This window comes from Pontibacter populi (assembly GCF_040278685.1).
Taxonomy (GTDB): domain Bacteria; phylum Bacteroidota; class Bacteroidia; order Cytophagales; family Hymenobacteraceae; genus Pontibacter; species Pontibacter populi.
This window is the reverse complement of the sequence record NZ_JBEOKT010000001.1, coordinates 230,687-421,424: the sequence shown is the minus strand read 5'-3', so window position 1 is coordinate 421,424 and position 190,738 is coordinate 230,687. Positions and strand designations below refer to the sequence as shown.

167 protein-coding genes, 1 tRNA gene and 1 riboswitch (1 of these 169 only partly in view) are annotated in these 190,738 nt (G+C 45.3%); of the genes, 79 read left to right on the top strand and 89 right to left on the bottom strand.

All coding sequences use genetic code 11. The annotated features are described in order from the left end of the window. Positions 1 to 308: 308 nt before the first annotated feature. The 6 genes from ABS362_RS01730 to ABS362_RS01705 all read right to left on the bottom strand — a co-directional run bounded on the left by ABS362_RS01730 (position 309) and on the right by ABS362_RS01705 (position 7,947). Positions 309 to 2,621, bottom strand: a complete 2,313-nt coding sequence (locus tag ABS362_RS01730) for a peptidylprolyl isomerase (protein WP_350410436.1) — start codon at positions 2,619 to 2,621, stop codon at positions 309 to 311. Positions 2,622 to 2,779: 158 nt separating this feature from the next. Then, positions 2,780 to 3,190: an ATP-binding protein gene (locus tag ABS362_RS01725; protein ID WP_350410434.1), complete on the bottom strand. Its 411-nt coding sequence runs from the start codon at positions 3,188 to 3,190 to the stop codon at positions 2,780 to 2,782. Next, positions 3,183 to 3,521, bottom strand: a complete 339-nt coding sequence (locus ABS362_RS01720) for an STAS domain-containing protein (protein WP_350410432.1) — start codon at positions 3,519 to 3,521, stop codon at positions 3,183 to 3,185. The genes ABS362_RS01725 and ABS362_RS01720 overlap by 8 nt, the downstream gene beginning before the upstream one ends. Positions 3,522 to 3,540: 19 nt before the next feature. After that, the gene (locus tag ABS362_RS01715; protein ID WP_350410430.1) at positions 3,541 to 5,604 is read right to left on the bottom strand and encodes a GAF domain-containing SpoIIE family protein phosphatase; all 2,064 of its coding nucleotides are present in this window, start codon (positions 5,602 to 5,604) and stop codon (positions 3,541 to 3,543) included. Between the two features lie 212 nt (positions 5,605 to 5,816). Beyond that, positions 5,817 to 7,286, bottom strand: coding sequence for an IMP dehydrogenase (gene guaB / locus ABS362_RS01710; protein WP_350410428.1), 1,470 nt, complete (start codon positions 7,284 to 7,286; stop codon positions 5,817 to 5,819). A gap of 343 nt (positions 7,287 to 7,629) precedes the next feature. Continuing rightward, entirely contained in the window at positions 7,630 to 7,947 is a 318-nt protein-coding gene (locus ABS362_RS01705; RefSeq protein WP_350410426.1) for a rhodanese-like domain-containing protein, read from the bottom strand. Positions 7,948 to 8,054: 107 nt separating this feature from the next. Here ABS362_RS01705 and pnuC point away from each other — a divergent pair, with 107 nt between their 5' ends. The 8 genes from pnuC (at position 8,055) to ABS362_RS01665 (ending at position 25,495) form a co-directional block, all read left to right on the top strand. Beyond that, positions 8,055 to 8,759 carry a nicotinamide riboside transporter PnuC gene (gene pnuC, locus ABS362_RS01700; RefSeq protein WP_350410425.1) on the top strand — a complete coding sequence of 235 codons (705 nt, stop codon included), beginning with the start codon at positions 8,055 to 8,057 and terminating at the stop codon, positions 8,757 to 8,759. A 150-nt stretch (positions 8,760 to 8,909) separates the two neighbouring features. After that, positions 8,910 to 9,086: a hypothetical protein gene (locus ABS362_RS01695; RefSeq protein WP_350410424.1), complete on the top strand. Its 177-nt coding sequence runs from the start codon at positions 8,910 to 8,912 to the stop codon at positions 9,084 to 9,086. 567 nt (positions 9,087 to 9,653) lie between these two features. Further along, positions 9,654 to 12,389 (top strand): T9SS type A sorting domain-containing protein, encoded by a 2,736-nt coding sequence (locus tag ABS362_RS01690; protein ID WP_350410422.1) that lies wholly within the window; start codon positions 9,654 to 9,656, stop codon positions 12,387 to 12,389. A 766-nt stretch (positions 12,390 to 13,155) separates the two neighbouring features. Continuing rightward, complete coding sequence (locus ABS362_RS01685) at positions 13,156 to 14,979, top strand: T9SS type A sorting domain-containing protein (protein ID WP_350410421.1); 1,824 nt, start codon at positions 13,156 to 13,158, stop codon at positions 14,977 to 14,979. Between the two features lie 1,344 nt (positions 14,980 to 16,323). Next, positions 16,324 to 19,206, top strand: a complete 2,883-nt coding sequence (locus ABS362_RS01680; RefSeq protein WP_350410419.1) for an Ig-like domain-containing protein — start codon at positions 16,324 to 16,326, stop codon at positions 19,204 to 19,206. Positions 19,207 to 19,954: 748 nt separating this feature from the next. After that, positions 19,955 to 23,968 (top strand): T9SS type A sorting domain-containing protein, encoded by a 4,014-nt coding sequence (locus tag ABS362_RS01675; RefSeq protein WP_350410417.1) that lies wholly within the window; start codon positions 19,955 to 19,957, stop codon positions 23,966 to 23,968. Positions 23,969 to 24,084: 116 nt separating this feature from the next. Continuing rightward, positions 24,085 to 24,609: an AAA family ATPase gene (locus ABS362_RS01670; protein WP_350410415.1), complete on the top strand. Its 525-nt coding sequence runs from the start codon at positions 24,085 to 24,087 to the stop codon at positions 24,607 to 24,609. Between the two features lie 10 nt (positions 24,610 to 24,619). Continuing rightward, positions 24,620 to 25,495, top strand: a complete 876-nt coding sequence (locus tag ABS362_RS01665; protein WP_350410413.1) for an aldose 1-epimerase family protein — start codon at positions 24,620 to 24,622, stop codon at positions 25,493 to 25,495. A 61-nt stretch (positions 25,496 to 25,556) separates the two neighbouring features. Here the strand turns inward: ABS362_RS01665 and ABS362_RS01660 are convergent, their stop codons facing one another. Continuing rightward, positions 25,557 to 25,805, bottom strand: a complete 249-nt coding sequence (locus tag ABS362_RS01660) for a hypothetical protein (RefSeq protein WP_350410411.1) — start codon at positions 25,803 to 25,805, stop codon at positions 25,557 to 25,559. A gap of 226 nt (positions 25,806 to 26,031) precedes the next feature. Further along, a riboswitch (TPP riboswitch) is annotated at positions 26,032 to 26,128 on the top strand. Between the two features lie 59 nt (positions 26,129 to 26,187). Here ABS362_RS01660 and ABS362_RS01655 point away from each other — a divergent pair. Then, positions 26,188 to 28,656, top strand: coding sequence for a TonB-dependent receptor (locus tag ABS362_RS01655; RefSeq protein ID WP_350410409.1), 2,469 nt, complete (start codon positions 26,188 to 26,190; stop codon positions 28,654 to 28,656). A gap of 396 nt (positions 28,657 to 29,052) precedes the next feature. Next, complete coding sequence (locus ABS362_RS01650; protein WP_350410408.1) at positions 29,053 to 30,231, top strand: acyl-CoA dehydrogenase family protein; 1,179 nt, start codon at positions 29,053 to 29,055, stop codon at positions 30,229 to 30,231. Between the two features lie 205 nt (positions 30,232 to 30,436). Here the strand turns inward: ABS362_RS01650 and ABS362_RS01645 are convergent, their stop codons facing one another. Further along, positions 30,437 to 30,946 carry a phospholipase D-like domain-containing protein gene (locus tag ABS362_RS01645; protein ID WP_350410406.1) on the bottom strand — a complete coding sequence of 170 codons (510 nt, stop codon included), beginning with the start codon at positions 30,944 to 30,946 and terminating at the stop codon, positions 30,437 to 30,439. Positions 30,947 to 31,157: 211 nt separating this feature from the next. Here ABS362_RS01645 and ruvB point away from each other — a divergent pair, with 211 nt between their 5' ends. Together ruvB and queG are read left to right on the top strand one after the other, a co-directional pair. Further along, positions 31,158 to 32,204 (top strand): Holliday junction branch migration DNA helicase RuvB, encoded by a 1,047-nt coding sequence (gene ruvB, locus ABS362_RS01640; RefSeq protein ID WP_350410405.1) that lies wholly within the window; start codon positions 31,158 to 31,160, stop codon positions 32,202 to 32,204. A gap of 406 nt (positions 32,205 to 32,610) precedes the next feature. Next, complete coding sequence (gene queG / locus ABS362_RS01635; protein WP_350410403.1) at positions 32,611 to 33,576, top strand: tRNA epoxyqueuosine(34) reductase QueG; 966 nt, start codon at positions 32,611 to 32,613, stop codon at positions 33,574 to 33,576. Here the strand turns inward: queG and ABS362_RS01630 are convergent. After that, a complete protein-coding gene (locus ABS362_RS01630) occupies positions 33,560 to 33,751 on the bottom strand; it encodes a hypothetical protein (RefSeq protein ID WP_350410401.1) in 192 nt (63 codons plus the stop codon). The genes queG and ABS362_RS01630 overlap by 17 nt on opposite strands. A gap of 101 nt (positions 33,752 to 33,852) precedes the next feature. Between ABS362_RS01630 and ABS362_RS01625 the strand changes: the two genes are divergently transcribed. Both ABS362_RS01625 and aroC read left to right on the top strand, forming a co-directional pair. Continuing rightward, complete coding sequence (locus ABS362_RS01625; RefSeq protein ID WP_350410400.1) at positions 33,853 to 35,367, top strand: BatD family protein; 1,515 nt, start codon at positions 33,853 to 33,855, stop codon at positions 35,365 to 35,367. Then, on the top strand, positions 35,364 to 36,443 hold the full coding sequence (aroC, locus tag ABS362_RS01620; protein WP_350410399.1) for a chorismate synthase: 1,080 nt from the start codon (positions 35,364 to 35,366) through the stop codon (positions 36,441 to 36,443). The genes ABS362_RS01625 and aroC overlap by 4 nt, the downstream gene beginning before the upstream one ends. A gap of 11 nt (positions 36,444 to 36,454) precedes the next feature. Here aroC and ABS362_RS01615 read toward each other — a convergent pair whose 3' ends face one another. The 3 genes from ABS362_RS01615 to ABS362_RS01605 form a co-directional block, all read right to left on the bottom strand. After that, complete coding sequence (locus ABS362_RS01615; RefSeq protein ID WP_350410398.1) at positions 36,455 to 37,132, bottom strand: ATP-binding cassette domain-containing protein; 678 nt, start codon at positions 37,130 to 37,132, stop codon at positions 36,455 to 36,457. Continuing rightward, complete coding sequence (locus ABS362_RS01610; RefSeq protein WP_350410396.1) at positions 37,125 to 37,400, bottom strand: hypothetical protein; 276 nt, start codon at positions 37,398 to 37,400, stop codon at positions 37,125 to 37,127. The genes ABS362_RS01615 and ABS362_RS01610 overlap by 8 nt, the downstream gene beginning before the upstream one ends. A gap of 143 nt (positions 37,401 to 37,543) precedes the next feature. Further along, complete coding sequence (locus ABS362_RS01605; RefSeq protein ID WP_350410394.1) at positions 37,544 to 38,932, bottom strand: sodium:proton antiporter; 1,389 nt, start codon at positions 38,930 to 38,932, stop codon at positions 37,544 to 37,546. Positions 38,933 to 39,149: 217 nt separating this feature from the next. Between ABS362_RS01605 and ABS362_RS01600 the strand changes: the two genes are divergently transcribed. Beyond that, positions 39,150 to 39,758, top strand: a complete 609-nt coding sequence (locus ABS362_RS01600) for a NifU family protein (protein ID WP_350410392.1) — start codon at positions 39,150 to 39,152, stop codon at positions 39,756 to 39,758. A 604-nt stretch (positions 39,759 to 40,362) separates the two neighbouring features. Here ABS362_RS01600 and secDF read toward each other — a convergent pair. The 8 genes from secDF to ABS362_RS01560 all read right to left on the bottom strand — a co-directional run bounded on the left by secDF (position 40,363) and on the right by ABS362_RS01560 (position 47,320). Continuing rightward, on the bottom strand, positions 40,363 to 43,341 hold the full coding sequence (gene secDF / locus ABS362_RS01595) for a protein translocase subunit SecDF (protein WP_350410390.1): 2,979 nt from the start codon (positions 43,339 to 43,341) through the stop codon (positions 40,363 to 40,365). A 162-nt stretch (positions 43,342 to 43,503) separates the two neighbouring features. Continuing rightward, positions 43,504 to 43,878 (bottom strand): RNA methyltransferase, encoded by a 375-nt coding sequence (locus tag ABS362_RS01590; protein ID WP_350410389.1) that lies wholly within the window; start codon positions 43,876 to 43,878, stop codon positions 43,504 to 43,506. Between the two features lie 43 nt (positions 43,879 to 43,921). Next, positions 43,922 to 44,614, bottom strand: coding sequence for a potassium channel family protein (locus ABS362_RS01585; protein ID WP_350410387.1), 693 nt, complete (start codon positions 44,612 to 44,614; stop codon positions 43,922 to 43,924). Positions 44,615 to 44,618: 4 nt separating this feature from the next. After that, the gene (locus ABS362_RS01580) at positions 44,619 to 45,236 is read right to left on the bottom strand and encodes a uridine kinase family protein (RefSeq protein WP_350410386.1); all 618 of its coding nucleotides are present in this window, start codon (positions 45,234 to 45,236) and stop codon (positions 44,619 to 44,621) included. Between the two features lie 79 nt (positions 45,237 to 45,315). Beyond that, a complete protein-coding gene (locus ABS362_RS01575) occupies positions 45,316 to 45,894 on the bottom strand; it encodes a non-canonical purine NTP diphosphatase (RefSeq protein WP_350410384.1) in 579 nt (192 codons plus the stop codon). Positions 45,895 to 45,947: 53 nt separating this feature from the next. Further along, complete coding sequence (locus ABS362_RS01570; protein ID WP_350410382.1) at positions 45,948 to 46,247, bottom strand: hypothetical protein; 300 nt, start codon at positions 46,245 to 46,247, stop codon at positions 45,948 to 45,950. A gap of 41 nt (positions 46,248 to 46,288) precedes the next feature. Further along, positions 46,289 to 46,792 carry a hypothetical protein gene (locus tag ABS362_RS01565; RefSeq protein ID WP_350410381.1) on the bottom strand — a complete coding sequence of 168 codons (504 nt, stop codon included), beginning with the start codon at positions 46,790 to 46,792 and terminating at the stop codon, positions 46,289 to 46,291. An 18-nt stretch (positions 46,793 to 46,810) separates the two neighbouring features. Further along, positions 46,811 to 47,320, bottom strand: coding sequence for a phosphoribosyltransferase family protein (locus ABS362_RS01560; RefSeq protein WP_350410379.1), 510 nt, complete (start codon positions 47,318 to 47,320; stop codon positions 46,811 to 46,813). Between the two features lie 174 nt (positions 47,321 to 47,494). On the opposite strand from ABS362_RS01560, the gene ABS362_RS01555 reads away from it, so the two are divergent. The 9 genes from ABS362_RS01555 to ABS362_RS01515 all read left to right on the top strand — a co-directional run bounded on the left by ABS362_RS01555 (position 47,495) and on the right by ABS362_RS01515 (position 56,269). Further along, the gene (locus ABS362_RS01555; protein ID WP_350410377.1) at positions 47,495 to 47,740 is read left to right on the top strand and encodes a type B 50S ribosomal protein L31; all 246 of its coding nucleotides are present in this window, start codon (positions 47,495 to 47,497) and stop codon (positions 47,738 to 47,740) included. A 75-nt stretch (positions 47,741 to 47,815) separates the two neighbouring features. Continuing rightward, complete coding sequence (locus tag ABS362_RS01550) at positions 47,816 to 49,024, top strand: GlmU family protein (RefSeq protein ID WP_350410376.1); 1,209 nt, start codon at positions 47,816 to 47,818, stop codon at positions 49,022 to 49,024. Positions 49,025 to 49,152: 128 nt separating this feature from the next. Further along, positions 49,153 to 50,283 carry a DNA polymerase III subunit gene (locus ABS362_RS01545; RefSeq protein ID WP_350410374.1) on the top strand — a complete coding sequence of 377 codons (1,131 nt, stop codon included), beginning with the start codon at positions 49,153 to 49,155 and terminating at the stop codon, positions 50,281 to 50,283. 9 nt (positions 50,284 to 50,292) lie between these two features. Further along, entirely contained in the window at positions 50,293 to 51,246 is a 954-nt protein-coding gene (gene hemC, locus ABS362_RS01540) for a hydroxymethylbilane synthase (protein ID WP_350410372.1), read from the top strand. A 538-nt stretch (positions 51,247 to 51,784) separates the two neighbouring features. Continuing rightward, positions 51,785 to 52,426, top strand: coding sequence for a peptidylprolyl isomerase (locus ABS362_RS01535; RefSeq protein WP_350410370.1), 642 nt, complete (start codon positions 51,785 to 51,787; stop codon positions 52,424 to 52,426). Positions 52,427 to 52,434: 8 nt separating this feature from the next. Beyond that, positions 52,435 to 53,340: an SDR family oxidoreductase gene (locus tag ABS362_RS01530; RefSeq protein ID WP_350410368.1), complete on the top strand. Its 906-nt coding sequence runs from the start codon at positions 52,435 to 52,437 to the stop codon at positions 53,338 to 53,340. A 163-nt stretch (positions 53,341 to 53,503) separates the two neighbouring features. Further along, positions 53,504 to 55,156: a sodium-dependent transporter gene (locus ABS362_RS01525; protein ID WP_350410366.1), complete on the top strand. Its 1,653-nt coding sequence runs from the start codon at positions 53,504 to 53,506 to the stop codon at positions 55,154 to 55,156. Between the two features lie 6 nt (positions 55,157 to 55,162). Continuing rightward, a complete protein-coding gene (locus tag ABS362_RS01520; RefSeq protein WP_350410365.1) occupies positions 55,163 to 55,321 on the top strand; it encodes a hypothetical protein in 159 nt (52 codons plus the stop codon). 3 nt (positions 55,322 to 55,324) lie between these two features. Next, complete coding sequence (locus ABS362_RS01515) at positions 55,325 to 56,269, top strand: ComEA family DNA-binding protein (protein WP_350410364.1); 945 nt, start codon at positions 55,325 to 55,327, stop codon at positions 56,267 to 56,269. A 120-nt stretch (positions 56,270 to 56,389) separates the two neighbouring features. Here the strand turns inward: ABS362_RS01515 and ABS362_RS01510 are convergent, their stop codons facing one another. The 10 genes from ABS362_RS01510 to ABS362_RS01465 form a co-directional block, all read right to left on the bottom strand. Continuing rightward, entirely contained in the window at positions 56,390 to 56,581 is a 192-nt protein-coding gene (locus tag ABS362_RS01510; RefSeq protein WP_350410363.1) for a hypothetical protein, read from the bottom strand. Positions 56,582 to 56,626: 45 nt separating this feature from the next. Continuing rightward, complete coding sequence (locus ABS362_RS01505; protein ID WP_350410362.1) at positions 56,627 to 56,920, bottom strand: Bor family protein; 294 nt, start codon at positions 56,918 to 56,920, stop codon at positions 56,627 to 56,629. A 107-nt stretch (positions 56,921 to 57,027) separates the two neighbouring features. Further along, positions 57,028 to 57,867: a class I SAM-dependent methyltransferase gene (locus ABS362_RS01500; protein WP_350410361.1), complete on the bottom strand. Its 840-nt coding sequence runs from the start codon at positions 57,865 to 57,867 to the stop codon at positions 57,028 to 57,030. An 845-nt stretch (positions 57,868 to 58,712) separates the two neighbouring features. Beyond that, a complete protein-coding gene (locus ABS362_RS01495; protein WP_350410360.1) occupies positions 58,713 to 60,032 on the bottom strand; it encodes a sensor histidine kinase in 1,320 nt (439 codons plus the stop codon). A gap of 1 nt (position 60,033) precedes the next feature. Beyond that, positions 60,034 to 60,708 (bottom strand): response regulator transcription factor, encoded by a 675-nt coding sequence (locus tag ABS362_RS01490; RefSeq protein WP_162347648.1) that lies wholly within the window; start codon positions 60,706 to 60,708, stop codon positions 60,034 to 60,036. A gap of 16 nt (positions 60,709 to 60,724) precedes the next feature. Beyond that, complete coding sequence (locus ABS362_RS01485) at positions 60,725 to 61,582, bottom strand: TorF family putative porin (RefSeq protein ID WP_350410358.1); 858 nt, start codon at positions 61,580 to 61,582, stop codon at positions 60,725 to 60,727. Between the two features lie 64 nt (positions 61,583 to 61,646). Next, positions 61,647 to 62,579: a hypothetical protein gene (locus tag ABS362_RS01480; protein ID WP_350410357.1), complete on the bottom strand. Its 933-nt coding sequence runs from the start codon at positions 62,577 to 62,579 to the stop codon at positions 61,647 to 61,649. A 252-nt stretch (positions 62,580 to 62,831) separates the two neighbouring features. Then, the gene (locus ABS362_RS01475; RefSeq protein WP_350410356.1) at positions 62,832 to 63,383 is read right to left on the bottom strand and encodes a hypothetical protein; all 552 of its coding nucleotides are present in this window, start codon (positions 63,381 to 63,383) and stop codon (positions 62,832 to 62,834) included. Between the two features lie 362 nt (positions 63,384 to 63,745). Beyond that, positions 63,746 to 64,222, bottom strand: a complete 477-nt coding sequence (locus ABS362_RS01470) for an NUDIX hydrolase (protein ID WP_350410354.1) — start codon at positions 64,220 to 64,222, stop codon at positions 63,746 to 63,748. 2 nt (positions 64,223 to 64,224) lie between these two features. After that, positions 64,225 to 65,331 carry an alpha/beta hydrolase family protein gene (locus ABS362_RS01465; protein ID WP_350410352.1) on the bottom strand — a complete coding sequence of 369 codons (1,107 nt, stop codon included), beginning with the start codon at positions 65,329 to 65,331 and terminating at the stop codon, positions 64,225 to 64,227. 201 nt (positions 65,332 to 65,532) lie between these two features. Here ABS362_RS01465 and ABS362_RS01460 point away from each other — a divergent pair, with 201 nt between their 5' ends. Continuing rightward, positions 65,533 to 69,474, top strand: coding sequence for an AAA domain-containing protein (locus ABS362_RS01460; RefSeq protein ID WP_350410350.1), 3,942 nt, complete (start codon positions 65,533 to 65,535; stop codon positions 69,472 to 69,474). Here the strand turns inward: ABS362_RS01460 and ABS362_RS01455 are convergent. Further along, positions 69,471 to 70,589: a toxin-antitoxin system YwqK family antitoxin gene (locus ABS362_RS01455; RefSeq protein ID WP_350410348.1), complete on the bottom strand. Its 1,119-nt coding sequence runs from the start codon at positions 70,587 to 70,589 to the stop codon at positions 69,471 to 69,473. The genes ABS362_RS01460 and ABS362_RS01455 overlap by 4 nt on opposite strands. Before the next feature lie 114 nt (positions 70,590 to 70,703). Here ABS362_RS01455 and ABS362_RS01450 point away from each other — a divergent pair, with 114 nt between their 5' ends. Beyond that, positions 70,704 to 71,573: an SdiA-regulated/phytase-like domain-containing protein gene (locus tag ABS362_RS01450; protein WP_350410346.1), complete on the top strand. Its 870-nt coding sequence runs from the start codon at positions 70,704 to 70,706 to the stop codon at positions 71,571 to 71,573. A gap of 73 nt (positions 71,574 to 71,646) precedes the next feature. After that, the gene (locus tag ABS362_RS01445) at positions 71,647 to 72,519 is read left to right on the top strand and encodes an SDR family oxidoreductase (RefSeq protein WP_350410344.1); all 873 of its coding nucleotides are present in this window, start codon (positions 71,647 to 71,649) and stop codon (positions 72,517 to 72,519) included. An 86-nt stretch (positions 72,520 to 72,605) separates the two neighbouring features. Here ABS362_RS01445 and ABS362_RS01440 read toward each other — a convergent pair whose 3' ends face one another. Next, complete coding sequence (locus tag ABS362_RS01440) at positions 72,606 to 74,615, bottom strand: hypothetical protein (protein WP_350410342.1); 2,010 nt, start codon at positions 74,613 to 74,615, stop codon at positions 72,606 to 72,608. Positions 74,616 to 74,981: 366 nt separating this feature from the next. On the opposite strand from ABS362_RS01440, the gene ABS362_RS01435 reads away from it, so the two are divergent. Next, positions 74,982 to 75,173 (top strand): cold-shock protein, encoded by a 192-nt coding sequence (locus tag ABS362_RS01435; RefSeq protein ID WP_162347658.1) that lies wholly within the window; start codon positions 74,982 to 74,984, stop codon positions 75,171 to 75,173. 69 nt (positions 75,174 to 75,242) lie between these two features. On the opposite strand, the gene ABS362_RS01430 is transcribed toward ABS362_RS01435, so the two are convergent. The 3 genes from ABS362_RS01430 to ABS362_RS01420 all read right to left on the bottom strand — a co-directional run bounded on the left by ABS362_RS01430 (position 75,243) and on the right by ABS362_RS01420 (position 78,577). After that, positions 75,243 to 76,331 (bottom strand): endonuclease/exonuclease/phosphatase family protein, encoded by a 1,089-nt coding sequence (locus ABS362_RS01430; protein WP_350410340.1) that lies wholly within the window; start codon positions 76,329 to 76,331, stop codon positions 75,243 to 75,245. A gap of 151 nt (positions 76,332 to 76,482) precedes the next feature. After that, complete coding sequence (locus tag ABS362_RS01425) at positions 76,483 to 76,953, bottom strand: gliding motility lipoprotein GldH (RefSeq protein ID WP_350410338.1); 471 nt, start codon at positions 76,951 to 76,953, stop codon at positions 76,483 to 76,485. Beyond that, a complete protein-coding gene (locus ABS362_RS01420; RefSeq protein WP_350410335.1) occupies positions 76,946 to 78,577 on the bottom strand; it encodes a PSP1 domain-containing protein in 1,632 nt (543 codons plus the stop codon). The genes ABS362_RS01425 and ABS362_RS01420 overlap by 8 nt, the downstream gene beginning before the upstream one ends. A 192-nt stretch (positions 78,578 to 78,769) precedes the next feature. Here ABS362_RS01420 and ABS362_RS01415 point away from each other — a divergent pair, with 192 nt between their 5' ends. The 3 genes from ABS362_RS01415 (at position 78,770) to ABS362_RS01405 (ending at position 82,228) form a co-directional block, all read left to right on the top strand. Next, on the top strand, positions 78,770 to 80,194 hold the full coding sequence (locus tag ABS362_RS01415; RefSeq protein WP_350410334.1) for a lipopolysaccharide biosynthesis protein: 1,425 nt from the start codon (positions 78,770 to 78,772) through the stop codon (positions 80,192 to 80,194). A 43-nt stretch (positions 80,195 to 80,237) separates the two neighbouring features. Beyond that, complete coding sequence (locus tag ABS362_RS01410) at positions 80,238 to 81,110, top strand: GNAT family N-acetyltransferase (RefSeq protein ID WP_350410332.1); 873 nt, start codon at positions 80,238 to 80,240, stop codon at positions 81,108 to 81,110. Between the two features lie 791 nt (positions 81,111 to 81,901). Then, complete coding sequence (locus tag ABS362_RS01405; protein ID WP_350410331.1) at positions 81,902 to 82,228, top strand: DMT family transporter; 327 nt, start codon at positions 81,902 to 81,904, stop codon at positions 82,226 to 82,228. 1 nt (position 82,229) lies between these two features. Here the strand turns inward: ABS362_RS01405 and ABS362_RS01400 are convergent, their stop codons facing one another. From ABS362_RS01400 to rsfS, 5 genes are all read right to left on the bottom strand, one after another. Beyond that, on the bottom strand, positions 82,230 to 83,045 hold the full coding sequence (locus ABS362_RS01400; protein ID WP_350410329.1) for a hypothetical protein: 816 nt from the start codon (positions 83,043 to 83,045) through the stop codon (positions 82,230 to 82,232). Further along, complete coding sequence (locus ABS362_RS01395) at positions 83,035 to 83,805, bottom strand: UDP-2,3-diacylglucosamine diphosphatase (protein ID WP_350410328.1); 771 nt, start codon at positions 83,803 to 83,805, stop codon at positions 83,035 to 83,037. Before ABS362_RS01395 ends, ABS362_RS01400 begins: the two co-directional genes overlap by 11 nt. Beyond that, complete coding sequence (locus ABS362_RS01390; RefSeq protein ID WP_350410326.1) at positions 83,789 to 84,439, bottom strand: LutC/YkgG family protein; 651 nt, start codon at positions 84,437 to 84,439, stop codon at positions 83,789 to 83,791. The genes ABS362_RS01395 and ABS362_RS01390 overlap by 17 nt, the downstream gene beginning before the upstream one ends. 11 nt (positions 84,440 to 84,450) lie before the next feature. Continuing rightward, the gene (ftsH, locus tag ABS362_RS01385) at positions 84,451 to 86,586 is read right to left on the bottom strand and encodes an ATP-dependent zinc metalloprotease FtsH (RefSeq protein ID WP_350410325.1); all 2,136 of its coding nucleotides are present in this window, start codon (positions 86,584 to 86,586) and stop codon (positions 84,451 to 84,453) included. A gap of 65 nt (positions 86,587 to 86,651) precedes the next feature. Next, positions 86,652 to 87,026: a ribosome silencing factor gene (gene rsfS, locus ABS362_RS01380; protein ID WP_350410323.1), complete on the bottom strand. Its 375-nt coding sequence runs from the start codon at positions 87,024 to 87,026 to the stop codon at positions 86,652 to 86,654. A 49-nt stretch (positions 87,027 to 87,075) separates the two neighbouring features. Here rsfS and ABS362_RS01375 point away from each other — a divergent pair, with 49 nt between their 5' ends. After that, positions 87,076 to 87,825, top strand: coding sequence for a biotin--[acetyl-CoA-carboxylase] ligase (locus ABS362_RS01375; protein WP_350410321.1), 750 nt, complete (start codon positions 87,076 to 87,078; stop codon positions 87,823 to 87,825). 83 nt (positions 87,826 to 87,908) lie between these two features. On the opposite strand, the gene ABS362_RS01370 is transcribed toward ABS362_RS01375, so the two are convergent. Beyond that, positions 87,909 to 89,405 (bottom strand): T9SS type A sorting domain-containing protein, encoded by a 1,497-nt coding sequence (locus ABS362_RS01370; protein WP_350410319.1) that lies wholly within the window; start codon positions 89,403 to 89,405, stop codon positions 87,909 to 87,911. Positions 89,406 to 89,901: 496 nt separating this feature from the next. Between ABS362_RS01370 and ABS362_RS01365 the strand changes: the two genes are divergently transcribed. From ABS362_RS01365 to rlmB, 4 genes are all read left to right on the top strand, one after another. Continuing rightward, positions 89,902 to 90,510: a T9SS type A sorting domain-containing protein gene (locus tag ABS362_RS01365; protein WP_350410318.1), complete on the top strand. Its 609-nt coding sequence runs from the start codon at positions 89,902 to 89,904 to the stop codon at positions 90,508 to 90,510. 251 nt (positions 90,511 to 90,761) lie between these two features. Next, positions 90,762 to 93,734 carry a DUF2723 domain-containing protein gene (locus tag ABS362_RS01360; RefSeq protein ID WP_350410316.1) on the top strand — a complete coding sequence of 991 codons (2,973 nt, stop codon included), beginning with the start codon at positions 90,762 to 90,764 and terminating at the stop codon, positions 93,732 to 93,734. A gap of 87 nt (positions 93,735 to 93,821) precedes the next feature. After that, positions 93,822 to 95,063: a GWxTD domain-containing protein gene (locus ABS362_RS01355; RefSeq protein WP_350410314.1), complete on the top strand. Its 1,242-nt coding sequence runs from the start codon at positions 93,822 to 93,824 to the stop codon at positions 95,061 to 95,063. After that, positions 95,036 to 95,881 carry a 23S rRNA (guanosine(2251)-2'-O)-methyltransferase RlmB gene (rlmB, locus tag ABS362_RS01350; protein WP_350410312.1) on the top strand — a complete coding sequence of 282 codons (846 nt, stop codon included), beginning with the start codon at positions 95,036 to 95,038 and terminating at the stop codon, positions 95,879 to 95,881. Before ABS362_RS01355 ends, rlmB begins: the two co-directional genes overlap by 28 nt. A 768-nt stretch (positions 95,882 to 96,649) precedes the next feature. Here rlmB and ABS362_RS01345 read toward each other — a convergent pair. Beyond that, positions 96,650 to 97,726, bottom strand: a complete 1,077-nt coding sequence (locus ABS362_RS01345) for a mannose-1-phosphate guanylyltransferase (protein ID WP_350410310.1) — start codon at positions 97,724 to 97,726, stop codon at positions 96,650 to 96,652. Between the two features lie 9 nt (positions 97,727 to 97,735). Then, positions 97,736 to 98,707, bottom strand: coding sequence for a KpsF/GutQ family sugar-phosphate isomerase (locus tag ABS362_RS01340; RefSeq protein WP_350410308.1), 972 nt, complete (start codon positions 98,705 to 98,707; stop codon positions 97,736 to 97,738). Positions 98,708 to 98,775: 68 nt separating this feature from the next. Between ABS362_RS01340 and recQ the strand changes: the two genes are divergently transcribed. After that, on the top strand, positions 98,776 to 100,953 hold the full coding sequence (gene recQ, locus ABS362_RS01335) for a DNA helicase RecQ (protein WP_350410306.1): 2,178 nt from the start codon (positions 98,776 to 98,778) through the stop codon (positions 100,951 to 100,953). Positions 100,954 to 101,154: 201 nt separating this feature from the next. After that, complete coding sequence (gene purD / locus ABS362_RS01330; RefSeq protein ID WP_350410305.1) at positions 101,155 to 102,444, top strand: phosphoribosylamine--glycine ligase; 1,290 nt, start codon at positions 101,155 to 101,157, stop codon at positions 102,442 to 102,444. 80 nt (positions 102,445 to 102,524) lie between these two features. Here the strand turns inward: purD and ABS362_RS01325 are convergent, their stop codons facing one another. After that, positions 102,525 to 102,941: a BrxA/BrxB family bacilliredoxin gene (locus ABS362_RS01325; protein ID WP_350410450.1), complete on the bottom strand. Its 417-nt coding sequence runs from the start codon at positions 102,939 to 102,941 to the stop codon at positions 102,525 to 102,527. Between the two features lie 308 nt (positions 102,942 to 103,249). On the opposite strand from ABS362_RS01325, the gene ABS362_RS01320 reads away from it, so the two are divergent. The 4 genes from ABS362_RS01320 (at position 103,250) to ABS362_RS01305 (ending at position 106,581) form a co-directional block, all read left to right on the top strand. Then, positions 103,250 to 103,588 carry a hypothetical protein gene (locus ABS362_RS01320; RefSeq protein ID WP_350410304.1) on the top strand — a complete coding sequence of 113 codons (339 nt, stop codon included), beginning with the start codon at positions 103,250 to 103,252 and terminating at the stop codon, positions 103,586 to 103,588. Positions 103,589 to 103,710: 122 nt separating this feature from the next. Beyond that, positions 103,711 to 104,118 carry a hypothetical protein gene (locus ABS362_RS01315; protein ID WP_350410302.1) on the top strand — a complete coding sequence of 136 codons (408 nt, stop codon included), beginning with the start codon at positions 103,711 to 103,713 and terminating at the stop codon, positions 104,116 to 104,118. 741 nt (positions 104,119 to 104,859) lie between these two features. Further along, positions 104,860 to 105,315, top strand: a complete 456-nt coding sequence (locus tag ABS362_RS01310) for a LexA family protein (RefSeq protein WP_350410301.1) — start codon at positions 104,860 to 104,862, stop codon at positions 105,313 to 105,315. Positions 105,316 to 105,318: 3 nt separating this feature from the next. Beyond that, positions 105,319 to 106,581 (top strand): Y-family DNA polymerase, encoded by a 1,263-nt coding sequence (locus ABS362_RS01305; RefSeq protein WP_350410300.1) that lies wholly within the window; start codon positions 105,319 to 105,321, stop codon positions 106,579 to 106,581. 224 nt (positions 106,582 to 106,805) lie between these two features. Here the strand turns inward: ABS362_RS01305 and ABS362_RS01300 are convergent, their stop codons facing one another. After that, positions 106,806 to 107,351, bottom strand: coding sequence for a DUF922 domain-containing protein (locus ABS362_RS01300; RefSeq protein ID WP_350410298.1), 546 nt, complete (start codon positions 107,349 to 107,351; stop codon positions 106,806 to 106,808). A 367-nt stretch (positions 107,352 to 107,718) separates the two neighbouring features. On the opposite strand from ABS362_RS01300, the gene ABS362_RS01295 reads away from it, so the two are divergent. The 9 genes from ABS362_RS01295 (at position 107,719) to ABS362_RS01255 (ending at position 115,053) form a co-directional block, all read left to right on the top strand. Beyond that, positions 107,719 to 108,993 carry a site-specific integrase gene (locus ABS362_RS01295; RefSeq protein WP_350410296.1) on the top strand — a complete coding sequence of 425 codons (1,275 nt, stop codon included), beginning with the start codon at positions 107,719 to 107,721 and terminating at the stop codon, positions 108,991 to 108,993. A 198-nt stretch (positions 108,994 to 109,191) separates the two neighbouring features. Then, positions 109,192 to 109,482, top strand: a complete 291-nt coding sequence (locus ABS362_RS01290; RefSeq protein ID WP_350410295.1) for a helix-turn-helix domain-containing protein — start codon at positions 109,192 to 109,194, stop codon at positions 109,480 to 109,482. A gap of 2 nt (positions 109,483 to 109,484) precedes the next feature. Beyond that, the gene (locus ABS362_RS01285) at positions 109,485 to 110,303 is read left to right on the top strand and encodes a KilA-N domain-containing protein (RefSeq protein WP_350410293.1); all 819 of its coding nucleotides are present in this window, start codon (positions 109,485 to 109,487) and stop codon (positions 110,301 to 110,303) included. Positions 110,304 to 110,530: 227 nt separating this feature from the next. Then, complete coding sequence (locus tag ABS362_RS01280; protein WP_350410291.1) at positions 110,531 to 111,826, top strand: hypothetical protein; 1,296 nt, start codon at positions 110,531 to 110,533, stop codon at positions 111,824 to 111,826. A 200-nt stretch (positions 111,827 to 112,026) separates the two neighbouring features. Beyond that, entirely contained in the window at positions 112,027 to 112,335 is a 309-nt protein-coding gene (locus tag ABS362_RS01275) for a helix-turn-helix domain-containing protein (RefSeq protein WP_350410289.1), read from the top strand. 637 nt (positions 112,336 to 112,972) lie between these two features. Next, the gene (locus ABS362_RS01270; protein ID WP_350410288.1) at positions 112,973 to 113,371 is read left to right on the top strand and encodes a hypothetical protein; all 399 of its coding nucleotides are present in this window, start codon (positions 112,973 to 112,975) and stop codon (positions 113,369 to 113,371) included. Positions 113,372 to 113,618: 247 nt separating this feature from the next. Next, complete coding sequence (locus ABS362_RS01265) at positions 113,619 to 114,290, top strand: hypothetical protein (RefSeq protein WP_350410287.1); 672 nt, start codon at positions 113,619 to 113,621, stop codon at positions 114,288 to 114,290. A 237-nt stretch (positions 114,291 to 114,527) separates the two neighbouring features. Further along, positions 114,528 to 114,794 (top strand): hypothetical protein, encoded by a 267-nt coding sequence (locus ABS362_RS01260; protein WP_350410286.1) that lies wholly within the window; start codon positions 114,528 to 114,530, stop codon positions 114,792 to 114,794. Position 114,795: 1 nt separating this feature from the next. Then, positions 114,796 to 115,053, top strand: coding sequence for a hypothetical protein (locus ABS362_RS01255; protein ID WP_350410284.1), 258 nt, complete (start codon positions 114,796 to 114,798; stop codon positions 115,051 to 115,053). 104 nt (positions 115,054 to 115,157) lie between these two features. On the opposite strand, the gene ABS362_RS01250 is transcribed toward ABS362_RS01255, so the two are convergent. Then, positions 115,158 to 115,757: a hypothetical protein gene (locus tag ABS362_RS01250; RefSeq protein WP_350410282.1), complete on the bottom strand. Its 600-nt coding sequence runs from the start codon at positions 115,755 to 115,757 to the stop codon at positions 115,158 to 115,160. Between the two features lie 373 nt (positions 115,758 to 116,130). Between ABS362_RS01250 and ABS362_RS01245 the strand changes: the two genes are divergently transcribed. The 3 genes from ABS362_RS01245 to ABS362_RS01235 all read left to right on the top strand — a co-directional run bounded on the left by ABS362_RS01245 (position 116,131) and on the right by ABS362_RS01235 (position 118,039). Continuing rightward, positions 116,131 to 116,508, top strand: a complete 378-nt coding sequence (locus ABS362_RS01245) for a hypothetical protein (RefSeq protein WP_350410281.1) — start codon at positions 116,131 to 116,133, stop codon at positions 116,506 to 116,508. 37 nt (positions 116,509 to 116,545) lie between these two features. Beyond that, on the top strand, positions 116,546 to 116,944 hold the full coding sequence (locus ABS362_RS01240; RefSeq protein ID WP_350410279.1) for a hypothetical protein: 399 nt from the start codon (positions 116,546 to 116,548) through the stop codon (positions 116,942 to 116,944). Positions 116,945 to 117,061: 117 nt separating this feature from the next. Beyond that, positions 117,062 to 118,039, top strand: coding sequence for a DUF6414 family protein (locus ABS362_RS01235; RefSeq protein ID WP_350410278.1), 978 nt, complete (start codon positions 117,062 to 117,064; stop codon positions 118,037 to 118,039). A gap of 81 nt (positions 118,040 to 118,120) precedes the next feature. Here ABS362_RS01235 and ABS362_RS01230 read toward each other — a convergent pair whose 3' ends face one another. The 4 genes from ABS362_RS01230 to ABS362_RS01215 all read right to left on the bottom strand — a co-directional run bounded on the left by ABS362_RS01230 (position 118,121) and on the right by ABS362_RS01215 (position 120,180). Then, the gene (locus ABS362_RS01230) at positions 118,121 to 118,504 is read right to left on the bottom strand and encodes a hypothetical protein (RefSeq protein ID WP_350410276.1); all 384 of its coding nucleotides are present in this window, start codon (positions 118,502 to 118,504) and stop codon (positions 118,121 to 118,123) included. After that, a complete protein-coding gene (locus tag ABS362_RS01225; RefSeq protein WP_350410275.1) occupies positions 118,504 to 119,031 on the bottom strand; it encodes a hypothetical protein in 528 nt (175 codons plus the stop codon). Before ABS362_RS01225 ends, ABS362_RS01230 begins: the two co-directional genes overlap by 1 nt. A gap of 283 nt (positions 119,032 to 119,314) precedes the next feature. Beyond that, positions 119,315 to 119,391: transfer RNA gene (locus ABS362_RS01220), tRNA-Arg, on the bottom strand. A gap of 69 nt (positions 119,392 to 119,460) precedes the next feature. Then, complete coding sequence (locus ABS362_RS01215; RefSeq protein ID WP_350410273.1) at positions 119,461 to 120,180, bottom strand: TVP38/TMEM64 family protein; 720 nt, start codon at positions 120,178 to 120,180, stop codon at positions 119,461 to 119,463. Positions 120,181 to 120,351: 171 nt separating this feature from the next. Here ABS362_RS01215 and ABS362_RS01210 point away from each other — a divergent pair, with 171 nt between their 5' ends. Together ABS362_RS01210 and ABS362_RS01205 are read left to right on the top strand one after the other, a co-directional pair. Beyond that, complete coding sequence (locus ABS362_RS01210) at positions 120,352 to 121,491, top strand: cystathionine gamma-synthase (RefSeq protein WP_350410271.1); 1,140 nt, start codon at positions 120,352 to 120,354, stop codon at positions 121,489 to 121,491. Between the two features lie 190 nt (positions 121,492 to 121,681). Next, a complete protein-coding gene (locus ABS362_RS01205; RefSeq protein WP_350410270.1) occupies positions 121,682 to 122,185 on the top strand; it encodes a DUF6141 family protein in 504 nt (167 codons plus the stop codon). Between the two features lie 223 nt (positions 122,186 to 122,408). Here the strand turns inward: ABS362_RS01205 and ABS362_RS01200 are convergent, their stop codons facing one another. Continuing rightward, a complete protein-coding gene (locus ABS362_RS01200; protein ID WP_350410268.1) occupies positions 122,409 to 123,125 on the bottom strand; it encodes an OmpA/MotB family protein in 717 nt (238 codons plus the stop codon). A 321-nt stretch (positions 123,126 to 123,446) separates the two neighbouring features. On the opposite strand from ABS362_RS01200, the gene ABS362_RS01195 reads away from it, so the two are divergent. Further along, positions 123,447 to 124,487 (top strand): isoaspartyl peptidase/L-asparaginase family protein, encoded by a 1,041-nt coding sequence (locus ABS362_RS01195; protein WP_434086511.1) that lies wholly within the window; start codon positions 123,447 to 123,449, stop codon positions 124,485 to 124,487. Between the two features lie 85 nt (positions 124,488 to 124,572). Here the strand turns inward: ABS362_RS01195 and ABS362_RS01190 are convergent, their stop codons facing one another. Then, complete coding sequence (locus ABS362_RS01190; protein ID WP_350410266.1) at positions 124,573 to 124,941, bottom strand: SpoIIAA family protein; 369 nt, start codon at positions 124,939 to 124,941, stop codon at positions 124,573 to 124,575. Positions 124,942 to 125,034: 93 nt separating this feature from the next. Next, the gene (locus ABS362_RS01185) at positions 125,035 to 125,436 is read right to left on the bottom strand and encodes a DUF5329 family protein (RefSeq protein WP_350410265.1); all 402 of its coding nucleotides are present in this window, start codon (positions 125,434 to 125,436) and stop codon (positions 125,035 to 125,037) included. 165 nt (positions 125,437 to 125,601) lie between these two features. Between ABS362_RS01185 and ABS362_RS01180 the strand changes: the two genes are divergently transcribed. Further along, positions 125,602 to 127,527, top strand: a complete 1,926-nt coding sequence (locus ABS362_RS01180) for a hypothetical protein (protein ID WP_350410263.1) — start codon at positions 125,602 to 125,604, stop codon at positions 127,525 to 127,527. Positions 127,528 to 127,562: 35 nt separating this feature from the next. Next, on the top strand, positions 127,563 to 128,063 hold the full coding sequence (locus tag ABS362_RS01175; RefSeq protein WP_350410261.1) for a DUF421 domain-containing protein: 501 nt from the start codon (positions 127,563 to 127,565) through the stop codon (positions 128,061 to 128,063). Between the two features lie 60 nt (positions 128,064 to 128,123). Here ABS362_RS01175 and trxA read toward each other — a convergent pair whose 3' ends face one another. Further along, entirely contained in the window at positions 128,124 to 128,486 is a 363-nt protein-coding gene (gene trxA / locus ABS362_RS01170) for a thioredoxin (RefSeq protein WP_350410446.1), read from the bottom strand. 467 nt (positions 128,487 to 128,953) lie between these two features. Here trxA and ABS362_RS01165 point away from each other — a divergent pair, with 467 nt between their 5' ends. Further along, positions 128,954 to 130,522, top strand: a complete 1,569-nt coding sequence (locus ABS362_RS01165) for a S41 family peptidase (RefSeq protein WP_350410259.1) — start codon at positions 128,954 to 128,956, stop codon at positions 130,520 to 130,522. Between the two features lie 8 nt (positions 130,523 to 130,530). Here ABS362_RS01165 and ABS362_RS01160 read toward each other — a convergent pair whose 3' ends face one another. From ABS362_RS01160 to ABS362_RS01150, 3 genes are all read right to left on the bottom strand, one after another. Continuing rightward, the gene (locus ABS362_RS01160) at positions 130,531 to 131,076 is read right to left on the bottom strand and encodes an REP-associated tyrosine transposase (RefSeq protein ID WP_350410257.1); all 546 of its coding nucleotides are present in this window, start codon (positions 131,074 to 131,076) and stop codon (positions 130,531 to 130,533) included. A gap of 251 nt (positions 131,077 to 131,327) precedes the next feature. Then, a complete protein-coding gene (gene dnaE / locus ABS362_RS01155; protein WP_350410255.1) occupies positions 131,328 to 134,951 on the bottom strand; it encodes a DNA polymerase III subunit alpha in 3,624 nt (1,207 codons plus the stop codon). A 212-nt stretch (positions 134,952 to 135,163) separates the two neighbouring features. Beyond that, complete coding sequence (locus ABS362_RS01150) at positions 135,164 to 136,249, bottom strand: mechanosensitive ion channel family protein (RefSeq protein ID WP_350410253.1); 1,086 nt, start codon at positions 136,247 to 136,249, stop codon at positions 135,164 to 135,166. Between the two features lie 213 nt (positions 136,250 to 136,462). Between ABS362_RS01150 and ABS362_RS01145 the strand changes: the two genes are divergently transcribed. Beyond that, on the top strand, positions 136,463 to 137,791 hold the full coding sequence (locus ABS362_RS01145) for an MFS transporter (protein WP_350410252.1): 1,329 nt from the start codon (positions 136,463 to 136,465) through the stop codon (positions 137,789 to 137,791). A 376-nt stretch (positions 137,792 to 138,167) separates the two neighbouring features. Here the strand turns inward: ABS362_RS01145 and ABS362_RS01140 are convergent, their stop codons facing one another. The 4 genes from ABS362_RS01140 to ABS362_RS01125 all read right to left on the bottom strand — a co-directional run bounded on the left by ABS362_RS01140 (position 138,168) and on the right by ABS362_RS01125 (position 144,396). Beyond that, entirely contained in the window at positions 138,168 to 140,591 is a 2,424-nt protein-coding gene (locus ABS362_RS01140) for a LysM peptidoglycan-binding domain-containing protein (protein ID WP_350410250.1), read from the bottom strand. A gap of 285 nt (positions 140,592 to 140,876) precedes the next feature. Next, on the bottom strand, positions 140,877 to 141,521 hold the full coding sequence (locus tag ABS362_RS01135; RefSeq protein WP_350410249.1) for an O-methyltransferase: 645 nt from the start codon (positions 141,519 to 141,521) through the stop codon (positions 140,877 to 140,879). A 68-nt stretch (positions 141,522 to 141,589) separates the two neighbouring features. After that, on the bottom strand, positions 141,590 to 142,822 hold the full coding sequence (locus ABS362_RS01130; protein ID WP_350410248.1) for a M16 family metallopeptidase: 1,233 nt from the start codon (positions 142,820 to 142,822) through the stop codon (positions 141,590 to 141,592). Between the two features lie 824 nt (positions 142,823 to 143,646). Continuing rightward, positions 143,647 to 144,396 carry a hypothetical protein gene (locus ABS362_RS01125; protein ID WP_350410247.1) on the bottom strand — a complete coding sequence of 250 codons (750 nt, stop codon included), beginning with the start codon at positions 144,394 to 144,396 and terminating at the stop codon, positions 143,647 to 143,649. 240 nt (positions 144,397 to 144,636) lie between these two features. Between ABS362_RS01125 and ABS362_RS01120 the strand changes: the two genes are divergently transcribed. The 3 genes from ABS362_RS01120 to ABS362_RS01110 all read left to right on the top strand — a co-directional run bounded on the left by ABS362_RS01120 (position 144,637) and on the right by ABS362_RS01110 (position 149,012). Beyond that, positions 144,637 to 145,662 carry a glycosyltransferase family 9 protein gene (locus ABS362_RS01120; RefSeq protein ID WP_350410245.1) on the top strand — a complete coding sequence of 342 codons (1,026 nt, stop codon included), beginning with the start codon at positions 144,637 to 144,639 and terminating at the stop codon, positions 145,660 to 145,662. 225 nt (positions 145,663 to 145,887) lie between these two features. Next, positions 145,888 to 147,177, top strand: a complete 1,290-nt coding sequence (locus ABS362_RS01115) for an aminopeptidase P family protein (protein ID WP_350410244.1) — start codon at positions 145,888 to 145,890, stop codon at positions 147,175 to 147,177. Positions 147,178 to 147,551: 374 nt separating this feature from the next. Beyond that, positions 147,552 to 149,012, top strand: a complete 1,461-nt coding sequence (locus tag ABS362_RS01110) for an OmpA family protein (RefSeq protein WP_350410243.1) — start codon at positions 147,552 to 147,554, stop codon at positions 149,010 to 149,012. Positions 149,013 to 149,117: 105 nt separating this feature from the next. Here ABS362_RS01110 and ABS362_RS01105 read toward each other — a convergent pair whose 3' ends face one another. The 8 genes from ABS362_RS01105 to ABS362_RS01070 form a co-directional block, all read right to left on the bottom strand. After that, positions 149,118 to 149,654, bottom strand: a complete 537-nt coding sequence (locus tag ABS362_RS01105) for an RBBP9/YdeN family alpha/beta hydrolase (protein WP_350410242.1) — start codon at positions 149,652 to 149,654, stop codon at positions 149,118 to 149,120. Between the two features lie 762 nt (positions 149,655 to 150,416). Continuing rightward, on the bottom strand, positions 150,417 to 151,343 hold the full coding sequence (locus ABS362_RS01100) for an aspartate carbamoyltransferase catalytic subunit (protein WP_350410240.1): 927 nt from the start codon (positions 151,341 to 151,343) through the stop codon (positions 150,417 to 150,419). Between the two features lie 9 nt (positions 151,344 to 151,352). Next, on the bottom strand, positions 151,353 to 151,901 hold the full coding sequence (gene pyrR, locus ABS362_RS01095) for a bifunctional pyr operon transcriptional regulator/uracil phosphoribosyltransferase PyrR (protein ID WP_350410239.1): 549 nt from the start codon (positions 151,899 to 151,901) through the stop codon (positions 151,353 to 151,355). Positions 151,902 to 152,117: 216 nt separating this feature from the next. Next, positions 152,118 to 153,599, bottom strand: a complete 1,482-nt coding sequence (locus tag ABS362_RS01090) for a hypothetical protein (RefSeq protein ID WP_350410237.1) — start codon at positions 153,597 to 153,599, stop codon at positions 152,118 to 152,120. A 122-nt stretch (positions 153,600 to 153,721) separates the two neighbouring features. After that, entirely contained in the window at positions 153,722 to 154,126 is a 405-nt protein-coding gene (locus ABS362_RS01085) for an EVE domain-containing protein (protein ID WP_350410235.1), read from the bottom strand. Positions 154,127 to 154,168: 42 nt separating this feature from the next. Next, positions 154,169 to 154,363: a hypothetical protein gene (locus ABS362_RS01080; RefSeq protein WP_350410233.1), complete on the bottom strand. Its 195-nt coding sequence runs from the start codon at positions 154,361 to 154,363 to the stop codon at positions 154,169 to 154,171. A 92-nt stretch (positions 154,364 to 154,455) separates the two neighbouring features. Beyond that, entirely contained in the window at positions 154,456 to 154,650 is a 195-nt protein-coding gene (locus ABS362_RS01075) for a hypothetical protein (RefSeq protein ID WP_350410232.1), read from the bottom strand. A 1-nt stretch (position 154,651) separates the two neighbouring features. Beyond that, entirely contained in the window at positions 154,652 to 155,065 is a 414-nt protein-coding gene (locus ABS362_RS01070; RefSeq protein WP_350410231.1) for a hypothetical protein, read from the bottom strand. 141 nt (positions 155,066 to 155,206) lie between these two features. Here ABS362_RS01070 and polX point away from each other — a divergent pair, with 141 nt between their 5' ends. The 3 genes from polX to ABS362_RS01055 all read left to right on the top strand — a co-directional run bounded on the left by polX (position 155,207) and on the right by ABS362_RS01055 (position 158,435). Next, positions 155,207 to 156,907 (top strand): DNA polymerase/3'-5' exonuclease PolX, encoded by a 1,701-nt coding sequence (gene polX / locus ABS362_RS01065; RefSeq protein WP_350410229.1) that lies wholly within the window; start codon positions 155,207 to 155,209, stop codon positions 156,905 to 156,907. A 132-nt stretch (positions 156,908 to 157,039) separates the two neighbouring features. Next, positions 157,040 to 158,026, top strand: coding sequence for a glycosyltransferase family 9 protein (locus ABS362_RS01060; RefSeq protein WP_350410228.1), 987 nt, complete (start codon positions 157,040 to 157,042; stop codon positions 158,024 to 158,026). Positions 158,027 to 158,030: 4 nt separating this feature from the next. After that, positions 158,031 to 158,435, top strand: coding sequence for a hypothetical protein (locus ABS362_RS01055; RefSeq protein WP_350410226.1), 405 nt, complete (start codon positions 158,031 to 158,033; stop codon positions 158,433 to 158,435). A gap of 98 nt (positions 158,436 to 158,533) precedes the next feature. Here ABS362_RS01055 and serS read toward each other — a convergent pair whose 3' ends face one another. Further along, positions 158,534 to 159,808 carry a serine--tRNA ligase gene (gene serS / locus ABS362_RS01050; RefSeq protein WP_350410224.1) on the bottom strand — a complete coding sequence of 425 codons (1,275 nt, stop codon included), beginning with the start codon at positions 159,806 to 159,808 and terminating at the stop codon, positions 158,534 to 158,536. 284 nt (positions 159,809 to 160,092) lie between these two features. Here serS and rho point away from each other — a divergent pair, with 284 nt between their 5' ends. After that, positions 160,093 to 161,898 (top strand): transcription termination factor Rho, encoded by a 1,806-nt coding sequence (rho, locus tag ABS362_RS01045; RefSeq protein ID WP_350410222.1) that lies wholly within the window; start codon positions 160,093 to 160,095, stop codon positions 161,896 to 161,898. Between the two features lie 214 nt (positions 161,899 to 162,112). Here rho and ABS362_RS01040 read toward each other — a convergent pair whose 3' ends face one another. The 4 genes from ABS362_RS01040 to ABS362_RS01025 form a co-directional block, all read right to left on the bottom strand. Continuing rightward, on the bottom strand, positions 162,113 to 162,586 hold the full coding sequence (locus ABS362_RS01040) for a hypothetical protein (RefSeq protein WP_350410220.1): 474 nt from the start codon (positions 162,584 to 162,586) through the stop codon (positions 162,113 to 162,115). A 64-nt stretch (positions 162,587 to 162,650) separates the two neighbouring features. Continuing rightward, positions 162,651 to 163,526 (bottom strand): UbiA family prenyltransferase, encoded by an 876-nt coding sequence (locus tag ABS362_RS01035; protein ID WP_350410218.1) that lies wholly within the window; start codon positions 163,524 to 163,526, stop codon positions 162,651 to 162,653. Between the two features lie 65 nt (positions 163,527 to 163,591). Further along, the gene (locus tag ABS362_RS01030; protein ID WP_350410216.1) at positions 163,592 to 164,374 is read right to left on the bottom strand and encodes a class I SAM-dependent methyltransferase; all 783 of its coding nucleotides are present in this window, start codon (positions 164,372 to 164,374) and stop codon (positions 163,592 to 163,594) included. Between the two features lie 177 nt (positions 164,375 to 164,551). Next, the gene (locus ABS362_RS01025) at positions 164,552 to 165,049 is read right to left on the bottom strand and encodes a hypothetical protein (protein WP_350410215.1); all 498 of its coding nucleotides are present in this window, start codon (positions 165,047 to 165,049) and stop codon (positions 164,552 to 164,554) included. A 191-nt stretch (positions 165,050 to 165,240) separates the two neighbouring features. On the opposite strand from ABS362_RS01025, the gene ABS362_RS01020 reads away from it, so the two are divergent. Continuing rightward, positions 165,241 to 167,601, top strand: coding sequence for a penicillin-binding protein 1A (locus ABS362_RS01020; protein WP_350410213.1), 2,361 nt, complete (start codon positions 165,241 to 165,243; stop codon positions 167,599 to 167,601). A 70-nt stretch (positions 167,602 to 167,671) separates the two neighbouring features. On the opposite strand, the gene ABS362_RS01015 is transcribed toward ABS362_RS01020, so the two are convergent. The 3 genes from ABS362_RS01015 to ABS362_RS01005 form a co-directional block, all read right to left on the bottom strand. Next, positions 167,672 to 168,589 (bottom strand): TIGR01777 family oxidoreductase, encoded by a 918-nt coding sequence (locus tag ABS362_RS01015; protein ID WP_350410211.1) that lies wholly within the window; start codon positions 168,587 to 168,589, stop codon positions 167,672 to 167,674. A gap of 110 nt (positions 168,590 to 168,699) precedes the next feature. Then, positions 168,700 to 169,395: a GTP cyclohydrolase I FolE gene (gene folE / locus ABS362_RS01010; RefSeq protein WP_434086510.1), complete on the bottom strand. Its 696-nt coding sequence runs from the start codon at positions 169,393 to 169,395 to the stop codon at positions 168,700 to 168,702. After that, positions 169,358 to 169,765 carry a 6-pyruvoyl trahydropterin synthase family protein gene (locus tag ABS362_RS01005; RefSeq protein WP_350410209.1) on the bottom strand — a complete coding sequence of 136 codons (408 nt, stop codon included), beginning with the start codon at positions 169,763 to 169,765 and terminating at the stop codon, positions 169,358 to 169,360. The genes folE and ABS362_RS01005 overlap by 38 nt, the downstream gene beginning before the upstream one ends. Positions 169,766 to 169,983: 218 nt before the next feature. Here ABS362_RS01005 and ABS362_RS01000 point away from each other — a divergent pair, with 218 nt between their 5' ends. After that, positions 169,984 to 170,694, top strand: coding sequence for a DNA repair ATPase (locus tag ABS362_RS01000; RefSeq protein ID WP_350410207.1), 711 nt, complete (start codon positions 169,984 to 169,986; stop codon positions 170,692 to 170,694). 760 nt (positions 170,695 to 171,454) lie between these two features. On the opposite strand, the gene ABS362_RS00995 is transcribed toward ABS362_RS01000, so the two are convergent. From ABS362_RS00995 to ABS362_RS00955, 9 genes are all read right to left on the bottom strand, one after another. After that, entirely contained in the window at positions 171,455 to 172,042 is a 588-nt protein-coding gene (locus tag ABS362_RS00995; RefSeq protein WP_350410205.1) for an inorganic diphosphatase, read from the bottom strand. Between the two features lie 141 nt (positions 172,043 to 172,183). Further along, a complete protein-coding gene (gene rplS / locus ABS362_RS00990; RefSeq protein ID WP_350410204.1) occupies positions 172,184 to 172,537 on the bottom strand; it encodes a 50S ribosomal protein L19 in 354 nt (117 codons plus the stop codon). Positions 172,538 to 172,687: 150 nt separating this feature from the next. Beyond that, positions 172,688 to 173,365, bottom strand: a complete 678-nt coding sequence (gene trmD, locus ABS362_RS00985) for a tRNA (guanosine(37)-N1)-methyltransferase TrmD (RefSeq protein ID WP_350410202.1) — start codon at positions 173,363 to 173,365, stop codon at positions 172,688 to 172,690. Further along, complete coding sequence (rimM, locus tag ABS362_RS00980) at positions 173,365 to 173,946, bottom strand: ribosome maturation factor RimM (protein WP_350410201.1); 582 nt, start codon at positions 173,944 to 173,946, stop codon at positions 173,365 to 173,367. The genes trmD and rimM overlap by 1 nt, the downstream gene beginning before the upstream one ends. 11 nt (positions 173,947 to 173,957) lie before the next feature. After that, complete coding sequence (locus tag ABS362_RS00975) at positions 173,958 to 174,512, bottom strand: 30S ribosomal protein S16 (RefSeq protein WP_350410199.1); 555 nt, start codon at positions 174,510 to 174,512, stop codon at positions 173,958 to 173,960. A gap of 962 nt (positions 174,513 to 175,474) precedes the next feature. Further along, complete coding sequence (locus ABS362_RS00970; RefSeq protein WP_350410198.1) at positions 175,475 to 176,221, bottom strand: acyl-CoA desaturase; 747 nt, start codon at positions 176,219 to 176,221, stop codon at positions 175,475 to 175,477. Between the two features lie 252 nt (positions 176,222 to 176,473). After that, a complete protein-coding gene (locus ABS362_RS00965) occupies positions 176,474 to 177,154 on the bottom strand; it encodes an RluA family pseudouridine synthase (protein WP_350410197.1) in 681 nt (226 codons plus the stop codon). A gap of 19 nt (positions 177,155 to 177,173) precedes the next feature. Beyond that, the gene (gene panB, locus ABS362_RS00960) at positions 177,174 to 177,995 is read right to left on the bottom strand and encodes a 3-methyl-2-oxobutanoate hydroxymethyltransferase (RefSeq protein ID WP_350410195.1); all 822 of its coding nucleotides are present in this window, start codon (positions 177,993 to 177,995) and stop codon (positions 177,174 to 177,176) included. Positions 177,996 to 178,069: 74 nt separating this feature from the next. Continuing rightward, positions 178,070 to 180,748 (bottom strand): putative LPS assembly protein LptD, encoded by a 2,679-nt coding sequence (locus ABS362_RS00955; protein ID WP_350410193.1) that lies wholly within the window; start codon positions 180,746 to 180,748, stop codon positions 178,070 to 178,072. A 72-nt stretch (positions 180,749 to 180,820) separates the two neighbouring features. Between ABS362_RS00955 and ABS362_RS00950 the strand changes: the two genes are divergently transcribed. The 6 genes from ABS362_RS00950 (at position 180,821) to ABS362_RS00925 (ending at position 186,061) form a co-directional block, all read left to right on the top strand. Then, positions 180,821 to 181,603, top strand: a complete 783-nt coding sequence (locus ABS362_RS00950; protein WP_350410192.1) for an N-acetylmuramoyl-L-alanine amidase family protein — start codon at positions 180,821 to 180,823, stop codon at positions 181,601 to 181,603. Between the two features lie 21 nt (positions 181,604 to 181,624). Further along, on the top strand, positions 181,625 to 182,683 hold the full coding sequence (locus tag ABS362_RS00945; protein ID WP_350410190.1) for an MlaD family protein: 1,059 nt from the start codon (positions 181,625 to 181,627) through the stop codon (positions 182,681 to 182,683). 86 nt (positions 182,684 to 182,769) lie between these two features. After that, on the top strand, positions 182,770 to 184,398 hold the full coding sequence (locus ABS362_RS00940; RefSeq protein ID WP_350410189.1) for an acyl-CoA carboxylase subunit beta: 1,629 nt from the start codon (positions 182,770 to 182,772) through the stop codon (positions 184,396 to 184,398). A gap of 116 nt (positions 184,399 to 184,514) precedes the next feature. Continuing rightward, positions 184,515 to 185,372: a transglutaminase-like domain-containing protein gene (locus tag ABS362_RS00935; RefSeq protein ID WP_350410188.1), complete on the top strand. Its 858-nt coding sequence runs from the start codon at positions 184,515 to 184,517 to the stop codon at positions 185,370 to 185,372. A gap of 14 nt (positions 185,373 to 185,386) precedes the next feature. Further along, positions 185,387 to 185,581 (top strand): hypothetical protein, encoded by a 195-nt coding sequence (locus ABS362_RS00930; protein ID WP_350410186.1) that lies wholly within the window; start codon positions 185,387 to 185,389, stop codon positions 185,579 to 185,581. Between the two features lie 57 nt (positions 185,582 to 185,638). After that, positions 185,639 to 186,061, top strand: coding sequence for an energy transducer TonB (locus ABS362_RS00925; protein WP_350410185.1), 423 nt, complete (start codon positions 185,639 to 185,641; stop codon positions 186,059 to 186,061). A 62-nt stretch (positions 186,062 to 186,123) separates the two neighbouring features. On the opposite strand, the gene ABS362_RS00920 is transcribed toward ABS362_RS00925, so the two are convergent. Both ABS362_RS00920 and ABS362_RS00915 read right to left on the bottom strand, forming a co-directional pair. Continuing rightward, positions 186,124 to 186,714, bottom strand: coding sequence for a thioredoxin family protein (locus tag ABS362_RS00920; protein ID WP_350410184.1), 591 nt, complete (start codon positions 186,712 to 186,714; stop codon positions 186,124 to 186,126). A gap of 1 nt (position 186,715) precedes the next feature. Further along, positions 186,716 to 187,366, bottom strand: a complete 651-nt coding sequence (locus tag ABS362_RS00915; RefSeq protein ID WP_350410183.1) for a 4'-phosphopantetheinyl transferase superfamily protein — start codon at positions 187,364 to 187,366, stop codon at positions 186,716 to 186,718. Positions 187,367 to 187,450: 84 nt separating this feature from the next. Here ABS362_RS00915 and ABS362_RS00910 point away from each other — a divergent pair, with 84 nt between their 5' ends. From ABS362_RS00910 to folB, 3 genes are read left to right on the top strand one after another with little or no spacing between them, the layout of a single operon-like run. Then, entirely contained in the window at positions 187,451 to 188,380 is a 930-nt protein-coding gene (locus ABS362_RS00910; RefSeq protein WP_350410182.1) for a WD40 repeat domain-containing protein, read from the top strand. Next, positions 188,377 to 189,354, top strand: a complete 978-nt coding sequence (locus tag ABS362_RS00905) for a DivIVA domain-containing protein (RefSeq protein WP_350410180.1) — start codon at positions 188,377 to 188,379, stop codon at positions 189,352 to 189,354. Before ABS362_RS00910 ends, ABS362_RS00905 begins: the two co-directional genes overlap by 4 nt. A 6-nt stretch (positions 189,355 to 189,360) precedes the next feature. Then, positions 189,361 to 189,717 (top strand): dihydroneopterin aldolase, encoded by a 357-nt coding sequence (gene folB / locus ABS362_RS00900; RefSeq protein WP_350410178.1) that lies wholly within the window; start codon positions 189,361 to 189,363, stop codon positions 189,715 to 189,717. Positions 189,718 to 189,892: 175 nt separating this feature from the next. Here folB and meaB read toward each other — a convergent pair whose 3' ends face one another. Continuing rightward, positions 189,893 to 190,738, bottom strand: the 3' portion of a protein-coding gene (gene meaB / locus ABS362_RS00895) for a methylmalonyl Co-A mutase-associated GTPase MeaB (protein WP_350410177.1). It continues 135 nt past the right edge of the window; only the last 846 of its 981 coding nucleotides appear in the window; its start codon lies beyond the right edge, outside the window — the gene reads right to left on this strand; the stop codon is at positions 189,893 to 189,895.

Below are 190,738 nucleotides of genomic sequence, written 5' to 3'. Positions count from 1 at the left end.
GATACCATCTACCTGGCGTTGCACAGGAGCCTGCGCCGTAGCCTGGAAAGCTGACATTATACTCACGATAATGGCTGCTACCACACAAAATACTCGGGGTGTTGTTATAGGTTGGTTATGCATAATGATGTTTTGCGCACTTGTTGCTGCGGCGCTATACTTGCTTTATTTGTGACCGGGGCACATAAGCCCGGGATGATCTTATTCTGCGGAAACCTTTAGCCAGGTTTTGCAACCTGCAATCTCTAAAGATTTTTTTAGCAAAAAAAGCTCCACTATAAAAGTGCAGCTTTTTTTGCAGATGCTTTTTACTTTATCAGCTTTTCCAGTTCCGATTTGTTAACATTAACCGGGTACTTTTCGCGGAGCTGTTTTACCCATTGCTCTTCCAGGTAATTCTGGTAATCAGAGATGGCTGCTCCACGTACTTCGTTCAGTTGTTTGTAACCTGGCTGCAATACTTTGTTTATGATCACCAGGTATTCACGACCGTTAAGTTGGGTGTTGTACGTTCCCGGTTCCCACTTCACAGCATCCACCGCCTTGTTCTCACCTTTCTGGAATTTCTTTTCGGATATCTGTACAGCTAGCGGGTTTCCTGCATTCAGGTTATCAGCAAGCGCACCAAGGTCAGATGAATATAAAGTGAACGATACCCTGCGGTTGCGGCGGCGACCAGTTTCAGTTTTATCGGGGCCGGCCTGTTTGGTTTTGCCCAGGCTGTTTATAGTTAGCTGTGCGGTTGGTACGCCTTCCTGCTGCAGGTATTCTGCAACTGCCTGCGCACGTTTCTGGGCCAGGTCTTTTGCAGCTGCTTCTTCACGGGAGTCTGTGTGGCCGTTTATATCCAGGCTAGTGTTCGGCATTTCAGTAAGCAGTTCTGCCACTTCGTTCAGTTGGGCTATGCCTTCTTTGGTAAGTGTAGCCTTGCCATTATCGAACAGTATATCCGGAATTTTAGCGGTTTTAACTGCGTAACGACGTTTATCCAATTGGCTTTGCGCAGCTTTAAGCAGGTCTTTGTTGGCAGCGCTAATAACTATAGCATCTACACGTTCGCCCCACTTATAGTTCTCTTTATTTGCTTCAAAATAAGCCTTCAGTCCAACAGAATCCTCTACTGCTTTCGACCAAACCTTTTCATCCATCATCTGGAACAACAGAATGCCGTCGTGATACTCGCGAACCAGCATACGGTAATCGGTGTGCTTGTTCTCCAGGTTGGCTCGCTCATAGTCCAGCAGGCTTTTGTTCACGAAGTTGTCGTAAAGCAGCGTCATGGCGTATTCAGGTGTTCCATTGGTACGCGGGCGCTGGTTCTCTTCTACGTAACTATAAAAGTCAGCTACAGTGTAAGGCTTGCCCTGAATGGTAAACAAGGTTGCTTTCTGCGTTTTGTCTTTCTCATTCTGTTCGAAATTCCAGGTTCCTTTCAGCAGTGCATCGTTTGCTTTGCTGAAAGCAGCTGTTTTGGCTTCAGCAACTTCAGTAAAATTATTTTCCTGGCGTATGCGCTTCAGGAATACAGCTTTGTTCAGTTCTGAGCGAGAGTCTTTTGCTACCTTATTACGCAGGTTTTGCTCCATATCTTCGTAAGGAGGCAAGCCGCGCTTCTCGATCAGTTTTATAATGTGCCAGCCATAGGGTGTTAGGGTAGGCTTTGCAATTTCGCCTTCTTTTTGTAATGCAAAAGCCGCTTCTTCAAACGCCGGGATCATACGGCCTGTACCAAACCATGGCAGTTCACCACCATTATCTGCAGTATTGTCGTCTTCCGAAAATTCTGAAGTCAGTTTGTCCCAGTTCTCGTTTCGCTGCACACGTTTGTAGATAGCATCTATGCGTTGCTTGGCTGCCAGCGAGTCGGCTTTAGGCATGCCCGGTGTAGCACGCACCATAATGTGCGCTACTTTTACTTCGCCGCGGGCAGCGCGCTTGTTGTGCACTTTTATAAGGTGGTAGCCAAAGCGGGTGCGCACCGGCATCGATAGCTGACCCGCTTCTGTGTTATAAGCAGCATTCTCAAACGGGTACACCATCTGCATGGCAGTAAAATAACCTAAGTTACCACCGTTCTCAGCTGCCGACGGGTCCTGCGAATTCTCTTTTGCCAGTTTTGCAAAGTCTTCGCCGGCCTGTGCACGCTTGCGCAACGCCATCACTTTGTTGTATGCGGCCAGCGTATCCTGCGGAGCAGCATCCGGGTCTAAGGTTATGAGTATGTGCGATGCGTTAATTTCCTGCTTCGAGCGCTCGTAAGCTTCGCGTACCAGTTTGTCGGTCACGCTGTTCTCGGTAAGGTAAGGCAGAGCCAGTTGTTCTTTGTAACCTTCCAGCTCACGGTTAAAGGCAGTGGTGGTATCCAGTCCGCGGCTCTCTGCTTCCAGTACCTTTAGTTTAAAGTTGGTGTATAGTTCGAGGTAGTCTTCGACGCTCTTTTCTGAGTAAGCGTCTTCGTTGCCCCCGTTGTTTTTCTCATACACGTATTTAAACTCGGAAGTGGAAAGTGGCTGAGAGCCAAGCGTAGCGATAGCCGGCTCTTTGCTGTTGTTCTTGTTGGATGCGGTACATCCGGCCAGAGCTAAAGCGGCTACCGCAACAAGTAGGTGATTGCTGCGCATAAGTTGTTTAAACAAAACTTGTTTCGCTGATTGATATCAGATATGCAATTTTAATTATTTTTTCTGACAGATAAGCCAAAAAACATAACTATAATCCTATTGCATGGGTTTTCGTTCCGGATAACGGACAAAGACTGTTAAAAGTGTGTGTTACAGTCTTATTTTATCTTTTTATACAGGAGGCAGGCGTTGGCGTCGCCTTTGGTCGTAAACTCAACTTTATCCATTATGCGCCGCACAAGCGCAATGCCTACGCCCCCTTTCTTACCTATCCGGACGTGCTCCAGAATATCAGGCTCTTTGTAATCATTACTTTTAAAAGCAACGCCGTTATCCGTTATCTCAAACTGAACGGCATCTTTAGGCTCCGTAATGGTAAGGTAAATGTATTTTGATGGATCTTCGTTATTGGCGTGGATGATGAGGTTGGCGCATATCTCATCCACGGCCAATACGATCTGGTTCGTCAGTACATCTGAGAGCGCGAGGCCCTGCAGATATTCCGTAACGAAATCCCGTATCAGCTTAAGGTTCTTTTTTGTACAGCTTACCCGGATGGAGTTATTCATCAGCTATGGTAATGGCTTCCTCGTAGTTAGTTACGATGGTCATGAGGAGGTCAAGGCCAAGTATCTCGAATACGTTACGCACCTTATCCTGCATGTTAAAGAAAATGAGCTTTATCTGCGCATCCTCAAAGCGCTGCAGATGCGAAATAAATACCCCCAGACCAGCAGAAGAAATATAGTTAAGATTTCTGCAGTCTACAAGTATTTTGCTGTACTTCATTATTTCCGGATCCGACAATTCCTCATCCAGTATCACGGAAGAGCTTGCGTCGAGTTCGCCATCAAGGGTCATGATGACGGTAGAGTCTTTAATATCTTGTGTTATTTTCATCGGCTACTTTACGTTATTATTATGCCTTAGGTTGAACAGGTTTAAACTTAATCACCAGCAACGTTTGATCGTCATATAGGTTGTCCGGACCGGTAAAATCTTCCAGGTCGTTGATGATGGCGCACTTAATATCTTCGGCTTCCAGGTGGTAGGTCTGCGTGAGCATATACTTCAGCCTGTCTTCTCCATATTCATCATTTGCCGCATTACGGGCCTCCACTATACCGTCGGTATAAATTACCATTACATCACCGGGGTTATAGTCGTAATACATTTCCCGCACGTGGTTGTTGTAACTTTTGTCGCGAACTATACCCAGGCCCAGACCATCTGTCTGGAAATAGAACACATCTTCCATCATGGCATTATAGTATAGCGTGTGGCAATGGCCGGCACGTGCAAACATAAAGCCCTGCATGCGGTAATCTATGATGTATAGCGAAGATGTAATAAAAGAAGTTTTCTCGAGGCAGCGGCTCAGGGCACTATTGGCCTGTTTCATGAACTCGCTTGGCGGCATATCCTGCTGCATCAGCCCATGAAAAATACCTTTCATCTGGGCCATATGAAACGCTGCCGAAATACCTTTACCTGACACGTCGCCAATAATAATAGCGATCCGGGATTCGCTTAGCTGCAGGAAATCGTAAAAGTCGCCACCTACTTCTTTGGCTGCCACGGCATGCGTCGCGATCTCGAACCAGCTGTCGGTAGGGAAGGTCTTTGGTATTAAACTTTCCTGTACCTGCGTAGCAATCTTAAGCTCTTCCTTGTAACGCTCGTTCTGTAACGATTCGGCCACCAAACGCAGGTTTTCTATAGTTAGTATAGTCTGGCTGGTAAAAGTACGGAGCACATTTACCGTCTCGCGGTCGAAGCCCTGTTCTATATCGCGGAGTAAGTACAAGGTGCCAAATACATGCTTTTTAGATTTGATCGGCAGAATGATAAGCGATTTCCAGGGTAAGGAAAGGTCACGGAAGCCGGTATTGCGATCAAGGTTATTGTTAATGTAATCGATGTTCTGGATGTTGTAGGCCATCAGCAAATGGCGGATCCGCTCGATCTGGTCGTTGTTGATATTAAGTAAATGCGATACGTGCGTGTTGTTGCCGCGTACCATTTCGAACCAAGCTGCTGTAGCATCAGACGCTTTTATGGTACTCTCGAAAAGGGTATTGTACACCTGCGACTCGTTCTGGCCCTGCTGTATAGACTGGCTTAAACGCTGGAAATTTAACAGGTCTTCGCTTTTCTGCTCAAACACACTGGATGTAGGCAAACTAAACAACGAAACCAGGAAGGCAGCCAACGTATAGGTGCCAACAAACAGCATTGCCAGCGCCAGGAAACCGACATCAGAATAATCTATAACCAGTTGCTCTGAATCAGCAAACTCCTGGAAGAACTTCGTGAAAATGTAACAGCTGACCAGTATGGCACCTAGCAGCACCAGCGACCTGCTCTTTTTGTTGAACGAGAGATATGCTACCCACTTCAGGTTAGTGCACAGAAACAAAATATAGCACCCGAACAACCCGAAAAGCGGCAGGAAAATGTAGTTGGTATAGTTGAAATTAAGCAGCGTAAGAATGAGCGTACTGAAGAGCAACAGCTCGAACCACTCCCAGGCAACCTGCAGGAATTTATTTTTATGATACAGCAGCAGCTGGCGCCATATATAAAAAGCCTTGGCAAGGAAGTAAACAAGCAACCCGAAGTTTACCTGGTACACAATGTGCAGCAGCAACGGCGATTGCAGCCGCGCATACCCTGTAGATAGTTTATAGGCAAAGTATAAGGCAATGCTGAGGTAGGCGGCAATGGCTGCTTTAGAGAACAGGTTCCAGAGATAACTGCTGAAATCGATGCCCTTTAAGTTGTTGGCGCTAAACCGCTGGAAAAAGAAAACAGAAAGGATAAAGACAATGATAAGCAGGTTGTTAATGTAGGGGAGGGCCAGTTTTATAGCACCCGGCTGACGCGCACTTTCTGCCATCAGCAGTACATTACCTAACAGCAGTACCCAGCTAACTATAGCAGCAGTAACCAACAAAGATTTTACGTTAGTCTTGTATAGCATAAAACGGAAAACCGTGCTAAGTTTTGGCAGCAACTGTTTTTGGCTGTTTGTCGTGTTTTGTTTAATGAAAGGTAAGAAAAATTTTCGCTCGTTAAACAAGGTGTTTTATCGCGTTTAGAAAAACATCCTGCATAACGTATAAAATATATAGTTGGTTGGCTTTATTTTGATACTGCTAAAGCCAACCAACTATAAAAGTAAGCATTTAAATTTTAACGGCTATAGTTTGGGGCCTCGCTTGTGATCTGCACATCATGCGGATGACTCTCGCGTAAGCCGGCTCCGGTTATTTTAACCATACGCGCTTTCTGCAGATCAGATATAGTTGGTGTACCGCAATACCCCATACCTGCCCTGATGCCGCCCACCAGCTGGTAAATAACTTCGCTCACCAAGCCTTTATAAGCTACCCGGCCAACTATACCTTCCGGTACCAGTTTGCGCGAATCTTTTTCGTTGCCCTGGAAATAACGGTCTTTCGAGCCTTCTTCCATAGCCTCTACAGAACCCATTCCGCGGTATGTCTTATACTTACGTCCTTCGTAAATAACCATCTCGCCCGGAGCCTCATCGGTACCAGCCAGCAACGATCCGATCATAACAGTGCTAGCACCGCCGCCTAAAGCTTTCACAATATCACCAGAGAATTTGATACCACCATCTGCCACAACCGGCACGCCTGTGCCTTCCAGGCCCCTGGCAGCTTCCATAACAGCTGTTAACTGTGGCACACCTATACCAGCAATCACACGCGTAGTACAGATACTGCCTGGGCCAACACCCACTTTTACAGCATCGGCACCGGCATCTGCTAAGGCCCTGGCGCCTTCAGCTGTAGCGATGTTTCCTGCTATAAGGTCTACGTTCGGGAAAAGGTCTTTTATTCTTCTGACAGCGTCCAGTACACCTTTCGAGTGGCCATGGGCGGTGTCAACACTTATCACATCCACACCGGCTTCGACCAGCGCCTGTACGCGGTCAATTACATCGGGCGTAACACCTACGGCAGCACCAACACGCAAACGACCAAATTCATCCTTGCAGGCGAAGGGTCTGTCCTTCTTCTTCAGAATATCTTTGTAAGTGATCAGGCCAACCAGTTTGCCTTCTTCATCTACTACGGGCAGTTTTTCGATCTTGTATTGCTGCAGAATGTCTTCCGCTTTTGCCAGGTCTGTACCGCGCTCCGCCGTGATCAGGTTTTTGCTGGTCATGATGGAGATAACCGGTTGGGTAAGGTCTTTCTCGAAACGCAGGTCACGGTTGGTTATAATGCCGGTCAGCTTTCCTTGGGAGTTAATGATAGGGATACCGCCTATTTTATGATCTGTCATGATCTGTACGGCATCGCCCAGGGTAGCAGTTTCTTCGAGTGTGATCGGGTCCAGGATCATGCCGCTTTCAGAACGCTTTACTTTACGCACCTGCGCCGCCTGCTTTTTGATGGACATGTTTTTGTGGATGATGCCGATGCCGCCTTCCTGTGCCATAGCAATAGCCAGGTCAGCTTCGGTAACGGTATCCATGGCAGCTGAAATAAGCGGCACGTTTATCCGGATGTTCCGTGTAAGCCAGGAAGATGTGTCAGTGTTATTTGGTAGCACCTCGGAGTAGGCCGGGAGCAGAAGCACGTCGTCGTAGGTTAGCGCTTCGAAGGCAATTTTGTTCTGATCAGAGAGCATGGCAAATAATTTAGGGGTCCTTATTTGCCGCGTAAAATTACAAAAAAAATCCCGGATTAATTTGCAACTATAGTTTAAATTATTTGAACATTGATTTTTGTGAAGGGTAACGGTTGGCGATAAGCGATTTAAGTATGGACTAAAACTATACGATACATGATGCCCGTTTGAGCGCAGCGGTGACAGGTGGTAAGACATGGCTGCTAGTCTGTAACTGGCGTTTTGCCCGAACTATAGCAAGTAGGAGTTTCAGGAGTGGCTATAGTTTGGTTGCAACTATAGTTAGGTTATCCGTTTTTAAGCGGGTCATAGCTTCAACTATAATTTATAGTTTGTCCAGTAATCAATAAACCGCCATTTCAGGGTCTACCTGTGTAGCCCAGGCATGGATGCCGCCTTTCAGGTTAAGCAGGTTCTCGAAACCAAAGCGCTGACTCAGGAAGTTTATGGCCTGTGCGCTCCGGAAGCCGTGGTGACAGATAACAACTACAGGTATATCCCTGCGGATGCGGTCGGTTTGTTTTGGCAGTTCGCCCAGTGGTATAAGGTCGCCACCCAGGTTACATATCTCAAACTCAGAAGGCTCTCTTACATCCAGTAATTGCAGTTTGTGCCCATGGGCCAGGCGCTGTTTCAGTTCCGGTGCCGTGATCTCATCCATTGTAAAGTAAATTTATAGTTGTAGCGCTTTGTTGGCTATTAAGTTTCGATTTGCAAACTTAGCAACCAATTGTAACTATAACCCTGTTGCGCCTTTAAATTCTGTACATGATTTCTCTAAATGATATTCTTTCTACACCTGCCATACCATCTGTGATCGCTATAGTTGACCTTACCCAGATCTGGGAGCAGTTTGTGAGTGGTATGATCCAGACATCGTTGTTAGAGTATGTAGCTGTAATAGCAGGTATAGTTAGTGTTTGGTACTCGCGCAAAGAAGATATCCTGGTTTACCCGATCGGCCTTATCAGTACCACTATTTATGTATACCTTAGCTTTAAATACCACCTGATAGGGGAGGCCAGCGTGAACATATACTATAGCGTGCTGAGTTTGTATGGCTGGTACCTTTGGGCAAGGCGCAATAAGCAGCACGAACATGTACTGCATATCACTTTCTCAACTCCTAAAATGTGGGCGTGGCAGCTTGCCTTCTTCGCGGTGCTGTATGTGGTAATTTACTTTAGCCTGGTTTACCTGAAAGAGGCTTTTTACCCGGGCGTGATACCATGGGGCGATGCCTTTGCCAGTGCTACCGCTTACACAGGTATGTGGCTGATGGCACGTAAAAAAGTGGAAAGCTGGTATTGGTGGATCGGTACTAACGTTGCCTCTATACCTTTGTATTTTGCAAAAGGCCTGGTATTTACCTCCGTGTTTTACTTTATACTTTTGCTGATGGCCTTCTGGGGGCTGGTAGAATGGCAACGCAGAGCCAGGCTGGCCAGGGAGCAAACTATAGTTGCCGCATAACCCATCTAGTATTTTAGTTATTTCTGTTATTTTTTATACTGTTTTATTACTATCCGAGGTGCTTTGGGTTACGTACACGAAGGTAACTGGCTGTTTTGTAAATGTAAGCCCGGTTTGTAAGTAATGTTTAACCACTTAGAGTGCCTTAACATGAAACAACGTAAACTAGAATTACCGGAAGAACTAAAGTATGAAAACAGGCTGAAATGGGGATACGAGTCTCCGGATGAGAGCCCTAAGCAGCTTTATTACAGGCAATACGGCGATAAGAAACCCAAGCAAGTGGAAGTCTATAATTTCTATGGTTATAGCTTTTCAGAATGCTAATATTTAGTGTTATAACATTTTAATATATACTTGCCCTATATAAAGGTGTTTTCCCTATCTTATTTCATCTATTTACTTTAATTATTTATTGGCTTAATACAAATTTGAGTAGTTGCCGTTAGAGTTATGGTAGCTACTCAATTTTTTATGTGGTTATAGCAAGATGAGTGTGCTCTCCTCTACAGCACACTGGTATTTAGTATAGCGTTAAGCTATTGTACAAAAGCAGCTTTCCTCCTCTACCTGCTTTAGTGATTCATTACTTTATTCACTTAAAACCTAAAATCTATAGGATACAGCATTACTGTACATAACTCACTTTGTAGCAAAACTATCTAAAATAGGACTCTCTAATGAATTTAATTAGCCTCTATAAGGGTAACAGGTATCCTTTTGCCCAAATTTTCAAGAAACCACCATGACTTCTCTCTAAACTGTGTCTGATGCAGTTAAGATTATCCTATGCCTATAATGGCAAATCTCCGCAATAACAATCCTTCGCTCTAGTATGCCAGGGAGCAATTCTGTAAATCATTTAATACACAACAATATGAAAGTTATTTACTTATGAGAAATTTTAACGATTACACGAGTAGGATAGCATATGTTCTCTCGAAGCAGCTACAGTTATCATGGCGGTTGGCTATGATGATAAGTGCATTCATTTTACTTTTTAGTACAAATGCTGACGCACAAAAGACCAAAGAAACTTTTGGAGTATCCTTTTCACAATATGCTAATGAGCCGACTAAAGAGCAATGGATTAATGGTGCTTTAATTCCGAATAACTCTCAATACTATGAAGGTACAAGTACTTTACAGCGTATAGTGCTTGTGAATATTAAAGCTACACCTGGTAATACGCATGAATTATTGTTTAAAGTACTGTCTACTAAAGGAGGTATAAACGCATATGATTTTGTAACAGGTTTTGACCAGGCTCTGAAAGACTACATGAACATTACAGGTTCTGAGATTACTAACAGTACTTTTGATATGTATAATGATGCTGAGCGACTCAGATTAGTTGCAGGTGCAAGTATTCCAAACCCTGCTACAGCTGCAATGATTACGAGTTTGTTCAGAGATGGTACCTCAGCCGTAGCTGCTGTGCCTGCGGCGAGTACATATTTAACAAAGCAATCTATTCTCGAAGGCTATGATAATGATAACTATCCTGCATTTAATGGAAAAGATAAAGATACTAAGAGAGGAGTGCAACTATATGGTGTGTCTGGAAATCCAATTACAGGAGCAGTATTAGAATTCATAGGATATTCAGCACCCGATCTTTTTGGTGACTCTTATGGTGAATATAGGCTTACGTGGGTATCTGCTTCACCAAATATACTAATACTTATGGGAGGGCATTTGTCTACCAGCGATAACTCTTCTCCTTACCCTGCATTATGGCATGGACCAAGTAAAGGCGCTGCATTCATTAGTGGTGGGCCTTACCATTTTAAACTGGAAACTTTAAATGGTATAAGCCTGGGTAATCAGGATAACCAGATACAATCTGGTGCCATTGAAGTTTTTCCTGCTGGTTGTATTTTACCTGCAGCTGGTCCATTCTGTGCAGGCACTACAAACTCACATACAGCATCTTCTGAAGGTGTGCCAGACGCAACATATGATTGGAAGCTGGACCCGGCTAACGGGGCAACATTTGTAGGTGGTGGAACAACTAAACAGACGGTTGCTACAGGAGGCGCAACATCATCATCAGTTAGTGTTATAGCTGGCACTGGTACTTATACACTAACTGTTACTGTTAGTAAAACAGGCTATATTTCAAAAACATGTAGTACACAAGTTGCTGTTAATGGTAATCCAACTATAACAGGACCTGCTATTGGGGCAGTATGTCAGGGAGCCACAACGGCATCATTCAGTTATACTGGGGTTACCAATGGAGCCAATCAATACAAAATTGTATGGGATGCGGCAGCAGTGACAGCTGGTTTAACAAGTATGTCTGATTTTGCAGCTTTACCATCTAGTCCATTTAACTTAACTATACCAGGCACATTAGCTGCTACTACCTACAATGGTACCATCTACGTCCGAAATAGCACAACTACTTGCGAAAGTGCCGGTACTGCCATTTCTTTAACAGTAAATGAAAATCCTGCTATAAATACACCGGCTATTGGAGCAATATGTGCTGGTACTACCAGTGCCTCCCTAACTTATGCAAGTGTAACAGGCGGTGCCAATCAGTATCGTATTGACTGGAATGCTGATGCCAACACTGCCGGACTAGTTGATGTTGCTTATACATCTTTACCAGCCAGCCCAATTACTATAAGCGGTACCGGGTCTTTATCTGCTGGCACATATAGTGGAACAATTTACGTGAAAAATACTAATACTACTTGCGAAAGCGCAGGAGCAGCTATCTCTTTAGTAGTAAATGGAAACCCAACGGCTTTAGCTGGAGGTGATCAGGAACTCTGCCAGGCATCATCTGGAACTACAAGGTTCACTGTAAAAGGCACTTACACTAACGGTACACCACAATGGAGCGAAACTAGTGCTAATGCAACTATAGTTAGCCAAGCCGCTGGCACTGGTGATGATGCAGGAAAATGGGTTGCAATTGTGGATATAGTTGGTTCAAATAGCGTAGTTATGACACTTACAACTACCAGTAATGCTACTCCAAGTTGCGTTTCAGCTACAGATGACTTAACCCTGACTGTAAATGCTAACCCTAATGCACCTGCAGCAGAATATTTACCGCCAGCATGCGATGAAACAGAATTTAAAGTAAAAGTAAATAGCCCGAGCGGTAATGAAGTTATTGCGGGTGCTACTTATACTTTAATGACAGGAGATAGAACAGTTGTTACTACCTTTACACCTGCCTCCTCAGCTGCCTTTACGTTTACCAGTTCAATAGCAGCAGGTGCCGGGTTTATAGTTTCTGTTGAAACCGTAGAAAGTTGTCGTTCAGGAGAATATGCTTGTCCTGCGCCTGCTGCGACTCTAAATACTAGCTCAACTAAAACTTTACAGACCTCAGACAAAATCCAGAAAGACGATGAAGTAACTGCTTACCCTGTACCTTTCTATGATAGAACAACTATAGAGTTTAAATCGGAAAGAAATGGTAAGTATGTGATCAATCTGTATGATATGAAAGGCAAGCTGGTTCGTGAATTGAAGTCTGGTACAGTAAAAGCTGGTGAAACAAAAAGTATAGAAGTGGATGGTAGAGACCTGGCTGAAGGAATGTACCTGGCTCGTATAGTTAGCGATGCCGGCTCCAAAACTGTTAAACTTTTAAAAAGAAAGTAAATATCAAAAGTAAATGCTAGTCAGGCCTGCAACAAATATATTTTGTCGCAGGCCTGATTTTTTATAATAGATATCAAGATAAGGTTTGCCTATTGATAAAAAGCAAAATGGATAAAGTAGGGTATAAGATAATTGGTATAAAAAACTGAGGAAAAGTATAGCAATCTGGGTTTGATTAACTAGCCCTTAGCTACTTTTCCCCATGGTTTTTAATAACCTCACTAGGTATTGTTTGAAACTAAAGTTCAAATTAATCAAGGATACGTACTTTAAATTAGTCAAGTAAATAGTTTATAACGCTTGCTTCTAAAGCTACAAATATCTTTTAGATAAGGCTTTAAAATTATTCGTGCTTTCTCACCATCGATAGGCCTTGAACAGGTCGGGTTATCACGCAGCTTTCTCCCTCTCTAAGCTGTTCTGTTTTAGAATAAATAATCACTTAAATCAGGATATAAGCTATAATAGAAGTGTACATCTTTTAACGTCGTGCTATTCTTCATTGTGCACTTATCCCAGCGCAGCAACAAACTATAACAAATCATACTACTTATGAAACAAAACTGCTTACTCCAAATAGGCAACAGCTATTCTTTTGCCCAAAATTTTCCACATCCACCGTAATCTTCCAGCGAGTTTTTAAAGTTACGTCCGGCTAAATTAATACTGTTGAAATAAAGCCACTATCAACCAGCTATAGCTTTACCAAACCAGAGAATCTTGAAAATCAAATTTTATTATATACAACACTATGATAGTTTTTACCATGTATAAGAAATACAATAGTTTATTTACATACTGCACGCAGTTGCAAAAAGTATGGCTCCTTATCCTAATGTTTGTTTTGCCATTAACATTGATGGCAAATAGCATTAATATCGCTAAGGCAAAAGAAAATAAGTCAGTCTTTAAAAATACCAGTAGTGATATACTCTGGGAAGCAATGGGATTATCTAAAAGCAAATTAGCTGATAAAACAATTGTTGTAGGAGGAGACTTTAGTATAGATTTTGTTGCCGCCGCACCATATACTTATGATCATAGCACTGGCGGTGGAGCCTTTGATGACCGTACAATTGGCAAAGAAAATGATGTTGTTGAATCATTGGAGGGTGGTGATTTTACTTGTGGAGACCAGGTAACTTACCTGACAGAAATTGTAGTTGCAGACGATGCTATTGGTAGCCAGACAATTGAGCTGGATTACTCATTTCTAGCCGATGCAACTGGACAGACAGGTGTTGCACTTGGGGATATTACTTATGTAGGTGTAAATTACGGGGTAATAGATGATGGTGCTGGTGATGGTCCTGGTGGAACAGATTCAGGTATAGATGATGATTACGATCCTAATTTGGGTGCACCTGGCAATGGAAATGGGAGCATAGCAACTTTATCTAATGAGCATATTACTGGTAGTGGAGAGTTATTTGATGATAACGAACTTGTAGGTACTGTTACTATTACAGATCTAGAAGCTGGGGAAACAGTAATTATTCGTATTGATGTGGAGATTTACTGTTTAATACCTAGCAGCCCTACTGGTAACTTACAAGGTGCTATAACTGCAGGTAGAGTTCCGACATTTTCAGGAAGAAATGGTGTCATTTCAATTGGTAATCAAACTGTGCCGTTCAAAAACGTTAACCTTATTGGCCAGGGAGCTTGTACCTTAAATGATTATGCAGCTGTTTGCGAAGGCGATATACAGAACTATACTGCAACATCAAGTGCTACAACAACATCTGTTTTTGCGTGGACTCTGACTGGTGATGCCGTATTTGTTGATGCGAACGGTGCTACAATTTCTAACCCTGGCAACTCTGCAACTGCACGTGTAAAAGCTACAGCTCCTACCGGAGGCGCGGCCACAGGCTGCTATAAAGTTGTTGTATCTGTAACTGCGGACCAGCACACAGCTGTAGAATGTTGCGATCTGGTTACAGTTAATGCAATACCTCCAGCGCCAACTGTATCCATTACTGAACCATCAATTTGTGGTACAACACCATACGGTAGTGTTACTGTAACATGTCCTCTCAATCCATCAACTGGTGATCCTATCTATGAATACCAGAACGGCAGCACTGGCGCATGGCAAACAAGCCCTATTTTTGGTAGTATTGCTGCTGGTGCACAATTCAGTATAAGAGTGAGAAGAATCGGTACAAGCTGTACTTCAGCAGCAACTGATTGTACTAACTATACTACAAGAACTTGTACAACTCCTTCACTAGGCTCTTGCGGATTGACAGCTTGCCCAACAAGCGGTACAACTTCACTACAATCTGAGTCTTCAAGCTCTTTAAAAGGTATTACTGGAGAGAAAGAGAGAGACATTACAGCCTACCCGGTTCCTTTCCGAGACAGAGCCAATATAGAATTCAAATCAGAGCGAAGTGGTAATTATGCTATCAACCTGTATGATAGTAAAGGCAAGCTGATCAAAGAATTAAAAGCTGGTAAAGCAAAAGCTGGTCAATTGCAAAGTATAGAAGTGGATGGCAGAAACCTGCCTGAAGGTATGTACTTTATACGCGTAGTAGATGGTATGGGCTCACGTACTGTAAAACTGTTGAAAAAAGAATAGAATTTTTAAACCATAAAGTAAAGAAGAGCCGGGAGTTCATAACTTCCGGCTCTTCTTTTTTGGGTTTAAGCGAAGGCCTCTACAAGGCCCGCATGATCAGCGACTTTGGAACAGATCAATGAAACTGTTGCTAAAACCCGTGAGTAAGAAACAGTAAGGAAATCATTAATAAAAATATAAGATGTTAATATTGTACTTTGTCAATTGCGTTTGCCCCTGCTATAGGTCTGTTCCCCAAGCTATAGTTTAGCTATACTATAAACTATAATTCATATAGTACAAAAATATCTTTTAACCGTTAAAATATGTGTGAGTTATGTAACTGTATTTAGTTCACTCCGATCAAAGGTGCTACCTCTACCTGGCACGACTCCTACTACTGTCTTTGGATAAACTTCCAGGCAGGGTTGAATATAATAGCTGGTTATTTTCTTGATCAGCTTTTTATGATGGTGGTGTGTATCAGTGCAAAATTTAACCTGATGTATTTTTAAAGATCTGGTATAGTTCTTTCTGCTCTTGTATCAACTAAACGGAGCACTAACATCTTATTTATAGTTTCAATTATGAAAATACTTTGCCTCTACAAAAAAGGCAATAGCTACCCTATTGTCTTAATTTTTAAGAAACCTCCCTGATATACAAGATAAGCTATTTCTTGTAAAGCTGACTGTATAAACCTTTTAACTTCCTTTTACACAAGAATAAGAACCTCAAACTATAGCTCTGGAATATAGAGAGCATTACTGCCTGAATATTTATAACAAATACTATGAAAACTTTTTACTTATGAAAAACAATTTTAATTACACGAGCAGAGCAGGTAACGTTCTGTCGGAGCAGCTGCAGTTATTATGGCGTTTTGCTATGGTAGTGGTAGCTATTTTTGCTTTTTCAGCTAATGCCAATGCGCAAACACCCAATCTTCCAGATCCAGATGACTGTAACTCAAATGATCTTAGAGTACTCAGTGCTTCATTAAGCGGTACAGGTTGTATAACTTGTACACCTGGAGAGCCTCTAACGTCAAATTTGACATTTAGAATTGAAAATACGACCGAATCTGATAGGACAGCATATGCCTATTGGGGTACTCTGGTAATTAAGGATGCAAATGGGAATGTTATAAGCAGCACTCAAATAAGTGACTGTAATGATGATGGTTTTCCTGGTGGTACAATTCAAACCCTTATAAGTATTCCAATTACCTATAATTGTGGCAACCAAGTAGAAATCCAAAACTTTTATGGAGCCTGGACCCCTGCATCTGATATTGCAGCCAATCAATGTCCCGCAATAACCGAAAATCCTGATAAGATTGCTCCAAAATGCGATGCTATACCTGTGCTGCCAATTAGAACACCAGTTGTAGCAGCAGCCGGCCCTGACTTTTCTATAACCTGTATAGATAATCCAAACGGTAAACAAATAGGCGAGGCACCTCAAACAGGATTTACGTATTCATGGACTCCTACTACTGGTTTAAGCGCTGCAAACGTTAGTAATCCAACTGCTAATCCAAGCACAACAACAACTTATACTGTTACTAAGACAAGAACAGCAGATAACTGCTCTGATACCGACCAGGTAACAGTAACTGTTAATAACGCAGCTGTTACAGCTTATGCCGGAGAAGATTTTACAAAAACCTGTACAACTAACGCTTCTGGTAAGCAGATAGGAGAAGCCTCGGATGCAGCGTTTACTTATTCATGGGTACCAGCTGCGGGCTTAAGCGCTACTAATATCAGTAACCCAATAGCTAATCCAACAGAACCCACAACTTATACAGTTACCAAAACAAATCTTTCATCAGGGTGCTCTGATACTGATCAAATAGTTGTAGATGTGGATATAACTCCATCAGGCATCCCTGGTGGTGTTGACGTTGACAGATGCGGCCCTGGTAGTGTTACCCTTGCAGTAGAAAGTCCACTAAATGGTGTAACCTATAAATGGTATGACGTTGCCTCAGGCGGCACCGCACTTACTCCTGAAGGGCCAACTTATAATACTGGGAATTTAACTGCAACTAAATCATTCTGGGTAAGCGCTACTTCGGCAAACGGTTGCGAAAGCTCCCGCACTGAAATTGTAGCTATCATTAGAACTCCTGCCACAGCAGATGCCGGAGGTGACCTTACTGCTTGTCAGTCAGCTACACCATCAGCTATAACTTTATCCGGAGCCGATGTTGGCGGCGGGGCTACAACCGGTGCATGGTCTATTATTTCAGGTGGCGGTACGTTGAGCAGCACTGCCCAAACTGCTAATCCAGAAACTGTAACTTATACACCAGCAGCTAACTATAGTGGTCCAGTTGTTTTAAGGCTTACTACCAACAATCCTGATGGCGCATGTCCGGCTGTTTATGATGAGAGAACTATTAACATTGGAACAGCGGCAACAGCTGAGGCTGGGGCACAGCTTTATGCATGTCAGTCTGGCAGTCCATCAGCTATTACTCTTGCCGGAGCCAGTGTAGGCGGCGGTGCTACAACCGGAGCTTGGTCTATTATTTCAGGTGGCGGTACACTAAGCAGCACTGCCCAAACTGCTAGCCCGGCTACTGTAACTTATACTCCGGCAGCTAACTTCTACGGTACAGTTACTTTACGACTAACAACCAATGACCCTGCAGGTGATTGTATTGCTGCTACTGATGACAGAATCATTACCATTAACCAGGCAGTTATAGCAGAGGCGGGAGGTAACATAACTCGTTGTCAATCTACATCTGAGCAAATAATAGCACTTACCGGTGCAAGTGTTACAGGTGGCGCTACAACCGGAACCTGGTCAATTACTTCTGCTACACCAGCTGCTGGGGTTACCTTAACCAATAATACAGTAGCAAGCGGAAGTTTAACCATTGCAGCAAACTATACTGGTGTCATAAACCTGACACTGACAAGTGCCGATCCGGATGGTGCAGGACCTTGCGTAGCCGATACAGATACCAGAACTGTGACAATAGGACCAGCTGCTGTCGTAGATGCAGGTAACCCTATTACCAGATGTCAATCTGCAACTTCACAGGCAATTGCTTTAACCGGAGCTAGTATAACCGGTGGCGCTTCAACTGGTACCTGGACAATCTTGTCTTCTGTTCCGGCCAATGCAGGAAATGTGCTGAGTAACAATACTTATGCAAGTGGCAGCCTGACAGTGGCAGCTAACTACTACGGAGTTATTACTTTACAACTTACCAGTGCTGATCCTGATGGTGCCGGTCCTTGCCAAGCAGCAGTTGATACCAGAACTGTAACTATCTACCAGAATCCTACAGTTATGGTTTCTGCTGGTACATCAACTTGTATCAATAATGTGCCTACTGTAACTATAACTGCAACCCCTAGCGGTGGCTCTGGAACTGGTTACATGTATGACTGGACCGTACCTATGGGTGCTGTAGATCCTGGAAACGTTGCCAGCTTTAACGCTACTGTGGCAGGTACCTATAGTGTAATTGTTACAGATAGCAGAACTTGTAGTGGAAGTGGCTCTGTGGTACCGTTATTTGTGCCTTGCGAAATGCTTGAAGGATGTACTCCTGGTTACTGGAAACAGTCTCAACACTTTGGAAACTGGGGTTGCAACTATGTGCCTACAGGAACTAATGCTACGCTGTTCTCGACTGCTCTTGGTTTAACTTCTGCTCAGATGACGCTCAGAGGCCTGCCTACTAACTTAACATTACTTCAGGCACTTAACCTGAATGGTGGTAAATTCTATGCTTTGGCCCGTCATGCAGCAGCAGCTATTCTGAACTCTTGCGCTGATGTAAACTATAAGTATACCGCAGCTCAAATCAGAACGATGGTTAAGACAGCATTTACTTCTGGTAACTGGTCGACAGCTCATAACAACCTGTCAGCAGCCAACGAAATGGGTTGTCCGTTGGGAAGAGCACCTTTGGCCACTACATCTAAAACAAATGGTCTGAAAGGTATCGAGACCACTACTGATCAAATCACTGCTTACCCAACACCGTTCTCAGACAGAGCGATCGTTGAGTTCAGAATGGCAGCGGATGAGGATTACGTGGTGAACCTGTATGACATGAAAGGATCGCTTGTGAAACAACTGAAAGCAGGTTCAGCGAAAGCCGGAGAGCTGCAGCAGGTTGAAGTAAACGGTAAAGGTTTAGGCGAAGGTCTTTACATTGCCCGTATGATCAGCGACTCCGGAGCCAGATCAGTGAAACTGTTGCTTAAACGTGAATAACAAACAGTAAGGAGCTGTTTATAAAAACAAGGCAGGGTGCCTGGAATCTTTCCAGGCACCCTGCCTTGTTTTTATAGTAGCTATTTATAACTGGTGATTACCATCAACTATAGTTCTCTACTCATGCAAAAGCACATAGCCATCACCCAGTGTCTTCTCACTAAGTTTTTAAGTCGTTTAACTGACTATATATATACCTATACTATATAATGCTATCTATTTGTTTATTTTAGTGCAAAAAAATAAAGATATAGCACCATTATTTACGTACTCTACTTTATAGTCCGGCTTTAGCATTAAGGCTGTACTATATATAGCTGTTCCTCTACACACTATACCTATACCCTGATAGGCCCCACAGCTGTTTTGCTGCGGGTAATTACTCATTTGTTAACTATAACAGCATGGTAAAAATCTATTCATGGGTTGATCTCCTCAGCTTGCATCTTTCTTTTATTCTGTTCCGGCATCAGGTCATGTTGCCACAAGCTCTCCTGTGTGCTTACTGAAGCTGATCAATAGGCTGAATCGCAACCAAAACAATTAACTATGACAAACCTCTACATCTGTCAGAAGGAGATGCACTCCTTTGTCAAACAGGCACATCGGCCCCCATAGGGAACACTTATTCTAAACTATACAACACAGCAGGTAACTACAGGCGCTTATGCCTGGCTGCAGCACCCTGCTCCTGACTGAGGAGTGATAAATGAATAACTGTTTTAAAAACTATGATAAACAATTACCGATGAAGAAATTCGACAATCAATCGTGTCCGAAGGGACATACATTAAAAGAACATCTGCAAAAGGTCTGGCTCATACTCTGTATACTGGCTGTGCCTTTTACCCTGCAGGCTGAGGCTGGCAAAAACATAAAAGCCGAACCTACCGGTAACGTATCCAAAAATTACCAGCACTGGGCCGATGTAGATGCAGAATGGAACGGCGATATACTAAGTGCGCAGAAGTCAGACTATTTTGAAGGAGAAGTAATACCGCATGTTTATGTAGTAGAAGCTTCACAATCTACGCCACTGGTTAATGGCCAGACCTATACCATGGACGTGAACATGAATTACTTCCAGAGTAATACCAACTCCGGAGGTTTTGCACACATGACCACGTACAACATCAGCCGGTCTCCGGGCCTATTGCCTAATGCCTCGGGGCTTACTCCAACCGCAGATGCTACTTTTACAGGTGCGGGTATGGAGGGCGTTTTCTATACTGTTGATGCAGATATCGTTTCAGTATCACGCTCAATACCTGCTGGCAGCAGTACAAAAGACCAGACCGTTACCATCACCTGGATCTACACAGGTACCACTACCACTACAGGTATAGCTGAGATCTACTTTGGGCTTTACATTGCGGAGCCGGGACAGGTGCCGGACCAGGGAATGGGCGAAACGGATGGTGCATCTGCCTGGACAGGCGGCTCGTTGCAGACAACCGTTAATGATGCTGTTTTCGGAGGTGGTGCTTTATCTATACAGTTAGCGCCGTCTGCCATAATACGAGGAACTATAAGCGGTTTAAAATACAGCGACCTGAACAATAACGGCAACCAGGATGCCGGCGAACCTACCTTAGCAGGCTGGAAGATTTACCTTGACCTGAATAACAACGGAACCTGGGAAGAAGGTGAGCCATGGGAGCTTACCGCTGCCGATGGAACTTATAGTTTCTCAGTAATTCCGGATGCCGACAGAAGTGATATTGATAACGACCCGTACATTGTGCGCGAGGTGCAACAAGCAACTTATACGCAAACAGAGCCGGTTAACCCAAACTATTATTCTATAGTTGTTACTGCGGCTGCACCGGTACACACAGGTAAAGACTTCGGTAACTTCGTTTGTATCAACCCGGAAATAAATACACCGGCCATTGGTGCAGTTTGCCAGGGAGCTACTTCTGCTTCTGTAAGCTATGCCAGTGTTTCAGGGACACCAGACCAATACAGCATCGACTGGAATGCAGCGGCTAACATGGCCGGATTGGTAGATGTTGCCTACACAGCTTTACCTGCAAGTCCGTTTACAATTGCTATACCAGGCAACTTAGCTGGAACTACTTATACAGGTACCATTTATGTGCGTAACAGCGGAACCAACTGTGTAAGCAGCGGCACCCAGATCACGTTAACTATAAACCCTACGCCAGCAGTGTTCGGGTTATCGGCAACAGGTTATTGCGCCGGATCAGCTGCGCTGGGCACTATCACGCTGGCAGATTCTGAATCAGGAGTGAACTACCAGCTTTACACATCTGCTGGTGTAGCCGTACAGACAGCAAAGTCAGGGACTACTGAAGCTTTGGTTTGGACAGGCGTAACAGTCGGCACCGGTTACTATATAGTAGCAACGGGTACAGGTAACTGCACCAGCACTACCGGAACTATAAATATTACTGCTAACCCACTTCCTAATGTAAATGCTGGAGCCGATAAGCAACTTACCTGCACAACCAAATCTGTAATACTTGACGGTTCTTCTACTACAGCAGGGGTGACTTACTCATGGACGGGACCGGGAGATTTTATGTCTGCAGAGGCTACTCCAACGGTAAGTAACGCTGGTATCTATACGCTTACTGTAACTAACACAGCAACTGGTTGTACCGCGACTGATGAGGTGGAGGTAACAGTTAATGATGATCTGCCGGAAGTATCGATTGGTACTAACGGTCAGACGACGACCCTCCTCACCTGTAATGTTCCGACTATTACCTTAACTGCCGCTGCAAGAGTGAATGGTGAGTTAAATCCGGCTTATGTTACATTGAGTTGGACAGGCCCGAATGGGTTTACATCATCTGCACAGCGTATAGAAGTATCAGTAGCAGGAACTTATGTTCTGACGGCGACCAATACCCAGAATGGCTGTTCGGCAACTGCTTCCATAGTAGTGTATGCCCCTGTTTATCCGAATGCAAGTGCAGGACCAGATAAGGTGTTAACTTGTACTCAATCAACTGTCATGTTAGAAGGCTCATCAACGCATTTCGAGGGATGGGCAAGCTATACCTGGGTTGCAAGTAATGGCGGTAACATCGTTTCAGGTGGTCATACCTTAACTCCTATAGTTGACAAGGCTGGTACTTACACATTAACTGTAAGAGACAGCAGAGGTGGTTGTGAAACTTCAGACGAAGTAGTAGTAACTGAGGATAAAGAGATACCTCATATAAGTGTTACTACAGATGAAAAACCAATACTCACCTGTACCAATTCTGACATAAGTTTTAGGAGTTATTCATCGACGGAAGGTGCAACTTTTTTATGGACAGGTCCAAATGAGTTTACCACTACTGAACAAAGCTTTACAGCTACGGTGGCTGGGGATTACACTTTAACCGTAACAAACCCGCGAAATGGATGCACGACATCGGCAACAATCACAATTACTGATGGGGATAATTTGCCAGTCGTAAATGCAGGTCCAGATAAAGTATTAACCTGTACAACGACTTCAGTAACACTTGAAGGTTCAACCGACTCCAGTCCTGCAGGTTATTTGTGGAGTAGTGCTGATGGGACTACTATTTCCGTGGGGAGAACTGCAATAGTTGATAAGCCTGGTGTGTATACACTAAGAGTGACTAATATTTACACTGGTTGTGTTAGTACTGACGAAGTTGTAGTAACCGAGGACAAAGCCTTACCAAACATCAGTGCGCAAGGCGGTACGCTTAGCTGCGAAACTGGTACATTACAACTGATGGGTGCATCTACTACAGCGGGCGCTACCTATACTTGGACTGGTCCGGAAGGCTATAGTTCTACTGCACAGAATCCTACAGTAAATATGGCCGGCGAGTATACCTTAACGGTTATGAACCCTGAAAATGGTTGTAGGGCCAGTGCCACGGTAACTGTACATCCGCAGCCAGTGGTGCCGCAGCCGGAGGTTGTATGCTACACAATGAACTTCGAGGAGAACGAGACAGGGTTTATTTCTTCTGCAAGCACAGGAGCTGGCGTTGTGAACATTTTCAACTATAAACGCAACGTGGATGGCACTTATGCCCAGGAGAACCATGCTTCCATATTCGATACCGGAAATCCGACCGGAGATGACCTTGATCTTTGGACGCCGGATTGGGGCCATGTGCTGATCATTAACCAGGATATGAACCCTGAGCCGAACGACAACGCTTGGGGCGGTGAAATGACACTGGATTTCTCTGAGATCGGTCCGGTAACTATGACATCCCTGAAAGCGCTCGACTTTGATCTGTATGAGAACAACTCATGGATTTACCTGTACGATGGCAAAGGCAACGAGCTGTATAAAGTGCAGATACAGAGCCTGGGCAACATGAGCCAGCAGGTAGTGGATCTGGGCAACACGAAAGGTGTAATGTACATGCGCGTGATACTGGATGGCTTTAACGAGCACCATATGCTGGCCGGTTCAGGTGCTATAGACGACATCAAGTTCTGTGTTGAAACTGAAGCTGAAGCACCTTGTGAAACTGTTGAGCCAACCAACGAAATCCAGGCCTCAGCCTTCCCAATGCCGTTCTCTGATCGTACTACCATTGAGTTTACAGCAACCGAGTCTCAGGACTATATTATTCAGCTGTTCGACGCAAAAGGCAGAATGATACGTGAACTTACATCCGGTAAAGCCAGAGCAGGAGAGCGGGTTACTGTTGAAGTTGATGCAAGCGACCTGCCAAACGGTATGTATATTGCCAACATCATAGGCAAAACCGGAATTAAAAAGTCGGTTAAACTAATCAACAAAAAGTAGTTTAGCTAAACTATAGAACACCTTAAACTGCCCTGTAGCTTCTGGCTGCAGGGCAGTTTTTTTATAGTTGGGTCAGTAACTATAAGCGGCTGCATTTTTTTAGCGTACTTTGCTTTATGCTGAAGATCGCAATTACAGGACCGGAGTCTACGGGCAAATCTACTTTATCAGAGCAGCTGGCTGGCCATTACCAAACGGTTTGGGTACCTGAATATGCTCGCACATATATTGGTAACCTTGGTCGGGAGTATACTATAGATGATATTGAAGCGATAGCCCGCGGGCAACTGCAGTTAGAAGAGCAAATGCAAACTATAGCCGCAACTATACTTATATCCGATACCGACCTGCTGGTGCTGAAGATCTGGAGCGAACATGCCTTTGGCCGGTGCCCCGATTTTATAGTTGATAAATTACAGCATCAGGACTACAACCTTTACCTGCTGATGGGCGTTGATTTGCCGTGGGAGCCTGATCCGCAGCGCGAGCATCCGCACCTCCGGCAATACTTTTACGACTGGTATAAACGTGAACTGGAAGCCTTGCAGGTGCCATTTGCCGAGGTCGGCGGGCAGCAGCAGGAGCGTTTCCGGAATGCAACCCAACACATAGATGCGCTTTTGAAGCAGCACAAACTATAAAAAGACATACATGCTATATTTCTTACAGAACGAAAACTATAAAGTGGGTGTAGAGAGCCTTGGCGCCGAACTGCAGCACTTTATAAAATTAGATGAGCAACTCGAGTTTATCTGGCAGGCCGACCCGAATGTGTGGGCAAGCCATGCCCCGAACCTGTTTCCTATAGTTGGCGAATTGCCGGATGCCATGTATAAGTACCAGGGCAAAACCTACCCGATGTTACGCCACGGCTTTGCGCGCCACAAAGAGTTTAAACTGGTAGATGAACATCACGATAAACTGGTATTTGAACTTACCCACGACGATGAAACGCTGGCGCAATACCCGTTCAAGTTTACGCTGCTGGTTGCCTATATACTGGAGTGGAACAAATTATCGGTAACGTACCTGGTGCGCTGCGACGATGTGCATACCATGTACTTTTCAGTTGGTGGTCACCCGGGCTTTAATGTGCCTTTTTACCCGAACGAGAACTATACCGATTATTACCTGGAGTTTGAGCAGGAAGAAACCCTGAGCCGTCACTTATTAAACGCGAAGGGCCTGCAGAACGGCGATACCGAACGTGTATTGCAGCAGGAGCGCGTACTTCATCTTAACCATGACTACTTTGAGAAAGATGCCCTGGTCTTTAAAAACCTGAATTCTGAAAAAGTAACTCTCTCGAGCATTACCAACCCACGATCAATAGAAATAGAGTTTCAGGGATTTCCTTATCTGGGTGTGTGGGCGAAGCCGGGGCCATCGCAGTTTGTGTGCATAGAGCCCTGGTGTGGCATTGCAGGCCGGGTAGGAGAGAGCGGGGAGTTGGAGGAAAAAGAAGGCATACAGGAATTAAGGCCTAAACAAGCGTTCGAGCGCACCTTCACCATTACTATTCTATAGACTGAACTATAAACAAAAAGCCCTGCCAACTATACATTGGCAGGGCTTTTTGTTTTACATCTTAATGTAAAGACGGTTCCGGAAGCTTCGGTAATGTTATGGTTCTGAAGTCATATCTTGGTTCAAAATCATTTACCGGCAGCGATATTCCAGGCGGAAGATCCAGATCTGGCAGGCCGTCGCCTAATGGTTCTCCTCCGTCGTCATCGCTGTCTGATGATGGCGGGTGATTGAACTTTGTACGTGGCGAAAAGGCGTAGTAAGCCAGTATAGTAAGCAAAGCTAAAGTATACAGTAAGCTGATCATCATCACGTTTTCGACTTAAATTATTTTCTGTTCAGCTGGCATATCTTCTTGATTTGGCTGTAGTTAAGGTCAGATGCAGGAAAATGTGCCTGTTTCTTTTAAAACGTACTTTAGGTGTTAGGGTTTGTCTATTGGCTAAAAAAATTCCTATTTATCTGAATTTTATTATATAATTATATTTCTATAAAGTAGAACGCGTTTTTTTTAATCCAAAATAAAGCGATACTTTTGCTGGCAGTAGGGGTGCCTTATAATAACGGGCTGAGATCATACCCATTGAACCTGTACGGGTAATGCCGTCGTAGGGAAACAAAAGGGAAACACAAAAAGCAGCATGCTAACCCCTGGCATAACTGTATGTGTCATTTATCTTTTTTACTAACTAATGAAAAATTTCTTGTTTGCACTGGCTGTGTGTTTATTGCCACTGCAATTGCTTGCGCAGTTTAACCTGAGCGGGCGCGTAACTGATGTTGCCACCGGCAATGCCCTGCCGGGTGCCAGCGTGGTACTCGAAAATACCAGCACAGGCACAACCACAGGCCCTGACGGTGCTTTCACTTTCAACAACCTGCCTGCCGGCAACTATAGTTTAAAAGTAACTTTCCTGGGGTTTGATCAGAAAAAAGCAACTATAAACCTGCAGCAGAATGAGTTTGTAACACTGGCTATGCAGGTAAAGTCGTTCCAGGCTGGTGAGGTTATAGTTCAGGCTACCCGTGCCGACGAAAAGACTGGTACCACCTACACTAACGTTTCCCGCGAGGCTATAGAAGAACGCAATTTCGGGCAGGATATGCCTTACCTGCTGGAGCAAACCCCGGCCGTGGTGGTAAATTCTGATGCAGGCGCCGGCGTGGGTTATACTGGTATTCGCATTCGTGGGTCTGATATTACGCGCATAAACGTTACCGTAAACGGCATCCCGATCAACGATTCTGAAAGCCACGGTACCTTCTTTGTGAACATGCCGGATTTTGCCTCGTCGGTAGAAGATATTCAGGTGCAGCGCGGTGTGGGAACCTCTACAAACGGAGCCGGTGCTTTTGGTGCCAGCATAAACATACAAACCCAGCAAACACAGCCAGAACCCTACGCCGAAACCAGCCATAGTTATGGTTCTTTCGATACCTGGAAAAACAACCTCCGCTTCGGCACAGGTTTGATAAACGGTAAGTTTGCGTTTGATGGCCGCTTGTCACGCATTAAATCGGATGGCTATATTGATCGTGCTTTCTCGGATCTGAAGTCGTTCTACTTTTCGGGTGGATACTACGGCGATAAAAGCATGCTGAAGTTTGTGACTTTTTCGGGTAAAGAGAAAACCTACCAGGCCTGGGATGGTGTGCCCGAAGACAAACTGGAAACAGACCGCACGTACAACGGCATTGGCCGCTACACCGACGAAAATGGCAACGAGCGCTTTTACGAAAACGAAACCGATAACTACCAGCAGGACCACTACCAGCTACATTTCGCGCAGGACCTGATGCCACAGCTAACTCTTAGCGGAGCGCTGCATTTAACCCGTGGCCTTGGCTATTACGAGCAGTACAAAGAAAACCGTAAGCTGGCAAACTATAACCTGAGCCCGGTAACTATAGGTGATGAAACGATAACCCGCACAGACCTGATCCAACAGAAGTGGCTTGACAACTATTTTTATGGCGCCACTTATGCCCTGAACTATAGCACCGAAGACAGTAAACTGAATGCCACGCTTGGCGGCGCCTGGAACAAATACGACGGCGACCATTACGGCGAAGTTATCTGGGCAAGATACGCCTCTAACAGCGAGATCCGGCACCGGTATTACTTCAACAACGCCATCAAAACCGACTTCAATATGTTTGCAAAAGTTACTTACCAGCTAACTGAAAAGCTCGGCTTGTTCGGCGATCTTCAGTCCAGGACTATAAACTATAAAATAGATGGCGTGGATGATGATAACCGCAATGTAACGCAGCAGGCTGATTTCAACTTCCTGAATCCGAAGGCGGGTGTTACCTATGCAATCACAGATAACCAGAGTGTTTATGCATCTTACGCCGTGGGCAACCGCGAACCGGCCCGTACCGATTTTACAGATACTCCTATAAATCCATTAGCAGATATTGCCGGTCCAGCACACGAAACACTGTATAACCTGGAAGCTGGCTACAAACTGCGTGGCAACACAGCCGGATTATTTGGATCTGATGATGCAAACTATAGTTTCGAGGCCAGCTATTATTACATGGACTATGACAACCAACTGGTGCCAACCGGGCAGTTGAATGATGTAGGATCACCGCTCAGAACGAACATTAAGGATAGCTACCGAACTGGTGTGGAACTGGCCGGTGTGCTAAACCTGAATGCTATAGTTGAAGTAAGCAGCACCCTGGCCCTAAGCCAGAACAAGATCCGCAACTTTAAAGAGTATCTCTACACTTTTGACCCTGATTATAATGTGGAAGCTATTACCGTAATCGATCATAAGTCAACGGACATCGCTTTTTCGCCGGCTATAGTTTCGGCGCATAAACTGGAAGTGCAGCCTGTAAAAGGATTTAAAGCCGCGCTGCTTTACAAAACAGTTGGCAAACAATACCTGGATAACACCAGCAGCGACGACCGTAAACTGGATGCCTACCAGGTAACCGACCTTCGCCTGCGCTATACTATAAAACCAGGTTTTATGAAGGAACTGGAATTTGCTTTGCTGGTAAATAACCTCCTTAACAAAAAGTACGAAGCCAATGGCTACACCTGGACCGAACTATACACCGGCGACCAGAACCGTTACGACTATAACTACTATTACCCGCAGGCAACCCGCAACTTCCTGTTCTCTGTTGGGATGAAGTTTTAAACTATAGTTTTATCATTTACAAGGAGAGCCCTGCCCGTAATGGTGGGGCTTTTTTGTTTGTCAGAATCAGGATTTACAGGATTATAAAGGATGGATAGGATTTTTGTCTGAAATTAAACTATGGCGCGAGCGTCCTGGCTCGTGTCGAATTATAGTTGGGTCTCAGACCCAGTGAGTCTGGAGGCTCGCACCATCAAAATAGAAATGCCCCTTTGTATAGGAGTGGAAAGAAGAAGTGCCTGAGTATAAAACTGTAGTCAAACATCCGGCTTTGAAATACTTTACTTAATTACATCAGAATCCTGAAAATCTTAAAATCCTGTAAATCCTGATTCAGATTATAGTTAAAATTTTAACTTTGCGTATTACCCTTCTCAAAACCTTTAAAACAAAACTATGGCTTACGAACCAGCAGGTGCCCCTGACTACTTTAACATAGACGATCTTCTTACCGAAGAGCATATTCTTATCCGTCAGACCATGCGCGACTTTGTGAAGCGCGAGATCTCTCCGAAGATTGAGCAATGGGCACAGGATGCTCATTTCCCGTCTGAGATCGTGAAAAAGTTTGGTGATGTAGGCGCTTTCGGGCCAACTATACCAACCGAATACGGCGGTGGCGGCCTCGATTATATCAGCTATGGTATCATTATGCAGGAGATTGAGCGTGGCGATTCAGGTATGCGTTCTACGGCTTCGGTGCAAGGCTCTTTGGTGATGTACCCGATCTATAAATATGGCTCTGAGGAACAGCGTAAAAAATATTTGCCTAAGCTGGCAAGCGGCGAGTGGCTGGGCTGTTTTGGTTTAACAGAGCCTGATTTCGGTTCTAACCCGGGCGGCATGATGACCAACATCAAAGACATGGGCGACCATTATTTGCTCAACGGTTCTAAGATGTGGATATCGAACTCTCCGGAGTGCCAGGTAGCTGTGGTTTGGGCCAAGAATGAAGAAGGCCGCATTAAAGGGCTTATAGTGGAGCGCGGCATGGAAGGCTTTACTACTCCTGAAATTCATAACAAATGGAGCTTACGCGCCAGCTGCACCGGCGAACTGGTGTTTGATAACGTGAAGATTCCGAAAGAAAATATACTGCCAAATGTTGATGGTCTGCGTGGCCCGCTAGGCTGCCTTGACTCTGCCCGTTACGGTATTTCGTGGGGTGCTATTGGTGCTGCTATCGACTGCTACGAGTCTGCTTTAAAGTATAGCAAAGAGCGTATCCAGTTCGACAAGCCAATCGGCGGTTTCCAGCTGACACAAAAGAAACTGGCCGAGATGCTAACTGAAATTACGAAAGCACAGCTAATGGTTTGGCGCTTAGGAACCCTGATGAACGAAGGCAAAGCCACAACGCAGCAAATATCGATGGCTAAGCGAAACAGCGTAGATATGGCCCTGCATATTGCCCGCGAAGCACGACAGATTCACGGTGGTATGGGCATAACAGGTGAATACCCGATCATGCGCCACATGATGAACCTGGAATCAGTGATCACTTACGAAGGAACACACGACATACACTTGCTGATTACGGGTGCTGATATTACCGGCATCCAGGCGTTTAAATAGGTGCGTTATTCTTTGCCTGTTAATCGGGTGGCGATTTGAACTATAGTTAAGGCAGTTGCGCGAGTAGCTGCCTTTTTTATTCCCCTCCTCGGAGGGGAATTGTTCCTTGTTGCAACTTGCGGCAGTGAAAAATATCTTAATATAAAATTAAGTTTTTTCGGCTCAGCCTAATCCTGCAATCTACCTAATCTAAAAAATCTTAGTTCTAGTATTCCTCATCTTCCTTAAACTCCTCCCGGCTTCTGCTGCCGGGGTTGTACTTCATCATACTTTCCCAGAGCCTGTCGAACTCATGGCTATAGTCCTGCACAATGCTGAGGTTGTCGGTTACAAGTATGTTCTCGTGATTATGCATGGCGGCGCTACGGGTCCAGTTGTAGCTGCCGGTTAGCACCCGGGTTTCATCAAAGATGGCAAATTTATGGTGCATGTGGCTGCGTGTTTTGTCTATGCGCACATTCAGGCCTTTTGCTGCCAGCTCTCTTATATCTGAGCCGGCATCATGCAGTTTGTTATTGTCTGTGATGATCCTGATATGTACGCCCCGATGATGTGCTCTGAGGATAGCTTCTGAAATACGATCATCGCTTATCGTGAACACGCATATTTTCATGGTCTTTTTCACCTCTTCTATCGCTGTGATAATGGCTTCCAGGCAATCTTCGCCGGGGCTGAAAAAGGCATGACTCGTAATTTTTTGCTGTTTTTGCTGCATGTACTATAAATTAGGCAGCTATAAGGTACGCTTATGGCTTCAGTTTCGGTAAGAATACGCGTAAATGCTAATGATATTAGATTTATGGTGAAATATTATAAAATAATTAGCAAAATTACGTAAATTCGTAGCTATAAATGGAGCGAAAGCAGTGCCTGAACTGTTATCTTCAGGTATAGCAAAAGCTGATTTTTAAGTAGAGAATAGAAGAATGAGAGAAGATTATCTCACCGGCGAAAAAGAGCACATGACGCCAGCCGAACGCGACATAGATAAAGCACTCCGACCGCTTAGTTTTGCCGATTTTACCGGGCAGGCAAAGGTGGTAGAGAACCTGAAAATATTTGTGCAGGCAGCTCGTCGACGTGGCGAAGCCCTGGACCACGTGCTGCTGCACGGACCTCCAGGACTTGGTAAAACGACATTATCTCATATTATAGCGTCAGAACTGGATTCTGGTATAAAAATGACTTCCGGTCCGGTACTGGATAAGCCAAGCGACTTAGCTGGTTTGCTTACCAACCTAGACCCGAACGATGTGCTTTTTATTGATGAGATCCACCGTCTGAACCCGATCGTGGAAGAATATCTGTATTCGGCCATGGAAGACTATAAGATCGACATCATGCTCGATTCCGGTCCGAATGCCCGTTCTGTACAGATCAGCCTTAACCCCTTCACGCTGATTGGTGCTACCACGCGTTCCGGCTTGCTGACAGCCCCTTTACGTGCCCGTTTCAGTATCAACAGCCGATTGGAGTACTACGATGCCGAATTACTGACTTCTATAGTTAAGCGTTCGTCGGCGTTGCTGGGTGCGCCGATACACGAGGATGCTGCTTTTGAAATTGCCCGCCGTAGCCGTGGTACACCACGTATTGCCAATAACCTGCTGCGTCGTACCCGCGACTTTGCCCAGGTAAAAAGCAACGGTACTATAGATGTGGAGATCGCAAAGTTTGCCCTTAATGCGCTGGATGTTGACCACAACGGTCTGGATGATATGGATAAACGCATCCTTTCCTGCATTATCGACAAGTACAAAGGAGGGCCGGTTGGTATCTCTACTATAGCCACAGCCTGTGGCGAAGAAGCCGAAACCATTGAAGAAGTGTACGAGCCGTTCCTGATTCAGGAAGGTTATATTAAGCGTACCGCCCGTGGCCGCGAAGCTACCGAAGCTGCTTACAGGCACTTAGGTAAAATTCCGCCGCAACATGCTCAGGCATCAGGTGGTTTGTTTGACCAGGCAGAATAACGAACTATAGTTTATAGAATAAAAAAGGAGCAGGCTTAATCGGTCTGCTTTTTTTGTCTGAACTAGGATTAAAAGGAGTTCGGGGATTATGCTTTGTAAGAATGGTGCGAGCGTCGTTGTTAGTGTTTTATGCTGTTTTAAACATCCTTGTCCGAAACGAGGGCTGCTGCGGACTTCTTAGTTCGCGTTATTTGCAAAACGGGGATTAGGAAATCCCCGGCAGCTTTACTTCAGGACTAAGAAGTCCTGAAGAGCGATAGAGAGTGCTTTCACTTGAATCCCGCGCGTCTACAGATGCTTCGGTTTCTGGCCACAGCTACTCCAAAAAGCAGCACATGGATTTTTTTTGCCTTACTTTTGTTGTACCAACTATAGCAGCCAAACTATAAGCCGGCTAAACTATAATTTGAACAAAGCACAACACACATATCTTATAAAACAGAAGGCGCAGGAACTGGGCTTTATGTATTGTGGTATCTCTAAAGCTGATTTCCTGGAAGAGGAAGCACCGCGGCTGGAGAACTGGCTGAAGCAGAATATGCACGGCCAGATGCATTACATGGAAAACCACTTCGATAAGCGCCTGGACCCGCGCCTGTTGGTGGATGGAGCTAAGTCTGTGGTGTCGTTGCTGCTTAATTATTATCCGGCCAAAGAAACCCAGCAACCCGACGAAGACACGCTTAAAATATCAAAATACGCGTACGGCACCGATTATCATTTCGTGATAAAGGACAAACTGAAAACGCTGCTGGACTATATAAATGAAACTATAGGCGAAGTTGGTGGCCGTTGCTTCGTAGATTCTGCACCGGTACTGGACAAAGCCTGGGCCTCGAAAAGCGGACTGGGTTGGGTAGGTAAGCACACACTGCTAATAACTCCTCAGGCTGGCAGTTTTCATTTTGTAGCAGAACTTATCATTGACTTGGAACTGGAATATGACGGCCCGATAAAGGACTATTGCGGAAGTTGTACCAAGTGCCTGGATGCCTGTCCTACCGATGCTATAGTTGCGCCTTACGTGGTGGATGGCAGCAAATGCATTTCGTACTATACGATAGAATTAAGAGACCAGCTGCCGCAGGAAATGAACGGGAAGTTTGGCAATTGGGTATTTGGCTGTGATATATGCCAGGATGTGTGCCCGTGGAACCGTTTCAGTAAGCCGCACAACGAACCTGCTTTTGCCCCGCACCCCGACCTGCAAAACCTGAAGACCAATGACTGGCAGGAACTAACGCATGAGGTCTTCTCTCAATTATTCAAGAAATCGGCGGTAAAGCGCACCGGCTACAATGGCCTGATGCGCAACATTACGTTTGTGCAGGAAAGTAAAGAGATCTGGTCAGATCCTATGGCTGAAGTTTAGCAAATACGCGGTTTATAATAAACAGGTATTTACTCGAAAACTGGTCGTAACACCATTGTTTTAATTGCAACAGCTCATCTGCTACCAGAAATTTAAAGGCTTTTCTGAGTTCCTTCTCAAACAACATTTTGTCGAAGCTAACCTTCAGCAAAATGGTTTTAACATATTCCAACATGTCAGTAAAGTAATAGAATCAAGTTCTTTTCTCAGTTACGCATTCCTGTTGTAAAAGTGCTGCCAAAAGCAGGAATAAATAGGTAAAATGACAGCTTTTAAATGGGAACAGCTAATTTGGCGCTTTGTTACAGAATACTGCGTGCAGAAATTGCTAAATTTGTTCCGATGCGCTTTATTTACCTAACCTTATTGTTCCTGCTTTTATTGCCCGGCACCCTGCTGGCGCAGCAGATCAGTATTGTGTTGGGTAAAAGCCCGCTGCCCATAAACCAGTACTATACTATAGGCATTCAGCTCCACGATCAGGCCCTGAAAGAATACAGCCCGTTCCCGGATATCGAAGGATTTAAAAAGAGCACCAAGTATTCATCCACCGAAACTATAATTACGGGTGGAGCTACTTCTAAAATACTGACCGTTTACCAGAACTATGCGCCTCTTGCCGAAGGCGAGTTTGTGCTGAAGCCTTTCAGTATGAAAGTGAACGGGCAGACCGTGCAGTCGCAGGGAACAACTATAGTTGTAAAGTCTATGACTGCAACAACGCCGGGCATTAACACCCCGGACCTTATCTCTCCCGGTGATGAGCCTGAAACCACGATAGATGCGCAACCCGAATACATTGAAAAAGACGATAACGCCTTCCTGACACTTTACACAAATAAAGATGAAGTATATGTAGGCGAAGGATTTACAGTAGCGCTATATTTTTACCTGGCAGCTGAAGACCAACAATTGCTGGATTTTCATGATTTCACAAACCAGATAAGCGCGATACTAAAACAGCTGCAACAGCCCAACGTGTGGGAAGAGTCATTTGAGTTTACGGAGATAACACCGGAAAACGTGATAGTGGAAGGAAAGCCTTATCTGCGTTTTAAACTATATGAATCGGTGCTTTACCCGATAAACCTGCAGCCTATCCGGTTTCCGCAGTTGTCGCTGGTAATGCTGAAATATAAAGTGGCAAAGGAGCCGAGCCTGCTAAATAACCAACGCCAGGAAGGGTTTAAGACCTACTTTGCCCGTCCACGCGAAATAAAAGTGAAACAGCTGCCACCTCATCCGTTGCGCGATGCCGTACCGGTAGGCAACTATAGATTAACCGAAAAGCTGTCCCGTAAAAATGCGCAGGTAAATAAAAGCCTTTCGTATTTGTTTCGGGTAGAAGGGGAGGGCAACCTGGCAGCCATTATGCCACCTGTGCCCGAAACGCAGGCCGGCCTGGATATTTATCCACCCGACGTGCGCCAGGATGTAACGCGTCGTGCAGGGCGTGTAATCGGCTCTAAAAGTTTTACCTATACGGTACTGCCTCGTGAGCCTGGTAACTATAACTTGGGCGAATTAATGCACTGGATCTATTTTGACCCAACTACAGCCCGCTATGACACCCTGAGACCAACCTTAACGATAGCTGTAACCGGCAACCGCGACACCGATGCTTTAGTATTGTCTCGCGACCTGGGTCCTTTTTACAGGATCATCGAGAATGAAGACAACACGTTGGTAAGTTTACACCAGTTCGATGAGATCAGGCGCTATACAAACATTATTCTGGTGGTGTTGTTGGCAGTATCGGGCTTCATCTTTATAAAACGCAGAAAACTATGAGCAATACATATGGCACACTTTTCAGGATAACAACCTTTGGCGAGTCGCATGGGCCGGCAGTTGGCGTTGTGATAGATGGTTGCCCGGCAGGCCTGGAAATAAGTGCAGAGGAGATACAGGTAGCCTTAGACCGCCGTCGCCCAGGTCAGTCAGATATAACCACACCGCGCAAAGAAGAAGATAAGGTAACGATACTTTCGGGGTTATTTGAAGGCAAGACCACCGGTACGCCAATTGCCTTGGTAGTAAACAACAAAGACCAGCATAGCCACGATTACAGCCACATAGAACACGCTTTCCGACCCTCGCACGCCGATTATACTTACACAGCCAAATACGGCACCCGCGATTACCGTGGCGGTGGCCGCAGCTCTGCTCGCGAAACCGTGGCACGTGTGGCAGCCGGCGCTGTGGCAGCCAAATTACTGAAGCAACATGGCATAACTATAAACGGCTATGTGTCGCAGGTAGGCAGTGTAAAGTTGCGTAAACATTATTCTAAGCTCGATTTTAGTAAGACAGATTCTAATAAAGTGCGTTGCCCGGATGGTGCTATAGCTGCCCGCATGATCGGAGTAATAGAAGAAGCCCGCAACAGTTTGGATACCATTGGCGGTGTAGTTAGCTGCGTTATACAAGGGGTGCCTGCCGGTTTAGGAGAGCCTGTTTTTGATAAGCTTCACGCTGAGTTGGGCAAGGCCATGCTGAGTATTAATGCTGTAAAAGGCTTTGAGTATGGCAGCGGTTTTGAGGGCGTAAAGCTTCACGGCTCCGAACACAACGACCAATTTTATACCGATGAGCAAGGCAATGTAAAGACCAGGACAAACCACTCGGGTGGTATACAGGGCGGTATCAGCAACGGGCAGGATATTTACTTTAATGTAGCGTTTAAGCCGGTAGCAACTATATTGCAGCCCCAGCAAACTATAAACGATGCCGGCCAGGAGGTAACCCTGCAGGGCAAAGGCCGCCACGACCCATGCGTACTGCCACGCGCTGTACCTATAGTTGACGCCATGGCCGCGCTGGTGCTTGCTGATTTTATGCTTCGCAGCCGGATGAGTAAACTATAAGTTCTAACGATCTAATTCAGCGCATTTGCCGGGATATACCCCCACTGATATAGTTCTTCCATGTAATTTATAGGCCTGCAATATCCATCAGCAAGAAGTATGACACGATTGCTAACACGCAAAACTGATTGGTAATCGTGATCTGTGATGATAAAGCCTTTTGTGCTGAGGTGTGTCTTAAGTAGTTCTTCTATAAACTCCACATGTAGCGGTGAGATTCCGGAGAATGGTTCATCTAACAGCACGAACTTTACATCTTTCTGTAACAGCAGCATTAACTCAAAATAGCGCAGTTCACCTTTCGATAGTTCACCGGGATATTTTGTTAAGTGTTTCTGTATTCGCTTGTCCTGCTTTATAGTTTCTTTTTTCTCCGGTTCTATATGGTAAAGGTCTATAATGTTATGGAGCTTTAAATTTGCAGGCAGAAAGTCGTGTTGTGGGAGGTAAGCAAGTAAGTTATCGCTTTTGTAAGGCTCAGTATAAACTTTGCCAGTAATGCGAATGTGTTTATTAGGAGTAGGCAGCGTACCGAAAATGATTTTGAGCAATGTTGTTTTGCCGCATCCATTTCTGCCCAGTAAGCCTACAATTTCGCCGGTATCACAGCTTAGGAAAATATCAGTAAGAAGTTGCCTGTGGCCATAGTTGTAAAGAATGCTGTCAACCTCCAGTTTGTTTTCAGGCATACATATATAGTTTCAGGATGAACAGCAAAACGGCAATTGCCACATTAAATAGGTAAGAGCCAACTATGAGCCCTGCTTTGCTTATGCCCAGATTGTGGTAAAAGTAATATTGGTTCTGATAGCGTTGCTCGTAAAAGAACAGAGCCAGAAAAAAGCCTCCGGTCAGTATACTCAAACTGAAGGAATTGATGAACCCGATAAGTTTATTATCACTGAATCCCAGACTAACTATACCTGCCAGCAACGAAAACGGCAGACTAAAGCTCATCAGTGTTCTATAGTATAAAAGATAAGGTTTGTAGCGATGCACCTGTTAACTGGTTGTGTCCTTGAATATAGTCAGATTTGATTATAAACAAAAACGCCGTCCTTGTAAAACAGGGACGGCGTTTTTTATAGTTAACCTATAATTTAAAATAATTTCAAATGCACTACCAGGTACCAGATGATAACCAGGATAGGCAGCAGGAATGGGATAGAGTAACGGATAATGTAACCGAAGAAAGATGGCATTTTAATACCGGCACTTTCAGCGATCGCTTTAACCATAAAGTTAGGGCCGTTACCAATGTAGGTAAATGCACCAAACAAAACCGATGACAGCGAAATAGCTTCCAGTAAGGTTAATGTAATAGGGTCTGTTCCGGTGCCGGTCGCAAACTGGCGCACTTCAACTACACTGCTTTGTGCCATATCGTACTTAGCCATTGCCAGCGACAGGAAGTTGGCATAGGTAGGTGCATTATCCAGGAAACCTGAAAGCGAACCTGTGGCCCAGTACAGGAAGTTAGGTGTAATGTATTGCGCATACTGCGGCGAAGAAGCTATCTCAGCAGAAAGCTGTAAGGCCGGCATCATGGTAAAGAAGATACCAAAGAAAAGGAACACTACTTCCAGGATAGGGTGGAACGAGAACTGGTTACCTGCCAGTGCTGTTTTGCTGGAATTACGGTAGCAAAAGAAAGCAGCTGTTAACTGGATGATCTCACGCAGGAAAGAGAATTTGTTGCCATCATAATAGATATGAGGTAAGCCTTCTACTACGTTAGGGTCCAGGAAGATAGCACCAATGATAATAGCCAGCCAGAACAGGTTACGCTTGCCCTTTACATAAAACTCAGTTTTCTCTTCGTTCTTAGCTACCACTTCCGGGCGTGGCGTGTAGTCAGTTACTTTATTTCTTCTGTCTACGAGGTAGAACGCAAGGCAAAGCAGCACAATAGCTACTATCCATGGTATAAACAGGTGCTGCAAGGTCCAGAAGAATGGAACACCCTTCAGGAAGCCGATAAACAACGGTGGGTCACCAAGTGGCGTAAGCAAGCCGCCAGCGTTACTAACTATAAAAATAAAGAATACGATCTGGTAAGGTTTAATGCGGTGCACATTCAGGCGAATGAACGGACGGATTAACAGGAGCGATGCACCCGTAGTACCCACCAGGTTTGCCAACACAGCCCCTATGGCTACCAACGCTACGTTCATGGCTGGGGTGGCATTGGCATTTATGTTAATGTAGATACCGCCCGCAGATATATAAAGTGCACTTAGCAATATGGCAAACGAAGCATACTCAAAAAACGTGTGTATAGGCATGTGCACATCCTGCAGTACAAAAAGATAGAAACCCAGCACTGTAAGGCCAAGCACTACAGCCACTTTTTTATAGTTGTGTTCCCAGAAATGACCAAAGAAAATTGGCCCGGCCGCAATCATGCCGATGAGTACAAGAAATGGAATAATCAGGAAGGCAGGCGGAGAAATAAGATTCTGAGCCAGTAGAATAAAATTAGTTAGCATAAGTGTTTGTGAATTATCAGCGTTGCTGATCTAATTGGTTGCAGGGCAAAGATAAAGTATCTGGGCTTATATGCTATTTTGAGGTAAAAATTTGTTGTTTTTTATTGGTATAATCTTATTCAAGACAATGTGTGTATTTCTTTACTTCTTAGAAATAATGCCTAATTTTGGAAACTTTAAGACGTGGTCAAAAGTTTTACTTAAAACGTAGATTCCCATGATAGATAATAAAGAGAAAATGGTGTCGGTATATGCTGAGGCTAACCCGAACCCAGAATCAATGAAGTTAGTAATGAACGTGCAGTTACTGCCTGATGGCCAGAGCGTGGATTACCCGGATCTGGAGAGTGCAGTAGAGTCGCCGCTGGCACAGGAGCTTTTCAACTTTGATTATGTTTCGCGTGTGTTCATTGCCAGTAATTTTGTAACTATAACCAAGAACTCACCTATAGAATGGGTTAAGCTTATACCTGAGCTGCGCACTTTCCTGAAGTCTTATGTAGAGGCTGGCGGGCCGATCTTTAACGAAGGCTTCTCGGCTGCTGCCAAAACTGAGGTTACTACCGGCGAAACATCTGAAGGCGATGCAGCTATAGTTAAGAAAGTGATCGACCTGTTAGAGAACTATGTACGCCCGGCAGTTGAGCAGGATGGTGGTAACATTTCTTTCAAATCGTATAACGATGGCGTTGTTACAGTACACCTGCAGGGGTCTTGCAGCGGCTGTCCGTCTGCAACGGTAACATTAAAAGCCGGTATCGAGAACCTGCTGAAGCGTATGGTACCAGAAGTAAAAGAAGTAGTTGCCGATGGTGTTACCATCTAATTAAAAGTAACTATAAGCTATAAGAACAGCCGGCTCTATAACAGGGACCGGCTGTTTTTTTTTGAAGCTGTTATTGAATTCCTATTTGAGGTAAGGCTGCTTTATTTTCCTTTTTTGTCATCCTGAAAGGATCTTGGTGGCTTTTAGAATTGGCTTAAACTCCGGGGCAGGTTGGGTAGTTCCATTCTGTTAAATAATGCCCTCGCTCGCGTCCCGCGAGTGTGAGCTACTTAGTGGCGTCCCGCCACTTGTGCCTCAGGCACTGTTTAAAGCGGCCAGAGTCCGCAGGTAACTCACACTCGCGGGACGCGAGCGAGAGCAAATGATAAAATAAGCCCACCCAGCCTTTTTGAGGAGAGTAGGGAAATGTTTTATAGCTGATGTAATCAAACCACCGCTACCTCTTCTTAACCAACGGTTTTTTCTACAACTATAGTTTACTCTAAGCAAGTCTGGAGACTCGTGCGCACTGTGCGGTACCAGTTGGATACCGGCGCCAGTTGGCGGCAGTTAGTTATCGGCGGCAGGACATTTAAACTATAGTTTTATATAAACAAAAAAGCCCGGAGCAATTGCCCCGGGCTTTCCGTTTATATGCCAAATGTTAGCGTACTTTCTGTGCTGCAGGAGCCGGTGCAGGCTTTTTATCCTCTTTCGTAGTATCAACTACTATAGGAGCTGCAATAAACAGAGATGAGTACACACCGAACGCCACACCGATTATCATAGCAAGAGAGAAGCCACGAAGCACCTCACCACCGAAGATGAACAGGATAACCACAACCAGGAACAATGTCAGGGAAGTAATGATGGTACGGCTGAACGTGCTGATCAGGGCCGGGTTGATCACTTCTTTTACAGAGTTGCGAGGATTATCGCGCAGGTACTCACGTACACGGTCAAAAATTACCACGGTATCGTTAATAGAGAAACCGATGATAGTTAGTATCGCTGCAATAAAAATCTGGTCCATTTCATAAGAAACACCGAATAGGTCCAGTATCGCAAAGATAGCAATAACGATCAGGGCATCGTGAAGCAAGGCTACCACACCACCCAGCGAGAACTGCCACTTACCAAAGCGGATTACCACATAGATAAAGATACCGATCAGGGCCAGCACCATTGCAACAATCGCTGTCTTCTGGATATCATCAGCCATAGTTGCACCAACTTTAGCAGAGCTTAGTACTTCAGGGTTTAGTTCGCTGTATTCTGCAAGACCTGCATCCAGTGCCGCTTTCACCTGCTCATCAGCCTGCAGGCTTTCATCATCCGCCATCCAGCTGGTAATTACCTTAAGTCGGTTAGAAGCACCAAAAGTTTTAACTTCAGTACCAGCTTCCTGGAAATCATCCGTTAACGCAGCGCGTACATCAGATGCCGGAACTGCCTGGTCGAACTCCACTACATAAGAACGGCCACCTTTAAAGTCTACGCCCAGGTTTGGTCCGTTAATAGCCATAGCTACAAAACCAAATACGATGATGGTAGTCGAGAAAATATAAGCCGGTGTTCTCCACTTCATTACATCAAATGTGATGTTACGGAACATGTTATCTGCTAACACAGAAGAGAAAGACAGTTTACCTGATCTCCTGAAGATAGCTTCGATGAACAGTCTTGAAATGTAGATAGACGTGAAGAATGATGTTGCGATACCGATCATCATGGTAATAGCAAAGCCTTTTACCGGACCAGAACCAAAGAAGTAAAGGATAAAACCAACCAGGAATGTAGTTACGTTAGCATCCAAAATGGTCATGAACGAATGCTCGTATCCTTTATTTATAACTTCGCGCATGCTCAGGCCTTTGCGGGCTTCTTCACGCATACGCTCAAATATCAGTACGTTCGCATCTACGGCCATACCTAGTGTAAGTACGATACCGGCAATACCAGGCAATGTAAGCGCAGCGTTGAACTGGGCAAGTATACCCAATATAAAGAACACGTTGAATACAAGTGCTAAGTCGGCTATAAAACCACCACGGCTATAGTATGCGATCATGAACACAACCACAATGATAAGACCTGCCAAAGTAGATAACAGACCCTGGTTGATCGCTTCCTGACCAAGTGACGGACCAACTACAGCTTCTTCCACGATACGGGTTGGAGCTGGCATTTTACCTGCCTTCAGGATGTTTGCTAAGTCTTGTGCTTCTTCGATAGTGAAGTTACCAGAGATAGAAGAGTTACCACCTGTGATCTCGCCCTGAACTACCGGTGCAGAATATACATAGTTATCAAGAACGATAGCTACCTGGCGGCCAATGTTGTTACCTGTAAGGCGAGCCCACTTTTTAGCGCCGGTTGGCGTCATGGTCATGTTAATTTCCGGCTGACCTTGCTGGTCGAAGTCCTGGCGTGCATCGTTGATTGCGTCGCCACCAAGTGGAGCTTTGCCATCACGACCTTTTTTAATAGCATAAAGCTCAACAAATTCCTGGCGGTTATCACCTGCAATAGGCTTCACATCCCACAAGAATCTCATGTTAGGAGGGAAGATCGCGCGCACATCCGGTCTTGCAAAAATGTCGTTGATCTTGGCAGTATCGCGTACGTTGGCACCAATACCGTTTGGTAACTGCGTGAACAGGCGGGCAAGCGGGCCAGCCTGGTTTGTAAGTGAATCAGCAGCAGCTAAAGCAGCGGCAGCAGAATCTTTGGCAGTTGTATCAGCAGCAGCTACGGCGTTAGAATCAGAGGCAGCAGCCTGGGCCAGTACATCGCCTTCGGCAGCAGCAGCTTTCAGTGGGTCTTCAGTAGTTTCTGTCTCGTTCAGGTTTAGTTTACCTGCTTTTTCCTGTTGTGTCAGGTGTTCGTTCAGCTGCATAAAATACGGGCTAAACTCTTGTGGAGACCATACTTCCCAGAACTCCAGGTTAGCCATACCAGATAACAGTTTACGAACACGCTCAGGGTTATCGATACCTGGTAATTCGATCTGGATACGGCCACTGCCTTTCAGGCGCTGAATGTTTGGCTGGTTTACACCAAATTTGTCGATACGGGTACGCAGGATGTTAAAAGAACGATCGATCGCATCTTCTACTTCCTGGTCAATAACGTCAATTACTTCTTCATTAGAAGATTCGTAGCTGATCTTGCCACGGTTGGCAGTGTTAGAGAAGATACGGCTTAACTTGCCATTTGGCTCTATTTCGCGGTAGGCCTGAGCAAACAGGTTTGTAAAACGCTCCTGGCTGTTTTTCTGTAGTTCCTGTGCACGTGCAAGCGCCTTCAGGAAGTTAGGATCTTTGCTGTTGCCAGCCATAGACTTGATGATCTCTACAGGCGATACTTCCAGTACCACGTGCATACCACCTTTAAGGTCAAGACCAAGGCCAAGCTCGTTCTCTTTAATTTCCTGGTAGGTATAGCCTAAAAATACAGGCTCTTTCCAGATCGAATCAAGATACGTCTGCTTTTTAGCCAGATCTACGTTGCCCTGTGCGTCGGTAGCAAATTCTTCTGCATCCTTCTGCACATTATTGGCAACAAACGAAAACGACAGGAAGTAAAGGCACAAGGCCGAAACTATAACTGTCAGCGTGATTATTAACGATTTGTTACGCATTGGTTAAATAAAAATTATGGAATAGATTGTTAGGTTACTGATGTATGTGACTGCATGTCAGTGTTTTGTGTGAAACAGCTGAATGCCTGTACGCCATGTTCCGGCTAAAGCAGATCGCTTGCAGGGAACAAGGTGTTTGTAATAGCGAAGGGTGATGACAGCCTAAGGAGCGTTGGGCTGTATAGTTGTAGGGAAAAGCTGCGCCACAAAGCCATTGCCTGAAGGTAAGGCCGTATGGGCTGGCAAAACTTCGTCGGTTGGTGTTGCAAAAGCAGGAAACGGAGCCGGCAAAGTAGCCTGCTGCAGGTTTAAGGTTACAAAAGAGGTGGTAGCCTCCAACGATACCTTTTGCTTTACAACTGTTTTGGTTTCCGGAGCAGGTGCGTCTGTTACACGCGGCGTTTCCTGCCTGGTTGTATTATCTGCCGGTAACACATAAGCACGAACCTCCTGGCCATTGAGCATAAGCGCCCAAAGCAGGGTTACCGACATCAAAAGATATCTGAAGTGTTGTGCTATAGTTGTGGTTTTCGGCATGTGTAGTTACAAATGTAACTTCTTTCCTGTAAAAATAAAATCGTTAGCGGTTTACTTCTATAAAACGCTTTACGTCGTGCTTTTTCCCGATCAGGATCAGGATATCAGAAGGATAGATAATGGTATCGGCTTTTGGTACACCAATAATGTGTTCTACCTGGGTTGGCTTACCATCCTGTATTTCCTCAAAAAAGCGCTTTATAGTTATCATGTTGAGGTTATACTTCTCGCGGAGCGATATTTTAGCAAGGCTTTTGTTGGCAATACCACGCGGTGTATTAATCTCCACGATCTCATAGTTGTCAGGCAGGGGCAGGAACGTGCGGATACTTGGCTGTAACAATCTTTCAGCTACAGTTTTACCAACTTCCCCTTCCGGCGACAGGATCTCCTGCACACCCATTTTTTCGAGGATGCGGCGCTGCTGTTTGTTGGAGGCACGGGTAATTACGCGCTTTACATTCAGTTCCTGCAGGTTAGCCGTTGTTATCAGTAAGGCTTCAAAGTCTTCGCCAATGGCTACAATTACAGCTTCCATGTCCTGGATGTTCTGCGCTTCCAGGGCACGGATATCGGTTGCGTCGAGGGCAACAGCGTAGGCAACATCATCTTTAATGTCTTCTACATATTCTTCCTCGCTATCAATGGCAAGTACTTCGGCGCCGCGCTCGGCAAGCGTGCGGGCAATAGAGTTGCCAAATATACCCAGACCTATAACTGCGAACTTGTGCCTCATGGTTTTACTTTATTTTTGAGTTAAGGAAAGTGGTCAGTACCTCCAGCCCTTTTTCAAAGTTATTATTATTCGGGATAATAATATCAGCGTCGTTTTTGTAAGGCTTAATATATTTTTCGTAGGTAGGCGCTACATGGTGTGTGTAGCGGTACAATACGTCGTCGAGGTCGTAGCCGCGCTCTACTTTATCGCGAACTATACGGCGCTGCAGTTTTATGTATTCTTTGGCGTCGATGTATACTTTCAGGTCCAGCAGTTTGGCTATCTCCTCAAAGTAAAACACGAAAATACCTTCTACCACAACTATAGGCGCCGGTTTAAACTCCAGTTGCTTTGGCACTACGTTCGGGTTGTTAAAGGTATACTCGGTGCGGTAAACGGTTTCGCCCTGGCTCACTTTTAACACATCATGTGCGTAGGCTTCGTCGTCGATGCAGGAAGGAAGGTCGAAGTTGGTGACACCATTCGGGTCAGCGATCTGGTGTTCGCGCGATTTGTAATAATTGTCCTGAGAGATCAGGCAGACATTTTCTGGTGAGAATGATGTCAGTAGCTTGTTCAAAAAAGTTGTTTTTCCTGAAGCACTACCTCCTGTAATCCCGACGATGTATGGCTTTTGCATTGGAAGCTATGGTTTCAGATCACAAAATTAAGACTTTAAAACGCACAAGACCATAACTCCGGCAATAAATTTATAGTTTCTATTGCTCCTGCAGAAAACTGATGAGCTTTTGCATGGCCCTGCCACGGTGGCTGATCGCGTTTTTCTCTTCCGGGCTCATCTCGGCAAATGTCTTTTCGTGGCCTTCGGGAATAAATATCGGGTCGTAGCCAAAACCTTTGTTGCCTTTGTATTCAGTAGCTATAGTTCCGTTCACGATGCCTTCAAACTGGTATTCCTGGTTATCTAAGTACAGTGTTATGGATGTGCGGAAACGGGCTCTGCGGTTTTCCTGGCCTTCCAGCACATGAAGCAGCTTGTTTATATTGTCGGTGTCGGATCGCTGGGGGCCGGCAAAGCGGGCTGAGTAAACACCGGGCTCGCCGCAAATGGCGTCTACTTCCAAGCCGGTATCGTCGGCGAAGCAGTTTACGTTATAGTTGGCCCACACATAGTTTGCTTTCTGACGCGAGTTTCCTTCCAGCGTGTCTTGATCTTCGGCCAGTTCTTCGTTGCAACCAATATCTTCCAGGCTCAGAAGCTTGTATTTGCCTTCCAGCATCTGGCTCACTTCTGCAATTTTATTCCGGTTGTTGGTGGCAAAGCAAAGCTCTCTCATAGTTTATAGTTTGTCGGTTTTTATAGTTGGGGAGATTTACCGGATTTTATAGTTTATAGTTGTGAATTGGGCTGTTCATCGCGCTGACGCTTCAGTGCTTCGTACTTTTTGTTGTTGGCGTTCCATTTATAGTGGGCTATTACCAGGCCTATAGTTGCAAAAATTGCCAGCTTTACCAGAAACTCTGTAGATACAATCACATCCATCACTGGGCCATTATCTAACCTGAACAGTAACGAAACCACACCAACTATAGCACTATAGAGCAACACGTAGCTCGTTACATACATCGGCTTTCCTTTAGCCTGTTGCTTTGGCCATGTTTCTAACAGGTATTCTTCTTTTGATGTCATGGATTAAGGTGTTTTGGGTTTAATGGATGATGGGGTAAGGGTCAATTTTTATTAAACTCCGATATGAGAAGCGTATTAAATAAACCATTACTTGAGTGCTCATTTAAGAAGAGGCAGTATAGTGTGGCTGTTGCTCCTTTTTTTACTTCCTTTTTAAGAGGTTTCTCAAGCTGTTTTTGTATTGGTGCCCAAAACGTCAATTCCCCTACCTGAAATAAATACTCATTCTCAACCATACTATTGAGTTGAGATGCGTCTCCACCAAATAATTTAAAGACATTTCCCATCGATTTCATGACTTTGGAATCAATAGTTCTCTTCTCTCCTAAGTATGTAGCTGAAAAACTATACTTATCAAATCGGGTATAGTATTCCCTTTTGCCTTTAGTTGCATCGATACTATCAGCATAATGTTGTTCCCAGTTAAGTACTTTGAGAATGTCTACTTTCGGATAGTTTTTGTTCCATTCGGCAAAATCACTCTGAGCTTTTACATCAGCGATAAAAGAAAAAGCAACGAACAATGTTAGTAGGATATACTTCATGTGTATAGATTTTGAATCTTAATGCAGATACGCGGCAACTTCCTGCTCCTGTAACACAACTTCCACGTGCTCGCGTAAGGTGGTAGCCAACGAATAACCAGTATAAGTTGCTGCGACAGGGTATAAGGTGTGGTGACGATTTACCAGCGTGGCGATCTCTACTTTTTTCGGGTTCTGGGGCAGGAACGAGTTTAAGGTATAAGCCAGTGTTTTGCCGGTGTTCAGCACATCATCTACTATAATTACTACCTTGCCGGCTATAGTTATAGTTTCAGGCTCAAGCTGCACAGGCACTTCCAGCGGACTCACTTTGCTTAGTTTTATAGTTAGCAGCTGCACGTTTATCGGCGATATGCTGCGTAGTTGGGTGGCCAGCATCTCGGCAAGCACAGAACCGTTCTGGTGTATGCCGGCCAGCACCAGCTCCTGCTCCTCAAAGTTATGCTCATAAATCTCGTAGGCCATGCGCTTTACTTTCTGCTCTATCTGCGTCTGGTCCAGTATCAGGTGTTGGTGCGGGTGTGTCATAGTTTATAGTTGGTTACTTGCCCGGCGGCTAAAGCAAAGTTAGAAGATAATTTACAGTAGCAGAATATTTTAGGGTAAGGTTAAAATAATTTGGTGAGTAGCGTTTTAAATTTAGAAATTGTTGTTAAATTTGCAGTCCGATTTAGAAATTAAGGTTATTTAACGTTTATAATAATGAAAAAAGGCATTCACCCAGAATACAGAGAGGTTGTTTTCCATGATATGACAAGTGACTTCAAATTCATCACGCGTTCTACAATGAACTCTGATGAGTCAGTTACTATGGAAGACGGTAAAACATATCCGGTAGTTAAAGTGGAAGTTTCTTCTGCATCACACCCTTTCTACACTGGTAAAAACATTTTCGTGGATACTGCTGGTCGTGTGGAGAAATTCAACACGCGTTACAAGAAAAAGTAAGCGGTTTCACCCGGTTAAAACGTTTCTTAAAGAGTCTTTCCGTATTTTTCGGGAAGACTTTTTTATTTTTGCTCTATGAACATCATTCTCTTCGACGATCCGGTTATCCGGCAGAACCTGTTACCGCTCACGTTTACGCGCCCGGTGGCAGATATCCGCACAGGTATTTTAACTATAGCTGAAAAATGGCAGGAGCTTACTAGGCAGGTGGTTTCTTCGCTTACCCAGGATTACCTGAAGCAGAAATTTGTGCCTTACTACGATACCGAGAACTGCTACATAAACGGAGCCATTATACCTACTGCAACTATGATAGAGCAGATGAAGGGGCTGGCTTTTGGAAGCTCATACTGGCAAGGCGATACGCTGTTGGCTTATGCCGGCGACGGACTGAAGATAGACAGCGTGGATGAGCTGATGGAGAAAGCCCGCCAGAGTCAGCGCATCGAATTTGAAGGCAATGTGCTAATTCTACGCGAAGTGTGGGAGATATTTGTGCACAACGGCCGCGAGATACGCAGCGATTTTAAACTGCTGACCAAAGACCGCAAAAGCCAGCCCGTGAACGATAAGTTTACAGCCGTTTACAACGAGGAGAACATATTTATTGAAGAAGGCGCCAAAATTCGTGCAGCTGTGCTGAATGCGGAAGATGGCCCGATCTATATTGGTAAGAATGCACAGGTGCAGGAAGGCGCTTTAATAAAAGGCCCGTTTGCTTTGTGCGAAGGCAGCCACGTGAACATGGGCGCCAAAATGCGCGGCGATGTAACGGTTGGCCCTCAGTCTAAGGTTGGCGGTGAGATTAGTGCGTCGGTTATCCTGGGTTATTCCAACAAAGGCCATGACGGGTTTTTAGGCAACTCTGTCATAGGCGAGTGGTGCAACCTGGGTGCAGACTCCAACACATCGAACCTGAAGAACAACTATGCGCAGGTTAAACTATGGAACTATACGCGTGGCGGCTTCAAGAACACCGGCGAGCAGTTTTGCGGTTTAATTATGGGCGACCATAGCAAGTGCGGTATCAACACCATGTTTAATACCGGCACGGTAGTAGGCGTTAGCGCCAATATTTTCGGAACTGGTTTCCCGCGTAACTTTGTGCCTTCGTTTAGCTGGGGCGGTGCTTCGGGCTTCGAAACATACCAGTTACGCAAAGTATTTGAGGTAGCCGAAAAAGTAATGGAACGCCGCCAAAAAGCTTTAGACGAAACCGAAAAAGCGATCCTGACCGAAGTCTTCAACCAAACCCAGCAGTACAGGGTGTGGGACAAGGTTTAATTGCTAAATTGTCTGAATCAGGATTTACAGGATTAATGGATGAACAGGATTTTCAACTCCTAAACTCTATATATCCTAAACTGATTTAACTTTATAACTTCCAAACTTTCTAAACTTCTAACTATAAAGTGCAGTTCTCTCAGATACTCGGACACCAGGAAACGAAGCAGATGCTTGTAAACTCAGTGCGGCAGAACCATGTGGCGCATGCGCAGCTGTTTCTGGGCAAAGAGGGAAGTGCGAACCTGGCATTAGCACTGGCTTATGCTACTTACATCAACTGCGAAAACAAGCAGCCCGACGATTCATGTGGAACATGCAGCAGCTGCACTAAAATAAACAAGCTGGTACACCCGGACTTCAACTTTGTGATGCCGGTTACTGCTACTAAAAATGTAGCTGCTAAAGATGCTCTAAGCCAGAAATTCCTGACGCAGTGGCGCGAGTTTGTACTTGCCAGCCCGTACCAGGGCCTGAACGAGTGGATGCAGCACATCGGCGCTGAGAACAAGCAAGGCAATATCTCGAAAGAAGAAAGCCGCCAACTGGTAAAACTGGTTTCTTTAAAAGCATTTGAAGGCGACTACAAGATTGTGCTGATCTGGTTGCCGGAACTGATGCACCCGTTTGCCGCCAATGCCCTGCTGAAATTACTGGAAGAGCCGCCGGCAAAAACGGTGTTCCTGCTGGTGTCGCAGTCTGCGGAGAAGCTGCTGGCAACTATAACATCGCGTACGCAGATAGTGCAGGTGCGTAATTTTACCGAAGAAGAAGTAATAACCTGGCTGCAGCAAAACTATAGCACCGACCAGACCACTGCGTACCAGGTAGCACAGCTGGCCGAAGGCAACCTGAATGCCGCCGCTAACCTACTCTCCGAAGTAAGCTCCGATTATTTCACGTTTTTCAGGGAGTGGCTGCGTAGCTGTTACGGTTACAAGTTTGGCGAACTGATAGATATGAGTGAAGATTTCCAGAAACTGGGTCGTGAGAACCAGAAGAACTTTTTGCTGTATGCGCTTAACCTGTTCCGGAAAGTGATGTTGTATGGCGTTGATGCCAGCCTGATAAAATACCTGCCAGCTGATGAAATGGACTTCGTGCAGAAATTCTCGAAACTGTTTAACCAGCAGAACGGCGCTTTAATGGCCGAAGAACTGAACCAGGCACATTACCACATCGAGCGGAACGCCAACCCTAAAATTGTTTTCGTAGACAGCTCTATACAGATCGCGCATTATTTGCGTGGCAACTATTAAAGATCAATCATGCAGACAGCAACAGAAATAAAAACGATAAACATTGGTACGCGCGGCAGCAAACTGGCGCTTTGGCAGGCAAACACCGTAGCCGACAGGTTACAGGCTGCCGGCTTTGCTACTGAGATCGTCATCATCAGCACTAAAGGTGACCAAGTTCTTGATAAGTCTTTAGATAAAATTGGCTCAAAAGGCGTTTTTACCGAAGAACTGGAAGACCAGCTGCGCGATGGTAGCGTTGATATTGCTGTACACAGCGCCAAAGATGTGCAGTCCACGATACCAGCCGACCTGGAACTGATCGCTTTTATGGAGCGCGAGGTAGTGAACGACGTTATTTTGAGCTTTAACCCTGATTTTAAACTGGAGCGCGATAGCAACGCAACTATAGGTACATCCTCAACACGCCGCCGCGCTCTGCTTAAAAAATACTACCCAAACGTAAAAACCGCCGAATCTCGTGGTAACCTGCAAACCCGCCTGAAGAAGCTGGAAGACGGGCAGTTTGATGCTCTGATGCTGGCTTATGCCGGTGTTTACCGCATGGGCTATGATAACCTGATCGTGCATACGTTTCCGGAAAATGAGTTTGTGCCAGCTGCAGGGCAGGGGAGTGTGGCCGTAGAGTGTGCCCGCAACATGGCTGCCGATCTGAAGGCAGGTATTAAAGCCGCACTGAACCACGAAGAGACCCACCATTGCCTGCTGGCCGAGCGTGCTTTCCTGAGAACAATGGAAGGTGGTTGCAGCATACCATCATTTGCATTGGCCACACTGAAAGATGAAAACACCTTAAGCATACAGGGCGGGTTGGTTAGCTTAGATGGGCAAAAGCACTTATATGAAATTTTCGAAGCCCCGATAACAGAAGCCGAAACTATAGGCGTAAAGCTTGCTGAAACTATACTTGGTCAGGGTGGCGTAGAGATTTTGAAAGAGATCAGAGCTGAAAGAGGCGAGTAACAAGGACTAAGATTTTTAAGATTCAGGGATTTCAGGATTAAGCTGGCCCGGGATTAAAGCAAATTTAGAAGGTTACTTAAGATTTGAAGAGACGCAATATATTGCGTCTCTTTTTTTTGACCAGTAATTAAGGGGATAAATGATGATGTAGTATGATTTTATTTCTCTTTATGCCGCAAGTTTAGCGGCAGCGTAACTTGTGGCTGTGTATGGTAGCAAGTTTTTAACTTGCGTTGCTTTGAAAAAGCAAAACCAACTATAGCTGCAACTATAGAACTATAAATTATAGATTATCTGAACTATAGAGTAGAGTTAACATTTTTCTGATGGCGCAGAAAGCCAGTTACAAGCTGGCGTCATAATAAACCACAAGTTACGCTGCCGCTAAACTTACGGCATGTCTGATGAATCTATTTAATCCCAATTAAACTGCGGCTCAAACATAATCTTACAATCCATTTAATTCTGTAAATCTCAGTTCTGTTTGGATTACAGCGAAAAAATGGGAAACTTCAAGCTTCGGAAAACTATATTAACTATGAGACTACATAAAATACTTTGCGCTATAGTAGCGCTGCTGTTTTTAGTACCCGTAACTGTATCTGCCCAAAAACTAAAAGGTAAAGACCAACTGGTAACTATCAGTACACCTCAGGGCGATATTAAACTGGTGCTTTTTGATGATACTCCGAAGCATAAAGAGAATTTTCTGAAGCTAGCAAAGGAGGGTTTTTACGATGGCACAACCTTCCATAGAGTGATAGACGGCTTTATGATACAGGGCGGCGACCCGAACAGCAAAGACGATAACCCGAACAATGATGGTGCTGGTGGTCCTGGTTACACCGTTCCTGCCGAGATAACTCCAAACCATAAACATGTGCGTGGCGCGGTAGCTGCTGCCAGAATGGGCGACCAGGTAAACCCAATGAAAGAATCGAGCGGATCGCAGTTTTACATAGTTGAGAACCATGACGGCACTCCAATGCTGGACGAAGCCTATACTGTTTTCGGGCAGGTAGTGGATGGACTGGATGTGATAGACAAGATAGCAGAGCAGCCAAAGAACCAGCGCGACCGTCCGCTTACAGATGTTAAAATGAAGGTAACTGTAGAAAGCGTGAAGAAAAAGAAGATCGCCAAAAAGTATAAGTACAACTATAACCAGCCTGCTGCCTAACTATAACTATGAAGCGAATACTGATCACGGGGTCGAACGGACTTTTAGGGCAGAAACTGGCGGAGCTTTTACTTAACCAGCCCGACGTTGAAATACTGGCTACCAGCCGCGGCGAAAATAAACTGGCAACTATACTGCCGCAGGTGCCTTTTGCCTCGCTGGACGTAACTGACAAAGCGCAGGTAGAAACTATAGTTGCAGACTTCAGGCCGACCCACATTATACACACGGCTGCCATGACCAACGTGGACCAGTGCGAAACCGACCGCGAGGGCGCTCTGCTGCTTAACCGTGATGCCGTGCAATTCCTGGTTGATGCCTGCGAGAAATATAATGTGCACCTGATCCATGTGTCTACGGACTTTATATTTGACGGCGAAGACGGACCTTATAGCGAAGATGCAGAAGCTAACCCGGTAAATTTTTATGGCGAAACCAAACGCCTGGCCGAAGAGATAGTAAGGAAAGCCAAATGCAAATGGGCCATACTACGCACTGTACTGGTTTATGGTGTAGCCCACGACTATGGCCGCACCAACATTGTGCTGTGGGTGCGCGATAGTTTGCAGGCCGGTAAAGTTATTAAAGTCGTAGATGATCAGTTCCGGACGCCAACCCTGGCCGAGGATCTGGCGATGGGTTGCTGGCTGGCTGCTAAGCACGATGCCGAAGGTATTTACCACATCTCCGGCTCCGAAATGCTGACCCCTTACGACATGGCCCTGCAGGTAGCCGATTACTTTAACCTCGACAAATCGCTGATTGATAAGGCAGATGGCAATACCTTCACGCAACCGGCAAAGCGCCCGCCTAAAACCGGGTTCATCATCACAAAAGCTAAAAAAGACTTAGGCTATCGTCCGCACTCTTTCGCCGAAGGCATCCGGGTTGTGGCCGAGCAGGCTGCGCAATAGTTGTTTTCAGGTTCGTCCCGGGATAATCGTGTTTGGTCGGTAAAATATTAAAAATATAGAATTTAATATGGCACTCTCGCATGCAATCCCTAAATTGTAAGCTTAAAGTCAGAATACTATACACTTAACAACCTAACTAAACTAATCAACTTCTACCTTTTTTATGAGTGCTAACAAAGAATCCTGGGGCTCACGAGTGGGTCTCATTCTGGCCATGGCCGGTAATGCTGTTGGTCTCGGTAACTTCCTGAGGTTTCCGGTTCAGGCCGTGCAGAATGGCGGTGGCGCATTTATTATTCCTTACCTGGTTTGTTTCCTGGTAATGGGTATTCCGCTTTTATGGATCGAGTGGTCGATTGGTCGCTTCGGTGGCAAATTCGGTCACCATTCTACTCCGTTCATACTTGATACCATGCACCGTCATCGCCTTTGGAAGTACATTGGCGTATTCGGTATCTGGACCAATATTGCAGTAGCGGCTTACTACTGTTACCTGGAGTCGTGGACACTATCGTACATGTTCCACTCGCTTGCCGGTACTTTCAGTGGCATGGACCAGAACGCTGTTTCTGCTTTCTTTAACGAGTACGTTAACCTGGGTGAATCTACATTCGGTATCCCTTATGAACCGATCGTTTTCTTTGTAATTTGCTTGTTGCTTAACACCTGGATATTATCTCAGGGCTTAGCAAAAGGGGTGGAGCGTGTTGCTAAAGTTGGTATGCCGTTGCTGATCTTATTCGGTGCTTTCCTGGCTTATAAAGGCTTTACTATTGTAGCCGGCGAGAACGGTGCGATTAACGATAGCGCAGTAGGCCTAAACTTCCTGTGGACACCAAACTACGAGCAGCTTTGGTCGCCAAGTGTTTGGTTAGCAGCTGCCGGTCAGATCTTCTTTACCCTGTCAGTAGGTATGGGTACGGTGCATTGCTACGCTTCTTATGTTCGCTCTAAAGACGATATTGCCCTTAATGCGATGTCGGCAGGTTGGATGAACGAGTTTGTGGAAGTTGTACTGGGTGGTGCTATCCTAATCCCGATCTCTATCGGTTACCTGGGCATCGACCGTGTAACAGAACTGGTGCAGAGTGGTGGCCTTGGACTTGGTTTCCGTACGTTACCTTACCTGTTTTACCAGTGGGGTGATGTGCTTGGTGCTGTTGCCGGCTTTATGTGGTTTGGTTTGCTGTTCTTTGCCGGTATCACTTCGTCGCTGGCGATGGGTACACCCTGGATCGGCTTCCTGCAGGATGAGTTTAACTGGCGCCGTAAATCAGCAGCCTGGTCATTCGGCCTGATCGTACTGGTGTTGGGTATGCCAACTGTGTTGTTCTTTAACTATGGCGTATTTGATGAATATGACTACTGGGCAGGTACAGTTTCTCTGGTAGTGTTTGCCTTACTCGAGACTATACTGTTTGCCTGGGTATTCGGTATGGATAAAGGCTGGAGAGAGATCAATTCAGGTTCTGACATTAAAGTACCGGGTATTTATCGCTTCATCATCAAATTTGTGACACCACTGTTGTTGCTTTGGGTATTTGTTGGCTCGCTTATCACACCAAAAGGTGGCGACTGGGGAGCTGCTTTAAGTGGCGAATGGATACTGGACGATAGTTCGATCATTAAGAAGCTGATGAACAGTGGCCTGAAACAACAATTGGCTGCCGCTACAGATCCTGCGCAAATTGCCCACCTGGAAGATACGTTGTTCTTTGTGAATGCATCGCGTATACTGTTGGTAACTGTATTCCTGAGCCTTGCGCTGTTGGTATACATTGCGTATAAAAAAAGAGTTAGAGAAGGTAGAATCTAAGAAACCATGAATACATCTGCATTGATCATCATGCTCACAACCTTGCTCCTGGTAACAGGGTTGATGATATATTTTTTCGCGTTGGTGCTTAGAACACCACCGAAACCGGAGCCAGACTCGTATCTGGAGAACGACGATGACCCGGGGCGTCAGCCGATGCTGTAATATATGAGAAAACTAAAGCACTGGATACGTAACTACTTTGGCTTTTCGCAGAGCGAGGTAAACGGTTTCTTGTTGCTGATAACCATAATGGTGCTGCTTACGGCAGCACCATTTCTTTTTTCAAAACTTTATAGTTCGGGCCAAACTATAAGCACCAGCACATCAGATAAAAAGCTGTTGGATAGCCTGGTCGCACAACTGGAAACGGTTCCGGACAACTATAGACGAGGACCAAACGCAGTGCCTGCTGTGCCCCTTCGTGCTTTTAACCCAAACGCATTAACCCTGGATCAATGGCAGGCGTTTGGGGTGCCGAAATACCTGAGCCAGCGTATTTTAAACTATAGGGCTAAGGTTGGAGATCTTACTTATAAAGCAGAACTGGGAAGAATTTATGGCATGCCTGATTCTGTTTTTAAGCGGCTTTACCCATTTATAGATCTTCCAGAAACCAGGCCCGACAACTATAGCCGCAACAGAAGCATCGGTAGCAGCCGGCCACGGCCTACACCTAATTGGGATGCAAAACCCCGCGAAAAGTTTATACTTGCCCCTTTTAACATAAATACTGCCGATACTGCCCAACTAAAGCAGATACGGGGTATTGGTAGTAAATTATCGGCGCGCATAGTGAAGTACCGCGACAGGCTGGGTGGCTTTTATAGTTTGCAGCAGTTAGCTGAAGTGTATGGGCTACAACCTGAAATAATAGACAGCCTCAACAAGTACACCTTTGTAGCCAAAGCGCATGCGCCAAAACCTGTAAACCTGAATACCGCAACGATAGAAGAACTGCGCACCCACCCGTATATGACATCGAACCTGGCCCGCGCTATAGTTGCTTACCGCGAGCAGCACGGGCGGTTTGAGAGCGTGGAAGAGTTGAAAAAGATTAAAATAGTAAAGCCCGAACAGTACGAAAAACTGAAGCCTTACCTGGGAGTGTAAAAGAATACACTCGTGGTGTTGTAACTTGAAGGAATGAGTAAAAGCTTGTCAGGTCACATCTTTTATGAAGATAAAGGAACTGCCTATAACCTGAAACTTAAGCTGTAAAGGAAACTATAGTTAAGCTGATATCTTCTTGAAAATGCTGCGGCCGGTAAAGAACAGACCTGCTAAACTCAGCAGCATCAGCATAGCTTTGCCAGTAAAGTAACCCCAGCCGAATTCGTTTAGCCTGTAGATATCGATAGAGAAAACGATGCTGCCGGTAACTATAAGCAACAGTACAAATACACAAAGTAAAACAAAACGCATAGGTAGAGAAATAGGTCAGGGGAAGCAGAACTTCCCCTGAATTAATTATTTGGTTACAGTTGTAGTTGTTGGCGTGTAGATACCGAACGTTAAACCTGCAATCAGACCATCCAGAAATGAGTGCTCTGTCTTAACAGTGTAATCTGTAGCGCCACCAGCCATTTCAGCAGGGTTAGAAACACCAACCGGAGCAAGACCATAGATCACGTAGTGGTTCATTTTTCTTACTTGCGTGTTGCCCTGTGCACCGTTACCAACTACAGTAGTGTAAGTGTAGCAAGATGTCATCATAGTAGACATCAGCAGGCCAGCAGCCAGCATTTTAAAAGTTCTTTTCATTTGGCTAAAAATTAATAAGGTTTAGACTTCAAATATAGCGAAATAACTATTATTAATAAAAGCCTATAAGGTTGTATTAAACTATTTTCAAAGCTGATGATGTAACCCTATGAAGTAAAAGCTTTGGCCTGTATAAAAGTGTAAAAGAACACAGCATTTGGGTTTTTAGCAACTACCTGCATTTCCTTTTTCACGTTATCAGCCAGTTCTTCATCTGCGTAACCAGCTTCCAGCAATTGGGGCAATCCGCTTAGCAATAGTTCTGTCCAGTAAGCGATCATTTCGGCGCGTTTGGCCGGGTTGCGGCTGTCTAAATGGAAGGTTTTAGGTTCGGTGGTGATGCGCTGGTACCCAACCGACTGCAGCAGGTTGCCCAGCTTGGCTCCTACAAACGGGTCTCCGCTCATGTCGTATTGCAGGTCGTTAAAGCGCATCCAGTATTGTAGCACGCTCGGCGAGTAAGGCTCTACAAAAAAGCTGGAGTTCAGTACTTCGGTAATAACTATAGGACTGCCTGGTTTCAGTACGCGGCGCACTTCCGATAACACTCTTGCCGGGTCCGGTATGTGTTCCAGCACCCAGCACAAAAAAGCACCATCAAACTCAGCCTGCGACGTAAAGCTCATGTCCATAGCGTTTTCCTGCATCAGTTTAAAGCGGTCTTTGGCGTAAGGCACCGTTTCCAGAAATTTCTGCGCCTGTTCTATCTGTTTATCAGAGTAATCGATGCCAGTTAAGAAAAGGTGCGGGAAACGACGAAGCAATATCTCAGATTGAGCACCCACACCACAGCCTACTTCCAAAAGGTTAGTTACCGTAGAGAAGTCAATATCAGAATAGATCTTATTCTCCATGAAGCGGGCCTGTTTGTAAAGGCGTTGCTGCTCTTCTGTGGAGTAGCCATGCAGGTATTTTTCTTCGGATGGGTCTTGCTGTTTGTCTGCCATAGTTTTATATGCTGATAAAATGTAGCTGCTAATTTATACTTAAAAGTATACTTTAGTACAAAACTATAGTTGCCAGACCTTGCAGCGTCCCCGAAAGCTTTCGGAGCAATCCTCCGCTCCTACAAGCGTCTGGGCTAAAGTTTTCACTGTCATTTCGAACGAAGTGATAAATCTATCTCTACTTATAGTTAATGCTTTCTACAGCTGAAACCAGGCCTTTCCTTTCATAGTTGATACCAATCCTGGGAGCTTTACTTACCTATCGTTTCAATCCAGCTTTGGTGCCCTCACGGCCGGGAGGCCCCGTCTTCGGGCATCGCGCTGCTGATTTGAAGCTACCCTCGTGCCTCGGGTTGGCTGCGCCACCGCAACAAATCAAAGGCGCTCAACCCAAAGACTGAGAAGTTTCGCATAGTAACCGCTGAACTATAGTTTAAACCGGTAAGCTCCGACTTTATCGTAGTTGTATTTCTGTAGGGACAGGTCGCGACCTGTCCGCTCTATACCTGCAGCAATAGAACTATAAAGCAATCTATAGTAGTGGCAGAAAGTCCCCCTTTGAAGGGGGCGAAGGGGGATGTTTAACCGTACTAGATCTCTCACGCTGTTCGAGATGACAAAGTAGAAGGCCAAAAGCTCCCCGCCTTAGACTACCGAGAAGTAAGTTCGAAGGTAGCGAGCGTAGCTCTGAGGGGTTAGGGGTTGTTGGACCACGCCAACTATAAAACTATAACCAGCGCCTTTGCCATTTCTGTCCCTATCGGGCCAGTTGAGTCAGGAGACTCAACATTATCAAAAGTCACGAGTCTGGAGACTCGCGCCAGTAATCGAAGAACGTGCAGGTACTAACTATTACCGCTAAACCTGAAACAGAAAGTAGTGCCCACATCTATAGTTGAATCTACAGTGAGCTTGATCTTATGGAAGCGGGCTACAGTTTGCACGATCGGTAAACCCAGGCCGTAGCTTTCGTTATCGGGACCGTGCAGGCGCTTGAAGCGGTTAAAGATGTTAGGCAGATGATCCTGGGCTATTCCAACGCCTGTGTCAGTAACGCATAGTTCGTAGCCTTTACCTTTTGGTGCACCGCTTATCGTTATACTGCCGTTGGGTTTGTTATATTTTATGGCATTGCTTACCACGTTAAACAGCATCGTGAATAGCAGCGAATAGTTGGCTTGTGGCAATGTCCAGTCGTCTTCAAGGTTAAGGTGCAGTTTTATTTCCTTGGCTTCGGCACGATCCGCAATTTCTTCGGCTACTTCGTTGGCCAGCACGGTTAAGTTTACTTCCTCGTTCTTCAGGTATTGCTCGTTCTCGATGCGGGATATCAGTAAAAGCGCCTGTATGATATTTTTTAACCGGTGAAGTGTTTTTTGATTGTCGACTAGCTTTACCAATAGGTGTTCGGGCATTTCGGGGTCGGTGAGCAGGTTCTCCATACGCGTTTGCAGAATAGAGATAGGCGTTAGCAACTCATGTGACACGTTTCCGATAAACTCTTTTTCTTTCTGAAAAGCATCCTGTATCTGGCCCATCATGTCGTTAATGGCGTTGTTCAGGTACAGGAAATCGGAGGTGGTGGTATTTATAGTTTTGGGCGTGAATGTACTTGGGTGTCCGATCTTCTTCAGGCGCCGGACTATAACTATAAGTGGCTGCAGCAGAATCTTGTTAAAAGCCAGGTCGATGAAAACGGTGATCAGGATAACGGCTGCCAGAAAGTACAGCGCATACTGCTGCATGGTGTTTATGCTTTCCTGTATAGTGTCTATACTCCGGCCAATTTCGAGCAGGTAATAGTTGCCGTCTACCTCAAATGTAAGGCTGAGTACGCGGTACTCTACAATCTCGTTCTCAACTTTGCGCAGCGAGTTCTCCACCGTATCCACAACTATAGGCTCGGGTATCTGCTCTATCGAAATAAACTCTTCCTTCAGCAGGTTATAGCTACCGTAAGCGCCTTCGCTGCCTTCGGCTACAAAGTTACCGATGCCCTGGTTGCTGATGATCTCCAGTACGCTGTCCTTTTTCTCGTTCAGGCGCTTATCGGTGTTAACTATTGCCACACGGTGTATAAGCGGCGGAAGTAGAGCTATTAATAGCAATACCACCACGATCTTGGAAATAGCACTGAAAAGGGTGAGTTTGGATTGGAGCCGCATACTATAACGTTAGCCTGTACCCAACACCACGAACCGTTTCGATCCAGTCGGTAGGGGCGTGGGCGGAGAGCTTTTTGCGCAGGTTTTTAATGTGTACGTCTATGTAATTGGAGTCGTAATCGTCTTCCAGTATGTTGCCCCAGATGTGCTCGGTTAGCTGCAGGCGCGTCATGATGCGGTTTTTGTGCAGCAGCATGTAGTGCAGCAGATCAAACTCCTTTTTAGTTAGCGAAATGTTCTGACCATTATAACTCACGGTGCGGGCCGTACTATCAAGCTCAAACCCATGGAATTCATGCACCGATGATTTTACATTAAATTTACGGCGCGATACGGCCTGCATGCGCGCCTGTAGTTCCAGCAACGAGAATGGTTTTGCCAGGTAATCATCAGCTCCTAACCCAAGTCCTTTTACACGGTCTTCCAGTTCGCCGCGGGCAGTAAGTATAATTACAGCTGGCTCATAGTCGGTTTCGCGGGCTTCCTGCAGCAGGTCCAGTCCATCATAATCAGGCAGGCCAAGGTCCAGCAAAATAAAATCGTAACGGTTTACGGCAATACGCTCCGAAGCATCTTCGCCGTTGCAGGCCCAGTCGCATTTATAGTGTTCCTGCTTCAGGAAGTGCATTAACTCGGCAGCCAGGCCGGCTTCATCTTCTACAACCAGTACGTGCATAGTTTATAGGTATAGTTTAGAACGTAAAGCTTGCTTTTAAAGAATAAAAAGATTGTGCCTTCGATTCGTCGCCTTCCAGTTTGTTAACTGGGATAGAATAACGGTAAGTCGGCTCCAGCTCAAAGTTACCTAACATTACCACCAACGGCACATACAGGTCGTAGCTCAGCACCTGGAATTTATGCTTGGTTGTTGTTGTAGTCGTCGTTTTAGGTTCGTTACCCTTGCCCGGCGTAAGCACATCTTCAAACCAGTCGCCGAGTTCTTTTTTGCGCTCTACGGTATAGGTCTCCGAAAACTCCTGCGTACCGCCGGTGATACCAATTTTCGGGTCAAGGCCAACCGGGTTACGACCTTTCCAGATCGGGTTCAGGCCAATGTAGCGCGAGTTCTCGAACTGCACGATCAGGTCATTGCTCTCCCCGAAAAAGTAGCTGGTGGTGAGTGAACTATACAGGTATTTCCAGTCTAAAGTAGTGTTAAGGGAAGCAGCGTTTTCGGTTACAGATTTTACCATCGGGGCATTCTCGCTGAAGAAAAAACGCGAGTAGCTCAGGTTACCGTTCATACGCTTGCTTATCGGGAAACTATAACCTACCGAAACGTCCGTCTCGTCTATGTAATCTTTGGTATCGAAAAGCTGGTAGCTTGTAGCCGATGCCCAGAAACCCGATGCGTGTGCATAGGTTAAGGTAGCAGCAGCATAAGGATATTTGGTGACCGTGTTACGGCCGTAAAAAGATGAGTTGTTGGCAGCTTCTACAGCCACGTTCCAGGATGCTTTGCGGGTAACAGAGTCTTCTGTTGTTTGGGCATGAGCAGAACCAACAAGCGCCCACGCCAGCATAATCCACAAAATGAGTTGGTTTTTCATGATCGTCAACTATAAAAACAGGACTCCCGGCATAACCGGAAGCCCTGCTTTGATTACTGATTTCTTAGTTTTTACCTACTTTAATACCTGCGCCTACTTTAGCACCGGTGTTTACTTTTACAGGGGCAGCAACGCCACCTTTTTTAAGCACTTTTACCGGGCGGCCAGCGCTTGCCGGTCGGCCAGCAGTTACACGTGCAGCACTTTTTACTTTAGCACCGGCTTCTACTTTTGTTGGCTTATCCTGGCGCTTGGCAGTTGCTACTTCTTTTACAGCCTCGCCTGTAGTAGTTACAGTCGCATCTACACCTTTAGCTGTTTCAGAAACAGTTTTGCCGTGTGTGTCCTTCTGCGTTTTTACTTCTTTAGCAGCTTTCTCTTTTTTCTGCTTTGCTTTTTTGTCGCCTTGCTCGGTTTGCGCATCTATAGTTGTAGCAGCATTCGTTTCGGTTTCAACGGCAGCGTCTACAGATGTTTCGGTGGTTGCTTTTGCGTTTGATGCAGCTACTTCGCTGATGGCTTCGCCTTTTGCTTTGCCACCAACAGCTATAGTTTGTGCAAACTGAGATACTTCCTGGCCGTGGTTCTCTGCTTTTGTTTTTGCTTCAGCGCCAGTCTCTACAGTAGTTTCTATAGTTGACTCACCTTCAGCTTTAACTTTATCCTTTTTCTCTTTTGTCTCTGATTTTTTCTCCTTCAGTTCTTTCTGAGCTTTCTTCTCAGCTTTTTCCTGCTGCTTTTTTGCTTTGGCTTGTGCCTTTGCTTCGGCCTTGGCAGTTGCATCTGCTTTTGTTGCTACTTCGCTTACCAGCGCACCTTTTGTAGTTGACTCAGTAGTGGTAGCAGAAGTTGCGGTTCCGCTTACGGTAGCACCATGTGTATCGGCTTTTACTTTACCGTTTCCTTTTGTAGTTGATTTAACATCAGTTGAAGAAGTTTGGGCAAATGTAGTTGCTGCACTTAGAACAGCTATGGCTACTAGAGTTAATTTTTTCATTTTCGTTTTGTCGTTTTAATAAGATTATGTGTCAAAACTATAATGTCAAGATGAAGACAAAATGAAGAAATGCTTTTTTTGAAAATTTTTTAAAATATCTTTTTCGGAAAGACTCAATGCCTAACAAAATTCAGAGATAAACATTCCTTTTAATAGCTGTAGAGGCCATTTCTATTGTTGATCGAACATCAGAGAATAAAAAAAGGCATCTGAAATTATTTAAAAAAAATTTCTCGGAAGCTGTAGCTATAGTTAGTTAAGCGGTTTGGTAAGGTCGAAATCTGCCTGGTAACGCATTTTACCATCACGCTTTAAAATGTAGCTGAATATTTTTCCGTCAGGGCTAATGGCCATGGTCCATTCGTTGGTAGCGGCGGCAGGTATTAATTCCGCCGTGTAAGTGTCAGCAGGAAAACGTTGTTGCAATGCATCAGGCGCCTGGGTAGATATACCGCCATACATCGTGATCTCATCCGGGGTGCCGTCTTCGTGGCGATGATCGTGTTTCAGTTGAAGGCCTTCGGGCAAGCGGGTAAGTACCCAGGTGCGCGAGCGGTCTTCGCCCACAGAGAACGGAATACGGGTTTCTGTATCTGAGCAGGTTTGCACGTGCATTACAAGCGCTTTGCCAGCAAAAGGATCGGTGCCATCAGAAGGAAATATAGTTGTACCCGCATAAGATTTGACGCAGTGTGCAGCCAGTAAACCCTGAAAAGTTTCAGCTGAAGATGAAGCAGGAGTTTTAGAAGTTCCGCAACCGGCAAGCAGGGCTATTGATAACAGGAGTATGATGAATCGGCTCATAAGTAGGTTATAAAGCACAGATGAATTGAAGGCAAATTAGTTAATTGTTTTGGATCGGGAAAAGCCTTTTGTGGAATGTAGTTTTTAAAACTACAGTAAGATAGCAGTGCAAGGTTAGAGTTGCTGACTTTAAGAAAGGGCCATTGTTGGTGTTTTCATAATAGCCGTCAAGCTAAAAGGAATAAAATGCTGTTTCGGACATCTGTGTCCGGAACTGTAACTGCTGCGGACATCCTTGTCCGCATAAATGGAAGGATGATCTACGGGGACTTGGAAGTCCCCGGCAGAGTGCTTTCGGACTCGGAAGTCCGAAAGAGCATTAAAATGTAGTTTTGATCTATAGTTGGGGCAGATAAAGGAAACTATAGTTGCGCGATCTTTTCGGCAGCTTTGGCTACTACCAGTTTTTCAGATCTGAAAGCAAGTAGTTGTTGGGCCTGGTTAATCTCTACCCAGCGGGCTTCGTTCACTTCCCAGTCGTGGTCTTGTATGTTGCCGGAACTATAGCGGAGCAGGAAGAAGTAAACGAACTTATGAAAGCGCACGCGCTGGCTGCCTTTGTTACCGACATACCAGTATTCAATCTTGTCGAGCTGCTCCAGTAATTCAGTGGTAAGCCCGGCTTCTTCCTGCACTTCGCGCAGGGCGGTTACTTCGGGTGTTTCGCCGGGGTCTACAATGCCTTTCGGTAATTGCCAGCGGTTATCTTTGCCCACTGCAATCAGAGCCACATCTATAGTTGTCCCCGTTTTGCGGTAAGCAACACCACCCGCCGAAACCTGGTCTACAACAGGTAGTTTGGGTTTGCCATCGGTTGGGGCCGCTGCTTTTTCTGTCACAATTATAAACCGGCGTTACTGCTATCAGGAAGTTGCTTCTTTTGTTCGCTAAGCCACTGCAGGCTTGGGTTATAGGCCATATCGTGCACACCATAATACAACACCAGGTCCACTACACCAGACTTTTTAGTGTACATTACCTTTGGGTCTTTCGGGCCGAAATATTTACTGGGGCCATCGCTCACCATTTCTTTCGGCACTTCCTTGTTTATCACCAGCGAATCCATTTGCCACTGCGGTATCTGGTCTGCCGAATCGACAAGCATGTTAAAAGCACGCACCGAATGATCTGGCGGTACGAGTACATCTATAGTTCCGTGGGCTAAAAATACGGGCACACCTTTGGCATTTTGCAGGTAAGAGCTCGGGCTGCGTTCCAGGCATTCTGCAGCTGCATCGGTGCCGGGTATTGGTTCGCCGCCGCAGGCTGTAACTATATGGCGGTTATAGTCGCGGTGCGGGTAGTTCTGGCTGAATTTATACCAATCAACCAAATTAAAAACAGGTACCCAGGCCACTACGCCAGCCCAGATATTCGGGTGCTTACCGGCTGCCACCAACGCCGTCATAGCTCCACCCGACGAACCCACAATATAGATTCTGGATGGGTCGATGTTGGCGCTGCCTTTTGCGAAATTCACGGCATCTACAATATCCTGAATGGCCACATCGGATGCCATGGCATCGGGGTGTTTAAAGGCGCCGCGGTAATTTGGTTGTATAAAAACCCAGTCGTTTAGTTTGGCCCAGATGGCATACGGTATGCTTACCACCTGCAAATACTCACTGCTCCAACTGTGCAGCACTACCAGTAAGGGTTTCTTTTCTGATGATCCTGAATCGTAAAATAAGGCAGGTTGTTTTTTAGCGTCGACGGTTGAGGTGATGGAGATTTTTTCTATCTCCGGGATCTTTTTCTTCCAATCGGCCAGGCTTTCGTCGGCTACTTTACCGGGGTATTGTTTGGTGGTGGTGTATTGGGTAAGGCGGTCGCCTTTGTGGTATATTTTTTTGTTTTTGTTCTTGTTGCAGGCAGTAGCAAATACCAGTAGCAAAATAACAAACAGGCAATGTATAATTTTAGACTTGTGCCAGGTCAGGGTGTGCATGTAGCAGGCTGTAACTTTAAAAGGAGATTAGTTAAAACTGATTTTAGAACGATTTGTTGCGTAATTGCAGGCAGGTACTTTAAAAATATCTGCAAAGCTATACTTCTTTTTAAAATTACAGCACGCTGAACGATAAACCTGCGTTACCAACTATAGCCAAAAGCTGCTAACTTGCCTGTTACCTTACTGTATTTATAGTTGATGAAAAACATCCTGAAGAACTACCGACGCAGGCTCCTGAACCTGAGCTCCGGCAACAAAGCCTTGCTGTTGCTGCGCCTGCAAAAGGAGCTGCACTTGGATGTGGAGTCGCTGGATTTTATAGTTGGGTCACCGGCTTTTTCTATAGTTGAGAAACTGGTATCAGGAGCTAAGAAAATAATTTTAAGCCCCGTTGCCGACAGCCGCTACGAGCCTGTTGCTGCCGTTAGCAAACGCCTGCGCTACATAAAACGCCGTTCCGACATGATTCTGGAAGAGCGCGGCAGCGAAGAACTATACATTGGCTGGCCATTTGTGCATGGCATGTTTGCTGATGGCACCGTGGTGCGTTGTCCGCTTTTTTTATTCCCGGTAGCGTTGCAGGTAAATGCTGCCCAGGAGTGGGAAGTAGTACAAAGCACCACCCAGCCACCGCGTTTTAACCAGAGCTTTTTACTAGCCTACGCACACTATAACAACACACTTTTAGCAGAGAATTTACTGGAACTGGATGTCAGCACGTTGCCCACGCATCCGCTTGAATTCCGGACGCAGGTTTACGAACTATTGAAGACAGAGCAACTGGCCATACACGCCAGTCGGGAATTTTTTGCGGATAAACTGAAGCCTTTCCGGGATTATAAAAAAGCAGAATACGAAGCCGATCTGAAACCTGGGCAATTATTCCTGGAGCCGGAAGCTGTGCTGGGAATTTACCCGCAGGCCGCGTCGTATTTGTTAGCCGATTACGATGCCTTGCTGGAGCGCGACGACCTGCAGACGATGGAGGACCTGTTTGTATCTCCTGAAACTCCGACGCAGGCCACGCAGGCGCAGCATACGTTTACGGTTTTTAAAATGGATGCCTCGCAGGAAGCCGCCTTGCAGCAGGTAAAACAAGGAAGATCTGTAGTGGTGCAGGGACCGCCGGGTACCGGTAAATCGCAACTCATTTGTAACCTGGTTTCGGATTTTACAGCGCGTGGCAAAAAGGTATTGGTGGTAAGCCAGAAACGCGCCGCGCTGGATGTGGTACACAAACGTTTGTCCGGGGAAGGGCTGGGTGTATTTGCTGCGCTGGTGCACGATATCAACGCCGACCGCAAAAGCATTTTCCAGCAACTGCAACTACAGATAGACCAACTGCCGGAATATAAAAAGCAAAACCTGGCACTCAATAGCATCTACACCGATCGTACTTTCCTGGAAGTGAGCCGTGGCATAAACCGTTGCATCGAAAAACTAGAGCAATTTAAAGCTGCGCTTTTTAGTATAGGTCTTTGTGGCTGGTCTGCTAAGGAACTATACCTGCGCAGCAATTTACAGCACCCGCATATTTCACTGTCAGCAAACTATAAATTCTTTACCGCAACTATAGTAGCCGAGTTTTTGCCGCGCCTGCGCCAGTTTCTGCACCAGGCTATCGTTTATGATCATCAGGATTTCACATGGAAAAACAGGCATAGCTTTAAAAACTATGGTTGGCCGCAACGCCAGGAACTGGAACAAACTATAAACCAACTGCCGGAGCAACATGCGGCTTTACAGCAAAAAGTAAGTGTACTAAGCGGCTTTAGTTTTGGGCTGGACGATCTGGAAAAGTATAAACTGGCGCTCCCCACTATAACCGAAATTCAAGGGCTTTTGGACCAGGAGAATGTACCAGAAACGTTGCAAAATCTTCTGAAAAGCAACTCCAAAGAAATAACCCAACAAGTACAGCAACTAAAAGAACTATACCTGGTTTGCCCTGCCCCGGATGCTGCTTTACCTGCCGCGGATCTGCCAACTATAAAACAGGCTATAGTTACGTTTGAGCAACAGCAGGACAACTTTTTTAAAACGATAAGCTGGGCTTTTTCATCAGATAAAAAAGTACTGAAAAAGGCACTTGCAAACTATAAGCTGGAGCTGAACGAAGCCGGAGTAGGGGAGCTGCAACGCAGAATAGCATTACGCGAGCAAGCTGAAAACCTGATGCAATCCATCAACCAAACTATAGTTACTAATTTTAAAATCGAAGCTTATCCGAACCGGGTTATAGAGCAAGTAGCAACTATAGAAAAAGCCCTGCAGGCACAGAAACTACTCAAAAAACTGCACCGCGAAAAAGTACTGCACGAGAAGCTGCTGCTTACTATAGACCTGCCACAACACCTGCAAACGGTAACGCAAACTATAGCCGAACTGCAGGCAAACTATAGTCACTGGCTGAAATGGCTGACCGGATTACAGGTAAAGCAGTTGCTTGCTGATTGTAACTATAAAACCGCCTTACTGAAAGACCTTTTGGAGCATTTTGAGCAGCTGGTAGCGCACGATGCGCTGGTAGCAGACTTTACAGATGCTGAACGTGAAGTAGCTTACCAATTACTATCCCAAACTATAGTTTCGGCTACCCAAGGCGAGCAACTTTTTCTGAACAGCTTGTACCTGGACTGGCTCCATGAGATAGAAAACCAGCACCCGGAACTACGCATGGCATCGAGCGGCGAACTGGAAAACCTGGAACTGGAACTGCAGCACTTACTGAACGAAAAACAGCGCCTGAGCCAGGAAATTGTGCTGTCGAAGTTGCGGGAACAGACCTATGCCGATATGGAATTTAACCGGTTGGGTAATGCGGTAACCTACCGCAGGTTGCAGGCGCAGGTTAGTAAAAAACGCAGCCTTTACCCGATCCGGAAGTTATTTTCGCTGTTCCAGGATGAGATACTGAGCCTGGTGCCGTGCTGGCTGGCTTCCCCGGAAACAGTGTCGGCAGTGCTGCCGCTGGAGCGCTGTTTTGATGTGGTGATCTTTGATGAGGCATCGCAATGTTTTGCAGAAACAGGTATACCCGCTATGCTGCGCGGCGCACAGGTAGTAGTAGCCGGCGATGAGCAGCAGCTCAAACCGTCAGACCTGTACCGTGCCCGCTGGAGCGATGCCACCGATGAAGAAGCGGAAGAACTGTCTGCCGAATCGTTGTTGCAGTTGTGTAGTTTGTATTTGCCGCAAACCATGCTTACGCAGCATTACCGCAGTCATTTTCCGGAACTGATCGAGTTTTCGAACCAGCATTTCTACCGCAGCAAACTTGAGCTGATACCTGACCTGAAGGAAATAAACACAGCTAAACCTGCCATAGAATACCTGAAAATTAACGGCCTGTGGGAGCAAAACAGCAACCTGCCGGAAGCTGAAAAAGTAGTGGAATTGATATTGGATCTGCTACAAAAAGGGCAGCAGGATGTTGGCGTGATCACGTTTAACTATAACCAGCAAATGCTGGTGCAAGACCTGCTGGAAGAGCGCGCGCAACAACAGACTATAATGCTTCCGCCAACTGTGCTGGTAAAAAATATCGAGAACATGCAGGGCGATGAAAAGGATGTGATCATACTTTCGGTGGGATATGCGCCGGATGAAAAAGGTAGATTTGCCATGCAGTTTGGTAGCCTGAACCAGGCCGGCGGCGAGAACAGGTTGAACGTTGCGGTTACGCGGGCCAAGCGCAAAATTATAGTTGTAGCCAGTATAATCCCGGAGCAACTGCACGTAGAGTATACCCAGCACCATGGCCCGAAACTACTGAAACAATACCTGCACTATGCGCGGCAAGTGAGCCAGGGCAACTTCAGCTATCAGCCAAAACTACAGCCTATGCCAACCCAGGTTCCGTTGCTGAAAGAACAACTGGTACAGGCAATTCCGGCTCTGCAGCCACGGGTGCCATTCGCGGACCTAACCTTAACCAACAACCACAACTATACAGCAGCTATTCTTACTGACGATGACCTGTACTATAGTCATGTGTCGGTCAGGCATTCGCATGCCGATGTGCCGCAGCTATTGCAGCAACGCCATTGGCCTTATCAAAAAGTGTATAGTCGCCAGTTCTGGGAAAATCAATCCAACGTATTTATCCGGATGCAGCAGCTCGGCTTAAGCTTATCTTAAATGCTTTGCAGGTCAACAGGAAGGAAGCGATAGTTAAATGTGTAGCCCTGCGGATTGATCTTAAAATTGATCTCGAATTTCTGCCTGATTGGCTTACCATCTAACGTAGCTGGCTCCAGCAGCGGCAGATTCTTTAATTCGCGGGCCATAGCAGCTACAACACGTTCATTAAAAGCATTTTTATAACTCAGGTTGCTGATGCGGCCGTTCTCATTTACCTCACCTTCAAAGGTTACCTCGCTGTTATACAGTTTCAGGTTTACACCACTCAACGACTTCGAGATTCTACGGCCTATTTCTTTACTGAAGGCATCCAGGCCATTTCGGTAGTGTGCACCTATTACTAAACCATGCTTTAAAGTTGAGCCGCAGGGTTCAGAGGATATGAAAAACTGCTCGATGTTCAGGAATGGAAACGCCTTGTTATCGAACCACACAATTCTCGATTCATCAGTATAGGCTCCGGTTACGCCATTTCCTTTCTTAAACTGGCCGTCTTTAAACTTCTCGCTCAGGTAAACAACTTTCGTTCTGTCGAGCGGGTTAACGGAGCGCCACGTTCCCTCTGGTTTTCCGTTTAGTAGCTCGCCGCTCCAGGTTAGTATGCTTGCCGTAACTTCGTATTTGCCATTGCCATTTGTTACTGTTTGTTTCCCGGTTTCATCCCAGGCCTCTTGTATCAGCAGCTCGCCATCTTTTACAGTGAATTTTAGCTTCGGATCTCCGCTCTCGTAAAACACCCTCCAGTCTCCGGTAAATTTGTTGTCCGTAAAACTACCTGCAGCGCGTAACTTTCCGTTAGGATAGTAGAACTCGAAGGGTCCGGTTTTTAAACCAGCTGTTGTATAAGCACCGCGCCCAAGCACCTGCTCCGGGTTGGTGGGGCTAACATCGGTAAAGTTGCCGTAAAAAATTTTCTGCTGATAGTTGTAGCGCGATTGGCGTGTTATCTCAGCACAGTTGCTTTCGGTGATCAGGTAGTTGCTGTTCATCGGGATGTGCACGCTGTCGCGGTCGATGTGTTTTATCTGGATATTACGCGGCACACGTTGCTGTGCCTGAACCCCGAAATGAACGATAACAAATAAAAAGGGTGTAAGTAAAGCTGTTTTCAAAAGGATATAGTTTATAGTTTTGGATAAACAAATAAAGTAAATATACAGCTAATGTTATATTTATTTGACCTGATTTATTCAACTTAGCTGTCACTTTACTTGCCATTACTCTCCATGCTCATAAAACTTTTTACGCTTTATGTTTACCTGCAATCTGCGCTTTGTGGCTGCGGACCCGACAGGCGTAACAGCGATTTCGAACGGCTCCGGAAAGAGTATAAAGTAACTATAGATAAGATTGGGCAACTGGATATCCGGATAAAAGAAAGCTCCGGGCTTGCCCGCGCCACCGACTCTATTTTTATAACGCACCCCGATGGCGGTTCGGCACCCGAACTATACCTGGCTAACCTGAAAGGCGAGTTGCTGCAAACGATATCACTACCTATAGCTAATAAAGATTGGGAAGACCTGGCCCAGGATGAAAATGGCAATTTGTACATCGGGGATTTCGGGAATAACGCCAACCAGCGTCGTGACCTGAAGATCTATAGTTTAGATGGAGCTAGCAAAAAGGTAACTGATACGATCGCCTTCAGTTTTGCAGACCAGGCTGAGTTTCCGCCGCCACGCCACCGTCAGCACTACGACCTCGAAGCCTTTTTTTACAGTAACGATTCACTCTACTTATTTACCAAAAGCAGGGCTTCCAAAAGTATCACGCAACTATACAAACTGCCTGTTTCAGGTGCTGAACAAACTATAGTTCCTTCCGGAAAAATAAGGGTAAAGTCTCCGGTCACAGCGGCTGATATTGCGGCTGAATCTAACCTGTTTGCATTGCTGGGCTATGGTCGTTTGTACTTGTTTAAACCCGACGGAGAAACTATAAGCTTTAATGGGAAACGCTATTGCTTACCGGTTGGCAGAACCGGGCAGGCCGAAGCAGTACTTTTTATCTCACAGGAACAACTGTTGATCACCAACGAAAAAGGCAAACTATATTTAATAACGATCCGACCTAAAAAAACTGCAACCGATTAACTATAGCTAACAGTTCTTCATCCTGAAAAGCAACTGTACCGTACCTATAGCTAAAGAACAAAATCAGATACTTATGCAGCAGACGATATTAGTTACCGGAGCTACAGGCACGGTGGGCAGAGAGGTGGTAAAGCAACTTTCGATGCTCGACGGGATACGGGTTAGGGCAGGAGTGCATTCCGTGATAAAAGGTGAAAACCTGCGCCGGCTACCCGATGTGGAAGTAGTGGAAATGGAATTTACAGATCCCGATTCGCTACACGCCGCCTTTACACATGCCGATAAAGTTTTCCTGGTTACGCCCTTTTCTGAGGGCCAGGTGGAGATGGCTAAAAAGCTGATTGACGAAGCAAAGAAACGAGGCGTAAAGCACATTGTGAAATTGTCGGCGATAGGAGCCGGAGACGAAAATGCGATTCAACTCTGCCGCTGGCACCGCGACATAGAACAATACATAGAGCAAAGTGGGATACCCTATACCTTTCTGCGGGCCGCCTCTTTTATGCAGAATTTCGAGAACTATAGTTCGCCAACTATAAAATCGGAAGGAAAGATCTACATGCCGACCGGCGACGGAAAAGTAGCCTACATAGATGCCCGCGACATAGCCGCCGTAGCTATAGCTGTGCTAACAAACGATGGCCACGAGAACAAGATCTACGACCTTACCGGTCCGGAAGCGATATCGGTGAGCGAAGTTGCGGATACGATAAGTCTGGTAACAGGCAGGCAGGTAGATTTTGTGGATGTGCCCGAGGAGGATGCGCGTAAAAGTATGCAGCAACAACAAACTCCCGACTGGATGATAAACTCGCTGCTGGAACTATACGGGCAGCATCGTGCCGGCAAATCAGCAGAGGTAAACAGCAGTGTAGAAGAACTTACAGGCCACAAGCCACACACATTCCGGCAGTTTGTAAAAGAGTATAAAGAGTGTTTTGTGTAAGTGCTACCATCAGAAAAGAACACACATAAAAAAGCCACTCCCTAGTTCAGGAGTGGCTTTTTCTATCGTTTAAAAATCAGTACTGATTAATAGTCAGTTTCCGGATTACGGTAACGGTCGCTGCGGCGTGTCTCAAAACGATCGCTGTCGTGACTCTGGCTGCGGCCTTGCTGTCCGCTGCTGCCATAACCACTAATGTTATCGCGTGAGCCGGAGCCACGGTTATCACTGTAGTAAGAGGTGTTGCTATCCATAGAACCATAACGGCTCTGGTCGCCGCTACGGCCACCTTGCTCATAGCCACCTTCTCTGTAACCGCCCTGGCTGCTTCTGCCCTGCGATGAGCCATAGCCACCGTGGCTTGAGCTGCCTGAACCGTAACCACCGCTCATGCCGCGGCTATAGTTGCTGTCGCCGTAGCCTCCCTGGCTGCCATAGCTACCCTGCGAGCTTCCGCGCGAAGAGCCATAACCACCTTGCCCGTAATCGCTCTGAGAGCCACTACGACCTGAAGATGAACCATAACCACCCTGGCCATAGTTGCCACCCTGTGAGCCTTGGCGTGAAGAACGGTACTCATCGTTATAAGAACCGCCTCTTGAGCCATAACCACCTTGTGAGCCATAGCCGCCCTGCATAGAGCTCTGAGAATCCCAGCCTCTCTGCGAGCCACGGTCATCTCTGTCGTACTCGCTCATGCCTCTTGATGAACCATAGCCCATAGAGCCATAGCGATCTGAATCGCGATCGTGTGAGCCATAACCACCCTGCATACCAGATCTGGAAGAACCTGAACCTGTCATGCTGGAACCATAGCCACTCTGTCCGCTGCCATAGCCACCCTGCGATGAACCATAACGGCCGCTCTGCGAGCCATAGTCGCCTTGTGAGCTACCACGACCTGATGATGAGCCATAGTTGCCTTGCGAAGATGAACGATAGTCTGAATCACGGTCGGAACTATAAGTGCCTTGTGATGAGCCGTAACCGCCCTGGCCGCTTCTTTGTCCCTGAGATGAGCCATAACCACCCTGGTTGCCCATTCCGGAAGAACTCTGTCCGCCGAAGCTGCTCTGGCCACCGTATCCGCCCTGCGATGATGAACCATAGTTAGAACGGCTTTCGCCTCTTGTAGCATTGTAGCTGCCCATGCCGCCCTGGTCGTTCATTACACCATAGCCGCCCTGCTCGTCGCCTTCTCTGTCGGAGTAGCCGCCTTGTGCGCCGCTATAGCTGCCATAAGAACCCTGCGAATATGTATCCTGACTTCTTACACGGTTACCTTCCATGCCGCCCTGGTTGCCATAGTTGTAGCCACCCTGGCTGCCCCAGTTCTCAGAACCTGAGCCACGCTGCGAACCATAGTTGCCCTGAGAAGATGAACCATAACCACCATGGCTACCATAGCCGCCCTGCTGCGAGCTTCCGCCACGCTGCTGCGAACCATAATCGCCCTGGTAACCATAGCCGCCCTGGCCGCCATAGTTGCCGTGCTGCGAACCGTAGCCATAACCACCCTGCGAACCATAACCGCTTTGCTGGCCACTCTGCGAACCATAGTTACCCTGGTTGCCATAGTTGCCCTGCGATGATGATCCGAAGTCGCCTTCGTAACCATAGTTGCTATTGCCACCCTGCTGCTGCGAGCTGCCGGTGCTCATAGAACCATAGCCGCCCATACCAGATTCGCCTGATTGGCTTGAGCCAGATGTAGATGGACCTGAAGTGGAGCTTTTACCTGATTTTGAAGAAGTAGACTTGGCTTTGGTGCCTGTAGTTGATTTAGCTTTAGCAGATGTAGAACCGGAACCGGTTGAAGTTGATTTGCTGCTTTTGCCTGAAGAGGTTGATTGTGATGGAAGATTGGAGCCTGATAAGCTTGAACCGGAAGAGCCTGAGCCTGACTTAGCACTTGATCCTGAACCCGATCTGGAACTTGATCCTGATGATCCCATTCCTGATCCTGAACTTAATCCTGAGTTACCTGAGCTGCTGCCCATTCCTGTATTGTTACCCATCGATGATGAGTCTGAAGATCCTGATGTGCTACCCGACGACATGTTGCCGGATGATTGATTTTTCTCGTTGTCTTTCATAGTTAAAATCTCCTGGATTTATATAGTTAAAAAAATAGGAACGTTTTAAGCAGATGCTGGAGCAGTGTTACTTTTCCGGCATCGGCTTTGGTGTTTGTTAAACCTTATAAGTAAGTAATGTTAACTACTCATTTTAGTGTAACAGAACGTTTTAGCTATACGAGCTTGGTGTAACATGGTTATTGCTATATGGCAATAGAAGCAACCGAAATAGGCTTTTAAACAGAAATAGGCTAGGGTTAAGAGCAACTATAGGAGAGAAGGCGCAACTGCTTTTTTGAAAATATTTTAAAAATAAATTAACTGAATATCGCAGGTATTTGCCAGTGTTTGTTACCTTTACGCCAATTAATTAAATTCATTATCATGCAAACAGGTAAAGTAAAATTCTTTAACGTATCAAAAGGTTTCGGATTCATCATCGCTGACGATACAAATCAGGAAATCTTCGTTCATCAGACAGGCTTAACTCACGAGATCCGTGAGAACGACCGTGTGTCTTATGAAGTTAAAGACGGAAAAAAAGGATTGAATGCTATTAACGTAGAGAGAATCTAAGTTAGAAAATATATAAGCCTTCGGGCTCATTCATCTATTTTAGCCCGCTCAGGAAACTGAGCGGGTTTTTTATTGGACATTCTTTTTTTCGCGGTTGTTTTCTTCGCCTTTTTCCAGCCCTTCCTGAATCAGCTCGTTTGCTTCCTCGTGGTCTTCGGGTTCAGCTACCGGCACATCCTGTTCTTCTTCGCGCTCCGGTTCATAGTTAAGCGTTATAATTATCGGGAAGTGGTCAGAGCCAAATTTTTCGAGACGGCGAAGGCCCAGTAGCCTGAAAGCAGGATCGTAAAATACGTGATCCAAGGGATATCGGAACAGCGGAATGTATGCGTTGTAAGTGTTGAAAAATCCACGGCCAACACGTGGGTCCAGCAGGCCGCTTATCTGCTTAAACAGTTTTGTGGTCCTGGACCAGGCCACGTCGTTCAGGTCGCCGGCTACTACCGATGGTACCTTGGTTTTCTTCACCATTTTAGCTACCAGCAACAGTTCTGCTTCACGGGTCTCGGTATCTTTCATCAGGCGCGGCGGCTGTGGGTGCACGGTATACAAGTCAAACTTATCACCGCTCTCTAATTCTACTACGGTGTAAAAAGAGGGGATGCCATCTTCCACCAAAAAGCGCACTTCACTGTTCGAGAGTTTCAGTTTGCTGAACAGCATCATGCCGTATGTATTGTCCAGCAGTTTCTTTATACTATACGGGTAGCGCTCATCAAACTCTTTTCTAACGCTCTCGTGCCAGGCTTCATCGGGTTCGTTCATCACCAGAATATCCGGATGCTCTTTTAGTGCCAGTTTCAGAAACTCCTGATGCTTTTTATTTACCATGCGCACATTCGCGATCATCATAGTAAAGGCATTGGCAGGTTTTTTCTTTTCAGAGCGGAGAGCTTCAACGCGGGCAAGCGGCGTAAAAAAATAGATGTACCTTACCTCGTTCAGGATGGCGATAACCCACAAAGCGATCATTGCGATCTCGGAGGTGGTCCAGGTGGCGTATTGTAAACTATAGGCTGCAACTATAACCGTTAATATCACGGCTATATGCAACCTCGGGAAGTCCATTACTCTAACCCACCACCACGGAACTTTCAGGAAGGGCAGAAAAGAAAATAAAGTGAACGTGAATCCAAGTATTATAAGGGTAAGCTCCATTGCTGCGTAGGTTTTTCGTGCTTTTTATAGATAAACTATAGTATTGTGAGGTATACTACGCAGCAAGTGCAATTTTGATTAAATCATAAAAACAAAGTCCCCGGTACAGGCCAATGCTGCACCGGGGACTTTCTGAAACTATAAACTAATTTTACTTGGTAGCTACTCTTATACCTACGGCCTGTATGTGTGGCAGCGGGTCGCGGCGCATGTACTGCGTTACTTTAAGTTTGTAAGTACCAGCCTTCGGAAAGGTGATATCACTCAGTATAACCTGCTGCAGATCAAACGTGTCCGATGATCCTTTGCCAAGCGGCTTGCCTGTTTTAGCATCCATCAGCAGTATTTCGTGTAGCTTTTTGGATAACTGTTTTCCATCTGGCCCGATGAGCTCGTGCTGCAGGTACAGGTTATAAAAATCGTACTCCAGGTTATAGCGCAGGTTCACGAAAACGTTATGCTTCTGTGTCGTGTCTTTTACCTCAAACTCAAATACAGGCGCGTTATCTATAGCCCAGTTATTTTCCGGCAGATCGATGTTTTGCTCATAAACACGCCCCGGGTCGCAGGAGGAGAGCAGCAATAAAAAAGCTGCTGCCCAGCATACAAGGGTTTTATACATTGGCGTCTGGTTTATTCTGATCCGGTCTTTTACCCCGGAACGGCTTTCTGGAACGATGCTTTTTAGGATGCTGGCCTTCCTGCCCCGGTTGCTGTGCCTGCGCCTGTGGCGGTCTTTCACCGCCTTCGCGTGGTGCTCTTGGCTCACGGTTTGGTTTTGGCCGGTTATCACGTTCGCCACGAATACCTTCCCGCTCTTTGCGCTCGCCACGTTCACGCTCGCCACGTTCACGGTTGCCACGTTCGCGGTTTGCCTGTTCAGGGCGGTTGCCTTCGCGTGGTGCTCTTGGCTCACGGTTATCGCGTTCAGCGCGCGGCTCCCGGTTTTCAGGGGCACCTTCGCGGGTACGGTTTCGGTTATCCGGGCGTGGGCTGCGGTTGCGGCGTTGTTCGCCTTCGCGTGGCTCCATTTCCGATCTCGGCTTTCTTTCGGGGCCCTGCATCGGAGCAGCTTCTGCTACTGCAGTTTCGCCAAATGCGCCTTTCTTTTTCTTCTTCTTTTTCTTTTTGGCCTTATACTTATCGTCGAGTCGTTCCAGGTTACCTTCTACCTGCGCTACAAACTCGTTCTGTTTCGGCTCTTCTACTACTTCTTTCGTGAGCGAGTCTACGGCTATACCTTTGGCATTCAGGTCCAGTATTTCCTGCACACGTGCTACCGGCACCGGGTACCAGTTATTGTCCCCTTTAAACCCAAACCACATCATCTTTTTAAAGATATCAGTCTTCTGCAGAAAGGCTTCTCCGTTTTGTGTCTGCAAGGAGCGGTTTACAGTCGGGATATCCTTCAGCGCTTCCATGTAGGTTTCCAGCTCATAGTTCAGGCAGCACTTCAGGCGGCCACACTGCCCCGAAAGTTTACTTGGGTTAAGCGAAAGGTTCTGGTAACGCGCTGCTGTAGTTGATACGCTTTTAAAATCGGTAAGCCAGGTAGAGCAGCATAGTTCGCGGCCACACGAGCCAATGCCACCTAAGCGGCCAGCCTCGTGGCGGAGGCTTATCTGGCGCATCTCGATACGCACTTTAAACTCTTCAGCCAGCTTTTTGATCAGATCCCTGAAGTCAACGCGGTCGTCGGCAGAGTAGTAGAAAGTCGCCTTGCTTCGGTCAGCCTGGTACTCCACATCCGATAGTTTCATGCGCAGATGCAGCTGCTGAATTATCTCGCGCGAGCGGTACATGGCACCACCTTCCAGGTCACGGACTTCGTTGAATTTCTCCATGTCCTGCTCGGTGGCAATGCGGTAAATGCTGCGGATCTCTTCGTTGTTGTCAACTTTCTTCTTCAGCATCTGCAGGCGTACGAGCTCACCTTTAAGCGACACAAACCCAATGTGATGACCGTTTGGTACATCTACTACCACGGCATCGCCAGTAGTTAAATCTAATCTGTTGGTATTACGATAGAAGTCCTTGCGGCCTCCCTTAAATCTTATCTCTACGATGTCAAACTCCTCAAACGAAACGGGAATTTCCATATCGCTGAGCCAGTCGAACACGTTCAAACGGTTACAGCCTCCTGTGCTGCAGCCGCCGTTGCTTTTGCAGCCACCAACAACCTCTGTGCCGTCAGCACTGGTTTTTTTGGTACCGCATCCGCCACTGGAACATGAATTACAACCCACTTTTAATCTCCTTATATAGCTATGTTAATCCTTGTTTTCTATTCTGGTAATTAACAAATATACTAATTTTTTGTGCTAATGCTGTAGCGGTCCATGAAATGTGCCTGCTGCTGCCCTGCAACAAACCTGATACGCATTACAAAAATGCTGGCTACATGCTTATTGCTGAAATTTAAACTATAATTTTAAGCAATGCTTCGGAAACTACTGTCACATGCGGTAATTTATGGTTTGGCGGCCCAGGCTCCACGGTTGGCTGGCGTACTGGCACTCCCGATCATTACCCGCTACCTTACGCCCGCCGATTATGGCGTGGCCGGTATCGTTACAGCATACGTCTCGATTTTTACTATGCTGCTTACGTTGGGCCTGTCGGTGGTAATGATGAACAGTTTTGCCCGGCAGCCGCAGCGCTACCCCTGGGTTTGGCGCCAATTGAATGGGTTTGTAACGTTATGGTCGCTGGTTTATGGCTCGCTGGTTATAGTTGCGCTGTATTTTCTGGTTCCGGAGGAGGGCGCTGCGCATCGGCTGGAAATTGCGTTGCTTGCCGGGTTGCCGATCATGCTGTTTACCATGACGGAATTGCAGAGTAACATCTACTTCCAGTTATCGCAGAAGCCTTTGCCGCTTGCCTTTCGCTCGTTTATAGTTGGTACTATCGGCGTTGCCTTGAATATCTATACCATCGCTTACCTTGGGCTTGGGTTCAGGGGGTGGTTCTATGCCGGTTTTATATCAGTAGGCATCGGGTTTCTGCTGAATAGTTATCATGTGTATGTGCAGCTGAAGCTCTGGCCGATCTTTAATTTTAAGTGGAGCCGGATAAAACAATCGTTGCGGATATCGTTGCCGGTAATACCGCACAACCTTGCCAATTTTATGCTGGATACTTCGGATAGGCTGGTGCTGGATATATTGCGTGTGCCGGTACAGCGTATCGGTTTATACAATGTTGCGTCGAGTTTCGGGACGTATTTTTTGCTGGCATCCATGGCCATTACGCAGGCTGCATCTCCTTTTTACCTTACCTACCTTGCCCAGCAAAAAGATAAAACAGCAGCGTTGCAGGTCCGGCATCTGACATTTGCGCTACTGGCCTTGTTTTTATTCGCTACTACCTTGGGCAGCCTCTGGATGCGGGAGATATTTATAGTTCTGATAAAAAACGAAGCACTGCAGCAGGCGTACCCGTTGGCGATCATTATCCTGATGGGGTATAACTATAGACCGATGTACCTGGCCGTGATGAATACACTTACTTACCGCGAGCATACCAACAAACTATGGCGGCTCTCGGTGGTGGCCGGCGTGGGAAACGTGTTACTTAATTTTATACTTGTTCCGATATTTGGCTACCAGGCGGCGGCCTACACTACTTTTGCAGCGCTTATGTACATGGGCTATTCCGGATTTTACATGAAAGCTTACAAAGATTCGTCGCTGGTGCCGTATTACCCTATGGTGTGGCTGGCGCTAACGGTTTTGCTGTTATTTATAGTTTACAAACTGGCTACAGTGGCCATAATGGTTAAAGTTATAGTTACAGCAGTTTTAGGAGCAGGAGCTATAGTTGCAGCTGTTATTTACCGCCGGAATCTGAAATTACAACTATAAGTTTTTCACGCACCGCCAACTCTACCTTACCAACTATAGAACTATGGAATCTACCTATACTTTCTCTTACCTTACGGCACAGGAGATGCCGGAACTACACCAGGTTTTTCTGAAAGCGTTTGCAGATTATTATGTGCCGATACAGCTTACCGAAGAGCAGTTTAAAACAAAACTGAAACGCGAAAGTATAGATCCGGCTTTTTGTGTGGCAGCTTTTGAGGCGACTAAAATGGTAGGATTTATACTTACCGGCCTCGGCGAATTTAATGGCAAACCAACTGCTTACAACGCAGGTACAGGCGTGCTGCCGGAGCATAGAGGTCATCAGTTAACCCGAAAAATGTATGCGTACCTTTTACCAAAACTGCGGCAAAGTGGAGTGGAGCAATGCCTGCTGGAAGTGATACAGGAAAACGAACCGGCCATCAAATCCTATAAAGCTATAGGACTGACCTTTACCCGGGCGCTCGACTGTTTCAGGGCTACAAAAGATGAACTGTTGCTGCACGGCGATGAACCGGACGATATTGCCATTTTACCGGTAAGCAAACCTGACTGGAATACTTACCAGCATTTCTGGGATGTACAACCAACCTGGCAAAACACTCCTGCTGCCATCAAAAATACACCCGACGAAAAAGTTATTCTGGAAGCGAGAGATACAAGCCATGAACTGGTAGGGTATGTTGTGTTTCTGCCTAAGAATGGCGCCGTTCTTCAGCTTGCCGTAATGCCTGATAGGCGTGGAAGAGGAATAGGCAAAGCGCTTCTGAAAGAAGTAATGCAGCAAACTATAGCTCCGGCACTCATGTTCATTAATATCGATACGGCAGCTGTTGATTTTAAAGCTTTCCTGAAGCGGCGACATTTTAACAGGTTCCTGGGGCAGTACGAAATGCTGATGCCGTTGGTGTGAAAAGATTGGCAGGAGTGTTATCGTTGCTAAAGTACAAGCACCCCCAACTTCTCATATCTACGCTTGCTACTTTCGAACTCTCTTCTCGGTAGTCTAAGGCGGGGAGCTTTTCTGCTCTTCATTTTGTCATCTCGAACAATCTGAGAGATCTGGGACGGTTTAACATCCCCCTTCGCCCCCTTCAAAGGGGGACTTTCTGCCGTCGCTATAGTTGGAGTTATAGTTCTATAGTTGCAGCCTGTCGAGTGGACAGGTCGTGACCTGTCCCTACGGAACTACAACCACGATAAAAGTCGAAGCTTGCCTGTCATACTATAGATAGGTGGTTGCTATGCGAAAGATATCAGTCTTTGGGTTGAGCGCCTTGTGAATATCTGGTGCCGTTAGGCATTGCGAGGCACGAGCAAAAGAGATTCGCACAGCGCGATGCCCAAAGACGGGGCCTCCCGGCCGTGAGGGCACCAAAGCTAAAGATGAAACTATGGGTTTGTTGAGCTCCCAGGATTGGAGGTAGTTTGAAAGGATAGCTTGGTTCAGGTTGGAAAGGAATCAAACTATAGAACTCAGAATTCTCACTGCGTCGAAATGACAAATAACGAACTATAAGACAATTAAGACCCCTCGACTAACGCTCGGGATGACAAGAAAAGCTATAGGATAAATAAGATTTCTCGGCTTGGCGGGCTGTCTTCGACTCTCGGCTTCGCTCAGGATCATACAATCAACAATGAGCAACCCAATTGGCCTGCAGAATGAAAATGCTACCTTTGTACAAACTATAAAAACGAACTATGGCGTGGGTTTACCTTATTTTGGCTGGTATTTGTGAGATTGGTTGGGCGTACGGGCTGAAATACAGCGAAGGTTTTACAAAGCCTGTTGTAAGCATAATTACAGTGGCCGGAATGATCTTGAGCTTTGTGCTGCTCTCGCAGGCGATGAAGACTTTACCCTTGGGAACTGCTTATGGTATCTGGACAGGAATTGGTGCTGCAGGCTCAGCTATTTTAGGTATTGTGTTCTTAAACGAGCCCCGCGACCTGGTGCGTATTCTTTGTATTCTGATGATAGTAGCCGGCGTAGTAGGGCTGAAGGTGTTCTCAGGAGAAGTAAAATAATTTACCAACTATAAACGTCCGCAGCTTTACCAGAGAATAAGTATAAACGGTTTTTGGTAGCAAGTGCAGTTGTATAGTTCTTGTCTTTCGGGAAGGCTATAGTTTGTTCCTGGTGCTTGTACAGATCATAAAGGTGTAGGCTGCCTTCCTTCACATAATAGAGCTCGTTGTTCAAAAACCCGATATGTGATACGCCTGTTATCGGTAGCTTCTGCTTATAGTTACCCAGGTTATCAAACACATAAATCCCGCTGTTATAGTCCAGCAGATACACTTGGTTCTGGTATTCGCGCAGCATCCGTATATCAAACTTGTTGCGGTCTAATACTAAGTTCAGGGGAGTTTCTATAGTTACCTTTCGCAGGCGTAAATCCAGTTTGCTAAGTTTGAAATCAGTTTCGTCAAAAAGCCAGAACCCGTCATCAGAAGAGAGCGCGGCAGCTTTTACCGTGTTGTTTATTTCAAAATCAGCTAAGGCTACACTTGTGATCGGCGTTAAGAACCGGTCAAGCAAAAGCAACTCCTGTCGGTCAGCATAAAAAGCCAGCACCTTCATCGGGTTCCAGGCATCTATCGTTGTAACCCTTGCGTTGTTTGTTGGGGAGAACAGTGTTACCAGCCGGCCCAGCGAATCGAGTTGCACGATGTTGCGCCTTGGGTTTAACAGGTAAACCGAACCGCTTCGGTCTGTTGAAATGGCAGTTGATGACCCTACCGCTATAGTTCGGATATACGTTGCCTCCGGTTGTTGTGCAAGCAACGTTGTTGCTGTTAAAAGCAGCAGGCAAAGTAAAACTGTAGTTGTGTTAAGCTTCAAAATGCTTCAGGGTTAGGTTCGTGCCATCGTATACGCCATACGAGCAAAAATTGACCCACTCTCCTAAATTCACATAGCGGCTTCTGTCACCAATAGGCAAGTCAAGCGGTAAATGGCGATGTCCGAAAATATAGTAGTCGTGATGCTTTTCTGTTTCTACTTCGCGGCAATATTGCAGCAGCCACTCATCTTCACCTAAAAAAGCCTCATCCTTTTCAACATTGCTGATACGGCTCCTGCGTGACCACATGTTGGCAATACCAATTCCTAAGTTAGGATGGATGCGTGCAAATGCCCACTGGCAGGCTTTGTTGGCAAACACTTTTTTGATGATCTTGTAAGTATGGTCACCGGGACCTAAACCATCGCCGTGGCCAATGTAAAAGGTATGGCCGTTTATAGTTGTAGAGATCGGCTCACGAAGTACAGGTATGTTCAGTTCTGTCGGGAAGTAATCGAACATCCACATATCATGGTTCCCCGTGAAAAAAAGTACCGGAATTCCTGAGTCAGTTATCTCTGCAAGCTTACCCTGCAACCTGATAAAGCCTTTAGGTATAGTATGGCGGTACTCGAACCAGAAGTCAAAAATATCTCCCAGCAATAGTATGGCAGCGGCATCGTGTTTTACCTCATCAAGCCAGCGCACAATTTTAAGTTCGCGCGCTTTGCTGGTTGCGGCATCGGGCACACCCAAATGGAAATCAGACGCAAAGTATACTTTTTTACCGGGTGCCAGTTGATCAATGCGAAAGGTCATCTATCAGGAAAAGTACGAGTTGCTTAGGGCCATGAGCACCCATTACCAGCGTTTTTTCAATATCGGCAGTACGGCTTGGTCCACTTACCAGGCTCACCATCGATGGGAAGTTTTCTTTATACTTATTGCGAACGTGCTGCAGGCCATCTTTAATATCCGGCACAAGCTGGCTGGCCTTTGCAATTACAATATGTATCTCGGGATAAACAGTTAAGCGCCTGCCCCCTGCATTTGCCGAACTGATCAGAATGCTTCCGGTACGGGTTATAAGTGCTTCGCAGGTTGTAAGGCTTGCTTCGGCTTTACCCAGGAAATCCTGTTCCGAATCTGTGAACTCTATACCTGCATGATACAAGGCCTTTTGCAGAACAGCTTCCCAAACATACAGGTGCTGTATGTTCTGCTCGTGCTTAAATTTATATAGCTGATCGAAAAAATCTTCTTCGGTTTCGCAATAGAAAAAGGCACCGCTGTTCTTCAGGAAATTCTCCACAAAAATAACCGACATGTCATCGGTGTTGGCGTGGTGAAGGGGTGAGGTGAAATCAGGGGTAGGAGGCAGAAAAGGCGCTGGCTTAGCCAGCGCCTCTCTTACTCTTCTTAGAACTATTTCTTTGGTTTTAGCTTCGTACATGCCTGGTTAAATCAAGCTGTTCTGGAATTAATGTTATCCTCCTGCTCAGCAGTGGAGTGGCCGTTTACGTTATTTAACGGAGTACCGTTCACTTCATTTTCCTGCGGAGCAGTATTATTTGTATCGTCAAACTCAACAGGATGATTCTGTTCTACTTCGCTCTTGGTCTGGCTTCTGTCTGTACCTGCTGTGTGAGCCTGGTAGGTAGTTAACGCTTCAAACGGACGTGGCCCAACCAAACGCTCCAGGTCACTCTGGAATAGAATCTCCTTATCAAGAAGTTCTTTAGCGATGATCTCCAGTTTATCACGTTTTTCTACCAGTAACGCTTTTGTACGCTGGTAAGCAGAATCAATGATGATGCGAACTTCGTTATCTATAGTTTCGGCAGTTGCTTCTGAGTAAGGCTTGTTAAAGGTCATATCAGACTGCTTCGAATCGTAGAACGAAACGTTTCCTATTTTCTCGTTCATACCATACATGGTTACAATACTATAAGCCATTTTGGTAATACGCTCCAGGTCGCTCAGGGCACCGGTCGATATCTTGCCGAACACGATGTCTTCAGCTGCACGACCACCTAAGGCCATACACATCTCATCAATCAACTGCTCGGTAGTATACAGGAACTGCTCTTTTGGCAAATACTGGGCATAACCCAACGCAGCAACACCACGCGGAACTATACTTACTTTTACCAACGGATCAGTATGCTCCAGGAACCATCCTGCAATTGCGTGACCAGCCTCATGATAAGCAACAATTTTCTTTTCTCCCGGAGAGATGATCTTGTTTTTCTTCTCTAAACCACCAATTACACGGTCAACGGCATCGTTAAAGTCCTGCATTTCTACAGCCTTTTTATTGCGACGTGCAGCGATTAGGGCAGCTTCGTTACAAACGTTTGCTATTTCGGCACCGGCAAAACCAGGGGTCTGAGCGGCTAACTTTCTTGCGTCCACATCAGGGGCAAGTGTAAGCGGCTTTAAGTGTACATCAAATATCTCGGTACGGCCGTTAATATCCGGCTTATCAATACTTACCTGGCGGTCAAAACGGCCCGGGCGAAGTAAAGCTGAGTCCAGAGTATCAGGGCGGTTGGTAGCAGCAAGTATAATTACACCTGAGTCAGTCGCGAAACCATCCATCTCCACAAGCAGGGAGTTCAGGGTGTTCTCACGCTCATCGTTACCACCAGGCACCTGGCCACGGCTACGATGACGACCAATCGCATCGATCTCATCAATAAAGATGATACAAGGTGCTTTAGCTTTTGCTTGTTTGAAAAGGTCGCGGACACGGGCAGCACCCACACCTACGAACATCTCCACAAAGTCAGAACCTGAAAGCGAGAAGAACGGAACATCGGCTTCGCCGGCAACAGCTTTCGCCAATAAGGTTTTACCAGTGCCCGGAGGGCCTACAAGCAACGCACCTTTCGGTATTTTACCACCTAGTACCGTAAACTTGCTTGGGTTCTTCAGGAACTCTACTATCTCCTGCACTTCTTCTTTAGCTTCCTCAAGGCCGGCAACATCTTTAAACGTTATCTTTACCTTGTTCTCAGCATCAAATAGGGCAGCTTTAGATTTGCCTATGTTAAATATCTGCCCACCAGAGCCACCAGCTGTAACGCGGCGCATCAGGAACCAGAAACCAAACAGTAATAGTATCAGGAAACCCCATGTTGCGAAGAAATCCATGAAACCGGTACGCTCTTCAGGGTAAACCGGAACATGCTGCTCACGTGGCAGGTCTTTCTGTATCTCTGTAAGGTCGTCGTTAAATATCTCAGGAGAGATGATCTGGAAATGGTATTGGGGGCCTTTGTCTACCGTTAACGAACCACGGTCAGACAGCTCCTGCTTATACTTTTCGTTTTCAAGTGCTTCATCTTTCAGGTATACCTCTACAGTTTTATTATTAACTATAGCCAGTTTACTTACATCGCCACTTAAAAGCATTTCTTCAAACTCTTTCTGCGATGTTTCTACAGACGAATTGCTCCTGTTAAGGTAGGTCAGCCCGAAGATCACGAGTATAAGCACGGCGAGCATCCATAACTGCATGGTAGGGCGCGGCGGCGTTGTCGGGATCAGAGGCTTCTTCTTTTTGTTGTTATTGCCTTTATTATTCTTTTCTGCCATGGTTTAATTATCAGATATTTGAAGAACACCGGCCTGTGTAAAATGTTTTACCAGCCCGGGGTTAGTTAAACTGATTCTACGTACTGAATGCGGGCATCGCCCCATAATTCTTCGAGTGCGTAGAACTCGCGTTTGTCTTTCAGGAAAATGTGTGCAACAACATCTACATAGTCCAGCAGTACCCACTCTTTGTTAGTGCGGCCTTCGCTCTGCCACGGGTTCTGTTTTGTTGCTTTAAAAACCTCTTCTTCTATTGCACTTGCAATAGCGTCCAGTTGAGTATCAGAGTTTGCGGATGCTATGATAAAGTAGTCTGAAACGGCATTCTTAAGTGATTTAAGGTTCATTACGACAATATCGGCTGCCTTTTTTTCCTGCATACCTTTTACTACAAGCTCTGCCAATATGTCTGAATTAGCCTCAATCTTACTATCTTTCATTTGTGCTGATTAAATTTGAACTACAAAAATATTAAATTTTGTCGAAATTATGTTGCCTAATACGCTGTTTGTAGGCCAGCAGCTCTACTATCTGCCGGTTTGTGAATCAACCAACTCCGAGGCCCAACAGCTTCTTATCAAAAATAAAGCCACAGAGGGCTGTACGGTACTTACCTCAGAACAAACAAAAGGGCGTGGCCAACGGGGCAATACCTGGGAGGCTGAGCCGGGTAAAAATATCACACTTTCTGTTATTCTGTCACCTGTTTTTCTTCCTGTCAGGCAGCAATTTTACCTTAACATGGCGGTGTCGCTTGCTGTGCTGGACCTGCTGCACGAATACGGCGCTACCGCTGCCAGGGTTAAGTGGCCTAACGATCTGTATTTTAAAGATAAGAAGCTTGGCGGGATTTTAATAGAAAACTCTATAAATAGCCACACTTTACAACACAGTATCATCGGGATTGGTTTAAATATAAATCAACTCAATTTTGATGTAGATACGGCCACTTCGCTTTCTGCCATTACCGGTACAACTATACACCTGGAGGAAGTAACCAGCAGGTTGCTTGAACTGCTCGAAAAACGTTACCTGGAACTGCGTAATGCGCGCCACGCCAAATTAAAGTACGAATACCTGCAAGCCCTTTACCGGTACCAGGAAGTGCACCAGTTTATAGTCGACGGAAAACGCACAGAAGGCTGTATAGTTGGCGTAGACGAAGACGGCAGGCTGGGTGTGCAACTGGACGGCGAACTTCGTTTCTTTGGTTTTAAAGAGATCACTTACATCATCTGAACTATAGTTTGCCTGTCGCATAAAAAAGGGAAGAACTATAGTTGCTTCCCTTTTTTATGCGACAGGCTTATGAAGTGCTGTTACTATTGTATGATCAGTTTCTGGGTCTGTTTATCGGTGCCCTGCAGCAGATTTACGACATACATGCCTTTTGGTAACTGCAGCTCCGGTAACGATACATCTATTTCGCGGCTTCCGGCTGTTACCTGGTGTACCAGCATCACACGTCCGCTCATGTCTACAATCTGTAGTACGCCACCGTTCACATCAGCGCCTGTGCCTAATACTGAAACTGTAACTGTGTTGCCATGTGCCGGGTTAGGGTAAACGGCAAACTTTCCGCCGCCAGGTAAGCTCTGTAGTCTCACCGCTATGGTTTTGCTATAGTCGTCGGTACCGTCAAAATCAACCTGGCGAAGACGATAATAGAAGATGCCGGCGCGGTTCACGTAGTCAGTGTAGTTATATTTTTGCTTTGTGCTGGTAGTTCCTGCGCCATCAACCGAACCTATTTTATCAAAGGTTTTGCCATCCAGGCTGCGTTCTACTTCAAAACGATCGTTGTTGCTTTCAGAGGCTGTTTCCCATTGCAGTTCTATGCCGCTTTGCGTTGCTTTGCCTTTAAACGAAAGCAGCTCTACAGGCAATGGCGAGATCGGAGAATCTTCTCCACAAGTAACTGTATTAAAACCTGTAACTATAGTTTCGGCGTTTGTTGCCAGGCTTATGGTAAAGTTCTCTTCAGGGTTATAAGCAGCAGTTGGTAACGAGAAGATGAAATAATCTGTGTTGCCGTTTGCGTAATCGTTTGTGTTCTGAGCCTCAAAAAGTAGTATGCCATCGGTGTAAGTAGCCGTGTATTTATAGTTAGCGTGGTAGGCGTTGCCGTTGTTATTGCTTACTGTAGTTACGCCTGCTGGTGCACCTGGTATCTCAATAGCAACACTTTTTACGGTTGCTGCGGTATTGTTTTGTAGGTCAAAGCGCAGAGCTGTAGTTCCGTCGCCGTTGTCAGTTGCCCCGGTAAATCCGAAAACAGCTGAGCCACGGTCTATGCGGCATTCCGGCATTGGGTTTAAAGGAGCGCAAACTCTGTGATTAAATTCTATATTGCTTGGTTCTGCGTCGGCTACTTTAGCCTGTACTCTTATCGAACCAAGTGCATTATAGTCTTCAACAGATATCGGGTACTCAAAAGTATAGCTTGTTCCATTGCTTATGTTGGTCTGTGTTTTTGCTGTAAATTGTATGGCGTTATAGTCTGTTATGATCTTGTTGCTCTTGCCGCTTTTTCCGTCTTCTACATTAAAATCCGGTTGGGAAGCAAAGTAGTTGGAAGGTTCATCTGCATCAGATCCTTCCGGTAGCTCAAAGGCGATGTATTCCAGGCGGGTGTCGCAGTTTACTGTAAGGGTATAAGATAAGATGTAAGTATCTTCATCGTGCCGGGTGGCACCGTTAAGGCTGTAGGTAAGGCAACCGTCTGTAATGCTGCATTCGGATGGTTGCTGATCGGTCTGGGCGCTTACCGTTTGTAAGGCCATAAAGATCATAAGGAAAGAAAAAATATAGGGTTTCATGTAAATCTTAGTTCATAGGGTAATCTTAAATAAATTTAATATTTGCTCTAACGGGACTGTTTTCACCTAGTTGCACTATAAACTATAGTTATAACTACAGTGCAATCATGTTCTTGATTTAGTATTATAAAATTATTTAAATGCAGCCTGTATAGCCGGTATTATATATAGGTTATTGTGAATAGAGGTGTGAGGCGGTGTAACTTTAGCTTGTTTTAAAATTGTATGGTTTTGCTTGATGGTATTGGTATAGTTATATTTATATTGATCGGTGCAGGGGTTGGTTTTACAGGTTTGGTTCAGGAGAAACTATAGCATGATGCGTTAAGAACAGTAACAGGCATTGTTTTTGATTAAGTAGCATGAAAGCGCAGAAAAGCTGTCGCTTTTAGAAAATGTTCGCCATATTTTCAGATATAAAATTTATATATTCAAGCATTTACATTATATTTGATTTGTCGGGCTAAACAAGAGCTTGTTAAACCAAAGTGCCTATATGAAGACCTTTACTAAAATATTATTTATATCAACACTGGTAAGTTCGCACCTGCTTGGCTTTACAGCTATGGCAACGAACGCTATCAGTAACAGCGCTGAAGCAGGCGTTGCGCCAACGTATAAGGATGGCAGCAAGATCTGGAAGCTAAAGCAGGAGAAAAAAAGCGGACCTGTTGTATCAGCACACAATGCACGACCTGTGTTTGTGACTTCTGATGCAGACCACACCTGCTCCCAGATTTATGCAGCTGCTGTAGCGCCATCGTTTCATATAGAAGTGCCGAAAGCGGAGAAAAGCCTGTATGCATCAGTTGTTCTGGCGTCGTTTATGCCGGGTCGCGATGTGAAAACAGTGCCTTCTATCAACGCTTATCCAAACCCATCGAAAGGATACACCCGCTTAACTCTTACACAGTCGGGCGGCGATAACTATAAGATCAGGATCTCTAACACGATAGGCCGTGTTATTTTTACAAAAGACCTGGCATCTACAGAAGCAAAAGAGATTACATTGGATATGAGCCCGTACCCATCGGGTGTTTATTTCTATAGTTTGCTTGTTAACGACAAGACCGTTGAAACCAAGCGACTTATCCTGCAGAAGTAATTAAAAACAGCAATATACTATACGAAGCCGGCCCTTGGTCGGCTTTTTATATGTAATAGTAAAAGAGTTTAGGAGCATTGGAAGTTAGAAGGTTAGAAAGGTATAAGTTAGAAAGTTAATTTTATAGTTAGCCTTAAAGCTTTATAGTTTAGTCGAACAACAATCCATTAATTTAACAACCAACAATTAACAATTATATCTCAACGCTTCACATATTTTAGTATTTTCGGGGCGCAATCCTAAAAATTACCATGACAGACTATCGAAAGATAAATAACCTTGTAGGCTGGGTCGTATTCTTTATCGCGACCGTTGTGTATGTGTTAACCCTTGAGCCGACGGCCAGTTTCTGGGATGCCGGTGAGTTTATTGCCTGCTCTTACAAATTGCTGGTGCCGCATCCTCCGGGTGCTCCGTTTTACCTGCTGGTAGGCCGTATGTTCTCTATGTTTGCCGGCGATCCGTCGCAGGTGGCATGGTGGGTTAACCTGTTATCTGCCCTTTGCAGTTCTTTCACGGTGCTGTTCCTGTTCTGGACGATCACCATTTTTGCTAAAAAGCTCCTGATAAAAGAAGGCGAAGCGCCAACTGCTAGCAATATTATGCTGGTAATGGGTGCTGGTGTGGTAGGTGCGCTGGCCTATACTTTCTCCGACTCTGCCTGGTTCTCAGCCGTAGAAGCCGAAGTGTATGCCATGTCGTCGTTCTTTACGGCTATCGTTTTCTGGGCTATGCTGCGCTGGGAAGCTAAGGTTGGCGAAGCACATTCTGATAAATGGCTGGTGCTTATTGCCTACCTGGTTGGCCTCTCCATAGGTGCCCACTTACTAAACCTGGTAACTATACCAGCCCTTGCCTTTATTTACTACTATAGATTATATAAGCCAACCTTAACTGGCGGTCTTATCGCCTTTGCTATTAGTGCAGTTATAGTTGTGTCGATACTCTGGGGTGTTATACCGGGGCTGCCATCTGTGGCTGGTAGGGTAGAGGTATTCTTTGTGAACTCGCTGGGTATGCCGTTCGGCTCTGGCCTGATCATATTTGTAATTCTTGTAGTTGCAGCTATCGTGTACGGTATTAAGTACTCTGTAAAGCATAACAAGCGCGTATTGAACACAGCTTTGCTAAGCCTTGTATTTGTACTGATCGGTTATTCTTCTTACATGATCATCCCTATTCGCTCGTCTTACGAACCAACTATAGATGAGAATGACCCGGATGATATTATGAGCGTAGTGTCTTACCTGAAGCGTGAGCAGTATGGCGACCGTCCTTTGTTATATGGTCCGCAGTACAACGCACAGCCAATCAGTCAGGAAGTAGGCGCTAAGCGCTACATAAAAGGTGATAAGAAATACATTGAAACAGAGCCTAAAATTGAGCCTGTTTACGATGATAAAGACCTTACACTGCTGCCACGTATTTACAGCGACAATCCACAGCATATAGATGAATACAAGAAGTGGGTAGACCTGCGCGAAGGACAGATGCCAACATTTGGCCAGAACCTGAGCTACCTGTTTAACTACCAGCTGGGCCACATGTACTGGCGCTACTTCCTTTGGAATTTTGTGGGCCGGGAAAGCGATGTGCAGAATGCCGGTGTAGTTTGGTTTGTTGATAATGAGCCGGGCTTGCCAGAGCAGATAGCTGAAAGTAAAGCCCGCAATAACTTTTTTGCCCTGCCGCTTATCATCGGTATACTTGGTTTGATATGGCAGGTGCGGAAAGATGAAAAGAATGCGTTTATAGTTGGTCTGTTGTTTTTCTTTACCGGTCTGGCCATTGCGCTTTACCTGAACCAGCCACCAACCGAACCACGTGAGCGCGACTATACATTTGCCGGTTCTTATTACGCTTTCAGCATCTGGATCGGTCTGGGTGTGGTTGGCTTAGCTGGTTTGCTCGAGAAAGTATTGCGCAACGACGGCACGCGCGCCGCTGTTGCTACACTGATTTGTTTACTGGTACCAGGAATTATGGCTGCTGAAGGCTGGGATGACCATGATCGTTCTAAGCGTTATCAGTCTGTAGATTCTGCCCGCAACCTGCTTGATTCTGTAGCACCAAACGGCATCCTTTTCACAAACGGCGACAACGATACATTCCCGTTGTGGTACGTGCAGGAAGTAGAAGGTTACCGTACCGATGTGCGCGTGGCCGTGCTAAGCTACCTGAACACCGACTGGTATGTAGAGCAGATGATGCGTCCGTCTTACAAATCAGAACCATGGCCGCTAACACTTGGTATTGAGGATTACCGCCAAGGCACGAACGATTACCTGCCTTACGACGAAAAACCACAGGTAGCTTCCGGCATCGACCTGAAGCAGTTTATTGACCTTGTAGGGCAAAGACACCCACAACTGCAGGTGCAGTATGGGCAGGGTACCACGCTTATGACCTTCCCGACTAAAACCTTCGCTTTAAAAGTGGATAAGGAGAAAGTTGATAAGATGAACTTTATTCCGGAAGAGAAAGAAGGCGAGATCGTTGACCAGATGAAGTGGGTTATAAATAAGTCGTTGCTGGAGAAGAAGCACTTGGTAATGCTGGACCTGCTGGCTACCAATAACTGGGAAAGACCTATATATTTTTCAACTACGGTTAACAGTGCAGATTTTATAGGTTTATCAGAGTACTTCCAGTTAGATGGTCTTGCCTGGCGTGTAGTTCCGGTTAAAACCACTACTGATAAGGATCAAAGCTTCCTGAGCTCACCAGGTTACCTGAACAAGGAAGTAATGTACAACAACCTGATGAAGGAGTTCCAGTTCCGTAATTTTGATGACCCAAGCATTTTCTACGACGAGAACTATTACCGCTTTACAGCAAATGCACGTGATAAATTTGGCAAACTGGCCGCAGCTTACCTGGCCGATGGCAACAAGAAGCGTGCAAAAGAGTTGGTAGACTACTGCTTTAAAGTAATGCCGCTTGAAACAGTGCCTTACGACTACTATACACCACAGTTTATCCCGATCTACGCCGGCTTAGGTGATGAAAAGAAAGCACAGGAACTGTTGGATGACATGGCTAAAAAGTCTGGTCAGGCGCTTAACTATTACCTAACAAAAGGTGCCCTGTTCGACATGGAGATACAAACTAATTTGCTTGTAATGCAGCAGCTGGTTTTTGCTGCCCAGGAACTGGGTATGCAGGAGCGTGCACTTGAGCTGGAACGCCAGTTTACACAATACCTGCAAAGCATGCGCCGCTAAACAAAAAACAGTGTAATACAGTAAAAATAGGCCGGGCTGGTATGTACAGTCCGGCCTATTTTTTTTATACCTTTTAATGCATCAGGTATGGCTCCGAAAGCGGTAGTTTATAGTTTGCTTTTAAGTATAAGCATCATAGCTGCATCCTGCGGGCAGGTAACAGAAACGGGGCAGCAGGCAGTTGTGCCAAGCCAGCAACGGGTAGCCCCGGAGCCTGATGTAAACATGCAGTATACCTGGCGTGCCACTCCCGATAGTCTGCATTTTTACCTGTTCTTTTACGATGTAAGTCGCCTGGAAGAATTGCAGCGCACCGCCTCTAGTCTGTCTTACCAGGTTAATGGGGAAAGTAAAAATGTACTGTTGAGAGATACCTTAAAGATCACTAGACAAGCTGCTGCCGAAAATAAGGATGGTGTCTGGCTGAATATTGTATTACCGAAACAAGTGGTAGCCAATAAAACTACGTTACAACTTAAACTATGGCAAAAGTTTGCCGGAGAGTCTAGTTTAAACTCCGCATTCAGAATTGAGCTGCAACCTGGTATGCTTAATAAAACTGCTGTGCTTGTAAATGCTGGTACCAATAAGCCGGTTATTCAAGGGTATATTACTGCTTCCGATTCGCTGGTGTTGGAGAGTCCTGATACGGCCAATGCCATGCAGGTTTACTACTTTGCTACCGAGTTTACGCCTGCCCTGCCTCCAATGTCGCAGCGCACAGTAGCTCAACCCAGAACTATACAGCCACAAGATTCTCTAGCTATAGTTGCCCGCAATATCACTACATTACCAAAGGAGGGCCTGTACCTGTTGTGGGCCGGGACACCTTATGCAAAAGGGTTGCTGGTAGAACCTCATAACTACCCTATGGTAACTATGGCGAAAGAAATGCTGCATCCACTTATTTATCTGACTACTTCCGTTGAGCGCGAAAAACTATTTAAGGCAAGTGATCCTAAAAAAGCGGTTGATGATTTCTGGCTGAGCGTGGCGGGGGAGAGACACCTGGCCCGTGAGCTGATCAGGACTTATTATGGCCGCGTAGAGCATGCTAACAAACTTTACACCTCTCATAAACCCGGCTGGACCACCGACCGCGGCATGATCTATATGGTTTACGGACCACCCAGCGATATTAGCAGAATTGGCAACACAGAGACCTGGATCTACCGCGAATCCGACATGCAGCCCTACACCAAGTTCGTTTTTACGAAAAAACAGAATAACTTTACCGAAAATCATTATGAGCTGATACGGCGTCGTGAGTACGAAGAAAGCTGGTACAGCGCAGTTGCAAAATGGAGAGCAGGAATAACAGATATGTGAGCGGTGGTGGCTACGGCAGACCAAGAGCTCCGAAAGAAGATAAATTAGAAATGATATTCGGCTCCCGCCCAATATTAGAGGCCATGTTAGCTGGCAAAGTATTGGAAAAGATTTTCCTGCTGCGTGGCGCCAAAAACCCAACTACAGACGAGATAATAGCGGAAGCCAAAAAACTGGATGTGCCCGTAGTTACTGTTCCGGTAGAAAAACTGAACAACCTGACGCGTAAAAACCACCAGGGTGCGGTCGCGTTCATTTCGCCGATAACATATTTGCCGCTGCACGAAATCGTAACTTCACTTTTCGAGAAAGGCAAAACGCCGCTGTTGCTTATTTTAGACCGCGTGACGGATGTGCGTAACTTCGGCTCTATTGCCCGAAATGCCGAGTGTATGGGAGTAGATGCGATCGTGATACCTAGCCGTGGCGGTGCCCAGATAAATGCAGACGCCATGAAAACATCGGCTGGTGCCCTTAACCTGGTGCCCGTATGTCGCGAGCCCAACCTGAAAGAAACGATAGATTACCTGAAGGATTATGGTGTGCAGATTGTAGCCTGTACCGAAAAAACGGAACACAACCTGACAGATAATACCGTTGATATGGTTGGCCCAACTGCTATTCTGATGGGTAGTGAAGAAGATGGTATCTCCCCGGAGTATTTAAAGCGCGCCGATGCAAAAGTACGCATCCCGCTTCTGGGCCAGATCGGTTCCCTGAACGTGTCGGTAGCTACTGGTATCATTCTTTACGAAGCTATGAGCCAACGCCTGCGGGATAGTGGTTACTCCAGTCAGAGTACATTTGAACCGAGATAACGAAACTATAAAATGGCTGCTCTAAAAGCAGCCATTTTTGTTTGGGTTATAGTTCTATATTGTCATCCCGAGCAAAGCCGAGGGATCTTATGTATCTTATAGTTTGATTTCCTTTTTTGTCATTTCGAACATTCTTGAGACGCGAGTCGAAAAGAGCCAGCGTAGCTGTGAGAAATCTATCTCAGCCTATAGTTTGATGCTCTGCTTTCTCTAAACAAGCCTTTCTTCCATAGTCATTTCCAATCCTGGGAGCTTTACTTTCCTATAGTTCTATAGTTAGCTTTGGTGCCCTCACGGCCGGGAGGCCCCGTCTTCGGGCATCGCGCTGTGCGAATCTCTTTTGCTCCTGCGTCGCAATGCCTAACGGCACCAGATATTCACAAGGCGCTCAACCCAAAGACTGCGATCTTTCTCATAGCAACCGCTAAATTATAGTTTTAACCGGTAAGCTTCGAGTTTTATCGAGGCTATAGTTTCGTAGGGACAGGTCGCGACCTGTCCGAATCTTGGACTGTAACTATAGAACTATAAATCAATCTAAAGTAATAGCAGAAATTCCCCTCTCGGGAGGGGTAGGGGTAGGTTTACATCCCAACTATAAAAACACCTTCCTACCCTCCTCAAGGAGGGAATCTCCCTTTAATAACAAAACTCATTCCCCTGTTATTAGGGAAAGGTTGGGAAGGGGTAAGCCCTGACATCACCCTAAAAACAAAAGAGCTGAAACTATGACCGTTTCAGCTCTTCTTTATGCATGCAAACTATAGTTTAAATAAAGTTCTGGCCTTTTTTGTACTTGGCATCTGCCGTGAAATCTTTTACTTTCTGCTCTTCATCCAGCTTACAGATCATCAGCACGTTGTCGTGCTCTGCAATAATGTAGCCTTCTAAGCCCTGTACTACAACTAGTCGGTTTTTTGGCGTTTTAATAATGCAGTTCTTCGTGTCGTACAGCATGACGTCGCCGTCAATTACGTTGGCCTGTTCGTCTTTATTACTGATGGTATAAAGCGAATTCCAGGTGCCAAGGTCAGACCAGCCGATGTCGGCCAATACCACAAACACGTTATCCACCTTCTCCATTATGCCATAGTCAATAGATATGTTGCGGCAGTGCGAGTAGGCTTTAACTATAAAGTTAGGCTCCTGGTCGGTGTTATAGGCATTGTTGCCTTCTTCAAAAATCTCCGAGATCTCAGGTAAATGCTGTCTGAAAGCGTTCAGGATGCTCTTTACGCTCCAGATAAAGATACCGGAGTTCCATACAAAGTCGCCGCTGTTCAGGAACATCTGGGCAAGCTCCAGGTTCGGCTTCTCAGTAAAGGTCTTTACCTTTTTAATCGGCTGGTCACCATCGGCAATAAACTGAATGTAGCCATAACCGGTATCCGGGCGGCTTGGGGTAATGCCTAGTGTTATTAGTACATCGTCGGCAGATGCGGCCTCCACAGCAGTTGTAATTACCTGGTTAAAGGCTTCCTGCTTCAGCACCACGTGGTCTGATGGTGCAACTATAAGGTTGGCATTCGGGTTTATCTGGGCAATTTTGTAAGATGCGTATGCAATACAAGGTGCTGTGTTACGCCCGACAGGCTCCAGCAGGATCTGGTTATCGCCAAGTTGCGGCAGTTGTTCCTTTACCAGTTGCTCATAATCTTTGTTGGTAACTATAAAAATATTTTCGGTAGGGCAGATCTGCTCAAAGCGCTTCATGGTCATCTGAAGCATGGTTTCGCCTATACCCAGCACATCATGGAACTGCTTCGGGTAGTTAGTTCGGCTAAATGGCCAGAAACGGCTTCCAATGCCACCTGCCATTATCACCACATAGGTGTTGTTGTTCATGGGTAGTTTTTATACAAGTCCTTCTTTCAGGAGGTCGTGCAGGTGCACAAAGCCTTCAAATTTTCCGGAGTCGGTTACGATTAATTGTGTAATATTTTTCTCCTGCATGATGGCCATAGCTTCGGCGGCATAGTGGTCCGGTTCTATAGTTAGCGGAGAGGCAGTCATGATATCAGTGGCAATTATACCTTCTGTAGATTCATATTTGTCCAACATACGGCGAAGGTCGCCATCGGTTATGATCCCAACCAGTTCATCTGAATTTTCTTTTACTACAGCGGTAGCGCCCAGTCTTTTAGATGATATCTCGATAATAACCTGGCGTAACGATGCGTTCTCAGTAACCTTAGGTGCCTGATTCTGCTTGTAAATATCTTCTACTTTCAGGTAAAGGCGTTTGCCAAGCGAGCCGCCCGGGTGTAGTCGGGCAAAGTCGGCGCTGCTGAAACCACGGGCTTCTAACAGGCAAACGGCCAGGGCGTCGCCGAGGGCAAGGGCAGCCGTGGTGCTGGTGGTTGGGGCAAGGTTATTAGGGCAGGCTTCGCGTTCTACGTTGGCATTCAGCACAAAATCAGCGCTTTCGGCCAGGTAAGAGTCAATGCTCGATACCATAGCCGCCAGTTTGGAACCCTTGCGTTTTAGTAACGGAACCAGTACTTTTATTTCAGGGGTGTTGCCACTTTTAGAGATACAGATCACAAAGTCTTCGGGCTGTATCATACCCAGGTCACCGTGAATAGCATCGGCAGCGTGCATAAAAATAGCAGGCGTACCCGTAGAATTTAGGGTAGCTACGATCTTTTGAGCGATGTTTGCGCTTTTGCCAATACCTGTTACTACCACGCGGCCTTTCATGTTCAAAATGGCTTCGACGCAATTCTGAAAGTCTTCGTCGATAAAATCTGCCAGTCTGGCGATTGCTTCCGCTTCAGATAGTAAGACTTTTTTTGCTATTTGAGTTATATTATTAATTAGATTCAAGTTAAATTTGTGTTAATGTACGCTTATTTGAGTACGTTGCAACCTTACTTATTTTTTGCAGGAATTACATGTCACTTACAGAGGTCAATCTCAAGAACAAATTAAAGGAAGTTTTTGGGTATAATCAATTCAGGGGAAATCAGGAGCTGATAATAAACAATATTATTAACGGCAGGAACACCTTTGTGATTATGCCTACAGGCGCCGGCAAGTCGTTGTGCTATCAACTACCTGCTTTATCGCTGCCGGGTACGGCCATCGTTATCTCTCCGCTTATCGCCCTGATGAAAAACCAGGTAGACCAGCTGAATGCGTTTGGCGTAAATGCGCAGTTTTTAAACTCAACACTTTCTAAGTCTGAGATAAACAAGGTAAAGCGGGAAACACTGGCCGGGGAGGTAAAGCTGTTGTACGTGGCGCCGGAGTCGCTTACCAAAGAAGAAACTATAGAATTCCTGCGCAGTTCCAATATCTCGTTTGTAGCTATAGATGAGGCACACTGTATCTCGGAATGGGGACACGATTTCCGCCCAGAGTACCGCCGCATCCGTGGTATTATAGACCAGATAGGCAACCTGCCAATAATAGCCCTAACAGCTACAGCCACACCAAAAGTACAGCTCGATATACAGCGAAATCTGCAGATGGATGAGGCTTCGGTTTTCAAGTCGTCGTTTAACCGTACCAATTTATACTACGAGGTACGCCCAAAACATAAGACCAAGAAACAGCTGATACAGTACGTAAAGAAAAATAAAGGCAAGAGTGGCGTAGTATATTGCCTGAGCCGCAAAAAAGTAGAAGAGATTGCCGAACTGCTGCGCGTAAACGATGTAAAAGCCCTGCCATACCATGCCGGCCTTGATTCACAGATACGCATGGCTAACCAGGATGCTTTCCTGAACGAAGACTGCGACGTGATAGTGGCAACTATAGCCTTTGGTATGGGTATCGATAAGCCGGATGTGCGCTTTGTGATCCACTATGATACTCCAAAATCTATAGAAGGCTACTACCAGGAAACAGGCCGTGCCGGCCGTGATGGACTGGAAGGTAACTGCCTGATGTTCTATAGTTATGATGATATCATCAAGCTTGAGAAATTTAATAAAGATAAGCCTGTAACCGAACGCGACAACTCAAAACTGTTGCTTCAGGAAATGGCCGCTTATGCTGATTCTGCGGTTTGCCGCCGTAAGCAGTTGCTGCATTATTTCGGCGAAGCATATGAAAAAGACTGCGGTTTCTGCGACAACTGTTTACACCCGAAAGAGCGTTTCCAGGCACAGGAAGAAGTGGTAAATGCCCTGAAAGCTGTGGAGCAGACAGGCGAGCGCTTTACCATCGAGCATATTACAGCAGTACTTACTGGCTTGCGTAACCAGCATGTAAGCAGTTACGAGCATGATAAACTGGAAGTGTTTGGCATTGGCAAAGAGCAGGATGTACAGTTCTGGAGTTCGGTGTTGCGCCAGGTGCTGTTATCAGAATACTTGGAGAAAGATATTGAGAACTTTGGTGTAGTAAAGCTGACAGCTAAAGGACGCAACTTTATAGCTAACCCGAAGCCGATAGAGCTTACCAAAGACCATAACTACGAGCAGGAAGTAAAAGAAGACGAGGAGAACGAACAGTCACAGGCACAGGCCGGTCACGATGAGGTGCTTTTCGACTTACTGAAGAACCTGCGTAAGAAACTGGCCAAGGAAAAAGGATTGCCACCTTACGTACTGTTCCAGGACCCGTCTTTAAAAGAGATGGCTACTGTTTATCCTACAACCAAAGAAGACCTGGCGCACATTGCCGGTGTAGGTATGGGCAAGGTACAGAAGTTTGGAAAGCCGTTCCTGGATATGATCACGAAGTATGTAGAGGAGAACGACATTGTGACTGCTGCCGATGTGGTGGTTAAAACAACCGTTAACAAATCCAAGATCAAGATCTACATCATCCAGCAGATAGACAAGAAAGTAGACCTGGAGGAGATTGCCTCATCGAAAGGCCTTACCATGCCGGAACTGATAGAAGAAGTAGAGCACATTTGTTATTCGGGCACTAAGCTTAACCTGAACTATTACATCAATAATATTCTGGATGAAGATCGTCAGGAAGAAATATACGACTACTTTATGAGCGCCAGCACCGATAATATTGCGGTTGCCCTGAAAGAACTTGGCTCAGATGACTACACAGAAGAGGACCTGCGTTTAATGCGTATCAAGTTTTTGAGCGAGTACGCAAACTAATTATTTTTATTAGCGATATAAAGTGTAAAAAGACCGTTGTAATAATGCAGCGGTCTTTTTGTTTTAAAGTAAACTATAAACGGAATAAACTATAAAACTATAGTTTGTGCTGCGCGCGCAACTATAAATTTATAACTTCGCAGCAGTATTTTTGATAAATCTTAGTACAGCAATCAACAACCAGCAATTAGCAAACGAACTATGAATGTACTGATAATTGGATCCGGAGCCCGCGAGCATACTATAGCCTGGAAACTGAAGCAGAGCCAATATTGTGAGGAAGTATTTGTGGCGCCCGGCAATGCCGGAACCATGCAGTTCGGTACGCACGCTACCGTTGATATCCACAACTTTGAAGAAGTAGCCAAGTTTGCCACCGACTTCGATATTATGATGCTTATAGTTGGGCAGGAGAACTCGCTGGTAGAAGGTATTCACGATTATTTTCAGGAGAAGGAATACCTGAGACATATACTGGTTATCGGGCCTAAAAGAGCGGGCGCCATGCTGGAGGGTAGCAAAGATTTCTGTAAAGCCTTTCTGCAGAAGTACAACATACCAACCGCGCGCCACCAGACCTTTACCGAAGATACTTACCGTGAAGCTGTAGAATACCTGCGCAACCATGACTACCCGGTTGTGCTGAAAGCAGATGGACTGGCCGCTGGCAAAGGTGTTATTATTTCCCCGGATTTTGAGCACGCCCTGGATGCTCTGGAAGATATGCTGCGCAAAAAGCGCTTCGGCAATGCCGGTGCCAAAGTGGTGATAGAGGAGTTCCTGGAGGGGATTGAAGTATCGGTATTTATCCTGACAGACGGGAAAGAATATGTGCTGCTGCCGGAAGCGAAGGACTATAAGCGCATTGGCGAAGGCGACACCGGCCTGAACACAGGCGGAATGGGAGCTGTTTCGCCGGTTCCGTTTGCCGACGAGGTGTTTATGCAGAAGGTGAAGGAGCGTGTAATAGAGCCAACTATAAGAGGCATGCAGGAAGATGGCATAGAGTATTCCGGTTTCCTGTTTATCGGGCTGATAAAGGTAAACAACGAGCCGTATGTAATTGAATATAACGTACGCCTCGGCGACCCTGAAACTGAAGCAATACTGCCACGCATTAAATCAGATCTTTTCGAGTTGTTTAAAGCGTTATACGACCATACCTTAGGCAACTATAAGTTAGTGATCGATCCGCGTACAGCGGCTACGGTTTTCCTGGTATCGGGTGGTTACCCGGAAGGCTTTGAGAAAGGGAAAGAGATATCTGGTTTAGAACAGGTGGGCCCGGATGTGCTGGTATTTCATGCAGGCACTAAAATGGTTGGCGATAAGCTGGTAAACAGCGGTGGCCGCGTAATTGCCGTAACTGCTCTTGGCGATACTATGGAAGAAGCACTGGCAAAAGCAAACACCGCTGCCGAAACTATAACCTGGCAGGACCGCTACTATCGCCACGACATCGGCTTTGACCTGAGAGAGGAAAGAGTATAGACAACTATAGTTCGAACTATAAAAACAGAAAGGCCGGTTTATGCAACCGGCCTTTCTGTTTTTATAACGCTGATCTAAACTTAGCAATAAGCTTCGAAAGCACCTTTCAGGTTATCTACAATGCGGTTAAGCTCGTTGCCCTCGATGTGGTAACGCTCGATCATGTGCACCAGTTCACCATCTTTAAACAACGCTATAGATGGCGATGACGGAGGATAAGGCAGCATATACTCACGCGCTTTCGCAACGGCATCAGCTTCCATACCTGCAAATACCGTGATCATTTTGTCTGGCTTCTGGTCGGCAGAGGCTACAGCCATTTTAAGGGCAGGACGCGCCTTAGATGCTGCACAACCGCAAACAGAGTTAATAGCTACTAATACTGTTCCTTCTTTCGTAGACAGTGCCTGCTCTACTTCTTCAGGAGTCATTAATTGCTCAAAACCCGCAGATGTTAAGTCTTCGCGGATAGGTGCAACCATATATTCAGGATACATTCCCATAATCGTTCTTAATTAAGATTAAAACTACAGCTGCAAATTTACAAAATAAATAGCAGATGCGAAGATGATCTATATCACCTCTTTGTTTTAGCCAGCATTTTGAAATATAGTATTGTGCGAATTATAAAAAATTGTATTGTTTGTTGAATCGGTAAGTCAGCTTAAACTCTTTTTATAGTTGTAAGTATATGGTTGTATGTGACAAACGCCTATGGGTTGATCTGAAATTTTTTGGATTAGAACATTAAGTTTTTGACTATGGAAGGATAAGGATTTCGGGCGCTACTTATACATTCAGGTTTATGCTACATCACCCTAGCCAACTTCCGCAGGTTTGTTATTTTTACCTGCCCTCTCTTAACGGCAAACCTGCCGAGGTAATAGCTGTGCTTAACAGTTCTTCCGACACCATCTATATCCCGGTTCCTGAAGAGGATGTACAACTGAACGCTTTTTTTCAGCGCAGCATTACGCCCGCCGAAACCAGGCGCTTTGGCACTGATTCTACGTGGCGCATTTTTACGTCGTGGTGCGACCTGGAAACAGACCACAACAAATATGGTGTAAGTCTGGCCATTCTGGATATGCTGCTGAACTGCCGCGATAACAAACCGCTTAAAGACCACCTGGCGGTAGCTTAAATTCTATAGTTAGGTCTCGCCCAAACAGGTAACATACCTTATATGCTGCTTTGCGTAATTTATAAAAGGCTTTAAAGTAATTGGAATATTACTATATTAGGCCTGCAATAACTGGCTGCAGTATGTTTGAATTCGAAAATAATTATCTTCTGCTTTGGGTAGATACAACCATTCGGTTAATGTATAGTGACTGGTTGCGCCCTGTAACCAGCGAAGAGTACAGAGAAGGGAATGAGTTGCTACTCAGTCAGCTACACGAAAGAAATATTGAGAACTGGATAGCAGATTCGTCTAAACTCGGCGATATTTCGCAGGATGATGAGCAATGGACGCTTCAGGAATTTGTGCCTGCCTTAGCTCGTACAAAGTTGTTAAAATTAGCCCGCGTAGGCGGCGAAGATACAGGTAGTCACGCTAAATTTGAACAGTTCGCAAAACGCGCTGAGCCAATTTATATCGGTAACATACAAGTAAGGCAGTTTGTAACGTACAAGGAGGCTGCTGATTGGGTCGGAGAAATACCGGTATAAGTTACAGTTTTGTTTCTTGTCAACCTCTCTTCTTCATCATCCCGAGCGTCAGCCGAGGGATCTTATGTGTCTTATCCTAGTTGTTATTTCGACGTCAGGAGAAATCTGGGTTCTATAGTTGATATTCTTTCCAACTCGAACAAGCTATAGTTTCAAACCACCACCAATCCTGGGAGCTCTAGTTGCCTATCGTTTCAAACTTCCTTTGGTGCCCTCACGGCCGGGAGGCCCCGTCTTCGGGCATCGCGCTGCTGATTTGAAGCTACCCTTGTGCCTCGGGTTGCCTAAAGGCACCGCAACAAATCAAAGGCGCTCAACCCAAAGACTGTGATCTTTCTCATAGCAACCACCTGTCTATAGTTTGAACCAGTAAGCTTCGACTTTTATCAGCAATGTAGTTTCGTAGGGACAGGTCGCGACCTGTCCGCTCACAGGCTGCAACTATAGAACTATGATCTCAACTATAACAAAGGCAGAAACTCCCCTCTCGGGAGGGGCAGGGGTGGGTTAAACGGTAACTAAAAAACTATAACCACAACTATAACAAAGGCAGAAAAGCTCCCCGCCTTAGACAAGTCGCAGATCCCGGACTTGTTTCGGGAGAGGGGTTGGGGTGGTTAGACCACAGTAACTATAGAGCCATAACACCCTAACTTCAACAGGCCCCAATTTTATTAATAATGCTAAATATTTTAGCTTTCTATATAGCTTTTGCTAATTTTGTTCGTAAAGTAGAAGCATATGGAAGCGAAAGTGATACCTATAAGCCAGTGGCAGCCGGGGCTGTACAGCATCGTAGAAGAGAGTGATGAAAAATTATTGTTGTTTGGAGCGAGTGTGCGGGCAGGTTTCCCGAGCCCGGCAGCCGATTATTCTGCCGACCCGATAGACCTGAACAGGTACATAGCCGACAACCCAACCGCGACGTTCCTGGCTCGCGTGGAAGGCGACTCGATGATAGGCGCACACATTGAACCCGACGACCTGGCTGTGATAGACCGCTCTGTGAAAGCGACAAGCGGGAATATTGTGCTGGCTTTTGTGGAAGGGGAATTTACGATTAAGCGGCTTGTCATTAAAAAAGACGGCGCTTACCTGCAACCCGAAAACCCGAACTATAAAACCATAAAGATAGACAGGCCCGATGGCGGACATATCTGGGGAGTAGTGGTAGGCGTGATAAAAAAGTTTAAGTAAGTCATGACGTCGCTGTTCGCTATAGTTGACTGTAATAATTTTTATGCGAGTTGCGAGCGCGTGTTTAACCCTGCGCTTAACGGCAAGCCGGTGGTGGTGCTCTCGAATAACGATGGCTGCATTATAGCGCTCAGCAACGAAGCCAAAGCCTTAGGTATAAAAATGGGTACTCCCTATTTCCAGGCGCGGCCACAGCTTGAGAAAGATGGCGTAACGGTGTTCAGTTCTAACTATGAGCTGTATGGTGACATGTCGCGGAGGGTGGTGGAGACGCTACAGCAATTTACGCCTAACCTAGAAGTGTACTCTATAGATGAAAGCTTCCTGGACCTGGGCGATTTTTATAAAATAGATCTTAATGGCTACGCTCGAACTATAAAAGATACCGTGCAGCAATGGACGGGCATACCCGTAGCTGTAGGCGTGGCCACTACCAAAACGCTGGCAAAATTAGCGAACCGCATCTCTAAAAAATCACAGAAAGCAAACGGGGTATTGGTGCTAACGCATGAGCGGCACATAGAAGCTGCCTTAAAACGTACTGAGGCGGGAGATGTGTGGGGTATTGGCCGACGCTACGCCAACAAACTGGCCGGCCTGGGCATACACACCGCCTGGGACCTGCGCAACGTAACCGATGCCTTCGCTAAAAAGCACCTGACCGTAGTGGGTTTGCGCACAGTAAAAGAATTGCGTGGAGAGTCGTGTATGGAACTGGAGCACATGCCGCCGGCTAAGCAGAACATCTGCACGTCCCGCAGCTTCGGCGAAACACTTACCGAACTCACCGACCTGGAAGAAGCCCTGGCCACACACACCGTGCGTTGTGCGATGAAGCTGCGTAAACAAAAATCGTGTGCCGGCGTGATAACCGTGTTTCTGATGACGAACCGCTTTACGGAACAGCATTACTACTATAGCCGAACTATAAAACTCGACAGCCCCACCAGTAGTGAACTCGAGCTGCTTCGGCACGCCGCCAAAGCCCTGAAACAAATGTTCCGCCCCGGCCTGCAGTATAAAAAAGCAGGCGTTATAGTTTCCGACATCGTGCCGGCCAATCAGGTACAGCTCTCGTTACTCAGCAGCCAAAACACCGAGCGCGACACCAAACTCATGCACGTACTCGACGACCTGCGTGAAAAATACGGTAACAAGTTCGTGAAGTATGGCGTGCAGGGCACCGGCAAAAAATGGCAGCTAAAAGAAGAACATATCTCGGCGTGCTATACTACGGATTTAGGTGGGTTGCTGAAGGTGGGGTAGGGGAATTTGCGATTCGCGAATTGCAAGCCAATAGAATCGTTTATTTGTTAGGACAACTGAACGAAATTTGCTGGCGCGAGCTTGTAGTTCATGTCTTATTTTAGTTATTAAAATTTTCAGAAGGTATAAAAATAACTGGTGTAGCTGCTCAGAACTATAACAGTTTAGAATGGTAGTAAGCATGAGCTAGAAACTCGCGCCAATGCAGGAGCGTGTAGCTATACTTATATATTGTAAACCACTTTCTTACTGGCATAAGCTGAGTGCCTCTCAAGTTCCTGGTTGATAAAGTTGTGCCAGGCAACTTGCTCTTCTTTCTTCAGGCCATGTTCTGTTTGCTCATCAAAAAGCTTTTGCTGCTTTTCAAGCTCAGCTGACAAGACGTTGGTGATCTTATGTAGCTCTTCTTTAATGTTTTTTGATGCTTTTTTCTCTGCGATGGCTTTCGCTATTTTTCTCGCATAAAGTTCTGCTAGGTCAAAATGCATCTGTTCGTGTTTCAAAAGACTGGTATCATTTATAAATCCGGCCTTAAACCAAGAATCCTTCCTGTAGAAAGTATTTCTCACACTAAAGTTTACCTGTACACCTCCGTCACTGCTGGGTTTAGTGTAAAAGCTGTAAAGGAATCTGGTAACGGTAGCAGCTCCAGCTTTACCTGTCTCTATGCTGTCCGGGATAATGGTAAAGTTGCTTGGTGTTAGCACATCTTTTTGCCAATCAATAAAAAACTTGTTTTCATTCTGACCAAAGCAGATGTGTAAGTTCAAAAGAAACAGAGTACCTGTTGTGACTAGGCACTTCATTAAGCTTGTCAACATTTTGTAATGAGTTATCTATAGTTCGGTTTTCTACAGTAATGATCTGTTATGCTTTTCAATATAGTCAACATTTAGCAATTGCTCATAAAACAAAAAGCCTGTCTACTTTCGTAAACAGGCTTTCTCGGTGGTCGCGAAGGGAGTCGAACCCCTAATATCTATTATACCTGATTATTATCTGTTAGTGCCTGAAATCCCCTTTGTAACTAAAATTACACGCTATTTACTATAGCAGATACTCATATAAATTAATATTATCTAAAAGATTTGTTCGTAACTTGTTCGTATAGTACCTTAGATTTAAAGCATAAGACTTATGAACCTAAGCTACTATTTAGAAACCAGAAGCGGGCATGATGCCAAGAAGCCAACCCCTATAACTTTGTTCGTGAGGTGTAGAGTGAATGTAGGTGGAAATTCTAAAACGCAAACCGTAAAGCTATCTACAGGTAAAAAGATAGTAGCCAAATACTGGGATAGTGAAGGGCAACGAATCAAGCCATCTTATACAGGAGCAACAGAGCTTAACTCATGGCTAACAACCAAAAAAAGCGCGGCAGATAAACTATTGCTCCTGGCAGGAATTAACAATGAAGAATTAACATCTACTAGAATCAAGGAGATAGTGCGGCCTCTGTTTGTAGGTTCTTCTATTGTAGAAGATAGTGCACTTTCTGTTTGGGATGTGTACGAGATCTTCATTGAGACAAGAAGCACTCAAATGGTTAACAGTACCATCCAGAAGTATAAAACCAATTTGTCCCACCTTAAAGAGTTCTCAAAAGAATATAAGTACCCCATAACTTTTGAGACACTGGATCATAAATTCTTAGAGCGTTTTGTTACCTACCTAATCAAAGAGAAGAAACACATTAATAATACCATCGAGAAGAGTGTTACAATTCTAAAAACCTTCCTCAATTGGGCAACTGATCATGAATATAACACCAAACTTGCATTTAGAAAATTCAAGCATGTTAAAGAGCAGGTTGATATAGTTTATTTAACAGACGATGAACTTCAAAGACTGTATAAGCTTGATTTAACGGGCAAGGAAGCTTTGCAGAAAGTAAGGGATGTGTTCTGTTTTGGGTGCTATACCGGACAACGATTTTCTGATATAGCAAAGATAAGCCGTGAGCAGATCAAGGGGAATACGTGGAATGTAATAACGAAGAAGACAAAAGACATTATAGAAGTACCCCTAAATCGATATGCTTTAGAGATTTTAGAGAAGTATAAGGGGGATGAAAAGCCATTGCCAGTTATCTCGAATCAGAGAACCAACGAACACCTTAAAACCATTTGTAAAGACGCTAAAATTGATGAACTAATTCCAGTTACAAAATTTAGGGGAGCGGAGAAAATAGAGGGCGTTAAGAGCAAGTATGACCTGATAGGAACTCATACTGCGAGAAGAACTTTTGTCACTCTTTGGCTTGAGAAAGGAGGAAGGCCGGAAACCTGTATGGAAATCACAGGGCACAAAAATTACAAGGACTTTAAAAAGTATATCAAAATTACATCAAAGGTTATGCGTGTTGAGATGGATAACATTTTTGGTTCTACCCCTGTAATGAAAGCAGTATAGTTTAAAAAGTTATCAACATAATATAAATATCGAAGCCGTGTTTAAGTTGCTGTATATCAGTTTGTTGTATTTGTAATTATTGTAACTAAAGTTACATAAGTGCTTGGTAATCAATTAGTTGTTTATAAGTTTATACTGCTTTATTTGGTAGCACGATAGATTACTTATTAGTTTTGGTTGTATATCAATATAACAGCCATGATAGATAACACTATCCTATTAACCTCAATTAGTGCTGAATCGCTTAAAGCAATAATTGCCGAAGCAGTAAGAGAGAATTTGAAAGACATTCAGAAAGATGCTACGCCCGTAGCTACTGAGTCAGACAAAGTTCTGGAAGCCCAAGAAGTAATCAAACTTCTGAAAATCTCACCTGCAACTCTTGAAAACTGGAAGCGCCAAAGTAAAATCCCCTTTTACAGAATAGGCCGCCGTGTTTATTTCAAAGAGTCCGAAGTTTTAACCTCTCTTAACAAAGCGCAGCTATAATTATGAAAATAGCACTTGAAAACTTTTACGGGAAACTCAAAATGGTTTATGAGTCTGCCGATTTAGAAATTCCACGTCTTGAGATACATATAGACAAAGATGAGAATGTTTGTTTAACTGACTTATGGCGGTTGGCAGGTGGAGACATAGACAAGAGACCGAACGATTGGTTAAATCTTGACAATACAATATCATTTATAGAAGGGGTAGCATCGGTTTTAAATACCGCTCTGGACGGTATTATAAAATCTAAACGCGGCAAAGGCGGAGGGACTTTTGCTCATAAACAAGTCGCCCTATCCTATGCGAAGTACCTGTCCCCAGAATTGCATGTACTGGTAAATGAGGTGTTCTTTGAGAGATTAGAAGAACAAAACAATCCAGAGGCCGCAGTAGATAGGGCTGTTAAAGATTGGAAGAAACAAGGCAGGACAGATGATTGGATTAACACTAGGCTCAGAAGTAAAGCTCAAAGAAGTGAGTTCACGTCTATCTTGAGCCAACATAGGGTAATAAACAATGGAACGCACGACAACGGCTTTAGGCGCTGCACAAATGCAATATATAGCCCCTTATTCGGTGGTGATGCGCAATCTATCAAACAAAAGAAAAACCTTCCTAACAAGGCTAATATCAGAGATAATTTAGGGGCTACTGAGTTAGCTGCTTTAATGCTTGCGGAAGCTCTCTCAGCCGAAAATATCAAAATCAAGAAAGCCTTTGGTAATGATGAGTGTGAAAGTGAATGCAGGTCTGCATCTGTTAATGTAGCAAAAGCAGTTACTAATACCAGAAGCACACAACCACGCAAAATAGGATAATCAAAACGGGGGGAGTAGTAAATGATTTAAACTCCCCTATATCCTCTAACCTTCTCAATAAACTTATTATGTCTAGCCCGTTAAAACACGTGCTCGCATTGCGCGTGCCCGGAACTGTCGTGTCCGATCTAAAAAAGGCGTTGACTCCAAAGGAGTTTAAGAAATACCTACACCTCTATTTATGGCCTGTACATTTAGTACTTCAAACGCAGGCTAATACTTCCGATATGGTCTTTAAGAAAAGTCAAGGCTTTGTACCTCTAAACTTTGAGGGCAAAATCAAGCCGGTTGTATCAGGGAAGCCAGTATTACAAACTTTAAAGTCTTCGGGAATACTTGTGCCTAAGAGAAATAGTAAAGGAAGGGAAACCTATACCACGGGTACAGTTTCTAAATCATTCACCATCGGGGACAAATACCACCTTGATAACATGATAGAACTTGTGTTTAATAACAGGGGCTTTATCAAGAAGTGTAAGAGAACAGAGGCAAAAGAAATCAGTGAACCAAAGCCAGGAGTAGAACGGTACCTGCGGAAGGTATTTAATGACTTTGAGTTAGATTCATACAGCAAAACCTACTGTGATCTTAAAAGAGCCTTAACACATCTTAGAGTGGCTGCAAATGAGCTAGGGACTTATGAACATATAAGATTAAAGAAGCGGCTTCCACATCTTATTAAAAGCATAGAAGACAATGGGCACACAGCTAGTCAGGTAATTAAAGAATTAGAGTGTATAGCATCTTACAAAAAAGGCCGCTATGCGACGGACATGCTTCAAATCAGGCAGTTTGAATTGGGAGAAATATTTTTTAAAAGGGCTCCGAAGGGGGATCGTATTTTTACAACTGCTAATCTAATGCCCAGGGATTTAAGGAAGTTTATTAAGCATAAAAGAGGCAAGGCACTGTTTGAGGCAGATATACGCAATTGCCAGCCGCTTATGTTATGCGGGCTATTAAAGAAGCGGTATAGGGGTAAATGGGAAACAGACCTATTACTGTATAAAGATTTGTGTGAGAAGGGCAAATTCTATAATTATTTATTTAAAGTAATGTATGGGATTGAATTAGATGAGATGTCAGAAGAAACACGCATCAGGTTTAAGGAAAAGTTATTCGGTTATGTCTACTATTGTAATATCTACGAATCGGCTTCCTATAGCGAATATGTAATAACTTTTAAGAAAGAGTTCCCCACCGTCTATACTTTCATTATTGAGTATAAAACTGAGCATGGTTACAAAGCCCTTTCAACAGAAATGCAGAGAGTTGAGAGTAAGTTAATGATTAACACAGTCTGTACTCAATTAAAAGACAATAAATGCTCAGTACTGTCTATTCACGATGGATTGATAGTAACAGAGGATGAGATAGAGCATACAGAGACCCTATTGCAAGAAGCATTCGAGAAAAAGCAAGGGCTTATGCCTGAGATAGCAAGAAAGCGAATTAAGCCGCATGATATAGCCCTATATAAAAGGTTTGACTACCTAGCTAATGCAGTCTCAATAAGTATATAAATTAATTGTATACACAGCTACTGACTATGAAGTTATGCACGAAAACCAAGTTTTTAAACTTGTGTAATAGTCTGTATATCAGTAGATTGTTTAATAATATGGAAGCAGAAGTATAAGAACTTGTTCTTCTGCACCTCCTTTTTAACCTTAAAGATAGTTTTAACTTCAATCCCAGTCTAAAACCCTAAATACAATTCATCATGAATGATTTCAAAATTACTTCTATCAACCCTGACTGTAGCTACATTATTGAAGGGGATGTTCTGCAAAAAATGCTAGGTATGACAGCTATTTATGCGGTAGAAGCCTATATAGCAAGACAGAATCCATTAGAAGATCGAATCTTAAAAACAAACGAGGCAATGGAATATCTTGGCATCAAATCAAGAGCTACACTAGACCGCTACCAGAACCAAAAAGGCAATAAGCTAAAGTATATACCAGGTAGCCCGAAACGGTTTTATGAATCTGATCTAAAAGAGTTTCTTGCAAAGAACAAGATAGGCTAACGCACACCTTCCCCAAGTGTTAAAAAGTGCTGCTTTCAATAAAATTTCTTCGCTCTCTAAAGCATACAAAATATTTATATACCTCTCTTTATTATGGGTAACATAAGCTTTTAACCTATCCCTAAAACTGTGTCTTCGTAGTTCATCAAGGCTCAAATTATGTAAAATTTTAATACGGGAATTGATTAAATTTAAGTATTGTAACTCAATACTAACTACATGACAAACAGCTACTTTAGCCTTTGGAAAGATGGCAAACTCTTTATTGATGTTGCCCGTCTTATTTCAGATACTCGCGCTCTTTTTGGCACTTACTCAATATGCCGCGCATCTGAATTACCATAGTCCTATTTAAAAGCCAGCATAGGAGCACAGACGCCTTTTAGCCTTGCTTTAATACATCCAATACCACCACAACCCACAGTTATTTACCGGCGAGCTGCACAAGCGAATGAAACAGGCGCATATATGACTTACCCATTAGTACAATGTATGATTATGTGATTTTCGTGTTTATGTGCTTTTATGCTTTATCTGCTTTTAAATGAATGTTTTACAACTATAGCGGGAAGGTATTAATTGACAACATGGAGTTCACTATTTATTAATCCACCCTTAACCACAACACAGCATAACCATGAGGCTACGACAGATTGGCTCAGAGTCAACATTAGAGATACTTGCGCTATCATACCGTATGCAGCGAGTACTAAGTAAGGAGTATAACATAACTCCTATCAAAGCTGCTATTATATTACTTCTTGGTTCGTTCGCCACCAAAAGTAGATCAGAAGAAGTAGCAGCACTTAGCGTGCCTGAGATACTGGCACTGCTTAGTTACAGTAAGTCTAATAAGATGAACCTGTATTATGCAGCCCAAGAGCTTTGTGGAGATTCGCCATACCTGCGCAAAGAGAAACGCGGAAGAATTAATTACTATAGCTTAACTGCTAAAGGTGTAGCTCTGATAAGGGACTGTGTAGAAAAGGCGAAAGTATACAGATTTGAAGTTTCTCAAATTCAGGTAGCCGCCTAGTTTTTTACCGGGGGGGAGCTTATGTACACCCGCCAAGTGTATAAACACCGGGGGGAGCTGTTTCTGTATCAAACGGAAATGGGTTTACCGGGCACCCTTCCAACACGACCAACCCAATTCAAACTACTACCACCTAACAACCCAACTCTTTACGCTTGCCTGCTCCTGTGCTCTGCCTGTTCCAATGTGCACGGTTGCTGTTCAGGATGTAGTTAATCAATCATTCACTAACTAACCACAACAAACTATGTTAGGTTTAGCATCACTCGCTTTGGGATCTGTCTCAGGCTTGAACCAACTCTTAACAGCCAGAAAGCAACAGCGAATGGCAGACCGTATACAGGCTGTTAAGCCAGAGTATCAGATTGCAGGTGCACTTCATGAAAACGTTGCTAATGCTCGAAACATGGCAAACGGCAATATGCCAGGCATGGGCAACGCTTTAAACCAAATACACGCCACTAGTGCCAATGGTGCCAGGGCTGCGGCTCTATCTGGCTCAGGTAACAACGCACTCGCTACTATTGCAGCTATGCAAGGTCAGGAAGCCAACGCGCTCAATAACCTGCACGACCAACAAGCAAACTATAGAATGCAGATGCAAGGCAACCTACAAGGGCAGCTAAATAACTTGGCTCAGGAACAGCGCAACAAGTGGCAATATGATAAGGCCGACAAATACACAGAAGATTCAGCCGCTAAAAGTGCTTTAACCGGCGCAGCCATGAACAACAAACATAGCGCGATATCTTCACTCAGTAACCTTGCTATTACAGGTTTGCAGGGCTTGAAGAGCAAGAAACAAGGCCAAGATGAGCAACACCAAAGCAACGTGTCAAACTATCACAGAGGGCAGCTAAACGGTGTTAAAAGCACTCCCTTATTTGGTGGTACTCTTAGCAGTTACCCGTTTCAATAGTGAGTTGTATATAATATAATTATATGTAACTAATTAATTATCAGCTACTTATTGTTAATATGAAAAATGTTTTATTACTTGGTGCTTCCTAAACAGTTAGAAGTGCAGAGTATCTTTAGATTGACAATAAGCCGTTGTCTAGGGAGGCAGTAGGGGAAACCCCTGCACAGCTCTAACTGGCTGAGGACTCCTAAGGGCAACGGTCCCTGTACCTAAAAATTCCTAAACAGTTAGAACATGCAAAAAGAGACTAACAAACAGAACGAAGCAACAACATTTGTAACACCATCTGGGCAGACGTTCAGCACTGCTTTTGTTCCGGAACTATTAGATCGTTGTACTCCTGAGTATATGGAGATCAATCTAACAAAGGTTTTAGATATGTGTACTGATCATATAGTTAATGCTCGTTATACCGTAGAGGGTTCAGCCGGAGCCCTAGAAGCTCTGCGTATAGCAAGAAACATTTTTAGAACTAACGGAGAAAGCATAAACCTAGAATGACATGAAGGCATTTAAGTTTAGAGCTGAATGCGAGAATGATGTCAGAGAATTACAGCTGTTGATATCATTTGATATTGAAAGTATATCTGTTGTGCCTATTTCTGTCTTTCCTGATGTTGAAGTAACTCTAATTATGGAGAATATATATTTAGAGCAACTAAGAGATTATATGCGCCTAATAAACGACTCACATGTAATGATACAAACATTAGCTACAGAAACTGAATATACAGGCGAAAGAAATTACGATATAGATTAGCTTTACAACCCATTTATATAGCCGTGCATCTTAACCAGGTGCACGGTTTTTTTATGCCGCTAATCAAGAAGCTTTGTGCTTTGCAGACTTTATACACTTGAATGTTAATCCTTGTATAAAGATTCTTCAAAAATAAATGATAAAAGAGTGTCTTCAAAAGCGGGAGCGTACACTTCATCTAAATCTTGAATAACCTGGAATGTAATTGATACCATTTTGCTACCGCGTAGTAATATGTATTGTCGCGTAATGATGTGATAATCATATTCGAGTGATTTTATGTTAGACCTAGTCTTAACTAGTAAGCTCTCTACATTATTGATATAAGTTTTCTTTCCTTCTATTAGCTCTGTATTAGGCATACCTTCCCTTAATAAAGTAACTGCTTGATCTACAGGGAAGTCATAAACAGATTTTTGTATTGGTTTGTCAAAATGAGTTACATGAATATTCATAGTAGCCACTTTTAAACTATCTGTAGCATTAAATTCAACACCTATCGAATTTGGCCTATTAATTATCCAGCCTTTGGGAATTTTAATTCTATAGTGGTTTATGTTGCTCCTGTAAATGTTGTTCTCATTTACTTTTGGTTCTTGCGGGGTATAATCTTTTACAGTAAATCCATTCTTCTTTCTATCTTGAGAGAGAGCCGGAACAGCTAAAGCTATCAATATTGATAGTGTCAATAGTATGATTTTCATTGTTTGCTTTTTTGTTCAAGATAGTATTAATATAATATCATTACTATATTAGTGGAACTTAATATTAGAGCTATGAAACAAGTTGTCAAATCTGCCAGAGTTAGTATACTGGTTTATGTTCTTACAATTGCCTGTGCTTTTTCAGCAGGCTATATAAATCATTCCCCTGAGCTAATAAATTACAAGCAGACTGAAAGCAGTGTTTATATCTGCTCTAGCCCTAAAGCCTATGCATACCATAAAACAAAATCTTGCAGGGGATTAAACCGGTGTTCATATGAAGTAAAGGAGATTTCAAAAAGTGAGGCAACAGCAAAGTATAAAAGAAGTGCTTGTAAGGTTTGTTACTAACTATTACCCCGTACTAATTTATATGAAAACTATCATAAGTCGGATTCTTACTCCGATTGGGACTATTTTTTTGCTTGGGTTTGGTTGTGACACATTAGCAACTATGCCTAAGCATGCTTTTGTTTTTGTAAATGATAATGATGAATATATAGCTCCGCCATTTTTAATGCATGATGGATTTGATGACACTAGGCTTATTAATTTTTATGCAGATGCATACAAACTAAAGTTAAAAAGGTATAGAGATGTAATCAAAGATTCAGAGCCTCATAATGAATGTAGAGAGGGGGAATATTATGTGCAAGAGGGCCGTTCAGTATCAGGTTCTTTGTTAGAGTACCTAGGTGTGTTACCTACTCTTAAACCAAGATGGAATGAAGATGGGAGTTGGAATTACTAATTGTTTTTTCAATCTCAGATAGTTTTAATATATCATTATGTTGAAAACTAAGTGGTTAATTTGGAGTGTTCTAATTGGGTTGATACCTTTCATTGTGCGAACCTTCATCTGGTTGTTCTCAAAGTCAGCTACGCCCAGCTTTTGGATAAATGAATCAGACTTTGTGAGTTTTGGGTTAGTTTTAAGTTTAGCTAATATTAATGAGTTAGAGAGAAAGAAGAACAAAGATGAAACTTGGAAATCTATAAGCAGTGGGATATCTGTATTCTTTATTATGGTATTCTCAACTATTTATGGACTTGTTACCTATTCAGATTTGAGAGGTGATAATGATTTAGACAGAGTTGCAATTAAAATATGCTCTGTCATTTTAGCCTTAGTTTCTGCTATCGTCAGTTCATCTATTTATAGCCGTATGAATGCTAAAAAGCCATGACAGAGTTAATAGTGATTATAACTATTGTAGCTGCGATAAGTGGACTTGTCTTAGCTTTCTTTAACTTCTCTAAAACACGAGAAGATCATTACAATGAATACCTAAAAAGAAAAAGAAATGACAAAGCTTAGATCCTTTATCTACTTAGACAATTATAAAATGTATTCATTTTCTTCACAGTTATTTGAAGGACTAACTGAATATATAGTACAATCAAAATCAGATAAATCCATAGAAGAAGAGCAGCAAAAAGGGAAGTTAGGTAGCGGTAGAATACTGGCAGATATCATAGAGAAAGATATAAGTCAAACGGAAAAGAAGTTTCTTCATGACTATTCATACAATCTGTTTGAAGAAACTCTTGTGAATAGCGGGAGAGTATTAGAGTTGAACCAAGGAAATGTAAATTCTGAAATCGAGAATATTCACAATTATAGTTTTGTTAAAATAACTGGGAGAGTTGTGTTTAATGACTCGAAGTCAGTTCAACATACGATAGAGAACTTCAATGAAATTGGTGAGGCTCTAACGTACATATCCAACAGGGGGGCAATTGAAGAAATGAAATCTACTCTTTCTGAGCAAGCTAAAGGTATTAAAGACAGGAACGCTAAGGCTAAGGCTAACGCATTAATTAGGAATGCATTAGATGTAAAGAAGATGGCTAAAGAGCAGAGTCTTTATTTTGATCCAGAGTTTTTGAAAAAGTTGTCATACATACTTGAGTATGGGTTTAACCAACAGTTCGAAGCTCAGATACCATTTGAACATGATGACGCCTTTCAACTTTTTACAGCTCAATTAATAAGGGAGAACCTGAAAGAATCAGAGTTTAATATAATCAAGAAGTATTCAAGAGAAACAGAAAAAGAGTTTAAACTCTTTGGCATACCTACACAAGTTCAAGGCTCCGGAAGAAAAGGAAGTATTTTAGATAAGATAAGAGAAATTTATGAAGATACTGAGACTGAAAGTAGTATGAAAGAGTACCTGATGTACATGGCTTCTCTTCTTTCTAATGTCGAAAGGACGTTCTCCGGGAAATTAGACTTTGAGTATGTTATTGACCCAATAGCGCTATATATTGAGATTTAATAATTAATCAAAGCTCTTGTATAGTATTATGTCATCCTACAATAAAAAAGCCCTTACTAAGTAGCAGGGCTTTTTTATTAATTATAGGTAACACTCTTTATAAATTGCCTGCAAATACTCTTTTGCTTTTTCTGCTTCGGCAATTGTTATTTTAAAGGTTGTATATCTTGCATTTCGAGATCTGTCATCTAACCACTTATATTTAATAGCTGTTAATGATGACATCTTTTCCCAAACTAGTCTTTCTCTAGATTGATGTCTTCCAGCCATTTTATAGGCACTCTTGACATCATTTATATTTGAACAACTTACTCCATTTATAGTACAAGGAAGAATTTTATCCTCAACAAAATGAATAGATGAGTAAAAGGCAGTGGTAATAACCCAATCATAGTAAACCTTGCCATCCAAAAGTTGCTCAGAAAGAGCTTTGTTTCTCTCTCCGTGATCCTTGTTTCTAGACATTAAGAGTTGAGAATTTCATAATAGCCAAACCCGTTCTCTTCTAAAGCTTGAAGATCCAGTTCATTAGAACCCATCAAGCTCATGTCAAGGTATTCTTCCTCAAATAATTCAGTGAAAATTCTCTTCATCTCGAAGACCTTAGTGTAAGACTTCTCAACAAATTCGTCATTCAATAATAAATCGTTATCAACTGAGACTATAACCTTCTGGCACTTAGTTGATAAATTAATATGGAATGAATGTACTTTGTATTTATGATCATTTAAGAAAGAAACTACCCTTTGAGTAAGGATATAAATTTGATTCGCCTTTTGAGTAAATCTTTCAACTCTTCCTTTTACTATTTGGTCTAGAAAGTCCTTCTTTCCAGATTTCTCACCGTCAGAAAACCCTTGATTATAAGCCTCAGCTACTACATCAACATGATAGTAACCGTCAGAGCCTTGTTCTCTTACGTGATCTTTATATTGGACTAGATAATTGTGGAACTGGTCTGTCCCGCTTTTCTTTAATGATGTTGCGCTCATGATAGCTGTTAAGTTTGCTTTAATTATTACTTAATTAATCAAACCTTATACAAAGATACTATAATTGTAAGGCAAATGCTATACAAATGTAAAGCAAATACTATACAAGCTTTCGCAAGTTAATGTTTTATAAATTTTGAGAGTTGATTGAGTATTAACTTTTTTTAAACCAAAAAGGTTTAGATAATACAGGCCGAATTGAAGAACAGTATGAGCGGTATTTTGTTCGTAATGTGTTCGCAATAATAAAAAAAGCCCATGAGAATGCTCTAATGGGCTTTTTTGGTGGTCGCGAAGGGAGTCGAACCCCTAACCTTCTGATTCGTAGTCAGATGCTCTATCCAGTTGAGCTACGTGACCATTTTCCGTAATGGTGATGCAAAGTAACGCCAATTTTTCTTACAACGCAACCCCTAAACACACATTTTTTTAATTTTTAGCACTCGCTTTCTTTAAGGCTTTCTTCAGGGCGCGGTCAAAAACAAAGTATAAACCACCTATCGAAATGATTATCAGGCCGATCATGAGCAACTGACCGGTGCGGCCGCTGTCCGGGTTTTGTAACAAAGAAATTATATCGCGGGCTTGTGTTCCTATCCAGTAAAAGAAAATAGTGCGCGGAAGCATGCCAACTATACTTGCCACAAAAAATCGGGTACGGCTCACCTGCAGCAACGACAACACAAAATTCATCAACGCAAAAGGAAGCACCGGCGAAATACGCGTCAGAAAGATCAGGCTCCAGCTTTGGTTGCGCAGTTCCTGCATCAGGTTACGGGCCTTCTCGAAACGGTTAAGGAAACTCATCATCTTGCCGTGATCTATGAGTCGGGCCAAACTATAGCCTACCAGCGCTGCAATACCATAAGCCACTACCACCCCCGGGAAAGCTGACCAGCCCAGGTAAAAGCCACTTACCAACGCCACAAAGGTAGTAGGGGTAAGGGCTAAGGCCATAGTGATAGCTATCACTACAAAATATAAAAGCAGCTGCCAGATGGTAAGGTCCCGGAAAATGTCCTGGTACTGGTACAGGTAAACAGCCAGCGTAGAGCTAACTGTAACAGGCACCACCACCAACAACAGCATCGATACAAACGTAGATGCATTTTCGCGGACAAGGTTTCTCAGCAGTGGTATCAGCTTCATCAGCTTACAGTGTTTGGTAATGTTAGCATTAGACGAATGACAAAGGAGAAAAGATTTTGCCGGACTACAAAGTGTAACCCAGCCTAAACAACTATAGCCGGGCACTGTTTTTATCAATCCTGCTTATTTTACTAACTTGCAGCGTATCGTTTATACTTTTAAACTATAGATATGAAATTCGGAACAAAAGCCATACATGCTGGTGTAGAACCAGATCCAACCACAGGCGCCATCATGACGCCAATTTACCAGACATCAACCTACGTTCAGCGCTCACCAGGCGACCACAAAGGTTACGAGTACTCACGTACGCACAACCCAACCCGCACGCAGCTACAGAATGCCTTGGCAGCTCTCGAGAACGGCAAACATGGTCTGTGCTTTGCCTCAGGTATGGCCGCTATCGATGCGGTTATAAAAATGCTGGCGCCTGGTGATGAGGTTATCTCGACGAATGATTTGTACGGTGGTAGCTACCGTATTTTTACAAAGATCTTCCAGAACTATGGCATCAAGTTCCATTTTACCAACATGGCCGACCTGAGCAAGGTAGAAGCGCTGGTAAACGAGAATACCAAAATGATCTGGGTAGAAACGCCAACTAACCCGCTGCTGAACATCATCGATATTAAAGGCTGCGCAGCCATTGCTAAAAAGCACAGCCTTATTCTTGTAGCTGATAACACTTTTGCCACGCCATACCTGCAAACTCCGCTGGATTTAGGTGCTGACATTGTGATGCACTCACTTACCAAGTATATGGGTGGCCACTCGGATGTGGTAATGGGTGCACTTATAGTTAACAACGATGACCTGCACGAGCGACTGGCGTTTATTCAGAATGCATGCGGTGGCACACCAGGCCCACAAGACTGCTTCCTGGTACTACGCGGCTTAAAAACATTGCATCTGCGCATGGAGCGCCATTGTCAGAACGGACGCAAAATTGCCGAGTACCTGAAGAACCACCCGAAAGTAGAGAAAGTATTCTGGCCAGGTTTTGAGGATCACAGCAACCACAGCGTAGCGAAAGAGCAGATGAATGATTTCGGTGGTATGATCTCGTTTGTGCTGAAAGGCGATAAAGTAGAAGATGCTACACGTGTGCTGGAGAAACTGAAATTCTTTGCTCTGGCAGAATCTCTAGGCGGTGTAGAGTCGCTTTGCGGTCACCCGGCAACTATGACACACGCCAGCATCCCGCGTGAAGAGCGTATGAAAGCCGGCCTCAGCGACTCGTTGATCAGACTGAGCGTGGGTGTAGAAGATGCCGAAGATCTGATCGCTGACCTGGAGCAGGCGATTGGTTAATTTTATAGTTTGATAAAAGAGTTTTTTGACAAAGGACAAAAGACTTATTTATAGTTTGAAGAGCCGCTGCCTTATGGTAGCGGCTTTTTTATTTGTCTGAATCAGGATCTACAGGATTTGAGGATGAGCAGGATTTAGACCTAAATTTCTTATCTTTCTTCAACTCTTTAACTCATAAACTATTAAGGCTATGCAGGTTATTTTCAGGGAGCGGCAGCGGTTCAGGCAGGTGTGGTTGTGGGTGATGATACTTGGGGTGGCTGCAATGTTTTGGGCTGGGTTTGTATACCAGGTTTTGCTGGGAGGTGCGTTTGGTAACAGGCCGGTGTCGGATGTGCAGTTGGCTATAGTTGCAGCTCTGGTAGGAGTAGGACTGCCCTGGTTCTTCTATAAAATGTCGCTGGTTACGGAGGTGGTACCCGGCGAGCTGCGGGTGCGTTTCTGGCCGTTTCATCTGAAACCGGTAACTATAAATCTGCACGAGCTTCGCGACTATGAACAGGTAAGGTATAGCCCGATCATGGACTATGGCGGCTGGGGAATCAGGTGGGGGTTTAAAGGTAAAGCCTACAACGTGTATGGCAACCAAGGCGTGAAACTATACTTCTACAATAAAGATAGTCTGCTCATCGGCTCCCAGAAACCAGACGAACTGCTTTCTGCCATAACTATAGCTAGGCAGCAGAAGGTTTGATTGTTGGAGGTTAAGTTGTTAGTAAGCAAGTGCTATCTGATAGTCCAAACGATAAGGCGAAAATATTGCGTTTCTGCAAAATAAAGCCAGTCCTAAAAGTCCCCGTTAATCCCGGTTCACACTAACATCCTGTCAATCCTTTAATCCTGAAGATCCTGATTCAGATAAACAAAAAAAGCCGCTACCATAAGGCAGCGGCTTCCAGATCTATCGTTCGCTCAGATTACTTCTGCGCCTGGATACCTAAAACTTTGTAAACCTCAGTAAGGTCCGGAGTTAAGATGATCTCAGTACGACGGTTCTTCGCTTTAGCAGCAGCAGTACGGCCTGTATCAGCTGGTTGGAAGTAAGCGCGGCCCGCAGGAGTTACTCTGTCAGGAGATAAGCCCTTCTGAGTTAACAAACGTGTGATCTCCGTTGCACGAAGCACGCTCAGGTCCCAGTTGTCAGCAATTTTCTTAGTGCCTGGCAGTACTTCTACATCATCGGTGTGGCCTTCTACCATTACACCAACTTCGTTGTTTTTCTTCAGTACATCAACCAGTTGGTTAAGAGCCTGCTGGCCAGTAGCGTTTACTTTCGTGCTACCAGTTGCAAATAACAGCTTATCCGACATAGACACATATACTTTGCCATCTCTGATGTCAACACTCAGGTCGCCCTGGTTAAAGTCTTTCAAAGAGGCATTGATCTCATTCTTCAGGTTATTTAAAGCTTTCTCTTGCTCGTTCATCTGGCGCTCCATTTCAGCAAGTTTCTGCTCACGCTCTTTTAAAGATGCTGTAAGTTCGTCTACTTTCTGCTTTGATGCAGCTTGTTCAGCTTCCAGCGCCTGCTTGCTTGCCTGCAGATCTTCATATTTTTTAGAAGACACACAAGACGCCAGCATGGTAGTGCAAACCAGTACAGAGAAGGATGCTTTTACAAAGTTAAATTTCATGGGTTTTACTTTAATAATGGTTTATAGATCGTTAAAAAATAAAACTGTTTTGCTGCAAAGATGTAAAAAAACGAAGCGTAAAGCCAAGTAAAATGCAGAAAAGGCACTATTAAAACTGCAGTAGTAAGTAAATATTGTGGAAATTGAATATTAAATGTAATTGCCTGTATAATAAAGATAAATGAATATTAATTTGAACAAACAAGCCCTGATATTTAAGCTACTAGACCAACAGTTTTTTATAGTTGCTCAACTATAGATTCGTTTCCGGTTTCGCTAAAAAACTATAACTTTAACAACTATACCTTCAGCTGTACAATCATGAAAAAACAACTATACTTTTTCTGCCTTTTCTTTTTAATGGCGCTGGCAACTATGGGCCAGACCAAGCCCGACTATAGTAAGATTACCCTGGTGATACATGGCGGTGCCGGAACTATAACCAAAGCCAACATGACACCCGAGAAAGAGAAAGCTTACAAAGAAACCCTTAACCTGGCCCTGAAAACAGGTTATGCCATTTTAGAGAAAGGTGGTACCAGCCTCGATGCTGTAGAAGCAACCGTGCAGGTAATGGAAGAATCGCCGTTGTTTAATGCCGGTAAAGGTGCCGTATTTACCAACGAAGGAAAAAATGAGCTCGATGCGGCTATTATGGATGGCAACACAGGCAAAGCAGGTGCTGTAGCCAGTCTTACCACCGTTAAAAGCCCGATTGCCGCCGCGCGTGCCGTAATGGAAAAATCGGAACACGTAATGATGATAGGCCAGGGAGCAGAGAAGTTTGCCAAAGAAAAAGGATTGGAGATGGTTGATCCGTCTTATTTCCGTACCGAAACCCGCTACCAGCAACTACAGAAACTAAAAGAAAAAGAGGGCGAAAAGACCAGACTTGACCACGACAGCAGCGGCACCAGCAGCACCGAGAATATTTTTATAGAAGGCGAAAAGTTTGGTACCGTAGGCGCTGTAGCTCTGGATGCTTATGGCAACCTGGCAGCAGCAACCTCCACAGGCGGCATGACAAACAAACGTTACGGCCGTGTAGGCGATGTGCCAATTATAGGTGCCGGTACTTATGCCGACAACAACACCTGCGCTGTTTCAGCAACAGGTCATGGCGAGTACTTTATACGCTCGGTAGTAGCCCACGATATTGCTGCCCTGATGGAATACAAAGGCTATAGTTTAAAGAAAGCTGCCGACGAGGTAGTGATGAAAAAACTGGTGAAACGTGGCGGCGAAGGCGGTGTGATTGCCATCGATAAAAACGGAAATTTTGCCATGCCATTCAACTCAGCGGGCATGTACCGTGGTTACATTAAAAAAGGTAAATCTGAAGTAGCTATTTATAAAGAGTAATAACTATAAACTATAGTTGGTAAAAAAAGAGCGGGCTAAACTTATCAAAAGTTTAGCCCGCAGCTTTTTAGGTATAATTCAACTTTTATTCTTGTTCAGGAGTTTGTATCCAGTCCAAGGCTTGCTGGCGCTGGTCTAAGGTAAAGTGTTTTACTTTGGCAGGCGTAAACGGCGATGCGGCTATAGTTAGCCAATCCAGCCATTTCTGTTCGCCAACAAAGGCGGCCTTGCTAAAGTCTGCGGAGTGTCTGAAGTCAAATTTAAGATCTTCCCACAGAGCTTTTAAGGTAAAATCCTCAACATCCTGCATCTCGGCGTACACATTTATTTTGCCATACTGCTTTATTTTTTCTTCCAGTATCGGCAGCATAATATCGTAATCGTTCTTGTCTACGTGGCCCGATATCCGGAAAGCTACCAGGTCACCTTTTGATTCTTCTAACAGTTCTAACATGGATGTAGACATTATTTAAGCTATTTACGCAACCTGTAAGATTCACGTTTATTAAATATCAGTAATATGTAATACAGCTTAAACGCAGGTGACTTATTTTAATTGCCCAAGTGCTTTCAGCAACACTTCACCGGTTGGTTCTTCGCGGCCGTCAGCAAAACGGATTTTATACACTTCGCCGCTCATCGATGACTTGGTAGCCAGGTGGGTGATAAAGTCTTCTGCCGACTTTATTTTGGCCCCATGCTTTTCCCATTTTGCTTTCAGGTGGTCAGCTGCTTCCTGGCAACTATGCTCGCTTCCGTTCCGGATAAAAGTAGCGCCCTTCATGCCACGGATATTATCTATCAGGTAGTCAATTTTCTGAGATTCGGATAATGCCCCGGTAGCAGAGGCAGCAGTGGTAATAGCAGGTGTATCGCTTTGCTGCGCTACAGCTGGTTGTACTGCTACAAGGCAAAGTATAAATAAGGCAATTGATGTTATCGTTTTCATACAATTTTATAGTTTGTTTTACAGCTAAGGTCTGTGATGCTTAAGAATTTATTTGCAACTTTAAAGCACTATAGTACAGGCGCCAGCGTTATGCTAACTAAACTTTATGCCATGTGCTTACAGGGGTGTATACGCAGAACCTCGCTTATCGACAAGTACTGATACATGAGAAATTTTATACTTTTTTTATTTTTCCTGCTTATAAGCCAGCAGGTTTTCGCCCAGAAGAACATCGAGACCCGCCTCGGCTATAGTTACACCGATCAGTTTGAGTTCTCGGATGAGTGGCAATACCTGAGCACAGACATTTACCTGTTCAACGGAAGCAAATTTACCCGCGTACTGAATGAACTGGAGCGTGGTGTAAAAAGACCTAAGAAACGTTACCGTAACCAGCTGGAATATCTGTTTATAACAGCGCAGCTCAAAAACATGAAGCTCTTTGGCAACGACGAGATCGTGTACCCGCTTTATAACTTTTATGTAGACCAAGATAAGAATGACTATAAAACTCAAGTAAGCGATAACCTGGAAGTGGTGCGCATCATCGATAAAATGCCGCTTTCATCAACCCAGAATAACATCGACGCTACCATTAATGCCAAAGCCATCACTAACGACCAGGGCGATCAGGTATTTAACCTGGTAGCAAACCAGCTGGTAAATCTATCTAAACTGACTACGCCAACAGGAGCTGTATTGTCGCTGGTGGGGGAGTTTGGCAATTTGCTTAGCACGCGTACCCACAAACGGGAATACCGCTTTAGCTCAACTATAAGACTATATGAAGGCCAGGATTTCGACACGCGCCTGCACTCAGTGAAAGTGTATGTGTTCGTGCCCGGCGATGTGAAAACGGTAACTATAAAATCTGCCCGTTTGGCCGATTACCTGGCTAAAAACCCGAACAAGCTGGAGCGCCGCATGCTGGAAGAGATGACCAACTATAAGGATTACCCTTACATGGTGGTGGCCAACTATAAATCTTTGTACAAAATGGATGTGCTGACCGGCGACGAAGTTACCCTGGACCTGATAGAAAAGCGCAAACAGAAGGTGCAGAACGCGTATGAACAACAACTGATAAACGACGAGACTTACCGCCAGGAGAAATTGTTTGTGGAGTTTCTGCGTGTGTTTGCCGAGATGAAGCAGCAGCTTAATATTTACCGCCTGAACTACCGCAACAACAGCCCCGAGATAAACGCCAAAAACCTGTTTGCCATCATACAGGAATACAAGCGTCTGAAAGCGACAATGGATGCCCGCGAAGCAGAATTTAAAAGCAACAGCACTTATAAGAATATTTTCAAATCAGAGTACCAATCTATACTTACCAACGCCGACCTGTACTTAGAGGCCGACCATAACCTGAAGAGCGGAAAACTGCTGGTAAACACCTTGCGCGACCTCGAAAACGACCCGACAAACTATAACACGCCCGAAAAGCGCGAAGCTGCCCTGGCTAAACTATACGCTGTAGAACTGCCCCGCCCGGAACTGTTATCGGCATCTGTAGAAGGAGAAGCTATAGTTCGGCTAAAAGCGAAACTGGAGACACAGCAGTATGCAGCGGTTTTTGAGAAAGATGTGAAGAAGCTGGAAGATACCCCGGCATCGGATGAAACTATAGCTGTGCGCAATGCCCTGCAGGATAAAGTAAATGCCAGCAACTGCCTGAGCTGTCGCGATAAAGTACGTGATGCCGTAACAGCCTATAACAAGCGATATGAAAGTTACAAACTGCGCGAAGCCGTGCACGACATGACAAAACTGCGCAACGAAGCCGAGCAACAGGTGTTTACCTACCTGCGGCAGCAACTATGTTTTGAGAACAACTTGCAGGCCACGGCAGTTGCCACCACCGACAATGGCATGGATAGCTATTACGCCCGCATCAAAGAAAAGAGTGACGCCTTTGCATTAGCTATAAAAGCGTTGGATGCCCACACCAAGCACAAACCCGAAATATCGCAGCTCCAGAAAGTGCAGGAGTACACAAAAGAATTGCGGCGCCTGTTAAAAGAAGCGGAGCAGAACTATGATACGCTTTGCAGTATTGATAAAAAGCTTTGCGAGTGCCCGGCTTAAAAACTTTATAGTTGTGCCTTGCGTTGGCAAAGCACATGGAATTCGATTTTAACTACCTGTTTGGGATAAGTGACGAGACCTTAACCTGGTGGCAAATGTCAGCGCGGGCGATCGGGGTTTTCTTTGCGGCTTTGCTTATAGTTAGGGTAGGGAACCAGCGCGTATTTGGCAAGCACACCGCTTTTGATATTATTCTCGGTATAATTTTCGGGTCTATTCTGAGCAGGGCTATAACCGGTAATTCGCCATTCTGGCCAACATTGGTTTCGGCGCTGGTGCTGGTACTGCTGCATCGCGGGCTCGCTACTTTGGCTTACCATACATCGGGCAGGCTGGGCAATTTTGTTAAAGGCAAGCCCATAGAGCTTATAAAGAACGGCGAAATGCAGCATGAGGCCCTGCAAAGATACAGCGTAACCGAAAATGACCTGCAGGAGGCTGTTCGTACACAAGGCGGCACCACCGACATTTCAACTATAGAAACGGCTTACCTGGAGCGTAACGGCAATATCAGTATCATCTGCAAGAAAAAGTAGCCACAAAAAAGCCCCTTCCGAGTTACCGAAAGGGGCTTTTTATAGATCTATAGTTTGAGCTTACGCCATTTGCGCATCCAGCTTCTGAGCCAGTACGTTTTTCGGCACAGCGCCAACCTGCTTATCTACTACCTCACCATTCTTGAAAACAAGTAGTGTAGGAATGCTGCGGATACCGAACTTAGCAGATGTCTGCGGGTTTGCATCAACGTCTACTTTACCGATAACAGCTTTACCTTCGTAGTCGCCGGCCAGTTCTTCCACGATCGGGCCTACCATGCGGCAAGGTCCGCACCATTCTGCCCAAAAGTCTACCAGCACCGGCTTATCTGAATTGATTATCTCATTAAAATTCGCGTCTGTGATTTCTATTGCTTTGTTAGCCATAACTTTAGCGTTTTTGTTAGTTAAATTCTGTGTTATAAATATAGTAACAAATATAGCTTTGACAAATATAAGCCCAAACTATACCCACCTGACAAGGTGTCGTGTAAAATACAATAGTACGTAAAAGGTACGCCTGTCGCTGCAATTAAACCACTTAAGTTAGCATGTTTACCTATAGTTTCACAGCATCTACTAAAGTGTTTGCAGTTTTGTAACTATAGCACAACGTATTTGTTAATATCATTACAAGATAAATTATTCCTGTAATTATTAAAAAAAAGCAACCATTTTACGGTTTAAGTCATCTTCCTTTCAGAAAGCTTATGAAGCTCTCGGATCGTGTATCTATATTAATCAGTTACCCTATGAAATTGTTTAGAATCTGCTTCGCTTTTGTGTGTTTACTCTTGGCAGGAGCTCAGGTACAAAGTAAAAGTGCACCTCAAACTATAACTAAAAAAGCTACGGAACGGCTGGCTACATATACTAAAGTGTGGGGTTTAATGAAATACTACCACCCGGAGGTAGCAGCCGGAACTATAAACTGGGATTCAGTTTTTGTAGCCAACGTGCCTGCTGTTGTAAAGGCAAACAGTAAGAAAGAGTTTTATAGTTTAATGGATGATCTCTATAGTTCGGTGCCGGCTCCCCAACTTGCGCCCAACTATAACCTGCCCAAAGCGGATACTGTAATGTCTGTTTTCTCGGTTAAAGAGATTGCAAACTATAAAATAAGCCCCAAACTAAAGCAGCAACTTGTAAACCTGTATGAACGGCACCTGCCTGTAGAGAGTAAGTACATCACAAACAAGTATAAAGAGTATACCCTGGATTATGTGCTGTTCCTGGAGGAGCCAATGGCGGAAATTGCTTACCCCGACCAGAATACCCGTTTGCTGGCACTGGCCCGTTACTGGAACACGATCAACTTCTTTTACCCGCACAAACAAACGATTGGTAAAAGCTGGGATTCTTACCTGGAAGAATATATTCCGATTTTAGTTGAAGCAGAAAATGATGTTGCGTATCACCTGGCGATACAAAAACTAAACAGGGAGTTAGTGGATAGTCATGCTTTTTTGCGGAGCCCGGTGCTGGATGGCATGTGGGGGCCAAAGCCGCCATTTTACCTGAGCTATGTAGAAGACAAGTTTGTGGTAACACGACTGGTTTCAGATTCGCTGGCTAAAGTGCAGGATGTTAAAATTGGAGATGTGATTCTGGCAATTAATGGCAAATCAGTAAAAGAACGTATGAAGCAGCTGCAACCCTTATTAACCTGCTCAAACCCGGCCACCACCTACCGTGACATTGCCGATTACCTGTTGCATGTAGATAGTACCGCTAACGTAACGATAACACTTCAGCGTGGCACCGAACGCCTTACTAAAACCATAGATCGTTACCCCTACAAGCAGTTAATGAAAATGCAGACGCAGCCGAAACAAGAATTATGGCGTAAGGTAGCAGACGGTGTAGTGTGGGTTGACCTTGGCGCAATAAAAGACACCAGCAAGCTTCCAGACCTGTTCACAGAGCTGCAGCAAGCCAAAACAGTGATTATGGATTTGCGCAAATACCCGAACTATGATGTTTACCTGCAAACCATACCAGCCTTCTTCCAGCACAGCTTACCAGTCTCCATTTCTGAAAACGCTATGGCAATGTACCCGGGCTTTTTTACAGAAAGTACTTATGCATTTGAGCGACCTAAAAGCACACAACTTACCCCGTACTATGGTAACATGATCGTGCTGGTAAATGAGTACACCCAAAGTATGGGTGAGAGCTACGCCTTTAACTTAGCCCAGCGGCCACACACTATAGTTATAGGTTCGCAGACTGCCGGCACAACGGGCAATGTAACCTGGCTTCCTTTACCCGGCGGAACCAGAGTTGCTTTTACGGGAGTAGGGGAGCGCGGCGCCAATGGTACTTTCGAGCAACGAAAAGGTGTAAGAATTGATAAAGTGGTTCGCCCAACTATAGCCAGTATAGTCACCGGTAAAGACCTGCTTTTAGAAACAGCTATAGTTGAAGCTAAAAAGCAGAGCTTAAGTTTGAAGAAGTAATATACTTATCAATTTATCAATTCGACTTTGAGCAGACCTGTTTCTCCAGCGTAATTTCTGGCTGAACTATAGCGATAGTGTTCCGGTTCGTCTACCCATTCTGCCCGTACCGGGTTTTGATGAATGTAGTTCAGTTTCTGTTCTATGAAGTTGTTTGAAATAAGTTCTTTCGCCTCATTACCATCCTGCCATAGTTTATAGTGTCGTACTTTAGGGTTGAGCTTTGCTGAAAATTCGAAACGGTGTAATAACCATTGCTTACGGCTCTCTGGTTCTTCTTGAATCGTAGCTACAATTTTGCGACTGGTAAATCCTTTGAAATCGCGTAATATATCTGACAAGCTTTTGCCTTCTGCTGCAGCGGCAATTAAGTGCAGGTGGTTACTCATTAGCACCCATGCGTAAAGTTCAAGGCCTTTCTTCTCCTGGCAAAACTTAAGGGCATCAACTATAATATGCTTGTAAACTGGTCGTGTAAAGATGTCTACCCAATCCACCACTGTCATCGTCAGAAAATATAAACCACCGGGTACAATTCTGTTTTTCAATCCCATAGGAAGTCTATACTTTGTATTAGACAGCGCTGTTTCGGACATCTGTGTCCGAAACCTATCTGCTGCGGACGTCCACGTCTGCGTAAATTATGAAACAGGGACATGGATGTCCCCAACAGAGTGCATCCGGACATGGATGTCCGAATGAGCAGTGATCAAAACAAATAAGAAAGGTACGCTACTAAAGCAACGTACCTTTTTTAGAACTACAGCCAAATCCTATAATCCATTAAATCTTAAAAATCTTAGTTCTATATAAGCTTACACTCACCCAAGCCCAAATCCTTAACCGAAGCTAAAAACACTTTCGGGTCAATTCTGTACTTGCGCGAGTAAGTTGGCAAGGCCAGTTTTTCATCCGGCACATGCAGGGTTATTTCCAATCGTTTCTGGCCGGCGCTGGCTACAATCACCTCTTCCAGTGCTTCGGCGATATTTGGTGTAAAGTGCTGCAGGTTGATGTTGAGCTGCACGCCTTGCGCCATTTTATCCATCACATCACCTAACAACTGAATGTTGATTGGTTTCAACTCCCACTGATCTTCGGTTTTATAACGTAGCTGCACTTTGCCTCTTATAAACAGGTATAAGCCCATTTTCAGGTAAGGCGAGAACTTTACGTAATCTTCGCCGAACAGTGCCAACTGCATGGAGGTATCGTAATCCTCGATCGTGAAGAGTGCAAACGGGTTGCCGTTTTTGGCTGTACGGATCACCACATCGGTTACCATGCCAGCCACGTTCACATCGCGGTTCTTATACTCTTCAATTTTATCCAACTGGCAGGTGCAGTACGAGTCAATTTCCAGCTTAAACTGGTCGAGCGGGTGGCCTGACATGTAGAAACCTACCACTTCTTTTTCGCGGCGAAGCATTTCTGCCTGGGTCCAGACAGGTACTTCCGGAATTTTTGGCAGCGGCGCAGCTACCGCGGCTCCACCTCCGAATAACGACTGTTGCGCAGCCTGCTGCTCTGCCTGGTAAAAGTTTCCGTAACGTACCGCCTTCTCCAGCACGCTCATATTTTCGCCGTCCGGAATCTCAATCAGCTGGGCACGGTGGTATAGTTCCCACGAGTCGAAACAGCCGGCAAGTGCCATACTCTCAAACGTTTTTTTGTTTACAGCACGCAGGTTCACACGCTTGGCAAAGTCGAAGATATCCTGGTACAGGCCGTTCTTTTCACGCTCTGCAATAATTGCATCTACGGCAGCTTCGCCGGTTCCTTTTATCGCACCTAAACCAAAACGGATCTGTCCCTGCTCATTCACGTTAAACTTCAGCAACGATTCGTTTACGTCCGGACCCAATACAGCTACACCTTGTTTGCGGGCTTCCTCAATAAAGAACGTCACCTTTTTAATGTCGTTCATGTTGTTGGTAAGCACCGCGGCCATGTATTCGGCAGGGTAGTGCGCCTTCAGATAACCGGTCTGGTAAGCAACTACAGAGTAAGCAGCAGAGTGGGAGCGGTTAAAGCCGTACTGGGCAAACTTCTCCATCACGTCGAAAACCTCAGAGGCTTTCTTAGATGGTATCTTATGAATTTCGGCGGCTCCGGCAATGAATTTCTCACGCTCCTCAGCCATCTTCTTCATGTCTTTTTTACCCATCGCGCGGCGCAGCAAGTCGGCACCACCTAATGAGTAGCCGGCCAGTATCTGGGCCGTTTGCATGATCTGCTCCTGGTACACCATAATACCATAAGAGTAATTCAGGATCGGTTCCAGTAGCTCGTGCGGGTATTCTACTTCCTCTTTGCCATGCTTACGGTTGATGAAGTTCGGGATGAACTGCATCGGGCCCGGACGGTAAAGGGCGTTCATCGCAATCAGATCTTCAATGTTGGTAGGCTGCAGGTCTTTAAGATACATGCGCATACCTTCCGACTCGAACTGGAACGTACCAATGGTGTCGCCACGCTGGTATAGTTGGTAGGTTTTTTCGTCGTCGATCGGAATGTTGTCTATATCGATCTCAACGCCATGGTTTTTCTTGATGAGCTCCATCGCATCTTTAATGACAGTCAGGGTTTTCAAACCCAAAAAGTCCATCTTCAGCATGCCGGCACTCTCGATCACCTTGCCATCAAACTGCGTTACCAGAAGGTCAGAATCTTTGGAAGTAGAAACCGGGATGTAGTTGGTAATGTCGTCCGGGGCAATGATCACACCCGCTGCGTGTATACCTGTGTTACGCACCGAGCCTTCCAGCTTTTCGGCCAATTTGAGTACAGCAGCACGATGGTCAGTCCCTTCACGGATGGCAGCCAGGTCCAGGTTCTCCATAAAGGCCTTGGCCAGAGTAGTGCCCGGGGTGTCCGGAACCATTTTCGCAAGTTCGTTGGCTTCCGCTAAAGGTAGTGAAGTAGAACGCGCCACATCTTTGATAGACGATTTCGCAGCCATGGTACCAAAGGTAATGATCTGGGCCACCTGCGTTTTACCGTATTTATCTACCACATAGTCGATCACGCGCTGGCGGTTCACGTCGTCAAAGTCAATATCAATATCGGGCATCGACACACGCTCCGGATTCAGGAATCGCTCGAATAGCAGGTTATACTTGATCGGATCGATGTTGGTGATACCGATGCAGTACGCTACTGCAGAACCAGCTGCCGAACCACGACCAGGCCCCACAAACACGCCCATGTCGCGGCCACGGTTAATAAAATCCTGCACAATAAGGAAGTAACCCGCAAAGCCCATCGTTTCCACAATGCGAAGTTCATAGTCCAGGCGTTCCTCTATTTCAGGAGTGATGTCAGTATAGCGTTTTTTAGCACCCACGTACGTCAGGTGTCGCAGGAAAGCATCGGCATTTGCGTGCTCCGGGGGAATCGGGAAGTTTGGTAGCAGGATATCGCGCTTCAGTTTCGGAGGCGTTATTTTGTCTACTATATCGTTGGTGTTATCTACAGCTTCAGGCACATCCTTGAACAGCTCGTTCATCTCGGCCTGCGTCTTGAAGTAAAACTGGTCGTTCGGGAAACCGAAGCGTGTTTTCGGACCAGCTTCATCAATGCGGTTCAGCATCTGGCGCACACCGGATTGATGGCCATACTTCTGGCGCACATTTTCCACGGTGTCGTAGATCACCTTCTGATCATCACTCAGAAAACGGTAGTATTTAGTTGTAAAGTCACCAACAGGGGTACTCTGGTCTTCGCCGGTGTTTACGCAAAGCAGGATGTCGTGTGCATTCCAGTCTTCCTGGTCTACATAATGCGAGTCGTTGGTGCAGATTACTTTTACGTTATACTTTTTGGCCCACTTCAGCAGTACCTGGTTTATGTCTTCCTGGCTTTTGCCGGTGCCATCGATGTTCATCAAACCATGACGCTGGATCTCGATGTAATAATCCTCACCAAACACATCCAGCCACCACTTAAATATCTCTTCAGCTTCGTCTTCTGTTTTCCATAGTATGGCCTGCGGCACTTCAGCACCTATACAGCAGCTGGTCGCGATCAGGCCTTTGCTATACTTTAAAAGCAGTTCCCTGTCAATACGCGGCCATTTGCTGTACATCCCTTCAATGTAAGACATAGAGCAAAGTTTGGCCAGGTTCTGGTAGCCTTCCTGGTCTTTGGCAAGCAGCAGCTGGTGGTGGCGCACATCTTTCACCTCTTTGCTGAAGGTCTTCTGATGACGATCGGTAACAAGGTAAAACTCGCAGCCCACGATCGGCTTCACGTTATACTTGTTGGCCTCGTTCACGAAGTTGAAGGCGGCAAACATGTTTCCGTGGTCGGTCATGGCAACGGCTGGCATGCCATCGGCCTGGGCCTTTTTCATGAGCGCGCTGATACTGGCCTGACCATCGAGCAGGGAGTACTGTGTATGGGTATGTAAATGCGAAAAAACGGGCATTTGAGGGAATTAGTAATGACGAATGAAGAATTAATAATGACCTTGAAGTAAAATATAAACTCTACTCCCGGTCATTTTCGGGATGTTAAAATTACAGAAAATAGGCCGGCTGCCCAAACTATAAACTGCCGATTTACCAACAGACTTACTAACAAAAAAGCAGCAGAAATAATCTCCGCTGCTTCTCTGAAATTTAAACTATAGTTTGTCTGTCAACTATAGCGCTCGGCTTCTTTCTCTTCCTCAAGCTGTTGGTTTACCACAAAAAGTTTCTGTGTAGGATAAGCGAATTCGATACCGCGCTCCTGGAATTCCTGGAAAATGTTAAGGTTAATGGCCTGCTTTATATCCATGTGCTTGTTGAACTCAGACGAAAGCACATTATAAACCACTACAAAGTTTAAGGTAGAATCGCCGTAAGAAGCAAAGTGTGCGCGGTCAAACTGAACCTCCTCTTGTTCTGAGATTATCCTTTTGACCAGGTCGGGTATGGCTCTCAGGTTTTCGACAGAAGTTTCATAGGTTACGCCAAGTGTAAACTCTACCCTACGCAGGTGCATGCGCTTAAAGTTGTGGATGCGTGAACTGGTCAGGTCGCTGTTTGATATGATCAGTTGCTCGCCGGTAAGGCTTTTCAGGCGGGTGGTTTTTACCCCTATATGCTCTATAGTTCCGCTTTTATCGCCTACGGATATATAATCTCCTACTTCAAAAGGCCTGTCCAGGAAAATAACGAAGTAGTTGAAAAGGTCGCCTAATATATTTTGTGCTGCCAGGGCCACAGCTATGCCCCCAATTCCCAGGCCGGCAATAATAGCTGTAAGGTCGTAGCCCATGTTATCGAACAAAAAGCCAAGGCCAATTGCCCAGACAACCAGGTTTATAATAAGCCCGATAGCGCCTATTTCATTCTGATAACTTTTATCCGGGTGCCTTCTTTTAAAATAAGCCTTGATGAGCAGCAACAGCGTGGAAGTAATGAACCGGATAACCATAAATGTAATGGCAACCGTTGCAGCTATAGTTATGATGCGGTCTATCTTAGGCGGAAAACTGAGATAGCTGAGGCCAACATAAATAACTATGAAATGCAGAATTGGAATACCAAATCGGGCAAAGCTGCCCACTGCAAAATTGTCGACAGTGGTGTGGGTATTCTCTGTCCAGCGTCTTATGCGGCTGAGTACTGATTTTCGGAAGATAGTGATGAGCAGGGAACCAAGAAGAATAAATCCGAAAACAATGAGATAATCCTGAACGGTGTTATTGAAGTAAATGTGATCTAAAAAATCTGTCATGCAATAAAAAAGTTTTCTACAGCTGGCAAAGATACCAGTTTCTAAAACAAGGGTTAATAAAGTCTAAAGTACACTAATTTAACTAAAACCTGAAACCCGCCGTTTGGTTTTGTCCGGTGCAACTATAGTTCAGTATTTGAATAACTCAAACTATAGGATGGTACGTACGCTTTAATCTGTATAGTAACGAGCGTGTAGTACTTAAAGCAAAGCATGGAAGCAGCGGAAAAGCCGGGTAAAATAGGAGGGATGTTCAGGGCCTTGCATTACCGCAACTACAGGCTCTTTTTTGTGGGGCAGGGCATTTCGCTTATCGGGACATGGATGCAGCAGGTTGCGCTCAGCTGGCTGGTGTACCGCCTCACCGATTCTGTTTTTCTGCTGGGTGCTGTTACCTTCTCCAGCCAGATACCATCTTTTTTATTAAGTCCGTTTGCCGGTGTCATTGCTGATAAGTTTGAGCGTAGAAAAGTGTTGATCGTGACGCAGGCACTCTCAATGGTGCAGGCCTCTACATTGGCCGCGCTGGTGCTAACCCAAACTATAGAAATATGGCACATCCTTACGCTAAGTGCTATCCTCGGAATAATTAATGCCTTTGATATTGCCACTCGCCAGGCTTTTGTAGTGCAGATGGTAGAGAAGCGGGAAGACCTGAGTAACGGCATCGCGCTAAACTCTTCTTTGTTCAACATGGCCCGACTGGTAGGGCCGTCTATTGCTGGTGTATTGATTGCGGCAGTAGGCGAGGGGATGTGCATCCTGATAAATGCGGTCAGCTACATTGCTGTTATTTCGTCGTTGTTACTGATGCGCCTGAAGCCGTTTGTGCCCGTGGAGAAGAAAGAAAAGGTATGGCAGTCGTTGCAGGATGGGTTTGGTTATGCGTACAACTTTCCACCTATCAGGGCGCTTATTCTTATAGTTGGTTTGCTCAGTTTATTTGGGATGCCGTTTAGTGTGCTGTTGCCTGTATTTGCCCGCGATATTCTGCATGGAGGAGCCAATACGCTGGGGTTTCTGATGGGCGCTTCGGGGGTTGGGGCACTCACCGGGGCCTTGTTCCTGGCGCAGCGTAAATCGGTAGTTGGGCTGGGTAAAGTTATCATTTTTACAATGCTGCTGTTTGGTTCGGCGCTCATAGCCTTCTCTTTTTCCGAAACGTTGGTGATCTCGTTGCTCCTGATGTTATTTACAGGGTTTGGTATGATCGTGTCGATGGCTTCGTGTAATACCTTGCTCCAAACTATAGTTGACGAAGAAAAACGTGGCCGGGTAATGAGCCTGTACGCTACTGCTTTTATGGGAATGGCGCCTATCGGGAGTATGCTGGCCAGTTCTGTAGCTGAAGTGGTTGGGGTAAACTATACACTAGCCGGTTGTGGGCTTTTATGTGCGCTGAGTATCATTCCGTTTGCTATGAACTTAAGCAAGCTGCGCCAGATGGTGTGGCCAATTTACCAACGCCTCGGTATAGTTCCTGAAATTGCAACGGGTCTGCAGGCGGCTTCTAATCTCACGGCCCCACCTGAGGAAAGGTAGGTGGGTTTTGTAATAAGATAATAACAGTGTGAACCTATCTCTGCCTTTCCCAAGAGAGCATGGCCGTTTTAATCTGTTAATTCTAACCTCTTTAATGCCCTCGCTCGCGTCCCGCGAGTGTGGGCTACTTAGTGGCGTCCCGCCACTTGTGCCTCAGGCACAATTTAAAGCGGCCAGAGTCCGCAGGTAACTCACACTCGCGGGACGCGAGCGAGGGCGAATGAGAGAATGAGAAGACCATGCTCCGAGAGGGGAATAACTATAGCACAAGAGAAGGTATATTCTTATGCAATCAACTATAAAATAAAGAGCCTGCTACATGAGCAGGCTCTTTATACTTTGCGAAAATCTTAAAATCTATCAGATCTTAAAAATTTTAGTTCTTCTTCTTGATCAGTAGTTTCTCGCCCGGCTTCACACTGAAATCAGATTTCTTGTTCCACTCCATTACCTCTTTTATAGTTACGCCATAGGTACGTGAGATCTTGTATAAGCTTTCGCCGGCCTCAACAGTGTGGTAAACATCAGAGGTGATAGTTTGTGTCGGTGCTTCTTCAACTATAGTTTTTTCTGTATTCTGTCCGCCCGCAGGAGCTACAACGTGCAGTTGCTGACCAATAGAAAGTACTCCTTCTGGCAGGTTATTCCAGGCTTTTAGGTTATCTATAGTTACGTTATAGCGCTTTGAGATGCTCCATAATGTTTCGCCGGTAGCCACCGTGTGCATGCCATCGGCAGGTAAAGTTACTTCTACAGCTTCAGCAGCGTCAGTAGGTTCAGGAAGCGCCACATTTGTCAACGGCTCAGCAATGATCAGTTCCTGGCCAAGCTTAAGCGGACCTGCAGGTAGTTTGTTCCAGGTGGTAAGCTCAGCCACAGTTACGTTATACATTTTAGAGATACCATAAAGCGTTTCGCCTTTTGCTACCACGTGCTTCGCAGATTTGGTTGCCGGAGCCAGCTCAGGAGCATCATCGTTCTGAGATTTTACAGTAGCTGCCATGTCTACTTTTTTAGTAGGGGTAGGCGAGATCCATGTGTCTTCATCCTCAACTTCAGCTGTAACCGGCTCTGCTTTGGCAGCTGTAGTTGCTGGTTTTGTAGCTGCAGCTGTTGTTTTAGCTGGTTCCTGTTTTGGAGTAGCAGTTGTTGTAGTGGCAGGTTTAGCTGAGGCAGTTTCCTGTTTTGCAGGTGTTGCCGCTGGCTTAGCTGTAGTTGTGGCAGGCTTCGGAGTTGTTCTGCTGCCTGGGTAAATCGCTTCGCGTGCTACCGGTGCGGCAGGCTGCTCTTCAACTATAGTATCGTCTACTTCTATTGTCTCTTCTTCTATAGTAGCTTCTACTACAACTTTCTCCTCTGTCATTACAGCCTTTTCTGTTTTAGCTGTCTCAGGTTGCTTTTTATCTTTCTTAAAGCTGTTGATGAAGCGGGTAAAGAAGTTCTCTTTCTTGTTATCACCAGTTTTTGCAGTAGTTGTTCTTTCAACCGGTTTTACCTCGCTTGCTGCCATTTCCTGCTTAGCAGCTGTCTGCTTGTTCAGGTTACGGATCTCCACTTCGGTAGTGAATGGTCTGCGTTTCTGTAACCATAGCACACGGCCCGGAAGCGGCACCTCGTTGTTTTTCATGCGGTTCTTAAACACCAGGTGCTTCAATCGGATACCATAGTGCTGCGAGATCATCTGCATGGTTTCACCGGGCTGCACTACGTGGTACTCAGCAGAAGCAGCGCTTGTACCCTTTGGCTCGATATAGTAAGCAGTACCGGCCTCAATATTGTCGAAGCTGCGCAGGTCGTTATACTTCAGTAATTTGCGTGTTGATATGCCAGCCTGTAAAGCCAGTTTGTCTTTAGTGTCGCCGGCGCGGGCTACCAGGGCATTTAAGCCATTGCGGGTAACCATAGCAGCTGCAGCAGCGCTACTGTTTTGCTTGCTTGTAGAAGCAGGCAGTTTAGTTGTGTTATTTGTTGATGCCAGCACCACACGCTCTGCACCACGCACAGGCAGCATCACATAATAATCCTTATCTGATGGAATAGTGCTGCCTAACAGCCACTTGTTGTATTTCTCAAGCTCCGCAAAATCAGCTTTGTTATCCAGGGCGATCTCTGCAAGGCTCTGGCCCGGCGTAGCGCGCAGTGGCTGTAAAGCTATAGTTGGCTTGCTGGTTTTACCTACAAAGTTCTCGTAAGCAATTTTGTGTGCCAGGAAGGTAAGCAGGTACTGGTGCGTCTTCTCCGTGATCTCCATCTTCTTCGCCCCGATATCCGACGTTTTAGTTTCGGCTTTGGCGCCGCTATAGCCCAGGTAATACGATAGGATAGAATTAAACCAGTTGTTGTAGTAGTTGTTGCTGCGCTTAAAATATTTGGCTGCACCACGGCTTGCTTCCAGTATGTGCTTGCGCTCATCAATTACGTTATCCACGCGCAGGTTAAAGTCCGAAGCCGCCTCACGCTTAAACTGCCAGTAACCCACTGCATTTGAGGTAGAAACAGCATCACCTATCAAACCACTCTCCTGCAACGACAGGAATTTAAGGTCTGCCGGTACGCCCTCTTCTTTAAATATTTGGTCAACCAATGGGAAATAGGCATCTGCCAGCTCCACTTTTGCTTTAAAATAAGCAGGGTGCTTGTGCAGGGCGTCTACTTTTTTCTGGATTTCCTGTTGTGCGCCATCTGTAAGGGTGAGGTGTATATCTGCGAAATACACATTTTTAGGAACTGTTACAGCTTGTTGTGCCCAGACAAACAGGGGCAGGAACATTAAAATAAGAAGCGTAGAGAGTTGTCTCATAAAAAGGTAATTATACTTTGGCTAAATGTATTCGGGCTATAGTTACTGTTGAAGCAGATATTAGTAAAGGGCTATGTTATAGTTTGTTCTATATAGAAAAACCCATTTGCAAAAATAAAGCAAAAAGGACCGTATTATAAAACCGTAGGCTAAGTTTTTAATATAAAATAATTGCTAAGTATAATATTGAGGATCTGGCTGGTTTTATAGTAGTTTCCCTGGCTATCCGACCACCTGCGGTAATCTGATAACTGTAGTGTTGCTACCGGAAGTATAGGGGAGGACTTACTTTTTACGGGCGACCAGTAAACCATCGCGCACTGGCAGCAAAATATTCTCTACGCGCGGGTCGTCGTGCACTTTTTTATTGAAGGCGAGCAGGGCAGCGGTGTCTTCATCCAGCTTTTTGCGGTATTTCTCCAGCACTTTTCCGCTCCAGAGCACATTGTCGGCAATAATGTAGCCGCCCGGGCGCACTTTATCGATCACCAGGTCATAGTAAGTGGCATTGTTGATCTTATCGGCATCTATAAAAACCATGTCGAAGATGGCATCTATAGTCGGGATGATCTGCAGGGCGTTGCCAATGTAGTATTTTACCTGTTCCGTCAGGCCGGCTTCTTCAAAATAACCACGCACGCGGTCTTCCAGTTCTTCGTTGATATCTATGGTATGTAGCGTGCCATTGGGCTGCAGTCCTTCAGCCAGGCAGAGGGCCGAGTAGCCGGTATACGTCCCGATTTCCAGTATCTGGTTTGGTTGGATCATCTGCGAGAACATAGCCAATAAACGCCCCTGCAGATGCCCCGAAAGCATGCGTGGCTTCATCACGCTCAGGTGTGTCTGGCGGTTTACTTTGTGCAGCAGCTCACTTTCCGGCGATGTATGCTCTTCGGCGTACTGCTGTAGTTCCTCGTCAATGAATTCCATCTGGTTTAATTGTTAGATTGTTGATGGTTAAACTGTTGTAATAACTATAACATTTTACCATGTAGCCTTTAATTCGGCACATAATTCAGGAAACTGAGTTGATCTTCGCACAGCACGTCGTTGGCGATATCTACCAGCTGACCTGAACTGATACTTTTAATTTTGTCGAAGATCTCGTTTAGCGGTTCTACCTTTCCCTGGTCCAGTATGCTTTTGCCCATCATCATCATCAGGCCCATATTACTTTCTTCGGCCATAGCCAACTGCCCCATCAGTTGTTCTTTTGCTGTGTGTAGTTGCAGGGAGCCCAATGGTTTTTCACGCAGCTTTTTCATCTCCTTCAGTACCAGCGAAGTCGTACGTTTCAGCTGCTTCTTTTCGGTGCCAAAGTAAATAGAGAACAGGCCGGTATCAATGTAGGTTGAGTAATTTGCATCGATAGTATAAACTAATCCGTGCTTTTCGCGCACCGCCAGGTTCAGGCGCGAGTTCATGCCCGGGCCACCCAGTATATTAACCAGCATAAAAAATGGAATTCGACGTTCGTCGTTCAGCGCATAAGCCGGGCTGCCGATAACACAATGTGCCTGTGAAATAGACTTTTCTATAGTTATGGCTTTGGGCTCGTATTGCATGAACGGTATACGCGCGCGCTGCTTGGTTATAGTTGGTATGCCAGACAGGTACTTCTCAGCCAGTTTCACCACCTTCTCGAATGGCCAGTTGCTCACAGAGCAGAACGCCAGCGTATCGGTACTAAGATTGCGATCTATAAAATTCAGGAAGTCCTGTTTCATAAACCCGGAAACACTTTCTTTAGAGCCCAAAATGTTATTTCCCAGCGAGTGGCCGCTAAAAACTACATTGTCGAACTCATCAACTATAGCTTCTTCCGGCGTATCGAGGTACATGGCCATTTCTTCCAGAATCACGCCACGCTCTTTCTCGATCTCTTTCTCCGGGAAAATAGAACGGAAAGTAATATCGGTCAGCAGCTCAAATGAGCGCTCAAAGTGCTTATCCAGCACCGAACTATAAAAACATATCTTTTCCTTGGTCGTGTAAGCGTTCAGTTCACCGCCCACCGACTCCAGGCTGTTTATAATATGGAAAGATTTGCGTTTGGCAGTGCCCTTAAAAGCCATATGCTCCCAGAAATGCGCTAAACCTTGCTCCTGCGGAAGCTCGTCGCGGCTGCCAATGTCCATAATAAACCCGCTGTGGGCTATTTTGGTGTGGCTAACCTGCTTATGGATGACACGGATGCCGTTTGGTAATGTATGAATATGGTAATCAAGCATTCAGTTCAGAATTAGCCTGCAAAGGTACGGGAAAGAGAGGTGACTTTAAAATTGCAATTTCTATTTGGTTGATTCTGAGTAGGATAGTTTGTGTGGTTAAGTATTGTTTGATAATGTCATTTCGAGCCTCGGCGAGAAATCTTAAATGTTTTCTACCTCCTTGCACTCAGCCATCGTTTCAAACTGCTTCTAATCCTGGGAGCTTTATAAACCTATCGTTTCAATCCAGCTTTGGTGCCCTCACGGCCGGGAGGCCCCGCCTTCGGGCGTCGCGCTGTGCGAATCTCTTTTGCTCATTCTTCGCAATGGCTTCGCCACCAGATATTCACAAGGCGCTCAACCCAAAGACTGATACATTTCGCATAGCAACCGCCTGTCTATAGTTTGAATCGGTAAGCTTCGAGGTTTATCGTGGTCATAGTTCCGTAGGGACAGGTCGCGACCTGTCCGCTCAATACCGTAAACCGTAGAACTAAGAAGTAAACTATAGGAATAGCAGAAACTGTCCCCTTGAGGGGACTATAGGGGTGTTAAGACTGAAACGATAAAACTAAAGCTGCACCTTATGCAAAAGCAGTAAAACTCCCCGCCTTAGACTACCGAGAAGTAAGTTCGAAGGGAGCGAGCGTAGCTCTGAGGGGCTGGGGGTGGTTAGACCACGGAAACTATAAAACTATAACCAGCGCCTTTGCCATTTCTGTCCCTACCGGGCCAGTTGAGTCAGGAGACTCAACACCATTCTAAGTCACGAGTCTGGAGACTCGCGCCAGCGTGGATGGGGTAACTCCCTCTCCTGTCAGAGGAAGGTTGGGAAGGTATAATCCCTACCTCTCTAAATTCCTGCCTCCAACATTGATCACAAACCCAAGTGAAAAGACAGAATAGGCAGCGGTAAGGGTTTCGCGGTTTTTGAGACCGAAGGTGGTGCCGCTGGTGTACTGCAACTGAACGGATGGGTTTAGCGTGAGGCGGGTATAGAAAATAGGCTCCAGGAAAATGTTGTCTTCTTCGGTGGCCGGCTCGTTGTTCAGTTTATAATCATGCATATTTACGTAGCTGGCGCGCAGGGCAGTGCCATAGTTCAGCGGAAAATCACGGCTGAGCAGGCGTAACGACTTTTTCTTTTTAGAGGTGAAGTTTACCTGCACAAAATATTTGCTGAAGTTGGCTTCGTGGCGGGTGTAGGTCATTTCGCCGGTCTCGTCGTGCTCATCTTTGTCGGTGCGGTCGCTGGAGCCGCCACCGTAGCCGGCATACACTTCCAGTATACGTCTACCTTCGGGGCCGAAAGTTGTGAAGTAACCGCCGCCAGCTTCTAACAGGTTATGCCTCAAGTCGCGTTTGCGGCGCTCGCTGTTCAGCATAGAGCCATTCAAAACCACAGCAAAATGGTCCGACACAGCATAGGCCGTATTAAAAGTAATGTTGCCTTTGGGTGTAATGTGGCCACCGGCGCTCAGCTCACCTTTTTCGGTAAACATGGGCACATTGGGTACATTAGGCATGTACGTGGATACGCAACCAGATAATAGAACAGTGATCCCGATACTTAAGAATAGTAAAGACTTTTTCATGTAATTGTGTTGGCAAGAGAAATTAGCTCCCCGCTCATCCTTCTTTTAAATTGATTCTCCTGGCAAATGCAAAAGTGCCCCGAATTTAAGACACTCAACGATGCATTTTACAAAATATTAAGTTTAGCTATGCTTCATTTCTCACAAATTTAGTGAACGGAAACCGGAGTTATAGTTCATCATGGATTAAGCCAGTTCGTACTGTTTTCAACTCTTGGGTTTAAACCGTAATTTTGCCGCATGCAGCAACCCGACATTAAAAAGATACTGATCATACAAACCGCCTTCCTGGGAGATGTGGTGCTGGCAACTGCATTGATAGAAAAACTGCACGCCACTTACCCTGCTGCCCAGCTCGATTTCTTGTTACGGAAAGGGAACGAAGGCTTGTTTAAAGGAAATCCGCTGCTGCGGCAGGTACTGATCTGGAACAAACTGAAAGGCAAATACAAAAGTCTCTGGAAGCTGCTACGCCAGATCCGTTCAGAAAAGTATGATGTGGTTGTAAATGTGCAACGCTACGGCGCAACCGGCATGTTAACCGCTTTTTCGGGAGCAAAACAAATGTTCGGGTTCGATAAAAATCCTTTTTCCAGGTTCTTTACCCGCCGTTACACACACAACATGGAGAACGGCAGCCACGAAGTAGAGCGCAACCAGTTACTTATAAGCAGCATAACCCAAGGACCGGCGGCCAAACCCAAACTATATCCATCAATTCAGGACTACGAAAAAGTACAGCCGCTCAAAGCCATACCTTATATAACTATAGCGCCAACCTCAGTTTGGTTTACAAAACAATACCCGGCTAAAAAATGGGTAGAACTGCTGAACAGCCTGCCAACCAACTATAAAATTTACCTGTTGGGCTCGCCCGCCGATAAAGTACATGCCGAAGAAATAATGGTAAAAGCGCAGCACCCGAATATGGAAAATCTGTGCGGGCAACTGAACTTGTTGCAGTCGGCTGCTCTGATGCGCGATGCAGTGCTGAACTATGTAAACGACTCTGGGCCGATGCATTTGGCAAGTTCTGTAAATGCGCCAACCTGTGCCATATATTGCTCAACAGTGCCTCGTTTTGGCTACGGTCCGCTGGCAGATTTTGCAACTATAGTTGAAAAAGAAGAGCCGCTTTACTGTCGCCCGTGTGGCTTACATGGCCATAAAGCCTGTCCCGAAGGCCACTTCAAATGTGCACATGATATCCGGAACGAGCAACTGCTGCACGTGCTGGAATTAGCCGAAGTCAGGCAGAATCTATAGTTGGGCGCAATTCTCGGTACAGCCTTATTTAACTATAGCCTTTATAGTTTACAGAATTTATAGTTCATAATTTACGAAAACAGAACCGCGTTATAGTAGTTGTTTTATAGTTATAACTATAAAATGCTGCAAACTCTTCTGTTTTTAGAGATAAGTTATAACTTCGTACATCCAGAAAGCAGGATAATCGATCCTGTAGTTTTATAAAACCAGATAACCTGAACCATGAGATACCTGCCTATCAGCCAGGACCTGTTCATACATAACAGGCGCAACTTTGTTAAAGAGCTGAAACCATCTTCCATCGCCATCTTCAATTCTAACGATGTAATGCCAACCAACGCCGATGGCTCCATGGCTTTCCGTCAGAACAACGACCTTTTCTATTTGTCGGGCGCAGACCAGGAAGAAACTGTTCTTATCCTTTTCCCGGATGCCAAGGATCCACGCATGAAAGAAGTATTATTCGTGCGCGAAACTAACGACCACATCCTGACCTGGGAAGGCTACAAACTTACAAAGCAGCAGGCACAGGAAGTATCCGGTATCAAAACCATTCTCTGGACACACGAATTTAAGTCGGTGCTGAACACACTGATGGCTGAGGCCGAACATGTGTACCTGAACTCAAACGAGCACCTGCGCGCCGTAGTAGAAGTTGAGACCCGCGATGCCCGCTTTATAAAATGGGTAAAAGAGCATTACCCGCTACACAAATACGAGCGCAGCACCCCAATCATGCACTACCTGCGTGCCATAAAATCAGATCACGAGATCGCTCTTATCCGTAAGGCTTGCCACATAACCGAGCTTGGCTTCAGAAGATTACTGAACTTTATTAAGCCGGGCGTGATGGAGTATGAAATTGAGGCAGAACTATACCACGAATTTTTACGCAACCGTTCGCGCGGACCAGCTTATGGCTCTATCATCGCGTCGGGTGCCAATGCCTGCATCCTGCACTATGTAGATAACAACCAGGAATGCAAAGACGGCGACATGTTGCTAATGGACTTCGGTGCTGAATATGCCAACTATGCCTCTGACCTGAGCCGCACTATACCAGTTAACGGTACATTTACACCACGCCAGCGCGATGTGTATGAGGCTGTGCTGCGTGTTATGAAAGCTGCTACGGCTATGCTGGTGCCGGGCAATACCCTGGATCAGTATCATGCGTTTGTTGGTACCGTTATGGAGAACGAACTTATCCGTCTTGGTCTGCTGAACGAGCAGGATGTGCGTAACCAGGACCCTGCTGCGCCGCTTTATAAGAAATACTTCATGCACGGAACCTCGCATTTTTTAGGCCTGGATGTGCATGATGTGGGCAACAAATACCGCCCGTTTGAAGAAGGTATGGTGTTTACCTGCGAACCGGGTATCTATATCTGGGATGAAGGAATAGGGGTACGTCTTGAAAACGATATACTGGTAACCAAAAATGGCCCTGTTGATCTGATGAAAGACATTCCGTTGGAAGCCGATGATATTGAACGTTTAATGAAACGATAGTAAACTGTAGTATTATAACTCATTTCTTAGGACTGCCAGTGCAAAACCGGCAGTCCTTTTTATTGTCTTTTACCAGTTAAAACCGCGCATACCTTAAATATATGCGCAAATACAAAACCTTGTAGTGTAGTATCAGTTTGAAGAGTAGGAATAGAACAAAGCCAAAGGATAAGACATAACAGTGCAATACTGCTTAGTATACTAACTATAGTTTCACTATAAACCTTTTGCTTATGAGTAAAACTCTACGACAAATCATAAACCTCCCCCGACGAACAGATCTTTATTTCTGCTGTGCAATTAATTATTGGCGTACAAATAAACCTGCTTTAAATATGTACGTATTGACATATCAACATATACTTAATAAAATTATGCGAACACAATTAACAAAATTTAGTGCAATAGCTTTTGTGCTTGTATTCCTGTTATCAGCGAGTACAGCCTTGTTTGCACAAAATGCTGATAGACGGACCAATCTCCAGATATATGGTAGCGCTCTGCAATATAAAGGAGAGCTTGGCAACCAATTCTTCGAGAAAGATTTGGAGTGGGGCGGGGGACTCTCGCTTAACCGTTATTTAAGCCCATCTTTTGATGCCGGCTTACACTTCACGTACGGCGGTGCTGACGCCGTGAATGGTGCTAGCAAAATGGATGCTAACATTGGTACTGCTATGCTGGGCCTTCGCCTGAAAATGTATGGTAATATCCTGAGCGAAGATGCATTGATCGGACCATACCTGACGGTTGCCGGTGGTGCAGCTTTTGGTAAAGCTGATGGTACATTAGCAGACGGAAGCGCTTACGACGACAATTTTACGACCAGTGCATTAATGGGTGGCGCGGGTATCCGCTTCCGTTTCTCTGATGGTGTAAGTGCCTTCATACAAACTGGTTACCTGTTTACTGGTAATGACGGTTTTGACGGTACAGAAGACGATGGTGATAACGATCGTTTCCTGCAGCACAACATCGGTCTTGGCTTTAACTTAGGTAAGGCGGTAGATACTGATATGGATGGTGTTGGCGACAGACGCGATAAGTGCCCGGATACTCCAACCGGCGTACAGGTTGACAAAGACGGTTGCCCTATCGACACAGACGGTGACGGCGTAGCTGACTACCAGGATCAGTGCCCTACAGAAGCTGGCGTACAGAACCTGCAAGGTTGCCCTGACAAAGATGGTGACGGTGTAGCTGACAAAGACGACCAGTGCCCAGACGAAGCAGGTACAACTGCAACACAAGGTTGCCCTGATACTGATGGCGATGGCGTAGCTGACAAAGATGACAAGTGTCCTGATACTCCGGCTGGCGTACAGACTGGCCCGGATGGTTGCCCAGTAGACTCTGACGGTGATGGTGTTCCGGATAACGAAGACATTTGCCCTAACTCTGCAGGTCCTGCTGACAAAGGTGGTTGCCCTGAACTGGATGCTGCTACACTGAAACTGATGGAAGAAAAAGTTCGCTTTGAATTTGACCAGGCTCGTGTACAGGATGGTTACAAACAACTGCTTGATAGCATTGTAGTAGTCCTTGAGAAATATCCTGATCACGTACTGTTGATCAAAGGTCACGCTGACTTCATTGGTTCAGCAGAGTATAACCAGGCGTTATCTGAGCGCAGAGCACAGGCTGTTAAGGATTACTTAGTAGAGCGCGGTGTTCAGAACCCAGACAGACTGGTGACCCGTGGTTACGGCGAAACTCAGCCACTTGTAAAAGTGAACGAGCGACTGTCTAAACGCAGAACAGAAAGCGCAAGAGCTAAAAACAGACGTGTAGGCTTCGAGCTTAACACGCCGGACATGAAACTGGACATGGAATAAAAGATCAGAATAGACTAGCGTCAAATTAAAAGCGCCCCGACTTAGGTTGGGGCGCTTTTTTTATGGTCTTTTCAACTATAGTTAGAAGCTGGCCTGTAGTTCAGGTCAGGTCATTAGTCTTGCCAAAAGTTCTTTTCCTTTGGGCCAGTCGTGTATGTTGGAGTAGGAGTTTATGTGGCCTTTCGCACCTATGTTCACAAATTCGCTTCCCCACAGGTTAGCCAGGTATTCTGCCCGCTCTATAGTCAGGTAATCGTCATCTGTACTCGCTACCAGCATCGACTTAAAAGGCAGTTTACTTTTCGGGAATGGGGCAAAATCCAGCACTTCTTTTAGTTCTACATCTAGCTCTACCTCGGGCGGTGCCACCAGAAAAGCAGCTTTAATGTTGGCTGTATATTTCTGTGCCCAGTGCGCCACGGTCATGCAGCCCAGGCTATGCGCTACCAGCACAATTTCTTTACCTTGTACTTCTGAGGTTACTCGCTGCAGCTCATCTACCCAATCTTTACAAACGGGGTTATCCCAATCTGCCTGCTGCACGCGTATGCTTGTCGGGTCGCTGTGCTGCCAGTACGTTTGCCAGTGTTCCGGTCCCGAGTTACCTAAGCCAGGCACATGTATTATCTGGGTTTCTGCCATTTATGGTTTCTTAGTTTCTAGTTGCAAAGTAAGCGTTTTTTGCGATAGCTGCTTTTGGTCTGAATCAGGATTTTGAGGATTGAATAGCCCTTGCAGTGTGCGAAACTCCTACGAGCACCTGGTACTGTTTATAGTTACCGTCATCCAACCACCCCTAACCCCTTAGAGCTACGCTCGCTACCTTCGAAATCGCTTCTCGGTAGTCTAATGCGGGGAGCTTTTCTGCTTTTTATGTTGTCATCTCGAACAGTGTGAGAGATCTGATACAGTTTAACATCCCCCTTCGCCTCCTTCAAAGGGGGACTTTCTGCCACTACTATAGGTTGATTTATAGTTATATAGTTACAGCCTGTCGAGCGGACAGGTCGCGACCTGTCCCTACGGAAATACGACCACGATAAATTTCGAAGCCTATCAGTTAAAACTATAAATAGGCGGTTATGATGCGAAACTTCTCAGTCTTTGGGTTGAGCGCCTTGTGAATATCTGGTGCCGCAGGCATTGTGAGGAACGAACAAAAGAGATTCGCACAGCGCGATGCCCAAAGGCGGGGCCTCCCGGCCGTGAGGGAGCCAAAGGTTATTTGAAACGATAGGTAAATAAAGCTCCCAGGATTAGAAGTGGTTTGAAACGATAGCTTGGTTCAATTTAGAACTATAGCCAACTATAGAACACATAAGATTTCTCCCAGCTACGCTGGCTCTCTTCGACTCTCGTCTCGAGAATGCTCGAAATGACAAGATGGAGAATCGAATGAAGGATTTAAGCAGTTTTAGAAGCCAGCAAATACAACACCGCCATACGTATGGCAACTCCATTCTCTACCTGATTCAGGATGATGGAATGATGTGAGTCGGCTGCATCGGAGCTTAGTTCTACGCCGCGGTTTATAGGGCCGGGATGCATCAGCGTAATTTCTTTATCCAGGCTGTCGAGCATCTTCTTATCGATGCCATAGTAAAGGGTATACTCGCGCAACGATGGAAAATACTTCATTTGCTGGCGCTCGAGTTGTATGCGGAGTACATTGGCTACATCACACCATGCCAGCGCTTTGCGTACATCCAACTCCACTTTTACGCCCAACTCCTTAATGTACTTAGGCAACAGCGTTATAGGTCCGCAAACCATTACTTCAGCGCCAAGCTTTTGCAGGGCAAATATGTTGGATAAGGCTACACGCGAGTGCAGAATATCCCCGATAATAACTACTTTTTTGCCAGCTACATCGCCATATTTCTCTCTTATCGAAAATGTATCTAACAGCGCCTGGGTTGGGTGTTCGTGCGTACCGTCGCCGGCGTTTACGATGTTTGCATTTATGTGTCGGCTCAGGAAGTGCGGTGCACCAGGACTCGAGTGGCGCATCACGATCATGTCCACTTTCATGGCTAGGATGTTGTTTACCGTATCCAGCAGCGTTTCACCTTTTTTAACCGAGCTGCTGCTACTGCTAAAGTTGATCACATCGGCAGAAAGGCGTTTCTCAGCTAACTCGAAAGACAGACGCGTGCGGGTAGAGTTCTCGAAGAAGACGTTGGCAATGGTAATGTCGCGCAGCGAAGGCACTTTCTTTATCGGCCTGTTCAGGACATCTTTAAAATTATCCGCGGTCTCAAAAATGAGCTGAATATCTTGCGGAGTGATGTCTTTGATGCCTAACAGGTGCCGGACGCTGAGCTCTTGCATGGTAAGATTTTAGTCTTCGGATTTAGTGATAAGCCATATTGCATCTTCCGGAGCTTGCTGCGCCTGCCAGTCTACCAACACCCGCTGGCTTTGCAGCGAATTTACCTGACGGCCCACGTAGGTGGCCTGTATGGGCAAATGGCGGGTGTACAGGCGGTCTATCAGTACAAGCAACTCCACATTGGCAGGCCGGCCATAGGCAATCATCGCATCTAAAGCAGCCCGCACCGAACGACCCGTGTACAGCACATCATCCACCAGTATCACCTTTTTGCCTTCAATCAGGAAATCTACTTTGGTAGCGTTGGCGGTAAGTGGTGTTTCGCGGCGGCGGAAATCGTCGCGGTGGAAGGTAGTGTCGAGGTAGCCGGTTGGGATTTGCTTGCCTAAAATGGTTGCCAGGGTTTGCTGTATGCGCTCTGCTACGTATTTGCCGCGTGGCTGCAGCCCAAGTATAACAGAATCAGAAAAGTCGCCATGGTTCTCGATCAGCTGATGGCACAGGCGCATCACCATAATATCGAGTAACTGTTGGTTTACAATGAGTCTTTTCTGCATAACCGGAAGTGTAGCTACAAATATAGAAGAGTTCTGTTTAATTGTTAAATGGTTGGATGGTTTAATTATTGAATGTAGGCTGCTAATTGCTGAATGGTTGATCTATGATCGTTATGACGAAACTATAGAACACTAACAAATATGCGGACATACCAATGATTTTAAAAATATGATCGAACTATAGTTTAACCATTCAACCATTAAGCAATTAAGCCCTTAAAAAGAGATCTTATTGATGTAGAATACCATTTTGGTTTCGCGGTTTTCGGGTTTTATGCGGTGCCAGCCAAAAGCGGCAAAATTTAAACCATACCATTTTACTAAGCCAGCCATGCTCGTAGATACCACTTTACTGTTAGGATCGCTGGTTTGTAGTTTCAGTTCGGCATCTTCTTCCACGTATTTATCCTGCTCCATTATCTTATAGAAAATGTCGTCTTCGTCAGGGTACGCGATCACAACTTTTCCGTCAGGGCTTGTCGTAACTTCCACGCTTTGCTGCAACGAACGCGTTTCCATGTTTCTGAGCGGGAAGGTATTATCCCAGAGCAATATGCCATTTTTGTCGAAGCCGAGCGCCAATGCCATCGTGCGCCTGTAAACCCTGGGAGAGCTTAGCAGGTAACCGGTCGGGCCATAAATGCGGTTAAAGTTGCCACCACGCGAGTCGGTCGTATAAACTTCGGCACTCAATATGTAGCCCTCCTGGCTCGGATACACATCATGAAACAAAAGCCTGTATTGCACACCAGACTCTTTGCCGGTTTGTTCTCTTTTGGCCTCACGTTGCCGCATGCGCTTTTCCCGTTTTGGCTTCATGTACTTAAAAAAGTTCTTGAACTGCAGAAAACTATAGTAACGCGAACTGCCAGCACCGGCTGTAACAGGTACCGTAAAAATGCCTGTTGCATACCGCATCGTTCGGGTGCCATAATTCCCGATCAATAACCTGGAGGTAGAGTCGCCGGGAGTTATCTCCGCTTGCATCGGTCTCTTGTCTTGTGTCGGGAGGATAAAGTAGTTGTTCAGCAGAGTGCCGTCGGCATTAAATACCTTGGTCTGCAACCGCGATATTCTTCCGTTAGATTCTGACATCACCACGCTTACCTGTTGAGACTCGGGATGCACCAGGATATCAGAAAAAGTTGACTCTATGCCATACACCGCCGGCAGTGGTTTTATATCGCCGGATGTTTGGTTAAGGTGCAGCAGGGTAGGTGTACCGGTTTTGCGCGACCGGGCAACTACAAAGTAATTACCGGCTACCACTTTAAACACATAAATAGAATCAATGGCCTCTATCTTATATTCATGTTTTGTGAAGTTGCCATCGGAGAGGTTAAGCTTTACAAACTGGAAATTGTCGTTGTTCTCGCCGGTAAAAGAAATGTAACTATAGGGCTCCTCGGAATAATGCGTGATGTAGCTGCTGACCGGATCCAGGGTTATTTTTTTGTCCCAGGCTTGCTGCAGCTCGTGGTTGTATTTCGTGATACTGAATGTGGGAGGGCTGGTCCAGGTGCCATCTGTTTTGGTTAACACCAGCAGGCTGCTATCAGGGGCAGGCAATACCTGAACTTCGGTTTTATAAATATCGAGGTCCAGCTCCAGACGGTTAGGCTGGGTTGGTTCTTGTGCGAGCAGGGGTGTAACAGCAAGCACCACTATAAGTAAGGGCAACAGGCATGCTTTGTACATATAGCTAAATATAGTATAGCGTACTACAGGAAAAGTATAAGATTAGCGGCTAAGCCTTTGTACTCGTTTTAGCCGCTAATCGTTGTTTTTGTTGCCCGTAAATTTAAAATGCTGTACTATCGTTAGTTGCCAAGCGCCAGCAATACATCAAACTCTTCAGCCTTAAGTGGCATTACCGATAACCTTGACTGGCGCAACAAAGCAATGTTTTCAAGGCGCTTATCCTTTTTGATCTGCTCCAGGGTAACCGGATCTTTAAAATCGCGGAAAGGTACCAGGTCTACAGCCATCCATTTCGGGTCGTCGGCAGTTGGGTCGGGGTATGCGGCTTTGTCTACTTTGGCAATGCCAACTATAGCTTTCTCGGATACGCTGTGGTAAAACAATACCATATCGCCGGGTTGCATTTGCTGCAGGTTGTTACGCGCCTGGTAATTTCTAACGCCATCCCAGCAGATGCGCCCGTCTCTCACTAAGTCTGCCCACGAATATGTTTCAGGCTCCGATTTTACTAACCAGTAATGCATTTGATTTTTGTAAGTGTAAAAGTGTTTAGATTAAATCTTGATCTATGTATTTCGTTTTCGCTGCGTTCTCAGGAACATACGGCCTTCAAAAAATAGCTGAAGCATAAGTGCCCCGAATATGATCCCGCCCAAAAAGCTGGCATACGCATCTGCCATCACCAACGCCATAAAAACTAACAGCAAGAAAGTGCCGATAATAGTGCGGTTTAACTTAGAAATCTTTTGGTAGTTCAGCATGACAGCAGGTAATAAGCTATAGTTCGTCTTCTCGTCCGGATACATTCATAGGCAGCTCAAATTTTAAGCTTAAAGGGGATGAGACTTAAACTTTACTTCTTCCGGCCCATGAAGTATAGCATCACTTCCCCCAGAAACAGCACGATCAGTATCCCGTTCAGGAAGCCTCTTATAAAGTTAAAAATGTCGCCTTCAGGCTCGGTAACTATAAGTATGGCCAGGATACCCAGCAACGAGAATAAGATAATGGCGCGGGTGCGGGCACTTAATTTTCGGTAGCTGAACATTTTATTTTAGCGGGTCTCCGGTTACTTCTTCGCGTTTCACTTTCAGTACCTCATTCTCTAACGACACGACCTCAATCAGATATTGCTGCTGTGGCTGACCATCCGGTTTTATAGTTACCAGAATCTTATCATCATCCAGAAACTGCCAGGTACCCGGTTGTTCTTCCAGTCCGTCGGCAGGCGCAATGGCATAGTTTTTCAGGATGCCACCTTTCTCCAGCATAAAGCCAGTGCGGCCCCTCGATGGCGCGAAGTCGTAGGTGTTAGGGCGGTACGTGGTAACCGCGTCCAGATCTTCTTCAAAAGCGTGCAGCCAGGTTTTGCCAACCAACTGCTGCTCCAGTTTACTTGTTTTTTTACAGGTATTGGCCAGAAACAACAGGCAGACCAGGCAAAGCAACGATGCGTATCTCATAGGTATAAAAAGCTGCTACAGCAGTATGTTTTGTAAGCCAAGATAGGGATTTCTGCCGTTATATAGAAGCGAATGAATATAAATCACAAGCAAGTATGGTTCGGACGGTTTTTCTATCTTTGTAAGTATACGATATAGGCCGTGGAAAATAAAAAGATCATACGACTGTTTAAGCTGGCTGCCGAGCTGATGGAGCTGCACGACGAGAACCCGTTTAAGGTACGCTCTTACGTAAATGGCGCCGCTACCCTGGAATTAGTAGAAGAACCATTGGCAGGCATGAGCCAGGCTACCCTGGAAGGTATACAAGGCGTTGGCAAAGGCATTGCTGCTAAGATCATCGAGATAAACGAGACCGGCTCTTTTGAAGAACTGGACCAGATGCTGGCTGCCACACCGCCGGGTGTAGTGGAGATGCTCCGCATTAAAGGTATCGGCCCTAAAAAAGTGCGCACCATCTGGAAAGAACTGGGCACCGAAACCGTGGAAGAATTGCTGGATGCCTGCGAGCAGGATAAACTGAGCAAACTGAAAGGTTTTGGAGCCAAGACCCAGGAAAACATAAAACAGGCACTGCTCTTTACCCAGCAAAACCGTGGCAAACTACTTTATGCCGAAGCTGAGCCGAGTGCCGAAGAGCTGCTGCAAACTATAAAACAAGCCCTGCCTGATGCAAAAGTAGAAGTAGTAGGTGATGTGCGTCGCCGCATGGAAATTGTAGAAAGTCTGCAGTTTGTAGTAGCTACTGATGCCTTTAAAGATGCCTGCGAAAAGCTGGGTAAAATAGATGTGCTGGAGCACGATATTCGGAATTCCGGACCACGTATCTGGCGCGGAAACTATAGTTTGAACGGCATGGTAACGGAAATAAGGCTTGTTGATGATGCCTGTTTTGCAAATGAAGTGGTGTTGAGATCTGCTTCCGAAGCCCACTTAACCCAGGTTTTTGCTGCCGGCAAGTGTATGCTAAATGTGCTGCGCGAAGAAAATCATAAAACCGAGGAAGAAGTATACAATGCGGCTGGTATGGCTTTTATAGTTCCGGAACTGCGCGAAGGCACCAACGAGCTGCAACTGGCCATGGATAACAAGCTGCCCAAACTACTCGAGCTATCTGATCTGAAAGGTATTCTGCACAACCACAGTACGTATTCTGATGGCGCCCACACCTTAGAGCAAATGGCTACTTTCTGTCGCGATATGGGCTACCAGTATTTAGGCATTTCGGACCACAGCAAAACGGCGTCTTATGCGGGCGGCCTTCGAGAAGGCGATGTGCTGCGCCAGCAAAAGGAGATAGACGAGCTGAACCAGAAACTGGCTCCGTTCAAAATATTCAAAGGTATTGAGTCGGATATACTGACAGATGGCTCTTTGGATTATGAAGAAGATATCCTGAAGACGTTCGATTTTATAGTTGCCAGCATCCATAGCGTGCTGAATATGGATGAGAAAAAGGCCACACAACGCCTGATCACAGCCATCGAAAATCCATACACCACCATGCTCGGCCACCCGACCGGCAGGCTTTTGCTTCGTCGCGAAGGTTACCCGATAAACCATAAAATGGTAATAGATGCATGCGCTGCCAACAACGTCATCATCGAGATTAACGCTAATCCTTGGCGCTTAGACCTGGACTGGCGCCACGTGCACTACGCGTTGGAAAAGGGAGTAATGCTAAGTATAAACCCCGATGCCCACCACACCAGCGGCTACGACGACATGAAGTACGGTGTACTGGTAGGCAGAAAAGGCGGACTTACCAAAGAAATGACCTTTAATGCTAAGCCGGTGGAAGAAGTAGAAGCTTATTTCAACAAGCGTAAGGCGGGGATTTGATTGCTGATAGTTAACCCGACTATATAACACTAATGTCATTTCGAGCCAAAGCGAGAAATCTAAATAGAATTTGAGATAGATCTCTCACAAAGTTCGAGATGACATATTGTCTTTTTTAACCAACCATCTCAATTGCAAAAAGAGAAGCTTAAAATATTGATTATCCGATTCAGTTCGATAGGGGATATTATTTACACCACACCGGTAGTTCGTTGCCTGAAGCAGCAGGTGCCGGGCGTGGAGATCCATTTCCTGACCAAACCCGGTTTCCGGTTTATACTGGACAATAACCCGTATGTAGACAAACTGCACCTGCTGCAGAACCATCTGAACGACACCATACGAGAACTGAAAGCCGAGCAGTTTGATTATGTGATCGATCTACACAATAGTCTGCGTTCAGTGTTGGTGAAGTATAAATTAGGCGTTAAATTCTACACGTTCAAAAAGCAGCGGATCCGGAAAATACTGGCATTAAAGTTTAAACTGAATACCGTAAAGCCAACTCATCTAGTAGACCGCTACCTGGAAACGATAAAATTCTTAGGCGTAGTAAACGATCAGAAGCCTGTAGATTATTTCCTGCCCGGCGACTATAGTTTGAACACCCTTTTACCGGAAACCCACCAACAGGATTATGTAGCTTTTATTATTGGCGCAACACACTTTACCAAACGCATGCCGAACGAGCAGGTGGTTAGTATCTGCCAGTCGCTTAATAAGCCTGTTGTATTGCTGGGTGGTAAAGACGTGGAAGAGAACGGTGCTATAATAACCGAAGCTGCCGGCGCAAAAGTATACAATGCCTGCGGGAAGCTTAACATGAACGAATCTGTTTACGTGGTAAAACAGGCGGCTAAAGTAATTGGATTTGATACCGGCCTAACCCACATTTCCGAAGCATTTAATAAAGAACTTGTTACCATTTGGGGAAGTACGGTGCCGGAACTACTGGGTGTACAACCCTACCAGGTTACCAAACACTACGAAGCAGGAGTGGAGTTGCCTTGCAGACCATGTACCAAATTCGGAAGATCAGAATGCCCGCTGGGCCACTTTAAATGCATGCGCGATATTGATGAAAAAGCTATAGTTGATTTTGTGAACCGCGAACTATAAAGAGATGAAGAACTATAACTGGCAGGAGACTGATATACAATTTTTGGAAGCTATACTATTAGCGACAGGTGGTGAAGGCGGCGCACCTTTACAGGAAGTGTTGCTGATGGCCGATGCTGCAGACGGAACCGTTTTTGAAATGAAGGAAGTGGAAGAAGCGCTGCTAAAGCTGGTTGCTGCTAAGGTGGTAACTATAAATAAGAACAAGCTAGGCCTGAACCCGGATTTCCTGCAGCAATACGAAGCGCTAACTATACAGGAAGGTTTATCAGAGGATGATGATCTCCTGATGAACCTGTTGCAGAAGCAAACTATAACCGAAGAAACTATAAAAGCGGCTAAGGAAGGGGAGTTGAAGAAGTATAAACTGAAGAATTACTACCAGCAATACCAGGAACAATTCGGATAACTATAGCAAACTATAAAATAAAAGCCGCTGATGACCTCAGCGGCTTTTATACTTTAGAAGAGAAAATTTTAAAATCTCCACATCTCTAAATTTCCAAACTAAGAAATCTTCTCAAATCCTAAGTATGGGTGCAGCACTTTTGGCAGGTTAATACCATCCGGTGTCTGGTTATTTTCAAGGATGGCGGCAACTATACGCGGCAGGGCAAGGGCGCTACCATTTAATGTGTGCAGCAGCTGTGTTTTACCAGCTTCGTTTTTGTAACGCAGCTTCAAACGATTTGCCTGGTACGTTTCAAAATTACTGCAAGAGCTTACTTCCAGCCAGCGGCCCTGTGCTGTTGAGTATACTTCCATGTCGTAAGTAAGGGCAGAGGTAAAGCCCATATCGCCACCGCAAAGACGCAGCACACGGTATGGCAGCTCAAGTTTCTGCAACAGGCCCTGTATATAACTGCTCATTTCTTCCAACACTTCATACGACTTCTCTGGTAGCGTTATCTGTACAATTTCTACCTTATCAAACTGGTGCAAACGGTTCAGGCCGCGTACATCAGCGCCCCACGAGCCAGCTTCTCTTCTGAAACACGGCGTATGGCCCGCATTCTTAATTGGTAACTGGTCAGCCGGCACAATTACATCGCGGTAAAGATTTGTTATTGGTACTTCGGCAGTTGGTATCAGGTAATAGTTATCTTCAGTGGCATGGTACATCTGGCCATCCTTATCCGGTAACTGACCGGTGCCGTAGCCCGATGCTTCGTTTACCAATATAGGCGGCTGTATCTCAGTGTAGCCAGCTTTCATGGCTTCATCTAAAAAGAAGTTGATAAGCGCACGCTGTAAACGGGCTCCCTGCTTTTTATAAACCGGGAAACCGGCACCTGTAATCTTATTACCCAGGTCAAAATCAATGATGTCGTACTTCTGGATAAGCTCCCAATGTGGTTGCGCACCGGCATGCAGCTCCGGAATTTCGCCGTGCTGCAGCACCACTTCGTTATCTTCTGCTGTTCTACCTACAGGTACACTTTCGTGGGGCAGGTTTGGTAGCTTATATAAGGCAGCCTGCAAGTCCTCTTCCAGGGTAGTTAGCTGGTCGGCAAGGGTTTTAGCCTGCTGCTTTAGTTCTGTAGTCTGTGATTTATATGATTCGGCTTTCTCGCGTTCGCCGTTCTTCATCAGAATTCCGATCTCTTTGGAGATACTATTCGAGCGGGCCTGCAGTTCATCGTGTTCGCTCTGTACCTGCCGGCGGCGCTGGTCAAGGTCAAGTAAAGCAGCAACTTCATCAGCTGCATTTTTGTAGTTTTTCTTGGTGAGGCCTGCCACTACCAGGTCTGTCTGCTCCCTTAAAACGGATAGTTGTAGCATAGTTGCGTGTTAAGTATTGGTACAAAAATATACTTTTTTGCGTAGTACGTGGCAATTCCGAAATCTTTTACCTGTTTTCTGAAACATTTTGCATAAAATGACGCGTAATATTTGTTAATTAGGTGCTATTGCAATAACATTGCAGTGCATTTATTACGAAGGCCCTTCCCGAGCCTCACTATTTCTACGCAATCTATTCTGTTTCCTGATTTATAATTTAAGACTCTCGCTGCGTTTGCGTATCACCACGCTTCCGGCATCACATTAACCACCATACCACATTTATGTACAATATTGAAGAATTGAAAGATAGGCTTCTTTCAGAACTCAAGGAAATTGCAGAGGACCTGGGCGTTCAGAACTTCAAAAAACTGAGCAAACAGGACATCATCTACAAGATCCTGGATCAGCAAGCCATAACCCCTCCTGAGAAATTACCCAAAAAGATCAAGCCTGCTGCCAGTTCTGCCGCCCCAACAAGCGAATCATCTCCTGAAATTGCAACTATAGAAGAAGAAGCTCCAGCCCCGGTAGCAGCAAGACCAATTGCACGTGCCGAGCAACCAGAGCGTGCACCAAAACCTGCCTCAGCGCCCGTTAAAGATCACGGCCCGCAACGCGAACGTACACAGCCTCGCCGCGAAAACAGGGAACAGACAACAAGCGAACCACGCACAGAAAACCGCGAGCCTAGAGCAGAGCGAGCTGAGAACCAAAGCCGCGAGCCAAGGCCGGAACGTGCCGAAACGCAAAGCCGCGAGCCACGCGAGCGTAACGACGGACGTGAGCAACGTTCTGAAAACCGCAACGACAACCGCGAGCAACGCCCTGAAAACAGGGAGCCACGCCAGGATAACCGCGAGCAACGCAGCGACCAGCAATCAAACAGACCGGATAACCGCTACGACAACAATCAGCGTCGTAACAACCCACAACAGCAGAATGCAAACGCGGGTGGCAATATCTTTAAGGAGTTTGATGGTATAATACTAAACGAAGGTGTGTTGGAGCTGATGCAGGATGGGTATGGTTTCCTGCGTTCTACACACTATAACTACCTGGCATCGCCGGACGATATTTATGTATCGCCATCGCAGATAAAATTATTTGGTCTGAAGACAGGTGATACTGTAAAAGGCCAGATCCGCCCGCCGAAAGAAGGCGAGAAATATTTTGCCCTGCTTAAGGTTGAGACTGTAAACGGACGTACCACGGAAGAAATTCGTGACCGTATTCCGTTCCAGCACTTAACGCCGCTTTTCCCTGAGGAGCGCTTAAAATTAACTACCAAGCCAAGTCAGCTTTCAACCCGAATTCTGGACCTTTTTGCCCCGATCGGTAAAGGCCAGCGTGGTATGATCGTGGCGCAGCCTAAAACAGGTAAAACCGTGTTACTGAAAGAGATAGCCAATGCTATTTCTGAGAACCATCCGGAGGTATACCTGATGATCCTGCTGATTGACGAACGCCCAGAAGAGGTAACGGATATGGCACGTAGCGTAAAAGCGGAAGTTATTGCATCTACGTTTGATGAGACTGCCGAGCGCCACGTGAAAGTATCGAGCATTGTACTGGATAAAGCTAAGCGAATGGTAGAGTGCGGCCACGATGTGGTTATACTTCTGGATTCGATCACGCGTCTGGCCCGTGCTTATAACACGGTTGTTCCGTCGTCTGGTAAGATATTATCGGGTGGTGTGGATGCCAACGCGCTGCACAAGCCGAAGCGTTTCTTTGGTGCTGCCCGTAACGTAGAGAATGGTGGTTCATTAACTATCATCGCCACTGCGCTTATCGACACAGGTTCTAAGATGGATGAAGTTATCTTCGAAGAATTTAAAGGTACCGGCAACATGGAGCTTCAGTTGGATCGTAAACTGGCCAACAGAAGAATTTACCCTGCTATCGATGTTCCTGCTTCGGGAACACGCCGCGAAGACCTGCTGATGGACAGAGATGAACTGAACCGTATCTGGATACTGCGCAAGTTTATGTCAGATATGAATTCTGTAGAAGCTATGGAGTTCCTGAAAGACAGAATGGTTGGCACGAAGAGCAACGAAGAATTCCTGATCTCGATGAATGGCTAAACTATAGTTTAGTATCAACTATAAGAAAACGGTCCCGCAACTATAGCTGCGGGACCGTTTTTGTTTTCGTCTGAATCAGGATTTTCAGGATTAAAGGATGTGCAGGATTTTAATTGCCAAACTATAGTTTAGTAGAAGTTAAAACTCATCCCTTTCTAACTTCTAAACTTTTTAACTCTCTAACTCATAAACTCCCCAACTCCTAAACTATAAATCATTGCCAGAACGGATACTCGACATGTGTAAGGTGATAATACACATAGGTAACGACAAAGCCGAAAAATACATGACTGAACACTATTTCGATGAGGTATCTTTCCAGTTTAATGTGTGGTGGCCTGGGGTGGATCATGAAAAAGAAATACCAGATGATCATGGCGAAGATGCCGTTTCCTAAACCAATAAGCATGCCCCACGAAGCAGTAATAGTGCCTACGCCACTTTCCCAGAGAGCCAGGTAGCCAATAGCATATAAAACACCGACAGTATAGTGTGCCAGCCCGCCTACCAGTTTAGCAGCCATCCCATTCGACAGGCTACCATCGGGGTGGGTTCTGCCAAGCAGCATGGTTCCGAGCACCAGTGGTATTCGTAAAACGCGGTTTGTTGCCAGAGAGAGCAGGTAAATTACGGCAGACATAGCTGCAGCACCAGCCAGCCCGGCCAATATTACATAGATCAGCTTCACGTATGACTTTTAATTTTTCCCTTATACGCAATTGCATAGCATAGTTGTACTATAGGCATTATAGTTAGTAAACAGCCTCAAACACCAGCATAGTTATAAATGCCAGGCTAATGCACACAGAAGATATTTTGTTCATGTGCATGGTGTTTTCATAGTTCACCAAGGTTTTGTTTCGGGAGGCGCTAATTGCCCAGTTGGTAAAATAGTAGAGGATAGGTGCCGTAGCTATCAAAAAGATGATGATGTTCTGAAACTGGTCGGTAGTATAGTACAACCAAAGCAAAACACCGGTACCGAGCAACAAACTGACTGCTGCAAAAATATAAGTACCCGTAATGCCAAGCAGCAAACTTATCGTTATATCACCGCGCTGGCTGTCTTCATCGTGCTGATAAATTTGGGTGAGCGGGTAAGAGCCGCTCAGAAACAACGTGCTAACTATAGCAAAACCTGCATTAGGCATCTGCATCACTTCCTGTAGTTTCAAGCCAACACCGACCTGCACCATCGCAAACGTAAACGCCCCTTGGAAAAAAGTAACAACTATAGTACTGATGATCGGGTACTTTTTGAGCCGGATGCCTTCGTAACTATAGGCTTTGGAAATGAGCAGGTACAAGGCCACTAACGCAGCGAACAAGGGAGATAAAAAGATAGACAGCAACACAGCCAGCACATCAAAAATCAACACTAAATGCATCAATTCGCGGTTAACTTTAGGCGGATGTTTCAAACCACCAATGCTGCCTTCGTCGCGGTCGTAATAAGAGTTGTAGCCGTTGCTGGCCGGGTAAACCAGTAAATGCAAAATCAGGAAAACAACTATAGCCCTGCTTACATCAACCTGCTGCAACGCACTAAGCGCAAACCAGAATACCGGCATCAGGTACACTGAAAAAGGTATTCGCATTAAAGTAAGCGCGTCGCGGTAGGGTTTCATTTAGTTAGCAGTTAATAATAATCAGCTACAGCACAATCACTCATCCAATATTCAGTTATTCAAAATTAATTAGGATACCCGATTAGGTAAATAACGTGCTTGCCGGGTTTGTTGCCGACGCGTCCGGTTTGCCAGGTATAGTTTGGAGCTTTTATAGTTTGCAGCATTTGTTGCAGGTGTGTTGGCGTATAAATGCGCAACAATGATACGGTGCCATCCCAGATAATGCCAATAGGTATAAGAGGAATGATGTACGTGAAAAACAGCCTGCTGAGCTTAAATGGCCGGATGAAAGGCGTAACTAAAACTATAACTATAGGAAAGGCCAGCCATAGTAAGATCATCTCAACCCAGCTTTTCTGAGCTCCCTCAAATATGCCGATGGCTGCACGCTTGTCGGCGGCGTCCTGCAAAATGCGTTGGGCTATAGTTGGCGGAAAGTGGTGGAACGATGAAAAAATAGTGCGCACGCCGGTTATAGTTTCGGGCACAGCAGTAGCATCTATAGGCTCAGGTATAAAATCTATAGTTCCGCCGGATTGCGTTTGCAGATATTGGTAAGTACTGATGTTCGGGTAAAGGTCGGAGAGGGTGACGTGTATCGTTTGGCCCATGCGCTGGCTAAGGCCTTTCTGTATGGTTTCTATTCCGCCGCCGGCACCGGAGCAAAGGTCTGTTATGTGTGTTTGCTTGGTTTTAGTTAGCAGTTCTTGTAGCAGGGGCAGGGTCGCCTCATAAGCACCCAGTTTCGAGATCATAAAACGCAAAAAATCCAGCATGCCTTGCCGGATCACGTGCGGGAACCAACGCTGGTCCTCGAGTTCAAAAAGTTGCAGCCGGATGTTCAAGTACTTTTTTTATTGCACATACTGCGCATCCGGCTGTTTAGTTATGGTTAGGTTACCTGCTATAGTTTTTGTACTGGCGCAAATCTCCGAATTTGTGACGTAGGGTGTGTACGAGTCTCCAGACTCGCTGACACTCAATGCGAACTATAGACTTTAAAACTATAATCTGATCAAGGCTTACTTCTTAGTTTTACTCCCAACTATAAAACTATAGTTATCGTCGGTGTTGCTGAAGATTTGCCAGTATAGTTCCTGTTCTTTTGTAGTATCTGGGGTAACAATAAGCCTGGCACCATACTCGAAGTAAAGTGTGAAGCCGTTGTTTTCATTCAGCTCAAAACGTTGTGGCGTCATGGCTCCTCCGGCATTTATCAGTTCCTGCAGGCGCTGGTCGCGCAGGTTAGCGCCCGGTAATTTCCAGTCGAACTTTGGAGAGGGTAGTCCGGCTTCGCGTTTGCGCATGAAAACTTCGTTATGTTTAATGCTGTCGCCGTTGGGTAATACCAGTTGCCAGGGGCAGTTCAGGGCAAGCGTAACAGCACCTACATCCAGAATTAACCCTTGAGGTGTGCGGTAATGCGCTTTGCCAAAATGGAAATATTGTACCAGCTCGGTGCGTGTGGTTTTGGTAAGGGGCAGGCCGGTAATTTTATCTAAAGCCTCTTGTACGGGCATATGCATACGGTATAGTTTCAGAGAATAAGGGCAAAGATAGGCAGCGCGTTACTATTAAATAATGTTCAAAGTCACTTTACTAAGTTTTATAGTTATTTAACACGTTTGTTACACACTTAAAGTATATTTGCACTAGTTTCGAAAGAAGCTGCCATCTGGAATTTTTAGGGCCGAAGCCCTGTTTGCATACAATGCTGAAAGAGCAAGAAAAAATAGAAAAGCCAAAACACCGTTCGGCGTATCGCACCTTTATCCGTTTTGCCTGGAAAACCTTTTTTATCGGGTTTATTGTAGTTGTCGGGTACCTGCTGAGTGTGGAGTTTAACCTGTTTTACCTGTTTGGTTCGTCGCCGAGCCTGGATAAACTGGAAAACCCGCGTAATGATCAGGCATCTGAACTATACACCTCTGATGGTGAACTGATCGGTAAATACTTTAAGGAGAACCGTAGCCCTATTGGGTACGAGAAGATGTCGCCGATGCTGCTGAAGGCGCTTATTGCTACCGAAGACGTACGTTTTTACGAACACTCCGGCATCGATCCGCAGGCTATAGTTTCGGCAGTATATGGTGGTTTAACAGGCGATGCCCGAGGAGCCAGTACCATTACCCAACAGTTAGCCAAAAACCTCTACAAAACCCGAACCGACGATTCTAAAGGTGTATTGGGCCATATTCCGGGACTGAACGTGGTTATTGCAAAAACAAAAGAGTGGCTTACCGCCATAAAACTGGAGCAGCGCTATACCAAAGAAGAGATCCTGGCCATGTACCTGAACACCGTGGATTTTGGTTCAAACTCGTTTGGTATAAAAGTAGCGTCTAAAACATTTTTTAACGTATCAGCCGACAGCCTTAAAACAGAACAGGCTGCTACGCTTGTTGGTTTGTTAAAAGCCCCAACCTACTATAGCCCACGCTTTAATCCCGAAAATGCTACCCGCCGTCGTAACACCGTGCTGGAGCAAATGGCTAAATACAACTACATCACCAAAGCTGCTGCCGACTCGCTGAGCAAAGTTCCGCTGGTGCTGGACTATAGTGTTGAGAACCATTATGATGGCCCGGCTACCTATTTCAGAGGCGCCGTTGCTGAATACCTGCAGGAGTGGTGTAAGCAGAACGGGTATGACCTTTACCGCGATGGTTTGAAGATCTATACGACGATAGATTCACGGATGCAGAAACATGCCGAAGAGGCCATGGAAGAACAAATGCGTGCTTTGCAGCGCCGCTTTAACAACCATTGGCAAGGCAAAAACCCGTGGGTTGATGAGAATAATAACGAAATACCTGGCTTTATTGAGGAAACTATAAAACGTACCTCGTACTATCAGCGCCTGAAGCAAAAGCATGGAAACGATGTGGCCGCTATTAACCGTGAGCTGAATACGCCGCGCGAAATGATGGTGTTTACCTGGGATAATGACTCGCTGGAGAAGAAAGTAACGATGAGCCCACTGGATTCGCTGCGCTACTATAAGCGTTTCCTGCATGGCGGTATGATGACCATGGATCCGTTTTCTGGCCATATTAAAGCCTGGGTGGGTGGTATCAACTTTAAGTATTTTAAATACGACCACGTGAAACAGGCACGTCGTCAGCCGGGTTCAACGTTTAAGCCTTTTGTGTATGTTGCTGCTATTGATAATGGTTACTCGCCATGCGATAAAATTATAGACCAGCGCATCACTATAAACTATGTAGAGAAAGGGGAGAAGAAGACCTGGTCGCCAACAAACGCCGACTGGCAGTATACCGGCGCACCCATGACACTCCGTCGTGGTATGGGTAAATCAGTTAACTCTGTTACCGCACAGCTCACCGAAAAAATAGGCTGGGAAACGGTAGTGAAGTATGCACACCGCCTGGGCATTACAAGTCCGCTGGAATCTGTGCCATCTATAGGGTTAGGGCCAAGCGATGTTTCTATCTACGAAATGGTGGGAGCTTACAGTACATTCCCGAACAACGGTTTCCATACCAAGCCCATGTTCATTACCCGCATCGAAGACCGCAACGGCAACCTGATACACCAGTTTGTACCGAAGCAGAAAAAAGTATTGAGCGAAGAAACGGCTTTCCTGATGATGCATATGCTGAAAGGCGGTATTGAAGAACCAGGCGGTACCTCGCAGGCACTTTGGGAATATGACCTCTGGAAAGGAAACGAGATCGGTGGAAAGACCGGAACAACCTCGAACCACTCGGATGGTTGGTTTATGGGTGTAACCAAAGACTTAGTGACCGGTGTTTGGGTTGGTGGCGAAGACCGCAGTATCCACTTCCGTACCTCTAACTTAGGCGAAGGCTCTAAAACAGCGCTGCCTGTGTTTGGCTTGTACATGGAGAAGATATACCAGGATAAAGATCTGGGCTACACGATGGGCCGTTTCCCGGGGCCATCTGTCAAGATCAGTAAGAAATATAGCTGCACCACCGTACTGCCACGCAAAGTAGAAACCGATTCTACATTGCTAGACCCGAACCTGCAACTATTCGATATTCTGGAGCAACTAAATTCCGGTACTAACACCGACAGCTCGCAGTAACTATAGCGTATAAAACAGAAGAGCCGGCTACAACTATAGCCGGCTCTTCTGTTTTATAGATAGGTCTGAATCAATTTATTTTCTGGTCATAAAAAGAATGTAGTGCTTCGTCGAGGTAATTATACTCAAATGTAAAGCCGGTCTGCAGCACTTTATTGGCACTCACGCGCTGGCTGTCCAGCACTACACCACTTTTCTGGCCTAACATCAGGTTAAGGGCAAATTCTGGCACTTTAGGTAAAACCAGCGGCTTGTGCATGGCTTCGGCCAGCTCTTTGGTAAACTCTTTATTGGTTACCGGGTGCGGTGCAACGGCATTATATACACCTTCAAACTGCGTGTCTTCTATGGCTCTTATAAACAAGCGACAGGCATCGTCGATATGTATCCAGGACATAAATTGTTTGCCTGAACCCAACGGTGCCCCAGCCATCATTTTTACAGGTCTGGCAAGTTGCGGCAAGGCGCCACCCATGTTACTCAGTACAATACCTAAACGCAAAATTACAGTTCGTAAACCCAGATTAGCTATCTGCCACGAGGATGCTTCCCAGGCTTTGCATACTTCAGCCAGAAAATCATCAGCTAAAATACTTTCCTCAGACACCAGTTGGTCACCGGAGTTACCGTAAATACCAATCGCCGATGCCGAAATAAAGCCTTTTACATGATGCCCGGATTTCTGGAGGCAACTATAAAGCAGACTGGCGCTATCTACCCGGCTTCTTAATATTTCCTGTTTACGCTCTTCTGTCCACTTTTCATCGGCTACACCTGCACCTGCCAAATGTATAATGTAATCGGCGTAGGTTATGGCATTCTCATCAATGTAGCTATCCTTTACATCCCACCGGAACGTTTTATACTTTGAGAATTTGCTGGAGTTCCTGCTTAGGTGCGCCACCTCATAACCCTGGTCGATGAGCATCTCGGACAGGCGTGTGCCTATCATGCCGGAGCCACCTGTAATGAGTATTTTTTCGGGCATAATCAGTTTTTAAAAAAGCTGCTTTATATAGGAGGTACACTATACGTAATACAGGTATAGTTTCGTTGTGCACACCGTATTTTATGCTGTATATAACGTGCTAACTATACTTATTTTTTACGGATGTGGCTTAAGAACTCGCTGCGGTAATGCTCTTCCTGGAATAGTCCTCCATATTCGGCGGTGATCGTGCTGCTGGTTACATCGTTCACACCACGGCTCATTACACAAAGGTGATCGGCTTCTATCAGCACGGCTACGTCTTCTGTTTGCAGTGCCTGCTTCAGTTCATTGGCTATCTGCATGGTCATACGCTCCTGCACCTGCGGGCGGCGGGCATAGTACTGCACAATTCGGTTCAGCTTAGACAAACCAATTACGTGCTCTCCCGGGATATAGGCTACATGCGCCTTGCCAATGATCGGTACAAAGTGATGCTCGCAGGATGAATACAATGTGATGTCGCGCTCCACCAGCATACGGTTATACATATACTTGTTCTCGAAGCGGCGGATCACAGGCTTATTATCCGGATGCAGACCCTGAAAAATTTCCTTCACATACATTTTAGCAACGCGGTGCGGCGTACCTTTCAGGCTATCATCAGTCAGGTCGAGGCCCAGCGTGTGCATAATCTCTTTAAAATGACCGGCAATAATAGTGATTTTCTCCTGGTCTGTCAGGTCAAAAGCATCAGGACGCAGCGGTGTCTCGAGTGAGCTCATCATGTGGTCATCCATGGCTTCAAAATCGTTCTCCGTGTCCTGCTTATCCATTATATTCAACAAAGTTTCGTTCAGTTTCATACAGTGTAATTCCCAGCGCGTAGGTGTCGCTTATCTGTGGCCGGAGTATATTCCAGATCACGATGGCGATGTTTTCGGCAGTGGGGTTTAATTCTTTAAATTCTTCGGTATCCAGGTTCAGGTTCTTATGGTCGAAGCGCTCGATGACTTCCTTTTTCAGGAGCTGGCTCAGTTGCTTCAGGTCATACACATAACCGGTTTCTGCGTTTACAGGTCCGGTAAGTTTCACTATCAATTCATAGTTGTGGCCATGGAAGTTCGGGTTGCTGCATTTATCAAATACAGCCACGTTCTGTTCATCGCTCCAGCGGGCATTATACAACCGGTGGGCAGCATTAAAGTGTTCTTTCCGACAAACAGTTACTTTCATAGTATCACCAACAGTTCCTGGTACCTAATTGTTATCCTTCAAAGATACAGAAATTATATACGTTGCTTTTAAGTTTGCAAAGGTAGGCAGTACTGCCGAAAGGCAAATCAATTTTTTAGCTAAATTAGTCTGGGTGAGCATGATGTTTTTCATTTGATTTAGTTATTTTCGTAGCGTTACATTCCAACTGTATCAATTTTTTAATCCAACCTATATTTATGAGACTGAAAGCTTTACTACTGGGGCTACTATGTATGGTAGCTGGTTTGAGTTATGCCCAATCCGGGCGGGTAGAGGAGAAAGAGCAAACCGTGAACGGTGTAAACAGGCGAGGACAGCAGCTAACCGTGCAGCTGGATCCCGCTTTTGTAGAAAAGCTCTGGAAGGCCCAACTCACCGAGAAATCCGGTAAAATTAAAATGAAACACACCAAAGGCGTTTATACCCTGGATGGTGTTGTGCTGGATACTATAACAAGTACCCCGATGCGCATTATCTCTACGGTCGGCAGCGATCCGGAAGGCAGCTATGTGTGGTGGTCGCTGGATATGGGTGTGGCGTATGTAGATAAAGCCGCTACGCCAAAAGAATATGCCGCCGCCGAAGGTTTTATGCAGGCATTCGCTCGCAAAGCTTACAAAGAAGATATTTTCAGACAGATAAACCAGGCTGAGGAAGTTTTAAAAGCTACCAAACAGGAGCAGGAGCGTGTAGTAAAGCAAGCCAACGATATACAAACAGGTATTACCAAGAACCAGCAACGCAAACTGGAACTGGAAGCTGAACTGGTAAAGAACGCCGAAGACCTAAAGAAACTGGAGCAGGAAGTACAGAACAACATTAAAAAGCAGGAAGCCAGCAAGCAGCAGGTGCAGGAAATGGAGAAAGCTGTTGAAACTGTTCGCGCTAAGCTTTTACAAGTAAAGTAGTAGCTATAGTCGGCAGTTAAAGCTATAGTTGACATCAGAAGCCAGTTGCAGCAATGCAACTGGCTTCTTTGTTTTCGCCTTCTCTTGTCATTTCGACGAAAGGAGAAATCTGAGTTCTATAGTTGCGATGTTTCTAACTGGAACCAAGCCATAGTTTCAAATTACTTTTAATCCTGGGAGCTTTACTTACCTATCGTTTCAATCAGGCTTTGGTGCCCTCACGGCCGGGAGGCCCCGTCTTTGGGCATCGCGCTGTGCGAATCTCTTTTGCTCCTACGTCGCAATGCCTGCGACACCAGATATTCACAAGGCGCTCAACCCAAAGACTGTGATATTTCTCATAGTTATGGTTTGTCTATAGTTTGAAACGATAAGCTCCGAGCTTTATCGTGGCTATAGTTCCGTAGGGACAGGTCGCGACCTGTCCGCTCGACAGGCTGTAACTATAGAACTATAAAGCCAACTATAACAGCAGCAGAAATTCCCCTCTTGAGAGGGGTAGGGGTGTGTTTGCCAACTATAGAACGATAACAGCAATTTAAGCTATTGTCGCAAAATCTCCCCGCCTTAGACTACCGAGAAGAGATTTTGAAGGTAGCGAGCGTAGCTCTGAGGGGTTGGGGGTGGTTGGATAACGCCAACTATAGTATTATTGCCAAAGCTACTACTGGCTTTGGCCCTACCGGGCCAATGGAGTCAGGAGACTCAACACTATCCTAAATCACGAGTCTGGAGACTCGCGGCAGCACGAACTATAAAACTACAACTTCATCCAGCGCTGTATCTCTTTCTCTGCAAACTGCTCATCTTTCCAACCTACAAACTTAAACTGGTTAGGGTAGGTGTGATTTACAAACCACTGCTGTAGTATATTTTTGACAACCGGGTGTTCTATGGTCAGGCTTTTAAAGTTGGTGGCTTTTATAGTTCGCTCACTTGGGCGGGCTGGTACCGAGATAATGACAGGATACAGATCACCGGATGGTTTTTCCAGCATAATGGTTCCGATAGGCAATACCTCCATTACTGTTCCGCTTTCGGCGCGCTCTGCCAGTACCAGGGTGCTTAATCCTCTTCCGTTTGCGCCAACCTCTGTAGATGGTATAAAGCCATAGTTACCCGGGTAAGGCAAGAACTGTAGAATTCTATCTTTCCCGGCTAATTTTTCGTTCGCGAACTCCTTTGTTCTTAGGTTATAAATAACCGATTGGCTGGAGCCAGCAGGAGTTTCTATAACAGCCTGCAATTGCCTGGCTCCGGAGTAAGTGGGTAATGTGGCATAATCTGTCTGGCAACTATATAGCAACAGAGTGATAAGCAGGAATAGGGCAGTGGTAACGCGATTCATAGGTTTGGGTCTTGTAGTGCAAATATAAAAACCGGGTTAGAACGATGCTAAAGTTCCGGACTGTGAAACGGGTATAAATAAAAAAGGAGCTGTTGTTCGAACAGCTCCTTTTTAACTATGGAAAATTTGTGAAAACAGGTATTATCTTCTTTCCTTGATTCTTGCAGCCTTACCTGACAAGCCTCTCAGATAGTAAAGTCTTGCTCTTCTTACTCTACCTTTTCTAACTAGCTCGATTTTCTCGATAGATGGAGAAAGAAGTGGGAAGATACGCTCTAGACCAATCTGGTTAGAGATTTTTCTAACAGTAAAAGTTTCGCCGTTTGTGTTAACGTTCTTGCGCTGAATAACAACGCCCTGGAACTGCTGGATACGCTCTTTGTTACCTTCACGGATTTTAACGTGGATATTGATAGTATCACCTGCCTGGAAAACAGGGAAAGAAGCGCGTTTGTCAGTGTATTCCTGCTCGATAAATTTAATTAATTCGCTCATGGCTATGTTCTAAAGCTAAAGTATCTTCTTGAATTCGGACTGCAAAGATATGTAATTATTTTTTACATAAGAATAATTGCTCCGAAAAATATTTTTTGTTGTGTTATAATCTGTTAACAGGCCCTTTTGTTGCAGATTCGAACTATAGTTCTACTCATTCAGTAAGTCTGGCCGGCGTTGCCTTGTTCGTTCAATGGCCTGCTCAAAGCGCCACTGTTCAATTTTAGGCCCATCCCCCGATAAAAGGATGTCGGGTACTTTCATGCCTTTATAGTCTGCGGGCCTGGTAAAAACCGGTGGGGCCAGCAAGCCATCCTGGAAAGAGTCCGTTAAGGCCGAAGATTCATCGTTCAGCACACCAGGCAAGATCCGGATAATGGCATCAGTTAAAACAGCTGCACCTAATTCGCCACCCGACAAAACGTAATCGCCAATACTGATCTCGTGCGTTACAAACCGTTGGCGCACGCGCTCATCTACACCTTTATAGTGTCCGCAAAGTATGAGTATGTTCTGCAGCAGCGAAAACTGGTTAACTGTATTCTGGTTCAAGGTCTGCCCGTCCGGTGTCATGTAAATAATGGCATCATAGGTGCGATCAGCCTGTAACTCAGAAATACACTTATCAATCGGCTCAATCATCATCACCATGCCTGCGCCACCACCAAAAGCATAATCGTCTATCTGGCCATATTTATTGATGGCATACTTGCGGAGGTCGTGCACGTGTATCTCTACAAGGCCTTTTTGCTGCGCGCGTTTAAGTATAGAATGACTAAAGGGGCTTTCCAGCAGGTCTGGCTGGCAGCTGATAATATCGATACGCATTATTTCTCCTCTTCCGTGTCCTCGTCTGCATCATCTGCATCTTCGGGGCGGCTAGGTTGGGTATATACTTCGAGCAATCCTTCTGGCAGACTTACATGTAGTATTTTGCCTTCGTGGTCAGCGCGTAGCATGGTTTCATCCATCACCGGTATCAGCATTTCCTGGTTCATGTATTCCATGGCCATTAGCTGCTGTTGCGGCATGTCATAAAAGTCTTTTACGATGCCAAGTTCGCCATGCTGTGCATCTACTACTTTGTAGCCTATTACATCATGAAAGTAAAACTGGCCTTCTTCCAGTTCGGGTAATTCATTAAGCGGCAAGTATAAAGCCGTATTACGAAGCTTCTCAGCCTGCTCTATGGTATCTATATCTTCGAACTTAATAATGAAGCGGCCTTTTTGCTGGGGCTCCATGGCATCAATAAAAAATGGAACCAGTCTTCCCTGTTGTTCAAGGAAAACTGATTCCAGATCTTCGTAATCTTCGGGGAAGTCCACGTCAAAAAACGCGACAACCTGCCCCTTTATGCCATGCGTCTTAACGATGTATCCAAGCTGAAAACAAGCATCAATATTCATGGCAAATTAAATTATGCTTGCTCTTCAGTAGTAGCTTCGCCTTCGGCAGATGCCTCTGGAGCTTCAGTAGCTTCTTCTTCAGCAGCAGGTGCGTTAGCAGCAGCCTTATCAGCATCACGCTGACGGATAGCTTCTGCACGAGCTTCTTTCTTCTTGGTCTCAGCTTCAAGAGCAGCTTTCTTAGCAGCTTCTTTAGCAGAACCCAGGCTTTCAACTTTACCTGCGATCTTCGCATCTTTCGCGTTCTTCCACTCTTCGAAACGAGCATCAGCAGTTTCCTGAGTGATAGCACCTTTGTTTACACCAATCTGAAGGTGTTTTTTGAAAAGGATACCTCTGTAAGAAAGCATTGCTTTTACAGTGTCAGTTGGTTGCGCTCCATTCATCAACCACTGGAATGCCTTCTCGTCAGAGAAGTCGATAGACGCAGGGTTAGTGTTAGGGTTGTAAGTACCCAGTTTCTCGATGAACTTACCATCACGTGGCGAACGAGCGTCTGCTACTACGATATCGTAGATAGCGGCTTTTTTGCGGCCTCTGCGGGCCAGTCTGATTTTAACAGCCATTTTGTATAATTTTTTAACGTCGGCGGAACCCGTCCGCCAGTTTTTAGAACCGCAAAGGTAAGTATTGTTTAGGTAATATCAAACTATAGTTAGTGTGTCATTTTTGTGGTTCATGCTTTTATAAGTTACAGATTTATAGTTGATTTAATAGGTAGATTCTTTTCTATTGTCATTTCGAGCTTGAGCGAGAAATCTATTGCAGCTTATAGTTCTATAGCTTGAGCCTGTACTTGCTTGACACAAGCTATACTTCCATAGTTGCTTCTAATGCTGGGAGCTTTAGTTACCTATCGTTTCAAACCAGCTTAGGTGCCCTCACGGCCGGGAGGCCCCGTCTTTGGGCATCGCGCTGCTGATTTGAAGCTACCCTCGTGCCTCGGGTTGGCTGCGCCACCGCAACAAATCAAAGGCGCTCAACCCAAAGACTGATACGTTTCGCATAGCAACCTCTATCTATAATTTGAAACTTCACGCTTCGAGATTTATCGTGGCTGTATTTCCGTAGGGACAGGTCGCGACCTGTCCGCGTGACAGGCTGTAACTATAGAACTATAAAGCTAACTATAACAACAGCAGAAAGTCCCCCTTTGAAGGGGGCGAAGGGGGATGACAAACTGTATCAGATCTCTCACGCTCTTCGAGATGACAAAGTAAAAGGCCAAAAAATTCCCACCTTAGACTACCGAGAAGAGATTTCGAAGGTAGCGAGCATAGCTCTGAGGGTTTGGGTGGTTGGATATCGGTAACTATAGAACTATAGCCACAGATACTACTGGTCTTGTCCCTGCAGGGACAGTTGAGTCAGGAGACTCAACACCATCGTAAGTCACGAGTCTGGAGACTCGCGCCAGCTGAAGTGAACTATAAAAATATAGTTTTACTTAAACTCCCTCTCCTGTTTTTAGGAGAGGGCTGGGGATATGACAAACAAAAAAAGCCCTCCGTTTCCGAAGGGCTTTTCTTTATGCTTTTACTTTTACCTTGGCAGGCTTCAGTTTTATAATGCTTAGCTTATTCAATGTCCAGATAACCGGCCAGGTTGGGTCTACTTCCCACCACTTTACGCCGAAGTTAACGCGGTTAGGCAGTTTGTGGTGGTTGTTCTGAAACAATTCGCCGCCGGTTAAAAAGTCGAAGAAAAGGGAGTTTCTTGATTTGTCGTTGTTATCGAAGTTCTGATAACCGTATTTATGGCCGCTCCAGTTTACGATAGCGCCATGCACCGGGCCCATCAGAAAGTGAATCGGCAGCAGCAGGAACATCCACCAGAACTCAGCAAACTGAATGTAGAACAGCACATATACTACACCCCAGCCAATACGTGAGAAGTAAGAATCACCAAGTTTCTCGATAGCATTCCAAACCGGATAATCGCCTTCAAAACGGCGTTCTGCCTCCACGCGATTGTTCAGCACATCGTTGTAGATATTCTTGGTCTTCCACATCATCGTGAAAGCATTGTTAGAGAAATGCGGCGAATGCGGGTCGCGCTCAGTGTCTGAGAAGGCGTGGTGCATGCGGTGCAAAATAGCGTATGCACGTGGCGATAAAAACGAAGAACCCTGTGCAATATATGTCAGCAGGTAAAATGCTTTCTCCCAGAACGGGTTCATGGTAAACATCTTATGTGCTGCATAGCGGTGCAGGAAAAACGTCTGTACAAAAAGTGATAAGTACCAGTGTACTAAAAAGAAAATCAGGATAGCCATTAAAGCAGATGGATTGAATTATATGTAATTGAATGGGTAATTATAAACTATAGTTTGAGCTAACTGCCGCAAAATTACAACAGGTTTCACAATCAAAATAGCCTGGTTGCTATAAAAGTTCAGAAAGGTGACGAGAATCAACATTTCGAATGAATAATGGAGGAATGATTAATGACTAATGCGGGAAACTATGGGAGAATTACCCGAACTTTACAGTCATTTCATTAATCATTGCTCATTAATATCTATTCATTAAATAAACGGTTTCCAGGCGGCTGTGGCGGGCAAAGGGGCACTAACGGTTATAGTTGTTTTAAGGGTAGGATGCTCAAATTGTAGTTGGCGGGCATGCAGCGCTATGCTTTTATCTGGAAGGGGCTGAGGAGCGCCATATTTCAGGTCGCCAACTATAGAGCAGCGCATCGAGGCAAGCTGAACGCGAATCTGGTGCGGGCGACCGGTGATCGGGTTTACTTCTAAAAGGTATTTGCCTTGTTGTGCGCCAAGTAGTTTGTAGTTTAGCTCCGAGCGCTGGCCTGCCGCATTCTCTTTAAAAAAAGCCTTTGTTACGTTTTTAGAAGAGTCTTTCACAAGCCAGTGTACCAGTGTACCGCTTTCCTGCTGCGGTTTATTCAGAACTATAGCCCAGTAAATTTTGCGGGTTTTCTTGCTCCTGAAAAGCTCGTTCAGTCGGGCCAGTGCTTTCGATGTTTTGGCCATCAGCACTACGCCACTTACCGGCCTGTCGAGGCGGTGCACGACACCAATAAACACATTACCGGGCTTGTTATACTTTTCTTTGATGTACTCTTTTGCAAGGTCAGCCAGCGTAATGTCGCCTGTCTCATCGCCATGCACCAACAAGCCTGCCGGTTTATTTACTACCAGCACATGGTTATCCTCAAAAAGTACAACTAAATCTTTAACTCCCAAGCTCTCAAACTCCTAAACTCTAATATGCTTCTTTTTCGGTCGGGAAATCGCGGTCTTTTACGTCTTTTATGTAGTTCTGCACAGCATCTGTCATAATGGTGTGCAGGTCAGCGTAGCGGCGTAAAAAGCGGGGCTTAAATTCTTTGTTAATACCCAGCATATCGTGTACTACCAGCACCTGGCCATCAACGTGCGGACCGGCGCCAATACCAATTATCGGGATTTCCAGCGATTCAGCAACGCGTTTTGCCAGCTCAGATGGTATCTTTTCCAGAACTATAGCAAAACAACCCAGCTCCTGGAGCAGCTGTGCATCCTCTATCAGTTTCTGTGCTTCGGCTTCTGCTTTAGCGCGAACAGTGTAAGTGCCAAATTTATAGATAGACTGCGGTGTTAAGCCCAGGTGCCCCATTACCGGAACGCCTGCACTCAGTATGCGTGTAATAGATTCTTTTATCTCAGCACCGCCTTCCAGTTTCACGCCATGCGCCCCGGACTCTTTCATGATTCGGATTGCTGAACGAAGCGCTTCAGATGAATTGCCCTGGTAAGAACCAAATGGCATATCTACCACTACAAAAGCACGCTTTGTACCCCTTATCACTGACTGGGCATGATAGATCATCTGGTCCAGGGTAATAGGTAGCGTAGTTTCGTGGCCAGCCATAACGTTTGATGCCGAGTCACCCACCAGTATTACATCGATTCCGGCCGCGTCCAGAATAGTAGCCATGGAAAAGTCGTAGGCGGTAAGCATCGATATTTTTTCGCCGCGCTCCTTCATGTTTTGCAACTGGTGCGTGGTGATCACTTTTACATCGGTTTTTTTCTGAACTGACATGTGCTTTCGTAATTTTTTGTAAAACTATAAAACTTCCGAAACAATAACAGCCACGCAGAGGTGGCTGTTATTGTTTATCTGTAGTTTATGCCTGATGAGGATGACCTCTTGGTTAATTTCAGGTCGCGCAGCAGTGACGACCTGGCATTTATAGTTATGTTATAGCCTCTCACATACCCGAACGGTGTCCAGCTGATGCTCATATCCCAGCAGTGCAGATCCCGGTGAATGTTAAGGCGGGCACTTGCTATCTGCTGCTCTACCAGGTCATAATGGGCATAATAACTGATCTTCCATTTGTCGGTAATGTTTAGGTCGCCATCTACGCCCAAAGTATTGTTTATCGTGTTTTCAGCTCTGCCTAAGCCGCGTCTGAAGTTAACAGTATAGTCAATGCTCAGCGTCCACGGAATTTTAAAGTCTACATATTGCGGCTCGAACGGGTTTGTATCCTGGCCCAGGGTAGGCAGGTTGCTTGGGACAGATGTATCGGAGCGGCGGGCCTGCGGATTTAAACTGGCGCTTATCTGTAGGCCTGCATTGGTAAGCCGGGCTGGTTTGAAGCCTGGTCCGTTCAGCAGGTATTTGTCAATGTTTCTGCCCAGCGAGTCTGTTTCGTAAGGGTTGAATGAGGAGGTGAAACCTACGTTTATGATCTTGAACAGGCGGGTGTTCATGTTTAACGAGATCTGGCTCATTTTAAGGGAGTCGGCCGCAAAGTTATAACCACCACGTATGCCCAGGTTATCTATAAGGCTTACTTTCTCAAAGGTTTTGCCGGTAGTATCTGTCTTGGCTTTCACCTTCATCTCGATGTTGTTCTGAACACCGAAACTCAGGAAACTTTGCAGACCAGTGCCCGGTGCCCCAGACTCGAAGCGGCTCAGTTGCTGGTAGATCGGTCTGCCGTTAACATCTTCGCCCAGGTACAAGTTCTGATAAAATCCAAAGTACGGATCTCCGAAATCGGGCTGGTAACTATAAGATAAGGATGGCCTGATCATGTGGCGGATCGCTTCCACACGTTTGCCGCGTACGTAAACCGTACCATAAATATTGGTACTTAAGGATGCGCCTGCACTATAGTTGTAAACTCGTCCAAATCTGGTTGTATCAACATCTACAGCATTAGAGTCCGGGTTATAAGTGTAGGTGAATTTCCTGTCAACCCATCTTTCGCTGTAGCTTACACTCGGCGATAAGTTAAAGTATTTAAATAGTTTGTAACTGCCCAGACCGATGTTAAAGTTGTGCGTAGCAGACCGGCGACCGTTTTCCCATAAAGCCTCGAAATCATTAAGGCTTATTGTATCAGCCTCATTACTGGCACCTATAATGCCTACATCTCCAAACCTGTTAGTAGCACCAAACCTGTCCCGGCCCGGTTCTATCCGCTGCGATATATCGTTGCTTGCCGTAAAGTTATAACCAAAGGTGAAGTCTTCGTACCAGCGGCCTGTAGGCACATTCTTCGTTAAAAACTCATATAAGCTAACCGAGGTCATACCAAAGCTTATGTCCGGCAATACAAAGTTCATCAGTCCGCCCGAGGTCTGTCCTTGTCTTAACTTTACAGAGTAGCTGAAAGGCGAGTTCTGTATGTTTTTCTGGTAAGAGATACTGGAGTTAAAGGTAGCAGATAACCTGTCGGCGGTGGAGTTATAGCCGGCAACACGGTTATGCTGGCCTGTACTTGCATCAACACTGGCTGTAAGGCGGCCTTTACCCGGTTTTGTTACAGGGCTATGCGACCATCTTATCCTGTACGTTCTTTCTGAAGGAGGTAAAATTCCAGGGAACTCGTTTGTTGAACGTCCACCGCCTCTGTCTGCTTCGTCGAGCTTAAAATAGGTGTGATCAATGCCGAAAGAGCCCTGATAAGAGTAACGTTTTCTATAGTCTGCGCTTACGCGAACATCATATCCGCCAAGCGAGTATACATCGCCGGTAATGCTGGCGCCTATGTAATCGTTCAAAGCTAAATAGTATCCGCCGTTCATCAGGAAAAAGCCACGCAACGAGTTTTCCCCGAAGCTTGGAACTATAACCCCCGACGAGCGATTGTTTTTTGGCGTAGGAAACAGACCGAACAGGAAGCCCAGCGGCGTAGGAATATCACCGATCACCAGGTTAAACGGACCCGACATGACCTTATCATTCGGGATGGCTTTTATTTTGCCGGCACTGATGTAAAAGTGCGGGTGCGCCAGGTTACAGGTAGTATACTTATTATGTAACCCGAAAATTTCGTTGGCTTCGTTCTTTTTTACCAGCTCGGAGTGTATATAACCTTCGCCTTGTTGCGTTACTACTTCAGCAATGCGGCCGCGCTTGGTTTTAAAGTTGTAGGCTATTCGTTTGGCAGAGTAAGATTCGGCACCATCTACAAAAACCGGAACGCCAATGTCTTTGCCAGCAGAGTCGGGTAGGGAAGTAGCGGTAAGTGTGTTGGTCTCGTAATCGATCTTGATGTAGGCTGCCTCTAAGGTCATGGAGCCATAGTTGATCTTGGCTTCGCCGTAAAGGTGAACTATTTTGCTGGTAGCCTCCAGTTGAATGGAATCTCTGGCCGAATATTTGATTGTGGTCTCGATGTCGCCTTGCGGTGCCGCCAGTCTAACAGAATCCTGCTTTACCGTATCTTGTTTTGCATTTGCAGAACGCAGCGTACGCGGCATGATCTGGCCTGTCGCCAGCAGAGGAGAAAGTACGGCGAGCTGCACGAGCAGCAAAAAAATCAAAATGTGTCGCAACTTCTTCAGACTTCCCTAAAGTTTTATTTAATTTGTACAAAGTTATTGTTTAACTTTTAACTAACGAGCGTTGTGAGAAATATTGTTACTATTTCAGTTTTAGCCCTGGTATTCTTCTTATTATCCTCCAATAAACTGGAGTACCGCAAAGACTATAAGGTTCGTACGGTGGTTATAGACGCGGGCCACGGAGGTAAAGATGTAGGGTGTAACGGCAAAGTATCCCATGAGGCAGATGTTGCTCTGAGTCTTGCATTGCAAGTAGGCAGCCTGATCGAGAAAAATATCCCGGATGTTAAGGTAGTTTATACCCGCAAAACAGACACGTTTGTCGAACTGATAGACCGTGCCGGTGTCGCCAACAAAAACAACGCTGATCTTTTTATTTCTATCCACCTGAACGCAGGTCCGCCAGCCGCACATGGCACCGAAACCTACGCGATGGGTCTTCATACGTCTAAAGGTAACCTGGATGTTGCCAAACGCGAGAACTCCGTAATTCTGCACGAAGACAACTACAAAGAGAACTATGGCGGTTTCGACCCGAACTCCCCACAAAGCCATATCCTGTTTACACTGCACCAAAGCGCATACATGGATAACAGCCTTCGTTTTGCTCAGAAAGTTGAAAATGAGTTTAAAGCGAGAGTGGGCAGAAGCAGCCGTGGCGTAAAGCAGGCAGGCTTCCTGGTGCTCTGGAAATCCTATATGCCTAGCGTACTGATTGAGTGCGGTTTCCTTACAAATCCTACTGAAGAAAAATTTCTTAACGATAAGACCGGCCAATCGTATATGGCATCAGGTATATATCGTGCTTTCAAGGATTATAAAAGAGAACTGGAAGCCATGAACTAATACAGTACTTAAAATCCCTTCGTGAAAATATCAAAAGAAATAAAAGTAGCGCTACTTGGTATAGTAGCACTCGTTGTACTTTACTTCGGGTTTACGTTCCTGAAAGGGGCAGACCTGTTCTCTGATACCAGAAGCTTCCGTATAGTATACGAAAACGTAGATGGCCTCACAGCTTCTAACCCTGTTATGCTTAACGGTGTGCAAATAGGCTCTGTGCAGAAAATGCGGCTCCTGCCAAAAGAACACAATCATATCATGGTTGAGATCGAAGTGCAGGATGATATCCAGGTTGGAGACTCAACTATAGCGGCGCTTGCCAGTTCTGACCTTTTAGGTAGTAAGGCAATCGTCCTCTATTTGGGTAACAGCAAGAAAATCTATAAAGGTGGCGAACGCCTGATCCCTTATAATGAAAAGAGCATAGCTGATATGCTGACAACCAAGGCTGTACCGGTTATTGATAAAGTTGATACAACACTGGCCCGCGTGAACCGTTTGCTCGACAGCGAAGCTAAAGAGAACCTGCAGCTTATACTTGCCAATACACAGGCTACAACTGAAGCGATGAACCAGATGCTGCGTGACAACCAGAAAAACATCAACGAGATAACAGCCAATACAAACAGGTTGATGACTTCTCTGTTGCAGACGCAGCGCTACATAGACCGCATTGCCCTGAACATGGCCGAAATAACGGATACCCTGAAACAGGCTGAAGTGAACAAACTGGTTGACAATGCCAACAAAGCTGTGGTAGAAATGCAGCAGACCGTTGCCAAGCTTAACTCTAATGAGGGTTCGATGGGTAAGCTGATGAACGACGACGCCCTGTACCAGAACATGACCCGGTCTACGGAAGCCCTGAACATGCTGCTGCGCGACATACAGGCTTACCCGAAACGCTACGTGCAGTTCTCGCTTATCGGCAGAAAAGACAAGTATAAAGTAGATGCTACCGGACGCGTAATAACCCTGGAAGAAGTGAAAGAGATGCAGGACGAGAACCCGGATGAGTTCATGAGGCCTGTGCCGGACACACTTAAAATTCCGATCAAACCGGATACAACTAAAGTTAAATAAGGCTATATAAAATTGTATATTTGTGAAATCCGCTTTCTGGGCGGATTTTTCTTTGTAAGTAGTTCCTCAATACAACCCTACCCTTCATGGATATCGAATTTAACAAAAACGAAGACTCCCTAAAGCAGCTTACTTATCAGCTTAAAACTAAACTAAAGAAAGTATACCTGGGCGGTGGCGAAAAGCGCATTGCCAAAGAGCACGAAAAAGGCAAAATGACTGCCCGCGAGCGTATAGCTTACCTGATTGATGAAGATTCTGAGTTTCTGGAAGTAGGCGCTTTTGCCGGCGATGGCATGTATACCGAAGTAGGTGGCTGCCCAAGCGGCGGTGTAGTTACAGGTATAGGTTATGTTTCAGGTCGCCAGTGCGTGATAGTTGCCAACGATGCCACTGTAAAGGCCGGCGCCTGGTTCCCGATAACTGCCAAGAAAAACCTAAGAGCCCAGGAAATCTCTATTGAAAATAAACTGCCTATAGTTTACCTGGTAGATAGTGCTGGTGTGTTTTTGCCGATGCAGAACGAGATCTTCCCGGATAAAGAACACTTTGGCCGTATGTTCCGCAACAATGCGGTTATGAGCTCGATGGGTATAGTGCAGATTGCCGCTATTATGGGAAGCTGTGTAGCCGGTGGCGCTTACCTGCCCATTATGAGCGATGAAGCCCTTATAGTGGAAGGTACTGGTTCGGTATTCCTGGGTGGTTCTTACCTGGTAAAATCTGCGATAGGCGAAACGATTGATAACGAAACACTGGGCGGCGCTACAACGCACTGCGAAATATCTGGTGTAACCGACTATAAATGCAAAGACGATAAAGAAGCGCTGGACCATATCCGCACTATTTTCGATAAGCTGGGCGATAACCCGAAGGCCGGATTTAGCCGTGTAGAGCCTGTTGCCCCAAAGCTGGACGAGCAGGAAATTTACGGTATACTGCCAGCGGACCGCGTGAAGCCATACGACATGATGGACATCATCAACCGTTTGGTAGATAACTCTGAATTTGAGCCTTACAAAGAACTATATGGTCAGTCGCTTATCTGTGGCCTGGGCCGCATTGATGGCTGGGCAGTTGGTATAGTTGCCAACCAGCGCAAAATAGTAAAGAGCAAGAAAGGCGAAATGCAGATGGGCGGCGTAATCTACTCCGACTCTGCTGACAAGGCTGCGCGCTTTATCATGAACTGCAACCAGAAGAAAATTCCGCTGGTGTTTTTGCAGGACGTATCCGGGTTTATGGTTGGTAGCAAGTCTGAGCACGGCGGTATTATAAAAGATGGCGCTAAAATGGTGAGTGCCATGGCCAACTCGGTAGTTCCTAAAATAACTATATTGATAGGTAACAGCTATGGTGCCGGTAACTACGCCATGTGCGGTAAAGCTTATGATCCACGCCTGATCTACTCCTGGCCAACTGCACAGCTGGCAGTTATGAGTGGTGCAGCAGCAGCCAATACGCTACTGCAGATCCAGGTATCAGCTTTAAAAGGCAAAGGTGAAGAAATTACTCCGGAAGCCGAGCAGGAATTACTGGAGCGTATTAAAGCAAAGTATAACGAAGAACTGTCACCTTATTATGCGGCCGCTCGTTTATGGGTAGATGGCATCATCGATCCGCTGGAAACCCGCAAGGTAATATCTATGGGTATTGAAGCGGCAAACCACGCCCCAATAGAGAAGCCTTACAATGTGGGTGTGATACAAACGTGATCTGAGAAATTAAAAATTATGAATTAGAAATTAGAAATTGGTTTGGGGCAAAATACTGCCTGGTATAATCGCAAACAATTCTAATTTCTAATTTTGCATTTCTAATTATAACATACGTGACAAAGAAGGAAATAAAGGCGCTTATCTCGCTGTTGGACGATTCGGATTATGAGGTGGCGCAGCATGTGGAGAAGAAAATAATCTCGTTGGGTGAAGGCGCTATTCCGCTGCTGGAAGAGGAGTGGGAAGAAACCCTGAACCCTGACCTGCAGAAAAAGATAGAAGACCTGATACACGACATGCAGTTTAATGTTGTGCTGCACCGTTTGCAGGAATGGAAAGAAGAAGGCGCTACCGATCTGCTGAAAGGCATGTGGCTGGTAAACTCTTATATGTACCCCGACGTCGATTTTGCGGCTATCTCTAAAACCATGGACCAGCTATACTTTGATGCCTGGACGCACATGAAGGATGAGATGCACCCTTACGACCAGGTAAAATCGCTGAACAATGTGCTGTTCCGGGAGCAGAAATTCTCAGCCAATACCAAAAATTTCCATTCGCCGGCAAACTCTATGCTGCACCTGGCCCTGGAGACCAAACGTGGCAACCCGCTTACCCTTTGCGTTATTTATATGGTGATTGCGCAGAGGCTGGGCTTCCCGGTATATGGCGTAAACCTTCCTAACCTGTTTATACTTACCTACAAAATGGACGGGGTGCAGTTCTACATCAACGTCTACAACAAAGGCCTTATTCTTTCTAAAGCCGATATCGACAACTATATTCTGCAACTGAACCTGAACCCGGTCGATATTTTCTACGAGCCGACTTCTAACCTAGAGATCATCAAGCGCGCACTACGCAACCTGGCTTTCTCCTTCGAGAAAATGAAAGACCTGGAAAAAGCCACCGAAGTAACCAAACTGCTAACGGCTATTACGGACGATGATCCGGCTATTCAACCGGAGTAATAGAAAGAACAACTATGGGTAAACTTGTTCGACCAAAAATTATTGGAACATTAACAATTCGGGAAATGATGGCTGGAAATCTTGCTGTCATTAATGATATAAAAAATGCGCCAAACAAGATTATAATCCCTTGTCGTTCAAAAGAGCATGGAGAAGAAATAATTGCTCTGATTAAGGAATCTAAGCCAGGAGAGGTAATCCATTTCTAAACTTAAATTAAAAAAGTTGATGGTGTTTATACCTGCTACTCATACTAATTAAATTTGATGAGAAAGATTTTACTGCTCTTATTAAGTATAGTATTAGGTGTTACATTAAACACTCAAGCTCAACAGTATTTACCTAATCTAATACGGCCGGATAGCACAGTTTTTGTAGATGTTGATGTGTATCCAATCCTTGTTACATCTGAAGGTAATTACGGAATCAAAAAGCTAAAGAAATTCATTGGAAAACATTTAATGTGGCCTGATCCGCAAATGGATTGCTCTGGGACTGTAGTCATTTCATTTATAGTAGAAGTTGACGGCTCAGTTAGTGATAGTAAATACTTGAAGAGATTGTGTCCTAAATTTGATGAAGAAGCAATGCGAGTAGCTTCAATGATGAACAGATGGCAGCCAGGAATTGTGGAGGGAAAAAAGGTAAGAACTAGGATGAGTATTCCAATAACATTTAGAATTGATTAAAAACACAGAAGCCGCTCCTATATTCTAAGAGCGGCTTCTGCTTTTATAGTTCAAACTATAGTTTAATATTTCCTTATCAAACAGCCGGTGGCGCGTTTATCGGCTACGGTTACAGTACGATCGGCTAAAACCTGATCTATCACGCTTTTCAGGTATGGGTTTTTCACGCCGCTTTCCACCTGTGGGTTATCGTCAATGGCACCTTTATATTTCAGCACAAAGCCGTTGCCGGTGTTGTGTAGTACAAATACTTCAGGGGTTTTAGTAGCGCCAAAACGTGAGCTAACTTTCTGTCCTTCGTCGGCCAGGTACGGGAATCTATAGTTCTTGGTAGCCATATCTTCCAGGGTCTCGCTGCCTTCACCAAGGCCTACGCCCGGGTTAACGAAGATGAACTGAACACCTTTGCTGGCATAAGCACTCGATAATGTTACCAGTCGGTTTTCGTATAGTTTGGCGTAAGGGCAGGTGTTGTTGGTAAACACCAGCACCACGGTTTTGCTGTTGGCAAAGTCGTTCAGTGATACGGTTGTGTTGCCCACCCCCTGCAGCGTAAAGTCAGATACCTTATCGCCAAGTTTGTAGCTGCTGCTTTGTGCAAATCCGCTTACCGTAAGCAAAAGGGCAGCGGCAAGAGTTGCTAAAAATTTCATGTTATAGTTCGTTAGTAGAAATATCAATACAATAAGTAAGTACGTGTTGTTGTAGAACCTCGTGGTGTACCTGATACAATTTAGAAAAATTATCCGTCTGCACACGCCCTAAAAGCAAATTTTCTGTTTCGGGATCAGGTTGTAGCAGCAGGTTCTCTTTAAATATCAGTTGCCGTTGGCTATACATTTTATACAATGTTTCTTTGGCGCTCCAGTACAAACAGGTTTTGTCCGCTTCGCCGCAAGTATAGTTCTTCTCGTCTTCGTTTAAAAACTTGTGAGCCACACGCAGCGCCTTCGGACTTAGTAATTCAACATCTATGCCAACTTCATATTTATCTGAAACTATAACGGCCGCCAGCTCCGGTGAATGACTGATAGATACAAAATATGGTGCCTGTTCAAATACCGGTTTGCCATGCCCATTGCGCTGAAGTACAGGCATGTCAGAAGTAAACTGCTGCAGCAAATTATAAACCAGCAACCTGCTGGCCAGCCACTCTTTCTGCCGGCGCGGGTGCGCCTGCTCCAGCATCAGGTCAGGAGAAATTCCGACGGGCAGGGCAAGCGAAAGCTCATCGGTACGTTCTGTAATAGACCACGTTCCAAGTATAGTATGCTCGTTTAGCTGGCGTGAAATGAGTAGGGGCATAAGCAAAGTATAACCGGTGCTTCTTTGATGGGCAACCGGGGATTTGTAAATTTAGCTAAAATTTAACTTACGCTGATTTTACTAATGGCGAGCAAGGTACAAGTACAGAAAATAGCTACCCTAACCGGTCACCGCGACTGCGTTTATAGTTTGGAGCAATCTGGGAGCGATACCCATTTTTATTCGGCTGCCGGTGATGGAATGATCGTGCGCTGGGACTTTAACGACCCGGAGCAAGGCGAACTGATTGCCCGCACCGAAAGCTCTGTTTACGCCATCAAGTATATTCCGGACCGCGACCTGCTGCTGGTTGGCCAGAACAACGAAGGCCTGCACGTGTTAGATGTAAAACAGAAAGCTATAATTAAGTCGGTGCCACTGCCGAAGGTGCCCATTTTTGACATTGCCTATGTTGCTGACCTGAATAAAGTTTACGTGGGTCTGAAAAACGGCGGTATTGCTATAGTTGCTGCCGACACGTTTGAGCTGGAAACTATAGTTCGGAAATCGGAGAAAAGCGTGCGCAGTCTGGCTTATAATTCCAAAACCAACGAGCTGGCAGCCGGCTACAGCGACCACACCGTGCGCATTTTTGATGCCGCCACCATGGACATGAAATATGAGTTGCAGAACCATACCAATTCGGTGTTTACTATAGTTTACTCACCTGATGGCGAATTGCTTTTAACAGGAGGCCGCGATGCACATCTCAGGGTTTGGGAAGCTCAGAACAACTACAAAGAGCGTGGCTACGTGATCGCGCACATGTATACGATCAACAACATTACTTACAGCCCGGATGGCAGCTATTTTGCCACCTGCAGCATGGATAAATCGGTGAAGCTTTGGGATGCCGAGACCTTTAAATTGCTGAAAGTGATCGATAAAGTGCGGAACGCCAGCCACGGCACATCGGTTAATAAATTATTTTGGTCGGCTCACAAGAATCAGTTAGTTTCGTGTAGCGATGACCGCACCATTTCGGTTTGGGATATAAATTTTGATGCATTATGAAGATTACACCGTTAGATATCAGGCAAAAAACGTTTGAGAAGGCTTTTAGAGGATTAGACAAGGATGAAGTAAACGCATTTTTGCTTACGCTGTCGCAGCAGTGGGAGAAAATGATGGATGAAAACAAAGACTTGCGCATGAAACTGGATGCCGCCAACCGCGAAACCCAGAAGCTGCGCGAAGTGGAATCATCGCTTTACAAAACGCTTAAAACCGCCGAAGATACCGGCAACAATATACTGGAGCAGGCGACCAAGTCGGCTGAGCTGCGTGCCCGCGAAGCTGAACTACAAGCTAACGAACTGCTGAATAAAGCTCGTAATCAGGCCCGCCAGACCTTAGAAGATGCTGCCCGCCAGACAGAAAAAATGGTATCGGAAATGCAGGAAGAGGTTAAAAGCCTGGAGCAGGAATACCAGCGAATGGAAGGTTACCTGGACACCATGGTGCGTGACCTGAAGAACCTTGCTAATGAAGCTCTTGAGAAGGTGGAGCGTACAAAAGCTAAACCAAAGGGTGGCGTAAACAGTATGCTTTCAAGAGCAGCGAATGTAACTATAGACAACACAGAGCTGCTGAAAACCTTGAAAGATATGGACATTACAACAGAAACGATACAACAGCAGATACCGGCTTCAACTACAGCTAATGCACCGATTGCCGTGCAAGCTAACGGCAGAGAATATAACCCACTTGGCGACCCGGCACCAGATGTTACGCAGCCACACCCGGAAATTCCGAACCCGGTAACGCCTGTGCCAAACCCGCCGTCGCCGGAAATAGAGCCTATAGCGCCGGACTACCCGGGTCGTGTGCCGGCACCGGATATTGAGCAGCCAGTTCCGGAAATTAAGCCTGTGCAGCCAGATAAGCCGGAAATTCAGCCGCCGCTAACCGAGCCATCACGTAACGCCTATGCAACCAACGGCGCAACTGTTAAGAGCAGTGGTTCTTTTTTTGACGAGATAGGCTAACCTGAAATGGGACAGATCACACTGGAGGGCATGGAATTTTTTGCCTTCCATGGGTTCTACGACGAGGAGCAGAAGATCGGAAACAAGTACGGCATCGACCTGACCATAAACACCGACCTTCGCCGCGCCGCCGAATCTGATAACCTGGACGAAACTGTAAACTATGAAGTGCTGTATGCGCTGGTGCTGGAAGAAATGAAAATTCCGGCTCGCCTGTTAGAGCATCTCGGCCACCGCATCATCGATAAAGTTTACGAGCGTTTCCCGTTTGTACAGACGGTGAAAGTGAATGTTTACAAGTACAATCCGCCGCTGGGTGGCATTTGCAAATGGGCAAAAGTTACTTTGGAGGAAGCTCGTTAGAACGAAAATTATTAAAGATACTTATTGATGCAGAGACAGCTGGTTCAGAAATGGGCTGGCTGTTTTTGTTTTATCCCATCCCAGTCTTCCCCTAAAAACAAAGGAAGGCACAAACTATAGAACTATAAGCTGAGATAGATTTCTCCTTTCGTCGAAATGATAAAGCAGGAATTGATTACACCAACTTCAGCAATTCGCTTGCAGCAGCAAACGCTGACTTTTGGCCTGATTTTACTTGTTCAGTTATAGTTGGTAATTGCTCCTTTACCTGCTGGTGCGCATAAAAATTATCTTCCAGGCCCTGGCGTATGGCTTCGTACATCCACTGTAAGTTCTGGTCACGGCGCTTTCTCTCGAAATAACCATTCTCCTTTGTCAGCTTCAGGTAATCGGTTATAGTTTGCCAGATCATGTCGAGGCCGGTTTGTTGCAGGGCGGAGCAGGTAGATACTTTAGGTAGCCAGCCAGAGGCACTCATGGGGTACAGGTGCAGGGCATTCTGGTATTCGGCGCGGGCGGCTTTGGCTTTGTTGGTGTTGGTGCCGTCGGCTTTAGTGATGGCAATGGCATCAGCCATTTCCATGATGCCACGTTTGATGCCTTGCAGCTCATCGCCGGCTCCGGCCAGCATCAGCAGCAAAAAGAAATCTACCATAGCATGCACAGCCGTCTCTGATTGACCCACGCCTACCGTTTCAACTATAATGGCATCAAAACCGGCAGCTTCGCACAAAATTATAGTTTCACGGGTGCTTTTTGCTACCCCGCCCAGCGACTTGCCAGCCGGCGAAGGACGGATGAACGCTTTAAGGTTTATAGACAGGGATTCCATGCGGGTCTTGTCACCCAAAATGCTGCCACCGGTGCGCTGGCTGGTGGGATCTATGGCTAAAACGGCCAGTTTTTTACCGGCTTGCTCAATTACATAGTTCCCAAAAGCTTCAATAAACGTGCTTTTGCCTACACCTGGCACACCGGTTATGCCTATCCGCACTGCATTTCCGGAATAGGGCAACACGTT

Coding starts and splice junctions, on each gene's coding strand:
- ABS362_RS01730 (WP_350410436.1), bottom strand. CDS start 2,621: ATGCGCAGCAATCACCTACTTGTTGCGGTAGCCGCTTTAGCTCTGGCC.
- ABS362_RS01725 (WP_350410434.1), bottom strand. CDS start 3,190: ATGAATAACTCCATCCGGGTAAGCTGTACAAAAAAGAACCTTAAGCTG.
- ABS362_RS01720 (WP_350410432.1), bottom strand. CDS start 3,521: ATGAAAATAACACAAGATATTAAAGACTCTACCGTCATCATGACCCTT.
- ABS362_RS01715 (WP_350410430.1), bottom strand. CDS start 5,604: ATGCTATACAAGACTAACGTAAAATCTTTGTTGGTTACTGCTGCTATA.
- guaB (WP_350410428.1), bottom strand. CDS start 7,286: ATGCTCTCTGATCAGAACAAAATTGCCTTCGAAGCGCTAACCTACGAC.
- ABS362_RS01705 (WP_350410426.1), bottom strand. CDS start 7,947: ATGGATGAGATCACGGCACCGGAACTGAAACAGCGCCTGGCCCATGGG.
- pnuC (WP_350410425.1), top strand. CDS start 8,055: ATGATTTCTCTAAATGATATTCTTTCTACACCTGCCATACCATCTGTG.
- ABS362_RS01695 (WP_350410424.1), top strand. CDS start 8,910: ATGAAACAACGTAAACTAGAATTACCGGAAGAACTAAAGTATGAAAAC.
- ABS362_RS01690 (WP_350410422.1), top strand. CDS start 9,654: ATGAGAAATTTTAACGATTACACGAGTAGGATAGCATATGTTCTCTCG.
- ABS362_RS01685 (WP_350410421.1), top strand. CDS start 13,156: ATGTATAAGAAATACAATAGTTTATTTACATACTGCACGCAGTTGCAA.
- ABS362_RS01675 (WP_350410417.1), top strand. CDS start 19,955: ATGAAGAAATTCGACAATCAATCGTGTCCGAAGGGACATACATTAAAA.
- ABS362_RS01670 (WP_350410415.1), top strand. CDS start 24,085: ATGCTGAAGATCGCAATTACAGGACCGGAGTCTACGGGCAAATCTACT.
- ABS362_RS01665 (WP_350410413.1), top strand. CDS start 24,620: ATGCTATATTTCTTACAGAACGAAAACTATAAAGTGGGTGTAGAGAGC.
- ABS362_RS01660 (WP_350410411.1), bottom strand. CDS start 25,805: ATGATGATCAGCTTACTGTATACTTTAGCTTTGCTTACTATACTGGCT.
- ABS362_RS01655 (WP_350410409.1), top strand. CDS start 26,188: ATGAAAAATTTCTTGTTTGCACTGGCTGTGTGTTTATTGCCACTGCAA.
- ABS362_RS01650 (WP_350410408.1), top strand. CDS start 29,053: ATGGCTTACGAACCAGCAGGTGCCCCTGACTACTTTAACATAGACGAT.
- ABS362_RS01645 (WP_350410406.1), bottom strand. CDS start 30,946: ATGCAGCAAAAACAGCAAAAAATTACGAGTCATGCCTTTTTCAGCCCC.
- ruvB (WP_350410405.1), top strand. CDS start 31,158: ATGAGAGAAGATTATCTCACCGGCGAAAAAGAGCACATGACGCCAGCC.
- ABS362_RS01630 (WP_350410401.1), bottom strand. CDS start 33,751: ATGTTGGAATATGTTAAAACCATTTTGCTGAAGGTTAGCTTCGACAAA.
- ABS362_RS01625 (WP_350410400.1), top strand. CDS start 33,853: ATGGGAACAGCTAATTTGGCGCTTTGTTACAGAATACTGCGTGCAGAA.
- aroC (WP_350410399.1), top strand. CDS start 35,364: ATGAGCAATACATATGGCACACTTTTCAGGATAACAACCTTTGGCGAG.
- ABS362_RS01615 (WP_350410398.1), bottom strand. CDS start 37,132: ATGCCTGAAAACAAACTGGAGGTTGACAGCATTCTTTACAACTATGGC.
- ABS362_RS01610 (WP_350410396.1), bottom strand. CDS start 37,400: ATGAGCTTTAGTCTGCCGTTTTCGTTGCTGGCAGGTATAGTTAGTCTG.
- ABS362_RS01605 (WP_350410394.1), bottom strand. CDS start 38,932: ATGCTAACTAATTTTATTCTACTGGCTCAGAATCTTATTTCTCCGCCT.
- ABS362_RS01600 (WP_350410392.1), top strand. CDS start 39,150: ATGATAGATAATAAAGAGAAAATGGTGTCGGTATATGCTGAGGCTAAC.
- secDF (WP_350410390.1), bottom strand. CDS start 43,341: ATGCGTAACAAATCGTTAATAATCACGCTGACAGTTATAGTTTCGGCC.
- ABS362_RS01590 (WP_350410389.1), bottom strand. CDS start 43,878: ATGCCGAAAACCACAACTATAGCACAACACTTCAGATATCTTTTGATG.
- ABS362_RS01585 (WP_350410387.1), bottom strand. CDS start 44,614: ATGAGGCACAAGTTCGCAGTTATAGGTCTGGGTATATTTGGCAACTCT.
- ABS362_RS01580 (WP_350410386.1), bottom strand. CDS start 45,236: ATGCAAAAGCCATACATCGTCGGGATTACAGGAGGTAGTGCTTCAGGA.
- ABS362_RS01575 (WP_350410384.1), bottom strand. CDS start 45,894: ATGAGAGAGCTTTGCTTTGCCACCAACAACCGGAATAAAATTGCAGAA.
- ABS362_RS01570 (WP_350410382.1), bottom strand. CDS start 46,247: ATGACATCAAAAGAAGAATACCTGTTAGAAACATGGCCAAAGCAACAG.
- ABS362_RS01565 (WP_350410381.1), bottom strand. CDS start 46,792: ATGAAGTATATCCTACTAACATTGTTCGTTGCTTTTTCTTTTATCGCT.
- ABS362_RS01560 (WP_350410379.1), bottom strand. CDS start 47,320: ATGACACACCCGCACCAACACCTGATACTGGACCAGACGCAGATAGAG.
- ABS362_RS01555 (WP_350410377.1), top strand. CDS start 47,495: ATGAAAAAAGGCATTCACCCAGAATACAGAGAGGTTGTTTTCCATGAT.
- ABS362_RS01550 (WP_350410376.1), top strand. CDS start 47,816: ATGAACATCATTCTCTTCGACGATCCGGTTATCCGGCAGAACCTGTTA.
- hemC (WP_350410372.1), top strand. CDS start 50,293: ATGCAGACAGCAACAGAAATAAAAACGATAAACATTGGTACGCGCGGC.
- ABS362_RS01535 (WP_350410370.1), top strand. CDS start 51,785: ATGAGACTACATAAAATACTTTGCGCTATAGTAGCGCTGCTGTTTTTA.
- ABS362_RS01530 (WP_350410368.1), top strand. CDS start 52,435: ATGAAGCGAATACTGATCACGGGGTCGAACGGACTTTTAGGGCAGAAA.
- ABS362_RS01525 (WP_350410366.1), top strand. CDS start 53,504: ATGAGTGCTAACAAAGAATCCTGGGGCTCACGAGTGGGTCTCATTCTG.
- ABS362_RS01520 (WP_350410365.1), top strand. CDS start 55,163: ATGAATACATCTGCATTGATCATCATGCTCACAACCTTGCTCCTGGTA.
- ABS362_RS01515 (WP_350410364.1), top strand. CDS start 55,325: ATGAGAAAACTAAAGCACTGGATACGTAACTACTTTGGCTTTTCGCAG.
- ABS362_RS01510 (WP_350410363.1), bottom strand. CDS start 56,581: ATGCGTTTTGTTTTACTTTGTGTATTTGTACTGTTGCTTATAGTTACC.
- ABS362_RS01505 (WP_350410362.1), bottom strand. CDS start 56,920: ATGAAAAGAACTTTTAAAATGCTGGCTGCTGGCCTGCTGATGTCTACT.
- ABS362_RS01500 (WP_350410361.1), bottom strand. CDS start 57,867: ATGGCAGACAAACAGCAAGACCCATCCGAAGAAAAATACCTGCATGGC.
- ABS362_RS01495 (WP_350410360.1), bottom strand. CDS start 60,032: ATGCGGCTCCAATCCAAACTCACCCTTTTCAGTGCTATTTCCAAGATC.
- ABS362_RS01490 (WP_162347648.1), bottom strand. CDS start 60,708: ATGCACGTACTGGTTGTAGAAGATGAAGCCGGCCTGGCTGCCGAGTTA.
- ABS362_RS01485 (WP_350410358.1), bottom strand. CDS start 61,582: ATGAAAAACCAACTCATTTTGTGGATTATGCTGGCGTGGGCGCTTGTT.
- ABS362_RS01480 (WP_350410357.1), bottom strand. CDS start 62,579: ATGAAAAAATTAACTCTAGTAGCCATAGCTGTTCTAAGTGCAGCAACT.
- ABS362_RS01475 (WP_350410356.1), bottom strand. CDS start 63,383: ATGAGCCGATTCATCATACTCCTGTTATCAATAGCCCTGCTTGCCGGT.
- ABS362_RS01465 (WP_350410352.1), bottom strand. CDS start 65,331: ATGCACACCCTGACCTGGCACAAGTCTAAAATTATACATTGCCTGTTT.
- ABS362_RS01460 (WP_350410350.1), top strand. CDS start 65,533: ATGAAAAACATCCTGAAGAACTACCGACGCAGGCTCCTGAACCTGAGC.
- ABS362_RS01450 (WP_350410346.1), top strand. CDS start 70,704: ATGCTCATAAAACTTTTTACGCTTTATGTTTACCTGCAATCTGCGCTT.
- ABS362_RS01445 (WP_350410344.1), top strand. CDS start 71,647: ATGCAGCAGACGATATTAGTTACCGGAGCTACAGGCACGGTGGGCAGA.
- ABS362_RS01440 (WP_350410342.1), bottom strand. CDS start 74,615: ATGAAAGACAACGAGAAAAATCAATCATCCGGCAACATGTCGTCGGGT.
- ABS362_RS01435 (WP_162347658.1), top strand. CDS start 74,982: ATGCAAACAGGTAAAGTAAAATTCTTTAACGTATCAAAAGGTTTCGGA.
- ABS362_RS01430 (WP_350410340.1), bottom strand. CDS start 76,331: ATGGAGCTTACCCTTATAATACTTGGATTCACGTTCACTTTATTTTCT.
- ABS362_RS01425 (WP_350410338.1), bottom strand. CDS start 76,953: ATGTATAAAACCCTTGTATGCTGGGCAGCAGCTTTTTTATTGCTGCTC.
- ABS362_RS01415 (WP_350410334.1), top strand. CDS start 78,770: ATGCTTCGGAAACTACTGTCACATGCGGTAATTTATGGTTTGGCGGCC.
- ABS362_RS01410 (WP_350410332.1), top strand. CDS start 80,238: ATGGAATCTACCTATACTTTCTCTTACCTTACGGCACAGGAGATGCCG.
- ABS362_RS01405 (WP_350410331.1), top strand. CDS start 81,902: ATGGCGTGGGTTTACCTTATTTTGGCTGGTATTTGTGAGATTGGTTGG.
- ABS362_RS01395 (WP_350410328.1), bottom strand. CDS start 83,805: ATGACCTTTCGCATTGATCAACTGGCACCCGGTAAAAAAGTATACTTT.
- ABS362_RS01390 (WP_350410326.1), bottom strand. CDS start 84,439: ATGTACGAAGCTAAAACCAAAGAAATAGTTCTAAGAAGAGTAAGAGAG.
- ftsH (WP_350410325.1), bottom strand. CDS start 86,586: ATGGCAGAAAAGAATAATAAAGGCAATAACAACAAAAAGAAGAAGCCT.
- rsfS (WP_350410323.1), bottom strand. CDS start 87,026: ATGAAAGATAGTAAGATTGAGGCTAATTCAGACATATTGGCAGAGCTT.
- ABS362_RS01375 (WP_350410321.1), top strand. CDS start 87,076: ATGTTGCCTAATACGCTGTTTGTAGGCCAGCAGCTCTACTATCTGCCG.
- ABS362_RS01370 (WP_350410319.1), bottom strand. CDS start 89,405: ATGAAACCCTATATTTTTTCTTTCCTTATGATCTTTATGGCCTTACAA.
- ABS362_RS01365 (WP_350410318.1), top strand. CDS start 89,902: ATGAAGACCTTTACTAAAATATTATTTATATCAACACTGGTAAGTTCG.
- ABS362_RS01360 (WP_350410316.1), top strand. CDS start 90,762: ATGACAGACTATCGAAAGATAAATAACCTTGTAGGCTGGGTCGTATTC.
- ABS362_RS01355 (WP_350410314.1), top strand. CDS start 93,822: ATGGCTCCGAAAGCGGTAGTTTATAGTTTGCTTTTAAGTATAAGCATC.
- rlmB (WP_350410312.1), top strand. CDS start 95,036: ATGGAGAGCAGGAATAACAGATATGTGAGCGGTGGTGGCTACGGCAGA.
- ABS362_RS01345 (WP_350410310.1), bottom strand. CDS start 97,726: ATGAACAACAACACCTATGTGGTGATAATGGCAGGTGGCATTGGAAGC.
- recQ (WP_350410306.1), top strand. CDS start 98,776: ATGTCACTTACAGAGGTCAATCTCAAGAACAAATTAAAGGAAGTTTTT.
- purD (WP_350410305.1), top strand. CDS start 101,155: ATGAATGTACTGATAATTGGATCCGGAGCCCGCGAGCATACTATAGCC.
- ABS362_RS01325 (WP_350410450.1), bottom strand. CDS start 102,941: ATGTATCCTGAATATATGGTTGCACCTATCCGCGAAGACTTAACATCT.
- ABS362_RS01320 (WP_350410304.1), top strand. CDS start 103,250: ATGCTACATCACCCTAGCCAACTTCCGCAGGTTTGTTATTTTTACCTG.
- ABS362_RS01315 (WP_350410302.1), top strand. CDS start 103,711: ATGTTTGAATTCGAAAATAATTATCTTCTGCTTTGGGTAGATACAACC.
- ABS362_RS01310 (WP_350410301.1), top strand. CDS start 104,860: ATGGAAGCGAAAGTGATACCTATAAGCCAGTGGCAGCCGGGGCTGTAC.
- ABS362_RS01305 (WP_350410300.1), top strand. CDS start 105,319: ATGACGTCGCTGTTCGCTATAGTTGACTGTAATAATTTTTATGCGAGT.
- ABS362_RS01295 (WP_350410296.1), top strand. CDS start 107,719: ATGAACCTAAGCTACTATTTAGAAACCAGAAGCGGGCATGATGCCAAG.
- ABS362_RS01290 (WP_350410295.1), top strand. CDS start 109,192: ATGATAGATAACACTATCCTATTAACCTCAATTAGTGCTGAATCGCTT.
- ABS362_RS01285 (WP_350410293.1), top strand. CDS start 109,485: ATGAAAATAGCACTTGAAAACTTTTACGGGAAACTCAAAATGGTTTAT.
- ABS362_RS01280 (WP_350410291.1), top strand. CDS start 110,531: ATGGTCTTTAAGAAAAGTCAAGGCTTTGTACCTCTAAACTTTGAGGGC.
- ABS362_RS01275 (WP_350410289.1), top strand. CDS start 112,027: ATGAATGATTTCAAAATTACTTCTATCAACCCTGACTGTAGCTACATT.
- ABS362_RS01270 (WP_350410288.1), top strand. CDS start 112,973: ATGAGGCTACGACAGATTGGCTCAGAGTCAACATTAGAGATACTTGCG.
- ABS362_RS01265 (WP_350410287.1), top strand. CDS start 113,619: ATGTTAGGTTTAGCATCACTCGCTTTGGGATCTGTCTCAGGCTTGAAC.
- ABS362_RS01260 (WP_350410286.1), top strand. CDS start 114,528: ATGCAAAAAGAGACTAACAAACAGAACGAAGCAACAACATTTGTAACA.
- ABS362_RS01255 (WP_350410284.1), top strand. CDS start 114,796: ATGAAGGCATTTAAGTTTAGAGCTGAATGCGAGAATGATGTCAGAGAA.
- ABS362_RS01250 (WP_350410282.1), bottom strand. CDS start 115,757: ATGAAAATCATACTATTGACACTATCAATATTGATAGCTTTAGCTGTT.
- ABS362_RS01245 (WP_350410281.1), top strand. CDS start 116,131: ATGAAAACTATCATAAGTCGGATTCTTACTCCGATTGGGACTATTTTT.
- ABS362_RS01240 (WP_350410279.1), top strand. CDS start 116,546: ATGTTGAAAACTAAGTGGTTAATTTGGAGTGTTCTAATTGGGTTGATA.
- ABS362_RS01235 (WP_350410278.1), top strand. CDS start 117,062: ATGACAAAGCTTAGATCCTTTATCTACTTAGACAATTATAAAATGTAT.
- ABS362_RS01230 (WP_350410276.1), bottom strand. CDS start 118,504: ATGTCTAGAAACAAGGATCACGGAGAGAGAAACAAAGCTCTTTCTGAG.
- ABS362_RS01225 (WP_350410275.1), bottom strand. CDS start 119,031: ATGAGCGCAACATCATTAAAGAAAAGCGGGACAGACCAGTTCCACAAT.
- ABS362_RS01215 (WP_350410273.1), bottom strand. CDS start 120,180: ATGAAGCTGATACCACTGCTGAGAAACCTTGTCCGCGAAAATGCATCT.
- ABS362_RS01210 (WP_350410271.1), top strand. CDS start 120,352: ATGAAATTCGGAACAAAAGCCATACATGCTGGTGTAGAACCAGATCCA.
- ABS362_RS01205 (WP_350410270.1), top strand. CDS start 121,682: ATGCAGGTTATTTTCAGGGAGCGGCAGCGGTTCAGGCAGGTGTGGTTG.
- ABS362_RS01200 (WP_350410268.1), bottom strand. CDS start 123,125: ATGAAATTTAACTTTGTAAAAGCATCCTTCTCTGTACTGGTTTGCACT.
- ABS362_RS01195 (WP_434086511.1), top strand. CDS start 123,447: ATGAAAAAACAACTATACTTTTTCTGCCTTTTCTTTTTAATGGCGCTG.
- ABS362_RS01190 (WP_350410266.1), bottom strand. CDS start 124,941: ATGTTAGAACTGTTAGAAGAATCAAAAGGTGACCTGGTAGCTTTCCGG.
- ABS362_RS01185 (WP_350410265.1), bottom strand. CDS start 125,436: ATGAAAACGATAACATCAATTGCCTTATTTATACTTTGCCTTGTAGCA.
- ABS362_RS01180 (WP_350410263.1), top strand. CDS start 125,602: ATGAGAAATTTTATACTTTTTTTATTTTTCCTGCTTATAAGCCAGCAG.
- ABS362_RS01175 (WP_350410261.1), top strand. CDS start 127,563: ATGGAATTCGATTTTAACTACCTGTTTGGGATAAGTGACGAGACCTTA.
- ABS362_RS01165 (WP_350410259.1), top strand. CDS start 128,954: ATGAAATACTACCACCCGGAGGTAGCAGCCGGAACTATAAACTGGGAT.
- ABS362_RS01160 (WP_350410257.1), bottom strand. CDS start 131,076: ATGGGATTGAAAAACAGAATTGTACCCGGTGGTTTATATTTTCTGACG.
- dnaE (WP_350410255.1), bottom strand. CDS start 134,951: ATGCCCGTTTTTTCGCATTTACATACCCATACACAGTACTCCCTGCTC.
- ABS362_RS01150 (WP_350410253.1), bottom strand. CDS start 136,249: ATGACAGATTTTTTAGATCACATTTACTTCAATAACACCGTTCAGGAT.
- ABS362_RS01145 (WP_350410252.1), top strand. CDS start 136,463: ATGGAAGCAGCGGAAAAGCCGGGTAAAATAGGAGGGATGTTCAGGGCC.
- ABS362_RS01140 (WP_350410250.1), bottom strand. CDS start 140,591: ATGAGACAACTCTCTACGCTTCTTATTTTAATGTTCCTGCCCCTGTTT.
- ABS362_RS01135 (WP_350410249.1), bottom strand. CDS start 141,521: ATGGAATTCATTGACGAGGAACTACAGCAGTACGCCGAAGAGCATACA.
- ABS362_RS01130 (WP_350410248.1), bottom strand. CDS start 142,822: ATGCTTGATTACCATATTCATACATTACCAAACGGCATCCGTGTCATC.
- ABS362_RS01125 (WP_350410247.1), bottom strand. CDS start 144,396: ATGAAAAAGTCTTTACTATTCTTAAGTATCGGGATCACTGTTCTATTA.
- ABS362_RS01120 (WP_350410245.1), top strand. CDS start 144,637: ATGCAGCAACCCGACATTAAAAAGATACTGATCATACAAACCGCCTTC.
- ABS362_RS01115 (WP_350410244.1), top strand. CDS start 145,888: ATGAGATACCTGCCTATCAGCCAGGACCTGTTCATACATAACAGGCGC.
- ABS362_RS01110 (WP_350410243.1), top strand. CDS start 147,552: ATGCGAACACAATTAACAAAATTTAGTGCAATAGCTTTTGTGCTTGTA.
- ABS362_RS01105 (WP_350410242.1), bottom strand. CDS start 149,654: ATGGCAGAAACCCAGATAATACATGTGCCTGGCTTAGGTAACTCGGGA.
- ABS362_RS01100 (WP_350410240.1), bottom strand. CDS start 151,343: ATGCAAGAGCTCAGCGTCCGGCACCTGTTAGGCATCAAAGACATCACT.
- pyrR (WP_350410239.1), bottom strand. CDS start 151,901: ATGCAGAAAAGACTCATTGTAAACCAACAGTTACTCGATATTATGGTG.
- ABS362_RS01090 (WP_350410237.1), bottom strand. CDS start 153,599: ATGTACAAAGCATGCCTGTTGCCCTTACTTATAGTGGTGCTTGCTGTT.
- ABS362_RS01085 (WP_350410235.1), bottom strand. CDS start 154,126: ATGCATTACTGGTTAGTAAAATCGGAGCCTGAAACATATTCGTGGGCA.
- ABS362_RS01080 (WP_350410233.1), bottom strand. CDS start 154,363: ATGCTGAACTACCAAAAGATTTCTAAGTTAAACCGCACTATTATCGGC.
- ABS362_RS01075 (WP_350410232.1), bottom strand. CDS start 154,650: ATGTTCAGCTACCGAAAATTAAGTGCCCGCACCCGCGCCATTATCTTA.
- ABS362_RS01070 (WP_350410231.1), bottom strand. CDS start 155,065: ATGAGATACGCATCGTTGCTTTGCCTGGTCTGCCTGTTGTTTCTGGCC.
- ABS362_RS01055 (WP_350410226.1), top strand. CDS start 158,031: ATGAAGAACTATAACTGGCAGGAGACTGATATACAATTTTTGGAAGCT.
- serS (WP_350410224.1), bottom strand. CDS start 159,808: ATGCTACAACTATCCGTTTTAAGGGAGCAGACAGACCTGGTAGTGGCA.
- rho (WP_350410222.1), top strand. CDS start 160,093: ATGTACAATATTGAAGAATTGAAAGATAGGCTTCTTTCAGAACTCAAG.
- ABS362_RS01035 (WP_350410218.1), bottom strand. CDS start 163,526: ATGAAACCCTACCGCGACGCGCTTACTTTAATGCGAATACCTTTTTCA.
- ABS362_RS01025 (WP_350410215.1), bottom strand. CDS start 165,049: ATGCCCGTACAAGAGGCTTTAGATAAAATTACCGGCCTGCCCCTTACC.
- ABS362_RS01020 (WP_350410213.1), top strand. CDS start 165,241: ATGCTGAAAGAGCAAGAAAAAATAGAAAAGCCAAAACACCGTTCGGCG.
- ABS362_RS01015 (WP_350410211.1), bottom strand. CDS start 168,589: ATGCCCGAAAAAATACTCATTACAGGTGGCTCCGGCATGATAGGCACA.
- folE (WP_434086510.1), bottom strand. CDS start 169,395: ATGAAACTGAACGAAACTTTGTTGAATATAATGGATAAGCAGGACACG.
- ABS362_RS01005 (WP_350410209.1), bottom strand. CDS start 169,765: ATGAAAGTAACTGTTTGTCGGAAAGAACACTTTAATGCTGCCCACCGG.
- ABS362_RS01000 (WP_350410207.1), top strand. CDS start 169,984: ATGAGACTGAAAGCTTTACTACTGGGGCTACTATGTATGGTAGCTGGT.
- ABS362_RS00995 (WP_350410205.1), bottom strand. CDS start 172,042: ATGAATCGCGTTACCACTGCCCTATTCCTGCTTATCACTCTGTTGCTA.
- rplS (WP_350410204.1), bottom strand. CDS start 172,537: ATGAGCGAATTAATTAAATTTATCGAGCAGGAATACACTGACAAACGC.
- trmD (WP_350410202.1), bottom strand. CDS start 173,365: ATGCGTATCGATATTATCAGCTGCCAGCCAGACCTGCTGGAAAGCCCC.
- rimM (WP_350410201.1), bottom strand. CDS start 173,946: ATGAATATTGATGCTTGTTTTCAGCTTGGATACATCGTTAAGACGCAT.
- ABS362_RS00975 (WP_350410199.1), bottom strand. CDS start 174,512: ATGGCTGTTAAAATCAGACTGGCCCGCAGAGGCCGCAAAAAAGCCGCT.
- ABS362_RS00970 (WP_350410198.1), bottom strand. CDS start 176,221: ATGGCTATCCTGATTTTCTTTTTAGTACACTGGTACTTATCACTTTTT.
- panB (WP_350410195.1), bottom strand. CDS start 177,995: ATGTCAGTTCAGAAAAAAACCGATGTAAAAGTGATCACCACGCACCAG.
- ABS362_RS00940 (WP_350410189.1), top strand. CDS start 182,770: ATGGATATCGAATTTAACAAAAACGAAGACTCCCTAAAGCAGCTTACT.
- ABS362_RS00930 (WP_350410186.1), top strand. CDS start 185,387: ATGGGTAAACTTGTTCGACCAAAAATTATTGGAACATTAACAATTCGG.
- ABS362_RS00925 (WP_350410185.1), top strand. CDS start 185,639: ATGAGAAAGATTTTACTGCTCTTATTAAGTATAGTATTAGGTGTTACA.
- ABS362_RS00920 (WP_350410184.1), bottom strand. CDS start 186,714: ATGAAATTTTTAGCAACTCTTGCCGCTGCCCTTTTGCTTACGGTAAGC.
- ABS362_RS00915 (WP_350410183.1), bottom strand. CDS start 187,366: ATGCCCCTACTCATTTCACGCCAGCTAAACGAGCATACTATACTTGGA.
- ABS362_RS00910 (WP_350410182.1), top strand. CDS start 187,451: ATGGCGAGCAAGGTACAAGTACAGAAAATAGCTACCCTAACCGGTCAC.
- ABS362_RS00905 (WP_350410180.1), top strand. CDS start 188,377: ATGAAGATTACACCGTTAGATATCAGGCAAAAAACGTTTGAGAAGGCT.
- folB (WP_350410178.1), top strand. CDS start 189,361: ATGGGACAGATCACACTGGAGGGCATGGAATTTTTTGCCTTCCATGGG.